This is a genomic window from Paenibacillus sp. J22TS3 (genome assembly GCF_018403205.1).
GTDB lineage: Bacteria > Bacillota > Bacilli > Paenibacillales > Paenibacillaceae > Fontibacillus > Fontibacillus tuaregi.
The window spans coordinates 115,344-289,471 of record NZ_BOSF01000007.1 but is presented as its reverse complement, the minus strand read 5'-3'; the positions used below and the strand labels follow the sequence as shown (position 1 = coordinate 289,471).

139 protein-coding genes, 1 rRNA gene and 2 pseudogenes (1 of these 142 only partly in view) are annotated in these 174,128 nt (G+C 49.6%); 100 read left to right on the top strand and 42 right to left on the bottom strand.

Features of this window, described 5'->3' with window-relative positions; all coding sequences use genetic code 11:
* Positions 1 to 246: 246 nt before the first annotated feature.
* Positions 247 to 363 (top strand): 5S ribosomal RNA (gene rrf / locus KJS63_RS21145).
* A gap of 102 nt (positions 364 to 465) precedes the next feature.
* Here rrf and KJS63_RS21140 read toward each other — a convergent pair.
* From KJS63_RS21140 to KJS63_RS21120, 5 genes are all read right to left on the bottom strand, one after another.
* A complete protein-coding gene (locus KJS63_RS21140; protein WP_213620930.1) occupies positions 466 to 1,182 on the bottom strand; it encodes an SRPBCC domain-containing protein in 717 nt (238 codons plus the stop codon).
* Positions 1,183 to 1,491 (bottom strand): metalloregulator ArsR/SmtB family transcription factor, encoded by a 309-nt coding sequence (locus KJS63_RS21135; RefSeq protein WP_213620929.1) that lies wholly within the window; start codon positions 1,489 to 1,491, stop codon positions 1,183 to 1,185.
* Between the two features lie 311 nt (positions 1,492 to 1,802).
* Positions 1,803 to 2,153 carry a hypothetical protein gene (locus tag KJS63_RS21130; protein WP_068618886.1) on the bottom strand — a complete coding sequence of 117 codons (351 nt, stop codon included), beginning with the start codon at positions 2,151 to 2,153 and terminating at the stop codon, positions 1,803 to 1,805.
* 59 nt (positions 2,154 to 2,212) lie between these two features.
* Positions 2,213 to 2,563 carry a hypothetical protein gene (locus tag KJS63_RS21125; RefSeq protein WP_068618886.1) on the bottom strand — a complete coding sequence of 117 codons (351 nt, stop codon included), beginning with the start codon at positions 2,561 to 2,563 and terminating at the stop codon, positions 2,213 to 2,215.
* Positions 2,564 to 2,686: 123 nt separating this feature from the next.
* The gene (locus KJS63_RS21120; RefSeq protein ID WP_213620928.1) at positions 2,687 to 3,037 is read right to left on the bottom strand and encodes a hypothetical protein; all 351 of its coding nucleotides are present in this window, start codon (positions 3,035 to 3,037) and stop codon (positions 2,687 to 2,689) included.
* A gap of 222 nt (positions 3,038 to 3,259) precedes the next feature.
* Between KJS63_RS21120 and KJS63_RS21115 the strand changes: the two genes are divergently transcribed.
* From KJS63_RS21115 to KJS63_RS21100, 4 genes are all read left to right on the top strand, one after another.
* Complete coding sequence (locus KJS63_RS21115) at positions 3,260 to 4,477, top strand: MFS transporter (RefSeq protein WP_213620927.1); 1,218 nt, start codon at positions 3,260 to 3,262, stop codon at positions 4,475 to 4,477.
* 271 nt (positions 4,478 to 4,748) lie between these two features.
* A complete protein-coding gene (locus KJS63_RS21110) occupies positions 4,749 to 10,475 on the top strand; it encodes a HAMP domain-containing protein (protein WP_213620925.1) in 5,727 nt (1,908 codons plus the stop codon).
* Between the two features lie 243 nt (positions 10,476 to 10,718).
* Positions 10,719 to 11,879, top strand: a complete 1,161-nt coding sequence (locus KJS63_RS21105) for a hypothetical protein (protein ID WP_213620923.1) — start codon at positions 10,719 to 10,721, stop codon at positions 11,877 to 11,879.
* A 159-nt stretch (positions 11,880 to 12,038) separates the two neighbouring features.
* Positions 12,039 to 13,367 (top strand): hemolysin family protein, encoded by a 1,329-nt coding sequence (locus tag KJS63_RS21100; RefSeq protein ID WP_213620922.1) that lies wholly within the window; start codon positions 12,039 to 12,041, stop codon positions 13,365 to 13,367.
* A gap of 239 nt (positions 13,368 to 13,606) precedes the next feature.
* Here KJS63_RS21100 and KJS63_RS21095 read toward each other — a convergent pair whose 3' ends face one another.
* The gene (locus KJS63_RS21095; RefSeq protein WP_244862713.1) at positions 13,607 to 16,072 is read right to left on the bottom strand and encodes an Ig-like domain-containing protein; all 2,466 of its coding nucleotides are present in this window, start codon (positions 16,070 to 16,072) and stop codon (positions 13,607 to 13,609) included.
* Between the two features lie 175 nt (positions 16,073 to 16,247).
* Entirely contained in the window at positions 16,248 to 17,153 is a 906-nt protein-coding gene (locus tag KJS63_RS21090) for a hypothetical protein (RefSeq protein WP_244862712.1), read from the bottom strand.
* A gap of 284 nt (positions 17,154 to 17,437) precedes the next feature.
* On the opposite strand from KJS63_RS21090, the gene KJS63_RS21085 reads away from it, so the two are divergent.
* The 3 genes from KJS63_RS21085 (at position 17,438) to KJS63_RS21075 (ending at position 20,549) form a co-directional block, all read left to right on the top strand.
* Positions 17,438 to 18,286: a DegV family protein gene (locus KJS63_RS21085; protein ID WP_213620921.1), complete on the top strand. Its 849-nt coding sequence runs from the start codon at positions 17,438 to 17,440 to the stop codon at positions 18,284 to 18,286.
* Positions 18,287 to 18,435: 149 nt separating this feature from the next.
* Positions 18,436 to 19,329: a C40 family peptidase gene (locus KJS63_RS26315; protein WP_244862711.1), complete on the top strand. Its 894-nt coding sequence runs from the start codon at positions 18,436 to 18,438 to the stop codon at positions 19,327 to 19,329.
* Between the two features lie 266 nt (positions 19,330 to 19,595).
* Entirely contained in the window at positions 19,596 to 20,549 is a 954-nt protein-coding gene (locus KJS63_RS21075) for a DUF2167 domain-containing protein (protein ID WP_213620920.1), read from the top strand.
* 82 nt (positions 20,550 to 20,631) lie between these two features.
* Here KJS63_RS21075 and KJS63_RS21070 read toward each other — a convergent pair whose 3' ends face one another.
* A complete protein-coding gene (locus KJS63_RS21070; protein ID WP_213620919.1) occupies positions 20,632 to 31,713 on the bottom strand; it encodes a DUF7507 domain-containing protein in 11,082 nt (3,693 codons plus the stop codon).
* 198 nt (positions 31,714 to 31,911) lie between these two features.
* On the opposite strand from KJS63_RS21070, the gene KJS63_RS21065 reads away from it, so the two are divergent.
* The 5 genes from KJS63_RS21065 to KJS63_RS21045 all read left to right on the top strand — a co-directional run bounded on the left by KJS63_RS21065 (position 31,912) and on the right by KJS63_RS21045 (position 35,424).
* Positions 31,912 to 32,544, top strand: a complete 633-nt coding sequence (locus tag KJS63_RS21065; protein WP_213620918.1) for a DUF1796 family putative cysteine peptidase — start codon at positions 31,912 to 31,914, stop codon at positions 32,542 to 32,544.
* Positions 32,545 to 32,841: 297 nt separating this feature from the next.
* Positions 32,842 to 33,336 (top strand): hypothetical protein, encoded by a 495-nt coding sequence (locus KJS63_RS21060; protein ID WP_213620917.1) that lies wholly within the window; start codon positions 32,842 to 32,844, stop codon positions 33,334 to 33,336.
* Between the two features lie 18 nt (positions 33,337 to 33,354).
* A complete protein-coding gene (locus KJS63_RS21055; protein WP_213620916.1) occupies positions 33,355 to 33,636 on the top strand; it encodes a hypothetical protein in 282 nt (93 codons plus the stop codon).
* A gap of 4 nt (positions 33,637 to 33,640) precedes the next feature.
* Entirely contained in the window at positions 33,641 to 34,972 is a 1,332-nt protein-coding gene (locus tag KJS63_RS21050) for a glutathionylspermidine synthase family protein (RefSeq protein ID WP_213620915.1), read from the top strand.
* Between the two features lie 47 nt (positions 34,973 to 35,019).
* On the top strand, positions 35,020 to 35,424 hold the full coding sequence (locus KJS63_RS21045; protein ID WP_213620953.1) for a DUF350 domain-containing protein: 405 nt from the start codon (positions 35,020 to 35,022) through the stop codon (positions 35,422 to 35,424).
* On the opposite strand, the gene KJS63_RS21040 is transcribed toward KJS63_RS21045, so the two are convergent.
* From KJS63_RS21040 to KJS63_RS21030, 3 genes are read right to left on the bottom strand one after another with little or no spacing between them, the layout of a single operon-like run.
* Entirely contained in the window at positions 35,416 to 36,444 is a 1,029-nt protein-coding gene (locus KJS63_RS21040) for a CobW family GTP-binding protein (RefSeq protein WP_213620914.1), read from the bottom strand. The genes KJS63_RS21045 and KJS63_RS21040 overlap by 9 nt on opposite strands.
* Complete coding sequence (locus KJS63_RS21035) at positions 36,441 to 37,307, bottom strand: TIGR03943 family putative permease subunit (RefSeq protein WP_213620913.1); 867 nt, start codon at positions 37,305 to 37,307, stop codon at positions 36,441 to 36,443. The genes KJS63_RS21040 and KJS63_RS21035 overlap by 4 nt, the downstream gene beginning before the upstream one ends.
* Before the next feature lie 16 nt (positions 37,308 to 37,323).
* Entirely contained in the window at positions 37,324 to 38,328 is a 1,005-nt protein-coding gene (locus KJS63_RS21030) for a permease (protein WP_213620912.1), read from the bottom strand.
* A gap of 185 nt (positions 38,329 to 38,513) precedes the next feature.
* Between KJS63_RS21030 and KJS63_RS21025 the strand changes: the two genes are divergently transcribed.
* The 6 genes from KJS63_RS21025 to KJS63_RS21000 all read left to right on the top strand — a co-directional run bounded on the left by KJS63_RS21025 (position 38,514) and on the right by KJS63_RS21000 (position 44,708).
* Positions 38,514 to 39,215, top strand: coding sequence for a response regulator transcription factor (locus tag KJS63_RS21025; RefSeq protein ID WP_213620911.1), 702 nt, complete (start codon positions 38,514 to 38,516; stop codon positions 39,213 to 39,215).
* Entirely contained in the window at positions 39,212 to 40,204 is a 993-nt protein-coding gene (locus tag KJS63_RS21020) for a sensor histidine kinase (protein WP_213620910.1), read from the top strand. Before KJS63_RS21025 ends, KJS63_RS21020 begins: the two co-directional genes overlap by 4 nt.
* 118 nt (positions 40,205 to 40,322) lie before the next feature.
* Positions 40,323 to 41,093 carry an ABC transporter ATP-binding protein gene (locus tag KJS63_RS21015; protein WP_213620909.1) on the top strand — a complete coding sequence of 257 codons (771 nt, stop codon included), beginning with the start codon at positions 40,323 to 40,325 and terminating at the stop codon, positions 41,091 to 41,093.
* The gene (locus KJS63_RS21010) at positions 41,068 to 43,011 is read left to right on the top strand and encodes an FtsX-like permease family protein (RefSeq protein WP_213620908.1); all 1,944 of its coding nucleotides are present in this window, start codon (positions 41,068 to 41,070) and stop codon (positions 43,009 to 43,011) included. The genes KJS63_RS21015 and KJS63_RS21010 overlap by 26 nt, the downstream gene beginning before the upstream one ends.
* 332 nt (positions 43,012 to 43,343) lie before the next feature.
* Entirely contained in the window at positions 43,344 to 44,462 is a 1,119-nt protein-coding gene (rpoD, locus tag KJS63_RS21005) for an RNA polymerase sigma factor RpoD (RefSeq protein WP_068622344.1), read from the top strand.
* Positions 44,463 to 44,486: 24 nt separating this feature from the next.
* Positions 44,487 to 44,708: a hypothetical protein gene (locus KJS63_RS21000; RefSeq protein ID WP_068618843.1), complete on the top strand. Its 222-nt coding sequence runs from the start codon at positions 44,487 to 44,489 to the stop codon at positions 44,706 to 44,708.
* 54 nt (positions 44,709 to 44,762) lie between these two features.
* Here KJS63_RS21000 and KJS63_RS20995 read toward each other — a convergent pair whose 3' ends face one another.
* Complete coding sequence (locus KJS63_RS20995; RefSeq protein ID WP_213620907.1) at positions 44,763 to 45,374, bottom strand: TetR/AcrR family transcriptional regulator; 612 nt, start codon at positions 45,372 to 45,374, stop codon at positions 44,763 to 44,765.
* A gap of 234 nt (positions 45,375 to 45,608) precedes the next feature.
* On the opposite strand from KJS63_RS20995, the gene KJS63_RS20990 reads away from it, so the two are divergent.
* From KJS63_RS20990 to gnd, 3 genes are all read left to right on the top strand, one after another.
* On the top strand, positions 45,609 to 47,084 hold the full coding sequence (locus KJS63_RS20990) for an MDR family MFS transporter (RefSeq protein ID WP_213620906.1): 1,476 nt from the start codon (positions 45,609 to 45,611) through the stop codon (positions 47,082 to 47,084).
* Between the two features lie 305 nt (positions 47,085 to 47,389).
* Positions 47,390 to 48,841 (top strand): glucose-6-phosphate dehydrogenase, encoded by a 1,452-nt coding sequence (gene zwf, locus KJS63_RS20985; protein ID WP_213620904.1) that lies wholly within the window; start codon positions 47,390 to 47,392, stop codon positions 48,839 to 48,841.
* A gap of 39 nt (positions 48,842 to 48,880) precedes the next feature.
* Positions 48,881 to 49,774: a phosphogluconate dehydrogenase (NAD(+)-dependent, decarboxylating) gene (gene gnd / locus KJS63_RS20980; protein WP_213620903.1), complete on the top strand. Its 894-nt coding sequence runs from the start codon at positions 48,881 to 48,883 to the stop codon at positions 49,772 to 49,774.
* 125 nt (positions 49,775 to 49,899) lie between these two features.
* Here gnd and KJS63_RS20975 read toward each other — a convergent pair whose 3' ends face one another.
* From KJS63_RS20975 to KJS63_RS20965, 3 genes are read right to left on the bottom strand one after another with little or no spacing between them, the layout of a single operon-like run.
* On the bottom strand, positions 49,900 to 51,057 hold the full coding sequence (locus KJS63_RS20975) for a Ger(x)C family spore germination protein (RefSeq protein ID WP_213620902.1): 1,158 nt from the start codon (positions 51,055 to 51,057) through the stop codon (positions 49,900 to 49,902).
* The gene (locus KJS63_RS20970; protein ID WP_213620901.1) at positions 51,054 to 52,538 is read right to left on the bottom strand and encodes a spore germination protein; all 1,485 of its coding nucleotides are present in this window, start codon (positions 52,536 to 52,538) and stop codon (positions 51,054 to 51,056) included. Before KJS63_RS20970 ends, KJS63_RS20975 begins: the two co-directional genes overlap by 4 nt.
* A complete protein-coding gene (locus KJS63_RS20965) occupies positions 52,525 to 53,622 on the bottom strand; it encodes a GerAB/ArcD/ProY family transporter (RefSeq protein ID WP_213620900.1) in 1,098 nt (365 codons plus the stop codon). The genes KJS63_RS20970 and KJS63_RS20965 overlap by 14 nt, the downstream gene beginning before the upstream one ends.
* A 302-nt stretch (positions 53,623 to 53,924) precedes the next feature.
* Between KJS63_RS20965 and KJS63_RS20960 the strand changes: the two genes are divergently transcribed.
* From KJS63_RS20960 to KJS63_RS20940, 5 genes are all read left to right on the top strand, one after another.
* Positions 53,925 to 54,716 carry a polysaccharide deacetylase family protein gene (locus KJS63_RS20960; RefSeq protein WP_213620899.1) on the top strand — a complete coding sequence of 264 codons (792 nt, stop codon included), beginning with the start codon at positions 53,925 to 53,927 and terminating at the stop codon, positions 54,714 to 54,716.
* A 40-nt stretch (positions 54,717 to 54,756) separates the two neighbouring features.
* On the top strand, positions 54,757 to 55,407 hold the full coding sequence (locus KJS63_RS20955; protein ID WP_213620898.1) for a phosphatase PAP2 family protein: 651 nt from the start codon (positions 54,757 to 54,759) through the stop codon (positions 55,405 to 55,407).
* A gap of 127 nt (positions 55,408 to 55,534) precedes the next feature.
* A complete protein-coding gene (locus KJS63_RS20950) occupies positions 55,535 to 56,443 on the top strand; it encodes a radical SAM/SPASM domain-containing protein (protein WP_213620897.1) in 909 nt (302 codons plus the stop codon).
* Between the two features lie 224 nt (positions 56,444 to 56,667).
* On the top strand, positions 56,668 to 57,933 hold the full coding sequence (locus KJS63_RS20945; RefSeq protein ID WP_213620896.1) for a DUF445 domain-containing protein: 1,266 nt from the start codon (positions 56,668 to 56,670) through the stop codon (positions 57,931 to 57,933).
* Positions 57,934 to 58,099: 166 nt separating this feature from the next.
* Positions 58,100 to 60,055 (top strand): ATP-dependent DNA helicase, encoded by a 1,956-nt coding sequence (locus KJS63_RS20940; protein WP_213620895.1) that lies wholly within the window; start codon positions 58,100 to 58,102, stop codon positions 60,053 to 60,055.
* Positions 60,056 to 60,196: 141 nt separating this feature from the next.
* Here the strand turns inward: KJS63_RS20940 and KJS63_RS20935 are convergent, their stop codons facing one another.
* Together KJS63_RS20935 and KJS63_RS20930 are read right to left on the bottom strand one after the other, a co-directional pair.
* Positions 60,197 to 61,048, bottom strand: a complete 852-nt coding sequence (locus tag KJS63_RS20935; RefSeq protein ID WP_213620894.1) for a 1,4-dihydroxy-6-naphtoate synthase — start codon at positions 61,046 to 61,048, stop codon at positions 60,197 to 60,199.
* Entirely contained in the window at positions 61,045 to 61,731 is a 687-nt protein-coding gene (locus KJS63_RS20930; protein ID WP_213620893.1) for a futalosine hydrolase, read from the bottom strand. Before KJS63_RS20930 ends, KJS63_RS20935 begins: the two co-directional genes overlap by 4 nt.
* Positions 61,732 to 61,938: 207 nt before the next feature.
* Between KJS63_RS20930 and KJS63_RS20925 the strand changes: the two genes are divergently transcribed.
* A complete protein-coding gene (locus tag KJS63_RS20925) occupies positions 61,939 to 62,838 on the top strand; it encodes a DMT family transporter (protein WP_213620892.1) in 900 nt (299 codons plus the stop codon).
* 140 nt (positions 62,839 to 62,978) lie between these two features.
* Here the strand turns inward: KJS63_RS20925 and KJS63_RS20920 are convergent, their stop codons facing one another.
* Positions 62,979 to 64,295 (bottom strand): MFS transporter, encoded by a 1,317-nt coding sequence (locus KJS63_RS20920; protein ID WP_213620891.1) that lies wholly within the window; start codon positions 64,293 to 64,295, stop codon positions 62,979 to 62,981.
* Between the two features lie 228 nt (positions 64,296 to 64,523).
* Between KJS63_RS20920 and KJS63_RS20915 the strand changes: the two genes are divergently transcribed.
* The 11 genes from KJS63_RS20915 (at position 64,524) to KJS63_RS20865 (ending at position 76,588) form a co-directional block, all read left to right on the top strand.
* Positions 64,524 to 65,168, top strand: coding sequence for a TVP38/TMEM64 family protein (locus KJS63_RS20915; protein ID WP_213620890.1), 645 nt, complete (start codon positions 64,524 to 64,526; stop codon positions 65,166 to 65,168).
* 369 nt (positions 65,169 to 65,537) lie between these two features.
* Positions 65,538 to 66,767, top strand: a complete 1,230-nt coding sequence (locus tag KJS63_RS20910) for a polysaccharide deacetylase family protein (protein ID WP_213620888.1) — start codon at positions 65,538 to 65,540, stop codon at positions 66,765 to 66,767.
* A gap of 230 nt (positions 66,768 to 66,997) precedes the next feature.
* On the top strand, positions 66,998 to 68,050 hold the full coding sequence (locus KJS63_RS20905) for an ABC transporter ATP-binding protein (protein WP_068618809.1): 1,053 nt from the start codon (positions 66,998 to 67,000) through the stop codon (positions 68,048 to 68,050).
* The gene (locus KJS63_RS20900) at positions 68,043 to 68,849 is read left to right on the top strand and encodes an ABC transporter permease (RefSeq protein WP_213620887.1); all 807 of its coding nucleotides are present in this window, start codon (positions 68,043 to 68,045) and stop codon (positions 68,847 to 68,849) included. The genes KJS63_RS20905 and KJS63_RS20900 overlap by 8 nt, the downstream gene beginning before the upstream one ends.
* A gap of 7 nt (positions 68,850 to 68,856) precedes the next feature.
* Positions 68,857 to 69,642, top strand: coding sequence for an ABC transporter permease (locus tag KJS63_RS20895; RefSeq protein WP_068618805.1), 786 nt, complete (start codon positions 68,857 to 68,859; stop codon positions 69,640 to 69,642).
* 160 nt (positions 69,643 to 69,802) lie between these two features.
* On the top strand, positions 69,803 to 70,402 hold the full coding sequence (locus tag KJS63_RS20890; RefSeq protein WP_244862710.1) for an acyl-CoA-like ligand-binding transcription factor: 600 nt from the start codon (positions 69,803 to 69,805) through the stop codon (positions 70,400 to 70,402).
* A gap of 295 nt (positions 70,403 to 70,697) precedes the next feature.
* On the top strand, positions 70,698 to 71,648 hold the full coding sequence (locus KJS63_RS20885) for an alpha/beta hydrolase (RefSeq protein WP_213620886.1): 951 nt from the start codon (positions 70,698 to 70,700) through the stop codon (positions 71,646 to 71,648).
* A gap of 658 nt (positions 71,649 to 72,306) precedes the next feature.
* Positions 72,307 to 73,263, top strand: a complete 957-nt coding sequence (locus tag KJS63_RS20880) for a hypothetical protein (RefSeq protein ID WP_213620885.1) — start codon at positions 72,307 to 72,309, stop codon at positions 73,261 to 73,263.
* 220 nt (positions 73,264 to 73,483) lie between these two features.
* Positions 73,484 to 73,780 carry a DUF6509 family protein gene (locus KJS63_RS20875; protein WP_213620884.1) on the top strand — a complete coding sequence of 99 codons (297 nt, stop codon included), beginning with the start codon at positions 73,484 to 73,486 and terminating at the stop codon, positions 73,778 to 73,780.
* Between the two features lie 21 nt (positions 73,781 to 73,801).
* Positions 73,802 to 74,341 carry a hypothetical protein gene (locus KJS63_RS20870; RefSeq protein WP_213620883.1) on the top strand — a complete coding sequence of 180 codons (540 nt, stop codon included), beginning with the start codon at positions 73,802 to 73,804 and terminating at the stop codon, positions 74,339 to 74,341.
* A gap of 222 nt (positions 74,342 to 74,563) precedes the next feature.
* On the top strand, positions 74,564 to 76,588 hold the full coding sequence (locus KJS63_RS20865; protein WP_213620882.1) for a serine hydrolase domain-containing protein: 2,025 nt from the start codon (positions 74,564 to 74,566) through the stop codon (positions 76,586 to 76,588).
* A gap of 147 nt (positions 76,589 to 76,735) precedes the next feature.
* Here KJS63_RS20865 and KJS63_RS20860 read toward each other — a convergent pair whose 3' ends face one another.
* Positions 76,736 to 76,909, bottom strand: a complete 174-nt coding sequence (locus tag KJS63_RS20860) for a hypothetical protein (protein ID WP_187386139.1) — start codon at positions 76,907 to 76,909, stop codon at positions 76,736 to 76,738.
* A 251-nt stretch (positions 76,910 to 77,160) separates the two neighbouring features.
* Here KJS63_RS20860 and KJS63_RS20855 point away from each other — a divergent pair, with 251 nt between their 5' ends.
* A complete protein-coding gene (locus tag KJS63_RS20855) occupies positions 77,161 to 77,331 on the top strand; it encodes a hypothetical protein (RefSeq protein WP_157692481.1) in 171 nt (56 codons plus the stop codon).
* 273 nt (positions 77,332 to 77,604) lie between these two features.
* On the top strand, positions 77,605 to 78,039 hold the full coding sequence (locus KJS63_RS20850) for a hypothetical protein (protein ID WP_213620881.1): 435 nt from the start codon (positions 77,605 to 77,607) through the stop codon (positions 78,037 to 78,039).
* Between the two features lie 297 nt (positions 78,040 to 78,336).
* Here the strand turns inward: KJS63_RS20850 and KJS63_RS20845 are convergent, their stop codons facing one another.
* Positions 78,337 to 79,641 (bottom strand): NCS2 family permease, encoded by a 1,305-nt coding sequence (locus tag KJS63_RS20845; protein ID WP_213620880.1) that lies wholly within the window; start codon positions 79,639 to 79,641, stop codon positions 78,337 to 78,339.
* A 301-nt stretch (positions 79,642 to 79,942) separates the two neighbouring features.
* Here KJS63_RS20845 and KJS63_RS20840 point away from each other — a divergent pair, with 301 nt between their 5' ends.
* Both KJS63_RS20840 and KJS63_RS20835 read left to right on the top strand, forming a co-directional pair.
* On the top strand, positions 79,943 to 81,520 hold the full coding sequence (locus tag KJS63_RS20840) for a response regulator transcription factor (protein WP_213620879.1): 1,578 nt from the start codon (positions 79,943 to 79,945) through the stop codon (positions 81,518 to 81,520).
* A gap of 77 nt (positions 81,521 to 81,597) precedes the next feature.
* Positions 81,598 to 84,441, top strand: coding sequence for a glycoside hydrolase family 3 protein (locus KJS63_RS20835; protein WP_213620878.1), 2,844 nt, complete (start codon positions 81,598 to 81,600; stop codon positions 84,439 to 84,441).
* A gap of 75 nt (positions 84,442 to 84,516) precedes the next feature.
* Here KJS63_RS20835 and KJS63_RS20830 read toward each other — a convergent pair whose 3' ends face one another.
* Together KJS63_RS20830 and KJS63_RS20825 are read right to left on the bottom strand one after the other, a co-directional pair.
* Positions 84,517 to 85,464 (bottom strand): hypothetical protein, encoded by a 948-nt coding sequence (locus tag KJS63_RS20830; protein ID WP_213620877.1) that lies wholly within the window; start codon positions 85,462 to 85,464, stop codon positions 84,517 to 84,519.
* A gap of 98 nt (positions 85,465 to 85,562) precedes the next feature.
* The gene (locus KJS63_RS20825) at positions 85,563 to 86,453 is read right to left on the bottom strand and encodes a helix-turn-helix transcriptional regulator (protein ID WP_213620876.1); all 891 of its coding nucleotides are present in this window, start codon (positions 86,451 to 86,453) and stop codon (positions 85,563 to 85,565) included.
* A gap of 134 nt (positions 86,454 to 86,587) precedes the next feature.
* Between KJS63_RS20825 and yicI the strand changes: the two genes are divergently transcribed.
* The 7 genes from yicI (at position 86,588) to KJS63_RS20790 (ending at position 99,084) form a co-directional block, all read left to right on the top strand.
* Complete coding sequence (gene yicI / locus KJS63_RS20820; protein ID WP_213620875.1) at positions 86,588 to 88,909, top strand: alpha-xylosidase; 2,322 nt, start codon at positions 86,588 to 86,590, stop codon at positions 88,907 to 88,909.
* A gap of 106 nt (positions 88,910 to 89,015) precedes the next feature.
* On the top strand, positions 89,016 to 90,800 hold the full coding sequence (locus tag KJS63_RS20815; RefSeq protein ID WP_213620874.1) for a sensor histidine kinase: 1,785 nt from the start codon (positions 89,016 to 89,018) through the stop codon (positions 90,798 to 90,800).
* A 145-nt stretch (positions 90,801 to 90,945) separates the two neighbouring features.
* Entirely contained in the window at positions 90,946 to 91,890 is a 945-nt protein-coding gene (locus tag KJS63_RS20810; RefSeq protein ID WP_244862715.1) for an ABC transporter permease, read from the top strand.
* A 15-nt stretch (positions 91,891 to 91,905) separates the two neighbouring features.
* Complete coding sequence (locus KJS63_RS20805; RefSeq protein WP_213620873.1) at positions 91,906 to 92,805, top strand: carbohydrate ABC transporter permease; 900 nt, start codon at positions 91,906 to 91,908, stop codon at positions 92,803 to 92,805.
* A gap of 83 nt (positions 92,806 to 92,888) precedes the next feature.
* Entirely contained in the window at positions 92,889 to 94,595 is a 1,707-nt protein-coding gene (locus tag KJS63_RS20800) for an ABC transporter substrate-binding protein (RefSeq protein WP_213620872.1), read from the top strand.
* 57 nt (positions 94,596 to 94,652) lie between these two features.
* A complete protein-coding gene (locus KJS63_RS20795; RefSeq protein WP_213620871.1) occupies positions 94,653 to 97,016 on the top strand; it encodes a glycoside hydrolase family 95 protein in 2,364 nt (787 codons plus the stop codon).
* 28 nt (positions 97,017 to 97,044) lie between these two features.
* Complete coding sequence (locus KJS63_RS20790; RefSeq protein WP_213620870.1) at positions 97,045 to 99,084, top strand: beta-galactosidase; 2,040 nt, start codon at positions 97,045 to 97,047, stop codon at positions 99,082 to 99,084.
* 414 nt (positions 99,085 to 99,498) lie between these two features.
* Here KJS63_RS20790 and KJS63_RS20785 read toward each other — a convergent pair whose 3' ends face one another.
* The 3 genes from KJS63_RS20785 to KJS63_RS20775 form a co-directional block, all read right to left on the bottom strand.
* Positions 99,499 to 101,070: a serine hydrolase gene (locus KJS63_RS20785; RefSeq protein ID WP_213620869.1), complete on the bottom strand. Its 1,572-nt coding sequence runs from the start codon at positions 101,068 to 101,070 to the stop codon at positions 99,499 to 99,501.
* A gap of 393 nt (positions 101,071 to 101,463) precedes the next feature.
* On the bottom strand, positions 101,464 to 101,823 hold the full coding sequence (locus KJS63_RS20780) for a hypothetical protein (RefSeq protein WP_213620868.1): 360 nt from the start codon (positions 101,821 to 101,823) through the stop codon (positions 101,464 to 101,466).
* A 318-nt stretch (positions 101,824 to 102,141) separates the two neighbouring features.
* Positions 102,142 to 103,656 carry a stalk domain-containing protein gene (locus tag KJS63_RS20775; protein WP_213620867.1) on the bottom strand — a complete coding sequence of 505 codons (1,515 nt, stop codon included), beginning with the start codon at positions 103,654 to 103,656 and terminating at the stop codon, positions 102,142 to 102,144.
* Positions 103,657 to 103,902: 246 nt separating this feature from the next.
* Here KJS63_RS20775 and KJS63_RS20770 point away from each other — a divergent pair, with 246 nt between their 5' ends.
* The 11 genes and pseudogenes from KJS63_RS20770 (at position 103,903) to KJS63_RS20725 (ending at position 115,374) form a co-directional block, all read left to right on the top strand.
* Complete coding sequence (locus KJS63_RS20770) at positions 103,903 to 104,667, top strand: prolipoprotein diacylglyceryl transferase (RefSeq protein ID WP_068618766.1); 765 nt, start codon at positions 103,903 to 103,905, stop codon at positions 104,665 to 104,667.
* Complete coding sequence (locus KJS63_RS20765) at positions 104,664 to 106,079, top strand: radical SAM protein (RefSeq protein ID WP_213620866.1); 1,416 nt, start codon at positions 104,664 to 104,666, stop codon at positions 106,077 to 106,079. Before KJS63_RS20770 ends, KJS63_RS20765 begins: the two co-directional genes overlap by 4 nt.
* Entirely contained in the window at positions 106,076 to 106,555 is a 480-nt protein-coding gene (locus tag KJS63_RS20760) for a hypothetical protein (protein ID WP_213620865.1), read from the top strand. The genes KJS63_RS20765 and KJS63_RS20760 overlap by 4 nt, the downstream gene beginning before the upstream one ends.
* Positions 106,556 to 106,686: 131 nt before the next feature.
* Positions 106,687 to 108,312 (top strand): S-layer homology domain-containing protein, encoded by a 1,626-nt coding sequence (locus KJS63_RS20755; protein WP_213620864.1) that lies wholly within the window; start codon positions 106,687 to 106,689, stop codon positions 108,310 to 108,312.
* Positions 108,313 to 108,503: 191 nt separating this feature from the next.
* On the top strand, positions 108,504 to 109,604 hold the full coding sequence (locus KJS63_RS20750; RefSeq protein WP_213620863.1) for a putative 2-aminoethylphosphonate ABC transporter substrate-binding protein: 1,101 nt from the start codon (positions 108,504 to 108,506) through the stop codon (positions 109,602 to 109,604).
* 32 nt (positions 109,605 to 109,636) lie between these two features.
* Positions 109,637 to 110,689 (top strand): ATP-binding cassette domain-containing protein, encoded by a 1,053-nt coding sequence (locus tag KJS63_RS20745; RefSeq protein WP_213620862.1) that lies wholly within the window; start codon positions 109,637 to 109,639, stop codon positions 110,687 to 110,689.
* The gene (locus KJS63_RS20740) at positions 110,686 to 112,407 is read left to right on the top strand and encodes a putative 2-aminoethylphosphonate ABC transporter permease subunit (protein ID WP_213620861.1); all 1,722 of its coding nucleotides are present in this window, start codon (positions 110,686 to 110,688) and stop codon (positions 112,405 to 112,407) included. Before KJS63_RS20745 ends, KJS63_RS20740 begins: the two co-directional genes overlap by 4 nt.
* A gap of 10 nt (positions 112,408 to 112,417) precedes the next feature.
* A complete protein-coding gene (gene phnX, locus KJS63_RS20735; RefSeq protein WP_280520839.1) occupies positions 112,418 to 113,215 on the top strand; it encodes a phosphonoacetaldehyde hydrolase in 798 nt (265 codons plus the stop codon).
* Entirely contained in the window at positions 113,212 to 114,342 is a 1,131-nt protein-coding gene (gene phnW / locus KJS63_RS20730) for a 2-aminoethylphosphonate--pyruvate transaminase (RefSeq protein ID WP_213620860.1), read from the top strand. The genes phnX and phnW overlap by 4 nt, the downstream gene beginning before the upstream one ends.
* 1 nt (position 114,343) lies before the next feature.
* Positions 114,344 to 114,544, top strand: a pseudogene (locus tag KJS63_RS26310) (saccharopine dehydrogenase); the annotation flags it as partial.
* A gap of 44 nt (positions 114,545 to 114,588) precedes the next feature.
* Positions 114,589 to 115,374 (top strand): DeoR/GlpR family DNA-binding transcription regulator, encoded by a 786-nt coding sequence (locus KJS63_RS20725; RefSeq protein WP_213620859.1) that lies wholly within the window; start codon positions 114,589 to 114,591, stop codon positions 115,372 to 115,374.
* Between the two features lie 148 nt (positions 115,375 to 115,522).
* Here KJS63_RS20725 and KJS63_RS20720 read toward each other — a convergent pair.
* The 3 genes and pseudogenes from KJS63_RS20720 to KJS63_RS20710 all read right to left on the bottom strand — a co-directional run bounded on the left by KJS63_RS20720 (position 115,523) and on the right by KJS63_RS20710 (position 118,348).
* Positions 115,523 to 116,533, bottom strand: a pseudogene (locus KJS63_RS20720) (aminoglycoside phosphotransferase family protein).
* Positions 116,530 to 117,546, bottom strand: a complete 1,017-nt coding sequence (rsgA, locus tag KJS63_RS20715; RefSeq protein ID WP_244862709.1) for a ribosome small subunit-dependent GTPase A — start codon at positions 117,544 to 117,546, stop codon at positions 116,530 to 116,532. Before rsgA ends, KJS63_RS20720 begins: the two are co-directional and overlap by 4 nt.
* Positions 117,547 to 117,940: 394 nt before the next feature.
* Complete coding sequence (locus tag KJS63_RS20710; protein ID WP_213620857.1) at positions 117,941 to 118,348, bottom strand: hypothetical protein; 408 nt, start codon at positions 118,346 to 118,348, stop codon at positions 117,941 to 117,943.
* A 287-nt stretch (positions 118,349 to 118,635) separates the two neighbouring features.
* On the opposite strand from KJS63_RS20710, the gene KJS63_RS20705 reads away from it, so the two are divergent.
* Together KJS63_RS20705 and KJS63_RS20700 are read left to right on the top strand one after the other, a co-directional pair.
* Positions 118,636 to 122,502: a PAS domain S-box protein gene (locus KJS63_RS20705; protein WP_213620856.1), complete on the top strand. Its 3,867-nt coding sequence runs from the start codon at positions 118,636 to 118,638 to the stop codon at positions 122,500 to 122,502.
* Between the two features lie 154 nt (positions 122,503 to 122,656).
* Complete coding sequence (locus tag KJS63_RS20700) at positions 122,657 to 123,505, top strand: eIF2A family protein (RefSeq protein ID WP_213620855.1); 849 nt, start codon at positions 122,657 to 122,659, stop codon at positions 123,503 to 123,505.
* A 96-nt stretch (positions 123,506 to 123,601) separates the two neighbouring features.
* On the opposite strand, the gene KJS63_RS20695 is transcribed toward KJS63_RS20700, so the two are convergent.
* Complete coding sequence (locus KJS63_RS20695) at positions 123,602 to 123,817, bottom strand: hypothetical protein (RefSeq protein WP_068622333.1); 216 nt, start codon at positions 123,815 to 123,817, stop codon at positions 123,602 to 123,604.
* Positions 123,818 to 123,952: 135 nt separating this feature from the next.
* Positions 123,953 to 124,468 (bottom strand): PCYCGC motif-containing (lipo)protein, encoded by a 516-nt coding sequence (locus KJS63_RS20690; protein ID WP_213620854.1) that lies wholly within the window; start codon positions 124,466 to 124,468, stop codon positions 123,953 to 123,955.
* A gap of 292 nt (positions 124,469 to 124,760) precedes the next feature.
* On the opposite strand from KJS63_RS20690, the gene KJS63_RS20685 reads away from it, so the two are divergent.
* The 9 genes from KJS63_RS20685 (at position 124,761) to KJS63_RS20645 (ending at position 133,166) form a co-directional block, all read left to right on the top strand.
* Positions 124,761 to 125,303: a DUF1697 domain-containing protein gene (locus KJS63_RS20685; protein ID WP_213620853.1), complete on the top strand. Its 543-nt coding sequence runs from the start codon at positions 124,761 to 124,763 to the stop codon at positions 125,301 to 125,303.
* Positions 125,304 to 125,443: 140 nt separating this feature from the next.
* Entirely contained in the window at positions 125,444 to 126,544 is a 1,101-nt protein-coding gene (locus tag KJS63_RS20680) for an amidohydrolase/deacetylase family metallohydrolase (RefSeq protein WP_213620852.1), read from the top strand.
* On the top strand, positions 126,522 to 127,625 hold the full coding sequence (locus KJS63_RS20675) for a DgaE family pyridoxal phosphate-dependent ammonia lyase (RefSeq protein ID WP_213620851.1): 1,104 nt from the start codon (positions 126,522 to 126,524) through the stop codon (positions 127,623 to 127,625). Before KJS63_RS20680 ends, KJS63_RS20675 begins: the two co-directional genes overlap by 23 nt.
* Before the next feature lies 1 nt (position 127,626).
* A complete protein-coding gene (gene dagF, locus KJS63_RS20670) occupies positions 127,627 to 128,382 on the top strand; it encodes a 2-dehydro-3-deoxy-phosphogluconate aldolase (RefSeq protein ID WP_213620850.1) in 756 nt (251 codons plus the stop codon).
* Entirely contained in the window at positions 128,375 to 129,391 is a 1,017-nt protein-coding gene (locus tag KJS63_RS20665) for a sugar kinase (RefSeq protein ID WP_213620849.1), read from the top strand. The genes dagF and KJS63_RS20665 overlap by 8 nt, the downstream gene beginning before the upstream one ends.
* Positions 129,392 to 129,400: 9 nt before the next feature.
* Positions 129,401 to 130,114, top strand: coding sequence for a GntR family transcriptional regulator (locus KJS63_RS20660; protein WP_213620848.1), 714 nt, complete (start codon positions 129,401 to 129,403; stop codon positions 130,112 to 130,114).
* A gap of 180 nt (positions 130,115 to 130,294) precedes the next feature.
* On the top strand, positions 130,295 to 130,828 hold the full coding sequence (locus tag KJS63_RS20655; RefSeq protein ID WP_068618724.1) for a sigma-70 family RNA polymerase sigma factor: 534 nt from the start codon (positions 130,295 to 130,297) through the stop codon (positions 130,826 to 130,828).
* Positions 130,825 to 132,036, top strand: a complete 1,212-nt coding sequence (locus KJS63_RS20650; RefSeq protein WP_213620847.1) for a DUF4179 domain-containing protein — start codon at positions 130,825 to 130,827, stop codon at positions 132,034 to 132,036. Before KJS63_RS20655 ends, KJS63_RS20650 begins: the two co-directional genes overlap by 4 nt.
* 92 nt (positions 132,037 to 132,128) lie before the next feature.
* Positions 132,129 to 133,166 carry a DUF4179 domain-containing protein gene (locus KJS63_RS20645; RefSeq protein WP_213620846.1) on the top strand — a complete coding sequence of 346 codons (1,038 nt, stop codon included), beginning with the start codon at positions 132,129 to 132,131 and terminating at the stop codon, positions 133,164 to 133,166.
* A 60-nt stretch (positions 133,167 to 133,226) separates the two neighbouring features.
* On the opposite strand, the gene trhO is transcribed toward KJS63_RS20645, so the two are convergent.
* Positions 133,227 to 134,114, bottom strand: coding sequence for an oxygen-dependent tRNA uridine(34) hydroxylase TrhO (trhO, locus tag KJS63_RS20640; protein ID WP_213620845.1), 888 nt, complete (start codon positions 134,112 to 134,114; stop codon positions 133,227 to 133,229).
* 372 nt (positions 134,115 to 134,486) lie between these two features.
* Between trhO and ku the strand changes: the two genes are divergently transcribed.
* The 6 genes from ku to KJS63_RS20610 all read left to right on the top strand — a co-directional run bounded on the left by ku (position 134,487) and on the right by KJS63_RS20610 (position 139,565).
* Positions 134,487 to 135,416: a non-homologous end joining protein Ku gene (gene ku, locus KJS63_RS20635; protein WP_213620949.1), complete on the top strand. Its 930-nt coding sequence runs from the start codon at positions 134,487 to 134,489 to the stop codon at positions 135,414 to 135,416.
* 3 nt (positions 135,417 to 135,419) lie between these two features.
* Positions 135,420 to 136,331, top strand: coding sequence for an ATP-dependent DNA ligase (locus tag KJS63_RS20630; protein WP_244862708.1), 912 nt, complete (start codon positions 135,420 to 135,422; stop codon positions 136,329 to 136,331).
* Positions 136,328 to 137,218: a non-homologous end-joining DNA ligase gene (gene ligD, locus KJS63_RS20625; protein WP_213620844.1), complete on the top strand. Its 891-nt coding sequence runs from the start codon at positions 136,328 to 136,330 to the stop codon at positions 137,216 to 137,218. Before KJS63_RS20630 ends, ligD begins: the two co-directional genes overlap by 4 nt.
* 51 nt (positions 137,219 to 137,269) lie before the next feature.
* Positions 137,270 to 137,497 (top strand): DUF2188 domain-containing protein, encoded by a 228-nt coding sequence (locus KJS63_RS20620; RefSeq protein WP_068618714.1) that lies wholly within the window; start codon positions 137,270 to 137,272, stop codon positions 137,495 to 137,497.
* A 38-nt stretch (positions 137,498 to 137,535) separates the two neighbouring features.
* A complete protein-coding gene (locus tag KJS63_RS20615; RefSeq protein ID WP_213620843.1) occupies positions 137,536 to 138,255 on the top strand; it encodes a class I SAM-dependent methyltransferase in 720 nt (239 codons plus the stop codon).
* A gap of 221 nt (positions 138,256 to 138,476) precedes the next feature.
* The gene (locus tag KJS63_RS20610) at positions 138,477 to 139,565 is read left to right on the top strand and encodes a DNA alkylation repair protein (RefSeq protein ID WP_213620842.1); all 1,089 of its coding nucleotides are present in this window, start codon (positions 138,477 to 138,479) and stop codon (positions 139,563 to 139,565) included.
* Between the two features lie 35 nt (positions 139,566 to 139,600).
* Here KJS63_RS20610 and KJS63_RS20605 read toward each other — a convergent pair whose 3' ends face one another.
* Positions 139,601 to 140,683: an alpha/beta hydrolase gene (locus KJS63_RS20605; RefSeq protein ID WP_244862707.1), complete on the bottom strand. Its 1,083-nt coding sequence runs from the start codon at positions 140,681 to 140,683 to the stop codon at positions 139,601 to 139,603.
* A gap of 248 nt (positions 140,684 to 140,931) precedes the next feature.
* Between KJS63_RS20605 and KJS63_RS20600 the strand changes: the two genes are divergently transcribed.
* From KJS63_RS20600 to KJS63_RS20585, 4 genes are all read left to right on the top strand, one after another.
* Positions 140,932 to 141,525 (top strand): TetR/AcrR family transcriptional regulator, encoded by a 594-nt coding sequence (locus KJS63_RS20600; protein WP_213620841.1) that lies wholly within the window; start codon positions 140,932 to 140,934, stop codon positions 141,523 to 141,525.
* Positions 141,526 to 141,685: 160 nt separating this feature from the next.
* Positions 141,686 to 143,098 (top strand): NAD-dependent malic enzyme, encoded by a 1,413-nt coding sequence (locus KJS63_RS20595; RefSeq protein ID WP_213620840.1) that lies wholly within the window; start codon positions 141,686 to 141,688, stop codon positions 143,096 to 143,098.
* A gap of 484 nt (positions 143,099 to 143,582) precedes the next feature.
* Complete coding sequence (locus tag KJS63_RS20590; protein WP_213620839.1) at positions 143,583 to 144,626, top strand: SPFH domain-containing protein; 1,044 nt, start codon at positions 143,583 to 143,585, stop codon at positions 144,624 to 144,626.
* A gap of 5 nt (positions 144,627 to 144,631) precedes the next feature.
* Positions 144,632 to 145,636, top strand: coding sequence for an NAD(+)/NADH kinase (locus tag KJS63_RS20585; protein WP_213620838.1), 1,005 nt, complete (start codon positions 144,632 to 144,634; stop codon positions 145,634 to 145,636).
* Positions 145,637 to 145,769: 133 nt separating this feature from the next.
* On the opposite strand, the gene KJS63_RS20580 is transcribed toward KJS63_RS20585, so the two are convergent.
* Entirely contained in the window at positions 145,770 to 146,960 is a 1,191-nt protein-coding gene (locus KJS63_RS20580) for an MFS transporter (protein WP_213620837.1), read from the bottom strand.
* A 184-nt stretch (positions 146,961 to 147,144) separates the two neighbouring features.
* Between KJS63_RS20580 and KJS63_RS20575 the strand changes: the two genes are divergently transcribed.
* The 7 genes from KJS63_RS20575 (at position 147,145) to KJS63_RS20545 (ending at position 153,403) form a co-directional block, all read left to right on the top strand.
* A complete protein-coding gene (locus KJS63_RS20575; RefSeq protein WP_244862706.1) occupies positions 147,145 to 148,482 on the top strand; it encodes an ABC transporter substrate-binding protein in 1,338 nt (445 codons plus the stop codon).
* Positions 148,483 to 148,512: 30 nt separating this feature from the next.
* A complete protein-coding gene (locus KJS63_RS20570) occupies positions 148,513 to 149,442 on the top strand; it encodes a carbohydrate ABC transporter permease (protein ID WP_068618699.1) in 930 nt (309 codons plus the stop codon).
* Positions 149,442 to 150,332, top strand: a complete 891-nt coding sequence (locus tag KJS63_RS20565) for a carbohydrate ABC transporter permease (protein WP_244862705.1) — start codon at positions 149,442 to 149,444, stop codon at positions 150,330 to 150,332. The genes KJS63_RS20570 and KJS63_RS20565 overlap by 1 nt, the downstream gene beginning before the upstream one ends.
* Before the next feature lie 214 nt (positions 150,333 to 150,546).
* Entirely contained in the window at positions 150,547 to 151,395 is an 849-nt protein-coding gene (locus KJS63_RS20560) for a YheC/YheD family protein (protein WP_213620836.1), read from the top strand.
* 308 nt (positions 151,396 to 151,703) lie between these two features.
* Positions 151,704 to 152,252, top strand: a complete 549-nt coding sequence (locus KJS63_RS20555) for a glutathione peroxidase (protein ID WP_213620835.1) — start codon at positions 151,704 to 151,706, stop codon at positions 152,250 to 152,252.
* Positions 152,253 to 152,396: 144 nt separating this feature from the next.
* The gene (locus KJS63_RS20550; RefSeq protein WP_244862704.1) at positions 152,397 to 153,089 is read left to right on the top strand and encodes an AzlC family ABC transporter permease; all 693 of its coding nucleotides are present in this window, start codon (positions 152,397 to 152,399) and stop codon (positions 153,087 to 153,089) included.
* A complete protein-coding gene (locus KJS63_RS20545; RefSeq protein ID WP_213620834.1) occupies positions 153,080 to 153,403 on the top strand; it encodes an AzlD domain-containing protein in 324 nt (107 codons plus the stop codon). Before KJS63_RS20550 ends, KJS63_RS20545 begins: the two co-directional genes overlap by 10 nt.
* Before the next feature lie 171 nt (positions 153,404 to 153,574).
* Here KJS63_RS20545 and KJS63_RS20540 read toward each other — a convergent pair whose 3' ends face one another.
* The 4 genes from KJS63_RS20540 to KJS63_RS20525 all read right to left on the bottom strand — a co-directional run bounded on the left by KJS63_RS20540 (position 153,575) and on the right by KJS63_RS20525 (position 155,716).
* Positions 153,575 to 154,006, bottom strand: a complete 432-nt coding sequence (locus tag KJS63_RS20540) for a MarR family winged helix-turn-helix transcriptional regulator (protein ID WP_213620833.1) — start codon at positions 154,004 to 154,006, stop codon at positions 153,575 to 153,577.
* 477 nt (positions 154,007 to 154,483) lie between these two features.
* The gene (locus tag KJS63_RS20535; protein ID WP_213620832.1) at positions 154,484 to 154,690 is read right to left on the bottom strand and encodes a hypothetical protein; all 207 of its coding nucleotides are present in this window, start codon (positions 154,688 to 154,690) and stop codon (positions 154,484 to 154,486) included.
* Positions 154,691 to 154,706: 16 nt separating this feature from the next.
* Positions 154,707 to 155,291, bottom strand: coding sequence for an ATP-dependent Clp endopeptidase proteolytic subunit ClpP (clpP, locus tag KJS63_RS20530; RefSeq protein WP_213620831.1), 585 nt, complete (start codon positions 155,289 to 155,291; stop codon positions 154,707 to 154,709).
* Between the two features lie 293 nt (positions 155,292 to 155,584).
* Positions 155,585 to 155,716 (bottom strand): DUF4023 domain-containing protein, encoded by a 132-nt coding sequence (locus tag KJS63_RS20525; RefSeq protein ID WP_082926922.1) that lies wholly within the window; start codon positions 155,714 to 155,716, stop codon positions 155,585 to 155,587.
* 315 nt (positions 155,717 to 156,031) lie between these two features.
* Here KJS63_RS20525 and KJS63_RS20520 point away from each other — a divergent pair, with 315 nt between their 5' ends.
* The 6 genes from KJS63_RS20520 (at position 156,032) to KJS63_RS20495 (ending at position 162,464) form a co-directional block, all read left to right on the top strand.
* Positions 156,032 to 156,595, top strand: a complete 564-nt coding sequence (locus tag KJS63_RS20520) for a bifunctional transcriptional activator/DNA repair enzyme AdaA (RefSeq protein WP_213620830.1) — start codon at positions 156,032 to 156,034, stop codon at positions 156,593 to 156,595.
* A complete protein-coding gene (locus tag KJS63_RS20515) occupies positions 156,592 to 157,137 on the top strand; it encodes a methylated-DNA--[protein]-cysteine S-methyltransferase (RefSeq protein WP_213620829.1) in 546 nt (181 codons plus the stop codon). Before KJS63_RS20520 ends, KJS63_RS20515 begins: the two co-directional genes overlap by 4 nt.
* Complete coding sequence (locus KJS63_RS20510; RefSeq protein WP_213620944.1) at positions 157,130 to 157,843, top strand: 2OG-Fe(II) oxygenase; 714 nt, start codon at positions 157,130 to 157,132, stop codon at positions 157,841 to 157,843. Before KJS63_RS20515 ends, KJS63_RS20510 begins: the two co-directional genes overlap by 8 nt.
* On the top strand, positions 157,830 to 158,651 hold the full coding sequence (locus KJS63_RS20505; RefSeq protein WP_213620828.1) for an SPL family radical SAM protein: 822 nt from the start codon (positions 157,830 to 157,832) through the stop codon (positions 158,649 to 158,651). The genes KJS63_RS20510 and KJS63_RS20505 overlap by 14 nt, the downstream gene beginning before the upstream one ends.
* 270 nt (positions 158,652 to 158,921) lie before the next feature.
* On the top strand, positions 158,922 to 160,982 hold the full coding sequence (locus tag KJS63_RS20500) for a methyl-accepting chemotaxis protein (protein WP_213620827.1): 2,061 nt from the start codon (positions 158,922 to 158,924) through the stop codon (positions 160,980 to 160,982).
* Between the two features lie 249 nt (positions 160,983 to 161,231).
* Positions 161,232 to 162,464, top strand: coding sequence for an aminopeptidase (locus tag KJS63_RS20495; protein ID WP_213620826.1), 1,233 nt, complete (start codon positions 161,232 to 161,234; stop codon positions 162,462 to 162,464).
* A gap of 165 nt (positions 162,465 to 162,629) precedes the next feature.
* On the opposite strand, the gene katA is transcribed toward KJS63_RS20495, so the two are convergent.
* From katA to KJS63_RS20480, 3 genes are all read right to left on the bottom strand, one after another.
* Complete coding sequence (gene katA / locus KJS63_RS20490; RefSeq protein WP_213620825.1) at positions 162,630 to 164,084, bottom strand: catalase KatA; 1,455 nt, start codon at positions 164,082 to 164,084, stop codon at positions 162,630 to 162,632.
* A 274-nt stretch (positions 164,085 to 164,358) separates the two neighbouring features.
* Entirely contained in the window at positions 164,359 to 164,853 is a 495-nt protein-coding gene (ybaK, locus tag KJS63_RS20485; RefSeq protein ID WP_213620824.1) for a Cys-tRNA(Pro) deacylase, read from the bottom strand.
* Between the two features lie 33 nt (positions 164,854 to 164,886).
* Complete coding sequence (locus tag KJS63_RS20480) at positions 164,887 to 165,777, bottom strand: helix-turn-helix domain-containing protein (protein WP_213620823.1); 891 nt, start codon at positions 165,775 to 165,777, stop codon at positions 164,887 to 164,889.
* Between the two features lie 137 nt (positions 165,778 to 165,914).
* On the opposite strand from KJS63_RS20480, the gene KJS63_RS20475 reads away from it, so the two are divergent.
* The 5 genes from KJS63_RS20475 (at position 165,915) to treR (ending at position 173,227) form a co-directional block, all read left to right on the top strand.
* The gene (locus KJS63_RS20475) at positions 165,915 to 166,310 is read left to right on the top strand and encodes a response regulator (protein WP_213620822.1); all 396 of its coding nucleotides are present in this window, start codon (positions 165,915 to 165,917) and stop codon (positions 166,308 to 166,310) included.
* A 207-nt stretch (positions 166,311 to 166,517) separates the two neighbouring features.
* Positions 166,518 to 168,194: a M20/M25/M40 family metallo-hydrolase gene (locus tag KJS63_RS20470; RefSeq protein ID WP_213620821.1), complete on the top strand. Its 1,677-nt coding sequence runs from the start codon at positions 166,518 to 166,520 to the stop codon at positions 168,192 to 168,194.
* Positions 168,195 to 168,678: 484 nt separating this feature from the next.
* On the top strand, positions 168,679 to 170,385 hold the full coding sequence (treC, locus tag KJS63_RS20465; RefSeq protein WP_374706303.1) for an alpha,alpha-phosphotrehalase: 1,707 nt from the start codon (positions 168,679 to 168,681) through the stop codon (positions 170,383 to 170,385).
* Between the two features lie 48 nt (positions 170,386 to 170,433).
* Positions 170,434 to 172,407: a PTS system trehalose-specific EIIBC component gene (gene treP, locus KJS63_RS20460; protein ID WP_213620819.1), complete on the top strand. Its 1,974-nt coding sequence runs from the start codon at positions 170,434 to 170,436 to the stop codon at positions 172,405 to 172,407.
* Between the two features lie 103 nt (positions 172,408 to 172,510).
* Positions 172,511 to 173,227 carry a trehalose operon repressor gene (gene treR, locus KJS63_RS20455; RefSeq protein ID WP_213620818.1) on the top strand — a complete coding sequence of 239 codons (717 nt, stop codon included), beginning with the start codon at positions 172,511 to 172,513 and terminating at the stop codon, positions 173,225 to 173,227.
* 131 nt (positions 173,228 to 173,358) lie between these two features.
* Here the strand turns inward: treR and KJS63_RS20450 are convergent, their stop codons facing one another.
* Together KJS63_RS20450 and KJS63_RS20445 are read right to left on the bottom strand one after the other, a co-directional pair.
* On the bottom strand, positions 173,359 to 173,937 hold the full coding sequence (locus KJS63_RS20450) for a hypothetical protein (RefSeq protein WP_213620817.1): 579 nt from the start codon (positions 173,935 to 173,937) through the stop codon (positions 173,359 to 173,361).
* A gap of 105 nt (positions 173,938 to 174,042) precedes the next feature.
* On the bottom strand, positions 174,043 to 174,128 hold the end of the coding sequence (locus KJS63_RS20445; protein WP_213620816.1) for a glycine-rich domain-containing protein. 952 nt of this gene lie beyond the right edge of the window; 86 of the gene's 1,038 nt are visible here — the last part of the coding sequence; its start codon lies off the right edge, out of view; the stop codon is at positions 174,043 to 174,045.

Sequence of the window (174,128 nt, the reverse complement as noted above, 5' to 3'; positions counted from 1 at the left end):
GCTTCGATGCGGATTCCGAGTACTTTGCGGGGGCCCCGAGAACAACGGGGAAGGCTACAATCTAATACGCAAGTTCGTTTCGTATCTAGTTTTCAGGGAGCAAACCTCATTTCTATTCCGAAGCAAGCCTTCGGTTAGAAGGAACTAGCTTTCAGCATTTGGCGATGCTGAAACCTGAATTAGTTTTTTCTGATGTCAGAGATTCCCCTGAGATAACTCAGAGAGCGATGGCCCGGAAAAATTCCATTTGGTGGCGATGGCGGAGGGGTTCCACGCGTACCCATCCCGAACACGACCGTTAAGCCCTCCAGCGCCGATGGTACTTGGACCGCAGGGTCCTGGGAGAGTAGGACGCCGCCAAGCAAAGTAAAACCATTGTTGGTAACCCAACAATGGTTTTTTTGTTGCCGGAATAATTTTACCGGACTATATTTGTTGCATTATAAAATTGAATATTTGATTATCCTAGGAAGAAGTAGAAGCGCTCAGCTTTTGGCCAAATGCAATTGTTATAACTTCAATCGTTTGGGTGTGTCCATCCCGCACATATGTGATATCGAGCTGGTGCTGCGGATCTGCACTTGTGATAAGCTCTTCACATTGGTCATAGCTGTTCACGGACTCGCCATTAATCTGGGTGATTATGTCGTTCACCTGGAGATATCCCGATGCAGGTGTATCCGGAATAACTTGAACCACCCGAACTCCACCAATCTCGGGATGAACCGCGGTGATATGGTTAACTCCAATCCAGCTTTTCCAAAACGTCTGCCGTTTATCAAGGGCTTCTTCCAGCATACTTTTTAGATTTGTCATAAACCGGTATGTACCGTACGCCATATTCTCCATGTTCATGATTCCCAGATCACCTGACCAGAGACCGGTATACTTAATGCTCACGAGAGTTCCGCCTTGCTGGGGCTCCAAACTCCAAATTGTGAGATCCCCATGCTCATCCATAATAGACAGGCGTGAGGATGGGATTAACTCATTGATGGTACCTTTATAGCTAACTCCCCAGCCATAGTCCAACTCCACAGTACCGCCAATCTTTAACTCTATCTTGCAGCTTCTAGTCTCCCAGAGGTTACGCTCCTCTGGATCAGTAAGAGCCTTCCATACACGCTCAGGTGTGGCCCTGATCATAATCTCGCGCTCGACTTCGGTATATTCTTTCTTCATTTAGGTATCCTCCTCCAAATAATGTTTCAAATCTGCCAGTTTATTCTCAAGTATAAGACCAAGCTCTTGTTGGAGCTGTAGATAGTTGTGCCGGAATACGGGAGTGTTCAATCGATAGCAGCAATATTTGCCCTGTCTTTTCTCAAGAAGTAATTGTTCCTCTAATAAGATGGACAAATGCTTTTTTATGGCCGGCTGGGAAATCGGAAATTGCTTAACAATCTCACTTTGTGTACATTCTTGATGTGCAACCATCTGCAATATCCGTCTTCGGATTGGATCCGAGATGGCTCTGTAAATATCGGTCACCTTTAATCTCCTTTCATATAACCTTTTGGTTATATTTAGACTTTATTATAAGTTAAGGCTCACGTCAAATAAATCTTTAACTCATCTTGATAGGGTAATCAAATAAAAGCGCTACCCTAGACAGTGCTTCCCGGCCTGTTGAAGAAATACAGAATTTATCATTTAAGATTTTTAGTGACTCCCCAGATAAAATAGAAGCTTGCTCCTCAACAAAGATCAGGGTTTCCCGACAATCTAAAGAAGATCTGCCTAAGGCAGATCTTCTTCTATACTTTAAGAGGAGGTAGTAGGTGGAGTCTGTCGACGTCCTCTTAAGGTATGATTACGAATGCGGCATTGTCTGCCGGTACAGTGACTTCGCGATATTGAGTACCGTCACTTGAGAATGTGCGAACAATATAATCACGGTTAGTCGGCGTGGAAATACGGGAGAAGACTACCACACCGAAGCCGTCAAATCTTGCTCTTTGAATAAGTCTGCCGGAAGTGGTGCTGACTGTAGCGAAAAAGCCTGTTGTGTTGTATGGGTTGCCAGAGGTGTCGGCCCATACGATCGTTAGCCTGCGTAAGCGTTGAGTAGGCTTTAAGATTCGGCCGTATTTGGACGCATTAAGTTTGCGGCCTTTTACTTTGAATAAAGAGCGGGATGGACGTTTTGCCATGGATTAACCTCCTTTAAAAGTTACAACGTGCTTAGGGCGATAGTAACGATCGTAGCCAATTAAGGAATAATAACGAATGCGGCATTGTCTGCCGGTACCGTAACTTCACGATATTGAGTACCGTCACTTGAGAATGTGCGAACAATATAATCACGGTTAGTCGGCGTGGAAATACGGGAGAAGACTACCACACCGAAGCCGTCAAATCTTGCTCTTTGGATAAGTCTGCCGGAAGTGGTGCTGACTGTAGCGAAAAAGCCTGTTGTGTTGTATGGATTGCCAGAGGTGTCGGCCCATACGATCGTTAGCCTGCGCAAGCGTTGAGTAGGCTTTAAGATTCGGCCGTATTTGGACGCATTAAGTTTGCGGCCTTTTACTTTGAATAAAGAGCGGGAAGGACGTTTTGCCATTGGAATGTCACCTCCTTAATGTGGATGTGATATTACATGCTAATATGAAGCTTTTAGATTGTGCGATAGCCAGCAATTGATATAAATGGTCTATAGTAGTGTTGAAGAATTATAGTTTAGTAATTAAGGAACGATAACAAAAGCGTCATTGCCCCGAGGCACAACCACTCTGCGAACTAAGTTGCCTTCACAGGAATAAATTTTCACAACGTATGCTTGCTTGGTAGGCGTTTTGATTTTAGAAAAAATAACGACACCCCGTCTGTTGAACTTGGCTGTTTGGATAAGCTCGCCTGAAAGGGTGGACGCGGTAGCCAGGAACCCGCTGGTTCTGTAAGGCTCCCCGGTAGAGCAGGCCCAGATTACGGTAAGGCGGAGCAGCCGGCCCGAGGGTTTGCAGTGCTTATGTTTATTTACATCCAGTTTGCGGTGTTTTTTGCTTCTCCAATTACAGGATGAAGGATATACTGCCATTAGATTTCACCTCGCTTTATATGGATTAATACAGTGAATGCAAGTGAAGGGGAAAGGGATTGTACATCTACATGTCAGGCATAGAAATGGATTTATGGCTAAATAAGAGATTTTTTTCACATTCTCGTAGATGTTGTCAGGGAAGTGGGGTAGAATATAAACACAAAATTGTTGATGCCAATCAAGTCATTGGATTTGTGACGGCAGAGGGAGCTGCTTGTTATGAACAATATTAGTGTTATACGCAATACGAAGCATCGGAAGCTCTTGTTCAGTGCAGGGTTAAGCTGGATGTTTGATGCGATGGACGTTGGGATTTTGTCTTTTATAATCGCGGCGTTAACCGTAAGTTGGCATTTGACTCCCGGGCAGGTAGGTCTGCTCGGAAGTATCAATTCCATAGGAATGGTGTTTGGAGCGGCCTTTGCCGGTTATTTCGCGGACCGTTACGGAAGGAAGAATGTTCTACTGTGGACTCTGCTGATCTTCTCGGCAGCCAGCGGACTATCCGCACTTGCAGCAAGTTTTACCGTGCTGTGCATACTTAGGTTCATATCCGGCGTTGGCTTAGGCGGGGAGCTGCCTGTTGCTTCCACACTGGTATCTGAATCCATGCCTGCCGAGGAACGGGGGCGGGCGGTTGTGCTGCTGGAGAGTTTTTGGGCGGCGGGATGGATATTAGCCGCGCTCATATCTTATTTTGTCATCCCCCAATATGGCTGGCAGGCGGCCTTCGTCATTGGTGCAGTCCCCGCACTCTATGCCATCTATCTGCGCCGGGCAATCGATGATTCGCCCAGGTATGAGAAGATGAAGTCCGAAGTCCGCTTGACCTTCCGTGAGAAGCTTGGGCTGGTCTGGTCTGCCGGTAACCGGAAGACCACCATCATGTTATGGATTCTGTGGTTCACCGTAGTGCTGTCTTATTATGGGATGTTCCTATGGCTTCCGAATATGATGGTGCTCAAAGGATTCAGCTTGATCCGAAGTTTTGGTTATGTGCTGATCATGACGCTTGCCCAGCTTCCAGGTTATTTCACAGCTGCTTATTTCATTGAGAAATTCGGCCGTAAATTTGTGCTTGTCACTTATTTGGTGTGTACGGCGCTAAGTGCTGTATGGTTTGGATATGCTTCATCCGAAGGCAATCTGCTTGCAGCCGGGATATGCCTGTCCTTTTTCAACCTTGGTGCTTGGGGAGGCTTGTATGCATACAGTCCTGAATTATATCCGACAAGAATCCGCACAACAGGAGTTGGCCTGGCTACTTCCGTTGGCCGGATCGGCGGGGTGATCGGACCGCTGCTTGTGGGCAGCTGGGTTGGCGCAGGAACCAGCATTAGCACAATCTTTATCTTCTTTTTTGTTGCGATCCTTGTAGGAGCTGCGGGTGTCCTTTTTCTGGGTAAAGAGACGAAGGGGCTTGAGCTGCAGGATTAGTTGTAGGGTATCACTAGTAGACGGGACTTTAATTAGTGACAGGCTTCGCTAATGTGCGGAGCCTGTCTTTTGTATAAAAACTTATCATGCTAGGAGACACAATCGAGGACCGGTATATTTGTGTGCCAGGAATAGGCTGAAGATATCCTCCTTCTTTACCAAGTCATGGTGAAATAATGACATGGAATCCTAGTTCATAGTAAAATGTGATAGAAGATTTACATATTGAACTCGAATAACAATAAATTATGTCGGAGAGGAAAATTGGATCATGTCAGAACATGAAGAACCAAAGCAATCGTCCCAGACCGAGTTGAATACCGGTGAGTTGTTAAATGCTTTAATGGCTTTAAAAAAGGGAGATTTCTCGTACAGAATGCCGTATGATCACACAGGCATCGCCGGCAAAGTAGCGGATACATTTAATGAAATAATGGATATGCAGGAGAGTCTGGTTCAAGAGGTTCAGACTGTAGCCAAGGTTGTAGGCAAGGAAGGGAAATACAACCGCAGGTTTACGCACAAGAACACAGGCGGCTCCTGGGAAGTGGTTTCTGAATCGATTAATGGGCTTGTAGCTGATCTGATTCAACCTACCAGCGAGATGGTACGGGTAATCAACGCAGTAGCCCAGGGAGATTTATCCCAGAAGGTGGACTTGGAATTTGAAGGGAGACCGTTAACTGGTGAATTCCAGCGTACGGCCACCAATATCAACATGATGGTTACACAGCTCAGCACTTTTGCATCCGAGGTAACCCGGGTAGCCCGGGAGGTGGGTACTGAGGGGATGCTTGGCGGACAGGCTGATGTGAAGGGCGTATCAGGGACCTGGAAAGACCTTACAGATAGCGTAAATAACATGGCGACGAATTTGACGGACCAGGTGCGCAATATCGCTGCGGTGACAACAGCCGTAGCTAAAGGCGATCTGTCCAAGAAGATTACGGTTAATGCCAAAGGCGAGATTCTTGAACTGAAGGATACGATTAACACCATGGTCGATCAGCTCAGCACCTTTGCGTCCGAGGTCACGCGGATGGCGCGCGAAGTAGGTACCGAGGGTAAGCTTGGCGGCCAAGCCAATGTGAAGGATGTTTCAGGTACATGGAGAGACCTTACTGAAAGCGTTAACGACATGGCGTCCAATCTAACTGACCAGGTGCGGAATATCGCCGTTGTAACGACAGCGGTAGCGAATGGGGACTTGTCCAAGAAGATTACCGCAGACGTTCAAGGAGAAATTCTTGAGCTGAAGAACACCATTAACACCATGGTCGATCAGCTCAGCACCTTTGCGTCCGAGGTTACCCGGATGGCCCGTGAGGTGGGCACTGAAGGGATTCTCGGTGGTCAAGCTGAGGTTAGCGGAGTGGCGGGAACGTGGCGTGATCTGACCGAAAGTGTTAACTACATGGCGAGCAATTTGACGAATCAGGTGCGCAATATCGCGGAGGTCACAACGGCGGTAGCCCAGGGAAATCTGTCCAAGAAGATCACCGTTGATGCCAAGGGCGAAATCCTTCAGCTAAAGAGCACGATTAATACGATGGTGGACCAGCTCAGCAATTTCGCTTCTGAGGTTACACGGGTGGCCCGTGAGGTATCCACTGAGGGCAAGCTCGGCGGTCAAGCCGATGTAAAAGACGTTTCAGGCACATGGAAGGATTTGACCGACAGCGTGAACTTTATGGCGGGTACACTTACTGATCAGGTGCGCAACATTGCCGAAGTGACCACTGCTGTAGCGAAAGGTGATTTGTCCAAGCATATTACCGTCAATGCAAAGGGTGAAATCCTTGAGCTGAAGAATACGATCAATACGATGGTGGATCAGCTCAGCACGTTTGCGTCCGAGGTTACGCGTGTAGCCCGTGAGGTAGGTACCCTGGGGATGCTGGGTGGACAGGCCCAGGTTAAGGGAGTTGCCGGAACGTGGCGCGATCTGACCGAAAGCGTTAACTACATGGCGAGCAACTTGACCAATCAGGTGCGGAACATCGCGGTTGTGACAACGGCAGTCGCCAACGGGGATTTGTCCAAGAAGATTACCGCGGATGTTCAAGGGGAGATTCTTGAGCTGAAGATCACCATCAATACGATGGTGGATCAGCTTTCAACCTTTGCATCCGAGGTAACCCGTGTGGCCAACGAGGTTGGAACAGAGGGCAAGCTCGGCGGACAAGCCCAGGTTAAAGGCGTTGGCGGCACATGGAAGGACCTCACGGAAGGGGTTAATAGCATGGCCCGCAATCTGACCGATCAGGTGCGGAACATCGCGGATGTGACAACAGCCGTCGCGAAAGGGGATCTGTCGAAGAAGATCACCGTTGATGTCAAGGGTGAGATTCTCGAACTGAAGAACACCATGAATACGATGGTGGACCAGCTCAGCAACTTCGCCTCCGAGGTTACGCGCGTAGCGCGTGAGGTGGGCACGGAAGGTAAGCTTGGTGCTCAGGCTGAAGTGAAGGATGTGTCGGGAACCTGGAAAGATCTCACCGATACGGTCAACTATATGGCGAGCAATTTGACGATTCAGATGCGCAATATCGCCGGTGTAACCACAGCGGTAGCGAATGGGGATCTGTCGAAGAAGATTACGGTTGACGTGAAGGGCGAGCTGCTTGAGCTGAAGAACACGATCAACACAATGGTGGATCAGCTCAACTCCTTCGCATCTGAGGTAACCCGTGTGGCTTCCGAGGTAGGTACAGACGGCAAATTGGGCGGACAAGCCCAGGTTCGGGGAGTAGGCGGGATCTGGCGTGATTTGACCGAGAATGTAAATATCATGGCGACGAACTTAACCGACCAGGTGCGGGGCATTGCCAAAGTCGTAACCGCGGTCGCCAACGGGAATCTGAAGCAGAAGCTAACCGTGGATGCCAAAGGCGAGATTGCAGAGCTGACCGACACGATCAATAACATGATTGATACACTTGCGACTTTTGCCGAGCAGGTTATAACGGTAGCCAGAGAGGTAGGTGCCGAAGGTAAGCTGGGCGGACAAGCAAGCGTGCCGGGTGCAGCCGGAACATGGCGCGATTTAACTGATAACGTTAACTATATGGCGAGTACGTTGACAACCCAGGTGCGGGCGATTACCAACGTGGCCACTGCCGTGACGAAGGGCGACCTGTCGCGGACTATTGATGTGGCGGCAGCCGGTGAGGTTGCGGCACTCAAGGACAATGTGAATGAGATGATCCGTAATCTGAAGGAGACGACCCGGATCAATACGGAGCAGGACTGGCTTAAGACCAATCTGGCGAAATTCTCCCGCCTGCTTCAAGGGCAGCGGGACCTCTATGCCGTCAGCCGGATGATTCTGTCCGAGCTTGCGCCACTGGTATCCATGCAGCACGGCGTATTCTATATTAATGAGCCCGTTGACGGCGAACCGGTGCTCGAGCTGTTTGCAAGCTACGCTTATCAGCAGCGCAAGCATTTGTCTAATGAATTCCGCGCCGGGCAGGGCTTGGTAGGTCAGTGCTTGATCGAGAAGCAGCGTATTCTGTTGACCAATGTGCCAGGGGATTACGTTATGATTTCTTCCGGTTTGGGAGAGGCCACGCCGCTTAATATCGTACTGCTTCCGATCATTTTCGAGGATCAAGTGCTGGCGGTGCTCGAGCTCGCCTCCTTCCGGCAATTCAATGAGATTGATCTTGCCTTCTTGGATCAGCTTACCGAATCCATCGGAATTGTCATTAACACAATGCAGGCGAATCAACGGACTGAAGAACTGCTGATGCAGTCCCAATCCTTGACGGAAGAGCTTCAGAAACAGCAGATGGAGCTTCAGAATACGAACGAGGAGCTGGAGGACAAGGCCAAACTGCTGGTCATCCAGAAGGCCGAGGTGGAGAGTAAGAACAATGAAGTCGAGGTAGCCAAGCGCTTCCTGGAGGAGAAGGCGGAGCAGCTCGCCCTTACTTCAAGATATAAATCGGAGTTTCTGGCTAATATGTCGCACGAGCTTCGGACTCCTCTGAACTCTCTGCTGCTGCTCGCCGAGCAGCTGGCTGAGAATCCCGATGAGAACTTGTCCGATGCCCAAGTGAAATATGCTAAGACGATACAGGATGCCGGTATGGATCTTCTGAATCTGATTAATGACATTCTAGACCTGTCCAAAATTGAATCCGGGACGGCTTCCGTTGATCTCAGTGAAGTTTCGCTTACCGAACTGCTTGAGAGTCTGGACCGCTCTTTCCGGCCATTAGTTGGCGACAAAGAGTTGGAATTCAATGTGAAAGCCGACGACGATGTGCCGCGGAACATTGTAACGGATCAGAAGAGACTCCAGCAAATTCTTAAGAATCTGCTGTCCAACGCGTTCAAATTCACCGAGAGTGGACAAATTTCCTTACATCTGCGCAGGGCGGAGGAAGGATGGAGCGAGGATCAGGAGGCCCTGAATCAGGCGGGTACGGTTCTGTGCTTCTCGGTAAGCGACACAGGTATTGGTATACCGGATGATAAGCAGGGAATTATCTTTGAAGCCTTCCAGCAAGCGGACGGCAGCACGAACCGCGAATATGGCGGCACCGGACTGGGTCTTGCGATATCGCGCGAAATCGCGGCCATGCTGGGCGGTGAGATCACTCTGTACAGTGTGGTGAACAAGGGAAGCATCTTCAATCTTTACCTGCCGGTCGATTCTGACACTCAGGAGCCTGCGCCGACCAAGAAATATGTGCCTGAAGTCATTGATGTGGCACCACCAGAGGTGATCCGTTTTACGCCGCGCAGCGAGATTATGGATGACCGGGACAGTATCGGACCGGATGACCGTGTCTTCCTGATCGTTGAAGATGATCTAAAATTTAACGAAATCCTGCTCGGTGCCCTTCACAAGAAAGGGATCAAGGCGATTATCACCACCAAAGGCTCCAACGCACTGGAGCTGGCCCGCAAATATCTGCCTGCAGCGATCACGCTTGATCTTCGGCTGAAGGACACGGATGGCTGGCTTGTGATCGAGCATTTGAAGAATGACATGGACGTCCGGCATATTCCAGTCTGTGTAATCACCGTGGAGGAGGACGAATTTGAGCTGAAGCAAAAAGGAGTCCATGACTATCTGTGCAAGCCGGTAACGAACGAGGAGCTTGAGAGTACGCTGGACCGCTTGAATGCTTTTGCCGATAAGACCACACATACCTTGTTGATTGCCGTTCATGACGAGCAGCGCCGTCAAGATTTCGTGAATATGATCGGTAACAAGGATCTCAAAATTACCGCGGTGGATACTTCGAGAAAAGCGCTCAATCAGCTTAAATCAAAAGAATTCGATTGTGTCCTGATTGATAACGATATGCCGGATATGAACACGCTCCGCCTAATCCGGGAGATGTATAAGAAGGTTCAGAACAAACATGTCCCTGTTGTAATTTATCGGAGCAAACGGTGGACTATCGAGGAAGAGAACGAACTGGAGGAAATGAATAAGACTGCGGTAATAAAGGAAGTTAAATCCATGAACCAGGTTATGGATGAGACCAGTTTATTCCTGCACCGCCGTACTATAGATTTGCCTGAGGGCTCTAGAGAAAAGCTTGTTAAGCTGCATCAGTCCGACGAGATGATTAAATATAAAAAAGTGCTTGTTGTAGATGACGATGTGCGGAATATTTTTGCCCTGATGTCTATCTTGGAGCGCCATAACATGAAGGTGATTGCGGCGGAGAATGGACAGGAGGCCATTCGGATTCTGGAAGAGACACCAGATATCGAAATTGTGCTGATGGATATTATGATGCCGGTTATGGACGGGTATGAGACGACAAGAGCGATCCGGACAAAGCCGGAGTTCAAGGATCTGCCGATTATTGCACTTACCGCCAAAGCGATGAAGGGAGACCGGGAGGAATGTCTGGAAGCTGGGGCTTCAGACTATATTACCAAGCCGGTGAATAGTGCCCAGCTGCTATCGATGATCCGGAGCTGGCTTGATGGGGGACAGAACTCACCAGAAGAAGAACAGAAATGAGCCTGACCCTATAGTAGCGGAGAATCTCCAGATAACAGATTTAGCAAAATAAGAAATCAAAAGCACCCACAGCGGATTTATGCCAGCTGTGGGTGCTTGTATGTTTAGGACTAGGCCAATAGTAAGTGAAATTGTCATGAAATTTTGTTCCACACGTGAGCCTTTATCCGCTTGCCCTGAGGCTGGAAGCCGAAACATAATTAAGTGTCATTAGACATATTAACTGAAGGAGGAGTAATAATAATGATCAGAACCGGCTTTGCAAGCAAGAACGTTCGGTGGATTTCCCATTCCTTGATCGCGCTTACCCTTAGTTTGTCTGCAGGCACGTTTGTTTCGGCTGAGGAGACTCAGCTGGGAGCAGCTACCGTGGTATGGGATAAAGATGTGGCGTTGGCTTCGGATTCAATTTATGAACATGGTCCAAATGAGATTCTGGCAGCCTCGGTTCAGAGTGACCAAGTCAACATTAGTTCGGTTAACAGCTCTGGCATCAAAAAGTCCAAACTTAGTTTTAATAAGCACAGCCTTGGATTTCTGGCCTCCTTCCATCAGACTAACGGCGGCGGATATATTTCGGTAGGCGGGGCTTCGGTACTTAAAGTGAATGCTCAGGGGGGCAAGGATTGGGAGTATAGTATTACCAAGCCAAACACTTATCTGGCGTCCGTGGATCAACTGAATAATGGAAATTACATTACGGTAGGGACAACACCGGGCTTAAACGGAGATAAAGACCAAATATTAACTAAATTTTCGGGCAATGGTACCGTAATCTGGCAAAAAACATGGAACAAACCTACGGAGGATTCCGTTAGCCGTGTCAAGCATACGGCAGATGGCGGTTTTGTCTTGGTTGGAGAGTCCTATGAGGCAGGCACCAATAACACCAATATTGTGATTTCCAAGTATACGAATACAAGCAAGCTTGAATGGGAAAAGACGCTCGTTCCTTCCCAGGACAGCCAGAATCTGTGGACGACAGGAATCATTCAGGATTCTGACGGTTATGTGCTGACTGGCTACTACAATCACCCGAATCCTGATGGCGGTGTCCGTTATCTTACTACTGGCTTTGTGCTTAAGACCGATATGGCGGGAAATCTAACCTGGTCGAAACCTCTCGCCAGCCAGTGGGACCGCAGTCAAGTGAATGATATTGCACTGGATTCGGACGGAGGATACCTGATTACGGGCAAGGTGAATGAGGACTGGCACGGGACTATTTCCAAGGAATATGTAGCACATCTGGATTCTGCAGGAACAACTCAGTGGGAAACCATAGTCAACCGGACGAACTCTATTAACCGTGGAGCTGCAGTTCAGCCAATTCAAGGTGGAGTTCTGGCCATTGGCAGTGCAGATCAGACGGTTAAGGCTACCAAGCTGACAATAGGTCAATAACAACTCTAAATATACAACGTTAATCTTTGTTGCACTTCATGAAACCAAGATAAGCTCTCCTACGTATATATTTAGATATATGAAATGGACAGGAACCGCCCTTCCAAGTTCATTTCATAGGACATAATTTATATTCATCAATTAAGGAGAAGATGTTTTGTGGAAAGTGACAGGTATGGCTTAAATTTAGTTCTTATTGCAATTTTAATTTTTCTAACCGCATTTTTCGTGGCTGTTGAATTCGCGGTGGTCCGGCTGAGAAGCAGCCGGGTGGATCAAATGATTGCGGAAGGCCGCAAGAATGCGACCGCGGTGAAGAAGGTGATCGATAATCTGGATGGTTATCTGTCAGCTTGCCAGCTTGGGATAACGATTACAGCGCTGGGTCTTGGTTGGCTGGGCGAACCAACGATGGAGAAGATTCTGCATCCTATGTTCGAGTATTTAAATGTATCCGAACAGGTAGCTGGGCCGGTATCCGTGATTATTGCCTTTGCGTTGATCACTTACTTACACGTGGTGGTTGGTGAGCTGGCTCCAAAGACATTTGCAATCCGCAAGGCGGAAGGCATTGCGCTTATTACGGCCAAACCGATCATCTGGTTCAGCAAGCTCATGTATCCTTTCATCTGGGCTCTAAACGGATCGGCTAATCAGCTCGTACGGATGTTCGGTGTTAAACCGGCTTCCGAGCATGAGGAAGCCCATTCTGAAGAAGAGCTGCGCATTATCCTAAGCGAAAGCTTGGAGAGCGGGAAGATTAATCAGACAGAGTTCGGGTATGTAAACCGGATCTTCGCATTTGATAATCTGATGGCTAAGGATATTATGGTGCCAAGAACAGATATGGTGTGTTTATATACAGGCAAGACCCGACAGGAGAACCTGGAGATCATCAAGGAGCAGCAGTATACCCGTTTCCCTGTAGTCAAAGACAGCAAGGACAACGTGATCGGAATCATGAATACAAAACAGTTCTTTCTTGCTTACGAGGATAATCCGGATCTCGATATTTCTACCCTGATGCAGCCCGTAATGGCTGTTCCTGAGTTCATCCATGTCAATACGCTGCTCAAGAGACTGCAAAAGGATGGAACGAACATGGCCATTCTTATTGATGAATATGGGGGGACTTCGGGTCTTGTCACCATTGAGGACATCCTTGAACAGATTGTGGGCGAGATCAGGGATGAGTTCGATACTGAAGAAGAAGAAGATGTAAAAGTATGGTCACCCGGGCACTTGACGGTTAACGGTAAGGTGTCCGTTACGGAGGTCAGCAGCCATCTGATCAACGAGATTGATTCTGGGGATTGGGATACTATCGGTGGATGGCTGTTTGCTCAGAACAGCGAACTGGCAGTAGGCGAAAGCTATGTTCATGATGAGTACCGGTTTACTGTGCGCAGACGAAAGAAGAACAGGTACCTTCAAATTGAAATTATGCATAAGGACGCGGTCCCGCTTGAATTAGACGCAAAAGCATAGGCAAGCGAAAGCCACCCGGCCTATATTGAATGTACAAAAGAAGCGGAGAGACGAACGACCCGCAGCCAAGCGTTAGTGGTCGCCTTTGGTTTTGGATTTCATCTTCTGTCAATAATTCAAGTAATTTATAACTCATAGCGATGGAAGCGGGCGTTCGTTCTCGGGGCATTTCGAACACAAACCGAACTTCTCAACAAAATCAGGGGCCGTCTTTTGGACGGCCCCTTGTTGTTTTGTAACTAGTCTTCGTCTTGCAGTTCCGGGAGATCCGGGAATTCTGACGAATCTTCGTCGGTTCCGGTCTCGATTTGATTTTGATCCTGCTCATCTACTCCATCATCCGGATTGAACTCATCCGGTACCGTTCCGGATTCAGGTTCAAGCGGCTGTAATTGTTCCTCGGTCAGAGCCTTTGGCTGTGCCGGCCATACTACGGTTGCAGTGTTCGGAGTGTCATAGGCGGAGGCCCAGTAATAGCCTGGGGAGAGAATCCGCTGTGGTGCAAAGCCCGCTTGGCCTGCGGCTGTAGGGACTGCTTCGGAATCCGCATAGCCAGTTTTGCCTGGAGCTACTTTGAAGTTTACATATTTACCTCCCATATAGGTGAACCTTCCAAATACCTGTGCCGCAAGCTCTTCCTGGGTTGCGTAATCCTTCATTTTGAGGGTGACTCTGGCTTTGCCTGCGTTTAGAGCAACCTGCATTGATCCAATAACCATGGGTTTTAAATGTGTTTCAGCTGTGGTGGCTGAGGTTATTCTAGAGTATGGGCCTATATTTCCACTGATATCGACTGCTGCAACCCTGTAATAATATGTGGTGCCTGGAAGCAGTCCCTTATCGGTGTAATCCAGGTTATACGATTTCCCGGCATAATTGGACGGCTTCGGTGTGAAATTAGGCGAAGTGCTTCGATAAATCCGGTATTCCTCAACGTCCGAATTATCATAAGCTCTGCCATAAGTCAATTTAATGGTCTGGTAATCAAAAGTCTCTGCCACCGGCCTTTTGTTTATAGGAGTAGGTGGTTTGGTATCTGCTTTTTGCGGTTTCCAGAATACAGCATTAGGTCCCCACTCAGTTGGCAGCCAGCGGATAGAGTCATAATGGTGCATTGCGATTCCACCAAAGCCTGGGCTGTCTTTGAATTTCTGATATACGGCCGCCAAAGCACTCTCCATATAGGTTCTACCCTCTTCCCGGAACGTAATGCTCTCCGGGTCCCCACCGTTTGCTATATCGAGTGTCTCAACACCGACGATGACGGAGTTGGGTTTCCCAATCGAATCAGCATACGCGATTTCGCCTTCCGCTCCGGTGATAATTCCTGTACTTGAATCGGTGTAGTCCATAATGGAGATATAATCGGTAATGTCTTGAACATGCTGGGATAACCACTTGGTCTGCCCGTTCCACGTAATATCATTTGTGGCAGCCGAGGTGTCATACCATCTTGGAATTGCAGGACCAACAGGAAGGTTCAAGCCGGAAAAGTTCCGGCGGTCCATCATCGTCTGGAGCAGATCGAGATATTCCAATTGGAGCTTAGGTTTCTCAGTGCCAAACTCACCAAGAATATAAGGCTCAACGTCCACATTCACCCCATCGAATCTTTCGGAAGGTGAGGAGGAGAGGTTGAAATTAATAACCTTTTCAATTTCATTGATTGCGTATTTCTGATACCGCTTATAACTTCCGAAATAAGGAGGGACGGTTCCACCGGCAATACATGCCTGGACTTTCAAGCCTCGTTCATGTGCCCACTTCAGGAACTTTCTCACTTCCTTACGTTTATCTTCAAGCATATCCACCCCTTCATGAGGGAAGACACCCATATAAATGGTGGTAATGGCTCCTGAGTTAAAGGTAGAGGTGTCACTTGTCATCTGTTCCAGGGCGGTTCTTGAGCCAGGATTCAGGATGAGATTGTAGGCCGCTTTCTCCCACAGCCACATTGCCCGGTCCTGCTTCTCCACAACAACCTGCTCATGGACTCCTTCACCTGTGTATACATATCGCGTGGAACTTTTGCCGGTATTTTTCAGGCTGTCCGTGGCTCTGGCCTCAATACTCAGCGTTTTATCTCCAGCATTTTTGGTATTGTAAACGTATTCATAAATTTCGCCTTTAAGTTTTGCTTTTTTCCAGGAGCCTCCGTTAATACGAACTTGGACCGACCTTAGTGGATTTCTTGCCGTGGCTTTAACTTGAATGGCAGCTTTGCCTGTAAGTGTGCTTCCGTCTTCCGGACTGATGATTTCGACTGCGGGGATGTTTGCTTCAGGATGGTCTACATGAATGGTTACGAATGGGGTGGATATGCCATACCGGGTATCCGGGCGAGTCCCTCCTGCAACAATTTCGATTGGACCGTCATAGGAACTTGTATCCAAATCGTAATACCAGGTTCCCGATTCCGTTCCGGTGGAGTCGTCTTCCATGTGCGCGTCAACTCTTTTGGCACCATTAATGATTAGGCTGATCTCGTAGACGTCTGAGTAATGGCCGGTTACACGTACAATGGTGTCTTCAGGGGATGAACCGTCCGTGGGTGAATCAATGGTGATGGATGATTCGGCATAAGTAGTGGGGAGATTAGGCAGGTATATTGGGAGAAGGATAACGATTAGGGAAAAGACGACAACGAGTTTCATGAGCTGGGGGACCGACAGCAACTTTCTGGACGCCGTTCTGACCTGCAGCATATAAAGCCGCCTCCTTTTTTATTCAGTTGGGGTTCATAGAAGATGTGTACCGTTATCATAGAGCCATCCTCTACTAACAACAATCTCCGTATATCGTCCTTTTAAGCCAAAAAAAAACCGGGTCTTTCACTTGGAAAGTACCCGGTTCCTCAGCCCTTTATATATGATTCTTCACTTAATTGGTATACGACTTCTCAACAAGGGCCTTCCAGCCGGTATAATCATGAACCGCTAATCCACCAAAAGAAGAATACGTCTGAGCGAGCTCCTGGAGCTTAATGAGCTCCTGATTCATAAAGTCGGCTCCTTCTTCGTAGAAGGAAATGGCATCTCCTTCAGGCGTATTGTTCGTTTCAACACCGGTAAGGACTTTCTTGCCCACGGCTGCGCCCTCCGCAAGAATAGCCTTGGCTGCGTTAAACACTCCGGAACCGGTGTCCCTGTAAGACATGAGGGTGACGGAACTGTACTGCTGGAGCATCCAACTGCTGAGTGTCGACGTGCCGTCCGGAACCTTGAAATTATTCAGCCAGAAGGGAAGATCGGCGGCAATGGGAAGCTTAAGTGCGTTAGCTTGTTGGACCATATACTGTACATTGCCCTGCCACTGGCTAATTACCGATTTCTGATTTGTAGTCCACTGGGACAGCAGATAAGGCTCAATGTCCACGTGGATGCCTGCAAATTTCTCATTTGTGCCGGCAGTTGCCTGGTAATTTGCAATCCATTTAAACAGGGTAGTCAACTTATCGCGTTGAGTGAGAAGTGCCCAAGCCGAATTTCCGTCCAGCGCATGGACTTCAATGCCTTGTGCAGCTGCTTGACGTATAAAGTTTCTATAATACAGACTGCTCAGCTTGCGGTCAATTTGCAGATAAATGACGTTTACACCCTGATTTTTGTAGAAGCTTATAACATCAGGTCCTGAAGCTTTGATCAGGCTGGTATCCCATAACCAGGATGCTTTTTGATTCGTGGTCTCCGCGTTCGCTTGTTTCAATGTGGAGCCTCCCAGAGTGAAGGTCAGCAGTAAGACGGCAATAAGCAGGTACAAAGGCCGGACTAATTTTACTCTCATCATAGCTCTCTCCTTTAGATGTGGTAAATCCTTCATAAGAGTCAATTTAACTAACCGAAAAGTCCACCTTTCTGATGTAATAGTATGATTCTGCCTCCCTACTCCTAATCCCAAATTTGGAAGATACTTAAGTCGAAAGAAGCGTTATTTATAATTTCGTCACAATTTTGTACCGTATTTATAGGCCTTTGGAATCAATATATCGCATTGCTTTGTATTTTGATTTAATATATGTCGTATAGTCTAAAAAGTGATTATAAAAATCATAGAAGAGAGGTTATGAATTTTTGACTAAATCCATTGCATGGGTTACTGACAGCACTTGCACCCTAGACCCCGTTTATGCCAAGGAGAATCATATCTACATCGTTCCGCTCCGGCTAATGCTTGGAGATGGATGTTACAGGGAGTCCGTGGATATCACTGCGGAGGAGTTCTACGATAAGCTTAGGCTGCATGATAAGGCTGGCAGCTCACAGCCCCCTATTGGAGAGTTCGTGGAGTTATATGAATCTTTGAAAGACCGGTATGATGAGATTATTGCTATACACTGCTCATCAGAACTGAGCGGAACGCTGAGCACGTCCATTCAAGCGGCGGAAATGGCGGAGGTTAAGGTTACTGGCATTGATTCCAAGGCTGGAGCTTTTCCACTGCGGGAAATGATCAAGGCAGGGATTCATTGGCACAAATGCGGCAAGACTGTTTCAGAGATCAAGGAAAAAATTGAGCATATGGCTCACAACCTCGCATTCTATGTAATACCCAGCAGTCTTCAAAGACTGCATCGCAGTGGTAGAGTATCGGGAACCCAGCTGCTGGTCAGCCAGCTCCTGAAGATCCACCTGCTGCTTAAGTTTGAGAAGGGCAAGGTCCTCGCCCTAGACAAGATCAGAACCTTCAAGAAAACCAAACAGAAAATGCTGGATCATCTAAAGCTTGATCTTGGCAAGATTAAAGATGTCTGTATTATGCACGTGAACAACCAGGCGGAAGCCGAGGAGCTGGAGCGGGAATTGACCGTTCTTGATCCAAACTTAAGGACAGAGATCATGACCTTTATTCCTGTGGTAGGCATACTTGCCGGCGAAGGAACGGTGGCCATGTCGTGGCTCCGGGAGCAGCCGGTCGTTTAGTGATTTAGATATAGGAATTCAATGAGGAGCCTTCTTGTAGGGCTTCTTTTGTTTGCTCGTTTACTACTGAACGGGCGGGTAAATACATAAAATTGCTTCGTTGTAGCATACTTCTGGTAAACCAAACAGAAATGGGGATTCCAAAGCAGATGGTTACTTTTGGCGTGCAGCATTTTTCCAAACTACTGATCTGTGCCAGCATTCTTGGTCTGTGCATCTCATGCAGCAGCGGCAAAGCACAAAATCAGTCTGAAGTTAAACCGAAGACCCTCGGACAGGGCGCTTCACTTATCAGAAAGGACATTTATACAGATGCGAAAGGAAGAAGATGGGTGCCCTTACGATCAGTAGCCGCTTCGCTGGGGCTGAACTACAAAGAACGGGGAGGTATAGCTGAAATGGGTTATACCGACGTCATGTACCGGGTAAAGGTGGATCGTGGGAGAAGCAGTGCGATGGGAAAAAACGTCAGACTGACAAACCCGGCGATCATGCGGGACAATCAGGTCTGGATCACGCTTGAGGACGCCTCCAAGCTGCTGGGCACTACGGTGAAGGCAACCTCTAAACCCGGCCGGCTCGAAATCGGTCATCTGCCACCGATTCAGGGTCAGGGTGCACCACAGAAGGGAAGCTTTCAACCGTTCAGCTCGGTGGACGCTCAGGAGCTGATCGCTTACGCTAAGCGATTCCTTGGGGTGCCTTATGAATTTGGTGCGGGTGACTACAGCGTAACTAAGACATTCGACTGTTCTTCATTTACGCGTTATGTGTTCAAGCATTTCGGAGTGAACCTTCCAAGACTTGCAAGCGAGCAGGCAACGAAGGGCACAGCTGTTAACCGCAGTGAGCTTAAAGCAGGAGACCTGGTGTTTTTCACCGTTCCGGGACGCTTTGAGAATGATAAAATCCCTGGTCATGTAGGCATTTATGCCGGAAATGGGTCGTTTATTCATACCTGGGGAGCGCCCGGAGTACAGATTAGCAGCTTGGATACGGGATATTGGAAGGGTGTTATTTTATCGATGCGAAGAGTATTATGAGACTTGCAAGTGTATTCAGCTTAGCCGTTCCCTTTCCGGAGCGGCTTATTTAGGTTAATTCTTTTTGGAGTAACAGCATCTGCAATTTTATAGGAGATTTGAACTAATTGCGGAAGATAGATTCCTGCATATTTTAGGTCTACACGATCAAAAATAGGGTCGAATTTTGTTTTACACATTGTCGAATAGGTTAATATTGGTATATGCTAGCTTTTGTTATTTTATTTTTTAAGTATTTTAATATTTTGTGAAGGGACAGGTGTATTTTGAGGCGAAGAGCATGGCTTACACAGAGGCTAGGGGCAGCCGTAATTGCTGTAATGTTACTTGGAATTATTGCCCCATATCAGGTGAGTGCGGAAGAAACACAGAACACTTCATCGGATTTGAACTATATTGAGGGCAAAGGCCAAATGGTTGATATTGGGAGCAATCTGGCTGAACTGAAGCTTGAGCGGGGTTTTTATTTCTTGAACGCAGAAGACACGAAAAGAGCAGTGCGTGAAAGTGGTGGAATTGTAGACGGGACAGAGGCAGGAATGCTTATACCGGAAGATGATAGCTGGACGCTCCTGTTTGATTATGAAGAGACCGGACATATCCCCGATAGCGAAAAGAATGATATTGATGCTGATGATCTTCTCCAGAGCTACAGGGACGGTGTTGCGGAACAAAACAAGAAACGTTCTGCCGAGAAACAGCTTTTTGTGGATAAGTGGGAAACACCACCGAAATACAATGAGACCTTACATAGCTTAACCTGGACTATTCAAGGACATGATGCAAAGAACGAGCCAATCATTAATCACAACATCCGGCTGTTAACCCGTGAAGGTACGATTTCCGCAGTCATCGTTACGGATCCAAACATGCTGTCCGGCGCTAAATCCGTGGTGGAGAGCCAGATCATTCCGGCGCTGAAACTGAAACCCGGCAGCAAGTACGAGGATTACGATAAATCAACGGACAAAACTGCAGAATATGGTCTCGCGGGGTTGGTGCTTGGCGGGGCAGGAGTATATGTAGCTAAAAAGACAGGCCTGCTCGCCCTGCTGCTCGTCTTCCTTAAGAAAGGATGGATTCTTATTGTAGCTGCCCTTGGGTTCGTGTGGAATCTGATTCGGGGTAAACGCAAAAAGAAAAATGAAATGCAGCAGGATCCACCTCAGCAGGATCCACCTTCGGAGAATCCTCCAGATCATGGAATGACGATTAGATAGAACGTATTCATCTAACCGACATATAAACAAAGACCGCTTATGGGTAACATGCCCGTAAGCGGTCTTCTTGTTCCTGCCCGGTTTATTCCTCTGTGCCACTGTCACTGATTAATCGGATCATCTCGGAATTGGATAGGTCGTTACGCTCCACGTACTGCTGATCTCCCCGTTCGAACCGGTACCTAACACCTACCTGGGCTACGAAGAAGGAGGATGTGGTCAAGGATTCCACCTCAAATAAGAGGGACACCGTCAATTCGCCGCCAGCTGGCAAAGAGCCAAGCGGGATTCCAGCCGCAAGATTCGGGGAAGGAAGACTGCGCCCGTTAAGTGCTGCCGTCTTCAGGAAGATTGGATTTACAGCCGCGAATGGTCCGGTAAGAAGCAAATCCTCCATGACGACATTACCCTGGTTGGTAATTACAACCGTCAATGCAAGCAGGTTGTATTCCTCAACTTCATGGGCACTAGCCGCAAGGACAATGACGGGCCGGGCATCCCGCAGGATAATTGTGGAGATGGTAGAAACAGCGGATTCACTTAATATTGCCCCATCATCCAAGCGCACCGTATAGGAAACCACCGCTTGATTGGACTGCACGGCCTCTTGGGGAATGGAAACAGCTTCAACTTGGAAAGTGACGGCTGTATTCTGACCAGGCCATAATGTTGCGATGGAGATGCCAGCGTTGAGGGCAGATGAGAATTGGGCATTTCCGCTTACCGTTACGCTTCCCGGCTTAAAGGCCAGGCCATCAGGCAGTGTGTCGGTTAACAAAAGATTCTCAGCAGGGACACCGCCAACATTTGTAATGGTTATCGTGTAAGATATCAAGTCTCCTAAAAGCGCAAATTGACGGTCTGCCGATTTAGCAACACTTAGCAGCGGTGACACGACAGGTACTCTGGAAGTATTGGATGCCTGTACGGAGGTGATCACTCTGCCGCTCGGCAGAGCAAATGAAATTACCGCTTCAGCGGTGTTGTTAATGATTCCGGCAGTATTCTGGTCGGACAATCTTGCCTGGAAGACCACCACTGCCGAGGTGTCCGGCCAGAGGGAACCTATCGGAATCCCTAAGGACAGATCGGTTAGGGAGGACGCAGCCCCGCCTATTGTCAGACTTTCCTGTTCGAAGACAAGACCTTCCGGCAGGGCGTCTTTTAACACGATCTCGGCTCTGACGTTCCCTTGATTCACAATGTTGATTGTGTACGTTAGAGGCTGACCCGATCGGATAAATTCAGCACTGGTCTGTTTGGTTACGTTTAGATTCGGGCTAAATAACGGGAGAGTAACCAGGTTGGTAAGGAGTTCAAGCCGATCGCTGTCCATTGTATAGTGGATTACGGGCTGATTCTTGATAAGGAAGGCGGCCTCTGGGTTGCCTTGAACGGTATCGTATTGGATAAGCACAGTCTGACCTGGCTCGATCACTGAAGCAATTTGTACCTCCCCGAACACGTTAGGATCGGCAACCACTACACCGTCTACAGCGAATGTACCCTTCACAAGAGTGGCGCCAGGAGGGATGAACCCTGAAATTGCAATGTTTGCTGCCTGAGAACCTGCTTGGTTGGCTAAAGAGATGGACCAAGGGATACGTTCACCCGGTATGGCTTCAGTCAGAGGAGTCTGAAGAACGGCGGTGACCCTTGAGTTAAGCACTTCAACTTCGATTGGCTCTGAATAAGCGTTCTGTGTGATCTGCCTTCCGTCAGGGAGCTGGAAGGAGAACGCTGCCTGAGCTTGGCTGGTTATGCTGCCGACCGCATGCCGATTCAGCACAACCACTTGATAGGTTACAAGAGCCTGATCCCCAGGATATAGGGTGCCCAGAACAACCTCACTGGCCATGGAGGCCCCTGCTTGCAGGGCGCCATTGATCGTTAGACTGTTTGGCACAAACGAAGTACCTTCCGGTAAGAGATTCATCAGGAGGACAAAGGCCCCTATGTTGCCCGAATTTAGGACCGTGAGGGTATAAGTCACTTGATCCCCTGGAGCTGCAATCGGTACGCTGGCTTGCTGGGTGATGGAGATAATCGGCTGATACAGCGGCATGCTGACTGTGTTGGAGAATACCGTGCTAAGTGCTTCATCTTCCTGAAAAGACAGGGAGGCCTGATTGCTTAGCTGCAGTGAAGCAGGGATCGAGACCACATCGGCTTGGAAAATAATCTCGGTACGATCTCCGGATTCAAGCGTACCGAGATGAAGTCCGGTTTCGGGATCGGCACCCGGCACGGATATGCCGTTAATAATAACACTGCTCGGCACCGTCTTTGTGCCTTCCGGCAGGAGATCCTGAACCACAGCTTCCGCTAAGTTGTCTGGGTCCTTATTGCTGACGAATAACGTGTAGGTGATCCTGTCGCCCAGAACGGCAAAGGAAGCGCTCGCCTGCTTGGTTAGAGACGCATCGACGGATGGAACCGCAACTTCGACCGTATTGGATAGAAGCTCGCCGCTTGGAGTTCTTCCATCAGGCAGAGCAAACTGGAAGCTTGCAAGAGCCTGGTCAACAAGCAGGGAAGATGGCGGAATTGACGTGACCAGAACCTGGAACTGCACAGTAACCGATTGTCCCGGCCCAATAGGCGCAGTAGGCACGCCGGACTGAGGATTTAATCCCGGCTGCGGAATGCCGTTAACGAGTACACTGTTTGGCACAAGTGTGGAGCCTGTCGGTATTGGGTCGGAGACCACTGTGGAGGCGGCAATGTTGCCGGTATTAGAGACCACAATTTTGTAGGTCACAAGATCTCCAACAGTCGCATTCGAAATACTGCTGGTCTTGGCAGCAGTAAGGATCGGCTGGTAGATCTGCACGGTAACCGTGTTGGATACTGAACTGCCTGAGAAGGCTCCACTGGTAAAGCTGGCCGCAGCTTGATTGGCAAGAATGTAATTGCCAGGGAGTGAGGTGACACGCACCTGGAAGGTAACGAGCACTGTAGCTCCAGCGGCAATACTTGAGATTGGGATGCCAAGAACTGGTGAGACTCCGGCTCTTGCCGCCCCACCAACAGTTACGCTCCCCTCAATAAATACCGAGCCAGCGGGAATTGGATCTGACACGACCACATTGGCTACCTGAGAAATTCCATTATTCGTTAGAGCAATCGTATAGGTTAACACATCTCCGACTACAGCTGTTGTCGAGGTCACACCCTTGACGATGGACACATCTGGTGAAGACACAGGAATGGACAGTACGGGTGAAACGGCATTTCCTGTTAGTGTTCGTCCATCAGGCGGCTGGAAGCTGAATTGGGCACTCGCTTGATCGGACAGGAACTGTGGACTTGGAAGCGAAATGACAACCGTCTGAAAGGCCAAGATGCCGCTGGCTCCAGGTTGTATTATGCCAACGGAAACCCCGGCGGCTGGGTTAGCTCCCGGAGTGGGAATCCCGTTGACCAGTACGCTGTTCTCAATAAACTGGGAACCAGCCGGAATGTTATCACTCAATGTGACGGAAGCAGCCAGATTTCCCGTGTTAGTTACCGTCAAGGTATAACCGAGGGTGTCTCCCACAGAGACTTTTTGTGCACCTGCTTGTTTTGTCACTGTAATAATGGGCTGGTATACAGGAACGGTCACATTATCCGAATAGGATGTTCCGGTGAAGGCACCGCTTGTATAGGTAACCGCAGCTTGATTAAGCAGCTGCGGGGGAGCCGGCAGTGCATTCACAGCAAACTGGAAGGTTACAGCTAGCGAAGCTCCAGGTGCAAGACTGTCGGCAGGGATTCCCTCAATTGGACTTGCACCCGGGAGCGGGCTTCCGCCCAGCGTTACACTTCCAGGCACAAATGCGCTTCCGGCAGGTGCCGGATCTGTAATCAGAAGATCAGTAACCGTATCGGTACCATTGTTGGTAAGCAGTACGGTGTAGGTTACCTTATCGCCCACTACCGCATCGGCAGCCCCCGCACTCTTAACAACATTGATATTAGGAGCGGAAGTGGTAACAGATACCGGACCTGAAGCGGCACTGCCCGTTATCGTTCGCCCATCCGGGGGACTGAAGGTGTAGGTTGAGGTTGCCTGATCCGTCAGCACCGGAGGTGAAGGAACTGAGGTGACTTCTGTTTGGAACGTGATCGTTACAGAACCACCGGGATTGATCGGCCCGACAAGAATTCCCTGTACGGGGCTGGCACCTGGGACAGGGGTGCCGTTCACCAGCAGACTGTTCTCAATTAGGGTCGAACCAGCTGGAATATTGTCGAAGATGGTTGCCATAGCAGGCACATTGCCTGTATTTTGGGCTGTAATTGTGTACAGAATTCCTGTACCCACCTGGGCTGTAGTCTTGTTCGCCGTTTTCGTAAGGCTAAGGATAGCCTGATAGACGGGAACTGTGGTCTGGTTGGACAACGAGCGGAAGGGCAGAGCTCCGCTGGTGTATCCCACAGCAGCTTGGTTCACCAGCACAGCTGGTGATGGCAGGGAGATGACTCTGAATATAAAACTGACAATAACCGAGGCTCCCGGTGCAAGCGTGCTGACCAAGATTCCATTGATTGGCGAGCTCCCGGGGGAGACAATCCCGTCAATCAGCACACTTCCTAAGACAAATTCCGAACCTGTTCCGGGCAGATCGGTAATGACTATGTTTGTAACTTGTTCAATCCCGGCGTTAGTAATGTTCAGCGTATAGGTGATAGAGTCACCAACGACTGCATCCTGTGCGGAGGTACTCTTGACAACGGTCACATTCGGCGCGGATACCGGTGTGCTGAGCAGCGGTGATACTACACTGCCCGTAAGTGTCCTTCCGTCCGGAAGCAGGAAGGTGTAGGTTGCAGTTCCTTGATTGTCCAGATATGGTGGCGAAGGGACGCTGCTTACGACAACTTGATACGAGACGGTGATACTCCCGCCTGCAGGAACAGTGCCAGTGTTAATGCCTGACGACGGATCTGCTCCTGCCGAAGACTGGCCGTTGATCACAACACTGTTTGGCACAAAGGCCGCCCCCGCCGGGATAGGGCTGGTTAGAACTGCAGACGCCGGTGTATTTCCTGAATTGTTGACTGTGAACGTGTAAATCACCGTATCCCCAACCGTCGCATTGGCCGTGCTGCTGGCCAGTGTTACATTCAGAATTGGCTGGGATACCGGAATGTTCACTTCATTCGAAAACGATGAGCCTGTGAACGCACCTGAATTAAAACTGACGGTTGCCAGATTGCTGAGACTTCCTGATACCGGAATGCTGGTGGTGGTTACTTTGAACTGAACCGTAACAGTAGCTCCAGGGGCGATCAAGGGGATTGATATGCCCTGAACCGGGTTCGCGGCGGGGCTTGGTACCCCATCAATTGTGACGCTTCCAGTTACATAGGTGGCACCTTCAGGGATCGGGTCCGTTAGGATGACATTTGTTACATTTTCAAATCCCGTGTTGGCAGCCTGAATCGTATAGGTTACTACGTCGCCGAATGCTGCATTGGTTAGATCAGCTGATTTCATCACGGACACATTCGGTGCAGAGACAGGCACACTTACAACCGGTGAGAGCGAAGAACCTTCCCGTACCGCGCCGTCTGGAGGGATGAAAGTGAAGCTTGCGGCAGCCTGATTCACCAGATTGGCCTCAGCCGGAACACTTGTGACCGTCACGGTAAAAGATAATTCAAGTGTGGAATTGGGAGAGATCGTGCCTAAATAGAAACCTATGGCTGGATTGGCTCCCGGAACGGAAGTTCCCCCAATAATCACGCTGTTCTCAATAAACTGGCTGCCGGGTGGGATGGGATCACTCAGAAACACCTGCGCCGGATAGTTCCCAGTGTTCGATACACTCAGCATATACGCGAGAGTATCCCCAACTGTCGTCCGGGCCAGACTTGAAGATTTGGTTAGCGTAATCAAAGGTTGATATACCGGAAGCACCGTTTGATTTGATACAGATGACCCGGTGAAAGACCCGGAAGTATAAGCTACCGTCGCCTGATTGGCAAGCTGTGCCGGGGTTGGCAGACTGGAGACCTGTACCTGGAAGGTCAGCACGGAGGTGCCTCCTGGAGGAATTACACCTACAGGAACTCCAACACTTGGATTGGCGCCTGGCACAGAAATGCCGTTGACCGTGACCGAGTTCACAATGAAAGCTGCTCCAGAAGGAATTGGATCGGTTATTACAGTCGCAGCCACATTCTCGATGCCGTTATTCACTGCCGTAACGGTATAAGTGATGATATCCCCAACAGAGGCATCCGGGTCGCTGGTGGTTTGCGTTACCGTCACATTCGGTGCCGAGACTGGAATAGCTACGGAATTGGATTGGGCAGAGCCGTTAAGCGTCCGCCCGTCAGGCGGCTGATACGTGAAGAAGGCTGTTGCCTCGTCTCTTAGGGTGCTGTCTCCAGGAATAGAATTGACCACGGTCTGGAACGTGACTGTGGCATTCCCGCCCGGGGCTAAGGTGCCGATGGAAATGCCGGAGGCCGGATTCGCACCCGCAGCTGGTGAGCCGTTGACCGTCACACTATTTGGAACCAAACTTGAGCTGCTGGGAATAATATCAACGATCGTGATCATTGCGGCAAGATTCCCGCTGTTATGGGCTTGAACAGTATAGGTTACTGTGTCGCCAAGTGTGGCGTTCACAGAGTTTACAGACTTAACAAGACTGATAATCGGCTGATATACAGGTGTAGCTACCGTATTTGATACGGAAGAGAAGGAAAGGGTCCCGCTGGTAAAGCTGACGGTTGCCTGATCATTTAGTACGGCTGCTGCCGGGAGGCTGTTAACCACAACCTGAAATGAGACCGTGGCAGGTGCTCCAGGTGCGAGGGTTCCAATAGGAATACCTGACACCGGGCTTGAAGGGCTTGACGTCCCGTTAATGACCGTGCTGCCTGGAACAAAGGAAGCTTCAGCGGACACGATATCGGTAAGTATGACGTTCGTGACATTCTCAATTCCGTTATTGGTGATGGTCACGGTATAAGTGACGGTATCCCCAACGACGGCATCCTGGGCTGAGGCACTCTTCAAAACGGTCACGTTCGGTGACGAAACCGGAATACTTACTGTGTTGGAGAGTGAGGAGCCAGGCACAGTACGACCATCTGGAGGCTGAAATGTATAATTCACCGTTGCCTGATCGAGCAGTAAGGGTGGGGTTGGCATGGTTGGAATCACCACCTGAAAAGTTATGGTTGCCGCTCCTCCTGGAGCGATAAGGCCTGCTTGAATTCCCGATGCCGGATCAGCACCGGGCAGAGGAAATCCGTTCAGGGTAACACTATTCACCAGCAGCGTCGAGCCAGCGGGAATCGGATCAGTGACAACAGCCTTAACGGCAATATTGCCGTCGTTGCGGGTGTTAAGCGTGTAGGTCAGAATATCACCGACGGTCGCTTTCGCTTGAGAGCTTGTTTGGCTGATCGTGATAACAGGTTGATAGACATTCAGACTTACGCTATTTGATACGGTACTTCCTTGAAAGGCTCCGTTCGTATAACTTACGGTCGCCTGGTTGGTGATCGTAGTAACGAACGGTTCCCCTGTTACCTTTAATTGAAAAGTGACTGCGGCACTTGCTCCGGCGGCCAAGCTGCCAACCGGGATGCCGGTTACCGGATTGGCTGATGGAATGACAATACCATTTACGGTCACACTACCGCTCACAAATTCCGTTCCTGCAGGTATGGGATCGTTGACCACCACACTTCCAACCGTCCCTGATGCGTCCCTGTTGGTGACGGAGACTGTATAAGTCAGTATATCGCCTACAATCGCATCGGCTGCCCCGGTGCTTTTGATTACCCCGATGTTCGGAGCGGCTGCGGCAACGGAGACCTTATTAGAAGCAGTGAAGCTTGAGAAGATCCGCCCATCGGGCAGGGTAAAACTTGCTGCCGCAGCGGCCTGATTAGTAAGTGTTGGCGGGGCAGGCAGGGAGGTAATCACTGCCTGAAAGGTTACCACGGATGAGCTTCCACTGCTTACGGTTCCGATCATGATTCCGGTCTGCGGATCTGTTCCAGGCTGTGGAGTTCCGTTCAGGGTCACGCTGTTGGTGACGAAGACTGCACCGGAGGGAATGGGATCGGTAACTGTCACATTTGTGTTGAAGTTCCCGGCATTGCTGACAGTTATAGAGTAAGTGATGGTGTCCCCAACCGTAGCACTGGCGACACTTGCCTCTTTGACAGCACTGATCACAGGCAGGTACACGGGAATGGTAACCGGGTTCGACAAGGTTGTGCCCGTGAAGGTTCCACTAGTGAAGCTGATGCTGCCTGTGTTGCTGAGCTGACCAGAAGCTGGGACCGAGACGACATTCACGGCGAAGGTCAGTGTAATACTGCTGCCCGGAGCAAGCGAACCCACCGCAACTCCCGCCGCCGGATTGGCGCCAGGAACTGCGCTGCCCCTCACTGTAACACTCCCCTGAACCAGGGAGGAGCCTGAAGGAACCGGATCTGTGATCACCGCATTGGTTATGGTGGCTGCTCCTGAGTTGGTTGCTGTGATTGTATACACCACGGTATCACCCGGAGTAACCGAAGTGTGGTTCGCGCTCTTGGCAATAGCCACATTAGGCAGACCTACAGGCAGTGTAATGGTGTTTGAGCTGGATGCTCCGCTCAAGGTTCTTCCATCCGGCAGCAGGTAGCTGTAGCTCGCATTGGCCTGGTTCGCAATTTGCGCCGGCGATGGGAGAGAGGTGACATTAACTTGAAAGGTAATAACTGCTGTTGAGCCAGGGGCCAAAGTTCCCGCCGCAATACCCGCAGCCGGACTGGCGGATGGCTGGGAGATCCCGTTCAGGGTCACGCTGCCTGCAACAAATACCGCCCCGGGAGGGATGTTGTCGGTGATCACAGGAACGACCGTTATACTGCCAGGATTCGCTGCTCTAATGGTATACGTGATGGTGTCTCCTACTGTGACTTTGGTCACGGCGGTTGTCTTGGTTAAAGTCAGCACGGCCTGATAGACTGGCAGTGTGACCGTATTAGAGACGGAGAACCAGTTAGACGGTCCTGTTGAGAAGCTGGCGGTGGCCTGGTTGCTGATCTGGGCGGAGGAGGGCAAGCTGCCTACCAATACACGGAAAGCTATGATTACCGTACGGCCCGGAAGAATGGAAGCTATGGAAATACCCGTGGCGGGATTCGCATCACGAGGGTTTCCGTCCACGGTCACACTACCGGCAACAAGAGACGTCCCGGATGGGATTGGATCGGTCACAATCACATTGGTTACGGATGCTCCGCTGCTGTTGGTTATAGATACCGTATAGGTGATGGTGTCCCCGAGGACAGCATCTATGGCAGAGGCGCTTTTGACAACAGAAACGCTGGGATTAGACACCGGGATTTGCAGGGTGTTGGAAGCTCCGCTTCCGGACAGTGTCCGGCCGTCCGTAGGAAGATAAGTGTAGGTATAAGTTGCCTGATCCACCAGCTGGGAGCCGGCTGGAATCGAGCCTACAACGGTCTGAAACGTTAGCGTTGCGCTTCCGCCAGCGGTTACAGCTCCGATATTAACTCCTGCCGCCGGATTGGCGGAAGGCAGAACCGTCCCGTTCAGTGCGACACTTCCCTGGACAAAGGTTGAACCTGACGGGATCGGGTCCGTTAATACCGTATTGGCCGAGATGCTGCCGGAGTTGCTGACGACAATCGTGTATGTCACGGTATCCCCAACGGTTGCAGCCGTTGTGCTCGCACTCTTCACCGCTGACAGCACGGGCAGAAACACCGGCGTCGACACCGTATTGGACGGAATTGAGCCGGAGATCACAGGACTTGACGGCAGGCTCTGGAACGAGAAAGCGACCTGTGCCTGATTCGAAAGCTGGGGAGGGCTCGGCAATGATGTTACCCTAATCTGAAAGGTTACCGTCACAGAGCTCCCGGCGGTAATTGTGCCAAGCGAGATGCCCGCATTCGGGTCGGCAGCCGACTGTGTGGTTCCTCTGACCGTCACACTTCCTGCGACCAGAGTAGCCCCGGAAGGGATGACATCCGTCAGGACAGCGCTTGTGGCACTGGCAGTGCCTGTGTTGGATATCGTAATTCTGTAAGTGATCGTGTCGCCTGGAACGGAGACGGACACATTTGCACTTTTGGCAACGCTAAGCAGGGGAGCATTGATGTCAATTTGAATCCCATTCGCATTGACCAGATACGTATCTCCGGAGGTGGTCAGCTGTAAAATGGCACTGGTCTGATTGTTAATCAAGGTTGAGGAGATGTCGACATTGGTGATATCCCACCCCTGTCTGCCCCCATTTACATTTGTACCAGGAGTGCCATTGATCGCATTTACGGTTCCGAAGGAGCCGCTGGTGTCGAGTGTGCCATCATCCTTGTTAATCTGGGATGCAAAAAAGTTGTTCGCAAAGTTGTTGGGACCGGAAAGCGCGGTAAGATTGCTTGTGGTCGGACCAAATAAAGCCTGGTCTCCAGTCCGGTTCGCATCCCCCTCTTGGGAACTTATCATGGTCCTTCCGCGTAATGTTCCTGAGGTTGGGGTCGCAAATCCACTCACCACGACATTGACTGCGCCTGAGGTGGAGCGTATGAGTTCAGCCCCGACCCGGAAAGACAAATTACGGAAGGGCAGCGCGGGATTCTGATACACAACCGCGAGCGTCCATCCTGCATGATTGGCTGTTGTAGAATCCGGAACAGCAACCGTTCCGACAATGCCTCCGGCCGCGTACACCCCGGCTCCCGCTGCGGCGACAATCGATGTCACATTAGCTGAGCGCACATAGGCATAACTGACCGGGGAGGTACTGAGTACGACATTGGAAGAGGTTGCAGAGTCCGGTGATACTGAGGTGGAACCAGCGGGAGTGCTCAGATTAATCGGATTATTGATATTTTCAGTCAGGTTGACTCCGTTGTTTACGTAAGTCCCTCCCCAGATCAGCTCCGCATACAGAATCGTACTGCCTATGGGCAGTACCAGCACAGCGGACGAGCTGTTCAGGGTATAGCTGGAAGTTGTTCCTGCAGGATAGGAGCCATACTTTAGCGAGGTGTTGGTTGTAATGAACGCCCCAATGCTGTCAATAGTACCGGGAACTCCGGCGCTGTTGGAACTGCTTAGTCCAAGTGTATTGCCGGTGAAGGTGATTGCCCCTGTCTGGTTCGTCACATACCTTTGGATAAAAGCCATTTCAAATTCCTGCTTTCAGAGAGGAGTAATAAGTTCTTAAGAAATCTATATGTTCATAAGGAATAAGAAATGTGACATAAGGCTGCATTAACCGAATTTAGACGATTGGTCTTATCTGGTTCAAGCCGGGTCCGTATCCCCTGTACATGCATAATCTGAAGAGAAGCGCATCTCTAAGCAAATGGGGGAGTGAGTAAAATGCTAGATTCGGAGTTTTATGGAGTTTACGATGCGGTATTCAGTCTGGGCTCCAACTGCCAGACTGCGTATCAGCTGCGACGGCTTGGTCTGAGGCAGGAGGCGGGGCCGCTGGACTGGTTCATCTCTAATTCACATAAGGGTCTGGTCTCTGTATTGGAGAATCGTTTCGAAGATTTCATGGAACTGGACCATATGACATTGGTTGGGCAATTCCAGACTTGCTATTGTATTAAAGATGAGAAATATCAGATCTTCTCCTATCACGACTTCCCGGTAAAGCTGCCCCGGGATCGATGGTCCGAGGCCTACCCGGAATTCCATGAACGCCAGCTTCGCAGGCAGACAAGATTCCTGGAGGCCGCGCGCAGTCTTGAACGTCTGTTGTTCGTCCGTCTGAACTGTACCCCGGATGAAGCTCTGCAGCTTCATGATCTATTGACCGGTCTTGTGACTCACCAATTCACACTGCTCGTAGTAAATACCCGGCAGGAGCTGGGCTGTGAATCGGCTCCAACGATTAGGGGCGGCATTGTTACTGCGGAATTATATAAAGGGGAGGATTGGCGGGGGGATGATGTCAGCTGGGGAGGGCTGATGCAGCATATTAGACTGCGAAAAAAGAGTATATAAAATGAACTTTAGAGTATACCGATCTCAGCGGAGAGGACGAGTGATTCTGAAGATACGGAGCGTCCGCCGTTGTCTTTCGAAATGCCCACTGGATATCTATTTCAAGGATCTCGGAGACAACAAGTGTCGTATGAATACTCGGCATTGCAGCGCCCGAAAAGTGTAACCTTTATAATGTTTTATGGAGGAAATTCTTATATATGATCTATGGTTCCATTGATAGAGGTGGTATAATCAGAAATTGGTAGAATTGGTATAGAGGACTTATAGAACTAGAATCAGTTTGAAGAGAGGCATGTGATTGTTATTTTATTTCCACTCAGTTATCAGGAATGGTCCGAAGAGCAGTCAAAGGTAATACGGACCGTAGAGTCTCTAAACATCTCTGCTGATGAATTGTTTGTTCATAAGCTTGTGGACGGCACACTGCTTCATAACAGGCTGTGGGCCCACATTTCCAATGAAACAGAAGACGACAGGATGCATTTTATTTATGTCAGCCCCTATGAACCGGATTCACTGCCGGTCTACGGTCACACGATCAATCAAACAGCACTTGGCCAGGTGAAAGTTACGAGCCTGCTTGGAGCTGAGTTCGTCTATTGGAATGGCCGGGGCTTTGAAGCCCGCGACCAAACCGGATCGCTGCCGCTTGGCAATATGGAACTTGCGCGCATGCTTCTGGATCACTATATGGTTCGCGGAGGAATCACCTATGAGGTGATTTATTCGGTATTCGATATGGACCGGAGGAAGGTTCTGTTCTACTTGAAAGATGAGGTGGAGGCTTAAATGCATCAGGAGCAGCACATGAAGAAAGATAAGGGGCGAGCTGGAGATGTGGTAAACAAGGGCCGAATGCTTGCGTTCGCCCTTCTTCTCACGGTACCCGCGGTGCTGTCCGGCTGCGGTCAGCAGGATGAGTGTGATCCGGACTATGATTCCAACTGTGAGTATGATTCTAGCAGCGGCCATTATTACTATGGTGGAGGCGGAGGAGGATATTACAGCGGTTCCTCGAGGAGCTCCACAAGCCAAAGCGGCAGCCACAGCGGTTTTGGGAGCGGGTCCCACTCCTCGTTCGGCGGTTGACACAATGAGCAGGATTTATACGCCTGAGGTCAACGGTGAGAAAGTATTTGATTCCGAAATTACCGGGGTCATCCCCTATTACCGGATGTATGGGGCACAGTACTGCCTTCCGTCATTTGTCCAATACACGTCTTGCGAAGCTGAGAAGCTGAGGTCTGCCTCGCAGGCAGTCCACCGGATTTATACCAAAGTACTGCGATTTGCCCAGATGTACCTTCCTGACAGCTATCTGATCGGACAGCTAGGGCTTGAGCCCGCAATGATTCCTGCAGCCCGCATTGCGCTGCCGTTTACCGGCATCGAGCGGCAGGATTGGATTATGAGTGAGCAGGGCATACGATGCATTGAGAATAACACGGAGACCCCGTCAGGAATTCCGGAAGCAGCCTTTCTCGAGCGGGTTCTGCTGTCACGTTATATGAACCCACAGCATACACCAGGTCTCTCAGCCGGGATGGATGCTTTACTGTCCAGGGTGTTTGTCGAAGCTGTGGATTTCTTCGAGAAAGAGGGGTTGGGCAGAGCGGTCACATTTACTTGTCCCGAGGGCATTATTGAGGACCTGCATAACACCCAGTATCTGCTCCAGCGCTGTGAGGAAGCCGGTCTGCAGGCGAAATTTGTCCCGCTGGAAGAGCTGAGGATCATTCCGGAGCAAGGACTGTACCATAACGGGGAACAGATTAGCATTCTGTACAGGCTCTATCCGCTCGAATTTCTCGTTCACGACAGGGATGAGACCAGCGGGGTTCTTGTAGGACAGGAGCTCCTTAGGCTGGCCGAGCAGGGCAAGATTGGGCTGATTAACCCTCCTCAGAATATTATTTCCCAGAGCAAGGGGTTCATGGCTACCATCTGGTCGCTTTATGAACGAAATGAGCTGACCCGGGATTACCTCGGCTTCACTTTGTTTGACGAAGAGGACGTCCAAGCGATTGAAGATTACCTGCTGCCGACCTATTTCACCCCCGAGCCGTTTTTCCGCTCCGGAATTCCATTTGCCGCCAAGGGCTATTGGGGAAGAGAAGGCAAAGGCACAGTTCTGCATGACAAGGAATACTCTGCTGATGAATCCCCTTATTTGCCTGATGGGACAGTTTCCGCGGAGACAACTGAGGAGGATGAATCTTCCTATTATGATTCCCAACCGAAAATATTCCAGAAGCTGCACCCGATGATGCAGGTCACTGTACCCACTGAAAAGGGCGATTATGCAGGTTATTTATTAACGGGAGTTTACGTGCTTAACGGAAGATATGCAGGGGTGTTGTCCCGTATTGGCGCCAAAGTTACTGGAGATATGGCTTATTACTGCCCCGCTGTAGTAAAAGATTAAAGGCTGCATAACGAACTTGGTGATTACATATTCAGGAGGAATGGATGATGAAGGATTTCGGCTGGGATTTGGCCGACCTTGGTATAGGTCTACTAATTTTACTTGTTATTCTGCTGTTTGGTTATGCGGTATTTAGCCTGCTGACCCGGTTCAAGGATAACGAGGAGATTGCTAGGGGCAACGAAGCCGCTGGCATGTATATGGGCAGTAAAATGCTGGGACTGTGCATCATCGTAGCTATGGTCTCGTTCAGCAGTCATTCTTGGGTTCAAATGCTGATTTGGTCCGCTGTCGGCATCGTTGCCTTGTGTATTGTCTATCTGCTCTTTGATCTGGTGACCCCTAAGACCAAGCTTGGGGAAGAGATCGCCAAGGGCAACATGGCGGTTGCCCAGCTTCTTAGAGGGATTATTATCGGTGTATCTCTGGTTCTGGGAACCTTTCTAATGTAAAAGGGATTGGGAGCCAGCCCGAACTGCGGCTTCCAGTCTCTCCTCTTCAAGATTGCGGCCGATGAAGACCAAATAAGGCTTTACGTTTAATGAACTGATCTGCCACACATACCGCTCATTAGAACCTTGAACCAGATACAGATTTCCGTCTCCTGCGGGTACGTAGCCTTTGACCCGGACCAGACCGGAGCCTAACGCGGCGAGCGATTGCGTGAGCGCTTCGCGGTCATAGGATTTGTCCGGCAGTGAAAGGGTAACACTGCTTAAACTGGAGTAGGAAGCAGCTTGTGGCGAGGCCGCCGGTGAGACCATCTTGAAGGGGGAGAAGGGTGCCTCGGGATCTTTTGTGGCCGCTCCTCCCAGCTGCTGTTGGCTTGCAGTGCTAAGAGAAAGCAAGGGTGCCGCTTCGGCTGGCCATATTTCTGCGAGTCCGATCCGGCAGTGCTGGGCAGGAACTATCTCCGCCTGCGGATTCAGCTTCCGGACCGCTCTTTGAATCTTCTCCAGATTGGAATCGTTTACCGTATCTATTTTGTTAATGATCACGGTTCCGGCGGTTTTAACCTGGCTGCGGAGCGTGTGGATCAGCTCCCGGTCCGAGGAGAAGAAGCTGCTATATTCCAAGTAGCGCTCCGCATCGATCACAGTCAGGATATGGCTGATGTGAACTCGTGAGCGAAGCGCAGGCTGAAGAAGAGCCCGCCGGATTTGGTCAGGGTCCGCTACTCCGCTGAGCTCCATGACCAGAAGATCGGGGGATGTCCCCAGCAAGCGGGTGACTCCGCCTTCAATTTCACTTCGCTGTGTGCAGCAGATACAGCCATCGAGGAGCCGGTTGATTTGTATCCCCGGCATTTCCTCTTCCAATATGCGGCCATCCACATCATGCCGCCCCATCTCATTCATCAGAACTGCCGCTCTGATCCCTCTCACTTCAGCTTCAGCAAGGATTCTAAGCAGCAAAGTGGTTTTGCCGCTGCCCAGAAAACCGCTCAGAACGATAACAGGAATATCCTTCATTTCTTATTCAGCTCCTTGGTTAGTTTGGCCACAGAATCATCATTAGGATAAATATACGGGGTCTTCGGTTGATGAATGGTGCGGGTATTGTCCGCTTCTATACTCATCAGCTCCTTGCCTTGACTAGTGGTGATGTGAATTCTGCCCTCAATCTCCACCCAGGCATCCTTGGCGAATTGAACGGGCTTCTTGGGTTTAATGAATACTCCGAACGGGGAGGCGTCTGCTGTACAGCACAGAACCAGGAATCTGCCCAAGGCAAAAGCGCCGTGTTGATCCAAGGATGTATCTGAATAGACAAATCCGCTTAAACGGACTCTTTTGCCTTCAAACTGCTTTTTGAACAAATCCAGCGCTCCGATCGTTTCGTAGAAAATATCCGGCCTAACCTCAATCACCGGCTCGGTATACAGAAGCCGTGCAAGCTCGGTGAATTCCTCGTTGTAAATATCCGGGGATTTGAATTTTTCCTTCAGAGTCTGTTCCGCACTGTACTGGCCGGTCAGGGCCATTCCTTTCTTCCGGGCCGCGGCTGTGCCCAAAGCTTGATTAGGGAGAAGGAAGCCGAGCAGCAGAGGGATAAGGAATATCCCGTAAATCAATGTATTTCTAAATAGGGAAGGCGATAACGGATGGTCACAGTCACACAGATTTCTGCTGCGGCCAAAGAAGGCTTGAAACAGCAGCGCAAGGGCAATTATGACTAGTGGAATAGGGCATAGTCTGACCCATACCTCCATTTTTGGCGCTATGAAGTAGTGCAGGGACTCATTCCGGTCAAGCATATAGATATAACATGCGATTCCAGATAAGACGGCGGCGCGAATCAGGTAGTGGGTCCGGATGACGGCGGGTTCATTCAAGAAGCTTCCCTCCTGACTAATTCAAATGGAGCAGTACCCGATCCGTGAGAAAGCTCAGCACAAATACCAGTGAGAGGATCAGGAATGCCAAGAAAGCAACAAATCTAGCTTTAAACGCGGACAGCAGCAGCATCAAATTTTTGAAGTCCAGCATGGGCCCAAGTACTAGGAATGCCAGCAGGGAACCGGAAGAGAAGGAATGCAAAAAGGTGGATGCCACAAAAGCGTCTGAAGTCGAGCACAGCGACAGCACGAAGGCGAATCCCATCATGAACGCATATGATCCAAGCGGATGTGAGCCGATGGAGGTCAGGCTGTCCTTGGCGATGAAAGTCTGGATACCGGCGGTCAGAAGGCAGCCGAGGATCAGGTATTTCCCCATCCCGAACAGTTCGTCCGCTGTATGGACAAACACCGCTGTAATGCGGCCGCCCTGGTGGCGGTGGCGGGGTATGGATTGACCGTTAATTTGGGCCAGCGACATCTTGAGCGGTGAGCTTCTGATGGTTGCATACAAGATCAGGCCGATGGCGGTGGCCACAATCAGGGCCATTCCCATTCGAGCGTACACCATCTCTGGATGGGACCGGAAGGCGGCGTAGGTTGATCCGTAGACAACCGGATTCAGAATAGGCCCGGCTAGAATGAACACCGTAGCCATGTAGACCGGCATGCCTTTCTGGATTAACCGGCGGACAAGCGGGATCATGCCGCATTCACAGATTGGAAAAATAATACCTGCCGTGCAGGCAATCAGAATTGCGAGCAGCGGATTGTTTGGAACCCAGCGGCTGATCATCTGCTCCGGGATCCAGAGATGAAGCAGGGAGGAGAGCAGGGCTCCCGCAAGAACAAACGGAATGGACTCCAGAAAAATTCCGTTAAAAATATTTTTGAAGGTCACCGCCGACTCCGTGTTTAGCATGCGAAAAGCCGAGGGGGCAAACAGGATTACACAGACGAGCAAAAAGGAGAAGGGGACGAGTACGGTCATATATTTGGGAACGGCGTATTTTTTCATTGGAAAGGCTCCTCGGCTGGGTTAGAATTCATACTGTCCGTATGAAGCGGATTCTCTCTTAACGGTTTTCTATATCAATCTATGTGGGACAAGAGTGGAATAGTACTTTAAAACCGAGGGGAAAAGGCTAATAGAAACGTCTATACTACAGATGTGTTTCTAATAAATTAGGAGAGGTGCTTCCAATGTTCACTGTACTTATTATAGAAGATGATTCGAAGCTTACAGAGATGCTTCGTTCCCATATTGAGAAGTATGAATACCGTACTGTCATCGTTACCGATTTCAACCGGGTCATGGACACTTTTCACGAGACTAAGCCAAGTCTGGTGCTGCTGGATGTGAATCTTCCAAGCTATGACGGATTCTATTGGTGCAGACAGATCCGCTCGGTCTCCAATTGTCCGATTATCTTCATCTCCGCAAGGGAAAGCCAGATGGATCAGGTGATGGCGCTGGAGAACGGAGCTGATGATTATATTACCAAACCGTTTCATTACGAGGTGGTTATGGCTAAAATTCGCAGCCAGCTAAGAAGGGCCTATGGAGCCTATTCCACGGCTCAGGAGGAACGAACGGTCATTCTGGATGGGCTCGTGCTTTATCCTGAACGGCTGCTTATGGAATTGTCGGGCCGCAGAGTGGAGCTGACGCATAAGGAGGCATTGCTGATGGAACTGCTTATGCAGCGGAAAGGAAGGGTGGTTAGCAGGGACAAGCTGCTTGACCGGATGTGGGAGGACCAGCATTTTATTGATGACAATACACTCAATGTCTATATCACCCGTATCCGCAAAAAGCTGAAGGAGCTCGGGGCGGGGGAAGCGATTGAAACGGTCAGAGGTGCGGGTTATATGCTGAGGCCCCTCTGGGTGGAGGAGCCATGAGACTTTTCTGGAAGGACCAATTCCCGGTAATTCTGGTCTTTGTTATTCAAACTCTGCTGGTTCTCTCCATTTACTGGCTGTCCGGGAACCGTCAGCCCCGCATCGCGCTCTACAGCTTGATCGTAAGTATAGCTGTGCTTGCCATCTATTTAACTTTGCGTTATATCCAGCAGCGAAGGCTGTATCACCGTCTCACGAAACCTGCCGGTACATTGGAAGAGATGCTTACCGGAACCGGAGACAGCCCGATGTCCGAGGCCTTCAATGAACTGATGAAATCCCAGTACACCCTCTATCAGAATGAAATATATACCTATACACGCAAGATGGATAACCATACTGCATTCATGAACCGCTGGGTGCACCAGATGAAGACACCGGTCTCCGTACTGCAGCTGATGCTGAAGGATCGGGATGACGAGCTGTCTGACAGCATGCAGGATGAAGTAGACCGGATTCAAAAGGGGCTTGAAATGGTACTGTACAATTCCAGACTGGAAGAGTTCAGTCACGATTTCCACGTCGAGCAGGTGAATCTGCTGCAGGCTGTGAATGGTGCGATCGCCGAGAACCGCAGATTGTTTATCCGCAAGGCAGTTTACCCGGATATTCAGATAGACCCGTCCATTCAGATCTACAGTGACAAGAAATGGTTGATGTTCATTATTGGGCAGGTTCTGACGAATGGAGTGAATTATTCGGCCGGAATATCGGACAAGATCTCCTTATCCGCTTATGAAAGAGGCAGGTTCCAGGTTCTTGAGATTACGGACTATGGGATCGGAATAGCTAAGGAGGATCTCCCGAGGGTGTTTGAGCCGTATTATACAGGTCAAAGGGGAAGGCAGTACAGCGAATCCACAGGAATGGGACTTTATCTTGTCCAAGAGATTTGCAGCCAGCTGGGTCACCGGGTGGAGCTGGAGTCAGAGCCTGGAGCAGGTACGACCCTCCGCCTTATTTTTGAACCCGAACATAACCTTACATGATCGTAAGATTCCGTTAAGTTAAATCCATGGCAGCGGCACCGGGGGTTCTGTAAAGTATAGACATAAGAAATAAAACCGGGGGCCGTAAGGCGCCGTTGTTAGAGAAAGGGGTTATCTTATGGATATGCTTCAAATTAAAGGATTAAGCAAGGTATATGGCGGCGGAGTCACAACCCGCGCTCTAAGTGATATTGATTTAAGGATTGCAAAAGGAGAGTTTGTTGGTATTATGGGTCCTTCAGGCAGCGGGAAGACAACCCTGCTGAACATGGTCTCCACCATTGATGTGCCAAGCTCTGGAGAAGTGCTCATTAACGGCAGTAATCCCTATCTTCTGAAAAAGAAAGACCTCGCCGTATTCCGGCGGCGCCAGCTTGGTTTCGTATTCCAGGATTTCAACCTGGTTGACACACTGACTATCGGGGAGAATATTGTGCTCCCGCTTACCCTCGACAAGCGTCCGGTCCGGGAGATGGACGCCAAGCTGGCAGCAATCGCGGAGCGCCTTGGAATTACAAGCATTCTGAAGAAGCGGGTATATGAAGTCTCGGGAGGCCAGCGTCAGCGGGCGGCGATTGCCCGTGCAATCATCTCTTCGCCGTCCCTGCTGCTTGCGGATGAGCCGACAGGGGCACTAGATTCCAACTCGTCAAGAATTGTGATGGAGACACTGGAGGGAATCAATAATTCCGAAGGCACAACGATGATGCTGGTCAGCCATGACCCACTGGCTGCGAGCTACTGCCATCGGGTTGTCTTTATTAAGGATGGTCAGTTCAGCAGTGAGATCCGACGCGGGGACAGCCGCCAGGCATTCTTTCAGAAGATTATAGACATGCTTTCTTTCCTGGGAGGTAACGCTAATGAGCTTTCTTCAATTCGCGTTTAATAATGTAAGGCGCAACGCGAGGGCTTATTTTGCTTATTTTCTCAGCAGCGCCTTTATGGTGATGATCTTTTTCACGTATGCCATGTTTATCTATCATCCGGTTATTTCACATACAGAGATCGGCCGGATGGTTGGCATTGGCATGGTGATTGCCGAGTACATTATCTTCGTTTTTTCGTTTTTGTTTGTGATCTACTCGATCAGCACCTTTCTTAAGGCGAGAAATAAGGAGTTCGGGATTCTGACCATTCTGGGTACTTCCTCCGGGCAGTTGAACAAGCTGGTGCTGCTCGAGAACATGCTGATTGGCGCCTTCTCGATTGTCGTCGGGATTCTGTGCGGTATGGTGCTCTCCAAGCTGTTTCTGATGCTCTGTGAAAGTGTGGTTCAGATCGGACATCTGCCGTTCTATTGGCCTGTGAAGGCGATGCTTCTTACCTCGGGAGCGTTTCTCGGACTATTCCTGGTTATCTCCTTGTTCACACTCATCTTCATCCGGCGCAACCGGGTTCTAGAGCTTCTGCAAGGAAGCAGCAAGCCGAAGAAGGAGCCTAAGGTTTCCATTCTCTTGGCGCTAATTGGGGTTGTGCTCTTAGGGATTGCAGTATTCGCGCTTCTACCATCGAAGCTCACTGAGAACAGCTTGATGGTGGCCGCTTTTACAGGTATCCTCGGGACCTACTTCTTTTACACCCAGATTACGGTGCCATTGTTAAGGATGATCAAGAGGAACCGGAGATGGGTATGGCGCGGAACCCGCTTGTTATGGATTTCAGAAATGAGCTACAAGATTAAGGACAACGCGCGAATGCTGTTTATGGTCACTGTAGTTACGGCCCTCGCCTGTATGAGTGTCGGGATTGTCCTGGCCGAGAATATCCAGATTAATGATAAGTTTGCGAGAAATCCTTTTGCCGCTTCTTATTCGGTTTATAAAGACAAGGATATCGAAAATGATCTTCGCATATATGAGGCGGAGTTTAAGAAAGCGGGGATATCTTTCGAGAAGATTAAAACACATTCTCTTAGCACTTATGTGGAGGGAATCCAGAAAGGCAGCTCTGAAATCATCTCGCTGGATGAAATGAACCGGTTGCTTGAAACCATGAATTTGCAGCCAATAGGGGCAATCGCTTCTGGAGAAGCTGTACTTGTCTATTCCAAGGCTCAAGACCTTCCTGAGGAGTACAAGACATTGAAGAAGGTAAGCTTATCGGAACCTGTTAAGAGTGAATTTAAGGTGGCGGCTCACCTTCAGACAGATCAATACTTCTTATATGATCCCGTGATTGTCGTAAACGGGGAGACGTTCAAACAGTTCCAGAAGAAGTACAGCAGCCTCAAGTCGTATACGAGATCAACCCGGTACTTCTATCATGTACCCGCATGGCCTTCCAGCCGCGGGGGACTTAGTCTGACAGATCCGGAAATGGTAATTGGAAGTAAAATAGATACCTTGAATTCAGAGCGGATGCAGAGCGGACAATCGGAAAACTTCATGTCAACAAGAGGGGGAGAATACGCGCAAAACAAGGAAGTAACCTCACTGATCAGCTTTGTTGGAGTCTTCATTGCAGCGATCTTCTCCATCTCTTCGGCAAGCTTTCTATACTTCAGATTGTTCAGTGATCTGAACCAGGACCGGAAGATTGTTCATAGTCTGTCCAAGGTCGGGCTGAGTATGAACGAGATGAATCGGTCAGTAACCCTGCAGATTGCCGTATTGTTCTTTGTTCCAGTGGTTATAGCGATTCTCCAGACACTGCTGGTGCTGTCCCTGCTGGGCAGCCGGTTTGGCCTTGGCGAAATGATGACCCCGGTCGCATTAACCGGAGCGGCTTTTCTTGGAGTGCAGTGCATCTACTACTGGATTGTCCGGTCCAGATATATGTTCCAGCTTAGAAAAGTTATGGTGTAACCTCCGGGTACGGATGAAGAACCTCAAGGACACATATACTTATAAATAAGATAACAAAAGAGTCGGAAAACCGGCTCTTTTTGCTATTGCATGATGTGAAAGATCAGCATAAAATAAAAAAACCGGCCAAAAGGCCGGAATAATTGTAAAACAAAAGTTGAAAAAAAGTAAGTTATTTGTTACAATTAAAGATATGTCATAAACATATTTTTCAAAAAATAATGTAATTTCATATTACCATAATTTTTCCGGTTTGTCAAATGAACAGGGGCGAAAAATTAGGTAACTATTGTTAATTTTCATACGTTGTTTTGGTTGAAGGGAGCGGGATGATGGAGAACGGACAGCATACTGAACTAGACACAGATCTAACACTCGAGCAGGTGAAGGATCAACTGCTTGTACAAGGCAAGAAGGAATCCTCGCTAAACTATAAAGAAATTCTGAACAAGCTCGCCCCGTTCGATCAGGATCAGGATCAAATTGACGAGTTTCTTGAACAGTTAGCCGAGAATGGAATTGACTTGGAGAATGATGCTGATGAGAATGTCAGCTTCAACTCCGATGATGCGAAGAACGATGACATGAATTTTGATGATGATCTTTCTCTTCCGCCGGGGATTAAGATTGATGACCCTGTGCGCATGTATTTGAAGGAGATTGGCCGTGTGCCCCTCTTGTCCGCAACCGAGGAAGTAGAGCTGGCAAAGCGTATTGAACAAGGGGATGAGGCGGCTAAGCGGCGACTTGCGGAAGCTAACTTGCGGCTTGTTGTCAGTATCGCACGCCGTTATGTCGGGCGCGGAATGCTGTTCCTTGACTTGATTCAGGAAGGCAATATGGGTCTGATTAAGGCGGTAGAGAAGTTCGATTACAACAAAGGCTTCAAGTTTAGTACGTATGCCACCTGGTGGATTCGTCAGGCTATTACCCGGGCGATTGCCGATCAGGCAAGAACCATCCGGATTCCAGTCCATATGGTGGAGACCATTAACAAACTGATCCGTATCTCCAGGCAGCTGCTGCAGGATCTGGGGCGCGAACCTACGCCGGAAGAGATCGCCAAGGAGATGGATCTTAGCGTGGAGAAGGTCCGCGAAATTATGAAGGCCGCCCAGGAACCGGTATCTCTGGAGACTCCGATCGGGGAAGAGAACGACTCCAATCTTGGGGATTTCATTGAGGACCATGATGCGATGGCCCCGGCGGACGCGGCGGCTTACGAACTGCTCAAGGAGCAGCTCGAGGAAGTGCTAGATACACTGACTGAGCGTGAAGAGAACGTGCTTCGTCTGCGGTTTGGCATTGACGATGGCCGTACCCGTACGCTTGAGGAAGTCGGCAAGGAGTTCGGCGTAACCCGTGAACGGATCAGACAGATTGAAGCCAAAGCGCTCCGCAAGCTGAGACATCCAAGCCGAAGCAAGCGCCTTAAGGATTTTCTGGAATAGACCATTGACAGGGAAGGTGTAAATATGGGCACAGGATTTTTGATCCGCTGCTTGAAGTGTGGGCAGGAGCATACCATCACACCAGGCCGTCGCAGTCATCGTAATGAGGCCATTGAATTCGGTACGGACAACTATGGGGCCGACCAGATTTCCTGTAAGTGCGGGCATGCGCTTGAGGAGGTCAGCCGCTTTGAGGGCGGAGACTTTGAAGGTGAGTTTATTGTGGAGTGGAAAGAGCTTCCGTAAACTTTCGCAAATATTAGATAAGCCATGGATCTCCCTGACGGGAGACCCATGGCTTTATTTGTTTATAGAAAAGCCGGACGAACCGAGCGGGCCGAGCTGGGAAAGCCGAGTATTAATGATGGCCATCTCCTCGGGGGTTTCGACCATGCCTCTCTCGAACCAGCGCTGAAGAATGCCCATATTGACCGACAGCACATATTCATTAATATAATCTGCCGGAACAAGACAATCTTCGTCTTTAATCTGCAGCTTGACTCTTTTATTCTCCAAGTGTTCAAGCATCGATCTTTTCATCTTGAGGGGGAAAGAAGGGTCGCCCTTTGGGCCCAGAATGACTTTGAAAAACCAGGAATTTGTCTTGAAGTACTCATATACCTTGGTGACATGGGGGTTGGGATCGCAGAGATATTTGTTGCTCTGGATTTCAACTGGATTAAACTCCCTCATAATCTGCATCCAGCCTTGGATCATGTCCTCCGCACATTGGTCCAACAGATCCTGTAAATCGCGGTAATGCAGGTAGAAGGTTCCCCGGTTAAGCCCCGCTTTCTCCGTTAGCTGCCGTACACTGATCCCGTCATAACCCTTGACTTCAATGAGCTCCATCAGCGCTTCCCGCAGCATCTGCCTCGTTCTTAGAATACGCCGGTCCACTGTTTCTTCCAATGGTTCTCGCCATCCTTTCATATAAATCAACACATAGATATCCTTGTGTTCATTAGTTGACATATTGTTCCACACTGATTATTGCTTTTCAATACCCTGCTATCTACAATAACAAAGTGAGTGTTAATCAACATACCGTCTATTATCATTATACATATTTTAGTACGCGGGCCATAGATAAACACTCACACATCATAGAGAGAAAAAATCAGGAGATGATGGAGGGATTTAACAATGAGTTCATCAAAAACTTCCGCCGTTCAAGGCGAAGTTACAATCAGGCAATTGATCGCGCCGCTTATGGCCGTCATTGTAGGGATGTTCATGGTTATTTTGGACAGTACAGTGGTTAATGTAGCCCTGCCTAAACTGGTACAAGATTTCAACACCACTGTTTCGACAATACAGTGGACTGTGACAGGATACACACTTGCCCTGTCCGCGGTAATTCCGCTTGCGGGCTGGATGACAGACCGGTTCGGAGCCAAGCAAATTTTTCTGATCACGATAGCCTTATTTACCCTAGGCTCCGTATTGTGTTCATTGGCTACATCGCCGGAACAGCTGATTCTGTACCGGGTAATTCAAGGTCTCGGCGGCGGCATGGTCGCGCCGATCGGGATGGCTATGGTTTTTCGCTTGGCTCCTCCAGAGAAGATGGGTTCCATCATGGGGATGCTCGGCGTACCAATGCTGCTTGCGCCCGCACTGGGGCCGGTTCTCTCCGGCTATCTGGTTGAGTATGTATCGTGGCATTGGATCTTTCTGATCAACCTTCCTGTAGGAATCCTGGCAATGATTGTGGGTATTAAGTTCCTGCCGAAAGTTGAACGTAAGACAGTGCCTGCATTGGACATTCTGGGTATTATTCTTGCTCCAATCGCATTCTCCATGCTTGCTTACGGTGTCAGCGAAGGTGGGAAGAGCTGGACCTCTACCGAGACATTGATCGGACTGATTGTAGGAGGCGCAGCCCTTCTGATCTTCATCTTTGTTGAGCTTCGCCAGAAGCAGCCTCTGCTTGAACTGCGTGTGTTCGGGTCAAGTGATTTTACACGGGGGATTATTATCTCCTGGATCTCACAGATCGCACTCTTCGGCGCCATAATGATTATGCCGCTCTACTTGCAGCAGGTCAGAGGGTACAGCCCGCTTGAGAGCGGCCTTACTGTGCTGCCCCAAGCGCTGGCGTCAGGGCTGTTCATGCCGATTGGCGGCCGTCTGTTCGATAAAATTGGAGCCAGACCGCTCGTTATCACGGGCCTGTCCATTATTACCGCCGCACTAATGCTGCTCTCAAACATCGCTGTGGATACGGCATCGTGGTACATTATTATCGCGCTGACCATGATGGGAGCGGGAATGGGCTTGTCCATGATGGCGATTAATACCCATGTGCTTCAATCTGCTCCAAGAAAGCTTGTCAGCCGGGTTACTCCGCTTACCACTGCAGCTCAGCAGGTGATGGTGTCGTTTGCGGTAGCCGGATTGACAGGTTATCTTACTTCGAGAATCACGGATCATGTTACTGAGCTAAAAGACCCCGTTAAGGGTGCAGTTGCTGCTTATGGGGACACATTCATGGTGGCAGGTTGTATAGCTGTGGTCGGTGCGCTGATTGGAATCATACTTCGCAGACCTAAGCGGCAGGAAGATGCCCCGGCACCAGATGCCGAGCAGTCTAATTCTGCCATGATGATGAATCATTAACGTTTTATGGAAACATAAGTCACGGAATAGTCGTGAATGAATGTGATAAATGTCATTGAATTTAGAAATTTTTTTATTTCAATTTGATAATATCAATTTAACGCTTACACTCCTTTTGTCATAAGGCAAGAGGAGTTTTTTTTATTCCAAATCGTTCCTTTTCCTCATGAAATCTTAGCGGGGAAGGACCTTTGGGGTTATTGACGATTATTTTCGGCGGGTGTAAACTAGCTAAGTTGAGTTTGATCGCTAACAAGATGTAACCTTATATATTTTTTATAGAGAGATGATCTGGAGGGATAGTTGTGGATGCAATGACATTTGTGTTATTTGGAGCCACTGGGGATTTGGCCAAAAGAAAAATTTACCCTGCGCTTTACAATTTGTTTATCGATAATAAGCTGCCGGAAGGTTTCTCAGTCTTCGGACTCGGAAGAAGAGAAATATCCAAGGAGGACTTTCAGGCCAGTGTTAGGGATTCGCTCCATAAGTTCTCCAGACGACTCGGTATCGGTGATCGTTTGGAGGCTTTTTTGAGTTCGTTCCGCTATTGCTCTCTGGACGTGAACAAGTCTGAGGATTACAGCAGGTTGTTACAAGCTGTGCAAGAACGTGAAAATGAGCTGGAAATTCCGGAAAACCGCATGTTTTATCTTTCGGTATCCCCGGAATACTTTGGGACAATTGCACAAAACATAGATCAAAGCGGACTTGGTTCGGGTAAAGGATGGAGAAGGCTCATTATTGAGAAGCCGTTCGGTCATGATCTGGAGTCCGCACGAGCTTTGCATGACAGTCTAAGCCAGGCATTTACGGAAGATGAGATTTTCCGTATCGACCATTATCTCGGCAAGCCGATGGTTCAGAACTTAGAGGTATTAGGTTTTGCTAATCCAGTGCTGCAAGCGCTGTGGACAAACCGGTATATTGCGAACGTGCAGATTACGGCTAACGAGCTGGTAGGTGTTGAAGACCGGGCCGGTTATTTCGACCAGGCCGGCACCATACGGGACATGTTCCAGAATCACATGCTTCAAATTTTGATGATGGTTACCATGCATTTGCCTAAGCGAAGCACGCCGGATGAAGTGCGGATGAAGAAGCGGAACATTGTGGAGTCGCTTCGTCCTATTCCGAAAGAAGAAGTCATGAATCAGGTGGTTCGTGGGCAATATAGCGCTGGTGAATTGAATCAGCAGGCCCTCCCCGGGTACCTGGAGGAGAACGGAATCAAACCGGGTTCCCGCAATGATACTTACGTGGCTGCGCGGCTTTGGATCGATACCCCATTCTGGAGCGAGGTTCCATTCTATATCCGTACGGGTAAAAGAACCCACGAGAAATCAACACGTATTGTGGTTGAGTTCAAAGAGCCGCTCAAGATTGCCTCTGAGAGCGGGGAAGAGACAGCGCCAAACCTGCTGACGATTGAGATTAATCCTTCGGAGAGCATTACGCTGCAGCTTAATACGAAGAATGCCGAGAACGGCGGCAAGCTGGAGCCTGTGCACATGCATTTTACTTCAAGCTCCAAGGATGCGCCGGAGGCTTATGAGAACCTGATCTTTGACGCGATGCGCGGGGATTCCACGTTCTTTGCCCATTGGGACGAAGTGGAACTCAGCTGGAAATGGATCCAGCCGGTTCTGGAAGCCTTTGAAGAAGATATCATTCCACTGCATCTGTATCCTGCTGGTACGAACGGACCGGAGGCGGCCCATAAGCTGCTAGCTGAAGATGGATTCAAGTGGTGGTAATAGATAAAGATATAACAAACATTTCAGGAGGAACATGACATGAAAATCGGTCTTATTGGACTAGGCAAAATGGGACTTAATCTGGGTAAAAACCTTATCGATCACAACCACGAGGTTGCGGCGTTCGACTTGAACGCGGCAGCGGTAGCTGAAATGAAAGAATACGGAGCTGAAGGTTATGCTAATCTGAAGGAGCTTGTTCAGTCGCTTCCAGCTCCCCGGGTGCTCTGGATCATGGTTCCCCATGGTGTGGTGGATTCGGTTCTAAGTGATGTTAAACCCCTTCTCAGCGAAGGCGATATTGTAATTGAAGCGGGCAACTCCCACTACAAGGAATCGATTCGCCGTGCAGAGGATTTGAAAACATCCGGCATCTACTATATGGATGCAGGAACCTCAGGCGGTATGGAAGGCGCCCGCAACGGCGCATGTTATATGATCGGTGGCGATGCGAAAGCCTGGGGTATCGTTGAACCTGTCTTCCGGGATACAGCGGTGGAGAATGGATATCTTTACGCGGGTCCATCAGGCAGCGGCCACTATCTGAAGATGGTCCATAACGGCATTGAGTACGGGATGATGGCTGCGATCGGTGAGGGCTTTGAGGTGCTGGAGAAGAGCTCTTTCGACTTTGATTATGAGAAGGTAGCCAAGGTTTGGAACAATGGTTCGGTTATCCGCTCCTGGCTGATGGAGTTGACTGAGAATGCGTTCTCGAAGGACAGCAAGCTTGAGGGCATCAAAGGGGTTATGCATTCTTCCGGCGAGGGCAAATGGACTGTGGAGGAAGCTATGGACCTTCAGACTGCAACTCCGGTTATCGCCATGTCCTTGCTGATGCGTTACCGTTCCATGGACAACGATACGTTTACAGGTAAAGTCGTTGCCGCGCTTCGTAATGAGTTCGGTGGACATGCTGTAGAAAAAAAGTAACTCCATTTAATAAAGGGCCGTCCTAAAGACCGCCCTTCGTATTATTAGGTCAACCAGATTACTGGTTGGCCTATTTCTTTTGGATGCTCTGCAATGGAAGCAGCCGGGAGAACGTTTTTGTTTATTCAAAATAGTTTTAAATTGTAGCTATTAGAATCCTCAACATTGATGTTCACGACCACCTGATCAAGTTCAAACCGGCGTATGATCGGTTTTTGCTCATGGCCGGGCAGCTTTTTCCACAGTTTATTGTTCCTCCGGTACAGGATTTCCTCCAGTCCATACAGATCCAGGTCTTTATCTTTGCCCAGCTCAAAGTTCCGGATGATCTGCTGTTTAATCTTGCTCTTGCAGAGCTCTTTAATCTTCTCCTTGGAAATGCCAGAGCTGTGGTCAATCTCATTAATTTTCCCTGTGATGCCGAGCTCGATGGAGGTGTGAATGACTCCCCGGCTTTCAGCCAGGGTAACTTTGGGTTTAGGCTTTGTTAAATAGACGACAGCCTTTCCTTGGACCGGGTCATTGATTTCAAGAGGGAACTGCTTGAAACCGTCAAAATTCACATACCGTGCGCCGGCAAGCTGCTCCCCTTCGGCGCGGCCCCAATTCTTCCCTTTGGATATGACATATAGCCCGCTCATGCTTGAGAGGCTAAGCAGCTTATTGTTCATGGTCCAGGTCTTGTTGCTGCTTGATATGGCAGGCAGCAGCACCGTGGACCCGGGCTCACGTATTCCCTTCATGAGGTGAATGACCCGGATAGGCGGTACATAAGACAGCTGATGATAGCCCCGGACAGGGTCGAACAGATTGGTGCTGAGAGCAGAGTGATTCAGCAGGGTTTTGGAAGAAAGAATGGAGCTGATATCCTCATCTGTGCCATATACCCATGACGTATAACGCATTTCTCCAGAGCGGAACAAGCCGTTAAATACCTCAGATAGCTTGGTATCCAGCACGGATTTGGAGAGGACCACAGCCTTCACATGAGTCCAAAGCGTCTGCTGCTGGGAGGTGGGATATAATTGATTAATGGCAGACAGAATGGAGCTGCCTTCTCCCCTGCCTATGACCAGAGCCGATTCCTGGGGTGAATCGGATGGTCCTTCCTGTTTGGACAGATTGGCGAAGTCCAAGATTTGCGCATATACCACGTAGTTGTGATTGACATAATCAATTCCCATCGCGGTTACAAAGTTTATGTTTTGAACCTCCTTGCTGTCCCAGCAGCCGCCCAGAAGGAGGGGGAGAAGGAGCAGGAACAGAGCTTTCTTGAGTTTCATGAGCGGTTTTCCTTCCTTGTATCATCCTGAGTTTGAAGATACTCAGGCCGCTTCTTCATATCTCTGGCCGGCTTCCTGAAGAATGCCGGAACGAAGTCATTCTTATTAAACGGGGATACCGACGATAAATAAGGAACTCCAAAGTTCTCCAGACCAGCAAGGTGCAGTACAAGGCCGATTACTGCGATCAGGAATCCATACATGCCAAATAACGCTGAGAGGATTAGAATCATAATCCGGATAATCGCGGTAGTCCCGCTTAAAATCTGGTTGACGAGCGAATGTGTGGCGATGATCGTGATTGCGACCATAACAATCATCGTGGGAGAAGTGATACCTGCCCGGATGGCGGCATCTCCGATGATGAGCCCCCCCACTACGGTAATGGTCTGGCCAACAGCCTTGGGTAGACGCCGGCCGGCTTCGCTGAATATCTCGAACAGAAAGAGCATCATAAACGTCTCCATAGTAACAGATAATGGAAGTCCGTTCCGCACGTTGTTGATGGTGGCCAGAAGTGGAAGCGGCACCTGTTCCAGGTTGAAGCAGGTCAAGGCCAGGTAGAATCCCGGGAAGAAGAGGGCAATAAATAGTCCAGTAAACCGCAGCAGTCTCTCGAGGATCACAATATGAGAAGGGGTATTCGCATCCTCAGCGGATATTAACAGATTCAATATACTTACAGGAGCGATAAGGGCCATGGGTGAACCTTGAAACATGACGGCAAACCGGCCATTCAAAAGCGCATTTACCACATAATCCGGTCTTCCTGTATAGTCGGCCAAAGGAAACACAGTATATTTATTGTTCTTTAGAATATCCTCGATATATGCAGTTCCAATAACAGCATCCGTATCAATACTCTGAAGTATGCCCCGGACCTCATCAACAATAGCCGGATTAATGATGTCATCTACATAGAAGAGTGCGATGCTCGTATGTCCCCGGCCCTCAATTACAAACTGCTCCACACAGAAAGAAGGTGAGCGGAGGCGTTTGCGGATCAATGCCGTATTAACAGTCAACTCTTCGGTAAACCCGTCACGTGGGCCGCGGATCGGGGCCTCTGTTGCCGATTCTTCTGGTGTTCTAGCCGGTGGATTGGCGATATCTATGCTCAGAAATACTTGGAGCCCGGCAGCATAGATCACCAGACTGCCGCTGAATATCTTAAGGGTGAGTTCATTGAGCAGATTATCTTCACCTATAATGGTGAGCGGCAGGGCGTGTCCTCCTTCGATAGACTCCCGGCTTTGGAACTGTTTATCTGTGAACATCGTCTCCAATCGGGGCAGAATGAACTGGTTCAGCTGCTTAATATCTGCAAGTCCGTCGTTGTAGATTAATAGAAGCTGCAGACTGTCCGACTCGCTGCTGACATGGAACCGGTGAAAGACCACATCGGCATTGTTGCGGAAATAGTCTGTCAGGAATTGCTCATTCAGGTTCTCCATGCTGGGAACAGTTTCAGCTTGACGCATGAGGCTCCTCCTTTTTACGGTTCCTTACTCGTACCACAATCCAAAGAGTGAGAGTTATACTGGCAATAAAAACGGTATTAAACGGAAATACCAAGCTAAACATTAGGCGATTGAAATTAACATCACTGATGGGCATTATGCCCAGTAGAATCAATCCTCCTGCCATCACTGCCCAAAGTCTGACCTTTAACGGTCTGGTCTTAATATTCCATACATTAAGTGCAGCATACATGGCTAGAGAGATTCGGATAAACGCTCCTGACAGCCATTGGTAGATGGAGAAAAAGTCCGTCTGAGAGATATACTTGCCCAGACGGACAATCCGCCACTCCTCATATGCGGGGTACCTGAGCATCTGCGCCTCATAAGGATTAAATTCGACAATGGCGCCCGTCAAAGGGCCGAGGGTCAGTCCGACCACAATTAAGCTTAGAATCAGGAGCTGCTTCCTCTTGAAGGCGGACCCAAGCTCCGGTTGAATAAACAACAGAAAGAAAATTTCGAAGGAACCGGAATTCGCGTAAATTATACCTTTCAACACCGGTGGCCATCCGTTCTCCAGCATAGGGAAGAGTTGGTGATAGTCCTTTAATTGGAGGTTGGCCATCGCAACATAGAACCCGAGAATCACTACAAAGGGAAGGAGTATTCCGGAAGCGAGTCCTAGCGCTTTAATTCCCTTGATTGCACCAAAATAACACAGGACAACCAGGCAGCTCACGGTAAATATTTTTGGAGTAAGCGGCAGAAACGTTATTTTAGTCCACATTACGGTTTCAAACAGCGTGAAAAATGCCACACCAAAGAAAAATAGCGTGATTAGGCACTTGAATAGATACCCAGGCAGACGGCCAAGATGGTTGTCAATCCATTCAGATATAGAATGTCCCCGGGTGAGGTGCGAAATGGCAAACAGGAGCAGCGAAATTACGAAGAGGGGCACGGCGGACAGTAGAACAGAGATCCAGGCATCTCTCTTGGCTGAGCTTAATAAGGCAGGGATAATAAATACATGATTGCTTAGTCCTACCGCAAGCATGATCATCATGCTGGCTTGCAAAACGGAGGGTTTATAGGCTTTCATTTATGGCAACCTTCTTTCCATCCAGTTGTGGACCTGATGCAGGGTATTTCTGTATTATGCTGAGAATGCTGTGATTTAAGTCATGTTTTGTTAAATAAACCAGATGGTTCATGTCATCTTCTGTGAATTGTTACCTTTTTGTTTAACTCTTCACGGTCAGATGAGATATAATGGGATATATTGCTGGTTCATGCAGGGCACCCTGCCGGCTGTTTTTGGCTCCGGCGGGGTGTTTTGTTTTAGAGGGGCATTATGCAGCGGGAGAGCTTGGGAACAAACTAAGAGATAGGAGATTCATGGGGATGAATTTAAAGAGATATCATTATATTCTGATTATTGGAAGTATCATTATCCTGTTGTCCATCATCAATCATATCGCTGTTCTCCAGAGAGAGGCGGCCAAGAGTGAAGCGAGCAAGACGGTGGTGGTAAAGAAGCCGGCACAGAAGCCACAGGAGCCTGTTCAGGAGAAGTTTAAGTTCCGTGAGATTTATGATGTTAAGATGGAGAGCAAGAAAGTTGCTTTAACTTTTGACGATGGGCCTGACAACCGGTATACGCCTCAAATTCTGGACATTCTTAAAGAAAATGATGTAAAAGCAACGTTCTTCCTCGTCGGCCGGCAGATCCATAAAGATCCGGATATAGTACGGCGGATTTATGATGAAGGACATGAAATTGGGAATCATACGGTTAATCATCCTAATCTTAATAAAATGAGTCCGGAAGAAATCAAAGAAGAAATCGAGGGTAACAATGAGAAGATTAAGGAACTGACGGGTCATACCCCGGTATTGTTCCGTTCCCCTTATGGCAATGCATCTGATGAGGTTAAAAAGGTGCTTGAGGAGAATAAGATGCTGCTGATCAACTGGTCTGTTGATACCCGCGATTGGAAGGCGGTGACCCCGGCCACCATTCTGGCCAACCTCAAGAAGGAGGTCGGACCCGGCGGCATTATTTTGCAGCACAGCTTTGGCGGCAGAAAGGTCCGGAGCACGGTAAAGGCGCTTCCCGAAGAGATCAAATGGCTTAAGGAACAAGGCTATACTATGGTCACAGTATCTGAGTTAATTGCCGGAGAGAACAAGTAAAGAGAACCGTGAATAACAAAGAAGAGGTAGGATAGTTCTTATGTCAGGAAAAAGGTGGTTTACATCGGCTTTCGCAGCGGGGCTGCTGTGTATGGTTGGATTTGTGCTTATAGCCTACTGGATCAGTGATCATCAGATCCATGTGTTTGATGATAAGGTTATTGGTTGGGTTCAGGGTATGGAATCTCCTGGGCTAACCGTGGTGATGAAATCTTTCAGCTGGATCGGTTCAGGCATCCCTGTTGCGGTAATAACGCTTGCCGCTATCGTCATTTTATATTTTGTGCTGAAGCACCGAAGTGAGCTTGTTTTTCTTGCTGCGTTGGCCATCAGCTCGTCCTTAATCAACTCGATTATCAAAGCAATCTTTAGAAGAGACAGACCCACACTGCACCGGATTGCGGAAGCGAACGGGTTCAGCTTCCCGAGCGGCCATGCCATGGCAACGATAGCCTTGTATGGGGGGCTTGCTTTCCTGCTGTGGAAGCATGCCCCCAAGCTGATTGGGCGGATTCTTATCATCCTGATCAGTCTGGTCTTCATAATTGGAATCGGGATCAGCCGAATCTATCTGGGTGTTCATTACCCGAGTGATGTCCTTGGTGGTTATCTACTCACCGGCGCTTTATTGGCTATTTTCATTTGGTATTACCAGGGTTATCTGGAGCTCAGGGGCAAGAAGCGTCCCTAACTTGTCCCCGGGAATACGCACACAAGAGCATAGCTTGCAGACTTCCGTAAACTGCGATAGTATTCTTCATAGCGATAGGCACATGATCTATATATGATAGACACCCATAGAGAATTGGAGTTCAGCTATGAAAAAATTCAAAAAGTTCTATATTGAAACAACAAGTATTTGCAACCTGGCCTGCACCTTCTGTCCACCGACGAAAAGGCAGGCCGGTTTTCTGAAATTGGAAGATTTCAAGAAGACACTGGATGAAATTAAGCCGCATACGGATTACATTTATTTCCATGTTAAAGGTGAACCGCTGCTGCATCCGAAAATTGACGAGATGCTTGATATTGCCCATGAGAAAGGGTTCAAGGTCAATATTACAACGAACGGTACCTTGATCAACAAGAACCGCCATAAGCTGCTGGGCAAGCCAGCTCTCCGGCAGATGAACTTCTCCCTTCACAGCTTTGACGGCCATGAAGGCTCTACCGACCGCGACGGCTATATTATGAGTGTTCTGAATTTTGTGAAAGAGGCCGTTGCGCAGTCGAACATCATTATCTCACTCCGGCTGTGGAATCTGAATGAGGATAACATTACGAATCTTCAGCGGAGCCGCAACCGGGAGACACTTGAGTATATTGAGCGGGAATTCAACCTGGATTTCAAAATTGTGGAGAAGGTGAGCCCTGGCAGCGGGGTTAAAATTGCCGACAGAATCTATTTGAACCAGGATTATGAGTTCAAGTGGCCTGATCTGAAGGAGGAAGAGGATCACGGTCCGGGCTTTTGCCATGGTCTACGGAACCAGGCGGGCGTTCTGATCGATGGCACTGTGGTTCCGTGCTGTCTGGACGGTGAGGGAGTAATTAAGCTGGGGAATATTCATCAGAAGCCCTTCTCTGAAATTATTGAGGGTGAGAGAGCCAATAACATGTATGACGGCTTCTCCCGGCGCGAAGTGGTGGAAGAGCTGTGCCGCAAGTGCGGATACCGCAAAAGATTTGACCTGGCTCCCGGAGAAGTGGGAGCGCTAAGCTCATAGAATATGAACACGTCTGAACTAGCTGCCCTTGAAATGCTGCTGATTGCTAAACTATAACCGGGCTTTAATAAGCCGTTTTGATGTGGTGTGGAAGGCTGTCTCTGAAACCAGGGACGGCCTTTTCTTTTGTGAGATTGAAAACAGCCGATTTTCGGGTGGCCGGAAATTTGTGCTATGATGTCTAAAGATGTAGGAATAGAGAACGAGTTAAGCGAGGGAGAACGATGGCACTCAAAACGACAAAACCTAAACAAAATTATATAGCGGGAATTTCACTTGGGGTCATGGGAGTAGGGTTTGCAGCCACTCTTCCGTTCCACGACGGGTCATTGGGGCTGCGCTTGCTCCAAGGCGGCTTTGAGGCGGGTTTGGTGGGAGGATTGGCTGACTGGTTCGCAGTGACAGCGCTGTTCCGTCATCCGCTGGGTATCCCCATTCCCCACACAGCGCTTCTGCCTAAGAACCGGGAGAAGCTCACCGGAGCGGTAATTTCCATGATTGAGACCGAGCTGCTCCGCAAAGAAAGCATCGGAGAGAAGATCAGAAGCATCCGCATTGCGGAGCTCGGACTGGCTAAAGTCAGAGAAGGTGTCGAGGCCGGAAGTTACAATAAAGCGATCTCCGCAGTGCTGGCAAATGTTATACAGCATATGCCTGTAGCAGAGATCAGCAGGGTCCTCTCCCAAGAGATCCGGCAGTTGGCGGACCGCTTGGATGAGAAGTGGATTATACATAGGCTGATGGAAGAAGTCACTGTACGGGGCTATGATGAGAAGCTCCTTGATCTGGTGCTTGAGCGGGCTCAGGATTGGGCTGCCCGGATTGAAACGCGGGATATGCTCGGAAGGATAGGCATAGAGCAGATCCAGCAGCTTAAGATGGGCGGCCTTATGCAGTTCGCGGTTAACGCATTTATTGGCTACTTGAGCGAGGACAAGCTGGGGGATATGATCCAGAACTTCATTCTTGGACATATCATAAACTATAAAGATCCGGACAATCCAAACCGGGCGAAGCTGCTTGCGCTTCTGCATGCCGAGCTGAGAGAAGCTGTAGATCGTCCAGGCTTCCTAGAGGAGGTTAGGGGGGCGAAGCATCGCCTGTTGGATCAGTGGGTATCTGAAGACAAGATTGAGGGTTATATTCAGGGTATGCTGAATCGAGCTGGGCAGTTCGTAATGAGTAATGAGTTTCATACGAAATGGCTGAACCCATTTCTGCTCAAACTGCTGGGAAATCTAGAGGGCAGCCCAGAGCGGATTCAGCAGGGAGAAGAGTGGATTCAGCGGCAGATCATCGGATTCATTGAGAAGCATTATTCCAAGATCGGCGCATTGGTCAGAGAGAACCTGGATAAGCTGAGCAATGAGGAACTGGTCACTTTTATTGAGGGAAAAGTGGGCCGGGATCTGCAGTGGATTCGGATAAATGGTGCGATATGCGGCTTCCTAGTCGGTGTCGTGCTGAGTGCGGTAAGGGCGCTCGTATAAGCATTAAAGCTTCCGTCTAACTTAGGGTTAGGCGGTTTTTTAGGCCGTTATTCTTGAAATTCGGTTTGTGTTTTGAGGTAGGGCATGTAATAATTGAAATTTGCTACCGCAGAGCGCGGCGGTCAGAGATTATGCGGGTTATTTTATTTATTGGGGGCAAAAAAGAGTGGAGCGTTACCCTTTTCAATACGATCCATCGCAGCCGTTCATTCCACAGCTGGGTGAATGGGTTGCTGACGTGTTCTATGACATACTCCCGGAAGCAGGTTTTGAGATCCGGGACGAACAGATTTTTATGGCCTATCAGCTGGAGAGAGCCTTTGCCGAGAAGAAGACCATTTTTGCGGAAGCCGGGGTAGGTACCGGAAAGACGCTGGTATACCTGCTGTATGCCGCGGCATATGCCCGCTATATGCGCAGGCCAGCGATCATTGCATGTGCGGATGAGTCCTTAATTGAACAGCTGGTCAAACCGGAAGGTGATGTGGCCAAGCTGATCCGCCACTTGAATTTCGCCATTGACGCCCGGCTCGGCAAATCGCCGGATCAATATGTATGTCTGGTTAAACTGGATGAAGCCAGGGCCAAAGAGATGGAAGGAATGCATTATGAGGAGATATACAAGGGGTTTCCAAGGTTCGTTACGCACCCTGGGACAATGCAGGCTTTCCATGCTTATGGAGACCGCAAAGACTATCCGCATTTGAATGATGAGCAGTGGGAGAAGATCAGCTGGGACCCGTTCCAGGACTGCTTCGTCTGTGACCGGAGACATCGCTGTGGGCAGACTCTATCCAGGGACCATTATAGAGCTTCATCCGATTTGATCATTTGTTCGCACGATTACTATATGGAGCATGTGTGGACCTATGAAGGCCGCAAGCAGGAAGGGCAGCTGCCTCTTCTGCCTGAACACTGCGCAGTGGTATTCGATGAGGGCCATCTACTGGAGACGGCCGCCCAGAAGGCACTCAGCTATAATCTGAAGCATACCGTATTTGAGGAGATTATTACCCGGCTGCTTAAGGGGGAGATCAGGGAAAGCCTGGCCGTGCTTATTGATGAGGCTATTCAGCAGAGTGAACTTTTGTTCATAAGCCTGGAGCAGAGCAGCAGGGCCGTAGCAGGCTCAGACCGGATGCAGGTGGATTTAAACAACCGGGTGCTCAGTGGGATCTCAGCCTTCCGAGGGCTGCTTGACCGGATTGAAGAAGAGCTTGTCTTTGAGAGCGAGCTGTACACGCTTGATGACTATCAGCTCCGGATTGTAGAGGAGCACTTGGAAATGATGCAGAAGGCCTTGAGCCTGTTTCAGCGTCCAGAGCCGCCGATCTGTTGGACAACCCTTCAGAGGGGGGAACTCACCCTTTCCATTATGCCGAAGACGGTTAAGGAAGTGCTCCGGGACCGGGTATTCAAACTGAACATTCCCATTGTGTTCTCGTCGGCAACCCTGTCCGTAGACGGTTCATTCCATTATGCGGCCGACAGTCTGGGCATTTCCGATTATCTCTCCTTCTCGGTGAGTTCCCCTTATAACTATGAGGAGAAGATGAAGGTGTTTGCCCCGGCTTGGGAGCAGGAGGGGGATTTTGCTCAGAAAATGAGCCTAACCGCAAATGCCCTGAAGACTGCTCAGGGCGGAGCTTTAATTCTGTTCCGGACCATGGAGGAGCTGCGCCAGTTCAAACAGGAAGCTGGACGAAGACCGGAATTAGCCGGCCGGACCTTCTACTATGAGGGGGATCAGGAGATCAGTCATCAGATCGCCAGGTTCCAGGCGGACGAATCCTCCATACTGTGCGCGGTAAGTCTATGGGAAGGACTGGACGTGCCTGGACCATCGCTCTCATGTGTGATCATCTGGTCGCTGCCCTTCCCGCCGCAGGACCCGGTATTTATGGCCAAACGGCAGTCCGCCAGGGACCCGTATGCGGAGGTTGATCTTCCGTATATGAAGCTTCGGCTTAGACAGGGGCTTGGCCGCTTGATTCGAACCTCATCTGATGAAGGATCAGCAATTATCCTTGGCGGAGTACTGCATGTGCAGGACTCGGAGTTGGCGGGGCACGTGCGGTCTTTGCTGCCAGAAGGGGTTATACTTCGGGAACTGCATGGATAAGACTGCATGAACAGGAATGCATGGATAACCGAAAGGACTTAAGCGAACAGATCCAAGCTATGCGCAGATCTGCGTATTTAACAAAAAGACTCCCTATCCGTTTTGATGGAAGGGAGTCTTTGTTGCAATCATAGAACCGGGTTACTCGGATGGCCACTGAAGCTTGGCCGGATCGATTCGCGGCACTAATCCTTCATCAGCAGCAAGGCTTAAGAGGTGGCTAACGGCGTTATATCCATCCTCGCCCAGATTGGTGGTGAACTCATTGACGTACAGGCCGATATGGGCCTGAGTGACTTCTGGCGCCATCTCCTGGGCATGGCTTGCGACATAGGAAGCGGATGCTTCCGGGTGTGCCCAGGCATACTGTACTGAAGCGCGAATCCACTCCGCAATGCGGGGCAGGTCCAGGGAGCGGCGGGCGATAATGGCGCCAAGCGGGATCGGAAGACCCGTGGTCTCCTCCCACCAGCTGCCCAGATCTGTCATCAGCGAGAGTCCGTATTCGGGATAGGTAAAACGGGCCTCGTGAATGACCAGTCCAGCATCGATCTGCCCGTCACGGACAGCGGGCATGATCTGGTCGAACGGCATGACTACAATTTCGCCTACACCGCCCGGCACATTCTTGGCGGCCCAGAGACGGAACAGCAGATAAGCGGTGGAGCGTTCACTCGGGACAGCTACCCGGCGGCCGCTAAGTGTAGAGGGCTTGGCAGGCCCGGCTGTGCCGTCCTTTGTCAGCACAAGAGGGCCGCAGCCGCGTCCCAGGGCTCCTCCGCAGGGCAGAAGCGCGTAATCGTCAAGCACCCAGGGCAGTGCGGCGTAAGAGATTTTGAGAATCTCCGGGCCTGTCTTGTCGATCGCCCAATTGTTGGTGATGTCAATATCCGCATACGTAACCTCGAACTCTGGCACATCCGGGATTAGACCGTGGACCAGAGCATGAAAGACAAACGTGTCGTTCGGACACGGGGAGAATGCAATGTTCATTGAAGTACCTCCTGAAGCTTAGTAAAAGCGCTCTCCAGCGCCGCCAGCGCGTCGCCGATCCGCCAGGCGGCACGGTCGCGCGGGCCTACCGCATTTGAGATTCCCCGAATCTCAAGCACGGGAAGGCCCGCCTGCTGCGCCGCAATGGCCACGCCGTAGCCTTCCATGGCTTCGGCGGCGGCGCCAGGGACACGGCCGGCCAAAGCCTCGGCCGTGCCTGCGGTTCCGGTTGCGGTCGTTACCGTCACGATCGGTCCAAGATGGACCGTGACTCCCGCAACCTGCACCGCTTCCGTCCAGCGGGCGGCAAGCTCCGCTGGAACAGCTATGCGGGACGAGCCGAAGCCGAGCTCGTCCACACTGCTGAAGCCGTCCTGGGTTTCTGCGCCCAGGTCGGCCGCAACAATACTGCTGGCCACAACAACCGTTCCCGTGGCCGCCACACCCGGGAAGCCGCCGCCGATTCCGGCGCTGATCACCAGATCATACACGCCGTCAGATTCGGCGAGGATTCTTGCGGTGCTGGCGGCAGCGGCTGCCGAGCCGACTCCGGCCAGCTCTACCGCGAACAGCGTCTGGCCGTTATTCTTCTGCAGTCCCCGAAGGACGGCTTCCTGTTCGGCGGCAACCGCCGTCATGACTAGGACACGCCGGATGGGGGAGACGATGGAATGATTATTCATAGGGAAGTTCTCCTTAATTCGGATGGCGGATACAACGCTATCTATTCAGTGTAAGCCAATTTTCATCAGCCGACAACTCCGGGAAGAATATATCTGTATTGACATAAGGATAGGCGGAAGAGATATAATATGCGAGACCAATACAGAGAGATTACATTGGATAGGGTGCAGCGGGTGGGGGATTCACCTGCTGCAAGATGAGGAGTGATGTTAATTATGTTATCGCGCTCACGAACAGCGCTGCTTTTAGCATTTTTGGTTCTGGTGTGGGGGATCAACTGGCCGCTGTCCAAGCATGCCTTATTGTACTCCCCACCCCTCCTGTTTGCCGGGCTGCGTTTAATTATCGCAGGAGTGCTGCTGCTTATAGTTGCGATTCCGAGGTTCAAGAAGCTCCGGTTCAGGGAGACCTGGCCGCTCTATTTAATCTCATCCTTGTTCAACATCGTGCTTTATTACGGTCTTCAGACCGTCGGGCTTAAATATCTTCCGGCGGGTCTGTTCTCAGCGATTGTTTTCCTTCAGCCGGTGCTGCTGGGAATCTGTGCCTGGCTGTGGCTTGGCGAGAGGATGTATGGCCTCAAGATTGCGGGTCTCGTTCTTGGTTTCCTTGGTGTAGCCGTGATCGGCGGGGGAGGATTGACAGGAAGCTTGTCTCCTGTGGGTGTAAGCCTTGCGCTTGCAAGTGCGGTAAGCTGGACCTTGGGAACAGTATACATGAAGAGGATTACAGACAAGGTGGACGCGATCTGGATTGCAACGCTTCAGATTCTGATCGGCGGCATTGTGCTGCTCGGTTATGGCTTAGTCACCGAGAAATGGTCTGATATTCAGTGGAACACCTCTTTCATCAGTGATATCTTGTTCATCTCGGTTTTTGTGATCGCCATCGGATGGCTGATCTTTTTCAAGCTGGTTGGATCGGGCGAAGCCAGTACCGTAGGGTCCTACACATTTTTAATTCCGGTGATTTCGATCATCTGCAGTGTATTATTTATGAATGAGTCCCTTACCATGAATCTGATTGCCGGGTTTTTTATGATTGTGGGAAGTATCATTCTGGTTAACGCTACCGGTAAACGAAGAGCGAAGCAGTTAACCCGTTAGGCGATCCGTATTTGATGTGAATCATAAAAGGGTGTCAACCGCCAGCTGGCGGTTGACACCCTTTTGTTCTGTGCTTGTTATGGATCTATGAGAAGGCAAATACTGAGGATGCTTCTATGATTTCGTTTGTGAGAATGAAATCAAGCTGCTGCTTTGACAGGACGTGCGGTCCGGTCCCGGAACATGAAGAAATACATTAAGGAAGCGATGATATATAACCCTCCAGTTATGCTGAATGTGTAGGCATATCCCCAATAGGTTCCATGTGTAGTCACAAAATAGGATTGAACCGGTCCCATGGTTGCCCATCCCAGCATAAATGCGGTCTGCATTAACGAGTTGGCCACGCCTCTTCGGCGGTCTGAGACCCTATCGATCATAATCGAGGATTGGATCGGATTGGCCGCATTCATTAGCGCCTGTCTGAACAGAAAGCTGATGGAAGCCACGGCAAGCAAATTGGTGAAGCCGGTCAGCATCAGGAACGGCAGGGATAGCAGCTGGAAGATCACCACGGCCTTCACAGGCCCCACCCGGGCGGCCAGTGAGGGTCCAATCAGCATGGATACGATGGTCATTACCTGACCCAGGGAGATCAGGATACTCATCGCGCTGAGGGATACGGAGAAGCGGTTGGTGAAGTATAAATTAAGATAAGGAACGACGAGGCCCGATCCGAGTCCAATGAGCAGCTGGGCAATGATGAACTGGGAAATGAATTTGAAGTCCTTGGTGCGGCCCTGGGTCCCGATTCCGATTCCCTCTTTAAGCGAAGACCGATCGTCATTCCCGGCTCGTGCTGCATCTGTGCTCTTGGAAGCTGCTGAGGCATCCGGGCTTGCTCCCCGTGGTGACTCCGTGATGAACAACAGGGGAATGACAGCGGCAAATGTAGTGAGGCTGCCGATAAGCAGCACGATCCGGAGACTCACGAGTCTTGTCGCGCCCATAGCTTGAAACAGGTCGGCCAGAAAGCCGCCGCCCATGCTGCCAAATACCTGGGATGCGAGCACTACCGATGAAAAGAAGCTGAACATGCGCAGACGCTGGGCTTTGCTGATGTTCTCCGCGAGAAAAGGAATGGCCAGCACCTGAAAGATGGAAGCGAACAAGCCGACGGCTACGGACAAAGTGATCAGGCTGCTCTCTGATCCTAGAAAAGAGCGGCCGAGGAACAGGATGCCGCTGAACAGGCTTCCAATAATCAAGAGCCGCTTGCGGCTCGACCGGTCCCCGATCAGCCCGATCGGGACGAACATCAGAGCCGTGGCCAAGGATTGGACGCTGACCACTCTCCCGTTCATCGTATCCCCGTACCCGAGGCCCTGGATGTACAGGTTATATAACAGGGAGAACAGCCCGCTGCCGATCTGATAAAATATATTCGCAAGAAAAAACAACCGAATATTACGAGACCAGCTTCGGACTTCAGCGACGGTATTAGGTATGAATTGCACAAAGGTTCCTCCAATTTGCCATTTTCAGTTTGCTGTATGTCATTGGAGACTGAAGAGGACATCAGTCTAAGACTTATTGACCGGTTGATAATTAATAAGATTAATATACCAGAAATAAACGGAGTTTAGGCAACCTTGTGTCAAATTCGGTGAATTCATGACAATGGGGCTTCATTTACGGTATGCTTGCAAGGAAGGCTACGGAATGAGGAGGACGCTTGACGCCCTATGGAAACATCAGAACTATTATCATATATGACAGAAGAGAATCTGACAGGCTGGATTGAGCGGTTCAGAAGTTTAGGCCCACTGCCGGGAATTCTGCTGCCCTTCTTGAAATCATTTGTCCCGCCCCTACCTACGCTTGTAATTGTGGGGGTTAATGCAGCTGTTTACGGAATGTGGCAGGGGTTCATCTATTCCTGGATCGGTATGGTTGCCGGGTGTCTTCTTACTTATCTCATTGTAAGGCGAATCGGGAGTCACCCTTGGCTTGAGAAGCTGGCGAACAAGCCCAAGGTGGCCAAAGCCCGCAAGTGGATCCAGTACAACGGGTTCAGCTATGTGTTTCTGCTGAGTTTATTCCCGGTAGGACCATTTGTGGTCATCAATATTGCCGCCGCATTGTCCGGAATGAAGCTGCGTCCTTTCCTGCTGGCTGTGCTTGTTGGGAAGGGAATCATGACTTTTGCCGTATCCTGGATTGGGGCGGATATCGCAAATTATATGGAACATCCGATGGAGCTGCTGTATATTGTCTTGTTTGTAGTTTTATCGCTTGTCGTTATGAAGAGAATCGAAGCCTGGTTTGCAAGGCAGGAGCAAGCCCGGATAGCAGAGCAGCCTGGAAGACATGGGTTGGATCAGTCCTAGTCAAGGCAGGGACAACTGAATTTCATGGAAAGAGACTGGGGAAGATGGGCTTCCACAGTCTCTTTAATTTTAACATCCCACAAGAAGTTGACCAGATAAGCTCATCGTACCAGTACCCTATTGAGGGCAGAGGTCAGAATCAAGACTGGTCCGTAAGAGGTCCCTTCGTAGGTTGAATTGTAGAAAACATAAGTTGAATTGTAGCAAACATAATAAGTGTCCGAGAAGATGATGAAGTTGAATCCCTATGAAGCGAAGACCCAGAGGCTGCCGTGTATATTGGTTCCTCTCTGACTACCAATTTTGGCTTAAATGGTATAAATTATAATGGTAGTTTAATAGAGAGATGAATCGGAGGAATCAGGTTTTATGTACAAAAAAATTACAGCATGGTGTGCGCTCGTCTTTTGTCTTGTTTTTGCCCAGACCGCTGCGGCGGCAGGAAGTTATACCGCGGTACTCGGAATTAACGATGACCTCGCGCCGTTTCAGCCCGAGATGAAAGAGGGGACCTACTATACACCGGTCAGAGACCTGGCTTCGGCTCTTGGCCTGAAGGTATCAGGAACATCGGAGGAGATTCTCCTGACCGATTCCAATAGCAACACGCTCCTGCTGAAGCCGGCGGAAAGTAAGGCGGTGAAAGCCGACGGCACGGTGCAGGCGGTTAAAATTCCTGTGAGTCAGGGTAAGACTCTGGTCCCGGTTGCTTTAATTGCCAGAGATTTCGGATACATAGTCTCCTATCAGCCGGGAATTAGACTGCTTAGACTGGTTGGTTCCCAGGCCTTGTTGAGTGATCAGGAATTCACGGTGAAGTTTGATGAGGCCGTGGCTCTGAATAAAGCCAAGAATACGCAAACAGAGAAGGAAATCAAGGCGGAGAAGGACCGTGCTGCCCAGCAGGCCAACAAGGGGAAGCAGAGCAAGCCGGTTGACAGTTCTAAGAACGGCCAGGTAAAGAAGCCGGTCAAGCAGACAGCCAAACAACCCGTGTATCTTACCTTTGACGACGGGCCTACGGCACATACCGGACAGCTTTTGAACATACTGAACAAATACGATGCCAAAGCCACCTTTTTCATGTTAGGCAATCATATGGATACTTATTCGGCTGCGGTAAAACGTCTTGTTCAGGAAGGTCATCAGGTTGGCCTGCACGGAATGACTCATGTGAAGAACAAATTCTACAAGTCTCCGGCTTCCGCACTCCAGGAAATGGAGGATGATAATGCTCATCTGTACAAGGCAGCCCAGGTGAAGACCAGCCTGGTCCGTTCACCTTACGGCAGCAAGCCTTATTTGACCCAGTCCTTCCGGGATAAGCTGGTCTCCAAGGGCTATCACATCTGGGATTGGAATGTGGATTCCTTGGACTGGAAGTACAAGAGCAACAGCAAAGCGATTTATAACGGGGTCATGAAGCAGGTTCACGCCCAGCATCAGAAAGGCGCCGCGCCGATTATTTTGATGCATGATCAAGTGGATACGCTAAAAGTGCTTCCAAGCATATTGGCGGCTCTGAAGAAAGAAGGCTACAGCTTTGAGCTGATTACTTCTGATATGACACCTCATAATTTTTGGCATGATGAGCGTTAAGCTTTAAACGTTGCAAAAACAGAGTATGCAGCCCTGGGCGCATACTCTGTTTTTTTATATGAACATGTATATCTTGTCGGCAGCTAATGCAGTGGCAGAAACCAAGATCAGGATGATAGCTTGAATGAAGTGAAAGGCGTGGGAACTCTCCGTGCACAGGGTGTGGTGATTTTCCCGGGATTGCACTATAATTTCATACTGGAACATCTATAGAGAGCGGGTGACGAACTATGTTGGCTATCGAAGTTGAGGATTTAAGGAAAACTTTTAAAGTACAGCGCAGCCGCCAGGGCCTCAAAGGGGCATTCCGGGATTTATTCAAGCGTGAATATCAGGAAGTGGCGGCGGTTAAAGATATCTCTTTTCAAATTCCGCAAGGGGAGATTTGTGGATATATCGGTGAGAATGGGGCAGGCAAATCCACTACGATCAAGATGCTGACCGGGATTCTGGTTCCTACTTCAGGACAAATCTCTGTCGGCGGTTATGTGCCGTATTTGGAGCGGGAGAAATTCGTGCGTAATATCGGAGTGGTATTCGGTCAGCGGAGTCAGCTATGGTGGGATATCGGTGTCATTGAATCCTTCCAGCTGCTCCGGAAAGTATATCAGGTCCCCGAGCAGGAATATAAGAAACGGCTGGACGAGCTGGTTGAACGCCTTCAGCTTCAGGATCTGCTCAGCCGCCCTGTGCGCAAGCTCAGCCTGGGGCAGCGGATGCGCTGCGAGCTGGTGGCGGCGCTGCTGCACAATCCATCCATCGTCTTTCTGGACGAGCCTACGATTGGCTTGGATATTGTTGTGAAATCCGAAATCCGGGATTTCCTGAAGGACATGAACCGGGAGCACGGTACAACAATTCTGCTGACTACGCATGATTTACAGGATATTGAGGCGCTCTGCTCCCGGGTTATCATGCTGGATGATGGAAGCATCATCTATGACGGCGGGCTGGAAGAGCTGAAGACCCGGTGGGGAACAGGACGAGAGGTGCTGTTCCAGTTCGGGCGCAGCACGAAGAAGACGCTGCTGGAATCCTGGACCGGGGACATGCCGGTCAAATGGTCGGCAGAGAATGATCTGAACGCAAAGGTATGGATTCCCCTGGAAATTAACGTGTCGGATGTGCTTGGCCGGGTGGTGGGACAAGCCGATATTACGGATATTAAGATCATTGAGACGAATACGGACGACATTGTCCGCAGCATTTACCAGTCGGGATCTGCGGAGAAGAGCGAAGCGGACTCAGCTGGTTCGGCCAAAGATCAGGTGGCCCATGTCTAGACTCCAGTTCAGCGCTTATTTTGACTTCATCCGCATCCGGTTTCTGACCATGCTCGCATACCGCGTTAATTATTACTCGGGCATTCTGATCTATACACTGAACATCGGGGTGTATTATTTCACCTGGAAAGCGATTTATGGAAGCGGCGGGGAGCTCGGCGGGTTCAACGCAGTGCAGATGACCACCTATATTGCGGTATCCTGGATGGCCCGCGCCTTTTACTTCAACAACCTGGATCGGGAGATCTCTGCGGATATCCGTGACGGAAGCATTGCGATCCAATTCATCCGGCCGTACAACTATATGCTGGTCAAAATGATGCAGGGGCTCGGGGAAGGCATATTCCGGTTCTTCCTGCTGATGATCCCGGGGATGGCCGTTGCCCTGCTGCTGTATCCGATTGAGCTGCCGACGGCCCTGTCTTCATGGGCAGGCTTCCTGGCTATGCTGTTCCTGAGCTTTCTGATTAACTCTCAGCTAAATATCATAACTGGAATTATGGCCTTCTTCGTGGAGAACAACGAAGGGATGATGCGTATGAAGAGGGTCATCGTCGATTTGTTCTCCGGCCTCATCGTGCCGATCAGCCTGTTCCCGGGCTGGCTTGCCAAAGTGCTTGAATTTCTGCCCTTCCAAGCGATCACCTACCTGCCCGGCTCGGTGTTCACCGGCCGCATTCAAGGCGTGGGCATCTGGAACGTGCTGGGGATTCAGCTCATCTGGTTCGTGCTGCTGCTGATCCCGATGATCTGGCTGTACAAGCTTGCCCGGCAGCGTTTGTTCGTTCAAGGAGGTTAATAACGTAATGTACTATTTAGGCCTGATCGGAGAGTATTTGAAGAATTATATGAAATCACGGTTAACCTACCGCGCCGACTTCTGGGTGGAGGTCATATCGGATTTGCTGTTCCAGGCGACCAATCTGATCTTTATTTTTGTCATCTTTATGCATACGAAGAGCCTGGGGGGCTGGAGCGAGAACGAAGTGGTTTTTGTGTACGGGTTCTTTATGGTTCCCTACGGAGTTTTCAGCTGTTTCATTAACCTGTGGGGATTCAGTGAACGGTATATTGTAAAAGGGGAGATGGACCGGATCATGACCCGTCCGGCTCACAATCTGTTTCAGATTTTCCTCGAAAATGTCGATCCGCCAGCACTGGTTGGATCGGTCATTGGCATCATCATTATGCTCATCAGCGGCACTAATCTGGGTCTTGGCCTAGAGTGGTGGACGATTCCAGCTATGATCATCCTGACCTTAAGCGCGGTGGCGATCTATACAGGGATTTACACGACGCTAACTTCGCTGTCCTTTTACTCGGATGCGCCAACGGGGATTCTGCCTCTGATGTACAATATCCAGGGCTATGGGCGCTACCCGGTCACGATTTACAACCGGGCGATTCAGGTTCTGCTGACCTGGATTATGCCGTTTGCCTTTGTGGGCATCTACCCGGCGTCTTTGTTCTTGCAGCGGGAAGAGATGCAGCGGATGGCGTATATAACTCCTGTCATGGGTGCCATATTTCTGGCTATTGGACTGACTGCTTGGAATTACGGGGTTAAGAAGTACAGAGGAGCCGGATCTTGATGGCCTGGATAATCTCTGATCCGCAATTGTAAGCTCATAATATCTGGCCGTTCCTATGGAGGAGCGGCTTTTCTTTAGGGATCAAATTGACACTTAATATAAAATAACATAAACTATCAAAAGTTATTAGGTACATATTAATCTTGGGGAGTGAGCCAGATTGACTTCAGGTAATCAACAGGTTATGGGACTTCGGGAACGAAAAAAGGCTAAAACGATGGCCTCGATTCAGAAGCACGCGCTCCGTTTGTTTCGTGAGCAGGGATACAATGAAACTACGGTTGAACAGATCGCGGAGGCGGCTGAAATTTCGCCTAGTACGTTCTTCCGTTACTTCGCGACCAAGGAGGAAGTGGTAGTCCGTGACAACTACGATCCACTGCTTGTCACTTCCTTTGAAGCCCAGCCTGAAGAGTACAGTCCCCTTCAGGCCATAAAGAATGCCATGTGCGGCGCTGTATCCCAATTCTCTGAGGAGGAGCTTGCCGCAATCCGGGAGCGTAATCAGCTGATTTTGGGCATACCTGAGCTTCGGGCAGCTATGATTGGGAATATGACCCAGACAATGGAGCTGGTCGCGGGCTTATTGGCGAAGCGTTCTGGGCGAAGTGAGGATGATTTTGCGGTTAGAACGATGGCCGGCGCGATCGTTGGCGTCAATATTTCGGCGATGATGCAGTACGCCGAGAAGCCGGAGACGAGCTTTGTCAAGCTGTTGGATGAGGCCCTGACCAGCCTGGAGACCGGGCTTCATCTGTAATCAGATGAGCGTAAATAAAATTAGGTATGTTAATCTCAAAGAACCCGGCGGCAAGGCTGCTGCCGGGTTCTTTCTGTTCGCGGAATTAGGGCAGTGACAAGCCATGCCTGCCTTTCATTTGCCATATCTCCTCCGTTGATGGGAGATTGCGCAAGTTTGGTGACTTAAGGATTGAGATTATAGGCACTTTAATTCGTTTAATAAAAAGTAGGTTCTGTATAAGCTTGAGAGCACCAAGGGAGTTTAAGGAAGAGTCTGAATTCAGCTAACTATCATATGAAATGAGGTAACCAATATGAACAATAAAGTAAAGCTGGAGCCGGCAGCAGAGAAATTTGTGAAGGATACCGCGAATCCGCCCTTCTTGTTCGATCTGGGTCCCGAGAAAGGAAGGGAGCAGGTGAATCAGGTACAGTCCGCGGAAATTGAGAAGCCCCCGGTCAAGGTGGAGGACCTGGAGATTCAAGCAGGACCTGGAGGCAAGCTCTCCCTTCGGATCGTCCGGCCTATTGATGCGCCTGATAATCTTCCAGTAATTGTATACATCCATGGCGCGGGATGGGTGTTCGGCAATGCCCATACCCATGATCTGCTGATCCGCCGGTTGGCGGTTGAAGCCGGGGCAGCCATCGTGTTCCCGGAGTACAGCTTGTCACCGGAAGCCAAATACCCAACGGCAATCGAGGAGATTTACGCGGCAGTAGAGTGGGTGGCGGCTGAAGGACGGGAGCACGGGCTTGATCCGGATACACTTACGGTGGCTGGCGACAGTGTGGGCGGCAATATGACAGCCGCCATTACCCTAATGGCCAAAGAGCGGAGCGGGCCATCCATCAGGCAGCAGCTGCTCTTTTATCCGGTGACGGATGCTTCCTTCGATACGGATTCGTATCATCAGTTCGCTGAGGGGTATTTCCTTAGAAGAGACGGAATGCAATGGTTCTGGGATCAATATATTCCGGACCAGGAGCAGAGAAAGGAGATTACGGCCTCCCCGCTGCAGGCTACCACGGAGCAGTTGAAGGGGCTGCCTAGGGCACTGATCATTACGGGAGAAGCGGATGTGCTTAGAGATGAAGGAGAAGCCTATGCCGCCAAGCTCAGAGAAGCAGGTGTGAAAGTCACTGCGGTCAGATTCCAGGGCATCATCCATGACTTCGTTATGCTTCATGCCTTGGCGGAGACAGAGGCGGCCAAGGGCGCCATTACTTTGGCCGGGGCCTGGCTGAAGGAAGGGTTCAGATAAGTGTTTAAAGAGTGATACTAAAGTGAGGGGGGGCTGTGCCCTCCTTTTTCATTTTAAGCAGCTCACATTTCTTACCCCAGTAATCCATATTTAATAGGTGAAAAGAGTGCACGTTTGTATGGAGGACGCCAGCAATGGGTTGATGGGTGACTATGAAGAATTTAACTTTTAGCTTTTCGATGGATTAAACGGATAAGAAAATCCATGAGTAGTCCAATCAAGAAGAAGGAAGCAAAATGCATCATATATGCAGGAAACAGAACTCTAATCGCTGCGCTGTCGGCAGCTGAAGTTGCGTTATCGAAATCAAAAATCCAGTGTCGGAATGGCTCCGTATATACAATTGAATTCAGAAGTGGGTTCAACCCGATAAGAAGAATGTTCTTGTCGTCATTTCCCAAATAGTTATTTAAGCATATTAAAATGCTTATTACCGAGAACCAAAATGAAGCTTTCTTAAAAGGCAAGAATAATACCACCCTTCGCGGTTTCCCATATTGTACCATGTGGTTTGATTTTGTTCAGTAACAATATCTCTGAAGGGCCCGTATAAAGCAATCCAAAAAACGGGCCCGAAACTCGCCCGGATGATTGAAACCTTTTGCTTCAGAATGCGTCTGACAGTTAGGATTAATTTGGAGCTTCAGGAGGAGAGAGAATGAGTAATAAACATGTTAGTTCAATAACCAAAGCTTGTCTCGCAATAGGCTTGTCCGCAGCGGTTACGGTTGGTGCAGTTGGGGCTTCCCTGGTTTCGGTAAACCCGGCATCCGCAGCTGGCTCAAAGACCGCGGTGACCGTTTCGCCGACCGATGTATACCAGACTTTTGAATCTTATATTAAGAAATCATCCAAGCTTGCTCAGGCAAGACAGTATTTGATCAAAAATATCGGCAAGGTTAGTCCTGCTCGGGCGACCACTATGGTGCTTCATCTGGAGAATGCCCAGAAAGCTCAGCTGGAGTCAGTAAGTGAGAAATTTTATCCTTCAGATGTGCAGAAAGTACTGGATTCCGCTTACCGGAAGAAGAAGGACCTGAGCTACACGGCGCTCCTTGGACAAATTAAGGATTCCAAGACACGCAAGTTGCTTGTGGAAGCCCGGGACAAGGGATATAAGGTGGGCACAGGTGAAGGCATGTATTTCCTAACGATGGATTATGCCGGTTTCAAGCAATTTGGGCGGCATGTAACCAATGATATTGCCGCTTATATTGACATTATGGCTGAAGAGACAAACAAACCGGCATTGTCGGATGCGGCGGTTGTCATCAGTTGGAGTGAGCTGATCAAGCGTGGACTGGCTATGGAGAGCTTTGTGAGCAAGTACCCGGGCTCGAACAGGGCTAAAGCTGTTGCCCTGGCTTATAACGGAATAAAGTTTAATATCTTCTACGGTTCAAGCAATACTCCTGTGTATAAGGAGAACAGCAAGAACGAATACACTACATTGAAGCCTGAGATCCGCAAAGCCTATGAAGCGGCTGTGAAGCAGGGAACGAAGAGCAGCAAGCTGCTGGCTTCCATCGGGCATGTGCTGGAAATGCTTAAGGAATCGGATGGACTGTGGACTAAGGAATTGGATCGTTATCTTAAGAAGCAGGTTGGCGAATAACTGTAATGGCCGTAAAGGTCTTTATAACTTGATGAATCATAGGCTTGAGTGGACGGTGTCCGCTCAAGCCCTTTTTACAATTCCGAATATCCTGGACACCCTGAGCTTTGCGCCCGGAAGCCTGGTATAATAACATAGACTATGAAATTTACCTGAAGCGGGGATGATGATTATCCTCTTATGGTAATAGATCAGCCGTGGATTGGAAAGGATGTAGAACATGGATAATATCACAGAGTACAGTGTGGAACAAGTTAAAGACCCTTTTGGGATTCTGCCAGGGAAACGTTATGAATTTATCATGGATATCCAGGTGGATGAGGACGATGAGCTCTACTCTGAGCATGGGATATATTTGAGAGTGATTTATGGCGTCGAAGAGAGTACACAGGGGATCGTCAATTACCATATTCATGAACGGGTAACGGATAAGTATCTGGATTTTGATCTGGAAGACGATGAGCTTGCCGAGGTTGAAGCCTTTTGCAGGGAGCATTATAACGAAGCAGATAACTAATCGATAAGGGCGGTGGTCAATATGAGCAGGAACAACATCTCTGTACCTTTTGGGTATGAGCCGCCGGTGGAGACGAGAAAAGGCACTCTGATCTACTATGATACTTTTGAACACGTTTCCGAGCAGGAGCTTGATCTTGCAGCAGACGTTTCCATGAAATTGAACTTCGTCAAGCTGGTGCTGTACCCCTTGCATGAAGAAACTGTGCGAAGAATGAGCAAAGAACCTGTTGCCTCCTACCATAAACGGGAGAAGCAGCTGATAGATTGGAAGAACTCTTCCGGTAGACAGGGCGTCGTACTTGAGACATTGGAAGGGAAGCGGAAGAAGTATACCCCTCTCGAGGCAGCTCTCCGGCATTTAATCGAGAAATATGCCGCACCTTTCTTCCTGTATGTTACACCCGAGACGGCTAACCAGATTGCAAGCTATTCCTCTTTCGAGGAATGGATTGTCAAGCTTCGGCTGCTATTAACAGCAGCGCCAGCCCATCCGCATCCCAGACTTGAAAAGTACCGTCACCGCTGGAAGACACTTGAAGAGGCTCTTACAGAACAATAAACAAACTAAGGAACAGCGGGAGATTACACATCTCCCAGCTGTTTTTTTTGTTGGAAAAACCGGACTTGGGCAGGAGTTGTTCTACGTCTGAAGGATGAGATTATATTCAATCTCCAGGCTCTGTCAATTTCATGCCAGAGAATGGGGCGCCGGGGACACGGTCCATTTATGATAATATTTGGAAAGGAAAAATATAACATAGAAAGGATAGAGCTGAAAGTTATGAAAATGTCTGTACCCGTTCGGGTAACATTAAGATCGCTAATAGCGGCAAGTGTCCTGGGAGCATCCATCCTTGGAGGGTCTATTAAGAGCACTGCGGCAGCTGCTGCCGGTAAGGGGCCAGAGACCGCGCAAGAGGTTGAGGCGTTCGCTGATGAGTTCTTTAAGCGGCCTGAGATTCAGTCCAAGCTCACAGGGGCCGCATTTGTCGTAGTATCCGGAGACAAGGTTCTTCTGAACAAAGGCTTCGGCTACGCAAACCTGGAGAATAAGCAGCCGATCAAACCGGATGAAACGGTGTTTCGGATGGCATCCATCACCAAGGTGTTCACTGCATCCGCAGTTATGCAGCTTGTTGAGGAAGGGAAAGTGGATCTTGAGGGGGAGGTAGCCCCTTACCTCAAGGGACTAAAGATTCCTAACCAGACGGGAAGTCCGCTTAAGGTCAAACATTTACTTACACATACTACAGGGTTTGATTTTACAGATAACTTGCTGCCAAACAGCACGGATCTGTCCAAAACGAGTTCTTTGGAGGGCTTTATTAAGGATTGGATGCCGTCAGTTGTCCGAACACCAGGCGAAGCCTACCGGTATGATAATTTTGCCTCGGATTTACAGGGATATCTGGTTCAGTCTGTTACCGGGCAGCCGTTTGAAGAGGTGGTTCGTGACCGGATCTTTAAGCCCCTACATATGAATCACAGCTCTTTTGAGATTGGAAAATTGGATCAGAAGCAGTTGGCAACCGGATACGACAGCAATAATAAACCGATATCTCCTTATACGTTTACCCCAACCATCTCCCCAGCGGGAGGAATGCTGGCCACCAGCAGCGATATCGCCCAGTTCATGCTGGCCCATTTGAATGGAGGAAAGCTCGGGAGTTCAACCATTCTGAAGCCTGAGACCGTGGCGAACATGCAGAAGGTGCATGTTGGCATCAGTCCCGAGCTGCCGAATATGGGCTATGGATTCGAAATGTTCTATCAGAAGTATTACAATGGCCAAAATGTTGTCGGTAAAAGCGGGGATCTGCCGGGGTATCATTCCTACATGTGGCTGCTGCCGGATAAAAAAGTGGGCGGATTCGTTGTCACAAACGGCGAAGCGGTTGATATGCGTACTGATTTGTTCAAAGCATTCATGGACCGTTACTATCCGGCGGACGGTAAGCCGGCAGGTGAGCTGCATTCGACGAAGCAGGAACTGGCCAGGTTTGAGGGCTCATTCCGGTATTTACGGATTCCGATGCTGATTTTTGACGTGAAGCTTGAAGATGATCATTTGATCCTAACCACTCCGCTGGGAGACGTGAAGCTGAAACAAGTAGGCAAACTGCTGTTCCAGGATGAGAACGGACGGCTCGCTGCATTCAAGGAAGATAATAAAGGGAATATTACTCATCTATACTATCTGCTTCCTGATGCATGGTCCGAAAGAATTCCGAAGACGGAAAATTATTCTGATGTCAAGCCAGATAGCCCATATGCGGCATTTATTCAGGATTTACAAAAGCGTAGAACAGTGAAGAACACTTCCTCTACCTTTGAACCACAGCGTCCAATCACCCGGGGGGAATTCTGTGCTGAGCTGGTGGGATTGATTGGCATTAAACCATCTGTTAATCCTGTCCAATTCAACGATGTTCAAGGGCATCTCTATGCGCCGCAAATTCAGATGCTGGCGGAATTTGGTGCTGCGACGGGAACGGCGCAAGGGAAATTTGAGCCTGACCGTGCCATTACCCGTCAAGAAGCGGCTCAGTTAGTCATGAAGACCTTCCAGATCTTCGTTCATTCCCCGGTAAAAGCAAAGCTTAGTGGTGAGACGGACCCTTGGGCAATAGAAGCCGTGCAATTTGTGGCTGGAGCTGGACTGTACGGTCCTGAGGTTAAGCAGGAAGCGGATGGATCGGTAAATTACCGTTCGCGGGATGTCATGCTGCGTCAGGAAGCGGCTGCGCTGCTTACCAAGGCAGTACCTTTTCTGCTTGTTGAGATGACCAAAGGCAAAAACCTGTAATTCAATAATAGATCTGTGTAAGAGAAGAACCTCTCTATCCATGATGTGGATGGGGAGGTTCTTTTCTGGTCATCTTGTAGGGATCAATGTCCTGTAAGGATCAATGTCGCTTTAGTCTTCAGTGCCTTTCAGCCGGGTATTGAGGGATTAATCTTGTGTGGATGATTTGGAGTCCTCTTCAACGTAAGCCACGGGCTTGGCCACCCATTCATCAGCTTCCGGTTCTATATCAACACCATTCTCCATTTTCTTCTGTTCGGCAAGAGAATCCCTATCGTTGTCTTGTTGGTTACGAAGCTTATCTTCAGATTGTTCTGGCATGGTAATTCCTCCTTGTAATGACTGATCTGTACAACCTTTATTTATAATTACCCGAAAGACAATTTTGCAAACGTAAGATCTGATTAGAGGGAGAAAAGGCTATTGAATGTTGAAGAGGTTAGGCTATCTAACCTGGATGTCCGCCGTGCTTGAAATAGCCCCAGTGCATACAATGTGGGTGTATACAGGGTGAATATCCCCCAATGTGGGAAGGGGTGACTGAATTGAGCCTTCAGGTAAGAAGAAGAGTCATGAATAAAAAGTATCGGATACGTCAATTGAAGAAACAAATCGAGCGGCTTACGAAGCTAGGTGGCTGCGATCATACAGGGCACCGTAACCATGGAGTTGACCAGGCTAACCGCTTCATGGAAGCGAACGTGGACAAAGTGTCCAGAGTGAGAGGTGTACGGGCTTTCTGAGGATTTTTAATCTAGAAGCAACATTGCAACCACATTGGACGTCAACTAACTTGGACATAACCGGTGGTCATTTTCGCTTTTCGATCATACAGCCGGTGTATGTTCTACATATTCAGGTAACATCGGGAAACGGCCGCTTGAGATCAAATCACAGAAAGAGACTGCGGTAGCGAAAGACCCAGCCTATTATTTCCAAAGTCACATGATATATAAAGTAATCAGCATGAAGCGGCCATAGGAAATAGGGACCGCTTTGTTGATATTGGAGGGGTTATGATGTACCGGCTCTTTATTCGGTCCTTCTTGGCAAGCTGTTTAATGTTTGTTCTGTCTGGCTGTGTAAGCCACGATGAGAAGCCTAAGCCGCCTGGCCCCACGACGCTGTCCAAGGTCTATCCCGGGGATATTGGTAAAGTGGACCAGATTATTCTTCTCGACGGTTCAACAGGAGGGAGGGAATACGTCCAGGATAAACAGGAGATTAGGGCATTTCTCGATAGGATTAAGGATGAAGTGCTTAGTCCTGACCCTAACCAAGAGGATCGGGTTGGTTTTATATACGGTATTACCCTTCAAGAAAAAGAAGAGACCAAGCTTGCTTTTACCCTTAATTCCATTCAAGGAATTTACTATCAGGATAATCCCGGCTTCAGAGAGGTTGTTAGGGGGCTCTTTGAGAAGGCGTTTAATAAGAAGTTCGGGTACTGAGACATTGTGTAGAGTGGATGCAATGCTGAAGAGAATTCTTGAAGGGGAGACGGACTGGACATAAAAGGTGATTTGGAAGCTGATTCAAGCTGATTAGGTTGATTAGTGCTGGACAAAAATGTGGTTGTTGGAAGCTAAAAAAAGGGGCTCCTCCATCGTTATGATTACGACGGGGCAGCCCCTTGCCTTGGTTATAGACCTTCAACCGTGATGTTCACTGGCTTACGTACAGGAAGTGTTCGTCTTTGTGACCGGATTTCCACCTGATAAATTTAATCCAGAAATCTGGGAACAGCTCTACATCATAGCATGAAGAACAAAGTTAGCTAAGAACAACGCGGTGATTACATACATAACCACCTTGACTTCCTTGCCCCGGCCAGCAGCAAGCTTGGCAGCAGGGTAAGCAATGAAGCCAAAAGCCATTCCGTCTACAATGCTGTAAGTGAACGGAATCATGACCATAACCAGAAAGGCGGGAAACGCCTCGGTGAAATCCGTAAAGTTCATGTCCTTTACGTTCTGCACCATCAAGCTGCCTATAATGATCAGAATAGGCGCAATTGCGCTATCTGGGATATAAGTCAGCAGCGGGATGAAGAAGAACGTGGCCCCGAACAGACACGCGGCTACCAGCGGGGACACACCGGAACGTCCTCCGGCTGCAATGCCTGCGGTCGTCTCGGCTGCGGCCACAGTAGGACTGCTGCCGAACAGGCCGGCGCCGATATTGGACAGGGAGAGCGCACGCAAGCTCCCCTTAAAGGTCTCAGGTCGGCTGATCATCCGCGTCTGTGCCCCAATCAGGCCGATATTTTCGAATACAATAATCAGAAGCAGCAGGAAGACCGCAATCCAGAAGGAAATGGTCAGAATCCCTGGATAGAAGCTTAGTTTGGAAAAAATTTCCCCATACTGCTCCAGGGGTTTGCCTTCTATCTTGGCAGCGGCGGGATGTACACCTCCCAAAATATAAGCCAAGGCCGTACCCACCAGGATGCTGATCAGCAGATCGCCCTTCACTTTGCGCACAAAGAGCACAAGAGCAAGCAGCAGGGTGACACAAGCCGTAATCACGTTCGGATCGCTGAAATGCCCTATCGTCACAAAGGTAGTCTGATGAGCAATGACAATCCCGCTTTTTTGCAGCCCGATAAAAGTCAGGAACAAGCCGATCCCTACACTGATGCCATGCTGCAGATTGTGCGGAATCGCTTCACTTATCTGTTTATAGAGTGAGGTGAAGGCCACAATGGCGAATAGCAGTCCGGCGACAGCAACAACAGCCAGCGCTTCCTGCCAACTCAGCTTCATGGAATGCACAAGAGTATAGGTGAAGAAGGCGTTTATTCCCATGCCGGGAACAACGATGATGGGTGATTTGCCAAGAAAAGCCATCAGCAGGCAGCCAGCAATCGAAGTGAGCAGCGTTCCCACCATGGCGGCTTGCAGCGGCATTCCCGCATCACTAAGAATCGATGCGTTCACCATGACTATATATACGACAGAAAAATAAGAAATCAGGCCAGCTGCGATCTCTCTTTTCCAATCGTGCTGTCCAGGCAGATACCCCAGACTTTTGGACAGCAGGTTTTGTTTCATTGTTTTGCCCCCATTCAATAAGTCAACATCACTTTACAGCAAGAGTAAGCATACAGCCGCATGCATGGATTAGCAAGCCATTTAATGTAAGTATATCCAAGGGAAGCGGGATTCCAGTACGAAGAAGGATGAAGATAGTGCAACAGAGCCTCCAGATAATGTTAGTGATGCGCCGCAAGCTTGCTTATAATGGTAATAACAGCAGTTTTTATCTTTAAATTAAAAGTTTTAACCAATCTTCTGTAAGCGCTTAATAACTTGTCTGCAATTTGATTATATGATGCGATCGGGGGGATGTGCCATGATGAAAGTAATGATCGTGGATGATGAACCAAAAGTGAGGGAGGGTCTTACCCGGTTGATTCCTTGGGAAGCTTACGGTTATATGATTGCTGGGACTGCGGCTAATGGATTTGAGGCCTTGGAGAAATATGATGAGCTGCGGCCGGATCTGGTGGTAGCCGATATCCGCATGCCCGGTATGGACGGGCTTCAGCTTATTCAGAAATTGAGGGAGCGGGATACACGGCTGCATATGATTATTCTCAGCGGATATGCGGATTTTGATTATGCCAAAAAAGCAATTAACCAGCGGGTCGACGGCTACCTTCTTAAACCGGTGGATGAGGATGAGCTAATTACTTATCTGGAATCGATCCGCTTGAAATGGGAAGCGGAGCAGGAGAAGCTGGAATGGGAGGACAGCACGACCATCCGTCAATGCGGATGGCTGATTGAGGCCTTGCTCAGCGGAAGCAAGGAAGATGCCGATACTTTTCTCGGTCAGGCGTCCTCCTGCGGCTTCGATTGGAAGGAGTATCAGGTTCTCCTTCTGGATCTTTACCCCTCCGGAGAGGGGAACCCACTCGAAATGGAAGAAGCTGCAGAGGAAATCCGTGTTTATTTCGAGGATGGGGGTTCGGGCATCAGCTTCCATTTGCATTCGTATCTTGGGATTGTTCTGAAACGACCCATTCTAGGGGAACAAATGAAGCGGGAGCTGATGCAGGAGCTTGATACAGTGCTTACCGGGCTCTGTGTTGAATTCACTGCTGCCCTGGGCACGATAGTTCGTGACCTGAAGGATATACCTGCTTCTTATGAACAGGCAAGGGAGCTGCTTCGTTCGGAATTCTTCATCGTTGGGCTGCCCGTATTAAGCCCGGACAATTTAAATCAGATCACGCCGTTGGAGACTGAGGCGGCTGCTGAGCTCAGTTCAATTGAAGATCGTCTCTATTATGCAGTCGATCTTGGTGATTCTGAGCCTGTGGCTAATCTACTGAGAACTCTCGGCCGCACCCTGGCCGCGGAGGGCAGAACAGAACAGCAAGTGAAACGGTACTTCGCTGAACTGATTACGGATCTGCTCAGCAAGCTAGCGATGCGCAACTCCGACCTTGATGGTCTTCAGAGAAAATATGCGGAATCCGTCTCCAAGCTCTATCAACAGCGAAGCTTGGAGCAGCTGATCAGGCATGCCGGGCACATCCTGACTGAAGTGTCCCGCCATATTGACCGCAGCCAGCAGCAGGATATTAAGATCATGCTGGATATGATTCACCGTAATTATGCTGATAATCTGAAGCTTGAGACCTTGGCCGGCGTGTTCAATTACAACAATGCCTACTTAGGCAAGCTGTTCAAGAATGTGACCGGTCAATATTTCAATACGTACCTCGATCAGGTCCGGATGGAGCATGCCAAGCGGATGCTTCAGGAAGGTCTTAAGGTATATCAAGTGGCAGAGCGGGTGGGGTATACGAATGTTGATTATTTTCACAGCAAATTCAAGAAATATGTCGGGACCTCCCCATCCGTTTACCGCAAAGAAACTGAGCCGGTGCGAATCAAGGAAACACATCCAATTTCTATATGAAAAGACCGCTAATTATTCAGGTACTCGTAGAGTTGTAAGGGCGGTATGATTGCTGCAAAAAAGAGAGAAGGTGCAGTATGACTTCTGCAAACGCTTACCTATATCGATTCCAGAGCCCCGATCTTCCCTTGGAGGAGCGGGTGGCTGATTTGATATCCCGCCTTACGCTTCAGGAGAAGATTGAACAAATGTGCCAGTACCAGGCTGAGGTGCCCAGATTGAACCTGGCAGCTTACAAACATGGAACCGAGGGAGCTCATGGGGTTGCCTGGCTTGGTGAAGCCACTGTATTTCCGCAAAATTCCGGGCTCGCCTGTACCTGGAACCCGGAGCTGATGAAAGAAATCGGCTCGGTCATTGCGGACGAGGCCCGGATTTATCACAAGAAGGACCCCAAGGTCAACGGACTGACCATCTGGGCTCCAACTGTAGATATGGAACGGGACCCGCGCTGGGGCAGAACGGAGGAAGCTTACGGGGAAGACCCGTACCTGACGGGACGACTTACCACTGAACTGGTCAAAGGTATGCAGGGGGAGCATCCGTTTTACTATAAGACGGTAGCTACCCTGAAGCATTTCTATGCAAACAACAACGAAGTGAACCGTGGAAGCGCATCGGTAAGCATTGACCCGCGCAACAAACGGGAGTATTACCTCAAGGCCTTTGAGCCAGCCTTTCGAGAAGGCAGGGCAGGTTCAATGATGACGGCCTACAATGCGGTTAACGGAGTTCCCTGCAACGTGAATCCCGAAGTGAACCACATCGTTAAAGGGGAATGGGGCATGGATGGCTTTGTGGTAGGAGATGCCGGAGATGTACTGGGTACGGTGAACGACCATCGTTATGTTCATTCTTATGCCGAAGCCGTAGCGAGATCGGTGAAGAGCGGGATCGACAGTATTACGGATGACCAGGAAATTGTCGTCCGGGCGCTGCAGGATGCTCTAGAGCAGGGACTCCTGGAGGAGGCCGATCTGGACAGAGCGCTGCAGAATACCTTCCGGGTGCGGTTTAGGCTGGGTGAATTTGATCCCGTGGACCGGAACCCTTATGCTGCGGTGGATGAATCCCTGCTCTGCGCTGAAGCCCATTCCCGGTTGTCGCAAAGAGCTGCCAAGGAAAGCATAGTTTTGCTGAAAAATGATAACCTGCTCCCGCTGGGCAAGGAGCTGGGAAGTCTGGCTGTCATTGGCCCCTTGGCGGATGAGGTGCTCACGGATTGGTACAGTGGAACTCCAAGCTACCGGATCACCCCGCTTCAAGGCATCGCCAAGAAGATGAAGCATGCCACAATCCGTTACTGCAGCGGAAGTGACCGGGTCCGTCTGCGTTCTCTTGCGACAGGCCGGTATGTCGCTATAGGCACCGGGGAAGCCGAAGCTTGCGAGCGGCTTGCAGCTCTGCACCAAGAGGCGGAGCAGGCGGCGGTGTTCAGCCGGACCGACTGGGGCTGGGGCAGCGAGACACTCCGTGAGGAAGCGGGCGGCAGGTTCGTTACCGAGAGGGACGACGGATACTTGTATGCCTCCGCTGAGGAAGTTCGGGGCTGGTTCGTGAAGGAAGCCGTGAGCTTGGAAAGTGGTGCGGATGGAACATGCCATTTCAAGAATTGGCAGGGACGAGAGGTGTGTGCCGGGGAGGACGGAAGCCTGAAGGTGAACACCGGGGCCCCAGTTGATAACTCCCAAGGGGATTTCTCGGTAGAGGTCGTCAGCGATGGAATTGCCGAAGCGGTGAAGGCGGCCAAAGCTTCGGACGCAGCCATTATTTTTGCAGGCAATATTCCGTTTCTTAACGGCAAAGAGGAAGTAGACCGCCAGGATATTACACTGCCTCCGGCGCAGCAGCGTTTGATTCAGGCTGTGCTGGACGCAAATCCCAATACAGTGGTGGTGCTGGTCAGCAGCTACCCTTATGCGGTGAAGTGGGAGCAGGAGCACATTCCGTCCATCCTGTATACGTCACATGCCGGACCCGAGCTAGGCTCCGCGGTTGCGGACGTATTGTTCGGGGATTACAATCCTGGCGGACGCCTCGCCATGACCTGGTACCGTTCCCAAGACCAGCTGCCTGACATCATGGACTACGATTTGATCAAGGGGAAGCGTACTTATCAATACTTTGAGGGACCTGTCCTGTATCCGTTCGGCCACGGGCTCTCCTACACAACATTTAACTACACTGAATTTAATGTGAGTTCATCTCTTATGAGTCAGGATGGGGAGATTGAGGTCACCGTTTCCGTGAAGAACGAGGGCCATCTAACAGGAGAAGAAGTGGTGCAGCTGTATGTCCGGGCGGATAGGTCCCGCGTTCCGAGACCGATCAAATCATTGCGGGGCTTCAAAAGGCTGGAGCTTGAGCCGGGTGAGAAGGCGGAGGTAGGCTTCCGGCTGAAGGCAGAGGATCTGGCCTTCTGGGATGTAACGCGTGATGGTTATGCGGTGGAGCCGGGAACCTATACGGTCATGGTCGGCAGTTCATCCCAGACGATTCATGCTTCAACGGCGATCACCGTTGAGGGGGAGCCCATTCCTCCAAGATCGTTCAGCCGGGATGTGTTGGCGGAGAACTTTGACGACTATGAAGCCGTGTACTTGGACGAGTGCAGCGAGGGCGGAACTTGTGTCCGGGTGAAGGGCGAGGAAGGCTGGATTTCATTCTGGGACGTGGGGCTGGCTGTTCGTGAAGGGAGAGACCTGGTGGTGCGGGCCGCCGGATCGGCACCCGGCGCAGTTCTTGAAGTCAGGTTGGAAGAGGCCGATGGCCCCTTGATGGGAGCTGCTCCCGTGCCTCCAACCGGAGGCAGCCAGGCTTGGACCACTCTTCGAATTCCTTTGAAGGAGACTTCCGGTCGCTATAAAGTTTTCCTTGTTCTAAAAGGTGAGGTATCCATCAGCAGATTTAGGTTGGAATAGAGGGCAGTTCATCCCAATGCCCAAGCATTAACAAAGCGGCTTCCCCTGATAACGGGAAGCCGCTTTGTTTGATTTTTATGAGTGGACATCTGAGCTGGTTGTACGATCAGCCTGCGTGGGCTGTTTAGGCTGGGTCACAGCAAGATCAGCTTTATAGCCTGCTGGAATATAAGTTGTAACACTGACCTGAGTGATAACCTGGGCATTCAGGCTGCCTTTCTTGGGCTGGACAACTTTAGTATAAATTATCGCTTGTTTGCGATCGTGGTCAAACGAGATGGAAGCGATCTGCAGTCCGTAACCCGGGCTCGGGGCTGCAGCACTTACGGTGATTTTGTTGATTTTGTCATCCATGGCCTGGGAGTTTAGAGTGTAGTCCTGAAGCGGGGCCCCACTTGCTTCAAGCTCATCTTGCATCCTGTGAATAAAATCCACACTTTCGTTAAGCCAGCGGGTGGCAAGGCTCTGGGTAACCGGGGATTTCGGGTTGAAGCCCAGCTTGTCGTCAAGCAGGGAAACTCCGCTGTTCAGCAGGTACTGAATGCTGTCCATGTAAGCGGGGGTGATAGAATCCCCGTCTTTGATCACGTTGTAGCGCATAATTGTTGGATAATTACCGCTAAGATGAATGGCCTGGGACAGCAGGTTCGCATACTGCTCGCGGGTCATGGATTGATCCGCCTGCACATCCTTCGGGATGCTGAGCCCGTTCACTTGGGCGATTATAAACGCTTCAGAGTACCATGCGGAATCCTGAAGCTTTGTGAAATAATCGGATACCTTGGGTTCCTTAATGAAGTTATACCCGTCCAGGGATAGATTAAAATGGCTGACAATCGCAGTTATAGCTGAAGCGTAGTCCAGCTTGCCCTGGGGATCGAGCTTGCCTCCCGGAGTCTGGATAACCTGAAGCTTGCCGGCCGAAGGTTCTGTTGTGTTCACATCGGCGAGCGCGCTGGCTGGAATGGCTGCGCCCAGGATAACAACCAGGCTGAGCAGCATCATGCTGAATTTTTGTTTCATCTCTATTCTCTCTCCTCGCTGGAGTAATTTTCTACCCTAACAGACGGGCCTTCCGGGAGAAAGGTTGCAGCTTGCAGGCGAGTCTGAGCCCCCTGCGATCAGGGGGATATTCCTTTGCGAAAAGCCGACGGAGGGCATTTCATGATTTTCCGGAATACCCGGATAAAGTAGCTGATATTATCAAAGCCCACTTCGAGGGCAATATCGGAAATTTTCTTATCCTCCACTCTCAGCATTTCTGCCGCCTGTCTGATCCGGTAGCTGTTGATGTAATCCACCGGGGTCTGGCCGGTCATAGATTTGAAGAAGCGGCAGAACTGGCCTTCACTCATCGGGATCAGGTCTGCCAGCTCCTGCAGACGGATTGGCCGGTCATAGTGCTGCTGAATGTGCAGAATCACCTTCTTCAGACGCTCAAGCTTGACGGCTGAACCGGAGCGGTTGAGGCTGCGGTCACAGGCCATTCCGCTGACGGCCAGCTCTTGAAGCATAAGCAGCAGCCTGCCTTTCACGGCCGCTTCATATCCTGGAGGCTTCACGGTGCAGGCTGTCATCATGGCTTGAATATGCTTGAGCAGTTCCTGGCCAGCTGACCCGGAAGGCTGAATCAAGCGGGGGAAGGTGACCCGCCGCTCCTGAAAGGGCAGGATCACTTGATCCTGAATGATGTCGTATTGGGCACTAGTGAGTAAGCCGGCGCCAAAGACGAGAGCAAAGAACTTGCAGCCGGCGCCGCCCAACGCATGACCGGCATGGATATCTCCGCCGTCGATGAAGACCGCTTCGCCGGCTCGAACCGGAAAGTGCTCCTCATCCAACTGGAAGAGCACTTCACCCTCGAGCACCAGGAAGATTTCGGACTCCTCGTGCCAATGGCAGTCCAGCACATGTTCACCCGGACCGTATTCCATGTGGTACGCTCCGAAGGGCTGAAGATGACCGCTGTGAATGCGGCTTTCTTTTAACGTGCTTTTCAGCTGGGGGTCCATATCATTCACCTCGTCAATATTGTGTTATATAACCGTTCAATAATATAAGTTTTGCCTAGCAGATATCAGTATAATGCGAGTATAACGCTTTCATTGAAATTTGTAAAAGTATACAGAAAAGGCAGTGAGGACAAATGAAATTCACCGATGGCAACTGGCTGATCAAAGAAGGTTATACGCTGGATAATGCAGTACAAGTCCACGATTGTGAGGTAACCGGGAGGACCTTGACCGCTTATGTATCGACAACGCCACTGAACGGACGGGGCACGATGATTAATACGACCCTGCTGACCGTGAAATTTCATTCTCCGGCACCTGGTGTAATCGGAGTTAAGCTGATTCACTTCGACGGAATCCGGGACGCGGGACCAAACTTTGAGCTTCATACGGACAGCACACATCCGGTTACCGTTATGGAGAATGAGCAGGAGGCCGTCTTAACAAGCGGGAACCTGAGTGTGAAAGTGTCCAAGGGAAACCAGTGGTCTTTTGACTTCTATAGGGGTACACAGCGGTTGACCGGCAGCGGGTTTAAGTCTGCAGCTCATATCACGGACAGCCAGGGGCGGACTTATATGCGGGAAGAGCTTGATCTGGGCGTGGGCGAATGGGTGTACGGATTAGGAGAACGCTTCACCGCATTTCAACGGAATGGGCAAATCGTCGATATTTGGAACCAGGATGGAGGGACGAGCTCGGAGCAGGCGTACAAAAATATCCCGTTCTATCTAACCAATAAAGGTTATGGGGTATTCGTGAACCATCCGGGTCTGGTCTCTTACGAGATCGCCTCTGAGAAGGTGAAGAAGGTCCAGTTCAGCATAACCGGAGAGTCTATGGAATATTACGTCATCGATGGCCCTTCGCCCAAAGAAGTGCTTGGACGGTATACCAGTCTGACAGGGAAGCCTGCACTTCCGCCAGCCTGGACCTTCGGGCTGTGGTTGTCGACTTCATTCACGACAAACTATGATGAAGAGACAGTGAACACTTTCGTTGACGGGATGGCGGAAAGAGGCGTGCCGCTGCATGTGTTCCATTTTGACTGCTTCTGGATGAAGGAATTTCACTGGTCGGATTTCAAATGGGATGAACGTGTATTCCCGGATCCTAGGGGCATGCTGGCAAGACTCAAGGCCAAAGGGCTTAAGATCTGTGTATGGATCAATCCGTATATTGGACAGCGCTCGCGCCTGTTCGAGGAAGGGAAGCGGCTTGGTTACCTGGTGAATAAGCCGAACGGGGATGTGTGGCAGTGGAACCTATGGCAGCCGGGCATGGGTCTGGTTGACTTCACGAATCCAGCTGCTTGCGAGTGGTATGCAGGTTATCTCCGGGAATTGGTGGATATGGGAGTAGACAGCTTTAAGACTGATTTCGGGGAGAGAATCCCGGTGGATGTCGTGTATGATGACGGTTCTGACCCAGAGAAGATGCACAACTACTACACATATTTGTACAACAAGGTGGTATTCGGCGTGCTTCAGGAGAAATTAGGCCCACGGGAAGCAGCCGTATTCGCCCGCTCCGCCACGGCCGGGAGCCAGCAGTTTCCGGTACACTGGGGCGGCGACTGCTATGCGGACTACGAGTCCATGGCAGAGAGCCTCCGCGGCGGCTTGTCCCTAGGACTATCCGGCTTCGGCTACTGGAGCCATGATATCGGAGGGTTTGAGAACACGGCCCCGGCCCATGTGTTCAAGCGGTGGCTGGCTTTCGGCCTGCTCTCCAGCCACAGCCGGCTGCACGGCAGCTCCTCCTACCGTGTGCCTTGGGCCTACGATGAGGAAGCGGTGGTGGTCACTCGCTTTTTCACAAAGCTGAAGTGCCGGCTCATGCCTTATCTGTATCAATCCGCGGTACAGGCATCGGAGCAGGGGGTACCGATGATGCGGGCCATGCTGCTGGAGTTCCCGGATGATCCGGCCTGTGAACCGCTGGATCGTCAATACATGCTTGGCGACAGCCTTCTGGTCGCACCTGTATTCAGTGAGCAGGGAGAGGTTCAATATTATATTCCAGAGGGGAACTGGACCCATCTGCTGACAGGCGCGGTAGTTACCGGCGGGCGCTGGTTTAAGGAAACCCATGATTTCCTAAGTCTGCCGCTGTATGTCCGGCCGAATTCCATTGTGGCCTTTGGCAGAGAGGATACGGAGGTGGATTACGATCTGGCAGACGAAGTCAAGCTCGTAATTTATGAGCTCGGTGATGGTTCATCAGCACAGACTTCTGTATTCGGCACTAGCGGGGAGAAGGAGCTTGAGGTCTCCGCCCGCAGGGACGGCAATAACATTTATCTGGAAGCTACGGGTGCAGGCAAGGCGTTCCGGGTTGTCTTAAACGGCAACAATGCTCTGAGCATCGTGGAAGGACCGGCAGAGCAGCAAGGGCATGAGGTCTACGTTCAACCGGGCTGGACCGAAGTTTCCCTGCGGTTAACTTTATCCTAAATAGAAGTTCATAGTAGAAGAGGCTCCTTTTTATTAGCCAAAAAAGGGGGCCTCTTTTGCTTCTGATATAATAGAAACTGACAATTTATAGATTAGGGGGATCTTTATGTTAGAGCGGATGGCAAGATTGTCCAACAACCTGAAGATGAAAAACAAGCTGATTCTGTCCTTTATTCTTATTGTAATGGTGCCTGTCCTGATTATTGGAGGTACCGTTACTTTTTATTTCCGGGAACAGGCGCTGGATAACGCGATCGATCAAGCGACAAACAATGTTGAGAAGATCAAGACCCAGACGCTGAATATGCTTCGCGTACCTACTGATATTTCCAATAGTCTACTCTTCGACGAGGGCTTGAAAGAGCTGGTAAATACCCGCTATGAGGGTGCGCTTGATTTGACAAAGAGTTATTTGTCCTACACGAAATTTAAAGATTATGTCCGTCAGTATAAAGAAATTTCAGGCATCCGCTTCTACATGGACAATCCTACGCTAGTAAACAACCTGGAATATATCCCTCTTGATGAGCAGATCAAAAAGACTCACTGGTATCAGAAGACTGCAGCCAGCAAAAACATCGGCTGGTTCTATATTCCCGATGAGGAGGCTTCCCCGGTGCACAAGCTGAGCTTGGTCAGGAAAGTAATCTTTCCCGAATACCATTCCAGCGGTATCCTGATGGTCGAGATGAATCAGGGAGAGCTTAACGGCATGCTTAGGCAGGAACAGTTCGATACATATATTGCTGATGAACAAGGATACGTAATCGCCGCGAGCAAGCCGGTCATGGTGGGAAAGCTGATGAAGGACTTGAGCTTGGGCCTGGGCACAGATACGGAATACAAGGGAGCCTACAAGAAGGTTCTTAATGATAAAGCTTCCTATGTCATCACCGACAACCTGACACCGGACGCCAGCATGAACGGCCTGCGGATTATCTCTGTATTTACAACCGAGAGCATAGTGAAGGATGCCAACCATGTAAGTATGATGGGGTTCTGGTTCATGCTGCTTGTGCTCGTAATCGCCCTAATCTTTGTATACATTGTTTCGGTTTTAACCACAGGGAGGCTGCTTCGGCTCAGCCGCCAGCTTAACCAAGTGGCGCTTGGCAAGTTCGATGTCGTGTCGACAATCGATGGCAATGACGAGATCGGACAGCTGTCCCGTCAATTCAATTATATGGTCAGCAGCATCCAGCAGCTGATGCGGCAGGTAGTAGAGAAGACGGAGCACAACCAGGCGCTTGAAATCGCCCAGAAGGAAATTACGCTTAAAATGATGGCAAGCCAGATCAATCCTCATTTTCTATTTAACGCACTGGAATCCATCCGGATGAACGCCCTACTTAAAGGAGACAGGGAAATTGCTCAAGTTGTCCGACTGCTGGGCAAGCTGATGCGCAAGAACCTGGAGGCTGGAAGAGAGAAGACAACCCTCCAGGAGGAGGTTGAAATGATCAGGTCTTATCTGGAAATTCAGAAATTCCGTTATGAGGAACGGCTTGACTATACGATCATCGTGGATACAAATGCGGACAAGGTTATGATTCCGCCGCTCATTATTCAGCCTCTGGTGGAGAATGCGGTTGTGCATGGCATGGAGGACAAGCCAGACGGGGTTCAGGTGAATGTCCGGATACAGGAGATCGGGCAGGGCAGTATCCGGATTGAGGTTGAAGACAATGGGACCGGGATTACAGAGGAACGGATGGATGAGATCGTTAGGTATATCTCTGGTCCGGAGGATAAGGAGAAGCGGAGTATTGGACTAAGGAATGTGCATCAGCGGTTATGTATGGTATTCGGCCCCTCGGCCGGACTACATATTCGGAGCAAAGCGGGAATCGGGACAACGATATATTTTGAAATTCCGGCAAAGGAAGCTTAATCTCTAATTTTTATATGGTTTTCAGTCAAATCTGTCGGGTATTTCGGCAGCGCCTGCCCCTATACAATTGGAGTATAGATGAGGGGGGAAACCAGACGTGAAAACGCTAACAACAACCAACAACCTCCAGGCTGAAGGCGTAAGCTTGAAGAACCCGCAGAAGGAGAAAAAGCCGAAGAAGGGAAGCTTGTGGCGAAGTGTCGTCAGGCAGAAGTACTTGTATATGATGTCCATCCCGTTTGTAATTTGGCTCTTCATATTCAGTTATGTCCCATTGTGGGGATGGACAATGGCCTTTCAGAACTACAAGCCTGCACGGGCCTTTTCGGAGCAGAAGTGGGTGGGATTCAAGAATTTCATTGAGCTTTTTCAGGACGAGCGCTTCTATCTGGTGCTGAGGAATACCCTTGCTATGAGCATCATGGGAATTGTCGCCGGATTCATTGTGCCGATTGTGTTTGCCATTCTGCTCAATGAGCTGAGGTCCATCAGGTTCAAGCGGACGGTTCAGACGATATCTTATCTTCCACACTTCGTCTCATGGGTGGTAGTAGCAGGGATTATTACGAAGCTGCTCTCTATCGACGGCGGAATTGTGAATGAGATCCTTATCTCTCTTCACATTGTGGATCAACCGATCCAGTTCATGGCTAAGGGAAACTGGTTTTGGGGAATTGTAACCGCTTCCGACTTGTGGAAAGAGACGGGGTGGAATGCAATTATCTATCTGGCGGCCATCACCGGAATAGACAAGGAACTCTATGAAGCGGCACGGGTAGATGGAGCAGGCCGCTTCAGACAGATGTGGAACATTACTCTGCCAGGAATCCGGCCGACCATTATGGTTCTGCTTATCCTGTCGATCGGACACCTGACCAGCATTGGGTTTGAGAAGCAGATGCTGATGGGGAATAGTCTCGTGACGGATTACTCAGAGGTGCTGGACTTATATGCGCTGAAGTACGGGATTCAAATCAACCGTTTCTCCTATGGTACAGCCATCGGGATGTTCAATTCGGTGGTCAGCATTATTCTCCTCTTCACCGCCAACGGACTGTTCAAGAAATTCACGAAAGAAAGCGTTATGTAGAGAGGAGAGAGGAATATGGCGGACCGGGCATTTAATTCAACCCGATCAGAGAAATTGTTTGATATCTTCAATTATTTCTTTCTAACCGTTGTACTGATTGTGACACTCTATCCCTTTTTAAATGTTCTGGCGATATCACTTAATGATTCCACCGATACGGTTCGCGGCGGCATTTACCTTTGGCCCAGAGCGTTCACGTTGGAGAACTATCAGACGATTTTCAACTATACAGGGCTTGTTCAGGGCCTGAAGATTTCGTTGCTCCGCACGATTGTAGGAACTGTACTTGGTCTGATCGCAGCGTCGATGCTGGCTTTTACCCTTAGCAGGGTGGATTTCCGGGGCAGAAAATTTATCTCTACCTTCGTCGCGCTTACGATGTACTTCTCAGGGGGGATTGTTCCCGTCTACATTCTGATGCGGGATCTTAATTTGATCGGCACGTTCTGGGTATACATTCTGCCAGGGCTTGTCAGCGGGTTCAACGTTTTCATTATCCGGTCGTTTATTGACGGCCTTCCCTATGCCCTTCAGGAATCAGCCAAGCTGGACGGGGCTAATGATTTCACGATTTATTACAGAATCATCCTCCCTCTCTGCAAACCGGTTCTGGCCACCATTGCGCTGTTCCTGGCTGTAGGGCAGTGGAATTCATGGTTCGATACGTATCTGTACAATGGAACCAAGCAGCAGTGGACTACGCTTCAGTATGAATTGATGAAAGTGCTGCAGAGCACACAGCAGGGCGGGAATATGGTCAATGCCAACGATCTGGCGACTCAGATGGCCCATGTCTCACCGGATTCAATCAAAATGGCGATTACGATTGTGGTCACCGTTCCGATTCTTCTGGTATATCCATTTCTTCAACGTTATTTTGTGGGCGGAATGACCCTTGGGGCAGTAAAAGCCTAACGGTTCATAGGTTGAACACGGTGAATTCAGCCCGTCAGGCTGATCACATACACAAGCGACTTAATATGGCAAGGGGGATAAAAATGAAGATTAGCAAAGCGTCAAGACTCGTAGCGCTGGTTCTGGCAGGTTCGTTAATGCTGGCTGGCTGCTCAAGCTCCAAGGACAATACAGGGGCAGCAGATACGGGCAAAGCCGGGGATACGGAGTCCACAGCTCCAGTGACCTTTACCTTCTTCGGTGCGGATGCAAGTCCCAATTGGAACAACATGAAGGATGATGTGGGACAGGAGATCACGAAGAAGACCGGGGTTACCATTAATGCGGAGTATGATGTCGGCAGCGGGGGCGGCGACAATAAAGTCTCCCTGATGGCGGCCAGCGGGGAGTATCCCGATATGATATTTGCCAAGGGTAATCTGGGCATGCTGGTTGATGCTGGAGCGATGATTGATCTGACTGATTTGATCGAGAAGCATGCTCCGAATTTGAAAAAGATTTATAGCAGCAACATGAACCGGCTGAAGTACAGCAATGAGGACCCGAAGATTTATTCGATTCCGACGAATGCCGGCGTGGATAACGTGGTGTTTGATGCTACCGGTGGCTTCGAGATTCAGCATCGTGTTCTGAAGGAGCTGGGATATCCCAAGGTCAGAACGCTGAAGGATTATGAGAACGTGCTCAAGCAGTACGTGGCCAAGCATCCGACAACCAATGGACAGCCTACAATTCCGCTTACACTTAATGCGGATGATTGGAAGATCATGATCACAGTGACGAACCCGGCCTTCCTGGCGACCGGAGCTCCGGACGACGGGGAGTATTATATCGACCCGGCAACTTATGAGGCGAAGCTTCATTATAAGCGTCCGGAAGAGAAGGAGTACTTCCGCTGGTTGAACCATATGTATACTGAAGGTCTGCTGGACAAAGATACGTTTATTCAAAAGGACGATCAGTATAAGGCTAAAATTTCAAGCGGACGGGTGCTCGGCCTGATTGACCAGGAATGGGATTACCAGGATGCTGAGAATGCCCTTAAAAGCTCAGGCAAGAACGAGTACACTTATGCCCACTTCCCTGTAACCATTTCCGAGGACATTAAAGATAAATCGATGCAATCTACAGGGTTTGACGGATATGGCATTGGGATTACAACTTCCTGTAAAGATCCGGTCCGTGCTATTAAATTCCTCGATTGGCTGGCTTCAGATGAAGGTCAGGTTCTCCGCAACTGGGGAATTGAAGGGAAGCACTATAAGGTGGAGAACGGCAAGCGGGTTATTCCTCAAGATGTGCAGAACCGGAAGGTCAACGATGCCTCCAACTTCGCAAAGGAGACAGGAATTGGATTGTATGCAGCTTTCAGTGCGCGGTATGGTGACGGTGTGAAGGATTCCACAGGCAACTATTACACCACAAACTTCCCTGAACAGATTGTAGCCAGTTATTCAGATGCAGAAAAGGAATCATTGAAGGCATACAAGGCCACTACTTGGAAAGATCTGTTCCCAAGCGAGAAGGAATTTCCGGTTAAGGAATGGGGAGCTGCTTACAACATGACGGTGCCTACAGACGGGGAATACCAGGTCATCTTCAAGAAGACCCAGGATATTATTCGCAAAAGCATTCCGGAAGCCATTCTCAGCAAACCGGGAGATTTCGACCGGGTCTATGACAACTTCCTGGCGAGTCTCGACAAGGCTGGCGCTCCTAAAATGGAAGCCGAATATACCAAGCTGGTCAAAGCCAGAGTTGCGCTTTGGACTGGTAAAGATGTGAAATAATGAAGCAGGAGCCCGGGCATTTGTCCGGGCTTTCTGTTCGATAGCAGGAGGATGAGTATGTGTCCGGTTGAGGCAGGAAATGAAGAGCGGCTGTGGTACAGACAGCCAGCTGAAAGCTGGGAAGAAGCGCTTCCGGTCGGCAATGGGCGCTTGGGTGGCATGGTTTTTGGAGGAGATGAGCTGGAGAGAATTGCGCTGAATGAGGATACGTTATGGTCAGGATTTCCCAGGGACACGATGAATTATGAAGCGATCCGCTATTTGGAGCGTGTAAGAAAGCTGACCCGCGAGGGGAGCTTTGAAGAAGCCGAACAGCTGGTGGAGCAGGGCATGGTGGGAAGGCGGACGGAGTCCTATCAGCCGCTTGGCGATCTATGGCTTCGAAATCACAGATTTACTGGAAGGGAGCAGGGTTATACTCGCAGCCTCGACCTGAAGCAGGGGATAGCGGCCGTCCAATCTGGTAAAGGGAGGGCGCGGCTCTACAGAGAGGTGTTCGTCAGTGCGCCTGATCAGGTTATGGTCGTCAGGCTGGAGGATACCCGGGGGCTTGATGTAACAGTTCAGCTGAGTTCCCCGCTCCGGTATACGGTTCAGGCTGGAGAAGCCGAGCTGGTCTTAAGAGGAAGAGCGCCTTCGCATATTGCAGACAATTATGCCGGTGATCATCCACAGTCCATTTTGTATGAAGAAGACCGAGGAATCAGCTTCGCTGTGTGTCTGTTCGTGGACTCATGCGGAGGGAGTCTTGAGGCTGGGGAGGAAGGGGCTCTGCGTATTTATAATACCGGGTCAGCCGTACTTTATTTGACGGCGGCAACGGACTTTGAACGGTTTGATGTGATGCCTGGACGGTCAGATCCGGAAAAGAAGAGCTGGGAGCAGCTGACAGCCGCGACAGGTCTTGGCTTCAGCCTGCTAAGGGAGAGACACATCCGGGATCATCTGGATTTATTCAGCCGCGTGTCGCTGATCTTGGGAGGGGAGGAGAGCGAAGCGGTACGGCGGCTTCCGACTGATGAACGCCTGAAGTTATATGCTGGCGGGGGCAGCGATCCGGACCTTGAAGCTTTGTATTTCCAGTATGGCCGCTACCTGTTAATGGCTTCTTCAAGACCAGGTACTCAAGCCGCACATCTGCAGGGAATCTGGAATCCGCATGTTCAGCCCCCCTGGAACTGTGGATATACGACCAATATCAATACGCAGATGAATTATTGGCCAGCTGAAGTGTGCAATCTGGCCGAATGCCATGAACCGTTGATGGACTTGATCGGGGAGCTTGGCGCCAGCGGCAGCAGAACCGCCCGTATTCACTATGGAGCGAGCGGCTGGGTCGCTCATCACAATGTGGATTTGTGGCGGACTTCAACCCCTTCCGAAGGCCGCGCCAGCTGGGCCATGTGGCCCATGGGCGGTGTGTGGCTGTGCAGCCATCTGTGGGAGCATTATTTGTATGAGCCGCATGATCTTCAGTTCCTGAGGGATACAGCCTACCCCCTGATGAAGGGTGCGGCAGAGTTCTGCCTTGATTGGCTGGTGGAAGATAACGAAGGGTATTTGGTCACCAGCCCATCCATTTCCCCGGAGAATGAGTTCATTACTCCGGCTGGAAAGGTATGCAGCATATCCGAAGGCTCTACGATGGATATGTCGCTTATCCGCGAGCTGTTCAGGAATTGTGCCAAGGCGGCCGGGCTTCTTGGTATTGATGGAGAATGGGCAAGTACCCTGCTGACAGCGGCTGGCAGATTGCGCCCCTTTCAGATTGGCGGGGACGGCCGGCTGATGGAATGGGCGTCCGAATTTCAGGAAGCTGAGCCCGGTCACCGGCACATGTCCCATCTGTACGGCCTGCATCCGGGATGTGAGATCCACCCGGAGCATACGCCGGAGCTGGCCGACGCTGCAGGGCTCGTGCTTGACCAGCGGATTGCCAGCGGCGGCGGGCATACCGGGTGGAGCTGTGCCTGGCTGGTGAATCTGTACGCAAGATTGGCTGACGGGGAGAAGGCGCATCATTTCCTGCGCACCTTGTTGAGCAGGTCCACGTATCCGAATCTGTTCGATGCCCATCCTCCGTTTCAGATCGACGGGAATTTTGGAGGAACTGCTGGAATTGCTGAAATGCTGCTCCAGAGCCATGCGGATTATATAGACCTGCTGCCCGCCCTTCCTTCGTCTTGGAGACAGGGAGGGTTTGCCGGTCTGAGAGCCAGGGGAGGATTTACGGTGGATCTGGAATGGGCGGCAGGCCGCCTAGTTCAGGCCCGGATTACTTCCGTTTATGGTGGCTCATGCAGGGTAAGGTATCGCGGAGAGGCGCTGCAAGTGGTGGGAGGTACGGTGGTGACAGAGCCGGGCGGGGTGCTGGTCTTTGCCGCAGCGCCTCACAAGGCTTATACAATTAAATTGCGATGAATTTCAATTCAGAAGGGATGGGGAAGAAATGATTAACACCAAGCTGCCGAAAATCTGGTATGGGGGGGATTACAATCCTGAACAGTGGGAGCCCGCCATTTGGAGTGAGGATGAACGGATGTTCCAGCTTGCCGGGGTGGATGTGACTACCCTTAACGTATTCTCGTGGGCACTGAATCAGCCAAGTGAGGATGAGTATGATTTCAGCTGGCTGGATGAGCAGATGGACCGCATGTCCAGAACCGGAGTATACGTCTGTCTGGCAACAAGCACGGGGGCTCACCCGGCATGGATGGCGAAGCGTCACCCGGATGTTCTTAGAGTGGATAGAATGGGCCGCAAGCGGGCCTTCGGCGGAAGGCATAATTCTTGTCCGAACAGCCCGGCTTACCGCAAGTATTCGACCAGGCTTGCCGGCAAGCTGGCCGAGAGGTACAAGGACCATCCGGCACTTGTGATTTGGCATATCTCCAATGAGTACGGAGGGTACTGCTACTGTGACAACTGTGCCGCTGCCTTCCGGGTATGGCTGAAGGCACGCTATCAAACGCTGGACGCACTGAACCGTGCTTGGAACACGAGGTTTTGGGGACATACGTTCTACGATTGGGATGAGATTGTGCCTCCAAGTGAGCTGAGCGAGGAATGGGGACATAACCGGACGAATTTTCAAGGCATCTCACTAGACTACCGCAGATTCATGTCTTACAGTCTGCTGGAGTGTTACAAGCTGGAGTATGAGGCCATCAAAGAGTTTACCCCGGATATTCCGGTCACTACCAATTTAATGGGGCTGTACCCGGAACTGGATTATTTTGAGTGGGCCAAATATATGGACGTGGTGTCATGGGATAACTATCCCTCACTCGATACACCGGTCAGCTTAACCGCGATGACCCATGATCTGATGCGCGGACTAAAGCATGGTCAACCGTTCATGCTTATGGAGCAGACCCCGAGCCAGCAGAATTGGCAGGCTTACAATTCGTTAAAGCGGCCGGGTGTCATGCGACTGTGGAGCTATCAGGCGGTGGCCCGCGGTGCGGATACGGTGATGTTCTTCCAACTGCGGCGGTCCATCGGAGCATGTGAGAAATACCATGGGGCGCTGATTGAGCATGTGGGATATGAGCATACGCGTGTATTCCGCGAGTGCGCCCAGCTCGGCAAGGAACTGCAGGGACTTGCAGACTCGATTCTTGATTCGCGAAGCGGGGCACGGGTCGCCATCGTCTACGACTGGGAGAACCGCTGGGCGATTGAACTATCCAGTGGACCCACTGTGGCGCTGGATTATGTGAAGGAGGTCCACAAGTATTATGACGCTTTATTTAAGCTGAATATTGCCGTGGATATGATCGGTGTCGATGCGGATCTTTCCCCGTATGACCTTGTAATTGCCCCGGTTCTCTATATGATTAAGCCGGGCTATGCCGGCAGAATTGAAGAGTACGTGGCAGGGGGAGGCACTTTCGTAACCACTTTCTTCAGCGGAATCGTGAATGAGAATGATCTGGTTACCACCGGAGGGTATCCGGGTGAACTGCGCAAGGTTACAGGAATATGGGCTGAGGAGATTGACGCCCTGTTCCCGGATCAGAGCAACCGCATGGAGATGCGGCAAGCGTGGGGGGAGCTGGAAGGAAGTTATTCCTGCGGGCTGCTCTGTGATCTTATTCATGCTGAAGGAGCGGAGGTGTTAGCGGAATATGGTGAGGATTTCTACAAGGGCATGCCGGTTCTGACCAGGAACCGCTATGGTCAAGGCACCGCCTACTATGTGGCAACCAGCCCTGAAGCCGCATTTCTTGAAGGATTCCTGAGTAATTTATGCCAGGACAAAGAAATAGCGCCCCTTCTCGCGGATGTGCCTCAAGGTGTGGAAACAGCCCTGCGGGTTAAGGGGGAGTCAAGGTACTTGTTCGTTCTGAACCATCATGCAGATGAGGCCCAGATCCAAATTGGAAACCAGGTGATGAGGGATTTACTGAGTGGCGAACAGATAAAGGGCCAGGTATCGCTGCCGGGAAGAGGGGTACTTATTCTGGAGAGTATGGATGCGGAATAAGCGAAAGAGAAGCGCTATGATCTGAAATTTTGTAGGAAGCAGAAATGAATAAGTGCCCGGAAACCTGATCTCTGAATTAGGAAGGACAGGTATCCGGGTGTTCTTATTCTAATCCTGTTTTATCAACGGCAAATAAGTTAAAAATTTAACCCGTATACGCTTTTTTTAAAATCCATAAGTAAACATTTCTTTGTTTAAAATGATATGGTTTTTCGGATATATTGGGGAAACTATGAGCCGTTGAACCTGAATTCTGCTCAAATAATAGAGGAGGCCGTCCCAAAAGGCGGCCTCTGATTTTGTTTAAGGGTTCGGTTCGATAGGCTACGAGAACGAACGCTGTTCCCATCAGCTGGTTTTGGATTTCCTGAATGATGTTCAGGGGATGAAATCCAAAAACCGATATAACTTCTGCTACAATCTGATTTCCGGAGTTGGCGGGGCTGCTTGTTGCTTCTCGTGCCCCCGAATATGAGACTCCGGTAGTCTTGGGTTCTTCTGCTTCATCTTATACTTGATTATGTTTTGGATGAGCAAAAAGGTTTTGATCGCTCCGATACCTAACAGCAGGATACAAATAATGAAAATAAAATGCCCAATACCAGGCAGGTATGTGAAGACTACATTCCAAGGGGCCATCCTGCCCATTAATAGTAATACTCCAACCGGAATGATCAAATTAAATATAAGCAGCGATAACAATGATACCGTTATTCGTAGTGGAATTGGAGTGAACTTTTTCTTCTTTTTAAAAAGGTTGTAAATGGACCATGCGATAAGAGCAACGATAATAACACATATAAAATCGATAATTACATAAGTTCTGGTGACATTGGCAATTTCAACGCCTGTTGGTTCTTGTCCTTTCATGATCTGTTGAACTCCTGAAGCGATCTTACTGAAATTCATACCTCGCACGAGAAAGTCCTGAGCATTAATCAAGACTACGATGGCGGTGTCCCCATCCAATATCATATCTGAATGGAAGTTTTCTACTGCTCCATTGTGCTGAATAATATTATCATTAATCTCCCAGCCCATGCCGTAATAATGTCCTGTCGAGGGATCTTTGGCATAAGGCTGATGCATGGTTGAGACGATGGCTGGGGAAGCGATGGAGACGTTCTTGTACTTTCCGTTATTTAATTGGGCCGTTAGATAGTGAGCCATATCCTCCGCGCTGGAAATGAGGTATCCAGAAGCCAGTATGGATGGATTGTCGGGAAAGTCCATTGGAATCATATAACCAAAAATAGATTGGTACCCTTTGGCCAACCCGTTCCGTTGCGCTTCTGTTACGGAGGTAAAGCTATTTTTCATATCCAGCGGGTTAAAAATATGCTCTTGAACATATTCAGCATAAGATTGACCTGAAACAGCCTGAATAATACTGCCAAGAAGATCATAATTTAGATTTGAATAATGATATGTACTGCCTACTGGATCGCTTAAAGGTACATCATCAAGATGAGTGGCAAGCTCATCAATAGAATTAAATTTGTTGTTAAAAACACGCCGTCCCTCATAGGTGGAGAGGCCACTGACTTGGTGAAGCAGGTCTTTTACTAGAATAGCCCCGGCAGCTTTGGGATCTGCCAGTTTAAAATTAGGCAGGTATTGCTGCACAGGTGCATTCAAATCAATTTTTCCTTGTTCTACCAACTGCATTATGGACAAAGCGGTGAACGATTTAGAGGTAGAGCCCAGTACAAATGGGGTTTGAGGAGTAATGGGATCCCCATCAGGTCCAGAAGTTCCATAACCCTTTAAATAAACAATCTGATCGCCTTTTACAATGCCCAAAGCAACGCCTGGAATTTGAAGCTGCTTAATCATGGATTCGACGTGATCATCAATTTTGGCAGAATCTACTGAAGTATTAGTTGTAGTAGAACTGCTGTTAGCTAAGACCGGTGAATCAGGTATAAGTACAATACTTGCCATCAAAATAAGTACAAACATCCATATTTGAATCTTCTTTCTCACAAAAAACACTCGCTTTCCCTTTAAGTTCTATAAACATAATTTTAAAGGGAATTTTAACCAGGAAGAACAGTCCAAGAGATAGTTAATAGACTGGACGGTGGGTGAGGGTTGCCCTCGACTGAGGTCTGGGAGTGCATAATATTAACAACAAGTCCCTGCCCTGCAAGGCCTCCCATTCCTCACGAAGAATATCTATATGATTGGAGCAATAGTTGGCACCTTACTTTAAAGTGAACCCCTTATAGTGGACATTGGAAACACGCCTTGGTGATAATCCGATGAGATACTATAGAGGGGCTTTTTACAGTTAGCTGGCATGACATAGGCAATAGCAGCGAAAGAACTGGGGATGTGGAGTGTTTATGTGAACCATTTCCGTCAATTCGAACGTCTTCAGACGCGCGCAAGCTTCAAAAGCCAACAGGAATTACGGTTCAGCGTACGGGTATTTCGCGCGCTGTTGATGACGGCAATGTTTAGGAAGATACGGACTGTGTCTCCGGTCCGATTGGTGAAAAGCACTTTGTTCGGTTGCAGATCGCCCGAACCGCCGCGAACAGTGAACTTTCCGGTTGAGGGTAATGCCTCCACCTTGAAGATGAATGCATCATTGGATAACAGGAAATTCAAACTTTTTAACACGAGCTTTTTTCTGTTAGGCACGTCAATCACAATGGTTTGCACATCAACACTTTTTCCAGGTAATAACTTAATCGGTTGACTCCCGCCGACAATTCCGTTTAGTTGAAGCATTTCGACACCTCCAGATCGTGTATACGACAAAGTATGTCACACACATCGGATAAGATTGGATGATTGTCCAAATGGTCGAACGCACCTTGGTTTACCCCTTGCTGCTGGTGTGGGGAATGCTTGGTCTGGTGGTCGGGTGGCTTTTCCTTGCCCACAATTTGCTGAAGAAAGCGGCCGTGGACGCCACAAACCAAGGAGCTAAGCGAAAATAGACCGCTTAGCTCCTTGAATTTTACGAAAGTCGTCTTATTTTTGTTCTGTGGTTCCTTTAACGTTAGTTTGGGACAGCCTCTTCTTGTATGTGTCCGTCAACATCAGTTAGTCGACATCTGTAATCTTCCACTTTCCATCGGTTTGTCTAAATACAATGCCGACAGAGGCGCTTGAACGACCGTTGGGGTCTGATAAATAACGGAATTCCACGTAAGCCACAATTTCATTCGGATCTGTGCCCTTCTCCAGCCGGAAGCCGCTGATCTTGGTGATTAGGCGGTTCCCCAGGTTCTCCAGCTTAGGGAATACAAATTCGTCTTTCGCGAATAATTTCTTCAGCTTGCTCAAGTTTCTCCTGTTGAGAGCAGACACGTAATCGTTGAGTCGTCCGGCGATTTCACGCTCCACGCTTCCTGTGGCGTACTTGTTCAACGATAGCAGGGTGGGCTTCAGGAAAATGGTTACGTTCTTGCTGGGCTCCAGCCACAGAACTGATTGGTGGAACGCGCCGGTTGCCGCCCTAACAGGGACATAGGTGACCCCGTTTCGCACAATGACCGGCTTCAAGTCTGAAGCTGCAGGCTTGCCATCAATCCACAGGCGTACTCCACCAGATGGTTTCCCAGTTACAGCTGATAATGGGGTTCTGATCAGAACGCTCTGGTGTTTCGCATCCCAGATCATCGTTTCCCCCAGCAAGGCTCCGACAGCCCGCAGAGGCAGCAGTGTGATCCCTTGATAAGAGATCGGCTGAAGAGACGGGTCGGTCACGGGAATCCCCTCTACAGAAAGGGATAGAGAGGCTGCGGGCTTAACATTCGCCGGGAAAGACTTGTGAAGCCGTGCCGGTGTTATTGTTATTGAACCTGCATTCGGAAGAATCGCCTTAAGGCTTCCATCCCAAAGCTCCCCATAAACGGGAAATGTAAATTTGAAATCATACTGCGCCTGATGCGAAGGCCCCCGGTAGATAAGCAGCGCCGACTTGGAGGGGAATTCTGTTCCGGTTGCGGACTCGGTTGGGGTATAAGAGTTAATTGTGCCTGGGGTCCAAAACACATTTACTTGGCCATCTTCTACAAGATCATCGGAGCCGCTGATTCGGACGGGGTCACCAATCCGGAAGCTGGCTGGACTCAAGGAGGCCGATTTCCCCATAACAAACAGGCTGGTCAGCTTGGTTAACTGGGCATCCGCTAATGATATTCTGGTCTCCTTATATTCAAGGACTAGACCGCCTGAATTTTGAGGGCTGTAGAGCAGGGCATTCGAACCGTCTTTAAGTGAAAGGTCGACCTTGTAGCTGAAGAAGCTGTTCGAGCTGTCTCCCGGTTTAATAGTTTCTTTGGTCCCCTTTGCTATGAATTGATTGATGAAGCTGGATAACTCGGTCAGTGCCTGTTTGTCTGCCTCCCGGCTGCCGAATAACGGACGATAGGTCAGATCCGCTTGGGACAGGGTGGCTTGGCGGATATCTTCAGCTTTGATACTCGTGAGCGATTGTTCTGCTGCCGATACCACAACCACATGACCAAGGATGTTTGAATATGAAGGGGTAAACGTGACTCCGGCTGCTAAAGTGAACATAAGTATGTACTTGGCTGCTTGATTTAACTTCATAACATCAACTCCTTTAGTTTTGAAAAAGAATACAAGAGTAGACCAACGGAATAATCATATATCATCTGTGATTTACAAAATTTACAAAAGTGTTAATGAACACGGGAGGTTACCTATGAAACTTCAAGCAAAAAAGGCTATCCGCCGGGCTTTCAACTTGGTATAGTATTAATAGTTTTTATTCCTAATTTTAACCAATCTATCAATATCAATGATGAACTTACAATCAGCGACAGGAGAACAAGGATGCAGTTTCCCGTATACATTCATATTGGAAAGTTAGTGATTCACCCTCATTTTTTGTTTGAGACACTTGCCTATTTCTTGGGATTCAGAGTTTACCTATGGACCCGGCGCAAGACTGAGGTTCCGGTCAAAAATATGTTTTGGGTGATTGTTGGTGCCGCGATAGGAGCTGCTCTTGGCTCCAAGCTGCTGTTTTGGTTTGAGAATCCAGAGCTGTTAAAGTCTATTGGAAGCCACTGGACGGAACTCATGGCCGGTAAAACGATTGTTGGCGGGCTTCTGGGCGGCTTGATCGGAGTAGAGCTGGCCAAGAAAATGGTTGGCATTACGCGCTCTACAGGGGACGATTTCGTATTTCCCTTGCTTTTTGCGATTGGAATCGGCCGCATCGGGTGTTTTTTAACCGGGCTGGATGACCATACCCACGGTATTCCTACGAATTGGATCACGGGCTTCGACTATGGCGACGGGATTCCAAGACATCCTACACAGCTTTACGAGATCGGCTTTTTCCTGGTGTTCGGGATCGTCTTGTTTGTGATCAAACGAAGAAGAGCAGCCCGGGGCTGGCCGCTGGCCGACGGTGCCATGTACCAGGCGTTTATGTTCGGTTATCTTGCGTTCCGGTTTTGCGTTGATTTTATTAAACCGACGCCTCACCCATACCTGGGAATGAACAATATTCAAATTGCGTGCCTGCTTGGCATGCTGTATTTCATATTTGGCTATCATACTCAGCCGGTTAGGAAGGAAAGTGTGTCATGACCACAAAAAACAGACCTTATCTATTCTACGAACTCACGAACAGCATCTGCTCTAAATGCCTCAAGAAAGTGGAGGCTAAAGTCATTATTGAAAATGACAGGGTGTATTTATCCAAATACTGCTTCGAACACGGCCGGGAAAAGGTGCTGATCTCCACGGACGTAGAATATTTCAAGCGCTGCCGCGAATTTATCAAGCCGGCGGAAATGCCGATGCACTGGAACACTCCGATCCGCTACGGATGCCCGTATGATTGCGGTCTATGCCCGGATCATGAGCAGCACAGCTGTCTGACGATCGTTGAGATTATCGACCAATGTAATTTGAAATGCCCGATCTGTTATGCCGATTCGTCCCCAGAGAAGAAATTATGGCGTTCTCTTGAAGAGGTCGAACGAATGCTGGATGCCGTCGTCCGCAATGAGGGTGAGCCGGATATCGTGCAGATCAGCGGCGGGGAGCCGACCATCCATCCGCAGTTTTTTGAAATTTTAGACATTGCCAAGACGAAACCAATCAAACACCTGATGATTAATACCAATGGAATCCGGATTGCCCAGGACCGGGAATTTGTCCGGCGGCTTGCGGAGTATAAACCAGGGTTTGAAATTTATTTGCAGTTTGACAGCTTTGATAAATCCACGCTTCAGGAGCTGAGGGGGGCAGACCTTCGGCAGATTCGGAGTAAGGCGATTGAGCACTTGAATGAATTCAACATCTCGACCACCTTGGTTGCCACAGTTAAGAAGGGGCTGAATGATCATGAAATCGGGGAGATCATCCAATACGGCCTCAAACAGCGGGCGGTTCGAGGTGTAACTTTCCAGCCAATCCAGGCTGCTGGGCGCCTTGAGGAATTCGATCCTGCCAAGGACCGTTTAACCTTAAGTGAAGTCCGTCAGCAGATTATTGATCAGTCTGGGGTATTTCAGGCGGAGGATATCATTCCAGTTCCATGTCATCCCGATGCTCTTGCGATGGGATACGCGCTGAAGATGGGTGGTGAAGCCGTACCGCTCACCGGAATGATCGATCCACAGATTCTGCTGGAGGGAGGACGCAATACAATTGTATTCGAACAGGACCAGGATCTCAAAAAGCAAATCTTTGAACTGTTCTCCACCGCCCATTCTCCAGAATCCTCGGCATTGTCATTAAAAAGTCTGCTGTGCTGTCTTCCACTTGTCCAGGTACCGGAGACAGTCAGTTATGACAATGTATTTCGCGTGATTATCATGCAGTTTATGGACCCTTACCATTTCGATGTCCGCTCCGTCAAGAAATCGTGTGTTCATATCGTACATCCGGATGGCAGAATCATTCCGTTTGATACGTATAATATTTTCTATCGTGGAGAGTTGGAGAACCGGCTTAAGGAGCTGAAGGCGGAAATGGAGGGGGTCAACCGATGAGCGATGAGCACGACAAACGGCCTGAAGGGAAAAATGGTGCGGACAGGAATGCGGAATCCGTAGAGGGTTCTAGTGACCGGGAGCCGTCCAAGTCAGTGCCCCCGTCCTCCCAAGGCAATGGCCATGGACCAGAGTATAGACAGGGACTTGACCAACATCCTGCACCAGGCTATGAATCCTATCCTGGCGCATGGAATGGAGTGCCCGGTGCGCCGCCTCCCCATGAACCGGAGCGGAATCATTCGGCCGAGGTGTTTAAAGGACTGGCCATTCTGTTTCTGCTCCATTTCCTCCATGCTGCCTTTCCCGCAGCTATCTTTGTCATCGGTATTTCCCAGCTCATATACTTAATTCCGGCAGCGATCATTGCGTTTAACCGCAAACGGATTGGAATAGGGCAGGGAATCCTGATTGGCGGAGCGATTACCTTCCTGCTGAATGCCGCCTGCTTCGGAATAATAATGGGCAAATTCTAAAAAAAATGACCACCTGAGCGGGTGGTTTTTTTCTTTATCTGGAAGTTTTTCCGGCTCTTGTTGTTCAGATTATGGTTTGATTATGCTACGATCTTTGTGATTTTTCTTATTTCATCCATTGGGGGAACATTATGAAAAGATTAAAGCGGGCACTTGCCGTATCAGTGGCTTCCAGCGTGATTTACCTTGGAGCACCACTAAGCACACATGCTGCAGTAGATTTCACCGATATTCAGGGCTCTTTTGCCAAGGATGCCATTCTTGAACTGGCCTCCAAGGGAATCCTGAATGGGGTGAACACAGGCAGCTTCAATCCTGCCGGAAAGATCGAGAGACAGGATTTTGCTATCATTCTCGCCAAGGCATTGAAGCTGGATACCAGCCAACCGCCTGCTTCGCCGAGCTTCAAAGATGTTCCCAAGGATCATTATGCCTACGCAGCGGTTGAAGCCGCAGTCAAAGCCGGTCTGATTAAAGGAACAGGCGATGGGTCATTCGGAGGCGGAACCAATCTGTCCCGCCAGGATATGGCCGTCCTGTTCGCCAGAGCACTGAACCTGATTGTAGGTAAAGACGTGGTGACCGGGGGAGCAGCCTATTTGAATTTCTCAGATGCGGCTTCTATTTCCGATTATGCCAAGGATGCAGTAGGTGCAGCGTTTAAGCTGGGTTATATTAATGGCAGCAACGGCCAGTTCAATCCCACGGGGTCGGCGACCCGCGAGCAGGTTGCAAGCTTGACTCAAAGATGGCTCAGCACTTCAGATACGGTGCAAAAGCAGGAGGCAGCGAAAGCTGAAGAGGTAAAGAAAGCGGAGGAAGCCAAAAAGGCGGAAGAAGCGAAAAAAGCTGAAGAAGCCAAAAAGGCGGAGGAGGCGAAAAAGTCTGAGCAGCCGAGCACATCTTATGTGCCGCCAGTCTATTATCCGACCACATCGACTCCTGAACAACCGCCCGTGGCAACTCCGGAAATTCCACAGGCTCCTTCCGATCTGGCGCTGCATTATTCTGTAAATGCAGACTTGCCGGGACTGACTCTGCCAGAGTTGATCTGGACGGCTAAGCCGAGTGTTACTTATGATGTCTACTATTCCAGTGTGTCTGGATTAGAATACCAAAAGATAGGTCAGACAGAATCTGGTTCATTCCCGCTCACCAATAAGTATTTCCAAGGTACCGCTTATTTTGTGGTGAAACCAAACGGAGAGGGAACGAAGTATTCCAATGAAGCTGCCGTTCAATTCAAGCCGGAAATAGCCGAGTTTAGATATTATAATGACGGCGGGGCTACTCTAGAGTGGATGCCAGGGGATGTGAACGACCGGTATTTCATTTTCTACAAAGAACCGGCTGGAGCACAATACCGTCTGTTAAATCTTCAACCAGCCACAGTTGATGCAGGAAATGTAAATGGTGGCAGCATCTCTTCTTCATACATTAAATACATGATAGAAGGCTTTAACGGAGGCAAGCCGCTTACCGGATATTCCTTCTTCTTGGTCAAGGTTCCTTCCTCAGCGGATCAGCCGGGCACGGTTATTACATCATCTGTAGTCACTGTGCAAGACAGCACTAATGATTCCGATGGCGGGCAAGATTCAGGCTCCGACCAAGGAGGAACGGCTGGCCAGACACCTCCTCCGGGTACTGGTGATCCAGGCACTACGGATCCGGGCACCACGGATCCAGGCACCACGGATCCCGGCACTACGGATCCAGGCCCTGCAATTCCAGGCACCATGGATCCAACTCCATAGAAAGACACCTAAAACCCTGACTGCTTCGGCGGCAGGGTTTTCTGTTATCAAAAGTCACAACAAAAAACAATTAAAATATAAACAAAAACAGTTTATTAACGTGGATTTGATGTGTAGTTAATAAATAGCCTCTATACTGAGTTTGTTGTCTGAAATGAACCTATCAAGGTATTGGAGGAGAAGAAGAGAGCATGAAAAAATGGACGGGTCTATTAGCAACTATGCTTATGTTGGTGTCATTCCTGGCTGCTTGCGGTCAAGGAACGAAATCTGAAGGAGCGAATCAGCTGAAAGACCAGAGTGCTGGTGCCGGGAAAGAGGCAGCGGTTTCGGGAAGCAAAGAGATAACGGTGTATACCGCGCTCGAAGATGATCAGATTGAGTCCTACCTAGAATCTTATAAGTCTACTTATCCTGATGTAAAAGTGAATATCGTCCGCGATTCCACAGGTGTCATTACAGCCAAGCTGCTTGCAGAGAAAGATAATCCGGTAGCCGATGTGGTGTGGGGAACAGCCGCTACAAGTCTGCTGGTGCTTGACCAGAATGGAATGCTGGAGCCTTATTCGCCAGCAGGCGTTGAGAAGGTTACACCGGAATTCAAGGATTCGCAGAACCCAACTCACTGGGTTGGAATTGATGCCTGGGAGACTGCCTTTGCGGTAAATACGGTGGAGCTTAAGAAGAAAGGACTGGCCATTCCACAGTCTTATGCTGATCTGATTAAGCCGGAATATAAAGGTCTTATTGTTATGCCGAACCCGGCTTCTTCTGGAACAGGTTTCTTGACGGTATCTGGTCTGCAGCAGCTGCTGGGTGAGGAAGAGGCATGGAAGTACATGGACAAGCTGAACGAGAATATCGCGACCTATACCCATTCGGGATCTAAGCCAGCTAAGCTGGCTGGTACAGGTGAATACCCGATCGGCATTTCATTTGGCTATCGTTCCATTCAGGAGAAGAAGAAGGGTGCTCCGGTCGAAGTTGTATTTCCGAAGGAAGGCTCCGGCTGGGATGTGGAAGCGAATGCTTTGATCAAGAAAGCCGACATCAAACCTGAAGCCAAGCAGTTCCTCGATTGGGCGATTTCTGCCGAGCCGATGAAGAAGTATAACGAGAATTACGCCATCATTTCCATCAAAGACGATGCTGCGGGCATCCCGGAAGGTTACAGCAAGGATCCTGTCAGCCAATTGATCAAGAATGACCTGAATCAGACTGCCAAGAACCGTGACGCCACGCTTGCCGAGTGGACAAAGCGCTATGACTCGAAGAGCGAGCCTAAACAATAACAATAACGAACCTGAATGAAGGAGGAAAGCCCATGCCAGACCCCTATTTGGCAATTCGAGACATCCATAAGGCATTCGGCACATTTACAGCGCTGGAACCCATCCGGATCGATATTCAGAAGAATGAATTTGTTTGTCTTCTAGGTCCGAGCGGATGCGGCAAAACTACGCTGCTCCGGATCATTGCAGGACTGGAAGCGCCGGATGGCGGAAGTATAACGGTTGCGGGCAGGGATATCACATCCCTGCCTCCAGCTAAACGGAACGCAGGCATGATGTTCCAATCTTACGCCTTATTCCCTAATCTGACTACCGCCCAGAATATCGCTTATGGTCTCAAGGAGAAGAGAATGTCCAGAGCTCAGATCAGCGAAAAAGTACACGAGGTGCTTGCCATGGTTGATTTGGAGCATGCCGTGGACAAATACCCGGCTCAGCTGTCAGGCGGCCAGCAGCAGAGGGTAGCTTTGGCCCGGGCGGTTGCACTGTCCCCGGATTTCCTGCTGCTTGATGAACCGTTGTCCGCACTGGACGCCAAGGTCCGTCAGAAGCTGCGCAAGGAAGTGCGCCGGCTGCATGATCAGCTTGGCATGACTACGATTATGGTGACGCACGACCAGGAGGAAGCGTTAACCATGGCAGATAAAATCGTCGTGATGAACAACGCCAAAGTCATTCAAACCGGTTCGCCGGAGGAAGTATACGAGCAGCCCAAGACCCGCTTTGTAGCGGACTTTATCGGTGCTGTGAATTTTATGGATAACGAGTGGCTTCAGCATCCCGAATATGATAAGGACAGCGAGCTTGGCATCCGGCCGGAGCATATCCGGATCAGTGACCGGCCAACCGCATACAGCCGCGAAGCCGTAGTAACCGACTCCGAGTTCAGGGGCGCGTTTTACCGGCTGAGCATCCGGCTTGCGGCACACCTTGGCGGGGAAGAACCGATTTATGTGGATGTGCCGGCCTCCTTTGGCAAGAGACTGCACCTGCACAAGAATCTGAAAGTATATGTGGAATTTCCAGAGAACCAAATGATCGGATTCGGCACACCCCGAAGCGGAAAGCTGAGTGTTTCCGTATGAAGACCACACAGGGGGCACAAGGATTCACTAAGGGCATAGGCAGAGACCGTTTCATTCAGCGGACCGCCATTTTCGTTATGATTGCCGGCTTGTTGATTGCCGTTCTGGCGCCGCTGATGTCTTTGTTCAGCAGAGCCTTTACCGACAGGGGAGGGCAGTACATTGGACTGGGGAATTTCGCGAAATATTTTACAACCTCAGCATCCGTGCAATCATTCCAGAACACGATGTTTATTTCCGTTGCTTCATCTGTGATTTCCGTAGCGCTGGCTCTTGGGTTCGCGTTCACCTTAACCCGGACGGCCGTTCGGGGCAAGCGGTTCTTTAAATCCGTGGCCCTGCTGCCTTTATTCGCACCAACCATGATGCATGGAATCGGACTAACTTATCTGTTCGGGCATCAGGGAATCATCACAACGGGATTCTTCGGGGCATTGCCATGGGAATGGAAGATCGACTTATATGGACCGGTCGGAATTATACTTTCCGAGGTCATCTATACCTTTCCCCAAGCTTATTTGATTCTGTTGGTGGCATTGTCCTTTGCGGATTACAACCTGTATGAAGCCTCCGAGACAATGGGGGCCGGGAAGCTCCGTAAATTTCTGACTGTAACTGTGCCCAATATCAAATACGGTCTGATCTCATCCCTGTTTGTATGCTTTACGTTGTCATTTACCGATTTTGGAGCACCCAAAGTCGTAGGGGGACAGTACAATGTCCTGGCCACCGATATCTATAAGCAGGTGATCGGCCAGCAGAATATGGGCATGGGAGCCACTGTGGGAATTATTTTGATCATCCCTGCAATCTTGGCGTTTATTGTGGACCGGATTCTGGAAGGAAAAATGAACTCGGCTATTACAGCGAAGTCCGCTCCTTACCGGACGGGAAGGAACCGGCTGCGTGACACCCTTCTGTTCACTTATTGCCTGATTATTTCAGGGGCCATTCTGGTGCTGACTGCAACGGTATTTGCCGCCGCTTTGATCAAGACCTGGCCATACAATCTTACGTTCACGCTGGATCATTTCGATTTCAGCAAGGTGGCGGGAGAAGGCATGAAGCCTTTCTGGACCAGCTTGAAAGTGGCTGCCTGGACCGCGGTGATTGGAACGGCAGGCACTTTTATAGGAGCTTATCTCATTGAGAAAACAAGACATTCCAGGCTGCTGCGTCAAGCCGGATACTTTTTGTCGATCCTGCCGCTCGCGCTGCCGGGCATGGTGATCGGTCTAGGTTATATTTTCTTTTTTAACAATCCAGATAATCCGCTGCATGCCATTTACGGTACAATCTGGATTCTGGTGCTGGCGAACATGGCCCATTTCTATTCCGTTTCGTTCATTACAGCCACCACGGCGCTGAAGAAGCTGGACCGGGAGTTTGAGATGGCTTCGGAATCCATGGGTGTTCCGTTCTACAAAACATTTGCCCGGATTACGGTTCCGATCTGCCTGCCGGCGATTCTGGAAATGACGATGTATTTTTTCATCAATTCTATGGTTACCGTCTCCGCGGTTATGTTTCTGTATGCGGCGGATTTGAAGCTGGCATCTGTATCGATCGTGAATATGGATGATGCGGGCGATGTCGCTCCGGCGGCCGCCATGTCTATGCTGATTGTCATCACGAATATCGGGGTGCGGATGATCTACGAGCTTGTTACACGGGGGGTTCGCAAGAAATCGGCAGCCTGGCAAAATAGGGAAGGTTAGGTGAGAGATAATGATTAAAGCAGTTATGCTCGACTGGGCAGGAACTATGGTGGATTACGGTTGTTTCGCCCCGCTTCATGTGTTCGTTGAGGTATTTGCCCAAGCAGGCATCGAAGTCACGGCTGAGGAGGCCCGCAAACCGATGGGGCTTCTGAAGAGAGATCACATTGCGGCAATGTGCCAAATGGAGCGCATCTCGGCATTGTGGGAGATTAAGTATGGACGCACACCGAATGAGCAGGATATCGACAAGCTGTACGCGGAATTCGAACCGCTTCTGTTCAGCACCTTGGAGCAGTATGCACAGCCTGTGCCAGGAGCAGTTGAGCTTACAGACCGCCTTCGGGAGCGCGGCATTCAGATCGGCTCTACGACCGGCTACACCAGGGCCATGATGGATATCGTATCCCGTGAAGCCGCTGCCGCAGGATATAAACCGGACTATTTGGTTACGCCCAGCGAAGTACCTCAAGGCAGACCTTATCCTTGGATGATCTACAGAAATGCGGAAGCGTTGAATGTGTATCCGATGTACGAGATCATCAAGGCCGGGGATACAGTTAGCGATATGCAAGAAGGTGTTAATGCGGGCTGCTGGACCATAGGCGTGATTCTGGGCAGCAACGAACTCGGGATGACCGAGCAGGAAGTGCGGGCATGTGACCCGCGTGAGCTGCAGGCCAGGAAGGCTGCTGCGGCAGATCGGCTGCTTGAAGCTGGAGCTCACTACATCATCGAGCAGATCGGGGATCTTGATGGCATCGTAGATGAAATTAATGAGAGATTGACAAGGGGGGATCGCCCATGACTACGGCATCATCAACGAATCAGACTGCTCTTGGAGGTAATCCGTATCTGCTGCTTACTCCAGGACCATTATCTACCTCGAAGACGGTAAAGGAAGCTATGCTGCGGGATTGGTGTACTTGGGATAAGGACTATAATGAACTGGTGCAGAGTATCCAGTCCCGGCTTGTTGAATTAGCTGGCGCCAAAACGGATGAATATACCGCGGTCCTGATGCAGGGGAGCGGAACGTTCAGTGTGGAAGCGGTAATCAGCACGGTCATGCCATCTGAAGGCAAGTTATTGATCTTGACCAATGGAGCTTATGGCAACCGGATTGCGGAAATCACACATCTGTACAATATTGAGGCCACCGTACTGGATTTTGGGGAAGTTGCTCCTGTCTCCCCCGAGGCTGTAGACCGAATTCTGGCGGAGGATCAGGATATCACCCATGTTATATTTGTTCATTGTGAGACAACCACAGGGATGCTGAATCCGATTCATGAGATTACATCTATAGCCAAGCGTTATGGCAAAACCATCATGGTCGACGCCATGAGCAGCTTTGGCGGAATTCCGCTTAACATTCAAGAACTGCATATCGATTACCTAATCAGCAGTGCGAATAAATGCATCCAGGGTGTACCTGGATTTGGATTTATACTGGCTAGAACGAACTCTTTGAAAATGTGCAAGGGCCAGGCCCGAACCGTATCGCTGGATTTGTACTCCCAATGGGAGACGATGGAGAAGGGAGGGGGCAAATGGCGTTACACCTCACCGACACATGTTGTCCGGGCCTTTGATCAGGCGCTTAAGGAGCTTGCCGAAGAGGGCGGGGTAGAAGCCCGTTATGCCCGTTATAAGAATAATCAGCAGCTTCTGGTAAACGGAATGACCAAGCTCGGGGTAGAAGCTCTGCTTCAACCGGAAGTTCAATCTCCTTTTATCACGGCATTTCAATTCCCGCAATCTGAACAATTCAGTTTTGAAGAGCTGTATACAAGAATGAAACTAGCAGGCTATGTGATCTATCCAGGCAAAATCAGTGCCGCCGATACCTTCCGGATCGGAAGCATTGGGGAAGTCTATCCGGAAGACATTGAGAATCTGCTTCAGGTCATAGCGGATAACCGTTTTTGGTAGAGACGGTTCGGTTCCCGGATGGGATAATCTTTGCGCTTATACCTGTAATGTGAGTATTTCCATGGCTATTGCTGCCGAGCTGACTGCAGGAGGTCACCCGGATCGGAGTGATTACACCTAAGGAAGCGTTTGTGAACCCGGAGGTCATTTTTAACTGGAGAAGAGGAACATCCTCATTCATGAGCGAATTAATGAACTATAGAGGTATGTACAGATAATACACCGGATTGGAGCTGGAGCTGCTGTATGTCTTTAGTAGGTGAAGAGAGAAAACAGGTTATTCTGAATATGCTTAATGACGCTGGAAAAGTCCGCACGAACGATCTTGTTCGAACCCTGCAAGTGTCCTCGGAGACAATTCGCCGTTATCTGGAGGAACTTGAGGAGGATAACCGTCTGAAGAGAGTGTACGGTGGGGCCGTCAAGATGACGCTGGAGCGGGAAGAACTTCCGCACGGGAAGCGGGAAGTCCTCCGGGCTGAGGAGAAGAGAAGAATTGGCCGAGCGGCTGCCAATCTCGTGGAAGACAAAGATGTCGTGGTCATTGACGATGGCTCAACCACACAGCAGATGATTCAGTTTCTTATGTACAAGAAGAATCTGACGGTGCTGACCAACTCTGTACCGGGATTGAATCTACTAATTGAATATACGAACAAAGAGCTGTTCAGTGGGGAAGTGTTCTTCCTCGGCGGCAAAATTGATGCGAAGCACTACAGAACCTGCGGCTCATTAACGGGAAGTATGATGAGCAGCTTTTATGTGAACAAGGCTTTTCTCTCAATTGACGGTCTGCATCCCCGAAGAGGGATTACAAGCTATGATGCTGACAGGGCTAACCTGGCACGGGTGTTCATGGAACATGCCAAGCAGAATATTATCCTAACCGACAGTTCTAAGCTGGGGGATACCAAGCTGTACAAAATGGCTGCTATAAAGGAAATCGACACCATTATTAGTGATGTTCCCGTACCATCGGAGTGGGCAGAGGAGCTTAAAGACCTGGATGTGGAGTGGATTACGGCTGAATAAGCGGAGATCCCCCCACTTGCAGACACTCCTAGTGCCCCGCGTCGTCTACGACATCACGAGCAAGCCGCCGGCGACATTCAAATGAGAGTCATGAAAGAAACTCCGAAAACCCACTAGATCAAGGGTTTTCGGAGTCCTTTTTTTAGAGTCAGCCCTGCACAGGGCTGGTCTTCAATTCATAGATTTTTTGGAGCGTATGGACATGCTTCGCTTTCTCGTCAGCGTCCTGAGTGTGGAGATACCCCTCCACAAGCCTGTACCCGAATACGAGAAGGATCATCTCATAGACGCAATGATCGGCGATAGGGGGGACATCCGCATACTCCGAAAAGCCTTTGTATTAAGCGGGGACACATCGCTGATAATATTCGATCATGTGATCGATATCCACTTCATCCGCGATCAGGCTTGCGAGATCCTCGCCCAGGTAGCCCCATCCGGATGTATCCCAGTCGATGAGCGCGAATTTGCCGTCGGCATAGATCAGGTTGGTCACCCAGAAGTCCCGGTGGCATAACACGAGGGGCAATTGTTCGATGCGGGCGAATATCTCGTCTGCGTTCTCATCGATGTCGATAAGCAGTTGCCGCACGTGCATCGGGAATTCGCATTCCTCCGAGCGTATATAATCGTAGACGACCGGCCAAGACCGGTAATGCAGATACGTATTCTTCATGAGATCCGCATGGCTCAGGTTGGTCAGGCTCTGCAGCACAGCGGGCTGCAGAGCATACAGCTTGCCTTGATAGCGTCCTAACTCCAGCGCGGCCTGTTCATACATGTCACCGGTCAAGTCTAAACCGGTTACGCCATCGATATATTCCAACCACAGTTGAATTCCTTCGTCATTGATCTCGGCGTGATAACATGCCGGCCAGCGGAAGGCATCCGAGAATGTCGCTCCCAAGTCAGAGACATAGAGATCATATTCCCGGCGCCATGAATTTGGATCGCTGTAACGCTCCCATTTCTTCTGGATTTTCAGCACGATACGGTACAGTAATTTTTCACCATCCGCGGTTTCGGCGATTCCCGTTACCAGGTACACATTTCCCACAGTTCCGCCCTGTAACGGTATGGTTTGGCAGTCTGCCGAGATGATGTCCTTCTTGAACTGTCGGCTTAGTGCAAAGATCAGCGTATCGTATTTAAAATTCATTTCTTTGATCTCCCGTTTTTCTTCGTTTGTTTGTACCACGTGGCCATCGTTTTGCCCTTAGCCTTCCTCTCGATAAGGTAGCCAGTTTTATCTTGGACATATTTGTTCTCAAGCTGCTGGGCAACATAATGCTCCCACCGTTCACGCGGCAATGAACCGTCGGCAAGCGCGGTGAGAACGGCACAGCCCGGCTCGGCCTGATGGCGGCAATCCGCAAATCGGCATTGCGTGAACCAATCCTCCACATCGCTAAAGCTTGCACGTATGCCTTCTTGGGCATCAAAAAGCCCAAGCTCACGCATACCCGGCGTATCAATAACCATAGCACCTGAAGGGAGCATGAACAGCTGACGGTGCGTTGTCGTATGCCGCCCCCGGCTGTCGACCTCGCGGATCGCCTGAACCTTCATTACATCCTGCTTTATCAACGCATTGAGTAGAGACGATTTACCAACGCCGGACATGCCCAGAAAGACGACAGTTTTACCAGGCATCAAGTAGGGATCGAGTTCGTTCAGCCCCTGGCCCGTATGACTGGAGATTGCGTGAACCGGCACATCAGGGATGCTTTGTGTGACTTCTGCAAGCGGAAGACCATAGTCTTCAACGAGATCAGATTTGGTCAGAATGACGACCGGCTGGCCGCCGCTCTGACTGGCTTGTGTGAGGTACCGCATGATGCGGGGAACGTTGAAATCCCAATTCAGAGAAGAAACGATAAACACATAGTCAAAGTTGGTTGCAACGACCTGTTCCTGGATGGTTTTGGCATAGCTTGCGGCATGCCCTGAGTAATCCGCGCGTGAGAACTTGGAGCGGCGGGGCAGTACCCTAACGATGAGAGAATCTCCGTTTTCGATGTAGTGCAGCAGGACAAAATCACCAACGCAAGGAAAGTCTTCGCGCGTTTCCGCGTTGTGATAGAACGATCCTTTGAGCACAGCCGTCACTTCGCCGCGCTCGGTCATGACCGTGAAGCGCTCGCGCCGAAGTTCCGTCACCCTGCCGGGCAATAATCCATCCTGAATTTCTTCTATTTGTGTGTAGCCATAGGTTTTCAAATCTATCATGTTTTTTGGTTAGCTCCTTTAATGTTGTTTTTTGGACGCAAAAATGCCGCGGACAAGCAGCCTCTAAAGAAGCTGCTGTCGCGCGGCATCAGGACGCAAAAAAAGATACGACCTTCATCGTATTCTGCAAACAGCAATATTCACGAAAGGTTACTTTGGATGGCATACCAAATAACACGGGGGGGTTCCCGCTTATGTTCGAATATGCCTAGTATTCAGTTTAAGACGAAACCACCATATAAGTAGCTGCCATTAAAACCATCTCCCTTCGTGTCAGGAACTTGCTTATCGCTAAGCTGTCTATAAAATAACCTGTTTTGGAAAAAAAATCAACAACTTACAGCTCAACCTTGGGCATGCAGCCAAGCTCTATTTCACCAGCTTGATCTTGCTCTAGATGAACAAGTGGAACAGGGGAGTAAATAAACGTATCTCCGTCGTTATCAAGCTTGTAAATGATACAAAACAAAGCTGAACCTCGATGATCGCCACTCGGTATAGAGAAAATCATGGCTGGACAGCGCAGCTCAGCAGAATGAACGCTTGTACACAGATCTTTATAAGTCACAGCAGCAAGGTTGTCGATATCAGCGAGATGCTGTTGACAATCCCCGATAACATGCATGTAATACTCCGCACTCTGGCTGTACTTGTTCGCAAAGCTCATCTTATACTCCTCAATGCTGAGAAAGCAGCACTCCCAATCCAAAGGTGGGACACTTAATACATAGCGATAGAACTTCATCTTTCTGATTCCTCCTCTTATGAATCGAGCTATTATACATGATCATTTAAGCATACAGGTATTTTTGGAAGGATCTTTCCTATTGAGTATATACAAAATAACCGGGGGGATCACCCGGACATAATTATTGAGATTGTGACCCAACCTGCGCCGGGATTTTGATACCGGCGTTATTTTTTTTACACATATGGCTTCTGCTGATCTAAAACTGAGGATTTTGTTTATTTATATCGTATACTTAAGTTATCAACTAAGAATAGTCGTTATCCAAATTAAGGAGGCAAGCAATGGTATCCTCATCCAGACAGATGGCAGTATTCAAACAATTCTACAAAAGTTCATCCACAGGAGTCGCTGTGATCGATGGCCAGAATCACCGGTTCTTAATGGTTAATCCGGCTTTTTGCACTATGCTGGGATATTCCGAAGGTGAACTGTTGGCGATGAGCTATACCAAAATTAAGTTTGATGAGGATTCTGAATCCGAATTAAGTTCATTTAACCCAACACGTACAGACCTTCAGACGCAGGAGGTGGCTGTGTTTGAAGGGCAATTTGTTCATAAGTCCGGAAAAATGGTGCGGGCAAGCACGACGCTGTCTTCGGTTGCTGAAGAAGGCTCTTCGGAACCGGCATGCATTCTAGCACAGTTTGTTTCAATTGCGGAGCCTCATATGTCTGAGCAGCAGCTTGAAATTAATCATGATTTATATAATTTGATTACCAATAATACGCCTGATCTGATTTCCGTCAGCACCCCGGATGGGTTTATCACTTATATGTCTCCCTCTTGCGAAACGGTGCTTGGGTATGACCCGAGCGAAATGATAGGCAAGCACAGAACCCTGTTCTACCATCCGGAGGATGCGGAACAGATGAAGCGTGACAATGCCTTATATTCAGACAGTGATGTCTACCGGAGGCGGGTAAGACATAAGAACGGCCATTATTTATGGCTGGAGACCTCGTTCCAGATTGTAAGGGGCGAGCTTAACCATATCGAGCGGGTCCTCGCTATTGGACGTAACATCACAGACAGAGTGAATTCAGAGAAGATGCTTGCCGAAGCCCAAAGCATAGCTAATATAGGCACGTTTGATTGGGATATTCTGAATAACAAAGTCCATTTCTCGGAAGAGATGCGTAAGATTTTCGGATATGCAATGAATCCGGTTGATACGATGGAGTCGGTTATGGCCTGTCTGAGCCATGATGATTTAAAGATGATTGGGAAGGCCTATGAATCGGCCATTCATAACGGTGAGAATGGGGAATGCGAGTATCGCATGACCAAGCTGGATGGAAGCCTGCGAATCATATACTCCAGATGGAGAGTTGAGATTGACCATGTAAGTGGTAAGGCAATCCAGATGGTGGGGATGGTGCAGGACATTACAGAGCGAAGAGAGACGATGGACAAGCTTAGAGAGAGCGAGCGGCAGTTCCGCTTAATTTCGGAAAGTTCATTGGATTTCATTTCCAGGCATGCTCCTGATGAAGAGGCGACCTTTCTGTATGCTTCTCCAGTGTGCCGGACCCTGCTCGGTTACGAACCAGCGGAGATGATTGGACAGGCTGGACTGGATTTTATCCATGAGGAAGACCAGGACGCCGTGAGATATTATCTGGAAATGAACAGAATGGGTCTGGGGCCGGAAACTGTAGTCTACCGCTTTAAGCGAAAAGACGGCACTTATGTCAGTTTTGAAACGGCTTCGATTTATGCCTACGATGAATTTCGGCAGGTGGAGGAAATCATTGCAGTATCCCGGGACATTACAGAGCGTAGACAGATCGAACTTAGGTTACAGGAGAGCCAGAGCCGGTATAAGTCTTTATTTGAATATAACCCAGAGGGGATTTTCGCCATTGATCTTGAAGGCAATCTGATGTCAATGAATACTAGCATGGAATCGTTGATCGGATACTCTCGTGAGGAAATGATAGATAAGCCGCTAATTCCGCTGATCGATCCAATGGATCAGGAGGCAACCCGAGCTGCGATTGAGAGTGTGTTTCGTGGAAGCACGAAGTCTTGGGAGACCCGAATGTATACACGTACAAAGGACTTGGTTGATGTCAGCCTTACGATCCTGCCGATTGTAGTCAATCACCAGATTGTCGGTGCATATGGAATCGCGGGTAACATCTCCTCCCGTAAGCAGTCGGAGCGCCTGCTTAAGGAGAGCGAGAGCCGTTATAAGTCTTTGTTCGAAAATAATCCTTCTGCAGTCTATTCCATGAATCTGGCCGGAGACTATTTAACGGCAAACGAGAATTTGGAACTGCTGACAGGCTATACTCTAGATGAGCTGATCGGTAAGTATTTCGGTCCTTTGGTACCGGATGAATTCATATCTAAGACCTTGCATCACTTTGACTTGGCAGCCCGTGGATTCCCGCAGAACTATGAAATATCGATCCGTCATAAGCAGGGGCATCTGGTTGATATTTCGGTAGCCAATATTCCGATTATTATTGATGATGAGATTGTTGGCGTGTACGGAATTTCCAGTGATATTACGGAGCGCAGCGAGTATATCAAGCAAATAGAGAAGCTTAGCAATGAGTACACCTTGATTCTGAACTCTGTTACAGAAGGCATCTTTGGGGTGGATAACGATGGAAGAGTTACGTTCATCAATCCTGCTGCCGCAGCCATGCTCGGCTACAGTCACCGCGAGATTATCGGACAGTATCAGCTTGACTCAATTCAGCAGACCCGGCTGGATGGAAGCCACTATGCCCCTGGTGAGACCCCCATCTATGTGGCGGCGAAGGAAGGCCGCTGGTATCAGAGCACGGAAGAAGTGTTCTGGAAACAGGATGGAACCAGCTTTCTGGTCGAATACCGGGTCAGTCCTTTGATAGATAAAGGTGAGCGTAAAGGAGCCGTTGTCGTCTTCCGTGATGTCACGGATGAGAAAGAGATTATCCAGGCTAAGGAATCGGCCGAACGGGCCGACCGGGCCAAATCGGAATTCCTGGCCATTATGAGCCATGAGCTGCGGACTCCAATGAACGGAATCATTGGAATGACCAGTCTGCTCGAGAGCACAGAACTGGATGAAGAACAGCGCGAATATACCAATATTATCGTTCAGAGCAGCAACTCTTTGCTGCATATTTTGAACGAGATTCTTGATTTTAGTAAGATTGAAGCAGGCAAGATGGTTCTAAACCAAGACCCGGTTAGTCCGGTTTATATTGTCAAAAGTGTTGTTGAGCTCTTTGCTCCGCGTGCCGAGGAGAAGCAGATTGAGCTGGTCTATCACGTAGATACATCGGTCCCAAGCCTGGTCATCGGGGATGAGGTGCGCCTTCGTCAAGTATTGATTAATCTGCTTAGCAACGCGGTCAAATTCACGGAGAAGGGCAGAATCAATCTTACAGTCCGCGCCAAGCACCGTTACAAGTCGTCTGACGGGATCGTGATGGAGTTCTTTGTAGAAGACACAGGGATTGGAATTCCTCTCGATCTTCAGGGTCAGCTGTTTCAATCCTTCTCCCAGCTCCATCCCTCTATCAATCGTAAGTATGGGGGAACCGGCCTCGGTCTGGCGATCAGCAAGAAGCTTGTTGAGCTTATGGGTGGGTCGATTGGCGTGGAAAGTGAAGTAGGAAGAGGCTCCACCTTCCGTTTTACGGTTTCCTCTGGTCTTTATCATGAATCGGGTGCAGAGGAAGAGGAGCAGACTCCCCGGACAGATATAGAAGCCAATGCCTCGTTTAAGGAGGACGCTTGTCCAGCTGCGGAACACTTTGAACCGATCCAGATACTTATAGCCGAAGATCATCCGGTGAACCAGAAGCTTCTGCATACGATACTCAGCCACAGAGGATATCATGCGGATATTGTTAGTAACGGAAAGGAAGCGGTGGATGCTGTTTTGAACCAAGACTATGAACTGGTCTTCATGGATGTGCAGATGCCTCTAATGGATGGGCTTGACGCCGTGAAGCTGATTCGTTCCCATCCCGGGTATGAGAGCCGGCCCTACATCGTTGCCGTAACTGCTTTTGCCAGGCATGAGGATAAACTGACCTGTCTTGCCAGCGGCATGCAGGATTTCATAGCGAAGCCGATTGATATGTCAGAGGTCGACAGAATTCTGATGGAGATAATTTCCTCAAGGAAAGGGCAAAATAGTTAAATGAACCGAACATCGCCATGATTGGCGGAGAGTACCTGTATGTTTCTAATTAAATATATCCAAATGTGCTCAAGCTCTTCACAATGATGTAAAATAGTTAGCAGATGAAAAGGTCACACATACAGTCAGGCCAAGGTAAGGAGGCGAAAGTGGGATGAAATCCATTTACATGACAATCATGGCGGTCCTGGTTGTATTCACGGTAATCGGCTGCACGGCAAGTGGAGATATTTCCGAGACTCAAGCAGAAGCGGATAATATGAGGATTCTTGACTCAGGACAGGCGGCTGCAGCTCCTGCTGCCGGTGAAACGCTTGCGGAAGCCCCTAAGAAATATAGTGTGCCGGAGATAGTTCCGGTTCAAGTAAATGATGACAAAGTCAGCTGGCAGGATGGGGATGTGAGCTTCATAGGGCACCTGGCTCCGTCTTTGGAAGACCAGCCTCCGGGGAGTAAGGAAATACACGAAATGTCTATCACCTCAGGAGGCAGGGAGTTTAAGCTCGAATTGAACCCACAGCCAAGCTCTGTGTCATCGGTCGCTTTGTCGGCGGACCACCGATATCTTGCCCTTCATTATCAATTTAAGGAGGGTTATAAGCTGGTCATCATGGATCTGAAGAAAGGCGAGTATTATCCGGTGAATGACTATTTCAGCCGGAACGGCAGAGGGGCTGTGAATCTGATTCATGCCTATAATTGGTCCCCGGAAGGCCATGAACTGGCTTTATCCTATGGTGAGCAGAATAGAAGTAGTGTCGCGGTATATGATACCGATTCACGAATGCTTCTCGATATCGCGACCCCCCGGGTCTATAAGAATACGGTAGCTATACTTTGGGGGGAAGACGGGAAGGGCTTTGATTTCGTGAACGGGGATGAGTCCGGGAATTATGTGCTCTATCAATACACGCGAAAAGGAAACCTGCTTCAAGAAGCTGGGCCAGTTAGCTCTAGTGATCTTGAGCGCTTTGCGGAAATCAGCCCTGCTTATGCAAAATAACACAAGAAGAGGGGCCGTCCCTAAAGACGGCTCCTCTCTTTGTGTAGGAGTTCTGTTTGTGTTCAAAAGGCTCCGAGAACAAACGCCCGCTTCTTCTTAGGCTTTGCTGGATAAATAGATGGCTGCGGCTGCAAAGGTCACCACCGTGGCTGCAACATAAATCCAAGAAAGCTTGCCCAAATTTCCTTTTGTCCGCCGGTCGTATTCTGGATTGCTGACCTTATTGGCCTTGGAATGACCAATCAGCAGGGTACCCAAACCGCCAATCACTGCTATCACTATGATAAGGATGTAAGGCAAATGCTCCATCATATTCACACCGTCCCCACCCATTGTGTTAATTCAAGATTATAGGCATCCTTACTAAATTGCAATCTTTGATTCTAGAACCACTAGGCAGCGCCGGCTCCCACAAAATTTATAAACTATCCTTGAATAAAACGCTCGTTATAGAGGCATCGGTGTCGGGGTAGGCGGAGCATAACCTTCTTTGTATTGCTCATCGATGATTCTTCGGATTTCCTTCAGGGATTTGCCCTGTTTTTTCATTTCAGCAGTCGTTTTTGCGGTTTCAAGACACACGCCGCACCGGGTTCCATGGTCATCCCACAAGACGGAGCCGTCCTTGTTGATCTCTGAGATAAAACAATTCAAATTGCTCTTGTGCCCGGCAGATTCCCCACACCCGCAATAACATGGAATGGAAGAGAGGATATCGGAAACCGAGGCCGCTGTTACGTAACCCGATTTCACCTCGGCAGAAGCCTGACTTAGAAAGGCGGGCAGCTTATCCAGCGAGGCGGTCTTCTCCTGAAGGTCGCCACTTGCGGTTTGCTTTACATGGTCAGATCCTGAATGCGGCTTAGGCTGCTGCGAATCCGCAGACTGGCCAAAGCCGCAGGCGGATAGGATCATGCCGGCTCCAAGGAGAGAGGCCAGGGCTGCATAGGTCCGTTTTTTCATGAGAATTTAGGTCTCCTTTCATTGCTAACAAATATACATATACCTGGTATGAGTATAAATGAAATTGAGACAGGTTTCCAGCAAATTGGAAGTTTAGAAGAGTAACTCTGTATCTGAATGTAGTACAATATACGAAGGAAACAAATAGATGAAATGGCCCATTGGCACTTATTCCAAATATTTCGGAGACAACCGTGGTCGTAAGATTATTCGACATCGCAGCGCCCGAAAAGGGCAGCCTTCATAAGTTCATTTTATATAGTAACAATCACTTGAAGAGGAGGATCATCTAATGATCTATATTGCACTGCTCAGAGGGATCAATGTGGGCGGAAATAACAAAATTAAAATGGCTGATTTAAAAAAGGCGCTGGAGGATGCTGGGTTCTTGCGGGTTAAGACTTATATTCAAAGCGGAAATGTTCTGTTTGAATCGGACAAGACGGAGGCGGAGCTTGTTCCAGAGCTTGAGGGTATTATTCACACCGCGTTTGGCATTTCACTTAAGGTAATCCTGCGGACTGCAGATGAGCTTGACCATCTGATTACAAACACTCCATATGCAGGTCATACCCTTGCTGAAGGGGAGAGCTTTTACGTAACCCTGCTCGGTGAGCCTCTGCCTCAGGAGGAGCTTGTGAAGCTGAAGGAGATGGAAAATGAGGGGGAACAGTGCTCCGTGTCAGGCCGGGATGTGTACTATTTGTTCCGCAAAAGTATTTTGGATTCCAAGCTGGCTGGGGCGATGAACAAAATCAAAATCCCATCCACCACAAGGAACTGGAATACGATGAACAAGCTGAATGCCCTGGCTATAGAAATGAGTCAGCAATAAACATTATAACGTTATATTTACCTTGTCGAAATTATGTGCTACTCTAGCATTATTAGCAGCTTATAGGAAAGGGATGGCTGTTAGATGCCCTTTATATGAGTGATAGAGAGTGGACAGATAATAGGATGAGGTGATGGGGCTTGGGTGATAAGGTTGTGCTTCGTAATGTGAAGACCGTCAATGGGCATGCCGTTGACATTGTCATTGCATTTGGTAAAATCGTCGAAATCACACGGGCGGGAGAAGCGTCAGGCAGTGAGATCAGGGACTGCACCGGGTTGTACGTGTCCAGCGGGTGGATAGATATGCATGTGCATGCTTTTCCGGAGTTCGAGCCCTACGGGGATGAGATCGATGAAATTGGGGTTAAGCAGGGGGTCACCACCATACTTGATGCAGGAAGCTGCGGCGCGGACCGGATCGGGGAACTAAGAGGCAACGCGGAGCGTGCTCGCACAAGGCTGCTGGCTTTTCTAAACATCTCTCATATCGGTCTCGAACGGGTGGATGAGCTTTCCCGTCTGGAGTGGATTGATGTGGAGAAAGCGCTTCAGGCTTGCCGTGACCATAAGGATTTTATTGTTGGACTTAAGGCGCGGATCAGCAGGAGTGTTGTGCAGAGAAGCGGAATTGAGCCTTTGAGATTGGCAAGGGTACTATCCTATGAGACCCATCTGCCCATAATGGTGCATATCGGCTCCGCTCCTCCCATGATAGAGGAAGTTCTGGAGTTAATGGAGAACAAAGATATCATTACCCATTACCTTAATGGGAAGCCGAATAATTTATTCGATTCACAGGGCGACCCGCTGCCAGAGCTCCTTGCGGCATTGAACCGGGGTGTTCATCTCGATGTGGGGCACGGCACGGCCAGCTTCTCGTTTAAGGTGGCTGAGTATGCGAGAAAGGCCGGAATCCGGCCCGACACGATCAGTACGGATATATACCGCGCCAACCGGTTGAAGGGTCCCGTATACAGTCTGGCCAATGTCCTGACCAAGTTCCTTTATTTAGGTTACAGTCTTGAAGAGGTGATCTATGCGGTGACGGAGAAAGCAGCTAATTGGCTGAACAGACCTGAGCTTGGGCGGATTCAAGCTGGGGATGAGGCGAACCTGACGCTGTTCGAGCTTAAATCAGGAAAGATCACCCTTACCGACTCCGAAGGCGAAGAGCGGATTGCGGATCAGTATATTGAACCGAGAGGAGCTTTTGTAAATGGCACATTCACTGAATGCTAAATATGGTCTTAAGCGGGTTATCAACGCTAGTGGAAGAATGAGTATTCTTGGCGTATCCGCCCCTACGGATACAGTGATGGAAGCGATGAAGCAGGGGGGCCAGCAGTACGTTGAAATTGCGGATCTTGTAGATAAGGCCGGGGATTATATAGCTGGCATCCTAGGATCTGAAGCCGCTGTTGTCGTCAACTCGGCGTCCAGCGGAATTGCGCTCTCCGTGGCGGCAGTGGTGACCCAGGGACAGCGCCGGGCCAGTGAGAGATTGCATCAGGACCTGATTTCGAGAAATGAAATCATCATGCTCAAGGGACACAATGTCCAGTATGGAGCTCCCGTAGAGACGATGGTGTACCTTGGCGGGGGAAGCCTTGTGGAAGTCGGCTACGCAAACGAAGGCCGCAAGTATCATGTCGAGGATGCGATTAATGCAAATACTGCGGCGATTCTGTACGTGAAATCCCACCACTGCGTGCAGAAGAATATGATTTCTGTGGAGGAGGCCTGGGAAATTGCCCAGAGGCGCGGAATTCCACTGATTGTGGATGCTGCGGCAGAGGAGGATATCCAGAAGTATGTGCAGATATCCGATCTGGCCATCTATAGCGGGTCCAAAGCGATTGAAGGGCCTACCTCCGGCATTGTCGGTGGCAAGCGCAAATATGTTGACTGGCTCAAAGTGCAGCTTCACGGTATCGGTCGAAGCATGAAAGTAGGCAAGGAAACGACCTTTGGACTTCTGCAGGCACTCGACGAGTACATGAGCAAGACGGATAAAAGTGAGCAGGAGAAGGCTTCTCTCAAGCGGCTGGAACCTCTTGCGGCTCTGCCGGGCGTTAAAGTGACGATAGTGCAGGACGAAGCTGGCCGGGCGATCTACCGGGGTCGTATTCACATTGATGAGCAGGCGGCAGGACTATCGGCGACTGCGGTGAACGACCAACTGAGGGACGGGGAGATTGCAGTCTATACACGTGATTATGGATTAAGGCAAGGGTATTTCGACATTGATCCCCGCCCGCTGCAGGGGGATGACATGCAGGTGATTGCAGCAAGAATCCAGGAAATTATAGGAGGCAAATAACATGTCCAATATCGAGAAACGTATGTACAAAAATCGTGCGGCCCTGAACGTGCTGGCTGGAAGTATTGAGAATGCGAAGGAAGTATTCGAGGCTGCGGAAGGTCATGTGGTTGTTGGAGTCCTGTCCAAGGACTACCCAAATGCCCAGGAAGCGGTTAAGGCGATGCGCGACTATGGAGCGGCAATTGATGATGCGGTCTCGATTGGACTTGGCGCTGGAGACAACCGCCAAGCAGCGGTTGTAGCTGAGATTGCTAAGAGTTATGAAGGAGCGCACATTAATCAGGTATTCACGGCGGTTGGTGCTACGCGCGCCAATTTGGAAGGCCGTGACAGCTGGATTAATGCGCTTGTCTCTCCAAGCGGCCGGCCGGGCTATGTGAACATCTCCACCGGGCCTATCAGCGCAGCGAATGTGGATCATGCCATTGTACCCGTCCGGGCGGCGATCGCATTGATTAAGGATATGGGCGGAAATGCGCTGAAATATTTCCCGATGCAGGGCCTTAAGCTGGAAGATGAATATCGTGCGGTAGCAGAAGCTTGTGCGGCCGAAGGTTTTGCCTTGGAGCCGACGGGCGGTATTGATATGGACAATTTCGAGCGGATTGTGGAAATTGCTCTTGAAGCTGGAGTTCAGCAGGTCATTCCGCATGTGTACTCTTCCATTATTGACAAGGCAACCGGAAATACGAATGTGAATGATGTTAAAATTCTGCATGAAACGTTGAAAAAGCTGGTTGACCGTCATGGCTAAACGGATCTCGGCCTTCGGCGAGGTCATGATGCGGCTTCAAGTGCCGGGGTATGAGTCATTGGTCCAGGCACACACCCTGAACATCACATTCTCCGGGACAGGGGTCAACATTGTATCGGCCTTGTCCAAGTTCGGGCACAAGGGTTACCTTGTGTCAACGCTCCCTTCCAATCCGGTGGGAGAAGCGGCCCTCGCTTATTTGCGGAAGCTTGGAATTTCGACCGATTACATCAGCAGGAACGGCAAGTATGTGGGCATGTATTTTTTGGAGAACGGCTTTGGGGCAAGACCGGGCCGGGTGACTTATACGGACCGGCTGGCCAGCAGCTTCAATACGGCTGCAGCGGACAATTATAACTTTAAAGAAATTGCCGGGAACATGGACATGGCCCACTTCTGCGGGATTACCCTGGCTATGAACGATGCTGTCCGCAGTCAGATGAAGGCATTCGCATCGGAGATGAAGGCCGCTGGACGCACGGTGGTTTTTGACTGTAATTATCGGCCTTCACTTTGGGGGGATAAAGGTTACACAGCCGCCCGCCCGCACTACGAGGATATGCTGGGGATGGCGGATATCGTGATGATGAACGAGAAAGATGCCATACTCATCCTCGGCATGGAGACTGAGGAGACAGATCGGATGGCCCAGCTCCAGCATTTGATTCCGCTGGTCGCGCAGCAGTACGGTATCCGTACCATTGCAGGCACGCACCGAGTTGTCAATTCGGACAACACACACTCGTTGTTAGGGTATATTTACTCGGAAGAGCAGTTTGAGTTCTCACGTCTGCTCACGTTCTCAGTCTACGACCGGATTGGAGCTGGGGATGCGTTCGCCAGTGGGATCATACATGGGGAGGCACAGGGCCTCCCTGCTAAGCATACCGTAGAATTCGCAGCAAGAGCCGCAATGCTGGCTCATACCGTGGCTGGAGATACGCCAACTTCAACTGAAGCTGACATTCTGCAGACAATGACAGAGATTGTGCTTGATGTAGAAAGGTAGGGACCTGAAATGTCCATCAATCGGAATAGAGGACCCTTGTATTTGCAGGTCAAGAAAGCTATTAAGGATCGTATTCTGCATGGGATTTATCCGCTGGGTTCATTGATCCCCTCCGAACCGCAGCTGGAGCAGGAATTTGCTGTAAGTAAAATGACAGTGCGTAATGCGGTGAAGGAGCTGGCCCAGGAAGGTTATGTGGAGAAGCGCAGCGGAATCGGAACCAAGGTTATCCGCAACACCTCCTTCTCCAAGCTGTCAAAGGGCAAGCGCTTCACTGAAGTCCTGGTGGAAGAAGGGCATAAGATTCAGAAGAAGCTGCTGAGCCTTAAGGTCATTCGTACGGAGGACAATTCTGAACTTTACGGAATGTTCGGGGATATGTGCTTGCAAGTGAACCGTCTGTATATTCTTGACGGCCATCCGTATGTTCACTACACGCATTATCTTAGATCGGTGTTTTCCGATGAGGACCTGGGCGATCTGGACCATCAGTCACTCTATGAGCTCATTGAAGAGCACCATATTGAGCTGGAGAAGTTTAGAGACAGCTTTACCGTTGCCGAGGCAACGGAGGAGCTGGGAGAGCTGCTGCTGATTCCCCAAGGCAAGATACTGCTGAAGCGGATCAGACATTCCTATGATTCAAGCGGAGTGCTCATGGAGTACAGCATCGGTCATTATAACACAGAGCTTCAGCATTATCTGGTCAATTATGATGCCTAATCTATAATGAAGTTTTCATCCGGATGCTTTCATCCATGTGTAGCAGAATAGTCCCAAACCGTGAACAGTCAGGATCATCAGCCTGACTGTTTTCTTTTTTTAATGTAACCTTTTCCCGGAATGGGCCATCTAATTAGCAGAATTTAGGAAGAAGTTAGTAAAGAGAGGGGATTGCGCAGCTTGAACACAGACCAAGAATCTGAAGTAAGAAGGGCGCAGGCAGGAAGCCAGGCCTCCTTCATTAATCTGATCAAGCAATATGAGGTCCAAATGTATAATGTGGCTCGCTCGATTGTGAAGAAGGATGAAGATTGTGCCGATGCGATGCAAGAAACGGTGCTTAAAGCCTACCGATCCTTGATTAATCTCGAGAATCCGGCTTTTTTCAAAACATGGTTATTCCGCATCCTGATTAATGAATGCAACCTGATTCTCCGGGGGCGCTCCAAAGTCTTGAGCTTGCACAAGGAGGAGGGCTCTTATCATAACACTTCCGTTAATGCGGAAAGAATGGATTTGCGTGATGCGGTATACCGCCTTGAAGAAGTGTCCCGTACGATTGTGATTCTTCATTACTTCCGGGACCTGCCGCTGCGCCAGGTGGCAGAGCTCATGGATATGACAGAGGCGGCGGTCAAGACGCGTCTTCACCGGGCGAGGCACACATTAGCTGAGTGGCTTGTCGATTCTGCGGAAAGGAGGGTTAACATATGACCGGCGGACAGCAAAATTTGAACCAGGAGCTGGGGAAATTGAAAAAGGAGGAGGCAGAGCATTTGCCAGAAATGATTCGTCAGCGTATGGATTATCTTTATGCACATTTGAATGAAGTGGATCAGGGGTCAATGAGGTTGGGATCAGAGAATGACCAATCTCAGCATATGAAGTTAGGGGAATTAGATCAGATCACAACAAGACCGAGCCTTGGGAAGCGCGGATTGAGAACATTAGTTATCTCCATCTCCGCAGCGGCAGCGGCAGGTGTGCTTATTATCGGATCTGGCTTTGTCTCTCCGGTCATGGCGGAGGCTTTGCGGCAAATCCCTCTGGTGGGAGGTATATTCAGCACTTCAGGAGATGAGGGGCTTAAGGCGGCAAGTAAGCAAGGGTTATCGACCAATGTGAATCTCAGCCTTGAACATGGCGGGGCAACGTTAACCATTTCAGATCTACTATATGACGGAAACCGTCTGTCGATGGTGCTGACCAGGCATACCGCCGATGGGAACAGCTTATCCCTGTCTGACTGGCTGGGCAATAAGAACTGGAAGAAGGGAGAGGGGATCAACCAAATTGAATTTACCGTAAATGGCGAACGGGTCAATACGAGTATGGGAACGTCCAAAGCCCAGAACGATGAATTTAATTCCATTATCATTAACACAATGGATGCGGTTCTCTTAAAAGATAGTACTACTGAAGTTCAGCAGATCCCCGATCAATTTGATCTCGGAGTCCGGGTTTATGATGCCAAGCAGGATTACTGGTACAGCTTTAGGATTCCAGTAAAGAAGGCGGGACAGAACAACATTCTGATCCAGCCTACGGAGACAAAGACATTAGGAAATAGCACCTTTAAAATCCTGAAGCTAGAAATGACGACAGCTACCGTTCGTCTGGATGCTGAAATGGAAGGGAAGTCAGGGGAAGATATCAAAAAGATTGCCGAGAAGCTTTCGGACAAGTACAAAATTGATGGATTTATCAATATCCAGTATGACCTGGTAGATGATGAAGGAACCCTGTTAAAGTCTCTTGCGGCAGAGGGGAACGGAAGAGGCGATAAGTATTGGTTCACCGGAACCTATGAACCTCTAAAAGAAACACCAAAGTCTATTACAGTGAAGCCTTATACTGCAAGAAACGGAAAGAAAGTATATATTCCGGAGCTGGAGTATGTGCTTCCTGTACCAAGCAAATAATGGCGTTACTTAGTAAATAACACATCACATACCCGGTTTGGAATTGGGGTTTTGAATCGGGGTTAATGGAGAAGGAAAGGAAGAATGGAAACATGAAACCTATGAATCTTAATGGAAATGCGAGCAACAGAAAATTTATGAAAATATGTACCTCTGCGGCTATTGCTGGAGCTCTGATCATGCCGCTTCTTCCGGAATATCCGGCACAGGCAGCGCCTTCTGTAAAAGCTGTTAAAGCCAAAACCTCATCACCTGCGAAAAGTGGATTTAGCCTGTCTGAAGACGCAGGTTTGAGGGCGGCCAAAGAACTTGGCCTGTCTTCTAATGTGAATAAGAGTGTAACTCATGACAAAGTTACTTTTACGGTCTCAGATTTTATCTACGACGGAAATCGGGTGTCCTTTGTATTAACAAGAAAAGCGGCGGACGGCACAAAGCAGTCTTTCCAACAATGGTTGGATGGCTCAAAGAAAATTGGAGACCCCGCAAATCATATTTCTTTTCTTATCAATGACAAGCCTGTGAATACCGGAGGGGGTTGGTCTTGGCTGGAAAAAGGCGGGGCCTCTAACTCGTTGCTGATAAGCACCTTGAATTCTGTCATTCTCAAAGATATGGAAACTACGGAGATTCTACAAATTCCCGATCAATTTGAACTAGGAGTGAAAATTCATGATGCAAAGAAAAAGCATGATTACGTGATTAAGATTCCTGTTAAAAAAGCAGGAAAACAAAATATTCTGTTCCAGCCGGAGGAGACAAAGATTCTTGGAGATAATGTTCTCAAAATATTGAAGCTAGAACTGTCGCCGATCAGTGTCCGCCTGGATATGGAAATGAAGGGTAACTCGGGTGAGGGAGTCAAAGATATTGCGGAAAAACTTCCGGATGAATACAAAATTGATGGATTTGCCAATATCCAGTTCGAACTTGCAAATGATAAGGGAATTGTGCTGAAACCTAAGGGGGCAAGAGGGGACGGGAGAGGAGATATGTATTGGTTCTCCGGAACATATGAGCCTTTAAAAGAAAGACCGAAGTCTATAACTGTAAAGCCTTATTCCGAGAGAAACGGCAAGAAGGTGTACATTCCCAAGGCAGAGTTTGTACTCGCTGTACCCAATAAATAAACTCATTCAAAGAACCGCCCCTCGCAATCAATGCGGGAGGCGGTTCTATTTGTGTGCTGCTTAAACAACCATTTCTGCCTTCTCACGGCATTCATCGGAGCAGTAATGCTCATGCTTCTCTTCACAATCCGGGCAGCTGATGTGCTGAAGATTGCAGACCGGGCAGTTGACATAGTGGTCATTAGCTGTCCCGCAGTGGAAGCACTTGCCTACTACGATATCCTCGTCCGTCCGGTTGATAGGCACGGAGATCCGCTCATCGAACACATAACATTTGCCATCGAACAGGCGTCCTTGAACTTCAGGGTCCTTGCCGTAGGTTACAATGCCGCCCTCTAACTGGGCAACATCCTTAAAGCCCTCTGACAGCAAATAACCGGATAACTTCTCACAGCGGATACCGCCAGTACAGTAAGTCAGGATTGTCTTGTCCTTATGTTCGCTGAGATTGTCCTTGATCCATTCCGGGAATTCACGGAAGGATTCGACCTCAGGACGGATTGCGCCGCGGAAATGGCCGATATCATACTCGTAATCGGTCCGGCCGTCCAGTACGATGACATCCTCACGCTCCAGGTGGTCGTGCCATTCCTTGGGAGAGAGCCGCTTGCCGCTAAGCTTGTTCGGGTCAAGCTCCCGGTCGTTAACCCGGAAGGTAACCAGCTCCTGCTTATGACGGACGAACAGCTTCTTGAAGGCGTGGCCTTCAGACGGATCGATCTTGAACACGATATCCTCAAACAGCGGGTTGGCCCGCAGATCGCGCATATACTGCTCGGTCTGCTCCACAGTGCCGGACAATGTACCGTTGATACCTTCTGCGGCAATCAGAATACGGCCTTTGATCCCAAGCTCCTTGCAGTACTGCAGATGTTCAGCCGTAAAGGCTTCAGGATCATCGATATGAACGAATTTATAGAACAGCAGAATCTGATATGGACTGGACATATAAAATCACCCTTGCTAAATGTATTTAAATTCAAACCGCGTGACTGCAATAGTCCTGCGCAGCAATTGGACTGAGCTTAAAATAAAACCAAAAGTAAATTTTATACCTAATCTCCTAATTCGTCAATTTGCAATATCTGCATAGGCAACAAATGTCCCGATGCTGACCCCTACTTATAATTCTCCGTTATCTACAATCCAATGTGCCGTCTTCCACAATCTAACCCTGTTTGTGTTTGCTTCATTTATAACTTCATTCCGGCCAAGAAATACGGCAGATTAGCTGAGATTACCTGATTGAGCAGATGAAGGTTGAGGTTATATACGAAGTAACCATATCCGAACAGGAAGCCTACAGAAATGGGGGATAATATGCAGACCGTATGGAAGGGTGCCGTCAGCTTTGGACTGGTGAACGTCCCTGTGAAGATGTTCACGGCTACTCATGACAATGATATCCCGATGAAGATGCTTCATAAGGAGTTCAACGTACCGATCCAGTACCACCGGACCTGTCCGAAGTGTGAGGAGAATGTCAGTTGGAACGAGATTGTGAAGGGGTATGAATATGAGCCGGGACATTATGTGACTTTTGACAAGAAAGAGCTGGAGAAGCTGGCCTCCGAAACTTCGCGTGAGATTAGGATTCTGGATTTTGTGGACCTGGAGGAAATAGATCCGATCTATTTCCAGAAAACTTATTATCTTGCGCCAGAGGAGAGCGGGACACATGCCTATAATCTGCTGGTTCAGGCGTTGACCGATACGAAGAAGATCGGCATTGCCAATATCAGTCTTCGTTCCAAGAGCAGTCTGGCGGCGGTCCGGATTATCGATGGTGTGCTGTCTATGTCCACCATGTATTATGCGGAGGAAATCCGCCCCAAGGAGCAGATTCCGAACCTGCCCGGGGAGGCAGAAGTGGACGAGCGCGAGCTGGAAATGGCCAAGATGCTCATCGAGCAGCTTGCCGCACCTTTTGAGCCTGAGAAATACGAGGATGAGTATAGAGAGCGGCTGATGGATGCGATAGAAGACAAGGTGGAAGGCAAGGAAGTGAAGCTTGCTCCTGAAGAGAAGAAGACCAATGTTATCGATCTGATGGAGGCGCTGAAAGCAAGCTTGAAACAGAGCCAGGACGCTGCCGGGAGCAAGAAGGAAGCTTCAGGTACAGAAGCGGCTAAGCCAGCGGCCAAGCGGACAAGCAAGGCCAAAGCTTCTTCCCGCACCTCTTCCAAAAAGACCAAGGCCACATCCTCCAAGGCAGCGGCCAAACCCCGCCGGAGAAAGACAGGGTCTTAACCGATGCATATGCATCCTTTTACGCCCATGTCCCCGATTCTGACCGAACAGCTGCCTTCCGGCGGGGAGTGGATATACCAGCTTAAGTGGGACGGCTTCCGGATTCTCGCCTGGGTAGATAACGGAAAGGTGGAGCTGTATTCCAAAAAAATGCTGCCCAAGAACCGGAATTATCCGGATCTGGTTGAAGTCTTATCGAAGCTGCCGGGCACTTTTCTGATAGATGGGGAGGCTGTTATTCTGGATGGCCATACCGGCCAGCCAAGCTTTCAGCTGATGCAGCAGCGGGACAAATTAACGGACGCATCGCTGATCCGCCGCTCGGTCGCAAGGCATCCGGTCCAGTACATCTTGTTCGACCTGCTTCGTATCGGAGATGAGGACCTCCGAAAGCTGACCTATACAGAGCGTAGGCGGCAGCTTGAGCTGCTTGCCGATGGCTGGAAGCCTCCGCTTCATTTGGCGGAACAATTTGAAGACGGGGACGGGCTCTGGAGCTGGGTGACCCAGCATGGCTGGGAAGGGATCGTCGCCAAGCGGTGTTCCAGTAGGTACAAGGAAGGGAAGGAGCACAAGGACTGGTTCAAGCGGAAGACCATCCTGCATTTTGACGTGGCCATTGTAGGCATCATCTGGAAAGAGGGACGAATCTCCAGTCTGGTCATGCAAAAGCAGGGACGCTATTTCGGACGCGTCTCCTCCGGGCTGAATGAGCGGGTGAAGCTCAGGCTCAGGGAGCTTCCCGCCGGAGCCGGAGTGGAGGCTTATTTCCCGGTGCTGCCGGAGGGGCTTAGGAATGCGGAGATTCACTGGCTGGATGAGCCGCTTGAAGGGCGGGTAACCGGAAGGGAGATCACGGAGCTGGGGCTTCTTCGCCATCCTAAAGTCATTGATCTGGGAGGGATTCCTTTATGAACGGGGAAGATACTGGTGTAATTGAGGTGGGAGGTTATGAACTCAAGGTGTCTCATCCCGGGAAAATGCTGTGGCCGGAGCTCGGCATACATAAAGCGATGTACCTGCAGAAGCTGATTGCTCTGGCTCCTTACCTGCTGCCGTACTGCAAGAACCGGTATTTGACCACCATCCGTTATCCGAATGGGGTGGGGGGGCAGTTCTTCTATCAGAAGAATGCGCCCAAGCCGCTTCCTGAATTCGTCTCCACCGCCACACAAGACGGAGTGGATTATATAAATCTCAATTCCCTGCCAACCCTGTTATGGCTCGGGAATCTGGCCGCTCTGGAATTTCATCCGTCATTTGATTATATCGGAGGAGATGAGCCTGCGGAATGGGTGCTGGATATTGATCCGAGTGAGCAGCTCGTTGGCAGGCTGATGGAGGCCGTTAGTCTGATTGGTGAGGCACTGGAATCGATGGGCATTCAATCCGTTCCTAAGACCAGTGGAGCTACAGGCATTCAGATTGTGATTCCGATCCGCCGCGGGTACAACTTCGGGCAGCTGCGCATGCTTGGGGAATTTCTGGCCAGGTTCCTGACCGAGAAGTATCCCGATCTGTTCACCGTAGAGAGAATGATCCGGGAGCGGGACGATAAAATTTACATTGACTATGTTCAGCATGCACCGGGTAAAAGCCTGGCTGCCCCGTACACACCAAGAGGGCGTGAGCACGCTGCGGTATCCACACCTCTGCTTTGGGAGGAGGTCCGGCGCGGCGTTGATCCCAAAGCATTTAACTTGCTCACGATTGAGCGGCGGCTGGAGCAGTATGGGGATCTGATCTCCACCGTTGCTGAACAGTCGCTGGATGACGTGCTCGCTTTTGTCAACATAAAATGAGGCTTATGGTAATCGATTACAATGCTGAATACAACTAAGGAGTGTGAAACCATGTCTGAGATCAACAAATTCATTCATACGACACCGAACCCTGACGGGGGGTGGGATAACCAGCAGGATGGTGAGAAGATCAGTCACCACCGCACAAAGGAACAGGCCGAGAAGAGGGGCCGGGAGGAAGCTAAGAAGGAAAAAACCGAACACAAAATTCATAACCGGGATGGCAGGATTTCAGAGTCGAACAGTTATGGGAACGATCCTTTTCCACCGCGAGGATAGGAAGAAGCGGGTGAGAATACAATTTAGGGGGTGAGAAGATGGATCAAGCCAATTTTGAGGAAGCCCGGCGTGCGGAAGAGACTTATCACAGCAAGCTTTATCAGGAGAATGAGATTCTGGAGCCAGGGACTTGGATGTCGCAGCCCATTCCTTTGGTTATGGAGCTTCTTGACCGTCTTCGCCAGCATAAAAATGTGGTCTCCGTACTCGATTTGGGCAGCGGGGCAGGGCGAAACACGATTCCGCTTGCCCTGCGGCTTAAAGATACGGACAGTAAGGTCGTTGGGGTAGATTTATTGGAGGAAGCTGTGAGCAAGCTGAAGGAGAATGCCGAGGACTACGGTGTCAGCCGTATCGTGGAAGCCAGAGTGGGAGACGCGGAAAACATAGATTACGGCACCGGGCAGTATGATTATATCGTGGCCTGCGGCTGCCTAGAACATGTGTCTTCGGAAGAAGCCTTTGTACAGGTGCTTGACCGGATGAAACGCGGAACAAGGCCTGGGGGCATTCACTGTATCGCCATGAATACAAATGTTCAAGAAATTGATCAGAAGACGGGCCGGGAGCTGGATACACTTATTGAACTTAATCTATCCTCTAAGCGGGCCGTGGAACTGCTGAAGATGGCCTACAAGGACGGCTGGAATGTGCTTGAGGAGAAAGCTGTGCTGCAATCCATCCAGGAAGACAAATATGAGACTCCGACCGAATTTCGGGCACAATCGATCACCTTTGCTGTTCAGAGAATGAAATAGCGCTGTTAAGGAATTGGGAAGGACTGGTGTCACGGTTAAAGGCAGCAACAGTTATTAAGCAGGTAAAAAGAAACAGGTCAGGCAGGGCAGTGAGCCCGGCATGACCTGTTTGGTATGTCAAGAAGAACTGATATCCAGCCTGGAATATTAACCCAATCGGGAATGGACATCTCTGGTGGAATCAGATATCATGAGAACAAACGATCGCATGGAGGCGGCTTATGGAAGCTTTGAAAGAGGTATATTCAAGATCTTTTTTTGAACAATTTGTCAAGGTGGTTAAGCGGGAATATCCTCCTTTTGATAAAAACCGCTTCTTTGAGCTGATCTATGATCAGGCTTGGCCTGATCGCGAGCTCAAGATGCGAATCCGCCATGTCGCTGATGTCCTGACGCAGACCCTGCCTCCCACATATGAGGAGGCGCTTGGAATCTTGATGCGTATCGCCCCGGGATGCAGAGGATTCGAATATTTGTTCCTCGCCGACTTCGTAGAGCTGAATGGACTTAGCTATTATGAGAATTCAATCAAGGCCCTTGAAATGTTCACCGTTTGCGCAAGTGCGGAATTTGCGGTAAGGCCTTTTATATTGAAAGATCCCGATCGGATGATGGCCCAAATGCTGGCCTGGTCCACTCATCAGAATGAACACTTGAGAAGGCTGGCCAGCGAAGGGTGCAGGCCAAGACTGCCCTGGGGCGTTAGCCTGCAGATGTTCAAAGCGGACCCTGGTCCGATTCTTCCTATCCTGGACAATCTGAAGCAGGATTCTTCAGAATATGTCCGCAAGAGCGTGGCTAACAATCTGAATGATATATCTAAAGATCACCCGGAGCTGGTGCTTGATATTTCCAAAAGGTGGTATGGTCATCACCCACATACCGATTGGATCGTCAGACACGCCTGCCGCTCGCTACTTAAGCAAGGGAACCCGGATGCGCTGGGTTTGTTTGGGCTGGGAAATGCCGAAGGTATTGATGTTCGCCAGTTAGTAACTTCCACCCCACAGCTCAAGGTAGGGGAGGATCTGATATTCTCATTCCATATTCAGAATTTATCCAACGATGCCCGGAAGCTCCGTATTGAGTATGAGATTGGTTTTGTGAAGAAGAATGGAAGTCTGTCATCGAAGCGGTTTAAGCTGTCTGAGAAGATGTATCCGCCCGGTACCTCCAGCGTATCAAAGAAACATTCCTTCAAGCCGATTACTACAAGGGTCTATTACGCCGGGCAGCATAAGCTGTCCGTTATCATTAATGGACGGGAGGCAGCTTTGGTCCCGTTTGACTTAATGGACGGCAATCCATAGGTTCGTGGCCGATAGGTGTACAATTCTCCTTAGAGCTATCTGTGAGCTGTGGAAGAGGTGGACAATGGCTTCTGGGAGAGCTCCTTGACCAGCTGTCCTATAACATCTACTACCACGCCGGGTTCATCGTGAATAATGTAATGACCGCTGTTCTTGGCCACAATCATCTTGCTGTCTTCGGATATTTTCAGCAGGTCTCTTTGACCAGCCTGCCAAATCTCTTCGATTTTACGTCCGGCATCCGGGGATAGTCCCATCTGTTTGACTTCAGGCGGAATTTGTCCTCGCGTGATGACCCGCACCGGAAGCTTGCCCAGATGCTGATTTTTCAGCCGCTCCTCGGTTATTGGGATGTTCTTGGCTTCCTCATCTACAGCATCAAAATATTTAGGCTGTGCAATAACGTTCACAAACACATCACGGTCTTCTTTTCTTACAAGCCCTTCAAGTAGTATGTCCTTAAACAACCTCATCGCTCCCGATTGCTTCAGCAGCTTGGAGATGCCCGAAGATGGCGTAGGTTTCTGAAAGTGCTCCTGTTCTAAGATAGGAGCCGTCTTCAGGTCATCACCCACGGGTTTTGCGTCGACAAGCACAAGACCAGCCATTTCTTGTTGGTATTCTTGTGCGAACAATCGGGCGTACATTCCCCCCAGAGAATGTCCCACAATAATGTAAGGTCCCTGGATGCCTTCACGCTTAAGCGCGGTATGAAACTCTTGCGCAATATTTGGCCCTGTTCGAGCAGTCACAGCTTTGTCACTCCAGCCAAATCCGCCCCGGTCATAGCTGACAACTGTGGCAAATTTGGCGATCTCATCCGGAATCTTTCTCCAGGACTGGCTGGTTTCTCCTGAAGCGGCTTCCAGGAGAATCGTCGGCGATCCAGTCCCCTTCTTAAGAATGTGCAGCCGGAAGCCTCCCACATCCACGAGCTTTCCTGGAGGTGGATAATCCGCTTCAGCCTTCTTGGAGGCATACCACTCATAGCCAAAACCTGCCCCGACAAGAATGAGCATAAAAGCGAGAACGCCCAGTACAATTTTGATCCATCTGCTCTTGCGTGGTTTCCGGGGCTTCATAATTATTTTTGTGTTTTGTTCGTTAGGTGTAGTCATGTTCGTCTCCTTTGTTAATTCGCTTTAAGATGAAATGTAATAAGACACATTGAAGCAGAAGTAGAATAGCGAGTGCTCCCAATACAATTTTGAGCCACCTTGATCTACGGGGCCGTCGGGACCCTGATTTATCCACCGGTATATGTCTGTAAAACAGGTCAATTTCTCCCTCCTTTTTTTAGTACAATGTATTACGAAAATCAATATAGCACATTGTATTAAATAAATCAAAACGATATAATAAAGACATGCCAAAAATCGTAGATCATGATAAACAAAGACAGCTTGTAGCTGAAGCCGCAATCCGGGTTATCCGCAGATCCGGGCTTGAGCAGGCAACAGTTAGAAATGTCGCAGTGGAAGCCGGGTTATCGGTCGGTTCTATGCGTCATTATTTTTCAACTCAGGCGGAGCTTTTTGCATTTTGTATGACCCTGTTTCGTGAACGGATTGAGAGAAGGGTTGAGATGATGTCATTCAGCGGTCCGGTTCTGCTGGAAGTAAGGAATCTGATTCTTCAATTCATTCCAGTCGATGAAGAGAGAAAGACGGAAATGGAGGTATGGTTGTCTTTTAACGCAAAGGCCTTGATCCATCCTGAACTCAGGCTGCTCAGTCAAGAAATGCATGATGGGTTGTACAAGGCCTCCTCAATTGTTATCGAGACGCTTAGGCAGCACAAGCTTGCTAGACCGGATCTTGATCCTGAGATTGAGACGGAGAAGCTGTATGCGCTGATCGATGGGTTGGCGCTGCATCAGATCATGCAGCCCGGAAGATTATCCAGTGAACGGATCGAGCATATGATTGATGAACATCTGCGTATGCTGTGCGGCCGGTAAATAAGGGGAATTACACCTGACTGGGAGGTAAGGCCAGCTGAATTTTTTTTTGCGCCCTTGGAAGGATTTCCACGTCTTGTCCTTGTGAGATGAGAGAAGAGAGGATATCATATGGATGAAGCGTTTTCATTTGAAGGTAATGGAAGGGGTCTGAAAAGCCATGGCTTTTAACAGTATTATTCTTCGACTTGAGCTGGACCATAAGCTGGTGAATTTCGGCGACGTGGCATCTGCGGTAAGCGATTCCGGTGGTGACATCATATCCATTGACGTGATTCGTCCGGGATCTGACATCTCTGTACGTGATATAACGGTACAAGCCGCTGATGAGAAGGAGAAGCAGATTGTGGATTCCCTGCGGAACTTGCAGGGCATTACCATTGTGAACGTATCCGACAGAACTTTTCTGGCTCACTTGGGTGGTAAAATCTCGATTCAGCCAAGCATGCCGATCCGCAACCGGGACGATCTCAGCAGGGTGTATACTCCTGGCGTGGCCCGGGTGTCAATGGCAATACATGAAAACGTGGACAAGGCTTACTCTCTTACGATCAAAAGGAATACTGTGGCCGTAGTCTCAGACGGTACGGCGGTGCTTGGTCTCGGGGACATCGGCCCCCATGCCGCTGCGCCGGTTATGGAAGGAAAGGCAATGCTGTTCAAGCAGCTTGCTGATGTTGATGCCTTCCCGATCTGTCTGGACACAAAGGATACGGAAGAGATTATCCAAGTCATTAAAGCGATCAGTCCCATCTTCGGAGGCATTAATCTGGAGGATATCAGTTCCCCGCGCTGCTTCGAGATAGAGGCCCGACTCGCAGAGGAACTGGATATCCCGGTGTTCCATGATGACCAGCATGGGACAGCGATTGTTGTTATTGCCGGACTTATCAACGCGCTGAAGGTGACCGGCAAAAGAATGGAGGATATCCGGGTAGTCGTGAACGGAATCGGCGCGGCGGGTGTGTCCATCTGCAAGATGCTGCTCGCATCAGGTGTAAAGACACTGATTCCGGTGGACAAGGATGGCATCATTGTGCGTGGCGGAAAGTATCCACACCCGATGTGGCAGTGGCTCTCCGAGCAGCCGCAGGTTGAGGATAAGCCGGGCATTCTTAAAGATGCGATTGTTGGTGCTGATGTGTTCATCGGTGTATCCCGGGGGAATGTGTTGGATGCGGCCGATGTGGAGAAGATGGCACCTGGACGGATTGTGTTCGCCATGGCGAACCCCCAGCCGGAGATTGAGCCTGAGAAAGCACTCCCGCTTGTCAGCGTATTCGCAACCGGAAGAAGTGATTACCCGAACCAGATCAACAATGTGCTCGTATTTCCGGGAGTGTTCCGGGGGGCGCTTGACTGCCGGGCTAAGGTCATCAATGAGCAAATCAAGCTTGCGGCCGCCCACGCAATTGCTGATGTGGTATCTGATTCCGAGTTGAATGAACAGTACATCATTCCAAGTATTTTTAACGAGAAGGTAGCCATGAGTGTCCGGCGTGCGGTAATCGAGGCTGCCATTAGGACAGGTGTGGCCAGACGGACACCGCCGGACATGAGACCCCAGAAGTAATGACGCTAAGATAGATTAGCCAGATTCATAGAGTGCAAGTTTAAGTTTAAGTGCAAGTGCAAATGTAAATGCAAGCGCAAGCGCAAGTGTTGAGGCTCCCAAGAAACGTGTGCAAGCCCGCTAATTCTAGCGGGCTTTTTAAGCGTGTGCACTGCTTCCTGTGCGCACGATGCGTGGTTCGGGGCATGCTTGGATGGCTGGTCGGCCATATGCACATTTCGCTCTTATAGGTTAGGTGGCAGGTTAATTGGCAGAGGAGGCTGGGATGAAAAGAGTTCTGAATATTGATATTAACAACTTGATAATATCAAATGAATGTATTATTATGTTGTTAATAACAAAATGATACTAACAAGAAGCGGAGGGTTTATTTGACCTTAACCGTCCGGGCAGAGTGAAGATAGCATTTCCGGCTCCCTTTTGCTCCGAGAATTCTCCCTTGTTCGAGTATCACCCATACCTTTAGGAAAGCGAGGCTGGAGATATGTTCGGATACAAATACGTAAAGTTTCAACCAAGTGACTATGTGATGAAAGTAAGAAATGGCAGAGTGGTTAAGGAAGGAGTCGGCCTATCCTTTTACTATTATGCGCCTACAACCTCAGTGGTGGTGGTTCCCGTATCGTCGATCGACGTGCCGTTCATGTTCGAGGAGATTACAAGGGATTACCAAACGGTCACGGTTCAAGGACAGCTGACCTACCGGATCACCGATTACCGTAAAATTACGGAGGTTCTGAATTATACCTATGATCTTCGCAGCCATGCATACATTTCCGATGATCCCGCCAAGCTCGCGCAGCGTGTGATTAATACAGCGAAGGTCCTGACGAAGAAGCACCTGGAGCAAATGCCGCTGAAGGAAGCGGTTCAGGCCAGTGAGCGGCTGGCCCAGAATGTGACGCGGGAAATCCGCGGCAACGAAGAGATTGCCCAGCTGGGGATCGAGCTTATGGGCCTGTCGATTCTGGCTATTCTCCCGAACCGTGAGACGATTCGAGCTCTTGAGGCGCAGGCAAGGGAAGAGATATTGAGAAGTGCCGATGTGGCCCTATATGAACGGCGGAACGCTTCGATCGAGCAGGAGCGGCGTGTGAAGGAGAACGAGCTGAATACAGAGATCGCGATTGAGATGAAAAGGCGCCAGATCCAGGAAACCCAGCTTGAAGCCGAGCGGTCGATGAGACAGAAGCAGAATGAGATGCAAGAGGAACAGCTAAGGTTCGATACGGAGCTTGAAGAGAAAAGACAGGAATTGATTAATCTGACTGCCGCCAACCAGAGAGCCGAAGCGGATGCCAAGGCGTATGAGCTTACTGTGGTGATGAAGTCGCTTCAGGAAGTCCAGCCAAGTGTGCTGCAATCCTTGGCTAATATCGGGATGAAGCCGGATAAGCTGATTGCGATCGCCTTCCAGGAGCTGGCAGAGAATGCTGGCAAGATCGGCCAGCTGAATATTACACCTGATCTCCTGCAGGGAATTATGGCCGGTTCGGCCGGCGGGAGGAACGCAGACCAGAGGAGATGATGGCGATGAACCAGCCGTTAACTGAACGCAAGATCGTCTTAATTAAACGACGGACCCGGCTTGAAGATTTGGTTGTACGATACAATACTGTACAACAAGCAGAGTTCTATATTGAGCGGCTTGGCGCGGATTTCAGCGATTATACCCGGGAAGACAAGGTCTACCGGGAAGCTCTGGCCGAAGCAGCCGGTTTGCTCTCGGATGTGGGCCGGGTGCAGATTCTGGACCGGGACCATGTGCCGAATTTCATCTTCGGCGAGCAGGATATTATCGTTGTGCTTGGTCCGGATGGATTAGTAGCCAATACGCTGAAATATACGGAGAGTCAGCCGCTGATCGGGGTGAACCCTGACCCGCACAGATGGGATGGGGTGCTGCTGCCCTTTTCTGTGCGCGATCTTAAGCTGATTATTAGGGATGTAATTTACGCCAGACGGACCATACAGGAGGTGACCTTGGCCAAGGCTGAGCTCAATGACGGCCAGTATCTTTACGGGGTGAACGACTTGTTTGTCGGGCGGCGTACACATGTATCCGCACGGTATGAGCTTAGGCTGAATGAAGCGGCGGAGCAGCAGTCGTCCAGCGGTGTGATTATCTCGACCGGACTCGGCTCGACCGGCTGGCTCAAGAGCGTACTTGCCGGCGCAGCAGGCATTGTCAGCCGGGCGACTCATCAGCCTTTGAAGCTGGCTGTGGAAGATATTCACCGGGAGGAGCAAGAGCCTCCAGGCGGACAAAGGGAGGCTGAAGCAGCGGATCAAGCCCGTGCCTCCTGGGATTCACGCCATCTCTATTATACCGTGAGGGAACCTTTCCCCAGCAGAACTACGGCGGCAAATCTGGTGTTCGGCAGAATTGAAGAAGGAAGTCCGCTGCGTATCGTATCCCAGATGCCGGAAGATGGCGTGATTTTTAGTGATGGAATTGAAAGTGACTATCTGGAATTTAATTCAGGGGTCGAGGCGGTCATCCGTCTGGCGGATAAGAAGGGACGCCTGGTAGTATAGAAGACAATAAATGAGGTAGTAGCAAGGGTTGGTGGATTAACGATTCCCCGGCGGGCCTGGCCGATTTCATTTTGGAGTATATGAAGAAAGGAGAAGACACGGCGCTGTGTCCTCTCCTTTTTATTTTGCGCCCTTATTTCACAGCCGGAATCATTTCAACAGGGGAGCCTTCTGACGTTTTCTTCTCATTCATCCGGAATACGAACCAGGCTGCCGGCAGAAGAGCTACGGCTCCCAGAAGCATGAAGCAGGTCTGGATACTAAACAGCTTGTACAGGAACATCCCGGCAAAAGGCCCAAGTGCGCCACCCAGATTGTTAAGCAGAGCAACATCGGAGAAGAAACCCGCCTCATCCTCATGCTTCTTGGATTCTTCAATGGATAAAGTCTCTTGGGCAATCCCGGTGAAGCTTCCGATCAAATCGCGCACGATTTGAAGGCCGAGCAGAACTGCATAGGTGTGGGACAGGCCGTACAAACAGACGGTGCACATCAGCAGGGCATACCCCGTCAGCAGAGTGTTCTTGTAACCGAATCGCTTGATCCACCGGCGTCCTAACGGGATGCACACCGCAGATACCGCACCAGAACAGATGGAGAATAAGGCAATCTGCATATTGCTGAAGTGCAACACGTTCACATGATAGATCACCCAGAGCGAGCCAGGCAGGGCGCTTCCTACAGCCATGAGACCCACTAGCATCAAGAACGGGGTCGGTTTCTGAAGCGGGCGTTTCCAGCGGAAGCTGATCCTCTTGGATTCTCTTGGCGCCAGGCGGGCCATTAGATTCATCCCGGTGAAGGTGCAGACTGCCCCAAGGATCATACAGACGAAATAGTTATATGGAAAAATGCTGTCAAAGCGGTCCAGTAGTGTACTGGCGCTGTAGGAGCAGACCATAGTGACACCAATGGCGATAATACGGATGTTTCCAAATAAGGAGGACATCTTCGCCTCTTCCACGTTGTGCTTGATCAAGGAATGCTGCTGGACATTCAGGATCATCACCACGATACAGTTGATCGACCAGAACAGAAGAATCCAGGTAATGGAATGGGGCAGAAGCACGGCGAAGGCAATACATAGAAAAGCAAGCTGGCGGATAATGCCTGCCGAGTAATATACCTTGAACGTACACGGCAGCAGCCGGGTGACGAACACTACGGAAAGAGCCGACATTAGAGGCGGCAGCGACGTGGATAATGTGATTTGAAGTGGCGAAGCTCCCATACGGGCAATCAGAATGGGCAGGAACATGAAGAACAAAATATTTTTCATATTTTGAAGGACGGCATCGAGGTAAATCCTTGTTTCGGCTTTCAAGCTGTCATCTCCCGGAGGTAAAAGTTGATACATGTAAATTCGAATGCTTTGTTTTACATCGGAATTCATGGTCTGGAAGTGAATAAAAGCGGCTGTGTTTTTTTAAATAAATACAAAAAATGATGCATTTCGACCTTGCTTGGTTAAGTAATGGGAAGAAACAAACTACTGCCTAGGGGGATACATGATGAAAAAGGAAAAATCAAATCAGTCTTGGGTCAAGCTGCTTGCCATTCTGTGCAGCCTTTCGATCCTGGCCGCATGCTCCGGGGGAACGTCCGGCGGGCCGGCAGGTGCAGCCTCACAGACGGATGCGGGCACATCCACTGACGGGAAAGTGGTGCTCAATTATTGGACATGGTGGGGATCGGAGACCCGTAGACCGATCATTGAGAAGCTGGTGGACGATTTCAATAAGTCACAGGACAAAATTTTCGTGAAACACAGCTATTATCCCTACTCGGATATTTTCACTAAAGAACTGGCGGCTGTCAGTGCCGGTAATCCTCCAGATATTATGATGAATGACATTAATACAGTTCAACAGCGTGCCAGCAAGAAGCAGGCAACTGATTTATCCAAATACGTCGAGCGGGACAAGGTGAAGGACCGCTTCTTCCCTGAACTATGGAAGACTGTTCTGTACCAGAACAAGCCATATGGGCTTCCGTTCAACACGGATACCCGGATGATGTTCTATAACAAGGATGACTTCAAGGCAGCGGGTCTTGATCCAGAGAAATTCCCGGACACTTGGGATGAACTCGAGAAGACTGCAGCCAAGCTGGATAAGAAGAGTGGGGATAAGTACACCCATATCGGATACTCCCCGCAGTTCAACTCGGACTGGAACTTGCTGCAGCTGAATTTCGACGGGGGACGCAATTTCTTCGACGACAACGGCAATCCGGTGGTTAACGCACCGGCAAAGGCGGAGGCCATGCAGTACATTCTGAACAACGCCAAACGTCTTGGTCAGAGCAATATTGATGCCTTCAAAGCTGACTTCGGCAGCAAGCAGGCGAACCCGTTTATTGCCGGCAAGGTATCTATTTGGACGGATGTAACCAATTTCTATACGCAGATTCGGGATTACGGCCAGAATATGAACTTCGGGGTAGCGCCGCTGCCGGAGACCAAGGAAGGCGCTGGACATTACAGCGTCGGGGGCGGATTTGTCATTGAGATTCCGTATGGCTCCAAGCATCCGGATGAAGCCTGGGAGTTTCTTAAATACATGACGGATGTGCAGGCTCAAACCTATTGGGCTGAGAAGAACTTCGATAATGTGGCTAATAAAGAAGCCTCCAACAATCCGGAGCTGCAGAAGAATGCCGTGTATAAAGCTTCTGTAGACAATTTGGCTGTGACTAAAATTACTCCTAATCCGCTGAGTGCGCCTGATTATATCAATCTGATCAATCCGCAGCGTGACGCGATTATGCTTGGCCAGAAATCGGTTCAGGAGGGGCTGAATCAAGCCCAGGCGGATGTCGAGAAGCTGATTTCCAACAATAAATAAAAGGTCTATCCCAGAAAGAAGGTGGGCAGCATGGCCCGTACCGCACTACGCTATCGCGGCAGTGCTCTCAGCCGCAGGGAAGCCTGGCAGGGATATATATTTGCAAGTCCATGGATTGCAGGGTTTCTGCTGTTCACAGCAGGTCCCATGCTGTTCTCCCTATATGCCAGTTTTACCAATTATGATATTACTTCAAGAATGAATTGGATCGGACTGCGGAATTATGAAACGATGTTTAGTCATGATCCGCTGTTTTGGAAATCGCTCTGGAATACATTCTATTATGTAATTATTAGTGTGCCTCTGCAGACAGCGGGTGGTCTGCTGCTGGCCGTTGTGCTGAACCGCAAGGTTGCCGGTATCCGGATATTCCGCACAGTCTTCTATTTGCCGTCCATTCTGTCGGGTGTAGGCGTATATGTGCTTTGGATGATGCTGCTGTCCCCGAGCGCGGGACTTGTGAATCTCATGCTTGGCTGGGTCGGTGTGGATGGACCGGCTTGGCTGACTGACCCGGCTTGGACGAAGAACGCTGTGATTCTTATGAAAATATGGGGAGCGGGAGGCATGATGCTGCTCTATCTCGCAAGTCTCCAGTCCGTTCCGAAACGGCTGTACGAAGCGGCTGAACTGGACGGGGCAGGCCGGTTCCGCAAGTTCTGGCATGTTACCCTGCCGATGATTACTCCGGTTATTTTCTTTGAGATCGTAACAGGGATGATCGGAGGATTTCAAATCTTCCAGGAAGGTTATGTGATGGGGTATAACAACGAGCCGGGCGCGCCGATGAACTCGCTGCTCTTTTACAATCTGCACATGTTTCTGAAAGCTTTCAAAGTGTTTGACATGGGTTACGCGATGGCGATGGCCTGGTTCCTGTTCTTGATTGTACTGGCGCTCACCCTGGTGAATCTGATCTTGTCCAGATTGTGGGTGCACTATGAAGGGGGGGACCAGTAATGAGTCTGGTAGCTTCACGAAGGCACGGAAGTATCAGCGAGGTTAAACAATCACCCGGGGCCATGCGCAGCAAGGGAATGTCCATCCTGCTGTTTCTGTTCATGACGGCGATAGGTCTGCTGCTTCTGACACCGCTCTTCTGGATGATTTCCACGTCACTGAAGTCCATGCAGGAGATTATGTCCTATCCGCCAACCTTATTCCCCAAGGAGGTTCATTTAGAGAATTACCGTCATGCTTGGGAGAAGGGGAACTTCGCCCGGTATACGCTCAATACGCTGCTGCTTGCAGGCATCGGGGTCTTTTCCCATGTGCTGTCCAATACGTTTGTGGCCTATGGATTCGCCAAAATCAGGTTTCCGGGCAAAAAACTGCTCTTCTCTATCATGCTCGGTACGATGATGATTCCAAGCTTTGTTACACTCATTCCGCAATATATTCTGTTCTCCAAGCTGTCCTGGATTAACACGTATTATCCATTGACCGTACCCGGCTTCTTCGGAAGCGCCTTTCAGATCTTTCTGATCCGCCAGTTCTTCATGACGATTCCGAATGAGCTGATTGAAGCGGGTAAGGTGGATGGGGCAAGCCACTTCCGCATATGGTGGAGGCTCATGCTGCCTTTGTCCATGCCGGTGATAGCCACCGTGGCGATTATGACCTTCCAGGGAGCTTGGAATGACCTGACCGGCCCACTGATCTATATCAATTCGGAGTCCTTGTTCAATCTGCAGATTGGTCTGCAGACTTTTAAAGGAACCGAATCAACCCAGTGGCACTATCTGATGGCAGGCTCGGTGATTGTTCTGCTGCCCGTCGTTCTCCTGTTCTTTTTCTTCCAGAAGTATTTCATTGAAGGCATGAATATTACGGCGGGGACGAAGGGGTAATGTTCACACAGGTGGACTAGGGAGCGAATAGCTAGTTTAGAGCGACAAGCAGGGAAAACACCGAATAAGACACTCAAGTAAGACACTCAAGTTGAGGAAAGTAAGACGTTACAGGAGATACGAAATTCCCATGCTGATAAAGGCGGATATACATGGCGGGCATTCCACACCTCAACATATATTACTATCAATTCACACACGAGGAGATGGAGAAATGCCGTTTCGTAAGGTCAAGAGCAAGCTGCTCAAAGCCCGCGCTATGCAGAGATCCAGGGTTCTTCACCCTCATCTTCCCGAGACACACGGATATCACCCGCATCATCTGCGAAGAATGCTGCTTCGTTATCCGTCGGTTTTTGTAAAACCGGACAACGGAAGCCAAGGGGTCGGTATCATTAGGGTAAAGAGGGCCGGAAAAGGTATCGTTGATATCGGATGGGATTTAAGAAGTATGAGAGTGAGGGAACGTTCCACCGCGGATGCGCTCAGAGGGCGTATGCACCGGGGAAGATCATATATCATCCAGCAGGGGATTCCGCTTGCACGGTATAAGAACAGGCTCATAGATATTCGGGTATATATGCAGAAACCGGATTCAAAGTGGCATATCTCGGGTAGAATCGTCCGGGCCGGTGCGAAGGGAAGGTTCCTGACGAATTACAGTCAGGGAGGGAGACCGGTAGCTCTGGAGGCTGTCCTAAATGCCATCCACCATCACAACTCTGCAAAGGTCAAAACATCCCTGAGGAAGATTGACCAAGTGTCCTACGGGGCGGCGAGAGCGCTTGACCAGGCATTTCCGGGTATCCGTATTCTTGGCATCGACCTGGCACTGGACAAGAGTGGACGGATCTGGATTATTGAAGCGAATACAAGACCGGGCTTTGAGCTGTTTAAGCACTTGAGGGACCGCAGCATGTATCAGACCATTATACGAAGGGAACATATCATTGCATCCAGATTTACAGCACCGGTAAAACGGGCTTCCATCCCAACCCGTAGGAGGGGCCGGCACTCTAAAGTCTATTCGCCCATAGGCCGCCGAATGAAGCTTCGAAGATAGCCTATGTAGACTGCCCCGTACAAAATAAATAAGGCTCCATTCGGAGCCTTATTTATTTTGCTTGGCATATTGGAGAAGCAGGCTGTCTACTGTAGACAACTAACTTAAGAGCCCCTTCGATTAAACAGTGCCACATCATTCGTTGGAGCAGCACCTGGTAGAAATTACAATTAGATAAGACTATGAATTTGAATTGAAATCTGTAACCTCCATGGAAATTAATCAAGATTTTGGCTGGCCATTAGTCTTTTAATTTGTTACCATCAACCCTATAACATTACAAACATATTGTAAGGGGATAACCAAAGATGAGTATATATAATTTCTCTGCTAAAGCAATGAATGGAAAAGAAATTTCTTTGGAAGCTTATCGTGGTAAGACTTTGTTGATTGTCAATACGGCGAGCCAGTGCGGATTTACCTTTCAGTATGAAGATTTACAGAAGCTGTATGACCGGTACAAGGACAAAAATTTCTTAATCCTCGGATTCCCTTCGAACCAGTTCGCCGACCAGGAGCCGGGGAGTAATGACGAGATTAATACTTTCTGCACCCTAAATTATGGGGTGAATTTCCCAATGTTTCAGAAGATCGATGTGCGTGGAGATGAAGCCCATCCTCTGTTCAAATATCTGGCTGGCTCCAAGCCATTTGAAGGTTTCAACCACCAACATTCTGTGGCGAAGCTCTTGATGGCTGTGATTCAGGAGAAGCATCCGGAATATATGGAAGGGGATTCGATTAAATGGAACTTCACCAAGTTTCTCATTAACTCGAGTGGTGAGGTTGTAAAGAGATTTGAAGCTACTACGGACCCGCTTGATATGGAGCAGGATATCGAGGAACTTCTCGCTTGAATTTAATGCAGTCTATCATTCTAAAGCCTCTGCCTTGGCAGAGGCTTTTAGTATCCCGTTCAACTGGTATAACCCAGAATCCCGTGCGGAGTGGTATAATTGAATTTTGTCGGTACTAAATAGATAGACAGGAGTTAGGAACCAGTGAACAGAGAGCAATTTATCCGCGGAGTCAAGGACTGTGTCCCTACATTACTAGGCTATTTGAGCATTGGCTTTGCGGCAGGAATTATTGAGAAGACGGCTGGTCTTAGCATGATGGAGGTCGGTCTTCTGAGTGTAATGGTGTATGCGGGCTCAGCGCAGTTCATCTTCGCGGGCATGATAGGAGCGGGGAGTTCTACGGCAGGTATTGTGGCTACCGTGTTCTTCGTGAACCTAAGGCATCTTCTTCTGAGCGCTGCCTTATCCCCGTATTTCCGGCATCTATCGCCAATTAAGAATGCCTTAATCGGTACGCTGCTTACCGATGAGACGTTTGGGGTGGCTTCCGCTCACGCCTCTCAGACCAAGCAGTTAAACCACAGCTGGATGCAGGGCCTGAATCTTACCGCATATTTGAACTGGATTGCTGCAAATCTAGCCGGTGCCTATTTGGGGGAATGGATTAAGGACCCTGAGAAGCTTGGACTAGATTTTGCGCTTCCGGCGATGTTTATCGGCTTGTTGGTGCTGCAGATCGTTCATCGGAAGAGGTATAAGGTCGATCTTGTGGTAGGATTAACTGCGGTGATCGTGGGGGTTATTTGTGGAATTTGGTTATCTCAGAGCGCAGGTGTCATTGCGGCGACACTCACAGCGGCAACAGTGGGGACGGTGATTGAGAGATGGAGATAAGATGGGATATTTTTGTGCTGATCGCAGCCTGTTCCCTGGTTACGGCGCTTCCCAGGGTAATTCCGCTTGTGCTGTTAAGCCGGATTGATTTGCCAGAGCCGCTTCTGAGATGGCTGGGACACATTCCAATTGCGGTGATGGCCGCCTTGGTGGGACAGGAGCTTATTCATGCGGAAGCTGGCTTTAGTCTTCATGAACATCTGGATCTGGCTGCAGGCGTGCTCACATTTATTGTTGCTTTCAAAACCCGGAATCTGCTGTGGACGGTAATCCTGGGTTGTATATTTGCTATGGTTCTCCGCCTTCTGGCGTAGACCCTGGCTGTGGTTGCACTCTTCCGGTTTATTTAGAAATATTTAAATGGCTGTTTAGTCCGGTTGAGCATATTTGGCCTGGCGGGAGTTGGTAGGGGAAGGTGCAGGGATTGGTTGTTGCTGCAAGGAATTGGGAAGAGACCGGCCAGAGTTAGCCGGTCTCTCTTCATGTCAGGAATTTTTGTTTACCTTAACCAGCTTCTGGTACAAAGTAATTAGCTGGGTAAGCTCCTCATCTGTCAGCATATCAAAAAAATGGGCGAACTGGGCGCGGCCATGGCTCCGGGTCTGATGAGCAAGTGCCCTTCCGGCGTCTGTGATGGCCAGATGAACGGCACGGCGGTCTTCTTCATCGCGGATGCGCTGAATGTAACCGGCCTTGACCAGCTTATCGGCGAGACCTGTGACTCCCCCGGTGGTCACCTTTAGAACCGCGGCTAATTTGGAGGGATTAAGTGGGCCCTCCTTATCCAGAAGCTCCAGAATAAGTTCGTGGTTGCGCGAAAGCCCATAGGTATGACGCTTATTCCATTCCTGCTGCCACATTTGATAATGGTCATTGTACAGCCGGGATAACTCTTTTAATAGTTCATTACGGTTCATAAATAAAAAGCTCCTCACAGTGCATAGAAGTATGAAATCTTGCTGGTAATATGAAAATGGGTAATAGAAATATTAGGCTAACATACAATGTTATCGATAATAATATCACTAAGATATTTACTATTCAACCACATGATGTTCAAATTCATCCGAACAGGAGCTGAAGCAAATCATGACAGGAATTGACGTGAACTAGGGAGTAACCAGGGTCCGTCTAAGTTGGGGAAGACAAGATGCCGGTTATGAGTCTGGTGGGCGGATATTGTTAAACCGGAAGACGCAGGCAAATACCATCAAGGCTGGAATGAGGTATATGAGGAAATGCTGCAATATGCTGTGTCGGTAAAGCATGTAGAAGGCCACAATAGCAAAGCGCCAGTCCCCTTGGGCTGGCGCTTTGTTTACTTTTTTTCAAAAAAGCCGTACATTCTGCTGTAAGATTGCTTGCTTTTGGGCCGGTCCCCTGGGGCCCAATGGTTACTGGGCAAAGCCCACACGTGGGCGCTGGCGCTCCTTGGTGTCAATACTGATGGACCGGATGGAGGTAACGGGAATGTACAAGGACTGATATTCATCAGCGTAGTTGATATAGTTCTCTTCAATGGCTTCGAGAATACCGCCTCTTACACAGGAACCATCAAGAAAATGTATGGTCACTTCTTTGTTAAGCAAATGGTTTAACATCAAATCACCTCCTGGTCTAAATCGATGTAATGACTTTGTCAATAATTCCGTATTCCAGAGCTTCCTGCGCTGACATGAAGTAATCCCGATCCATGTCCCGCTCAACCTTGTCATATGGCTGGCCGGTTCGGTCCGAGGTAATTTGAACGATTTTTTCCCGGATTTGGAGAATCCGCTTCGCACTGATCGCAATGTCGCTGGCCTGTCCCTGGGCTCCTCCGTGGGGCTGGTGGATCATAATTTCGCTGTTTGGTAGAGCGAACCGCTTCCCTTTGGTCCCGGCAAGCAGAAGAAGGGAGCCGAAGGAAGCGGCAAATCCCGTACATATTGTCTGAATATCCGGCTTGATATACTGCATGGTGTCATAGATCCCGAACCCGGCTGAGGTGGAGCCTCCCGGGCTGTTAATATACATAAATATATCCTTCTCAGGATCTTCCGCCGATAAGAACAGCAGCTGGGCTGTAATGCTATTGGCAAGTTGGTCGTCAATGGCGGAGCCGGCAAAGATAATCCGGTCCTTAAGCAGCCGTGAATAAATATCATAGCTTCTTTCACCCCGGCTGGACTGTTCTACAACATAGGGGACAAAATGACTCATTTCAGGCACCTCCGTTGGTTTGTGCAAAATGGTTTACGATCTGTACACGAACCAATGCGGCAAAAGGATACGGTGTGATGATGGGGATACGGACTTGAATGAAGCCGGGTCTCAGATGAATTTGAAATATTGGGGGAAATGGCACAGTAATTAGGAAGAAGCTGGCCCGAAATGGCTTGGGGAAACCTGGCATGAAGAGTGACCATCATACTTGCAGCAATTTATTAAGAAAGATGAAGAAGCAAGAACAGCAAGACCATGGCCCGAGGGACATGGTCTGCATGGCTTGTGTATTACTTGTTGGTGCTGTGCTGCTTATTGGGCAGCTGTGAACCCGGATTTCCCTTGGCCCGGTGCTTATTCTTCTCCGCCTTTTTCTGATTGTCGTGGACCTTCTCCACGAATTCGTGCGTGCTTTCAGACATCCTTTGTGCCTCCTTAGAGTTAATATCCTTGTTACTATAACCAAAGAAAGGGAAGTTCATGAAATGCACCGGAATAAAAAGAAGTGTAACTATATTTGCTACAGCATATGCTTGCGGATGCGGAATTCTGGTTTCATCCGCTCATTGGAATCTACTCGAATTTGACGATATTCCTACCCCATCTAAACGAGTGCTAAGATGAGGTGCGGTATTTCGTAATCTTGCTATTACATCCTGGAATCCTCCCTGAAATCCGCAGCAAAGGGTATACTATGTATAGTGGCCACAATGCTAATAGGGCAAGGAGGGATCTAGATGAAGGATGAGTACTGGACGGCGATAACCAGCAATGATGCCGCCTACGATGAGCAGTTCTTCTATGCGGTGAAGACCACAGGTATATTCTGTAGACCGTCCTGTAAATCCCGCGTGCCGAACCGGGGCAATGTCCGAATCTTCAGAAGTGCGAATGAGGCGCTAAGGGAGGATTTCCGCCCCTGCAAGCGCTGCAAGCCCACGGGGGAGCGGCTGCCCGACGAGGACTGGGTGGAGCAGATCACAACTTGTATTCAGTCGCATTATAAGGAGAAGTTGACTCTCCATATGTTGGCCGATATGTGTCATGGTAGCCCTTATCATCTCCATCGGACATTCAAGCGCATTACGGGCGTTACACCCGTTGAATATATACAGAGTTATCGGGTTGGAAAAGCCAAAGAGATTCTGATGCAGACGACTTTGCCTGTACATGAGGTGGCTTATTCTGTAGGCATTCCGAGCGCCCCGTATTTCATCACATTATTTAAAAAAATAACGGGTTATTCACCTGCCGAGTATCGGCAGAAATATAAACTGGAGCTTATGGAGGAACCAATATGAAAACAGCAGCGGCGAACACCATCTATTGGACCCTGTTTGAGGATGAAGAATGGCAGTTCTATATGGCGGCAACACCTCAAGGTCTGTGTTATGTGGGATCGGAGAACATGCCTTATGAGGAGATGGCCGCATGGCTCATCCGGCGATTCCCAGGTGCTGCTATCGAGTGTAATGATCAGCATATGAAGCCCTATATTGATGAAATGAAAGAGTATCTGCGGGGAAGACGTACCCAGTTCTTAGCCCCGCTTGATTTCCATGGCACTCCTTTTCAGGTTGAGGTATGGAACGCACTGCGACAAATTCCTTATGGTAAGACTTGTTCGTACTCAGAGATCGCTGAGACTATCCAAAGACCAGGAGCGGTAAGGGCAGTTGGGGCTGCAATTGGAGCCAATCCTGTCCTGATCTCCGTCCCCTGCCACCGGGTGATTGGGAAGAACGGCAGCCTGACTGGCTACCGGGGCGGACTTCAGATGAAAACCCGGCTGCTTGAAGTTGAACGGCGGTGGTCAGATGAAGATAGAACACGGCATGCCTAATAAAATTGCAGATCAGGTTGCCAGACTGGATTGGAACAAGCTGCAGGGAAGTCTTGACGAGCAGGGGTATGCCAAGCTGCCGGCTCTGCTGGATGAGGAAGGGTGTGATGTCATCATCCGCACCTATGAACAGGACGAGCTGTTTCGCAGCACGATCGATATGGGCAGGTTCAGGTACGGGGACGGAGAATACAGGTATTACTGCGATCCGCTTCCCTCATGGCTTCAGGAATTAAGGAGAAGTCTTTATCCAGAGCTCTCCAAGACAGCCAACCGGTGGCATGAGCAGCTTGGGAAGGAGTTTAGATACCCCTCCAATCTGGATGAATTTATCCTAAGGTGTCACCAGCACGGCCAGACTCGTCCAACACCACTAATACTGAAATACGAGGCCGGTGGATACAACTGCCTGCACCAGGATTTGTACGGGGAGGTGTTTTTCCCTTTCCAGGTTGTGTTTGCCCTTAACCAGTATGGGCTGGATTATGAAGGCGGTGAGTTTCTTCTGGTTGAGGCGCGGCCGAGAGCCCAGAGCCGGGGCCGTGTGGTTACCCTTAACCGGGGAGAGGGACTGATCTTTCCGACCCAATATAGACCTGTATCTGGAACAAAAGGATACTACAGAACCACACTTCGGCATGGCGTAAGTGAGATCACCGCCGGTATGAGGTACAGTTTGGGGGTGATTTTTCATGACGCCCTATAAACTGCTGAATAAGTACCCCAAGACCATGCTGAACAAAGCAACAGGTTTTCTTGCGGATTACACGCATTCGCTGAATCCCTATACCGGGTGCTCCTTCGGATGTGCTTATTGTTATGTGCGGGGAATGCCGGTATCCACCTTCCGGGGTGAGGAATGGGGAAGCTGGGTAGACATTAAGAAAGAGGCGGCTGGCCTGCTTGAGAAAGAGCTTGTAAGAGCCAAGTCGAAAGGGAAAGTGACCATCTTCATGTCCTCAAGCACGGATCCTTATCAGCCAGTTGAGGTTCAGGAGAAGGTAACCCGATCTCTTCTTGAGGTGATGGCTGTAAACCCGCCGGACTTCCTGCTGGTCCAGACCCGCAGTCCGCTGGTCCAGCGCGATCTGGATTTGTTCCTAAAGCTCAAAGAACGCGTAAGAATAAGCATGACCATAGAGACGGACCTGGACGAAATACGGAAGCAGTTCAGCCCATCTGCGCCTCCAATCCCTGCAAGGCTCAAAGCCCTTGGTGAACTGGCCAAATCTGGAGTTCCGGTTCAGGCTGCAATCGCACCTGTGCTTCCGAGCAGTGATGCTTTTCCGGATGTTCTAAGGTCGGTGGTGGATCGGGTTTGTCTGGATGATTACTTCATGGGTGATGGAAGCGGGGGAAGAAGGACTCGCGGACTAGGCATAGGCTCTATATATGAGAAGCTGGGCTTGGAGGATTGGTACGGGCCATCCGCATACCGCATCGTGTATGAACGGTTATTAGGAGCCTTCGATGAGGCACAGATCCGGATTAGCCGGGAGGGATTTGCACCTTGATAGGCCAACACGGGATCATAAGTAAACCATCTGGTTGGATTGTGACGAACAGCGTAATGTATAAGAAAAATTAACGGTTTACAAAAAATAAACGTGCCGGGAGAGGGGTTGCCCAACCTGGCACGTTTATATTTTGCAACTGAGATTTGTATGTAACCGGATACAGATACTTTTTTATTAAAGATTAAGTTTAGGTACTAAAATAAATGACGAAAAATGTCGATGAAAGGAGAGTGGAGAAATTTCGAATGGGGGAGAGTCGAGAGTCGAATGAAAAAGATAAAACAAATAGGGACTAAATCAGCAAGGGGGAGTGAACAATCCGGGGACAAGGCAGGAGAAAAAACGGTGTTCTTTTCCATAAAGAACAAGCTGATTGGGGCATTTGCCATTATTCTGGTTGCCCCGACCATACTCCTGTCATACGTGTCGTATCAGACAGCTAAGGAGAATGTGAACGAGCAGATGACGGCTGCGGCCAATGGGAATGTGAAACTGCTGGATTCCTTGCTGAATGATTTCTTTAACTCCAAAAAGAAAGAAATCGAAGTGTTGTCCCAGCTTGCCGACCTGAGCAGCGTTAAGTCTGACAATGGCACCAACATTGGGAGCAGCGAAAGCGTGAAGCGTAATCTTCTTATGTATAAGGCAGCAGAGTCGGATACAGAAAATGTTTTTATTGGGACGAGTGATGGACTGTACCTCGACTCAAACGCTGTGACCAAAATGGCAGCGGATTACGATCCGAGGGAGCGGGGCTGGTATAAAGAGGCGCTTGCGAGCAAGGGCAGTATTGTTGTGACTTCTCCTTATGAGTCAAAGGTAACCGGAAATCAGGTTGTTACAATTGCCAAGGTGAGCAAGGATGGCAAAGGCGTCGTGGGTATGTCTGTAACGATCAAACGACTCGCTGAAATTACAAAGAGCGTTCAGATTGGTCAAAAGGGATTTGTGTTCCTGATCGATAAAGATAAGAAGTTTGTCTATCATCCGGCAAACAAAACGGGGTCTACGGCCAAGGAAAGTCCGATGTTAACAAATCTTTACAAAGACAACAGCGGGAATTTCAATTATGAGAGCGACGGTACCCTTAATAAAATGGTATTTACGACTAACCAAACTTCCGGGTGGAAAATCGCCGGAACCATGTATGAATCAGAAGTGGCGGACCAGGCTGCACCAATCTTGAGGTCCACTTTTATTGTCCTTGCCATTTCCCTGCTTGTCGGAGCGGCTATTGTAACCGTGATTATTGTAGCCATTCTCCGGCCGCTGCGAAGAATCAACAGAGCCTCATTGCGGATCAGTGAAGGTGATCTGTCCGAGACCATCGAAGTGGTACGGCATGATGAAATCGGATTGCTTGGAAAAAACTTCAATCAGATGGCGGCTTCCCTTCGTACCGTTCTGCACAAAGTAAATGATAACGCGATGCAGCTTGCGGCTTCCTCGGAGCAGCTGTCCGCCAGCTCAGAACAAATTGCGGAGGCAGGGAAGCAGGTGGCTCTCGCAGTTCAGGAAGTTTCCAGTGGTTCAGCCCAACAGGTGAAGGAAATCAATACAACCGTCAAGGATTTGAATGGAATAGGCGGCCAGGTTCAATCGATCTCGAAAAGCACGCACGAAGCGGCAGAATCTGCCGGACATACCGAGCAGACGGCCAAAGACGGTAATCAAGCGATTCAATCCGTTATGAACCAGATGAAAGCTATTGGAGGAACCGTCAGCAATCTTGCTCAAGATGTGACCGCGCTCGGAGAACGCTCTAAAGACATCGAGGCCTTCACCCAGGTGATTACTACAATTGCTTCACAGACCAATCTGCTTGCGCTGAATGCTTCCATTGAAGCGGCGCGGGCTGGGGAGCAGGGTAAGGGCTTCGCCGTAGTAGCTTCCGAAATCAAGAAGCTCGCGGAGCAATCCAGCAGCTCGGCGGCTCAAATTGCCGAATTGATCGCGGGAATCCAGCGTGATTCTGGGACGACTGCGGCAAGTATGGAGCAGGTGATCCGTGAGGTGAAACAGGGAATTGACATGGCTGATACGGCAGGCGGTTCCTTCGAGCATATTCTCGAATCCATTGCCGGAGTTGCCCAGCAGATTGAGCAGGTATCCGTGGCTTCTCAGGCTATGGCGGCGAATTCGGATAAAATGCTTGGCTCTATCGGAGAAGTTGCCGATATCTCAGAGGAGACGGCTGCCAGCATTGAGCAGGTGGCGGCAACAACGGAAGAGCAGCTGGCCTCCATGCAGGAAATCAGCGCATCTGCGGCGATGTTAAGCAAGATGGCGGAGGAGCTTCAAGAGACGGTAAGCAAATTCAAAATTTAACAGATAGCAAGAGAGAGCAGCCAATCAGCGGCTGCTCTCTTTTTCATTGTTAAGGTAGTTTCCAGGGTCTGGTTCCGGATACTGAACCAGAGCGCTCTTTTAGGCAGGGCAATAATCTGGGCATCTTAGGCCATGATTTGGAGCAAGCCTGTGGGCTGTTCCCTCGTCCCCTGGTTTCCTGGTTCTCTGGTGGAAGAACTGTAAATCATGATACTATAGGACCACAGCAGTTAGAGAGGATGGTAGAAAGTGGACAAGGATTTTCAGTTGTTATTAAAGAAATATGCGGAGCTTGTTATAAAGGTAGGTGTTAATATCCAGCCTGATCAAGTGCTTATCATCCAGGCTCCGATCGAGACTGCGGAGTTCACACGTCTGGTTGTCGCCAGCGCTTATGAAGCGGGAGCTAAATATGTCCAGGTTGAATGGGATGATGAGCAGGTGACCCGAATCCGCTACGAGAAGGCGCCGGACTCATCTTTTGCCTATTATCCGAAATGGCAGGCTGATATGATGGAGCAGCTCGCCGAAGGTGGGGGTGCGGTCCTGCATATTAAAGTGCCTGATCCAGAGTTGTTCCGGGGAATTGATTCCTCCAAAGTATCCACCGCGGTAAGAGCTGCAGCAGTGGCCCGGGAGAAGTATTCTTCTTATGTCCGGAGTAATAAGGTGACTTGGTCGCTGATTAAAGCTCCTACCCAGGCATGGGCGGACAAGGTGTTCGCGGATCTGCCGGAAGATCAGCGAATTCAGGCGATGTGGGAAGCGGTGTTCCTGATGAACCGGGTGGATCAGGATGATCCGGTCGCGGCATGGCAAGCCCATATCGCGCAGCTGAAGGAAAGCCAAGAGCGAATGAATCGCAAGCGCTATAAGTCTCTTCATTACAGAGCGCCCGGAACGGATCTCAGAGTAGAGATGCCGGAGGAGCACCTGTGGCTTGGCGGGGGAGACGAGAATGAAGATGGGATCTATTTCGTGGCCAATATGCCGACCGAAGAAATATATACCATGCCTTTGCGGACCGGCGTGAATGGCGTGGTCAGCAGTACACTTCCACTCAACTTGAACGGCCGGTTGATTGAAGGTATTAAACTTACTTTTAAGGATGGTAAAGTCGTTGCTTATGAGGCACAAACCGGGCTTGAAGACCTGGCCTCTCTGTTGGAGACTGACGAAGGCGCTTCTTATTTAGGCGAGATGGCTCTGGTTCCGCAGGATTCGCCGATCTCAAGAATGGGCCGAATCTTCTATAACACAGGCATTGATGAGAATGCTTCGTGCCATTTTGCCCTTGGCAGCTCATACCCGGTCAATATCAAAGGCGGAACGAAGCTGAGTAAAGAGGAACTGTTAGCTCGAGGAGCAAATGTCAGCCTAACGCATGTTGACTTCATGATTGGCTGCCCTGAGCTGGAGATTGACGGCGAACTCCCGGACGGCACGATTGAACCCGTGTTTCGTCAAGGAAATTGGGCTTAATAACCTGATCTTGTCTAGGGAAAGTCTGGAACAGGGCTAACAGAACCACAAATACTGCAGTGGTTTTGTTTCGGTAAAATTGGCAACAATGTTCATGAGAAACAGCAATTAAAAAAGAGACACCTCAAATTAATTGGGGTGCCTCTTTTGCTATATATGATCGACTTACACGCCTTGAGGAACTGGTAATCCGAGCCCCTCAGCCACACGGGTGCCATACTCCGGATCGGCCTTGTAGAAATGACCAATTTGGCGGATTTTAATTTCATCCTTATCTACAGGGGTCATTGCCGCAACAATATTGGCTACAAGCCGCTCACGTTCTTCCTCGCTCAGAAGGCGGTACAGATCACCGGCTTGGGTGTAGTGGTCGTTATTGTCGTATGGAACACTGTCAGCCAGACCGGATACGGCGAATGGAGCTGGCTTGTGAACCGGCGACTCGACAGCGCCGCCGTAGCTGTTCGGTTCATAGTACACGGATGATCCGCCATTTCCGTCAGCTCTCATAGCGCCATCGCGTTGATTATTATTTACTTCCGCAACCGGACGATTGATTGGAAGCGTATTGTGGTTCGCTCCCACACGGTAGCGGTGGGCATCCGCGTAAGCGAAGATGCGTCCTTGGAGCATCTTGTCAGGTGATGCTTCGATACCCGGTACGAAGTTTCCTGGAGAGAGGGTAACCTGCTCCACTTCTGCAAAATAATTATCCGGGTTCCTGTCAAGAACCATGCGGCCTACTTCAATCAGTGGATAGTCCTTTTGGGACCAAACTTTTGTCACGTCAAACGGGTCAAAACGGTAAGTGTCGGCATCTTCAAACGGCATAATCTGCACATAAAGCTTCCATGCTGGGAAATCACCGTTTTCTATTGCATTGAACAAATCCTCTGTATGGTAATCCGGGTGTTCACCGGCCAGCTTGGCGGCTAGCTGCACGTCCATGTTCTTCACACCCTGCTCAGTCTTAAAATGATATTTGACCCATACGGCCTGGCCCTCCGCATTTACCCATTTGAACGTATGGCTTCCGAATCCGTGCATATGCCGTAACGTGGCTGGGATTCCCCGGTCCGACATAAGAATTGTCACCTGATGAAGAGATTCCGGGGATAAGGACCAGAAATCCCACACGGCATTCGGATTCTTCAGATGGGTCTGCGGGTGGCGTTTCTGGGTATGGATGAAATCCGGAAATTTGATGGCATCGCGAATGAAGAAGACCGGTGTATTGTTCCCTACCAGGTCATAATTGCCTTCCTCCGTGTAAAATTTCACAGCAAAGCCGCGCGGATCACGAACGGTGTCCGCAGAACCCAGTTCACCGGCCACCGTGGAGAAGCGGATGAACAAAGGAGTTCTTTTGCCAACTTCGGACAGAAACGCCGCTTTGGTGTAGCTTGATACATCTTGGGTCACTTCGAAGTACCCATGTGCTCCGGCCCCCTTGGCATGAACGACCCGTTCGGGAACTCTCTCCCGGTTGAAGTGGGCTAGCTTCTCGATCAAGTGATAGTCTTGGATTAGAGTGGGACCGCGGCTGCCCGCTGTCATGGAGTTTTGATTATCGCCGACAGGTGCGCCGGTGCTCGTAGTCAAATGTTTCGGTGTAGTCATTCAGTAATCAATCCTTCCATTACAATATAATTAAAATTGTTTTTAGACTTAATCTAAATCATGTGTTTATTATAGCATGGGCTTTTTGGCTTCATCATGAGGTTTGCATGAGTTTTTGATGAACAATGTGGGGGACAGGGCATGGGGTTTATTGTGAGAGGGGAGTGTGGGTTAAACGATGGTTCATGTAAGTGGGGATCTGCACGAGAGTAATCCGGGAATCGCCAGGCTTGGTGCTCCAATACCTAGACGATTCCCGGTTTCTGTTCCAGGACTAAGCCTCATATTCAGCCGGGGCTTTGACTAAGCTTGCGAATACAGCACCTGTACAGCTTGCCAGCTCAGCAGGCTGTACTTCCATCTGCATTCCGACTTTTCCCGCGCTGACGGCAACTGTATTCTGGGAAGCCGCGGATATATCTATAAAGGTGGGATAATTCTTCTTCATCCCAACGGGTGAGCAGCCTCCCCGCACATACCCGGTAGAAGGTAAAAGCTCTTTTACCGGAAGCATTTCAATTTTCTTCTGTCCTGCTGCCTTGGCTGCTTTCTTCAGGTCCAACTCTTCCGCTACTGGAATGACATAAACAAACAGCTCGTTCCCGGACCGGGCCACCAAAGTCTTAAATACAGTCTCCGGATTAAGGCCAATCTTCTCAGCCACGGCTGTGCCGTGAATCTGGCCGTCTTCATTATCATAAGTATGAAGCGTGTAGCTGATGCGGTTACGGTTCAGAATACGCATGGCATTGGTTTTTGATATTTGCAAATTGAACAACTCCTCTATCTTAGAAATCCATGATTAATTGGTTGAATTGAAATACTTACGCGCGTCGGATGTAACCCCTGACACCGGGTGCTCGTAGTTCCCGCGGGCTTTAAGATTGTCCCAGAACTCGGCGTTAACCGGCTGCTGGCGGACAAGTTTAGGAGATACCCCATATTTCTGCTTAAATAATTTGTGAAAATAGGAGTACGTGCCGAAACCGCAGCTTTGCGAAATATGCTCGAGACTCCAGTCGGTGTATCTTATCCGTTCCAACGCATTGGACAGCCGGATCTCTTGGGCATACTGGATCATCGTATAACCAAGCACCTCTTTGAATAGATGTACTGCTCTTGACACGCTCAGCCCGGCCATCTTAGCAACATCCTCAATGCGAAACGTCTCTAGTGCGTTCTCTTCGATGTAACGCTTCATGCTGCCCACCACCCAATTGGTGCGCAAAGGTGAACCCGGCTTGGAGCAGCTCTGATCGGAAGCCCGGTCAAAGATCAGACACAGCGCACACAGCAGGTGCTGGATCAGTTCAGTTCGGCTTCCCTCCAGCCGATGCTGTTCAATGGACAGCTGCTGCCACAAGGAGACGATTCCATCGTCCAGGTGAACGTGCTGATAAGCCTTGCGGGGCATCCGGTTCCACCATTCGTCCACCCATTTCCCTTCACAGAGCAAATAATAATCTCCGCTCTCCGTAACTCCCTTGTACTCCTCTACATGCAGCTTGTACATATCTCCTGGTCGATACAAGAGCAGATCACCAGGCTCAATCTCGCGCATGGCCCCGTCCACCCAGGCCCGGCACCGGCCCAGCACCTGCAGCCGGAACAGGTAGAACGGAGGGCTGTTCAGATTGTTTTTATAAGACTTGGTATGTAGAGAATAAGCGCAGGCATGCAGCCTTACATCCATAGTGATCACCTTTCAGCCAAATAGTAGAGGTTTTGAACTAGATCGGATATTTATGTTACTGGCATATTTAATTATAATATTAGCAAATCAAACAGGTTCATGGAACGGTTGAACCTATAGAGAAAAGGTGAATGACAATGTACAATATGATGATCGCGGATGGTCATTCCAATGCTTTAATGGATATGGATTGGAGCACGGAGAAGATTGGGCAGATACATACGGCATTTCATGTACAGGAGGCACAGCAATTGCTGCAGAGGCACGCGATTCATATCCTGCTGCTGGATATCAAGAGGCCTTTTGAAGGAGGTTTTGAGCTGTTATCCTGGGTCAGGAAGCAGCATCCATCGATTCGAATTATTATATATACGGCACAGGCAGACTTTTTCGATGTCCAAAAAGCCATGCGTTTCGGTATCAGCGACTACATCCTGAAGACGGCTGATATTAGGGAGCTGATGGCCTCGGTAAAACGGGTCGTCCGGGAAATCGACAAGACGGGAAGCCTGCTCACCTGTGGGATTAGGTAACATTTGAATTGTACAAGAAGATTTAATGTTGACCTAATAAAACAAACTAAGTGGATTGGAGGCCGTCCCCCGGACGGCCTTTTTGGTGATTTCACGGTTCCGTGATAAGGATTGATTTGTATTGTTTGGTACAAATTGGATTTATTATGCTTTGTTTTGTAAAATTAAGAGGGAAGGACAAAGAAATATATGTAAGGGGTTGAGAATGTGCAGGGTAACAAGCAGTTCAAAATCGCTTGGTGGTTGAAATCTCTGGTAATTCTGGTCATCGTGATAGCTGTTGGCTTTGTTGGTTTACTGCCGATCCGGGCGCCTGAGCCCTTAGGAAAAGATGCGGCGGCAGACCAGTTCTCATCAGCCCGTGCGGCTGAGAAGCTCGCTGTGATTGCGAAGCAGCCACACCCTTTGGGGTCAGCAGCGCAAAAGGAAGTCCGGGATTATCTGCTCTCTGAGTTGAGACAGCTTGGGTTACAGCCGGAGGTTCAAAAGGCAACGGTTAAGTACAAGCGGTATCCGGATAAGACCGAAACTGAAGCTGAAATTGAGAATATTCTTGCCCGCATCCCTGGAACGGATAATAGTAAAGCACTTATGCTTACAGCTCATTACGATTCGGTCCCTACAGGTCCTGGAGCAGGTGATGACGGATCAGGGATAGCGGCCATTCTTGAGACTATACGGGCTATAAAGGTATCCGGAAGTCTGAAGAATGATGTCATTGTGTTGATGACAGATGGGGAAGAGATGGGTCTGCTGGGCGCAAAGGCGTTCATGAAGGAACATCCCTGGGCAAAGGATGCGGGGCTTGCGCTTAACTTTGAGGCGAGAGGTAACCAAGGCCCTTCGCTTATGTTCGAGACAAGCGACGGCAACGGATGGCTGGTCCAGGAGTTTATTAAAGCGGCTCCAACCCCACAAGCCTATTCACTCATTTACAATTTATATAAAATGATGCCGAACGACACCGATATGACAGTTCTCCGCAGAGGGGGCCTGCAAGGATTGAACTTCGCTTTTGGTGGAGGTCATGATGCCTATCATGCTGCTTCTGATACCCCGGAGAACCTGGACCCGGGAAGCCTTCAGCATCAGGGTGAATATATGCTTGCCTTAACACGACATTTCGGCCAATTGGATTTGACTACACCTCCTCAGGAGAATCGGGTATTCTTCAACGTGTTCGCTTCGGTTATGACCAGTTATCCGCAGTCTTGGGCGATCTGGCTCGCTGCGATTGGCGTGCTCTTGTACGCTATTATGATCTGGTTGGGTCTGCGGTCTAAAGCGCTCAATGTGAAAAGGACCGGAACGGCCTTTTTGCTCTCTGCGGGAACCCTGTTGATTGTGTATGGGGGCATTACCCTGGTGTGGAAAATGGTTCGCTTCATCGTCAGTGACCAGCAATGGGCATCCATACTTTTGGATTCTAAGATCAGTGACTACTCCTTATTTGCACTGCTAATCCTGACATTTGTTATTGTTGCGGCTGCAGCCCGCCTTATCTCCAAGTACATAAACAGCCTGAATATGTGGGCAGGCACACTGCTCCTATGGGTAATAGCATCCATCGTCACCGCACTTTATCTTCCCGGAGGAAGTTATCTTCTGATTTGGCCGCTGTTGTTCAGCACGCTCGGTCTCCTCGCCAGTTTTAAGCGGCATAAGAAGAGCCCTTGGTGGATAAATACCCTTGCAGCGGTACCGGGGATACTGTTGTTTAGCCCTATCCTGTATTTAACTTCTACGTTAATAACCTTAGAGGCGGCCCCGGCTATTTGCGCGCTGGGAGCTTTCACAGCAACTCTGTTATATCCGGCCTTGATTGAGTATGAGCATAGGCCATCTGTAATGAAAACTGGAAGAGCCGATATTCCATTACAATAAAACGTTCTTTCTCAGAGTAGACGGCTTATTGCAAAATTAAGCACAGCGCCAGTCCGAGGGTGTTACCTCTGGGCTGGCGCTTTGCTATTTTCGTCTACTACATGCCGAATCCCTCCTTTGGCATGGTTGCCAGGCACGTTCCATTTGCCCAAGGAACGGCTTTTTTGGTGCTGGTTTTGGATTTCATTCCCTGAAAATAATTCAAGAAATCTAAAATTAGGAAGCGTTGGGAGCGGGCGTTCGTTCTCAAGGCCTTTCGATCACGAGCCGAACTCCTAAACCAAATTAGGGGCCGTCTTACTGTACGATCCCGTTTCGGTTTTAACAGGGAGGGGATTGGTTAATTTTATAATTGACAACTTGTATATACAGGTCTATCATTAACGAAGTGCTTAACTTGTATATACAGGTTAATGATGTAAGCGCTGCAGTTAAGGATTTATATCGTTGTTTAGGAATGAAAGTTAGAAGGAGGAGTTTATCCTTGAAGAATAGCAAAACTCATGATTGGTGGCGAAAGTCCACAGTGTATCAAGTCTACCCCAAGAGCTTCAATGATACGACGGGCAGTGGTGAGGGAGATATCCGTGGACTTATTAACAAACTTGACTATTTGAAGGATCTCGGGATTGATATTGTATGGCTTCAGCCTGTCTACGTCTCCCCGCAAAATGATAACGGTTACGATGTGGCTGATTACTGCGCAATTAATCCGGAGTATGGGACGATGGAAGACTTCGATGAGCTGGCTGCCCAGATTAAGCGCAGGGACATGCACTTGATGCTGGATATCGTTGTGAACCACTCTTCGACGGAGCATCCTTGGTTTAAAATATCCAGACAATCCAAAGATAACCCTTACCGGGATTATTACATTTGGAGGAATCCGGGACCGGATGGAGGGCTCCCGAATAACTGGCAGTCCAAGTTCGGCGGCCCGGCCTGGCAGTATGATGAAGCAACGGGCCAGTATTTCCTGACTTTATACGATAAGACGCAGGCCGATTTGAACTGGGAGAACCCGAAGGTAAGGGAAGAAGTAATGAAGCTGATGACCTTCTGGGCGGAGAAAGGGGTCAGCGGCTTCCGAATGGACGTTATCAATCTGATCTCGAAAGATCAGAGCTTCCCGGATGATGACGGCAGTGTGCCTCCTGGAGATGGACGGAGGTTCTACACTGATGGACCAAAGGTTCATGAGTATATAAAGGAAATGTACGATCGTGTATTCGGTCCATACAATTTGGTGACCGTTGGCGAAATGTCCTCCACCACGATGGAGCATTGCCTGCGGTATTCCAACCCGGCGGAAAAGGAATTCTCCATGACCTTCAATTTCCATCACTTGAAGGTGGATTATCCGAACGGCCAGAAGTGGGAGCTCATGCCATATGACTTCCAGCAGCTCAAGAGCTTGCTCTCCAACTGGCAGACAGGCATGCAGGAGGGAGGAGGCTGGAACGCCCTGTTCTTCAACAACCATGATCAGCCGCGGGCTTTGTCGAGGTTTCTGGATGACGGGGAATACCGGGTGGAGAGTGCCAAGCTGCTTGCAACTACTTTGCATGGACTCCAAGGCACCCCTTACATTTTTCAGGGTGAGGAGATTGGGATGCCAAATCCGAAGTGGAACAGCATTGAGGAGTTCCGGGATATTGAATCGAGGAATATGTACCGCATACTCCAGGAGAAGGGCAAAACAGCGGAAGAAGCCTTGGATATTATCCGCGAGCGCTCCAGAGACAATTCCAGAACCCCGATGCAGTGGGATGACAGCCCCCATGCCGGATTCACGAGCGGCACGCCCTGGATCAAAGTGGATGAGCGCTATCCGCTAATAAATGTGAAGCAGCAGCTCCAAGATCCTAACTCCGTTTATCACCACTACAAGAAGCTCATTGCACTTCGCAAGGAGCTGCAGGTGTTGACGGAGGGGAGATTCCGGCGGCTCGATGAGGAGCATCCGCAGGTTTTTGCATACGCTAGAATCAGTGAAGGGGAACAGCTAGTCGTACTGTCCAACTTCAGCTGCCAGGAGACGGTATTCAAGCTGCCTATGAGCTTCCACGACAAGTATGTGGCAGGGAAAAAGGCAGAGGTGCTTATCGGCAATACCGGGGCAGCGCCTGAACTTCAGGCGGAAACCCCTCTAACCCCATACGCTTCCTATATGTGGGTAATAAGAGGATAAATGAGGGGGATTGCCCCTTAATTATGAAGAGCAAGGGAGCTGAGTGGGATGGCGATCAACAGACAAAGCGTTGAACAAATCGTTCGGGCTGTTGGCGGAAAAGAAAATATCGAAGCTGCGACACACTGCGTGACCCGGCTTCGGTTTGTACTGATAGATGATTCCATCGTGGATGAACAAGCGTTGGAACGCAATGATTTGGTTAAAGGGCATTTCTCCACTCAAGGCCAGTTCCAGGTTGTCATAGGACCAGGGCTGGTGGATAAGGTCTATGATGAAATGCTTCAAATCACGGGAGGCGAGCGCGCTTCCAAGGAAGAAGTGAAGAAAGCGGCCGGGAAGAAGATCAATCCGATTCAGCAGGCTATCAAAACGCTGGCGGATATTTTCATCCCAATACTTCCTGCAATTATAACTGCAGGTCTCCTGCTCGGGATCAATAATATTCTGATCGGTCCGGATATTTTCTATAAAGGGCAGTCCCTTGTGCAGGTCTACCCGGCGTGGGCTGACTTCGCATCGATTATCAATCTAATCGCAAGCACAGCGTTTGCATTTCTGCCCGCACTAATCGGCTGGTCGGCCGTAGTCCGGTTCGGCGGAAGCCCACTGCTTGGGATTGTGCTCGGACTTATCCTGGTCCATCCGGATTTGCTGAATGCCTACGGGTATGCCGAGGCTTCTGCGAAGGGAGCTATCCCGATGTGGAATCTGTTCGGGTGGCATATTGAGAAGATTGGATATCAGGGCCAAGTGCTTCCTGTACTGGTATCCTCCTATGTGCTGGCCAAGATTGAGCGCTTCTTGAATAAAAGAGTTGCCGATTCCATCAAACTGCTGGTTGTGGCGCCCGTTGCGCTGCTCCTAACAGGGTTCCTGGCGTTCACCGTAATCGGCCCAGTTACCTTCGGGATCGCCAATGCCATTACTTCGGGTCTCGTCTATATCTTCCATTCATTCCCGTTCTTAGGGGGTCTGCTGTACGGCGGTCTGTACGCGCTGCTCGTGGTTACCGGGATGCATCATACCTTCCTCGCGGTGGACGTACAGCTGATCGGCAGCCAGGGCGGTACATTCCTGTGGCCGATGCTGGCCCTGTCTAATATTGCCCAGGGTGCGGCAGCCCTTGCCATGCTGTTCGTTCTTCGGGAGCAAAAAGCCAAGGGTCTTGCGGTAACCTCGTCTGTATCCGCCTTTCTGGGTGTCACTGAGCCGGCGATCTTCGGGGTTAACATCCGTTATAGATACCCGTTCATCTTCGGGATGATCGGTTCAGCCATAGGGGGAGTTCTGCTCACCTTGAATCATGTGCTGGCTTCTTCTATCGGGGTAGGGGGAATTCCGGGATTCTTATCCATCTTCCCTAATCAATGGCTTGTATTCTTTGCGGGCATGGGGATCGTTCTGGTTGTTCCTTTCTTGCTAACGGTTCTGTACGGCAAGGTCGTAAGCCGGCGCAATTCAGAGGCTTCTGTAGAGGAAAATCAAGCCGGATCTGCTCACAGCACAGGAAATAAGGCATCTTCTGCAGCGGGAACCAAGCCCGCATCCGCTGGGGTTCTGGAAATCCGCTCTCCGCTCACCGGTAAGGCGATCGCGCTGGAGCAGGTGCCAGATCCTGCGTTTGCCGAGAAGCAGATGGGCCAGGGGATTGCTATCGAGCCGACTGAGGGCCGGGTAGTGGCACCTTTTGACGGGAAAGTGGTTCATGTGATCAAGAGCAAGCATGCTGTTATTTTGGAGCACCAGAGCGGGGTTCAAATTCTAATTCATATAGGCATTGATACGGTCTCGCTGAAAGGCAAAGGGTTTACAGTGCATGTCGAGGCTGGGGATGAGGTGAAGGCCGGACAGCTGTTAATTGAATTTGACAAAAAGGAGATACTGGAGGCAGGTCTCCCGCTGATCACTCCGGTCATAATTCCTGACGGGCAGGATGTGGTTGGCAGGGTAGAGGAACATTCAGACGGTCCGGTTAACGGCAACCGTGATGTTATCCTCAAAGTTCAGCTTTCCTCTTGATGTCAGACGGTTATTGTGGTCTTGCCTTAAGAAGCGCAGTCTTGATAAGACTGCGCTTCTTCTGTCCATACGCATTATGGTAGACTGTAGAAGGTGATCTAAGTTGAACAAAAATATATACTTGAATATTTACAATGATTACGCGCAGCAGATTCAAAGAGGTTTGCTGTCTGCCGGAACGAAACTTCCATCAGAGAGCGAGCTTGCCGAGAAATACACGACAACGAGGGAAACGGTACGCAAAGCGCTTAACCTGCTCTCCCAGAACGGCTATATTCACAAAATGATGGGAAAAGGGTCGTTTGTGCTTGATATCGGCAGGATGGATTTTCCGATAACCGGTTTGATCAGCTTTAAAGAAATGTCAGAGCGAATTGGCAGGCCCTCCCGGACGATTGTAGACAAGACCAGCATCATTCAGGCCCCGGAGGAAATCGCCGGTTTTCTTCAAATCCGCGTGAATGAGCCCGTATGGGAAGTGATCCGGGTTCGGGAAATCGAAGGGGAGAAGGTCATTCTCGACAAGGATTATTTCCTGCCTGAAGCGGTTCAATCACTAACCAAGGAGATTGCGTCCGGTTCGATTTATGATTATCTGGAACACACGCTGAACCTGGTGATCAGCTATGCGAAGAAGAAAATCTCCGTGGAGGAAGCTACGGAAGAGGATATCCGCCTGCTTGATTTAAAGGGGATGTCCCATGTGGTGGTTGTGCGGAATTTCGTTTATCTCGAGGACACCACCCTGTTTCAATACACGGAGTCCAGGCATCGGTTGGACAAGTTTCAGTTTGTCGATTTTGCCCGGCGTATTCACTAGTTTGTGTGTAGACATATAGCAAGGCGCCAGCCCATGGATAATCCCTTGGACTGGCGCCTTGTTTATTTTTTTGAACGAAGCCGTGCACTTGGCTGTAAGATTACTTGCTTTCGAGACGGTTCTTTTCGGCGTTATTTTTTGCGGACATAGGATTTCTGTTTCACAATCCCTTTGGAAGTCAGCTGGTATACCGTAACGTCATAGATACCGCTGTGCCGTTCGGCATTGGAATCTTTGGCTGGGTTCCACTTTGGATTCAGCTTTTCTGCTGCGACCTCAAAAGAATCGGCCTTTAGAAATTTAGCGGTGACATCAATCCCACCGAACTTTTTCTTCACAAACACTTTGCCATTTGCATGCACACCGACCAGATCAACACCCAATCCACCGCTGGCTCCGATATAGTAAATGGTGTACAGGAAAGTATCCCCACCTGAGGTCAGTGTAAACTGAATATCTCCGCTTCCTTCAAAATCATTCTTCCCTGTCCAGACCTTCTTGCCAGCGTACTTGATCACAGGGAACAGGCTGTCGCCCGGCTCCTTCTCAATGGTCAGACCGTTCGGAAGCTTGACTGGCAGCTTCTTCGGATTCATTGCCAGCTGAACCGCGGGATAGACCTTGGCGGTGTACTTGGTGGAAGCCGCCCCTGTAATGCTTGCAGGCACCAGCATAGCGAAGACAAGTACTAATAATGCGAGTTTTCTCATGATGTGTCGCTCTCCTTCTGATGGATAATAGGAATATGTACCTATGTTATTATCGACCAGACGGTTTGTTTTTGTTAGATCCAGCTGACTCTAATTGCTTGGGATTTAGTCCCCACCGCCGCCCCCGCATCCTCCTCCACATGAGGAGCTTCCGCCACAGCTGCTGTTTGAACTGCAATTGCTGCTGCTGC

What these genes read in the sequence shown, in the direction of transcription:
- KJS63_RS20775 (WP_213620867.1), bottom strand. Translation starts at nt 103,656, where the DNA reads ATGAAGTTAAATCAAGCAGCCAAGTACATACTTATGTTCACTTTAGCA.
- KJS63_RS20975 (WP_213620902.1), bottom strand. Translation starts at nt 51,057, where the DNA reads ATGAAACTCAAGAAAGCTCTGTTCCTGCTCCTTCTCCCCCTCCTTCTG.
- KJS63_RS20870 (WP_213620883.1), top strand. Translation starts at nt 73,802, where the DNA reads ATGAGCAGGAACAACATCTCTGTACCTTTTGGGTATGAGCCGCCGGTG.
- KJS63_RS20990 (WP_213620906.1), top strand. Translation starts at nt 45,609, where the DNA reads ATGAGTTCATCAAAAACTTCCGCCGTTCAAGGCGAAGTTACAATCAGG.
- KJS63_RS20620 (WP_068618714.1), top strand. Translation starts at nt 137,270, where the DNA reads ATGTCTGAGATCAACAAATTCATTCATACGACACCGAACCCTGACGGG.
- KJS63_RS20805 (WP_213620873.1), top strand. Translation starts at nt 91,906, where the DNA reads ATGGCGGACCGGGCATTTAATTCAACCCGATCAGAGAAATTGTTTGAT.
- KJS63_RS20895 (WP_068618805.1), top strand. Translation starts at nt 68,857, where the DNA reads ATGTACTATTTAGGCCTGATCGGAGAGTATTTGAAGAATTATATGAAA.
- clpP (WP_213620831.1), bottom strand. Translation starts at nt 155,291, where the DNA reads ATGAGTCATTTTGTCCCCTATGTTGTAGAACAGTCCAGCCGGGGTGAA.
- ligD (WP_213620844.1), top strand. Translation starts at nt 136,328, where the DNA reads ATGAACGGGGAAGATACTGGTGTAATTGAGGTGGGAGGTTATGAACTC.
- KJS63_RS20900 (WP_213620887.1), top strand. Translation starts at nt 68,043, where the DNA reads ATGTCTAGACTCCAGTTCAGCGCTTATTTTGACTTCATCCGCATCCGG.
- KJS63_RS21115 (WP_213620927.1), top strand. Translation starts at nt 3,260, where the DNA reads ATGAACAATATTAGTGTTATACGCAATACGAAGCATCGGAAGCTCTTG.
- gnd (WP_213620903.1), top strand. Translation starts at nt 48,881, where the DNA reads ATGAAAATCGGTCTTATTGGACTAGGCAAAATGGGACTTAATCTGGGT.
- rpoD (WP_068622344.1), top strand. Translation starts at nt 43,344, where the DNA reads ATGGAGAACGGACAGCATACTGAACTAGACACAGATCTAACACTCGAG.
- KJS63_RS20800 (WP_213620872.1), top strand. Translation starts at nt 92,889, where the DNA reads ATGAAGATTAGCAAAGCGTCAAGACTCGTAGCGCTGGTTCTGGCAGGT.
- KJS63_RS20740 (WP_213620861.1), top strand. Translation starts at nt 110,686, where the DNA reads ATGAAGACCACACAGGGGGCACAAGGATTCACTAAGGGCATAGGCAGA.
- KJS63_RS20570 (WP_068618699.1), top strand. Translation starts at nt 148,513, where the DNA reads ATGGCCCGTACCGCACTACGCTATCGCGGCAGTGCTCTCAGCCGCAGG.
- KJS63_RS20585 (WP_213620838.1), top strand. Translation starts at nt 144,632, where the DNA reads ATGAACCAGCCGTTAACTGAACGCAAGATCGTCTTAATTAAACGACGG.
- KJS63_RS20540 (WP_213620833.1), bottom strand. Translation starts at nt 154,006, where the DNA reads ATGAACCGTAATGAACTATTAAAAGAGTTATCCCGGCTGTACAATGAC.
- KJS63_RS20925 (WP_213620892.1), top strand. Translation starts at nt 61,939, where the DNA reads ATGTTAATTATGTTATCGCGCTCACGAACAGCGCTGCTTTTAGCATTT.
- KJS63_RS21000 (WP_068618843.1), top strand. Translation starts at nt 44,487, where the DNA reads ATGGGCACAGGATTTTTGATCCGCTGCTTGAAGTGTGGGCAGGAGCAT.
- KJS63_RS20855 (WP_157692481.1), top strand. Translation starts at nt 77,161, where the DNA reads ATGAATAAAAAGTATCGGATACGTCAATTGAAGAAACAAATCGAGCGG.
- KJS63_RS20885 (WP_213620886.1), top strand. Translation starts at nt 70,698, where the DNA reads ATGAACAATAAAGTAAAGCTGGAGCCGGCAGCAGAGAAATTTGTGAAG.
- KJS63_RS21110 (WP_213620925.1), top strand. Translation starts at nt 4,749, where the DNA reads ATGTCAGAACATGAAGAACCAAAGCAATCGTCCCAGACCGAGTTGAAT.
- KJS63_RS21020 (WP_213620910.1), top strand. Translation starts at nt 39,212, where the DNA reads ATGAGACTTTTCTGGAAGGACCAATTCCCGGTAATTCTGGTCTTTGTT.
- KJS63_RS26315 (WP_244862711.1), top strand. Translation starts at nt 18,436, where the DNA reads ATGGTTACTTTTGGCGTGCAGCATTTTTCCAAACTACTGATCTGTGCC.
- KJS63_RS20520 (WP_213620830.1), top strand. Translation starts at nt 156,032, where the DNA reads ATGAAGGATGAGTACTGGACGGCGATAACCAGCAATGATGCCGCCTAC.
- KJS63_RS20780 (WP_213620868.1), bottom strand. Translation starts at nt 101,823, where the DNA reads ATGCTTCAACTAAACGGAATTGTCGGCGGGAGTCAACCGATTAAGTTA.
- KJS63_RS20515 (WP_213620829.1), top strand. Translation starts at nt 156,592, where the DNA reads ATGAAAACAGCAGCGGCGAACACCATCTATTGGACCCTGTTTGAGGAT.
- KJS63_RS20840 (WP_213620879.1), top strand. Translation starts at nt 79,943, where the DNA reads ATGATGAAAGTAATGATCGTGGATGATGAACCAAAAGTGAGGGAGGGT.
- KJS63_RS20790 (WP_213620870.1), top strand. Translation starts at nt 97,045, where the DNA reads ATGATTAACACCAAGCTGCCGAAAATCTGGTATGGGGGGGATTACAAT.
- KJS63_RS21120 (WP_213620928.1), bottom strand. Translation starts at nt 3,037, where the DNA reads ATGGCAGTATATCCTTCATCCTGTAATTGGAGAAGCAAAAAACACCGC.
- KJS63_RS20560 (WP_213620836.1), top strand. Translation starts at nt 150,547, where the DNA reads ATGCCGTTTCGTAAGGTCAAGAGCAAGCTGCTCAAAGCCCGCGCTATG.
- KJS63_RS21090 (WP_244862712.1), bottom strand. Translation starts at nt 17,153, where the DNA reads ATGATGAGAGTAAAATTAGTCCGGCCTTTGTACCTGCTTATTGCCGTC.
- KJS63_RS20510 (WP_213620944.1), top strand. Translation starts at nt 157,130, where the DNA reads ATGCCTAATAAAATTGCAGATCAGGTTGCCAGACTGGATTGGAACAAG.
- KJS63_RS20960 (WP_213620899.1), top strand. Translation starts at nt 53,925, where the DNA reads ATGAATTTAAAGAGATATCATTATATTCTGATTATTGGAAGTATCATT.
- KJS63_RS20955 (WP_213620898.1), top strand. Translation starts at nt 54,757, where the DNA reads ATGTCAGGAAAAAGGTGGTTTACATCGGCTTTCGCAGCGGGGCTGCTG.
- KJS63_RS20545 (WP_213620834.1), top strand. Translation starts at nt 153,080, where the DNA reads ATGGAGATAAGATGGGATATTTTTGTGCTGATCGCAGCCTGTTCCCTG.
- KJS63_RS21030 (WP_213620912.1), bottom strand. Translation starts at nt 38,328, where the DNA reads ATGAAAAAATACGCCGTTCCCAAATATATGACCGTACTCGTCCCCTTC.
- KJS63_RS21040 (WP_213620914.1), bottom strand. Translation starts at nt 36,444, where the DNA reads ATGAAGGATATTCCTGTTATCGTTCTGAGCGGTTTTCTGGGCAGCGGC.
- KJS63_RS20660 (WP_213620848.1), top strand. Translation starts at nt 129,401, where the DNA reads ATGTCCATCAATCGGAATAGAGGACCCTTGTATTTGCAGGTCAAGAAA.
- KJS63_RS20450 (WP_213620817.1), bottom strand. Translation starts at nt 173,937, where the DNA reads ATGAGAAAACTCGCATTATTAGTACTTGTCTTCGCTATGCTGGTGCCT.
- KJS63_RS20500 (WP_213620827.1), top strand. Translation starts at nt 158,922, where the DNA reads ATGAAAAAGATAAAACAAATAGGGACTAAATCAGCAAGGGGGAGTGAA.
- KJS63_RS20860 (WP_187386139.1), bottom strand. Translation starts at nt 76,909, where the DNA reads ATGCCAGAACAATCTGAAGATAAGCTTCGTAACCAACAAGACAACGAT.
- ku (WP_213620949.1), top strand. Translation starts at nt 134,487, where the DNA reads ATGCAGACCGTATGGAAGGGTGCCGTCAGCTTTGGACTGGTGAACGTC.
- KJS63_RS20475 (WP_213620822.1), top strand. Translation starts at nt 165,915, where the DNA reads ATGTACAATATGATGATCGCGGATGGTCATTCCAATGCTTTAATGGAT.
- KJS63_RS20910 (WP_213620888.1), top strand. Translation starts at nt 65,538, where the DNA reads ATGTACAAAAAAATTACAGCATGGTGTGCGCTCGTCTTTTGTCTTGTT.
- KJS63_RS20875 (WP_213620884.1), top strand. Translation starts at nt 73,484, where the DNA reads ATGGATAATATCACAGAGTACAGTGTGGAACAAGTTAAAGACCCTTTT.
- KJS63_RS20760 (WP_213620865.1), top strand. Translation starts at nt 106,076, where the DNA reads ATGAGCGATGAGCACGACAAACGGCCTGAAGGGAAAAATGGTGCGGAC.
- KJS63_RS20650 (WP_213620847.1), top strand. Translation starts at nt 130,825, where the DNA reads ATGACCGGCGGACAGCAAAATTTGAACCAGGAGCTGGGGAAATTGAAA.
- KJS63_RS21050 (WP_213620915.1), top strand. Translation starts at nt 33,641, where the DNA reads ATGAGCAGGATTTATACGCCTGAGGTCAACGGTGAGAAAGTATTTGAT.
- KJS63_RS20905 (WP_068618809.1), top strand. Translation starts at nt 66,998, where the DNA reads ATGTTGGCTATCGAAGTTGAGGATTTAAGGAAAACTTTTAAAGTACAG.
- KJS63_RS20950 (WP_213620897.1), top strand. Translation starts at nt 55,535, where the DNA reads ATGAAAAAATTCAAAAAGTTCTATATTGAAACAACAAGTATTTGCAAC.
- katA (WP_213620825.1), bottom strand. Translation starts at nt 164,084, where the DNA reads ATGACTACACCGAAACATTTGACTACGAGCACCGGCGCACCTGTCGGC.
- KJS63_RS20850 (WP_213620881.1), top strand. Translation starts at nt 77,605, where the DNA reads ATGATGTACCGGCTCTTTATTCGGTCCTTCTTGGCAAGCTGTTTAATG.
- KJS63_RS20630 (WP_244862708.1), top strand. Translation starts at nt 135,420, where the DNA reads ATGCATATGCATCCTTTTACGCCCATGTCCCCGATTCTGACCGAACAG.
- KJS63_RS20595 (WP_213620840.1), top strand. Translation starts at nt 141,686, where the DNA reads ATGGCTTTTAACAGTATTATTCTTCGACTTGAGCTGGACCATAAGCTG.
- KJS63_RS21070 (WP_213620919.1), bottom strand. Translation starts at nt 31,713, where the DNA reads ATGGCTTTTATCCAAAGGTATGTGACGAACCAGACAGGGGCAATCACC.
- yicI (WP_213620875.1), top strand. Translation starts at nt 86,588, where the DNA reads ATGAAATTCACCGATGGCAACTGGCTGATCAAAGAAGGTTATACGCTG.
- KJS63_RS20770 (WP_068618766.1), top strand. Translation starts at nt 103,903, where the DNA reads ATGCAGTTTCCCGTATACATTCATATTGGAAAGTTAGTGATTCACCCT.
- KJS63_RS20930 (WP_213620893.1), bottom strand. Translation starts at nt 61,731, where the DNA reads ATGAATAATCATTCCATCGTCTCCCCCATCCGGCGTGTCCTAGTCATG.
- dagF (WP_213620850.1), top strand. Translation starts at nt 127,627, where the DNA reads ATGTCCAATATCGAGAAACGTATGTACAAAAATCGTGCGGCCCTGAAC.
- KJS63_RS20665 (WP_213620849.1), top strand. Translation starts at nt 128,375, where the DNA reads ATGGCTAAACGGATCTCGGCCTTCGGCGAGGTCATGATGCGGCTTCAA.
- KJS63_RS20505 (WP_213620828.1), top strand. Translation starts at nt 157,830, where the DNA reads ATGACGCCCTATAAACTGCTGAATAAGTACCCCAAGACCATGCTGAAC.
- KJS63_RS20865 (WP_213620882.1), top strand. Translation starts at nt 74,564, where the DNA reads ATGAAAATGTCTGTACCCGTTCGGGTAACATTAAGATCGCTAATAGCG.
- KJS63_RS20915 (WP_213620890.1), top strand. Translation starts at nt 64,524, where the DNA reads ATGGAAACATCAGAACTATTATCATATATGACAGAAGAGAATCTGACA.
- KJS63_RS20705 (WP_213620856.1), top strand. Translation starts at nt 118,636, where the DNA reads ATGGTATCCTCATCCAGACAGATGGCAGTATTCAAACAATTCTACAAA.
- trhO (WP_213620845.1), bottom strand. Translation starts at nt 134,114, where the DNA reads ATGTCCAGTCCATATCAGATTCTGCTGTTCTATAAATTCGTTCATATC.
- KJS63_RS20970 (WP_213620901.1), bottom strand. Translation starts at nt 52,538, where the DNA reads ATGCGTCAAGCTGAAACTGTTCCCAGCATGGAGAACCTGAATGAGCAA.
- KJS63_RS21015 (WP_213620909.1), top strand. Translation starts at nt 40,323, where the DNA reads ATGGATATGCTTCAAATTAAAGGATTAAGCAAGGTATATGGCGGCGGA.
- KJS63_RS20765 (WP_213620866.1), top strand. Translation starts at nt 104,664, where the DNA reads ATGACCACAAAAAACAGACCTTATCTATTCTACGAACTCACGAACAGC.
- KJS63_RS20745 (WP_213620862.1), top strand. Translation starts at nt 109,637, where the DNA reads ATGCCAGACCCCTATTTGGCAATTCGAGACATCCATAAGGCATTCGGC.
- KJS63_RS20795 (WP_213620871.1), top strand. Translation starts at nt 94,653, where the DNA reads ATGTGTCCGGTTGAGGCAGGAAATGAAGAGCGGCTGTGGTACAGACAG.
- KJS63_RS21140 (WP_213620930.1), bottom strand. Translation starts at nt 1,182, where the DNA reads ATGAAGAAAGAATATACCGAAGTCGAGCGCGAGATTATGATCAGGGCC.
- KJS63_RS21125 (WP_068618886.1), bottom strand. Translation starts at nt 2,563, where the DNA reads ATGGCAAAACGTCCTTCCCGCTCTTTATTCAAAGTAAAAGGCCGCAAA.
- KJS63_RS20590 (WP_213620839.1), top strand. Translation starts at nt 143,583, where the DNA reads ATGTTCGGATACAAATACGTAAAGTTTCAACCAAGTGACTATGTGATG.
- KJS63_RS20685 (WP_213620853.1), top strand. Translation starts at nt 124,761, where the DNA reads ATGATCTATATTGCACTGCTCAGAGGGATCAATGTGGGCGGAAATAAC.
- KJS63_RS20830 (WP_213620877.1), bottom strand. Translation starts at nt 85,464, where the DNA reads ATGAAACAAAAATTCAGCATGATGCTGCTCAGCCTGGTTGTTATCCTG.
- KJS63_RS20815 (WP_213620874.1), top strand. Translation starts at nt 89,016, where the DNA reads ATGTTAGAGCGGATGGCAAGATTGTCCAACAACCTGAAGATGAAAAAC.
- phnW (WP_213620860.1), top strand. Translation starts at nt 113,212, where the DNA reads ATGACTACGGCATCATCAACGAATCAGACTGCTCTTGGAGGTAATCCG.
- KJS63_RS20710 (WP_213620857.1), bottom strand. Translation starts at nt 118,348, where the DNA reads ATGAAGTTCTATCGCTATGTATTAAGTGTCCCACCTTTGGATTGGGAG.
- KJS63_RS20600 (WP_213620841.1), top strand. Translation starts at nt 140,932, where the DNA reads ATGCCAAAAATCGTAGATCATGATAAACAAAGACAGCTTGTAGCTGAA.
- KJS63_RS21065 (WP_213620918.1), top strand. Translation starts at nt 31,912, where the DNA reads ATGCTAGATTCGGAGTTTTATGGAGTTTACGATGCGGTATTCAGTCTG.
- KJS63_RS20615 (WP_213620843.1), top strand. Translation starts at nt 137,536, where the DNA reads ATGGATCAAGCCAATTTTGAGGAAGCCCGGCGTGCGGAAGAGACTTAT.
- KJS63_RS21010 (WP_213620908.1), top strand. Translation starts at nt 41,068, where the DNA reads ATGAGCTTTCTTCAATTCGCGTTTAATAATGTAAGGCGCAACGCGAGG.
- KJS63_RS20605 (WP_244862707.1), bottom strand. Translation starts at nt 140,683, where the DNA reads ATGACTACACCTAACGAACAAAACACAAAAATAATTATGAAGCCCCGG.
- KJS63_RS20675 (WP_213620851.1), top strand. Translation starts at nt 126,522, where the DNA reads ATGGCACATTCACTGAATGCTAAATATGGTCTTAAGCGGGTTATCAAC.
- KJS63_RS20525 (WP_082926922.1), bottom strand. Translation starts at nt 155,716, where the DNA reads ATGTCTGAAAGCACGCACGAATTCGTGGAGAAGGTCCACGACAATCAG.
- KJS63_RS20835 (WP_213620878.1), top strand. Translation starts at nt 81,598, where the DNA reads ATGACTTCTGCAAACGCTTACCTATATCGATTCCAGAGCCCCGATCTT.
- KJS63_RS20845 (WP_213620880.1), bottom strand. Translation starts at nt 79,641, where the DNA reads ATGAAACAAAACCTGCTGTCCAAAAGTCTGGGGTATCTGCCTGGACAG.
- KJS63_RS20575 (WP_244862706.1), top strand. Translation starts at nt 147,145, where the DNA reads ATGATGAAAAAGGAAAAATCAAATCAGTCTTGGGTCAAGCTGCTTGCC.
- KJS63_RS20690 (WP_213620854.1), bottom strand. Translation starts at nt 124,468, where the DNA reads ATGAAAAAACGGACCTATGCAGCCCTGGCCTCTCTCCTTGGAGCCGGC.
- KJS63_RS20880 (WP_213620885.1), top strand. Translation starts at nt 72,307, where the DNA reads ATGAGTAATAAACATGTTAGTTCAATAACCAAAGCTTGTCTCGCAATA.
- KJS63_RS21105 (WP_213620923.1), top strand. Translation starts at nt 10,719, where the DNA reads ATGATCAGAACCGGCTTTGCAAGCAAGAACGTTCGGTGGATTTCCCAT.
- KJS63_RS20565 (WP_244862705.1), top strand. Translation starts at nt 149,442, where the DNA reads ATGAGTCTGGTAGCTTCACGAAGGCACGGAAGTATCAGCGAGGTTAAA.
- KJS63_RS20825 (WP_213620876.1), bottom strand. Translation starts at nt 86,453, where the DNA reads ATGGACCCCCAGCTGAAAAGCACGTTAAAAGAAAGCCGCATTCACAGC.
- KJS63_RS21055 (WP_213620916.1), top strand. Translation starts at nt 33,355, where the DNA reads ATGAAGAAAGATAAGGGGCGAGCTGGAGATGTGGTAAACAAGGGCCGA.
- KJS63_RS20535 (WP_213620832.1), bottom strand. Translation starts at nt 154,690, where the DNA reads ATGTTAAACCATTTGCTTAACAAAGAAGTGACCATACATTTTCTTGAT.
- KJS63_RS20555 (WP_213620835.1), top strand. Translation starts at nt 151,704, where the DNA reads ATGAGTATATATAATTTCTCTGCTAAAGCAATGAATGGAAAAGAAATT.
- KJS63_RS21095 (WP_244862713.1), bottom strand. Translation starts at nt 16,072, where the DNA reads ATGCTGCAGGTCAGAACGGCGTCCAGAAAGTTGCTGTCGGTCCCCCAG.
- KJS63_RS20700 (WP_213620855.1), top strand. Translation starts at nt 122,657, where the DNA reads ATGAAATCCATTTACATGACAATCATGGCGGTCCTGGTTGTATTCACG.
- KJS63_RS21045 (WP_213620953.1), top strand. Translation starts at nt 35,020, where the DNA reads ATGAAGGATTTCGGCTGGGATTTGGCCGACCTTGGTATAGGTCTACTA.
- KJS63_RS20965 (WP_213620900.1), bottom strand. Translation starts at nt 53,622, where the DNA reads ATGAAAGCCTATAAACCCTCCGTTTTGCAAGCCAGCATGATGATCATG.
- KJS63_RS21025 (WP_213620911.1), top strand. Translation starts at nt 38,514, where the DNA reads ATGTTCACTGTACTTATTATAGAAGATGATTCGAAGCTTACAGAGATG.
- KJS63_RS20645 (WP_213620846.1), top strand. Translation starts at nt 132,129, where the DNA reads ATGAAACCTATGAATCTTAATGGAAATGCGAGCAACAGAAAATTTATG.
- KJS63_RS20935 (WP_213620894.1), bottom strand. Translation starts at nt 61,048, where the DNA reads ATGAACATTGCATTCTCCCCGTGTCCGAACGACACGTTTGTCTTTCAT.
- KJS63_RS21130 (WP_068618886.1), bottom strand. Translation starts at nt 2,153, where the DNA reads ATGGCAAAACGTCCATCCCGCTCTTTATTCAAAGTAAAAGGCCGCAAA.
- KJS63_RS20610 (WP_213620842.1), top strand. Translation starts at nt 138,477, where the DNA reads ATGGAAGCTTTGAAAGAGGTATATTCAAGATCTTTTTTTGAACAATTT.
- treP (WP_213620819.1), top strand. Translation starts at nt 170,434, where the DNA reads ATGGCGATCAACAGACAAAGCGTTGAACAAATCGTTCGGGCTGTTGGC.
- phnX (WP_280520839.1), top strand. Translation starts at nt 112,418, where the DNA reads ATGATTAAAGCAGTTATGCTCGACTGGGCAGGAACTATGGTGGATTAC.
- KJS63_RS20755 (WP_213620864.1), top strand. Translation starts at nt 106,687, where the DNA reads ATGAAAAGATTAAAGCGGGCACTTGCCGTATCAGTGGCTTCCAGCGTG.
- KJS63_RS20695 (WP_068622333.1), bottom strand. Translation starts at nt 123,817, where the DNA reads ATGATGGAGCATTTGCCTTACATCCTTATCATAGTGATAGCAGTGATT.
- KJS63_RS20945 (WP_213620896.1), top strand. Translation starts at nt 56,668, where the DNA reads ATGGCACTCAAAACGACAAAACCTAAACAAAATTATATAGCGGGAATT.
- KJS63_RS20480 (WP_213620823.1), bottom strand. Translation starts at nt 165,777, where the DNA reads ATGGATGTAAGGCTGCATGCCTGCGCTTATTCTCTACATACCAAGTCT.
- KJS63_RS20750 (WP_213620863.1), top strand. Translation starts at nt 108,504, where the DNA reads ATGAAAAAATGGACGGGTCTATTAGCAACTATGCTTATGTTGGTGTCA.
- KJS63_RS20725 (WP_213620859.1), top strand. Translation starts at nt 114,589, where the DNA reads ATGTCTTTAGTAGGTGAAGAGAGAAAACAGGTTATTCTGAATATGCTT.